The organism is Streptomyces sp. NPDC004539 (assembly GCF_040610055.1).
Lineage (GTDB): Bacteria > Actinomycetota > Actinomycetes > Streptomycetales > Streptomycetaceae > Streptomyces.
On sequence record NZ_JBEXLS010000009.1, the window covers coordinates 57672 to 288357 of the forward strand.

At 71.9% G+C, this 230686-nt stretch carries 192 protein-coding genes and 8 pseudogenes (1 of these 200 running past the window's edge); 96 read left to right on the top strand and 104 right to left on the bottom strand.

What is annotated here, in order from left to right:
- Positions 1 to 93 precede the first annotated feature (93 nt).
- Positions 94 to 477 (top strand): helix-turn-helix domain-containing protein, encoded by a 384-nt coding sequence (locus ABZX85_RS20225; protein WP_355870721.1) that lies wholly within the window; start codon positions 94 to 96, stop codon positions 475 to 477.
- Positions 478 to 788: 311 nt separating this feature from the next.
- Positions 789 to 1583: an alpha/beta hydrolase gene (locus tag ABZX85_RS20230; protein WP_355870130.1), complete on the top strand. Its 795-nt coding sequence runs from the start codon at positions 789 to 791 to the stop codon at positions 1581 to 1583.
- Between the two features lie 43 nt (positions 1584 to 1626).
- On the opposite strand, the gene ABZX85_RS20235 is transcribed toward ABZX85_RS20230, so the two are convergent.
- The gene (locus ABZX85_RS20235) at positions 1627 to 2130 is read right to left on the bottom strand and encodes a GNAT family N-acetyltransferase (protein WP_355870133.1); all 504 of its coding nucleotides are present in this window, start codon (positions 2128 to 2130) and stop codon (positions 1627 to 1629) included.
- Positions 2131 to 2508: 378 nt separating this feature from the next.
- On the opposite strand from ABZX85_RS20235, the gene ABZX85_RS20240 reads away from it, so the two are divergent.
- Both ABZX85_RS20240 and ABZX85_RS20245 read left to right on the top strand, forming a co-directional pair.
- Complete coding sequence (locus tag ABZX85_RS20240) at positions 2509 to 3048, top strand: sigma-70 family RNA polymerase sigma factor (RefSeq protein WP_355870136.1); 540 nt, start codon at positions 2509 to 2511, stop codon at positions 3046 to 3048.
- Positions 3045 to 4034, top strand: a complete 990-nt coding sequence (locus tag ABZX85_RS20245; RefSeq protein WP_355870139.1) for a response regulator transcription factor — start codon at positions 3045 to 3047, stop codon at positions 4032 to 4034. Before ABZX85_RS20240 ends, ABZX85_RS20245 begins: the two co-directional genes overlap by 4 nt.
- 110 nt (positions 4035 to 4144) lie before the next feature.
- On the opposite strand, the pseudogene ABZX85_RS20250 reads toward ABZX85_RS20245, so the two are convergent.
- The 4 genes and pseudogenes from ABZX85_RS20250 to ABZX85_RS20265 all read right to left on the bottom strand — a co-directional run.
- A pseudogene (locus tag ABZX85_RS20250) lies at positions 4145 to 4858 on the bottom strand (S1 family peptidase); the annotation flags it as partial.
- 14 nt (positions 4859 to 4872) lie between these two features.
- Complete coding sequence (locus ABZX85_RS20255) at positions 4873 to 5541, bottom strand: recombinase family protein (protein WP_355870142.1); 669 nt, start codon at positions 5539 to 5541, stop codon at positions 4873 to 4875.
- Positions 5542 to 5708: 167 nt separating this feature from the next.
- Positions 5709 to 6662, bottom strand: a complete 954-nt coding sequence (locus ABZX85_RS20260) for an alpha/beta hydrolase (RefSeq protein ID WP_355870144.1) — start codon at positions 6660 to 6662, stop codon at positions 5709 to 5711.
- Positions 6663 to 6714: 52 nt separating this feature from the next.
- Positions 6715 to 7992: an MFS transporter gene (locus tag ABZX85_RS20265; RefSeq protein WP_355870146.1), complete on the bottom strand. Its 1278-nt coding sequence runs from the start codon at positions 7990 to 7992 to the stop codon at positions 6715 to 6717.
- 135 nt (positions 7993 to 8127) lie between these two features.
- Here ABZX85_RS20265 and ABZX85_RS20270 point away from each other — a divergent pair, with 135 nt between their 5' ends.
- Positions 8128 to 9033: a helix-turn-helix transcriptional regulator gene (locus ABZX85_RS20270; protein ID WP_355870149.1), complete on the top strand. Its 906-nt coding sequence runs from the start codon at positions 8128 to 8130 to the stop codon at positions 9031 to 9033.
- Positions 9034 to 9316: 283 nt separating this feature from the next.
- Here ABZX85_RS20270 and ABZX85_RS20275 read toward each other — a convergent pair.
- Positions 9317 to 9585 (bottom strand): annotated as a pseudogene (locus tag ABZX85_RS20275) (helix-turn-helix transcriptional regulator); the annotation flags it as partial.
- Positions 9586 to 10011: 426 nt separating this feature from the next.
- Here ABZX85_RS20275 and ABZX85_RS20280 point away from each other — a divergent pair.
- The 3 genes from ABZX85_RS20280 (at position 10012) to ABZX85_RS20290 (ending at position 12709) form a co-directional block, all read left to right on the top strand.
- Positions 10012 to 11028, top strand: a complete 1017-nt coding sequence (locus tag ABZX85_RS20280; protein ID WP_355870151.1) for a zinc-dependent alcohol dehydrogenase family protein — start codon at positions 10012 to 10014, stop codon at positions 11026 to 11028.
- A gap of 73 nt (positions 11029 to 11101) precedes the next feature.
- Positions 11102 to 11767 (top strand): SDR family NAD(P)-dependent oxidoreductase, encoded by a 666-nt coding sequence (locus ABZX85_RS20285; RefSeq protein WP_355870154.1) that lies wholly within the window; start codon positions 11102 to 11104, stop codon positions 11765 to 11767.
- A 171-nt stretch (positions 11768 to 11938) separates the two neighbouring features.
- Positions 11939 to 12709: an SDR family oxidoreductase gene (locus ABZX85_RS20290; protein WP_355870156.1), complete on the top strand. Its 771-nt coding sequence runs from the start codon at positions 11939 to 11941 to the stop codon at positions 12707 to 12709.
- Positions 12710 to 12957: 248 nt separating this feature from the next.
- Here ABZX85_RS20290 and ABZX85_RS20295 read toward each other — a convergent pair whose 3' ends face one another.
- The 4 genes from ABZX85_RS20295 to ABZX85_RS20310 all read right to left on the bottom strand — a co-directional run bounded on the left by ABZX85_RS20295 (position 12958) and on the right by ABZX85_RS20310 (position 18891).
- Positions 12958 to 13098: a hypothetical protein gene (locus ABZX85_RS20295; RefSeq protein ID WP_355870158.1), complete on the bottom strand. Its 141-nt coding sequence runs from the start codon at positions 13096 to 13098 to the stop codon at positions 12958 to 12960.
- A gap of 113 nt (positions 13099 to 13211) precedes the next feature.
- Positions 13212 to 16355 carry a Tn3 family transposase gene (locus ABZX85_RS20300; RefSeq protein WP_355870724.1) on the bottom strand — a complete coding sequence of 1048 codons (3144 nt, stop codon included), beginning with the start codon at positions 16353 to 16355 and terminating at the stop codon, positions 13212 to 13214.
- Between the two features lie 120 nt (positions 16356 to 16475).
- On the bottom strand, positions 16476 to 17012 hold the full coding sequence (locus ABZX85_RS20305) for an alpha-lytic protease prodomain-containing protein (RefSeq protein WP_355870160.1): 537 nt from the start codon (positions 17010 to 17012) through the stop codon (positions 16476 to 16478).
- 283 nt (positions 17013 to 17295) lie between these two features.
- Entirely contained in the window at positions 17296 to 18891 is a 1596-nt protein-coding gene (locus tag ABZX85_RS20310; RefSeq protein ID WP_355870163.1) for a PLP-dependent aminotransferase family protein, read from the bottom strand.
- 20 nt (positions 18892 to 18911) lie between these two features.
- On the opposite strand from ABZX85_RS20310, the gene ABZX85_RS20315 reads away from it, so the two are divergent.
- The 5 genes from ABZX85_RS20315 (at position 18912) to ABZX85_RS20335 (ending at position 29692) form a co-directional block, all read left to right on the top strand.
- Positions 18912 to 19796: an EamA family transporter gene (locus tag ABZX85_RS20315; RefSeq protein ID WP_355870166.1), complete on the top strand. Its 885-nt coding sequence runs from the start codon at positions 18912 to 18914 to the stop codon at positions 19794 to 19796.
- 117 nt (positions 19797 to 19913) lie between these two features.
- Entirely contained in the window at positions 19914 to 21914 is a 2001-nt protein-coding gene (locus ABZX85_RS20320; protein WP_355870169.1) for a GH92 family glycosyl hydrolase, read from the top strand.
- A complete protein-coding gene (locus ABZX85_RS20325) occupies positions 21911 to 24253 on the top strand; it encodes a polysaccharide lyase 8 family protein (RefSeq protein ID WP_355870172.1) in 2343 nt (780 codons plus the stop codon). The genes ABZX85_RS20320 and ABZX85_RS20325 overlap by 4 nt, the downstream gene beginning before the upstream one ends.
- A gap of 75 nt (positions 24254 to 24328) precedes the next feature.
- Positions 24329 to 27637 (top strand): S8 family serine peptidase, encoded by a 3309-nt coding sequence (locus tag ABZX85_RS20330; RefSeq protein ID WP_355870175.1) that lies wholly within the window; start codon positions 24329 to 24331, stop codon positions 27635 to 27637.
- Between the two features lie 102 nt (positions 27638 to 27739).
- Positions 27740 to 29692, top strand: coding sequence for a potassium transporter Kup (locus tag ABZX85_RS20335; RefSeq protein ID WP_355870177.1), 1953 nt, complete (start codon positions 27740 to 27742; stop codon positions 29690 to 29692).
- A 103-nt stretch (positions 29693 to 29795) separates the two neighbouring features.
- Here ABZX85_RS20335 and ABZX85_RS20340 read toward each other — a convergent pair whose 3' ends face one another.
- Positions 29796 to 30446, bottom strand: a complete 651-nt coding sequence (locus ABZX85_RS20340) for a TetR/AcrR family transcriptional regulator (RefSeq protein ID WP_355870180.1) — start codon at positions 30444 to 30446, stop codon at positions 29796 to 29798.
- A 109-nt stretch (positions 30447 to 30555) separates the two neighbouring features.
- Here ABZX85_RS20340 and ABZX85_RS20345 point away from each other — a divergent pair, with 109 nt between their 5' ends.
- Positions 30556 to 33390, top strand: a complete 2835-nt coding sequence (locus ABZX85_RS20345; protein ID WP_355870183.1) for an FAD-binding and (Fe-S)-binding domain-containing protein — start codon at positions 30556 to 30558, stop codon at positions 33388 to 33390.
- Positions 33391 to 33465: 75 nt separating this feature from the next.
- Here ABZX85_RS20345 and ABZX85_RS20350 read toward each other — a convergent pair whose 3' ends face one another.
- The 4 genes from ABZX85_RS20350 to ABZX85_RS20365 form a co-directional block, all read right to left on the bottom strand.
- On the bottom strand, positions 33466 to 34353 hold the full coding sequence (locus ABZX85_RS20350) for a fumarylacetoacetate hydrolase family protein (protein ID WP_355870186.1): 888 nt from the start codon (positions 34351 to 34353) through the stop codon (positions 33466 to 33468).
- Positions 34354 to 34449: 96 nt separating this feature from the next.
- Positions 34450 to 35820: an NAD-dependent succinate-semialdehyde dehydrogenase gene (locus ABZX85_RS20355; protein WP_355870189.1), complete on the bottom strand. Its 1371-nt coding sequence runs from the start codon at positions 35818 to 35820 to the stop codon at positions 34450 to 34452.
- 32 nt (positions 35821 to 35852) lie between these two features.
- Complete coding sequence (locus tag ABZX85_RS20360) at positions 35853 to 37475, bottom strand: NAD(P)/FAD-dependent oxidoreductase (RefSeq protein ID WP_355870192.1); 1623 nt, start codon at positions 37473 to 37475, stop codon at positions 35853 to 35855.
- 230 nt (positions 37476 to 37705) lie between these two features.
- Positions 37706 to 38632, bottom strand: a complete 927-nt coding sequence (locus ABZX85_RS20365) for a LysR family transcriptional regulator (RefSeq protein WP_355870195.1) — start codon at positions 38630 to 38632, stop codon at positions 37706 to 37708.
- A 220-nt stretch (positions 38633 to 38852) separates the two neighbouring features.
- On the opposite strand from ABZX85_RS20365, the gene ABZX85_RS20370 reads away from it, so the two are divergent.
- The 5 genes from ABZX85_RS20370 (at position 38853) to ABZX85_RS20390 (ending at position 44591) form a co-directional block, all read left to right on the top strand.
- Positions 38853 to 39836, top strand: coding sequence for a C-terminal binding protein (locus ABZX85_RS20370; protein WP_355870198.1), 984 nt, complete (start codon positions 38853 to 38855; stop codon positions 39834 to 39836).
- A gap of 211 nt (positions 39837 to 40047) precedes the next feature.
- Positions 40048 to 41490 carry an APC family permease gene (locus ABZX85_RS20375; protein ID WP_355870200.1) on the top strand — a complete coding sequence of 481 codons (1443 nt, stop codon included), beginning with the start codon at positions 40048 to 40050 and terminating at the stop codon, positions 41488 to 41490.
- Between the two features lie 94 nt (positions 41491 to 41584).
- Positions 41585 to 42886 (top strand): FAD-dependent oxidoreductase, encoded by a 1302-nt coding sequence (locus ABZX85_RS20380; RefSeq protein ID WP_355870203.1) that lies wholly within the window; start codon positions 41585 to 41587, stop codon positions 42884 to 42886.
- 1 nt (position 42887) lies between these two features.
- Complete coding sequence (locus ABZX85_RS20385; RefSeq protein WP_355870206.1) at positions 42888 to 43340, top strand: flavodoxin domain-containing protein; 453 nt, start codon at positions 42888 to 42890, stop codon at positions 43338 to 43340.
- 39 nt (positions 43341 to 43379) lie between these two features.
- Complete coding sequence (locus ABZX85_RS20390) at positions 43380 to 44591, top strand: cytochrome P450 (protein WP_355870209.1); 1212 nt, start codon at positions 43380 to 43382, stop codon at positions 44589 to 44591.
- Between the two features lie 34 nt (positions 44592 to 44625).
- On the opposite strand, the gene ABZX85_RS20395 is transcribed toward ABZX85_RS20390, so the two are convergent.
- The gene (locus tag ABZX85_RS20395) at positions 44626 to 45618 is read right to left on the bottom strand and encodes an aldo/keto reductase (RefSeq protein ID WP_355870212.1); all 993 of its coding nucleotides are present in this window, start codon (positions 45616 to 45618) and stop codon (positions 44626 to 44628) included.
- A gap of 119 nt (positions 45619 to 45737) precedes the next feature.
- Between ABZX85_RS20395 and ABZX85_RS20400 the strand changes: the two genes are divergently transcribed.
- Positions 45738 to 46373 carry a TetR family transcriptional regulator gene (locus ABZX85_RS20400; protein WP_355870215.1) on the top strand — a complete coding sequence of 212 codons (636 nt, stop codon included), beginning with the start codon at positions 45738 to 45740 and terminating at the stop codon, positions 46371 to 46373.
- A 149-nt stretch (positions 46374 to 46522) separates the two neighbouring features.
- On the opposite strand, the gene ABZX85_RS20405 is transcribed toward ABZX85_RS20400, so the two are convergent.
- The 4 genes from ABZX85_RS20405 to pdxA form a co-directional block, all read right to left on the bottom strand.
- Entirely contained in the window at positions 46523 to 47254 is a 732-nt protein-coding gene (locus ABZX85_RS20405; protein WP_355870218.1) for an MgtC/SapB family protein, read from the bottom strand.
- Between the two features lie 219 nt (positions 47255 to 47473).
- Positions 47474 to 48163, bottom strand: a complete 690-nt coding sequence (locus ABZX85_RS20410; RefSeq protein ID WP_355870221.1) for an SDR family oxidoreductase — start codon at positions 48161 to 48163, stop codon at positions 47474 to 47476.
- Positions 48156 to 48947 (bottom strand): DeoR/GlpR family DNA-binding transcription regulator, encoded by a 792-nt coding sequence (locus ABZX85_RS20415; RefSeq protein ID WP_355870224.1) that lies wholly within the window; start codon positions 48945 to 48947, stop codon positions 48156 to 48158. The genes ABZX85_RS20410 and ABZX85_RS20415 overlap by 8 nt, the downstream gene beginning before the upstream one ends.
- Before the next feature lie 22 nt (positions 48948 to 48969).
- The gene (gene pdxA / locus ABZX85_RS20420; RefSeq protein WP_355870227.1) at positions 48970 to 51264 is read right to left on the bottom strand and encodes a 4-hydroxythreonine-4-phosphate dehydrogenase PdxA; all 2295 of its coding nucleotides are present in this window, start codon (positions 51262 to 51264) and stop codon (positions 48970 to 48972) included.
- 209 nt (positions 51265 to 51473) lie between these two features.
- Here pdxA and ABZX85_RS20425 point away from each other — a divergent pair, with 209 nt between their 5' ends.
- The 9 genes and pseudogenes from ABZX85_RS20425 to ABZX85_RS20465 all read left to right on the top strand — a co-directional run bounded on the left by ABZX85_RS20425 (position 51474) and on the right by ABZX85_RS20465 (position 59560).
- The gene (locus ABZX85_RS20425) at positions 51474 to 53048 is read left to right on the top strand and encodes an ABC transporter substrate-binding protein (protein WP_355870230.1); all 1575 of its coding nucleotides are present in this window, start codon (positions 51474 to 51476) and stop codon (positions 53046 to 53048) included.
- 3 nt (positions 53049 to 53051) lie between these two features.
- Positions 53052 to 53981, top strand: a complete 930-nt coding sequence (locus ABZX85_RS20430; protein ID WP_355870233.1) for an ABC transporter permease — start codon at positions 53052 to 53054, stop codon at positions 53979 to 53981.
- A 3-nt stretch (positions 53982 to 53984) separates the two neighbouring features.
- Positions 53985 to 54881: an ABC transporter permease gene (locus ABZX85_RS20435; RefSeq protein WP_355870236.1), complete on the top strand. Its 897-nt coding sequence runs from the start codon at positions 53985 to 53987 to the stop codon at positions 54879 to 54881.
- A 3-nt stretch (positions 54882 to 54884) separates the two neighbouring features.
- Positions 54885 to 55799, top strand: a complete 915-nt coding sequence (locus ABZX85_RS20440) for an ABC transporter ATP-binding protein (protein WP_355870238.1) — start codon at positions 54885 to 54887, stop codon at positions 55797 to 55799.
- Complete coding sequence (locus tag ABZX85_RS20445; protein WP_355870240.1) at positions 55796 to 56620, top strand: ABC transporter ATP-binding protein; 825 nt, start codon at positions 55796 to 55798, stop codon at positions 56618 to 56620. Before ABZX85_RS20440 ends, ABZX85_RS20445 begins: the two co-directional genes overlap by 4 nt.
- Positions 56621 to 56721: 101 nt before the next feature.
- Positions 56722 to 56892 (top strand): annotated as a pseudogene (locus tag ABZX85_RS20450) (aldo/keto reductase); the annotation flags it as partial.
- 71 nt (positions 56893 to 56963) lie between these two features.
- Positions 56964 to 57599, top strand: coding sequence for an aldo/keto reductase (locus tag ABZX85_RS20455; RefSeq protein ID WP_355870726.1), 636 nt, complete (start codon positions 56964 to 56966; stop codon positions 57597 to 57599).
- A 30-nt stretch (positions 57600 to 57629) separates the two neighbouring features.
- Positions 57630 to 58409, top strand: a complete 780-nt coding sequence (locus ABZX85_RS20460) for an aldolase/citrate lyase family protein (protein WP_355870242.1) — start codon at positions 57630 to 57632, stop codon at positions 58407 to 58409.
- Positions 58406 to 59560 carry an exo-alpha-sialidase gene (locus ABZX85_RS20465; protein WP_355870245.1) on the top strand — a complete coding sequence of 385 codons (1155 nt, stop codon included), beginning with the start codon at positions 58406 to 58408 and terminating at the stop codon, positions 59558 to 59560. The genes ABZX85_RS20460 and ABZX85_RS20465 overlap by 4 nt, the downstream gene beginning before the upstream one ends.
- 22 nt (positions 59561 to 59582) lie before the next feature.
- Here ABZX85_RS20465 and ABZX85_RS20470 read toward each other — a convergent pair whose 3' ends face one another.
- On the bottom strand, positions 59583 to 60206 hold the full coding sequence (locus tag ABZX85_RS20470) for a helix-turn-helix domain-containing protein (protein WP_355870248.1): 624 nt from the start codon (positions 60204 to 60206) through the stop codon (positions 59583 to 59585).
- A gap of 161 nt (positions 60207 to 60367) precedes the next feature.
- Between ABZX85_RS20470 and ABZX85_RS20475 the strand changes: the two genes are divergently transcribed.
- Together ABZX85_RS20475 and ABZX85_RS20480 are read left to right on the top strand one after the other, a co-directional pair.
- The gene (locus ABZX85_RS20475; protein ID WP_355870251.1) at positions 60368 to 61129 is read left to right on the top strand and encodes a glucose 1-dehydrogenase; all 762 of its coding nucleotides are present in this window, start codon (positions 60368 to 60370) and stop codon (positions 61127 to 61129) included.
- Positions 61130 to 61366: 237 nt separating this feature from the next.
- On the top strand, positions 61367 to 64576 hold the full coding sequence (locus tag ABZX85_RS20480; protein ID WP_355870253.1) for a S8 family serine peptidase: 3210 nt from the start codon (positions 61367 to 61369) through the stop codon (positions 64574 to 64576).
- A 166-nt stretch (positions 64577 to 64742) separates the two neighbouring features.
- Here ABZX85_RS20480 and ABZX85_RS20485 read toward each other — a convergent pair.
- The 4 genes and pseudogenes from ABZX85_RS20485 to ABZX85_RS20500 form a co-directional block, all read right to left on the bottom strand.
- Positions 64743 to 65477 (bottom strand): annotated as a pseudogene (locus tag ABZX85_RS20485) (HAMP domain-containing sensor histidine kinase); the annotation flags it as partial.
- 86 nt (positions 65478 to 65563) lie between these two features.
- Complete coding sequence (locus ABZX85_RS20490; RefSeq protein WP_355870256.1) at positions 65564 to 66586, bottom strand: zinc-dependent alcohol dehydrogenase; 1023 nt, start codon at positions 66584 to 66586, stop codon at positions 65564 to 65566.
- 25 nt (positions 66587 to 66611) lie between these two features.
- Positions 66612 to 67457, bottom strand: a complete 846-nt coding sequence (locus ABZX85_RS20495; protein WP_355870259.1) for a universal stress protein — start codon at positions 67455 to 67457, stop codon at positions 66612 to 66614.
- Positions 67458 to 67508: 51 nt separating this feature from the next.
- Positions 67509 to 68108: a hypothetical protein gene (locus ABZX85_RS20500; protein ID WP_355870728.1), complete on the bottom strand. Its 600-nt coding sequence runs from the start codon at positions 68106 to 68108 to the stop codon at positions 67509 to 67511.
- Positions 68109 to 68300: 192 nt separating this feature from the next.
- On the opposite strand from ABZX85_RS20500, the gene sulP reads away from it, so the two are divergent.
- A complete protein-coding gene (gene sulP / locus ABZX85_RS20505) occupies positions 68301 to 69995 on the top strand; it encodes a sulfate permease (RefSeq protein WP_355870730.1) in 1695 nt (564 codons plus the stop codon).
- Here sulP and pflA read toward each other — a convergent pair.
- Together pflA and pflB are read right to left on the bottom strand one after the other, a co-directional pair.
- The gene (gene pflA / locus ABZX85_RS20510) at positions 69989 to 70723 is read right to left on the bottom strand and encodes a pyruvate formate-lyase-activating protein (protein WP_355870262.1); all 735 of its coding nucleotides are present in this window, start codon (positions 70721 to 70723) and stop codon (positions 69989 to 69991) included. The genes sulP and pflA overlap by 7 nt on opposite strands.
- A complete protein-coding gene (pflB, locus tag ABZX85_RS20515; protein ID WP_355870264.1) occupies positions 70720 to 72966 on the bottom strand; it encodes a formate C-acetyltransferase in 2247 nt (748 codons plus the stop codon). The genes pflA and pflB overlap by 4 nt, the downstream gene beginning before the upstream one ends.
- Before the next feature lie 690 nt (positions 72967 to 73656).
- Between pflB and ABZX85_RS20520 the strand changes: the two genes are divergently transcribed.
- Complete coding sequence (locus tag ABZX85_RS20520; RefSeq protein WP_355870267.1) at positions 73657 to 73809, top strand: hypothetical protein; 153 nt, start codon at positions 73657 to 73659, stop codon at positions 73807 to 73809.
- Positions 73810 to 74016: 207 nt separating this feature from the next.
- Here the strand turns inward: ABZX85_RS20520 and ABZX85_RS20525 are convergent, their stop codons facing one another.
- Positions 74017 to 74601 (bottom strand): helix-turn-helix domain-containing protein, encoded by a 585-nt coding sequence (locus tag ABZX85_RS20525; RefSeq protein WP_355870270.1) that lies wholly within the window; start codon positions 74599 to 74601, stop codon positions 74017 to 74019.
- Positions 74602 to 74783: 182 nt separating this feature from the next.
- Between ABZX85_RS20525 and ABZX85_RS20530 the strand changes: the two genes are divergently transcribed.
- The 6 genes and pseudogenes from ABZX85_RS20530 to ABZX85_RS20555 all read left to right on the top strand — a co-directional run.
- Positions 74784 to 75593 carry an SDR family oxidoreductase gene (locus ABZX85_RS20530; RefSeq protein WP_355870272.1) on the top strand — a complete coding sequence of 270 codons (810 nt, stop codon included), beginning with the start codon at positions 74784 to 74786 and terminating at the stop codon, positions 75591 to 75593.
- A gap of 241 nt (positions 75594 to 75834) precedes the next feature.
- Complete coding sequence (locus tag ABZX85_RS20535) at positions 75835 to 77262, top strand: coniferyl aldehyde dehydrogenase (protein ID WP_355870275.1); 1428 nt, start codon at positions 75835 to 75837, stop codon at positions 77260 to 77262.
- Positions 77263 to 77616: 354 nt separating this feature from the next.
- A pseudogene (locus ABZX85_RS20540) lies at positions 77617 to 78866 on the top strand (DUF3533 domain-containing protein).
- 173 nt (positions 78867 to 79039) lie between these two features.
- Positions 79040 to 79168: a hypothetical protein gene (locus ABZX85_RS20545; RefSeq protein ID WP_355870743.1), complete on the top strand. Its 129-nt coding sequence runs from the start codon at positions 79040 to 79042 to the stop codon at positions 79166 to 79168.
- Positions 79153 to 79266, top strand: a pseudogene (locus tag ABZX85_RS20550) (TetR/AcrR family transcriptional regulator); the annotation flags it as partial. The gene ABZX85_RS20545 and the pseudogene ABZX85_RS20550, both read left to right, overlap by 16 nt.
- 438 nt (positions 79267 to 79704) lie before the next feature.
- A pseudogene (locus ABZX85_RS20555) lies at positions 79705 to 79935 on the top strand (DUF2397 family protein); the annotation flags it as partial.
- Positions 79936 to 80301: 366 nt separating this feature from the next.
- Here ABZX85_RS20555 and ABZX85_RS20560 read toward each other — a convergent pair.
- The 5 genes from ABZX85_RS20560 to ABZX85_RS20580 all read right to left on the bottom strand — a co-directional run bounded on the left by ABZX85_RS20560 (position 80302) and on the right by ABZX85_RS20580 (position 83875).
- Complete coding sequence (locus ABZX85_RS20560) at positions 80302 to 81120, bottom strand: universal stress protein (protein WP_355870278.1); 819 nt, start codon at positions 81118 to 81120, stop codon at positions 80302 to 80304.
- A 146-nt stretch (positions 81121 to 81266) separates the two neighbouring features.
- Complete coding sequence (locus ABZX85_RS20565) at positions 81267 to 81923, bottom strand: pyridoxamine 5'-phosphate oxidase family protein (protein ID WP_355870281.1); 657 nt, start codon at positions 81921 to 81923, stop codon at positions 81267 to 81269.
- A gap of 38 nt (positions 81924 to 81961) precedes the next feature.
- Positions 81962 to 82663 (bottom strand): response regulator transcription factor, encoded by a 702-nt coding sequence (locus ABZX85_RS20570; protein WP_355870284.1) that lies wholly within the window; start codon positions 82661 to 82663, stop codon positions 81962 to 81964.
- Positions 82664 to 82725: 62 nt separating this feature from the next.
- The gene (locus ABZX85_RS20575) at positions 82726 to 83400 is read right to left on the bottom strand and encodes a CBS domain-containing protein (RefSeq protein ID WP_355870287.1); all 675 of its coding nucleotides are present in this window, start codon (positions 83398 to 83400) and stop codon (positions 82726 to 82728) included.
- Positions 83401 to 83410: 10 nt separating this feature from the next.
- Positions 83411 to 83875, bottom strand: coding sequence for a cyclic nucleotide-binding domain-containing protein (locus ABZX85_RS20580; protein ID WP_355870290.1), 465 nt, complete (start codon positions 83873 to 83875; stop codon positions 83411 to 83413).
- A gap of 248 nt (positions 83876 to 84123) precedes the next feature.
- On the opposite strand from ABZX85_RS20580, the gene ABZX85_RS20585 reads away from it, so the two are divergent.
- From ABZX85_RS20585 to ABZX85_RS20620, 8 genes are read left to right on the top strand one after another with little or no spacing between them, the layout of a single operon-like run.
- A complete protein-coding gene (locus tag ABZX85_RS20585; RefSeq protein WP_355870293.1) occupies positions 84124 to 84744 on the top strand; it encodes a hypothetical protein in 621 nt (206 codons plus the stop codon).
- A 43-nt stretch (positions 84745 to 84787) separates the two neighbouring features.
- On the top strand, positions 84788 to 85612 hold the full coding sequence (locus ABZX85_RS20590; RefSeq protein WP_355870296.1) for a universal stress protein: 825 nt from the start codon (positions 84788 to 84790) through the stop codon (positions 85610 to 85612).
- 18 nt (positions 85613 to 85630) lie between these two features.
- Complete coding sequence (locus ABZX85_RS20595) at positions 85631 to 86446, top strand: universal stress protein (RefSeq protein WP_355870298.1); 816 nt, start codon at positions 85631 to 85633, stop codon at positions 86444 to 86446.
- 14 nt (positions 86447 to 86460) lie between these two features.
- Complete coding sequence (locus ABZX85_RS20600) at positions 86461 to 88812, top strand: phosphoketolase family protein (protein WP_355870301.1); 2352 nt, start codon at positions 86461 to 86463, stop codon at positions 88810 to 88812.
- Positions 88813 to 88843: 31 nt separating this feature from the next.
- Entirely contained in the window at positions 88844 to 89839 is a 996-nt protein-coding gene (gap, locus tag ABZX85_RS20605) for a type I glyceraldehyde-3-phosphate dehydrogenase (protein ID WP_355870304.1), read from the top strand.
- Positions 89840 to 89861: 22 nt separating this feature from the next.
- On the top strand, positions 89862 to 92543 hold the full coding sequence (locus tag ABZX85_RS20610) for a GNAT family N-acetyltransferase (protein WP_355870307.1): 2682 nt from the start codon (positions 89862 to 89864) through the stop codon (positions 92541 to 92543).
- A gap of 12 nt (positions 92544 to 92555) precedes the next feature.
- Positions 92556 to 93224 carry a CBS domain-containing protein gene (locus ABZX85_RS20615; protein WP_355870310.1) on the top strand — a complete coding sequence of 223 codons (669 nt, stop codon included), beginning with the start codon at positions 92556 to 92558 and terminating at the stop codon, positions 93222 to 93224.
- A gap of 10 nt (positions 93225 to 93234) precedes the next feature.
- The gene (locus tag ABZX85_RS20620; RefSeq protein ID WP_355870733.1) at positions 93235 to 93732 is read left to right on the top strand and encodes a flavodoxin domain-containing protein; all 498 of its coding nucleotides are present in this window, start codon (positions 93235 to 93237) and stop codon (positions 93730 to 93732) included.
- A gap of 5 nt (positions 93733 to 93737) precedes the next feature.
- Here ABZX85_RS20620 and ABZX85_RS20625 read toward each other — a convergent pair whose 3' ends face one another.
- The 3 genes from ABZX85_RS20625 to ABZX85_RS20635 all read right to left on the bottom strand — a co-directional run bounded on the left by ABZX85_RS20625 (position 93738) and on the right by ABZX85_RS20635 (position 95675).
- Positions 93738 to 94397: a universal stress protein gene (locus ABZX85_RS20625; RefSeq protein ID WP_355870313.1), complete on the bottom strand. Its 660-nt coding sequence runs from the start codon at positions 94395 to 94397 to the stop codon at positions 93738 to 93740.
- A 218-nt stretch (positions 94398 to 94615) separates the two neighbouring features.
- Entirely contained in the window at positions 94616 to 95197 is a 582-nt protein-coding gene (locus ABZX85_RS20630) for a hypothetical protein (protein WP_355870316.1), read from the bottom strand.
- Between the two features lie 124 nt (positions 95198 to 95321).
- Entirely contained in the window at positions 95322 to 95675 is a 354-nt protein-coding gene (locus ABZX85_RS20635) for an STAS domain-containing protein (RefSeq protein WP_355870318.1), read from the bottom strand.
- Between the two features lie 214 nt (positions 95676 to 95889).
- Between ABZX85_RS20635 and ABZX85_RS20640 the strand changes: the two genes are divergently transcribed.
- Positions 95890 to 96681 carry a universal stress protein gene (locus ABZX85_RS20640; protein WP_355870321.1) on the top strand — a complete coding sequence of 264 codons (792 nt, stop codon included), beginning with the start codon at positions 95890 to 95892 and terminating at the stop codon, positions 96679 to 96681.
- 98 nt (positions 96682 to 96779) lie between these two features.
- On the opposite strand, the gene ABZX85_RS20645 is transcribed toward ABZX85_RS20640, so the two are convergent.
- Positions 96780 to 96932: a hypothetical protein gene (locus ABZX85_RS20645; RefSeq protein ID WP_355870324.1), complete on the bottom strand. Its 153-nt coding sequence runs from the start codon at positions 96930 to 96932 to the stop codon at positions 96780 to 96782.
- Positions 96933 to 96967: 35 nt separating this feature from the next.
- On the opposite strand from ABZX85_RS20645, the gene ABZX85_RS20650 reads away from it, so the two are divergent.
- The gene (locus ABZX85_RS20650; RefSeq protein WP_355870327.1) at positions 96968 to 97102 is read left to right on the top strand and encodes a hypothetical protein; all 135 of its coding nucleotides are present in this window, start codon (positions 96968 to 96970) and stop codon (positions 97100 to 97102) included.
- A 62-nt stretch (positions 97103 to 97164) separates the two neighbouring features.
- Here ABZX85_RS20650 and ABZX85_RS20655 read toward each other — a convergent pair whose 3' ends face one another.
- Both ABZX85_RS20655 and ABZX85_RS20660 read right to left on the bottom strand, forming a co-directional pair.
- Positions 97165 to 97617: a universal stress protein gene (locus ABZX85_RS20655; protein ID WP_355870330.1), complete on the bottom strand. Its 453-nt coding sequence runs from the start codon at positions 97615 to 97617 to the stop codon at positions 97165 to 97167.
- A 41-nt stretch (positions 97618 to 97658) separates the two neighbouring features.
- Positions 97659 to 98366 (bottom strand): CBS domain-containing protein, encoded by a 708-nt coding sequence (locus ABZX85_RS20660; RefSeq protein WP_355870333.1) that lies wholly within the window; start codon positions 98364 to 98366, stop codon positions 97659 to 97661.
- 195 nt (positions 98367 to 98561) lie between these two features.
- Between ABZX85_RS20660 and ABZX85_RS20665 the strand changes: the two genes are divergently transcribed.
- The gene (locus tag ABZX85_RS20665) at positions 98562 to 99449 is read left to right on the top strand and encodes a universal stress protein (protein WP_355870336.1); all 888 of its coding nucleotides are present in this window, start codon (positions 98562 to 98564) and stop codon (positions 99447 to 99449) included.
- A 370-nt stretch (positions 99450 to 99819) separates the two neighbouring features.
- Positions 99820 to 100725 (top strand): annotated as a pseudogene (locus tag ABZX85_RS20670) (non-reducing end alpha-L-arabinofuranosidase family hydrolase); the annotation flags it as partial.
- A 96-nt stretch (positions 100726 to 100821) separates the two neighbouring features.
- Here ABZX85_RS20670 and ABZX85_RS20675 read toward each other — a convergent pair.
- Complete coding sequence (locus ABZX85_RS20675; RefSeq protein WP_355870339.1) at positions 100822 to 101541, bottom strand: hypothetical protein; 720 nt, start codon at positions 101539 to 101541, stop codon at positions 100822 to 100824.
- 164 nt (positions 101542 to 101705) lie between these two features.
- Positions 101706 to 103649, bottom strand: coding sequence for an NAD-binding lipoprotein (locus ABZX85_RS20680; RefSeq protein WP_355870342.1), 1944 nt, complete (start codon positions 103647 to 103649; stop codon positions 101706 to 101708).
- A gap of 172 nt (positions 103650 to 103821) precedes the next feature.
- On the opposite strand from ABZX85_RS20680, the gene ABZX85_RS20685 reads away from it, so the two are divergent.
- The gene (locus ABZX85_RS20685; RefSeq protein ID WP_355870345.1) at positions 103822 to 104145 is read left to right on the top strand and encodes a hypothetical protein; all 324 of its coding nucleotides are present in this window, start codon (positions 103822 to 103824) and stop codon (positions 104143 to 104145) included.
- Between the two features lie 19 nt (positions 104146 to 104164).
- On the opposite strand, the gene ABZX85_RS20690 is transcribed toward ABZX85_RS20685, so the two are convergent.
- The 6 genes from ABZX85_RS20690 to ABZX85_RS20715 form a co-directional block, all read right to left on the bottom strand.
- Positions 104165 to 104947, bottom strand: coding sequence for a DUF4142 domain-containing protein (locus ABZX85_RS20690; RefSeq protein ID WP_355870348.1), 783 nt, complete (start codon positions 104945 to 104947; stop codon positions 104165 to 104167).
- Positions 104948 to 105333: 386 nt separating this feature from the next.
- Entirely contained in the window at positions 105334 to 105738 is a 405-nt protein-coding gene (locus tag ABZX85_RS20695; RefSeq protein WP_355870350.1) for an ATP-binding protein, read from the bottom strand.
- A 232-nt stretch (positions 105739 to 105970) separates the two neighbouring features.
- Positions 105971 to 106321: a metalloregulator ArsR/SmtB family transcription factor gene (locus ABZX85_RS20700; protein WP_355870352.1), complete on the bottom strand. Its 351-nt coding sequence runs from the start codon at positions 106319 to 106321 to the stop codon at positions 105971 to 105973.
- Positions 106322 to 106442: 121 nt separating this feature from the next.
- The gene (locus tag ABZX85_RS20705; RefSeq protein WP_355870355.1) at positions 106443 to 108116 is read right to left on the bottom strand and encodes a SulP family inorganic anion transporter; all 1674 of its coding nucleotides are present in this window, start codon (positions 108114 to 108116) and stop codon (positions 106443 to 106445) included.
- A gap of 417 nt (positions 108117 to 108533) precedes the next feature.
- Positions 108534 to 108800 (bottom strand): hypothetical protein, encoded by a 267-nt coding sequence (locus ABZX85_RS20710; RefSeq protein ID WP_355870357.1) that lies wholly within the window; start codon positions 108798 to 108800, stop codon positions 108534 to 108536.
- A 51-nt stretch (positions 108801 to 108851) separates the two neighbouring features.
- Complete coding sequence (locus ABZX85_RS20715; RefSeq protein WP_355870736.1) at positions 108852 to 109616, bottom strand: class I SAM-dependent methyltransferase; 765 nt, start codon at positions 109614 to 109616, stop codon at positions 108852 to 108854.
- Between the two features lie 244 nt (positions 109617 to 109860).
- Here ABZX85_RS20715 and ABZX85_RS20720 point away from each other — a divergent pair, with 244 nt between their 5' ends.
- Positions 109861 to 110442, top strand: a complete 582-nt coding sequence (locus ABZX85_RS20720) for a hypothetical protein (RefSeq protein WP_355870360.1) — start codon at positions 109861 to 109863, stop codon at positions 110440 to 110442.
- Positions 110443 to 110489: 47 nt separating this feature from the next.
- Here the strand turns inward: ABZX85_RS20720 and ABZX85_RS20725 are convergent, their stop codons facing one another.
- Complete coding sequence (locus ABZX85_RS20725) at positions 110490 to 111449, bottom strand: LysR family transcriptional regulator (protein WP_355870362.1); 960 nt, start codon at positions 111447 to 111449, stop codon at positions 110490 to 110492.
- A gap of 170 nt (positions 111450 to 111619) precedes the next feature.
- Here ABZX85_RS20725 and ABZX85_RS20730 point away from each other — a divergent pair, with 170 nt between their 5' ends.
- Positions 111620 to 112726: a PrpF domain-containing protein gene (locus tag ABZX85_RS20730; RefSeq protein ID WP_355870365.1), complete on the top strand. Its 1107-nt coding sequence runs from the start codon at positions 111620 to 111622 to the stop codon at positions 112724 to 112726.
- Between the two features lie 66 nt (positions 112727 to 112792).
- Positions 112793 to 114046 carry an SLC13 family permease gene (locus ABZX85_RS20735; protein ID WP_355870367.1) on the top strand — a complete coding sequence of 418 codons (1254 nt, stop codon included), beginning with the start codon at positions 112793 to 112795 and terminating at the stop codon, positions 114044 to 114046.
- A gap of 73 nt (positions 114047 to 114119) precedes the next feature.
- Here ABZX85_RS20735 and ABZX85_RS20740 read toward each other — a convergent pair whose 3' ends face one another.
- Positions 114120 to 115319 carry an MFS transporter gene (locus tag ABZX85_RS20740; protein WP_355870369.1) on the bottom strand — a complete coding sequence of 400 codons (1200 nt, stop codon included), beginning with the start codon at positions 115317 to 115319 and terminating at the stop codon, positions 114120 to 114122.
- 90 nt (positions 115320 to 115409) lie between these two features.
- Here ABZX85_RS20740 and ABZX85_RS20745 point away from each other — a divergent pair, with 90 nt between their 5' ends.
- A complete protein-coding gene (locus tag ABZX85_RS20745) occupies positions 115410 to 116171 on the top strand; it encodes a DeoR/GlpR family DNA-binding transcription regulator (RefSeq protein WP_355870372.1) in 762 nt (253 codons plus the stop codon).
- 139 nt (positions 116172 to 116310) lie between these two features.
- Positions 116311 to 118584 (top strand): glycoside hydrolase family 3 N-terminal domain-containing protein, encoded by a 2274-nt coding sequence (locus ABZX85_RS20750; protein ID WP_355870374.1) that lies wholly within the window; start codon positions 116311 to 116313, stop codon positions 118582 to 118584.
- A gap of 6 nt (positions 118585 to 118590) precedes the next feature.
- Here ABZX85_RS20750 and ABZX85_RS20755 read toward each other — a convergent pair whose 3' ends face one another.
- The 4 genes from ABZX85_RS20755 to ABZX85_RS20770 all read right to left on the bottom strand — a co-directional run bounded on the left by ABZX85_RS20755 (position 118591) and on the right by ABZX85_RS20770 (position 123802).
- Complete coding sequence (locus ABZX85_RS20755; protein ID WP_355870377.1) at positions 118591 to 119559, bottom strand: PHB depolymerase family esterase; 969 nt, start codon at positions 119557 to 119559, stop codon at positions 118591 to 118593.
- Positions 119560 to 119712: 153 nt separating this feature from the next.
- The gene (locus ABZX85_RS20760; RefSeq protein ID WP_355870380.1) at positions 119713 to 120474 is read right to left on the bottom strand and encodes an SDR family oxidoreductase; all 762 of its coding nucleotides are present in this window, start codon (positions 120472 to 120474) and stop codon (positions 119713 to 119715) included.
- The gene (locus ABZX85_RS20765; protein ID WP_355870383.1) at positions 120471 to 122006 is read right to left on the bottom strand and encodes a hypothetical protein; all 1536 of its coding nucleotides are present in this window, start codon (positions 122004 to 122006) and stop codon (positions 120471 to 120473) included. Before ABZX85_RS20765 ends, ABZX85_RS20760 begins: the two co-directional genes overlap by 4 nt.
- Positions 122003 to 123802, bottom strand: a complete 1800-nt coding sequence (locus ABZX85_RS20770) for an NAD(P)/FAD-dependent oxidoreductase (protein ID WP_355870386.1) — start codon at positions 123800 to 123802, stop codon at positions 122003 to 122005. The genes ABZX85_RS20765 and ABZX85_RS20770 overlap by 4 nt, the downstream gene beginning before the upstream one ends.
- A gap of 197 nt (positions 123803 to 123999) precedes the next feature.
- Here ABZX85_RS20770 and ABZX85_RS20775 point away from each other — a divergent pair, with 197 nt between their 5' ends.
- The 3 genes from ABZX85_RS20775 (at position 124000) to ABZX85_RS20785 (ending at position 126722) form a co-directional block, all read left to right on the top strand.
- On the top strand, positions 124000 to 125460 hold the full coding sequence (locus tag ABZX85_RS20775) for a family 43 glycosylhydrolase (RefSeq protein WP_355870389.1): 1461 nt from the start codon (positions 124000 to 124002) through the stop codon (positions 125458 to 125460).
- A 157-nt stretch (positions 125461 to 125617) separates the two neighbouring features.
- Positions 125618 to 126079: a hypothetical protein gene (locus ABZX85_RS20780; protein ID WP_355870392.1), complete on the top strand. Its 462-nt coding sequence runs from the start codon at positions 125618 to 125620 to the stop codon at positions 126077 to 126079.
- Positions 126080 to 126269: 190 nt separating this feature from the next.
- Positions 126270 to 126722: a hypothetical protein gene (locus tag ABZX85_RS20785; RefSeq protein WP_355870394.1), complete on the top strand. Its 453-nt coding sequence runs from the start codon at positions 126270 to 126272 to the stop codon at positions 126720 to 126722.
- Positions 126723 to 126784: 62 nt separating this feature from the next.
- Here the strand turns inward: ABZX85_RS20785 and ABZX85_RS20790 are convergent, their stop codons facing one another.
- Entirely contained in the window at positions 126785 to 128008 is a 1224-nt protein-coding gene (locus tag ABZX85_RS20790; RefSeq protein WP_355870397.1) for a family 1 glycosylhydrolase, read from the bottom strand.
- Positions 128009 to 128136: 128 nt separating this feature from the next.
- Between ABZX85_RS20790 and ABZX85_RS20795 the strand changes: the two genes are divergently transcribed.
- From ABZX85_RS20795 to ABZX85_RS20805, 3 genes are all read left to right on the top strand, one after another.
- A complete protein-coding gene (locus ABZX85_RS20795; protein ID WP_355870400.1) occupies positions 128137 to 129603 on the top strand; it encodes an MFS transporter in 1467 nt (488 codons plus the stop codon).
- A 347-nt stretch (positions 129604 to 129950) separates the two neighbouring features.
- Positions 129951 to 130922 (top strand): alpha/beta hydrolase, encoded by a 972-nt coding sequence (locus ABZX85_RS20800; RefSeq protein WP_355870403.1) that lies wholly within the window; start codon positions 129951 to 129953, stop codon positions 130920 to 130922.
- A 100-nt stretch (positions 130923 to 131022) separates the two neighbouring features.
- Entirely contained in the window at positions 131023 to 131283 is a 261-nt protein-coding gene (locus ABZX85_RS20805) for a hypothetical protein (protein WP_355870406.1), read from the top strand.
- Positions 131284 to 131321: 38 nt separating this feature from the next.
- Here the strand turns inward: ABZX85_RS20805 and ABZX85_RS20810 are convergent, their stop codons facing one another.
- The 4 genes from ABZX85_RS20810 to ABZX85_RS20825 all read right to left on the bottom strand — a co-directional run bounded on the left by ABZX85_RS20810 (position 131322) and on the right by ABZX85_RS20825 (position 137721).
- Positions 131322 to 132236 (bottom strand): alpha/beta hydrolase fold domain-containing protein, encoded by a 915-nt coding sequence (locus ABZX85_RS20810; RefSeq protein WP_355870409.1) that lies wholly within the window; start codon positions 132234 to 132236, stop codon positions 131322 to 131324.
- Between the two features lie 16 nt (positions 132237 to 132252).
- A complete protein-coding gene (locus ABZX85_RS20815) occupies positions 132253 to 132879 on the bottom strand; it encodes a helix-turn-helix domain-containing protein (RefSeq protein WP_355870412.1) in 627 nt (208 codons plus the stop codon).
- Positions 132880 to 133207: 328 nt separating this feature from the next.
- Complete coding sequence (locus ABZX85_RS20820; RefSeq protein WP_355870415.1) at positions 133208 to 135277, bottom strand: hypothetical protein; 2070 nt, start codon at positions 135275 to 135277, stop codon at positions 133208 to 133210.
- Positions 135278 to 135279: 2 nt separating this feature from the next.
- Positions 135280 to 137721 carry a glycoside hydrolase family 2 TIM barrel-domain containing protein gene (locus ABZX85_RS20825; RefSeq protein ID WP_355870418.1) on the bottom strand — a complete coding sequence of 814 codons (2442 nt, stop codon included), beginning with the start codon at positions 137719 to 137721 and terminating at the stop codon, positions 135280 to 135282.
- 255 nt (positions 137722 to 137976) lie between these two features.
- Here ABZX85_RS20825 and ABZX85_RS20830 point away from each other — a divergent pair, with 255 nt between their 5' ends.
- The 4 genes from ABZX85_RS20830 to ABZX85_RS20845 all read left to right on the top strand — a co-directional run bounded on the left by ABZX85_RS20830 (position 137977) and on the right by ABZX85_RS20845 (position 146500).
- Complete coding sequence (locus ABZX85_RS20830) at positions 137977 to 138369, top strand: VOC family protein (protein ID WP_355870421.1); 393 nt, start codon at positions 137977 to 137979, stop codon at positions 138367 to 138369.
- Between the two features lie 395 nt (positions 138370 to 138764).
- Positions 138765 to 139241, top strand: coding sequence for a hypothetical protein (locus ABZX85_RS20835; RefSeq protein WP_355870423.1), 477 nt, complete (start codon positions 138765 to 138767; stop codon positions 139239 to 139241).
- Between the two features lie 1034 nt (positions 139242 to 140275).
- On the top strand, positions 140276 to 140911 hold the full coding sequence (locus ABZX85_RS20840) for a hypothetical protein (protein WP_355870425.1): 636 nt from the start codon (positions 140276 to 140278) through the stop codon (positions 140909 to 140911).
- Positions 140912 to 141769: 858 nt separating this feature from the next.
- Complete coding sequence (locus ABZX85_RS20845) at positions 141770 to 146500, top strand: glycosyl hydrolase family 18 protein (RefSeq protein WP_355870427.1); 4731 nt, start codon at positions 141770 to 141772, stop codon at positions 146498 to 146500.
- A 226-nt stretch (positions 146501 to 146726) separates the two neighbouring features.
- On the opposite strand, the gene ABZX85_RS20850 is transcribed toward ABZX85_RS20845, so the two are convergent.
- From ABZX85_RS20850 to ABZX85_RS20870, 5 genes are all read right to left on the bottom strand, one after another.
- A complete protein-coding gene (locus tag ABZX85_RS20850) occupies positions 146727 to 147371 on the bottom strand; it encodes a hypothetical protein (RefSeq protein ID WP_355870429.1) in 645 nt (214 codons plus the stop codon).
- Positions 147372 to 147541: 170 nt separating this feature from the next.
- Complete coding sequence (locus ABZX85_RS20855) at positions 147542 to 149389, bottom strand: amidohydrolase (protein ID WP_355870432.1); 1848 nt, start codon at positions 149387 to 149389, stop codon at positions 147542 to 147544.
- 35 nt (positions 149390 to 149424) lie between these two features.
- Entirely contained in the window at positions 149425 to 150405 is a 981-nt protein-coding gene (locus ABZX85_RS20860) for an ABC transporter permease (protein ID WP_355870435.1), read from the bottom strand.
- Complete coding sequence (locus ABZX85_RS20865; protein WP_355870438.1) at positions 150402 to 152075, bottom strand: sugar ABC transporter ATP-binding protein; 1674 nt, start codon at positions 152073 to 152075, stop codon at positions 150402 to 150404. The genes ABZX85_RS20860 and ABZX85_RS20865 overlap by 4 nt, the downstream gene beginning before the upstream one ends.
- 8 nt (positions 152076 to 152083) lie before the next feature.
- Entirely contained in the window at positions 152084 to 153112 is a 1029-nt protein-coding gene (locus ABZX85_RS20870) for a sugar ABC transporter substrate-binding protein (RefSeq protein WP_355870441.1), read from the bottom strand.
- Between the two features lie 206 nt (positions 153113 to 153318).
- Here ABZX85_RS20870 and ABZX85_RS20875 point away from each other — a divergent pair, with 206 nt between their 5' ends.
- Together ABZX85_RS20875 and ABZX85_RS20880 are read left to right on the top strand one after the other, a co-directional pair.
- A complete protein-coding gene (locus ABZX85_RS20875; RefSeq protein ID WP_355870443.1) occupies positions 153319 to 154335 on the top strand; it encodes a LuxR C-terminal-related transcriptional regulator in 1017 nt (338 codons plus the stop codon).
- 253 nt (positions 154336 to 154588) lie between these two features.
- The gene (locus tag ABZX85_RS20880) at positions 154589 to 157768 is read left to right on the top strand and encodes a family 78 glycoside hydrolase catalytic domain (protein WP_355870445.1); all 3180 of its coding nucleotides are present in this window, start codon (positions 154589 to 154591) and stop codon (positions 157766 to 157768) included.
- Positions 157769 to 157770: 2 nt separating this feature from the next.
- On the opposite strand, the gene ABZX85_RS20885 is transcribed toward ABZX85_RS20880, so the two are convergent.
- Positions 157771 to 158115 carry a helix-turn-helix domain-containing protein gene (locus ABZX85_RS20885; protein WP_355870448.1) on the bottom strand — a complete coding sequence of 115 codons (345 nt, stop codon included), beginning with the start codon at positions 158113 to 158115 and terminating at the stop codon, positions 157771 to 157773.
- 155 nt (positions 158116 to 158270) lie between these two features.
- Between ABZX85_RS20885 and ABZX85_RS20890 the strand changes: the two genes are divergently transcribed.
- The 3 genes from ABZX85_RS20890 (at position 158271) to ABZX85_RS20900 (ending at position 161567) form a co-directional block, all read left to right on the top strand.
- A complete protein-coding gene (locus tag ABZX85_RS20890; protein WP_355870450.1) occupies positions 158271 to 159248 on the top strand; it encodes a zinc-binding dehydrogenase in 978 nt (325 codons plus the stop codon).
- Positions 159249 to 159252: 4 nt separating this feature from the next.
- The gene (locus ABZX85_RS20895) at positions 159253 to 160251 is read left to right on the top strand and encodes an EamA family transporter (RefSeq protein WP_355870453.1); all 999 of its coding nucleotides are present in this window, start codon (positions 159253 to 159255) and stop codon (positions 160249 to 160251) included.
- 275 nt (positions 160252 to 160526) lie between these two features.
- Positions 160527 to 161567, top strand: a complete 1041-nt coding sequence (locus ABZX85_RS20900; protein WP_355870455.1) for an SGNH/GDSL hydrolase family protein — start codon at positions 160527 to 160529, stop codon at positions 161565 to 161567.
- A gap of 66 nt (positions 161568 to 161633) precedes the next feature.
- Here the strand turns inward: ABZX85_RS20900 and ABZX85_RS20905 are convergent, their stop codons facing one another.
- Positions 161634 to 162350 (bottom strand): SDR family NAD(P)-dependent oxidoreductase, encoded by a 717-nt coding sequence (locus tag ABZX85_RS20905; protein ID WP_355870457.1) that lies wholly within the window; start codon positions 162348 to 162350, stop codon positions 161634 to 161636.
- A gap of 155 nt (positions 162351 to 162505) precedes the next feature.
- On the opposite strand from ABZX85_RS20905, the gene ABZX85_RS20910 reads away from it, so the two are divergent.
- From ABZX85_RS20910 to ABZX85_RS20925, 4 genes are all read left to right on the top strand, one after another.
- Positions 162506 to 163465 carry a formylglycine-generating enzyme family protein gene (locus tag ABZX85_RS20910; RefSeq protein ID WP_355870460.1) on the top strand — a complete coding sequence of 320 codons (960 nt, stop codon included), beginning with the start codon at positions 162506 to 162508 and terminating at the stop codon, positions 163463 to 163465.
- 30 nt (positions 163466 to 163495) lie between these two features.
- Complete coding sequence (locus ABZX85_RS20915) at positions 163496 to 165265, top strand: sulfatase (RefSeq protein WP_355870462.1); 1770 nt, start codon at positions 163496 to 163498, stop codon at positions 165263 to 165265.
- Between the two features lie 93 nt (positions 165266 to 165358).
- The gene (locus ABZX85_RS20920; RefSeq protein WP_355870464.1) at positions 165359 to 166309 is read left to right on the top strand and encodes an alpha/beta hydrolase; all 951 of its coding nucleotides are present in this window, start codon (positions 165359 to 165361) and stop codon (positions 166307 to 166309) included.
- A gap of 39 nt (positions 166310 to 166348) precedes the next feature.
- Positions 166349 to 167557, top strand: coding sequence for a cytochrome P450 (locus ABZX85_RS20925; RefSeq protein ID WP_355870467.1), 1209 nt, complete (start codon positions 166349 to 166351; stop codon positions 167555 to 167557).
- Between the two features lie 3 nt (positions 167558 to 167560).
- On the opposite strand, the gene ABZX85_RS20930 is transcribed toward ABZX85_RS20925, so the two are convergent.
- Positions 167561 to 168589 carry a low specificity L-threonine aldolase gene (locus tag ABZX85_RS20930; protein WP_355870469.1) on the bottom strand — a complete coding sequence of 343 codons (1029 nt, stop codon included), beginning with the start codon at positions 168587 to 168589 and terminating at the stop codon, positions 167561 to 167563.
- A complete protein-coding gene (locus ABZX85_RS20935; RefSeq protein ID WP_355870472.1) occupies positions 168586 to 169224 on the bottom strand; it encodes a TetR/AcrR family transcriptional regulator in 639 nt (212 codons plus the stop codon). Before ABZX85_RS20935 ends, ABZX85_RS20930 begins: the two co-directional genes overlap by 4 nt.
- Positions 169225 to 169384: 160 nt before the next feature.
- Here ABZX85_RS20935 and ABZX85_RS20940 point away from each other — a divergent pair, with 160 nt between their 5' ends.
- Entirely contained in the window at positions 169385 to 170605 is a 1221-nt protein-coding gene (locus tag ABZX85_RS20940) for a cytochrome P450 (protein ID WP_355870474.1), read from the top strand.
- A gap of 29 nt (positions 170606 to 170634) precedes the next feature.
- Positions 170635 to 170826, top strand: coding sequence for a ferredoxin (locus tag ABZX85_RS20945; RefSeq protein ID WP_355870477.1), 192 nt, complete (start codon positions 170635 to 170637; stop codon positions 170824 to 170826).
- Here ABZX85_RS20945 and ABZX85_RS20950 read toward each other — a convergent pair.
- Positions 170823 to 171497, bottom strand: a complete 675-nt coding sequence (locus ABZX85_RS20950) for a TetR/AcrR family transcriptional regulator (protein WP_355870480.1) — start codon at positions 171495 to 171497, stop codon at positions 170823 to 170825. The genes ABZX85_RS20945 and ABZX85_RS20950 overlap by 4 nt on opposite strands.
- A gap of 129 nt (positions 171498 to 171626) precedes the next feature.
- Here ABZX85_RS20950 and ABZX85_RS20955 point away from each other — a divergent pair, with 129 nt between their 5' ends.
- Positions 171627 to 172232 (top strand): TetR/AcrR family transcriptional regulator, encoded by a 606-nt coding sequence (locus ABZX85_RS20955; RefSeq protein WP_355870483.1) that lies wholly within the window; start codon positions 171627 to 171629, stop codon positions 172230 to 172232.
- 64 nt (positions 172233 to 172296) lie between these two features.
- Positions 172297 to 173442 (top strand): serine hydrolase domain-containing protein, encoded by a 1146-nt coding sequence (locus ABZX85_RS20960; RefSeq protein ID WP_355870486.1) that lies wholly within the window; start codon positions 172297 to 172299, stop codon positions 173440 to 173442.
- Positions 173443 to 173624: 182 nt separating this feature from the next.
- Here the strand turns inward: ABZX85_RS20960 and ABZX85_RS20965 are convergent, their stop codons facing one another.
- The 3 genes from ABZX85_RS20965 to ABZX85_RS20975 form a co-directional block, all read right to left on the bottom strand.
- Positions 173625 to 174293 (bottom strand): type 1 glutamine amidotransferase domain-containing protein, encoded by a 669-nt coding sequence (locus ABZX85_RS20965; RefSeq protein ID WP_355870489.1) that lies wholly within the window; start codon positions 174291 to 174293, stop codon positions 173625 to 173627.
- A gap of 92 nt (positions 174294 to 174385) precedes the next feature.
- Positions 174386 to 176005 (bottom strand): ABC transporter substrate-binding protein, encoded by a 1620-nt coding sequence (locus tag ABZX85_RS20970; protein ID WP_355870492.1) that lies wholly within the window; start codon positions 176003 to 176005, stop codon positions 174386 to 174388.
- A gap of 1 nt (position 176006) precedes the next feature.
- Positions 176007 to 178133 (bottom strand): hypothetical protein, encoded by a 2127-nt coding sequence (locus ABZX85_RS20975; RefSeq protein ID WP_355870495.1) that lies wholly within the window; start codon positions 178131 to 178133, stop codon positions 176007 to 176009.
- Positions 178134 to 178273: 140 nt separating this feature from the next.
- On the opposite strand from ABZX85_RS20975, the gene ABZX85_RS20980 reads away from it, so the two are divergent.
- Positions 178274 to 179080, top strand: coding sequence for a GNAT family N-acetyltransferase (locus tag ABZX85_RS20980; protein WP_355870498.1), 807 nt, complete (start codon positions 178274 to 178276; stop codon positions 179078 to 179080).
- A gap of 20 nt (positions 179081 to 179100) precedes the next feature.
- Here ABZX85_RS20980 and asnB read toward each other — a convergent pair whose 3' ends face one another.
- A complete protein-coding gene (asnB, locus tag ABZX85_RS20985; RefSeq protein WP_355870501.1) occupies positions 179101 to 180942 on the bottom strand; it encodes an asparagine synthase (glutamine-hydrolyzing) in 1842 nt (613 codons plus the stop codon).
- 338 nt (positions 180943 to 181280) lie between these two features.
- Between asnB and ABZX85_RS20990 the strand changes: the two genes are divergently transcribed.
- From ABZX85_RS20990 to ABZX85_RS21000, 3 genes are read left to right on the top strand one after another with little or no spacing between them, the layout of a single operon-like run.
- Positions 181281 to 181460 carry a CopG family transcriptional regulator gene (locus ABZX85_RS20990; protein ID WP_355870504.1) on the top strand — a complete coding sequence of 60 codons (180 nt, stop codon included), beginning with the start codon at positions 181281 to 181283 and terminating at the stop codon, positions 181458 to 181460.
- 1 nt (position 181461) lies between these two features.
- Positions 181462 to 181806, top strand: a complete 345-nt coding sequence (locus tag ABZX85_RS20995) for a VOC family protein (protein ID WP_355870507.1) — start codon at positions 181462 to 181464, stop codon at positions 181804 to 181806.
- A gap of 26 nt (positions 181807 to 181832) precedes the next feature.
- Positions 181833 to 182690 carry a class I SAM-dependent methyltransferase gene (locus ABZX85_RS21000; protein ID WP_355870510.1) on the top strand — a complete coding sequence of 286 codons (858 nt, stop codon included), beginning with the start codon at positions 181833 to 181835 and terminating at the stop codon, positions 182688 to 182690.
- A 100-nt stretch (positions 182691 to 182790) separates the two neighbouring features.
- Here the strand turns inward: ABZX85_RS21000 and ABZX85_RS21005 are convergent, their stop codons facing one another.
- The 6 genes from ABZX85_RS21005 to ABZX85_RS21030 form a co-directional block, all read right to left on the bottom strand.
- Entirely contained in the window at positions 182791 to 183645 is an 855-nt protein-coding gene (locus tag ABZX85_RS21005; protein WP_355870513.1) for a bifunctional methylenetetrahydrofolate dehydrogenase/methenyltetrahydrofolate cyclohydrolase, read from the bottom strand.
- Positions 183646 to 183656: 11 nt separating this feature from the next.
- The gene (locus tag ABZX85_RS21010; protein WP_355870516.1) at positions 183657 to 186095 is read right to left on the bottom strand and encodes an FAD-dependent oxidoreductase; all 2439 of its coding nucleotides are present in this window, start codon (positions 186093 to 186095) and stop codon (positions 183657 to 183659) included.
- A 194-nt stretch (positions 186096 to 186289) separates the two neighbouring features.
- Positions 186290 to 187249, bottom strand: a complete 960-nt coding sequence (locus tag ABZX85_RS21015) for an ABC transporter substrate-binding protein (protein ID WP_355870519.1) — start codon at positions 187247 to 187249, stop codon at positions 186290 to 186292.
- Positions 187246 to 189225, bottom strand: coding sequence for an ABC transporter permease subunit (locus tag ABZX85_RS21020; protein WP_355870522.1), 1980 nt, complete (start codon positions 189223 to 189225; stop codon positions 187246 to 187248). Before ABZX85_RS21020 ends, ABZX85_RS21015 begins: the two co-directional genes overlap by 4 nt.
- On the bottom strand, positions 189222 to 190298 hold the full coding sequence (locus ABZX85_RS21025; RefSeq protein WP_355870525.1) for a glycine betaine/L-proline ABC transporter ATP-binding protein: 1077 nt from the start codon (positions 190296 to 190298) through the stop codon (positions 189222 to 189224). Before ABZX85_RS21025 ends, ABZX85_RS21020 begins: the two co-directional genes overlap by 4 nt.
- A gap of 31 nt (positions 190299 to 190329) precedes the next feature.
- Positions 190330 to 191799, bottom strand: coding sequence for an aldehyde dehydrogenase family protein (locus tag ABZX85_RS21030; protein WP_355870528.1), 1470 nt, complete (start codon positions 191797 to 191799; stop codon positions 190330 to 190332).
- A 236-nt stretch (positions 191800 to 192035) separates the two neighbouring features.
- On the opposite strand from ABZX85_RS21030, the gene purU reads away from it, so the two are divergent.
- Together purU and ABZX85_RS21040 are read left to right on the top strand one after the other, a co-directional pair.
- Positions 192036 to 192908: a formyltetrahydrofolate deformylase gene (gene purU, locus ABZX85_RS21035; RefSeq protein WP_355870531.1), complete on the top strand. Its 873-nt coding sequence runs from the start codon at positions 192036 to 192038 to the stop codon at positions 192906 to 192908.
- Between the two features lie 90 nt (positions 192909 to 192998).
- Positions 192999 to 193157 (top strand): hypothetical protein, encoded by a 159-nt coding sequence (locus ABZX85_RS21040; RefSeq protein WP_355870533.1) that lies wholly within the window; start codon positions 192999 to 193001, stop codon positions 193155 to 193157.
- Positions 193158 to 193208: 51 nt separating this feature from the next.
- Here the strand turns inward: ABZX85_RS21040 and betA are convergent, their stop codons facing one another.
- Positions 193209 to 194891, bottom strand: coding sequence for a choline dehydrogenase (gene betA / locus ABZX85_RS21045; protein WP_355870536.1), 1683 nt, complete (start codon positions 194889 to 194891; stop codon positions 193209 to 193211).
- A gap of 195 nt (positions 194892 to 195086) precedes the next feature.
- Here betA and ABZX85_RS21050 point away from each other — a divergent pair, with 195 nt between their 5' ends.
- On the top strand, positions 195087 to 196694 hold the full coding sequence (locus ABZX85_RS21050; RefSeq protein WP_355870539.1) for a DHA2 family efflux MFS transporter permease subunit: 1608 nt from the start codon (positions 195087 to 195089) through the stop codon (positions 196692 to 196694).
- A 124-nt stretch (positions 196695 to 196818) separates the two neighbouring features.
- On the opposite strand, the gene ABZX85_RS21055 is transcribed toward ABZX85_RS21050, so the two are convergent.
- From ABZX85_RS21055 to ABZX85_RS21075, 5 genes are all read right to left on the bottom strand, one after another.
- Entirely contained in the window at positions 196819 to 197835 is a 1017-nt protein-coding gene (locus ABZX85_RS21055) for an alcohol dehydrogenase catalytic domain-containing protein (RefSeq protein ID WP_355870542.1), read from the bottom strand.
- A 24-nt stretch (positions 197836 to 197859) separates the two neighbouring features.
- Positions 197860 to 198183 carry a putative quinol monooxygenase gene (locus ABZX85_RS21060; protein ID WP_355870545.1) on the bottom strand — a complete coding sequence of 108 codons (324 nt, stop codon included), beginning with the start codon at positions 198181 to 198183 and terminating at the stop codon, positions 197860 to 197862.
- Between the two features lie 84 nt (positions 198184 to 198267).
- On the bottom strand, positions 198268 to 199392 hold the full coding sequence (locus ABZX85_RS21065) for a serine hydrolase domain-containing protein (protein WP_355870548.1): 1125 nt from the start codon (positions 199390 to 199392) through the stop codon (positions 198268 to 198270).
- A 2-nt stretch (positions 199393 to 199394) separates the two neighbouring features.
- On the bottom strand, positions 199395 to 200876 hold the full coding sequence (locus ABZX85_RS21070; protein WP_355870550.1) for an NAD(P)/FAD-dependent oxidoreductase: 1482 nt from the start codon (positions 200874 to 200876) through the stop codon (positions 199395 to 199397).
- A gap of 54 nt (positions 200877 to 200930) precedes the next feature.
- Positions 200931 to 201962, bottom strand: a complete 1032-nt coding sequence (locus ABZX85_RS21075) for an AraC family transcriptional regulator (RefSeq protein WP_355870553.1) — start codon at positions 201960 to 201962, stop codon at positions 200931 to 200933.
- A 95-nt stretch (positions 201963 to 202057) separates the two neighbouring features.
- Here ABZX85_RS21075 and ABZX85_RS21080 point away from each other — a divergent pair, with 95 nt between their 5' ends.
- Entirely contained in the window at positions 202058 to 202855 is a 798-nt protein-coding gene (locus ABZX85_RS21080; protein WP_355870555.1) for an IclR family transcriptional regulator, read from the top strand.
- A 292-nt stretch (positions 202856 to 203147) separates the two neighbouring features.
- On the opposite strand, the gene ABZX85_RS21085 is transcribed toward ABZX85_RS21080, so the two are convergent.
- The 7 genes from ABZX85_RS21085 to ABZX85_RS21115 all read right to left on the bottom strand — a co-directional run bounded on the left by ABZX85_RS21085 (position 203148) and on the right by ABZX85_RS21115 (position 210108).
- Positions 203148 to 204275, bottom strand: coding sequence for an aromatic ring-hydroxylating dioxygenase subunit alpha (locus tag ABZX85_RS21085; protein WP_355870557.1), 1128 nt, complete (start codon positions 204273 to 204275; stop codon positions 203148 to 203150).
- Positions 204276 to 204310: 35 nt separating this feature from the next.
- Positions 204311 to 205468 (bottom strand): FAD-dependent oxidoreductase, encoded by a 1158-nt coding sequence (locus ABZX85_RS21090; RefSeq protein WP_355870559.1) that lies wholly within the window; start codon positions 205466 to 205468, stop codon positions 204311 to 204313.
- Entirely contained in the window at positions 205465 to 205827 is a 363-nt protein-coding gene (locus tag ABZX85_RS21095) for a bifunctional 3-phenylpropionate/cinnamic acid dioxygenase ferredoxin subunit (RefSeq protein ID WP_355870561.1), read from the bottom strand. Before ABZX85_RS21095 ends, ABZX85_RS21090 begins: the two co-directional genes overlap by 4 nt.
- 203 nt (positions 205828 to 206030) lie before the next feature.
- The gene (locus ABZX85_RS21100) at positions 206031 to 206660 is read right to left on the bottom strand and encodes an MBL fold metallo-hydrolase (RefSeq protein WP_355870563.1); all 630 of its coding nucleotides are present in this window, start codon (positions 206658 to 206660) and stop codon (positions 206031 to 206033) included.
- The gene (locus ABZX85_RS21105) at positions 206660 to 207745 is read right to left on the bottom strand and encodes an S-(hydroxymethyl)mycothiol dehydrogenase (RefSeq protein ID WP_355870565.1); all 1086 of its coding nucleotides are present in this window, start codon (positions 207743 to 207745) and stop codon (positions 206660 to 206662) included. The genes ABZX85_RS21100 and ABZX85_RS21105 overlap by 1 nt, the downstream gene beginning before the upstream one ends.
- A gap of 97 nt (positions 207746 to 207842) precedes the next feature.
- Positions 207843 to 209006, bottom strand: a complete 1164-nt coding sequence (locus ABZX85_RS21110) for an amidohydrolase family protein (RefSeq protein ID WP_355870568.1) — start codon at positions 209004 to 209006, stop codon at positions 207843 to 207845.
- Positions 209007 to 209196: 190 nt separating this feature from the next.
- Positions 209197 to 210108: a LysR family transcriptional regulator gene (locus ABZX85_RS21115; RefSeq protein WP_355870570.1), complete on the bottom strand. Its 912-nt coding sequence runs from the start codon at positions 210106 to 210108 to the stop codon at positions 209197 to 209199.
- Between the two features lie 149 nt (positions 210109 to 210257).
- On the opposite strand from ABZX85_RS21115, the gene ABZX85_RS21120 reads away from it, so the two are divergent.
- Positions 210258 to 210605 carry a hypothetical protein gene (locus tag ABZX85_RS21120; protein ID WP_355870572.1) on the top strand — a complete coding sequence of 116 codons (348 nt, stop codon included), beginning with the start codon at positions 210258 to 210260 and terminating at the stop codon, positions 210603 to 210605.
- A 52-nt stretch (positions 210606 to 210657) separates the two neighbouring features.
- Positions 210658 to 210864 carry an antitoxin gene (locus ABZX85_RS21125; RefSeq protein WP_355870573.1) on the top strand — a complete coding sequence of 69 codons (207 nt, stop codon included), beginning with the start codon at positions 210658 to 210660 and terminating at the stop codon, positions 210862 to 210864.
- Between the two features lie 53 nt (positions 210865 to 210917).
- On the opposite strand, the gene ABZX85_RS21130 is transcribed toward ABZX85_RS21125, so the two are convergent.
- The 3 genes from ABZX85_RS21130 to ABZX85_RS21140 all read right to left on the bottom strand — a co-directional run bounded on the left by ABZX85_RS21130 (position 210918) and on the right by ABZX85_RS21140 (position 212724).
- Positions 210918 to 211307 (bottom strand): roadblock/LC7 domain-containing protein, encoded by a 390-nt coding sequence (locus ABZX85_RS21130; RefSeq protein ID WP_355870575.1) that lies wholly within the window; start codon positions 211305 to 211307, stop codon positions 210918 to 210920.
- Positions 211308 to 211570: 263 nt separating this feature from the next.
- Positions 211571 to 212374 (bottom strand): hypothetical protein, encoded by an 804-nt coding sequence (locus ABZX85_RS21135; RefSeq protein WP_355870578.1) that lies wholly within the window; start codon positions 212372 to 212374, stop codon positions 211571 to 211573.
- Positions 212371 to 212724: a hypothetical protein gene (locus tag ABZX85_RS21140; RefSeq protein ID WP_355870580.1), complete on the bottom strand. Its 354-nt coding sequence runs from the start codon at positions 212722 to 212724 to the stop codon at positions 212371 to 212373. Before ABZX85_RS21140 ends, ABZX85_RS21135 begins: the two co-directional genes overlap by 4 nt.
- 149 nt (positions 212725 to 212873) lie before the next feature.
- On the opposite strand from ABZX85_RS21140, the gene ABZX85_RS21145 reads away from it, so the two are divergent.
- Entirely contained in the window at positions 212874 to 213239 is a 366-nt protein-coding gene (locus tag ABZX85_RS21145) for a hypothetical protein (protein WP_355870583.1), read from the top strand.
- Positions 213240 to 213397: 158 nt separating this feature from the next.
- Here the strand turns inward: ABZX85_RS21145 and ABZX85_RS21150 are convergent, their stop codons facing one another.
- Positions 213398 to 214438, bottom strand: a complete 1041-nt coding sequence (locus ABZX85_RS21150; protein WP_355870586.1) for a cellulase family glycosylhydrolase — start codon at positions 214436 to 214438, stop codon at positions 213398 to 213400.
- A 177-nt stretch (positions 214439 to 214615) separates the two neighbouring features.
- On the opposite strand from ABZX85_RS21150, the gene ABZX85_RS21155 reads away from it, so the two are divergent.
- The gene (locus ABZX85_RS21155) at positions 214616 to 215554 is read left to right on the top strand and encodes a nucleotidyl transferase AbiEii/AbiGii toxin family protein (protein WP_355870589.1); all 939 of its coding nucleotides are present in this window, start codon (positions 214616 to 214618) and stop codon (positions 215552 to 215554) included.
- A gap of 60 nt (positions 215555 to 215614) precedes the next feature.
- Here the strand turns inward: ABZX85_RS21155 and ABZX85_RS21160 are convergent, their stop codons facing one another.
- Both ABZX85_RS21160 and ABZX85_RS21165 read right to left on the bottom strand, forming a co-directional pair.
- Positions 215615 to 215806, bottom strand: coding sequence for a hypothetical protein (locus ABZX85_RS21160; protein ID WP_355870592.1), 192 nt, complete (start codon positions 215804 to 215806; stop codon positions 215615 to 215617).
- Between the two features lie 156 nt (positions 215807 to 215962).
- The gene (locus ABZX85_RS21165; protein WP_355870595.1) at positions 215963 to 217201 is read right to left on the bottom strand and encodes an ROK family transcriptional regulator; all 1239 of its coding nucleotides are present in this window, start codon (positions 217199 to 217201) and stop codon (positions 215963 to 215965) included.
- A gap of 305 nt (positions 217202 to 217506) precedes the next feature.
- Here ABZX85_RS21165 and ABZX85_RS21170 point away from each other — a divergent pair, with 305 nt between their 5' ends.
- Genes ABZX85_RS21170 through ABZX85_RS21185 form a run of 4 tightly spaced genes read left to right on the top strand, consistent with a single transcriptional unit; the run spans position 217507 to position 223799 of the window.
- Positions 217507 to 218886 (top strand): extracellular solute-binding protein, encoded by a 1380-nt coding sequence (locus tag ABZX85_RS21170; protein WP_355870598.1) that lies wholly within the window; start codon positions 217507 to 217509, stop codon positions 218884 to 218886.
- A gap of 14 nt (positions 218887 to 218900) precedes the next feature.
- Positions 218901 to 219806 carry a sugar ABC transporter permease gene (locus ABZX85_RS21175; protein ID WP_355870737.1) on the top strand — a complete coding sequence of 302 codons (906 nt, stop codon included), beginning with the start codon at positions 218901 to 218903 and terminating at the stop codon, positions 219804 to 219806.
- Entirely contained in the window at positions 219806 to 220693 is an 888-nt protein-coding gene (locus ABZX85_RS21180; protein ID WP_355870601.1) for a carbohydrate ABC transporter permease, read from the top strand. Before ABZX85_RS21175 ends, ABZX85_RS21180 begins: the two co-directional genes overlap by 1 nt.
- Positions 220694 to 220745: 52 nt before the next feature.
- Entirely contained in the window at positions 220746 to 223799 is a 3054-nt protein-coding gene (locus tag ABZX85_RS21185) for a glycoside hydrolase family 38 C-terminal domain-containing protein (RefSeq protein WP_355870603.1), read from the top strand.
- Here ABZX85_RS21185 and ABZX85_RS21190 read toward each other — a convergent pair.
- From ABZX85_RS21190 to ABZX85_RS21220, 7 genes are all read right to left on the bottom strand, one after another.
- Positions 223771 to 224631, bottom strand: a complete 861-nt coding sequence (locus tag ABZX85_RS21190) for an STM4011 family radical SAM protein (RefSeq protein ID WP_355870606.1) — start codon at positions 224629 to 224631, stop codon at positions 223771 to 223773. The genes ABZX85_RS21185 and ABZX85_RS21190 overlap by 29 nt on opposite strands.
- Positions 224632 to 224639: 8 nt before the next feature.
- Positions 224640 to 225923, bottom strand: a complete 1284-nt coding sequence (locus ABZX85_RS21195) for an STM4012 family radical SAM protein (protein ID WP_355870609.1) — start codon at positions 225921 to 225923, stop codon at positions 224640 to 224642.
- Positions 225920 to 226732, bottom strand: a complete 813-nt coding sequence (locus ABZX85_RS21200) for an STM4013/SEN3800 family hydrolase (protein ID WP_355870738.1) — start codon at positions 226730 to 226732, stop codon at positions 225920 to 225922. The genes ABZX85_RS21195 and ABZX85_RS21200 overlap by 4 nt, the downstream gene beginning before the upstream one ends.
- A 1-nt stretch (position 226733) precedes the next feature.
- A complete protein-coding gene (locus tag ABZX85_RS21205) occupies positions 226734 to 227975 on the bottom strand; it encodes an STM4014 family protein (protein ID WP_355870611.1) in 1242 nt (413 codons plus the stop codon).
- Positions 227976 to 227980: 5 nt separating this feature from the next.
- On the bottom strand, positions 227981 to 228937 hold the full coding sequence (locus ABZX85_RS21210; protein WP_355870614.1) for an STM4015 family protein: 957 nt from the start codon (positions 228935 to 228937) through the stop codon (positions 227981 to 227983).
- Positions 228938 to 229035: 98 nt separating this feature from the next.
- Positions 229036 to 229275 (bottom strand): hypothetical protein, encoded by a 240-nt coding sequence (locus ABZX85_RS21215; RefSeq protein WP_355870617.1) that lies wholly within the window; start codon positions 229273 to 229275, stop codon positions 229036 to 229038.
- Between the two features lie 255 nt (positions 229276 to 229530).
- Positions 229531 to 230686, bottom strand: the 3' portion of a protein-coding gene (locus ABZX85_RS21220) for a saccharopine dehydrogenase NADP-binding domain-containing protein (RefSeq protein ID WP_355870620.1). Its footprint extends 26 nt past the window's final position; only the last 1156 of its 1182 coding nucleotides appear in the window; the start codon falls outside the window, past its right edge; it ends in the stop codon at positions 229531 to 229533.

Consider the following 230686-nt stretch of genomic DNA (forward strand, 5'->3'; position numbering starts at 1 on the left):
GAAATACGCGGCGTGCGGGGCGAGTTGTCGGCTGAAAGACGTACGCGCGCAGGAGGTCGACCGCCGGTGGAGAGTGTGACTGTTGACGCGGACATGGACGGGGACGGGGACAGGGGATGTCCGATCGGCCCGGTGGTCGACCTGATGTTCAGCCGGTGGTTCACGGCGATCCTTTGGGCCCTGCACCATCACGGCCCCCTGCGTTTCAACGAGTTGCAGCGCCTGCTGACCGGCGTCACCCCCAAAGTCCTGACGGCGCGGCTGCGTCAGCTCGAACGGGACGGGCTGATCGTCCGCACCTACTACGCGGAGGTCCCGCGTCGCGTGGAGTACCAGGTCAGCGAGTTGGGCCTGAGCCTCAGCCCGATCTTCCGCGCACTGGACGAGTGGGGCGTGACCCACCTCCCCGACATCGACGCCGCCCGCGAGAAGTACGACCGGGTCCAGGAGGAGGAGGCCGCCTGGGCGGAGGGGTGACGGCGGACGGCGCTTTCCTCAGGGAAAGTACCCTTCACGGCCGATTAGCCTTTGTAGGAACGATCTTCCAGCCAGGAATTCATCTTCGTTCCGCCGGGGTGATCCCGTCGGCCCGCCATGTTCCTGGCCTTCCTCGTCGGCTGAAATCGTCAGCACGGAAAGAGAAGCGGATGGCTGCGAACCATGGACTCTCGGCGTCGGACACCGGTCGTCGAACGCCGAGCGACGGCGGAACTCCGGCCCCGGCAGAGGCGGGTGCGGCCGAGGGGCCTGCAAGAGCAGACCGCCCGTCCGTCTGGAACCACGTGCCCGTGCCGGAGCAGGTCGCGGTGACCGAGCACCACGTCCCGGTGGCCGAGGGCGGAAGTCTGTGGTGCTGGGACACCGGGGGTGGCGGTGAGCCCGTCGTGCTCCTGCACCCCGCCTCCGGGAGCGGGGAGAGCTGGCCGTACCAGCAGCCGGTGCTCGCCCGTGCCGGCTACCGGGTGATCGGCTACTCGCGGCGCGGCGCCTACCGTTCGGTGCCGGGGAGGCAGGAGGAGGCGGACAGCGACTCGGGGGACCTCCACACCCTCGTCGACCGTCTCGGGCTGGACCGGTTCCACCTCTGCGCCTCGGCCGCGGGCGGGGAGACGGCCGTCGACTACGCCCTGTCGTACCCCGGCCGGCTGCGCAGCCTGACCGTCTCGGGCGCCATCATGGGCATCACCGACGCCGACTACACCGCGCTGTCCACCTCGCTCCGACCGGCCGCCTTCGACGATCTCCCCATCGAACTCCGGGAGTTGGGCCCGTCGTACCGGGCCGGTGACCCGGCGGGGGTGACAGCCTGGCTGGCGATCCACCGACGCGCCAGGAGGGCCGACGCGTTCCTTCAGCGGCACACCAACCGCATCACCTGGGCGGCACTGGGCACCCTCAAGCCACCGCTCCGACTCATCACCGGCGACGCGGACCTCTTCTCCCCGCCCTCCGTCAAGCGCCTCATCGCCCGGCACCTCCAGGACGTGGCCGTACACGTCATCCCCGAGGCGGGCCACAACCCCCAGTGGGAGCAGCCCCACGCCTGGAACCACGTCTTGCTGTCGTTCCTCCGCGAGCACTGAGCCTTCAAACTCCACCGGACCGGCCGACACCGGTCCCGCACACTCAGCCTTGTCCGGCGGCCACGAGATCCACCCACGCCGTGACGGAGTCGCCCTCGCGGACGAGGTCGACACCCATAGCCGTGAGCACCCGTTGATTCGCGGCGTTGTCGGACGTCGTGCTCACGAACAAGGAATGGAAGCCGTCGGCACGGGCGAGAACCAGCAGCTGGTGGAGAACAGCGCCGCCGACACCACCGCCCCGATGGGAACGTCCGATCCACACCCCCGCCTCGACCGCGTGCCGCGGGCCTTCCAGCGGGCACAGCCGTGCGGCCCCCACCACAGCGTCCCCCACGACAATCGCATAGGTGCTCTCCACCGGCTCGGCCGACAGCGACCTCGACCGGTGAAACCGGAAAAACGCCGCCCGCCGCTCGCCGTTCCACCCATCAGGCCCAGCCACCGGAGGCATCACCTCAAGGGGGTCCGCATCGGCCACAGCGGCATCCAGCAGATCTTCGAGCAGACCCTCGTCGAGCCGCCGCAGAGTGACATCCGAGCGCATACCCGCATCCTGCCATCGCGACCGGAGCGTCTCCCAACGGTTTGTTGCCCCTCCGAGTGCACGCCGAAGTAAACGCTTTGGTGCCCACGGGAGATGAGGGTGCATGAACACCGTCACGATCCTCGTGCGAGCACATGCGGCCGAGTTCGCGCTCTTGCTACCGCACCTCTTCTCATGGAAGGCCACGTGCTGTGTTGTGCTCACCGTCGGGGCCCTGAGAGTCTTGTCGGAGAGTTCCCGCCGCAAGACGCTGGCCTGCCTCGTCAACCAAGCACCGGAGGGCACGATCGTCGTCCAGGGCAACGGCTGGGGAGGACCCGAGCTGCGGGTTCACATAGGCAGCCGCCCTGTCCGGCACCCCCGCCACGGGGAGCGTCCATGACGCCAATCCCCCCGGAGCACCAGGCGGAGATCGCCGTACTCTATATGAGGTGTCGAGACGGCATGATCGCGTTTGCTGCCCGGTTACTTCGGCACCAGGGCGGCATGGCGCACGACATGGTGCAGGAGACCTTTCACGCCGCGGCTTCGAGCTGGGAACGGCTGCGGGTCCACGACCGCGACAGGCAGCGTGCCTGGCTCTACCGAGTGCTCAAGAACAAGATCTTCGACCACTGGGGACGGTGTGAACATCTCGTCGACCTGCCCTGCGAGTCCGAGCTGCCGCCGGCCAGGGACACTCAACTGGTGGTGGCCTCCAGCCTGTTGCTGGACAAGTGCTGGAAGATCATCGATGAGATGCCCGAGGCGCAGCGCCGGGTGGCCCTGTTGAAGTGGCAGGGCGAGTGGACGACCGGAGAGATCTGTGAGCACCTGGGCATCGCTCCGACCACTGTGCGCGTGCACTTGATGAGAGCTCGGCAGGCCCTGCTGAGGTCCTTGGGGGCCGAGATCACCGGAGTTGGGGAGGCGGTATGACCTACAACATGGGGACGGAACCCAACGAGCCCACTTCGAACGACTGCGTGCCGCTCGATCACCTGGTACGGCAACTCGACCGCGACACCGGCGGCTACGTGCCGTCGCCCACCCTCAGCAAGGGGCTGGCCGAGCTGATGGCCTGGATGTCCCAGGACGGCGGTACGGCGCCCGCGTCCGTTCGGCAGCCGCCTCGCACGCGCTCCGGCATCGCCACGCCGTCGGCCCCGCAGGCCCGTATTCGGGTTGTCGTGGCGAACGGCAATCCTGTGGTGCGTGCCGGTCTGAAGGGTCGGCTGGCCCGCAGCAGGGAAATCCTGGTCGTCGCAGAGGCCGCGGACGGCCGACAGGCCCAGGACGTAGCGCACTACCACCGCCCGGACATCGTCCTCGTGGACGTCCGTATGCCCGGTGAGAACGGCTTCTCGGCCATCCCTCACCTGGCGCAGTTCACCTCGGTCATGGTGCTCACGCACAGCCGAGAGCCGGAGACCGTTCAGAGGGCTCTGCGCCAGGGCGCCAACGGGTATCTGGTGCACGGCGAGTTCACGGCGGACGAGTTGGTGGCCGCCATACGCGATGTCGTGGCGGGTCGCCCACGTCTCGGTGCCACCGCAGCCGCGGCACTGATGACAGACCTCCGCCAGGACGGCCGACAGCAGGATGCTTCCGTGTTCCCCGACGGTCTCGGAAGCACTGCGCGAGACATCGGCCGCCGGTCGGGGCCGGTTCGTGACAGGGCACAGCACCAACTCAGCACGGCGGAGGCGCATATCATGAGTCTCGTCGCATCCGGCATGAGCGACTCGCAGATCGCCACGTCCTGCGTCGTCAGCGCGAGGACCATCCGGAATCGCATCGAGCGCATCTTCGCCAAGCTCGACAGCACAAACCGTGCCGATGCCGTCGCCAAGTGGCTGGGCTTGACGGCGCCGGGAGCGGAGCAAGGAGTAGCGGCCGACCGAACCCCCGGCCAGTACTCGTGACCCGTCGCCCCAGACACCGTACGCGCTGACGGCCCGAGGACCTGAGTCCTCGGGCCGATCCTCATGCCAGGCACCCGCCGTGCGGGCGCCTCTCGTCACCGCCCCCTGGATCAGGCGGTGTTGAGGGTGAGCCCGTAGAAGGACAGGGCGTCGTCGAGGGGCTGGAAGTAGGAGGAGCCGGGGGAGTTGACCGAGCCGTTGCAGCGCTGGCTCGCGGGGCCGCCGGAGGTCATGCCCTGGGCCTGGTTGCCGGAGATGTAGGCGCCGCCGCTGTCGCCGCCCTGGGTGCAGACGGTGGAGCTGCCGAGGCCGGTGACGACGGTGTCGGGGCCGCCGTCGGGGTCGGAGTAGGTGACGGAGACGTTGTAGGAGCTGACGCGTCCGCAGGTCCAGCCGGTGGTGCGGCCCGCCTTGCACAGGGTGGCCCCGGACGCCGCGCGCCGGCTGCCCTGCACGGTGGGTTCGGTGGCCTTGCCGTACGTGTTGACGACGGTGGATATGGAGTTGCCGGAGTCGAGGCGGGCGATGCCCATGTCGACGCTGCGGCTGCCCTGCGCGAAGCGCGAGTTGGTGCCCTGGGCGAAGCGGCTCCCCTGGTAGCTGAGGACGGGGAGGTCCTCGATGCAGTGCCCGGCGGTGACCAGGTACTGACGGCCCGAGGAGTCGCGGGCGCCGTAGCCGACGGAGCAGACGAACCCGTTGAAGGCCATCTCGGAGCCCGGCTTGATGACGGCCTGCGGGACCAGCTCGCGCTGGTCGGTGAGGACTCTGACGGCGTCCGGGTGTGAGTAGTTGGCGTACAGGAAATCCCGGTGAGAACGATCTTGCTGGGATTCCCCTACCTCGTGGTGGCTTCGAGCTGGCGGGGTACGGCGCCGGCGCGCAGTTCTCGTAGGTCGGGGATGTGGTTGTAGAGGGTGCCCGGGGAGACGCCCAGCAGCTTGGCGATCGAGGTGATGGAGCGGCCGGGGTCGGGCAGCAGGTCGCGGGCGGCGCGGATGACTTCCTCGGTGGCGACGCTAGGGCGCCCGCCGACCCGGCCGCGCTCGCGGGCGGCGGCCAGGCCCTCGTTGGTGCCGATGACGATGAGTTCGCGGATGAACTCGGCGAGCGCGGCGAAGACGTGGAAGACGAGCCGGCCGCCAGGCGTGGTGGTGTCCAGGTTCTCGTGCAGTGAGGTGAAGCCGATCCCGCGCTCGCGCAGCTCGGCGACCATGTTGATGAGGTCCTGAAGGCTGCGGCCGTAGCGGTCCAGGCTCGGGACGACGAGGGTGTCGCCGGGATCGAGGAAGGCGTGGCACGCCTTCAGCTCGGGGCGGAGCGCGTTCTTGCCGGACTTCTTGTCCGCGAAGATCTTCCGGCATCCGGCGGCGGTGAGTGCGTCGAGCTGTCGTTCGAGCTTCTGCCCGCTGGTCGAGACTCGGGCGTATCCGATCTTGATTTCGGTGCGGACCAGCGGTTCGGCGACGAGGAGGCCCGGCCCATCGGCCGGTTCGGGGGCGGTCATGGTCCCGGATCATGTCAGAAAACGGTGGTCCGGGGTTGTTGAACGACCCAGGTTTCTGAAGGGGTTCTTGAAGGCTCTGCGGGATCCGGGCTGCCCTACGGGGCGATCTTCAGAAAACGAAGGTTTTTTGAAGATCGCCCCGCGCGGTGCCGGCCCGCAGGGGTGGATCACGCAAGGTTCTTGGTGAAGAACTCCTCCAACTTGTCGAACGGGATCAGGTCCGTCTTGTCGTAGAGGTCGACGTGGCCGGCGTCCGGGACGGAGTGGAGCTCCTTCGGCTCTGCGGCGAGTTCGTACGCGTCCTCGCTGAAGTACCGGGAGTGGGCGTGCTCGCCGGTGACGAGCAGGATGGGCCGCGGCGAGACCGACTTGATGTGGGTGAGGAGCTCGAAGTTCATCATCGACATGCTGCTCGTCGTGGTGAACTGGGTGAGCGAGTTCCAGTGGTATCCGCGCGGGGTGGAGTAGAACTCGCCGAACTCGCGGGCGATGGGGTCGGTGTTCTCGTCGAACCCGACCGGCGCCCCGCGCGGGGTCAGCGTCGGCTGCCCGCCCTCGAAATCCGCGTACCGCTGCTCGGCGACGGCGTCGAGGATGGCGTTGCGCTCGTCCTGGGTCTGGGTGTCCTTCCAGCCCTTGGACTGGACGCGTGCGATGTCGTACATGACGATCGTGGCCACGGCCTTGATGCGCCGGTCGACGCCGGCGGCGCTGAGGAGGAACCCGCCGCTGCCGCACATGCCGATTCCGCCGATGCGCTCACGGTCCACGAAGGGCCGGGTGCCGAGGTAGTCGACGGCGGCGTGGAAGTCCTCGGCGAACAGGTCCGGGGAGGAGAGGTGGCGCGGGGTGCCGCTGCTGTCGCCGTTGAAGGACGGGTCGAAGGTGAGGGTGACGAACCCGCGCTCGGCGAGGTTCTGGGCGTAGATGCCTGCGCCCTGTTCCTTGACGCCGCCGTACGGGGAGCCGACGAGGATCGCCGGGTGCTGCCGGGAGGCGTCGAAGTCCTGGGGCAGGTACAGGTCGGCGGCGATGGTGATGCCGTACCTGTTCTTGTACGACACGCGGGTGCGGGTGACGTTGGCGTCCAGGTCGAAGATGTAGTTGCCGGTGCGAGACATGTCGTCCTTCTTCGTTGCTGTGCTGTGTGGGTGAGGGGTGGGCTGGGCCGGCTCAAGCCTGGTCGGCAGGAACGGGGGCTGCACTTGGGGTGGCCGGGCCGGGTGAACCGGCACGGCGGTTCCGTCGCAGGGCGAGGGCGATGGTGGGGATCAGGGTCAGGGCGGCGATGGCAGTGCCGACCACGGCGGGGCCGGTGGCGCCGGTGCTCTCCAGGGCGAGGCCGGCGACCCAGGAGCCGATGGCGGTGCCGAGGTTGAACGCCGAGACGGTCAGGGCCGAGGCCAGGGTGGGTGCCTGGCCGGCGTAGCGGACGGCCAGGGCCATCAGGACCGGGTTGGCGCCGAGGCCGAAGAAGCCCAGCACGGTGACCAGGACGATGACGGCGGGGGCGGAGCCGGCCAGCAGGACGATCGCCAGCAGCAGGAGGGTGGCACCCGCGGCGGCGGCGATGGTGACCGCGTGGGGGCGGCGGTCCCCCAGACGGCCTCCCACGATCGAACCCGCGAGGGCGCCGAGGCCGAAGCCGGCGAGGACCAGCGGCACCAGTCCGGCGGCGATTCCGGACCGCTCGGTCAGCAGCGGCGCGATGTAGGAGTACGCGGCCAGAATGCCGCCGGTGGTGGTCGCGCAGGCGGCCAGCACGAGCCACAGACGGCCGGAGTGCAGCGCAGCCAGCTCCGCGCGGATCGATCCTGTGTGCGGGGCGGGTCCGTCGTGCGGGACGTTGCGGGCGATCAGGGCGATGGCGGCCGCGGACAGGGCCGCAAGTGCCCAGAACGGTCCGCGCCAGCCCATGAGCTGTCCGGCGAACGCGCCCAGCGGCACGCCGACGACGTTGGCGAGCATGGCACCGGCCCCGACAAGACCGAGAGCGCGGGCGCTGGCCGCCGGGCCCGCGGCGCGGGTGGCGGCCACGTTGGCCACGGCCCAGAACGCTCCGGTGGCGATCGCGGTCAGGAACCGTGCCGCCAGGACCAGGGTGAAGTTCGAGCTGAGGGCGACGATGACGTGCCCGACGGCGAAGACGCCCAGGGCGAGCATCAGGGTGAGTCGGGTGGGCAGCCGCAGCGTGAGCATCGACATCAACGGCGCTCCGACGATCATCCCGACGGCGAAGACCGTGATCAGAAGTCCGCTCTGGGCGACGCTGACCTGTAGGTCTCCTGCGATCTCGGGCAGCAGGCCGGCCACGACGAACTCGGTGGTGCCCATCAGGAACGTGCCCAGCGCGAGCACATAGACGACGAGCGGAAGCCGGGCCGGAGCCAGCCGCGGCTCGTCAGCCTGCACGTTGTCGGGAGCCTGGAGGGTTCCTCCTCGCGTACTCAAGGTTCATCTCCGTGGGGGTTGTGATCGGTGTACGTCTCCCAGAGAACCGGCCGCCCCACGCTTGAGGAAGGTCGCGTTTATAGGGGGGACAGACTCAACCTCCCTATGCGCGAGCAGATGGCTACCGTGGAGTACATGGACGACCGAAGCGACCACCGCACCGAGATCCGGGACTTTCTCGCCAGCCGCCGCGCCAAGATCACACCGGAGCAGGCCGGGCTGCCCACCAGCGGACGCCGCCGGGTCCCCGGACTGCGCCGTGAGGAGGTCGCCGTGCTCGCCGGGGTGAGCACCGAGTGGTACACCCGCCTGGAGAAAGGCCACATCAGCGGCGTCTCCGAGGACGTACTCGCCGCGGTCGCCCAGGCCCTGCAACTGGACGAAGACGAACGCACCTACCTGTTCGACCTGGCCCGCGCCGCCCGCCCCGCACGCCGCACCCCCTCCCGCCGCCGCGACGTCGACGTCCCGCCCCGCATCCAGTGGCTGCTCGACTCCATCACGATGTCCGCCGCCTTCGTACGCAACGGCCGCCTCGACGTCATCGCCCACAACACGCTCGGCCGGGCCCTGCACGCACCGATGTTCGACAGCCCCACCACCGACAGACGCGGCCGTCCCAACTTCGCCCGCTACCACTTCCTCGATGCCGGCTCACAGGACTTCTTCGTCGACTGGGACACCGGCGCCGCCGCCACAGTCGCCCTGCTGCGTGCCGAAGCCGGGCGCGAACCGCACGACCGCACCCTGCGCGAGCTGATCGGCGAACTGTCCACCCTCAGCGCCGAATTCCGCACCATGTGGGCCGCGCACGACGTCCGCATCCGCCACGACGGCACCAAACGGCTGCAACACCCCGAGGTCGGCCCCCTGGAACTGACCTACCAGTCCGTGGACCTGCCCGTCTCGCAGCGAGCCGTGCACGACCTGAGCCTCTACACCGCCGAACCCGGCAGCACCTCCGAAGACCACCTCAAACTCCTCGCCAGCCTGGCAGCCACTCCCATCCAGACGACGAAGCCCACCGACCAACCCGGCTGAGCCACCCATTGCGCACGCTCCCGGCTGGTCAAGCATCCAAGCCCGAACCGCACCCAGGCCGCCCTGGCGCTCGACGACGCGGTCACCCAGCCCACCGCGCGTCGGCCATCCGTCGGCAGCGCACTGCGGGCACCGCACCGTCCTGCACACCGCCCGCCAACGCCGAAAGGATCGCGGAAGAACAGCTCGACCACGAGATCGAGAATCAGCACGACCCCGCTGTGACGGCCGGGCGCCGCCGGGCCGACGCCGAATCCGTCACGCCCCGGCCGACCCTGTCGTGCAGGTAGGTGCGTTCGTCTCCGCTCAGCTGCAGAGTGCGCGGGTCACGGCGTCCAGGACGTCCCCGGAGACGCCGCTGATGTTGCCCCTCTCCAGGCGCATGTACCACTCGGTGCTCACTCCGGCGAGGACGGCGACCTCCTCACGGCGCAGCCCGGGCACCCGGCGCCGTCCGCTGGCGGGCAGCCCGACCTGTTCGGGGCCGAACTGGGCTCGCCGGCGGGCGAGAAAGTCACGGATGTCGGCGCGGTTGTCGGGGCTGCGTTCCATGCCTTCCACGCTGCGGCCGGAACCCGGCGGGAGGGGGGTTGAGCTTGTCCCCCCGATAAACGCAGCCTTCCTCAATCTCGGCGGTGGCGGTTTCCTGGTGTGTGCACCTCGAAGTCAAGCCGTTGTGGAGTTCGAAAGTAATGAGTACGCGAGCAGGGACCCTTGAGGCCCCCGCCGCTGTGCGGGCTGCGGTGAGCGTTCACGCTCCCGCCTTCCGCTCGTCGTCTACGGGCTGGCCCTGGCTGAGACCTTCCCCGCCGGCCGCACGGCTGACCGGGAAGGGAGCCCACCTGGAACAGACGACTCGGGCGCATAGGCAGTAAAGCGGGGATGCTCCCCAGTCTCGCCGGCCTGCTCCCTGCCATTGCCCCTAGGAATCCGGCTGCCTCCGCGGCCGGCCCAGAAAGAAGTTCAGGAGTTCATCTCATGCGCGCTGCAATACTGCACGCTCCCGGCGACGTCCGGGTGGAAGACATCGCCGAACCGAAGATCACCGCCCCGACCGACGCGATCATCCGGCTCGCCGCAGCCTGTGTCTGCGGGTCGGACCTGTGGCCCTACCGCGGCATCGACGCCGTCGACAACCCCGTACACATGGGGCACGAGTACGTCGGCGTCGTGGAAGAGGTCGGCAGCGAGGTGACGACCATCAAGCCCGGCCAGTTCGTGGTCGGCTCGTTCGTCATCGCCTGCGGTGTCTGCGAGCTCTGCCGCTCCGGCTGGCCGTCCTCCTGCATCCACCGCACTTTCCAGGCCGGCACGCAGGCCGAGCGCGTCCTGATCGCGCACGCCGACGCCAACCTGGTGGCCACCCCGGGCATGCCCGACGCGGACCTGATCCCGAGCCTGCTGGCCGCCTCCGACGTACTGGGCACCGGCTGGTTCGGCGCGGTCGCCGCCGAGGCAGGCCCGGGCAAGACGGTCGCAGTCGTCGGGGACGGCGCGGTCGGCCTGCTCGCGGTCCTGGCCGCCAAGCAGCTCGGCGCCGAGCGCATCATCGCGATGAGCCGCCACGAGCCCCGGCAGAAGCTCGCCCGCGAGTTCGGCGCCACCGACATCGTCACCGAACGCGGCGACGAGGGCGTGGCGAAGATCAAGGAGCTGACCGGCGGCCTGGGCGCCCACTCCGTCGTCGAAGCGGTCGGCACCCAGGAGTCCATGAACCAGGCCCTGCGCTCGGCCCGCCCCGGCGGACACGTCGGCTTCGTCGGCGTCAACCACGACGTCACCCTCAGCGGCGAAGAACTGTTCTTCTCCCAGGTCCACCTGGTCGGCGGCCCCGCCCCGGTACGCCGGTTCCTGCCCGAACTGATCGACCTGATCTGGCAGCGGAAGATCAACCCCGGCAAGGTCTTCGACCTCACCCTCCCCCTCGACGAGGCCGCCGAGGCGTACAAGGCCATGGACGAGCGCCGCGCCATCAAGGCCATGCTCACCCTCTGACCGCCCCTGTACGGCTGCCCGGCCCGCCGCAGGGCCGGGCAGCCCGCCCCCCACAATCCTTCTGGAGCTGATCATGACCACGTACGCCCTCATCGGCGCCGGCCCCGGCCTGGGCCTGGCCACCGCCCGCCGCTTCGGCGCCGCCGGCCACAGCGTCGCCCTGATCTCGCGCAACAGCGAGCACCTGGACCAGCTGTGCGCCGAACTGGAACGGGACAACATCACCGCGCGCGGCTTCACGGCCGATGTCCTGGACGCCGCCTCCCTCACCACGGCACTCGACGCAGCCGCCTCCGCCTTGGGACCCGTAGAAGTCCTGCAGTACAGCCCCGTACCCCGCGCGGACTTCATGAAGCCGGTCCTCGACACCACCGCCCCCGATCTGGACGCCCCCCTGGCTTTCTCCGTCACGGGCCCGATCACCGCTGTGAACGCGGTCCTGCCGGGGATGCGGGCGCTGGGCCGCGGCACCCTGCTGTTCGTCAACGGCTCCAGCGCGGTGCGCCCGAACCCCCGCGTGGCCGGCACCTCCATCGCCTTCGCCGCGGAGAGCGCCTACGCGGCGATGCTCCACGACGCGCTCGCGCCGGAGAACATCCACGCCGCCCAGCTGATCATCCCCGGGGGCATCCGCCCCGACTCCGAGCACTCCAGCCCCGACGTCCTGGCCGAACGCCTGTACGCGGCGCACACCGAACGCGACGGGTTCCGGCACTACGCCGAACCCCTGCCCGAGTGAACTGACGGATTACGCCGTGCCCTGGGTGGCCCGCTCACCCCGAGCCGGACCACGGACCAACGCACCGGCCCGGCCCCGCCGGACACCACGCCCTCGCGCCATAAGCACCACCGCTCTCCGCCGCCCGCACGGGGTGGCGGACAACGTACCCACCCACGAGGAGACACCCTCATGAGCGTCAGCAACGACACCTTCACCGGCAAGGTCGCCTTCGTGACCGGAGCTGCTTCCGGCATCGGCCGCACCACCGCCCTCGCGTTCGCCCAGTCAGGCGCCCGTGTCGCCCTCGCCGACACCTCCGCAACCGGCCTGAAGGAAACCGAACGGCTCATCACCGAAGCAGGCGGGCAAGCCCTGTCCGTTACCTGCGACGTCACCAACGAGGACCAGGTGAAGGCCGCTCTCGACTCCGTCATCCAGACGTTCGGACGCCTGGACGTCGCCTTCAACAGCGCCGGCGTCGAGCAGCCGATCCAGCCCATCGGCGACCTCACCAAAGAAACATGGGACCGCGTACTCGGCGTCAGCGCCACCGGCACGTTCCTGTGCATGAAGCACCAGATTCCCCTGATGCTCGAGCAGGGAGCCGGAGCGATCGTCAACGCCTCCTCCAGCGCCGGAGTCAAGGGATTCCCCGGATCCGCGGCCTACACCGCCGCCAAGCACGCCGTCATCGGCCTGACCCGCTCTGTCGCCCTCGACACCGCGGCATCCAACATCCGGATCAACGCCATCTGCCCCGGCATCATCGACACCCCCATGATCGAACGCTTCGCACAGAGCACCCCCGGAGGACGCGAAGCACTGATCGCCGACGAACCGATCGGACGCCTCGGCCGACCTGAAGAAATCGCCGCCGCCGTCCTGTGGCTCTGCTCCGACGCCGCCTCCTTCACCACCGGCCACGCCATGGTCGTCGACGGCGGCCAAACCGTCGGATAGCCCTTGACGAAACCCATCGAGGCCACCGAGAGGGCTGCCCCGTCCATGCGAGCTCATGCCGACCGACTCGCCTTGTGGACTGCGCAGACCGGGCTCTGTGGCCCCGGTGGACGCAAGGTTCAAGTCCAGGCGGCAGGTCATGTCGAGTTCGAATCGGCCGTAGAGTTCACGTGGGTTCAGAACAGCGGTGACAGGGCCCGCCGGTCGGCGTCGGTGAGCCGCTTGTGTCACTTCTCCTCGATGCAGGCTCACAGGCAGAACCGCACCCCTGGCGCTCTGGCGCTCGACGACGCGGTCGCCCAGCCCACCGCGTCGACCATCGAGCGGCAGCGCACTGCGGGCACCGGATCGCGGAAGAACAGCTCGGCCACGAGATCGAGAATCAGCACGACCCCGCTGTGAGGGCCTGGCGCCGCCGGGCCGACGCCGAATCTGTCACGCCCCGGCCGACCCCGTCGCGTCCGGTTTCGAGAGGTTCCGACCCCAGGACACCTGACCTTGCTCAGCCCTCGTCGTCGGAGACGTCCTGGTCCTCGGCGGCGTCCGGGTCCCGGAAGGGGCGCAGACCCTGGCCGGGGCCGCTGGCCTTGATGTTGAACAGGTAGCGGCCCAGGAAGTTGATGTGCCGGTCCTTCAGCGGGGAGAGCCGGGCGACGTCCTCGTCCTTGATGTCGTAGCCCTCGGCGCGGAGCTGGGCGAGAGCCGCGTCCAGGTAGCGGGTGTTCCACAGCACGACGGCGTTGAGGACGAGGCCGAGGGCGGCGAGCTGGTCCTCCTGGCCCTCGCGGTACGCCTGGCGGATCTGGCCCCGGCCGCCGTGGCAGATCGCGCGGGCCAGGCGGTGGCGGGACTCCTGGACGGTCAGCTGTCGGGTCATCAGCCGGCGGTAGGTGTCGTCGACCGGGTCGACCAGGGCGAGCAGGTGCATGGTCTTGTCGATCCGGCCGTACTCGGCGAACGCGGCGCCGAGCGGGGTCGGGTGGCCCTCGCGGCCGAACATCCGCAGCAGGTCGTAGGCGCGGACCTGATTCGTGATGAGCGAGCCGGCGACGCGGAGCATGTCCGGCCAGTGCGTGGCGATCCGCTTGAGGTTCACCTTGTTGCAGGCGACGGCCTCCAGCGGCCCGTACCCGGCGGTCGGCGCCTCGCCGTCCAGCAGGTCCGCTCGCCAGAACCGCTGGTCGGCCAGGTCGCGGAAGCGCGGGGCGAAGCGGAAGCCGAGCATCTTGTACAGCCCGAACGCCATGTCGGAGTACGAGGCGTTGTCGGTCGCGACCATCTCCGGCTTCACCCCGCCATCCAGGTTCAGCAGAGTGTCCAGGGTGTAGAGGCTGTCGCGCGGGGTGCCGCGCACGACCATCGCGCCGATCCCCGCGACTTGGTCGTTTACCGCATTGAGCCAGGTCACGCCGCGTTTGTAGCCGTAGTACTTGGGCGAAGGGCCGGTGTTGATGCTCTTGACGGGGACGACGAAGCGCAGGCCGTCGACGGAGGCGAGCAGCCCGCCGCCCCATATCTGGGCCAGTTCGATGCGGGACTGGGCGGCGATGAGCGCGGCGTTCGCCGCGGCGAGGGTGTCGGCGCGGACGTAGTTCTGGTCGACGTGGGACAGGCGCGAGCGGGTCAGCGCCTTGTCCTCCGTGTCGATGACCGGGGTCAGCCCGATGTTGCAGCTCTGCGAGACCAGCAGCGCGACCAGGGAGACGAGCAGCCCCTCCATCCGGGTGCGCCGGTCCGAGACGTGTCCGAAGGCGTCGAGGAACCCGGTCCAGGAGTGGACCTCGAACAGCAGGTCCGGCAGGTCGATCCTCGGAAGCATGGCCTCTGTGGTGGTCCTCAGCCAGGTCAGGGACTCCGGCTCGCCCACCGCTCCGAGCTTGTCCACCGACAGGCGGGCGCGTCCGCCGCCCTCGGGGACGACGATCTCCACCTTCGCCTCGTCGCCAGCCTCCTGAAGGCGGTCGGCCATCTGCCGCCACGCCGCATCCAGCCCCCGCGTGAGCTGGGCCAGGTGCTCGCCCGCGTCCTCGGCCAGGGACAGACCCGCCAGCACGTCCGCACGCATCGCCTCCCACCGCGGCCCGTCCAGCAACCGGGCGCGCGGGTCCGCCCACCGGTTCGACGGCGAGGCGAACACGTCCCGCCGGTTCAGCGCACGGTGCAGCTGCTCCAGCACGCACACCACGTACGCGTCCCGGTCCACTGCGCCCGTCGGCAGCCTGCCGTTGGAGAACACCGCCCGCTTCCACATCGCGGGCACCAACTCCGCGTCGACCTCGCGGGACAGCAACGGCCGGTCCTTGACCCGGCGGCGCGACAGCGCAGGCAGACGGCGCACCGCCTTCAGGATGCGCCGTCCGGCCGGAGCGGCATCCAGCGCGTCCGACTCGCCCAGCAGCGACAGGAAGGGGCGCACCGTGTTGTAACGCAGGGCCAGCTTCTCGCGCATCGCCGCCTCGGCCGACCCGTCGTCCTCCGGCACCAGGGCCTCCACGGTCGCGACCGCCCCGGACACCGCCGTACGCGGCACCGCCTCCTCCACCGCCGCCCACAGCGCGGCCACCTCTACGACCGTGCCCGCCTCGGCGACCAGGTCCAGCTCCTCCGTCAGGATCTTCGACGCCTTCGCCAGGATGCGTGCCGCCTTCTCCAACTGCGGCAGCATCGCCAGCCGATCCCGATCCGAAGCCCTGCGGGCTGGGCTGATCAGCCGGTTCGCCATCAGCACCGCGAACAGGTCCAACGCGTCATCGACCGCCTGCGCCTCCAACTGGCGCACCACCGCCGTCAGCAGCGCGGTGCGCCGCGGCTCCGGCGCCCGCTCGATCGTCTGCGCCTTGCTCAGCTGCCCGTACCGGGCCAGCGTGGACAGCCGGTTCACCGGCACCCGGGACAGGTTCACCCGCCCCAGCGCGAACGCAGAGATCTCCTCCACCCGCTCCATGGCCCGCACCATCGCCGTCCCCGTCGACTTCGTCGGCGGAGTACGCAGCCGCTCCAGCTCCGAGACCCGCTTGCCCTCCGGCACCACCAGCAGCTCCGCCAGCGCCAGCGCGAGCGCGGGATCGGCCCGGGACGCGGCGCGGGCCACCGCCTCGTACAGACGCCGCTCGGCAACCGTCCGGGCCTCCGACACCTGCCGGGCCAGCACCGAAACACCGGGCAGCAGCACCCGATTCTTCCGCAGCCACGTCACCGCGTGGTTGAACAGCGCCACCGGCCCCTCGGCGTGCGTCCACGCCCGCCCGTACAGGAAACCGCGGAACTCCCGACCCCACTTCCGATCCGTGAAGTCCCGGTACTTGAACCGCATCTGGATCTCCGCCGCGTGCTCATACACCGTCGACCGGCGCTCCGGGTACCGCTTCACACACGAGGTGTCGGCGATGCCAAGCTGCCCGGCCAGGTACTCCACGGCCTCCCACGGCACAGCGAGCGGGTCCTCACCCAGGAACCGGCCGATGTGGCGGACCGTGCAGATCTGCAAGGCCATGCCCAAGCGATGCACGTCCGTGCGACGCAGGGCGATCAGGTCGCGGTCGTCATCATCAAGGAAGAAGAACCGCTCCAGTTCCGGACGCGTGGGCACCTCGATGAACGTCCCGTACGCCTCAGCCTGCTCATCAGTTAAAAATTCCACCGGCATGCGGCGGACGGTAGCCATCCCCCGGCAGCGATCGAGGATCTTCCTTCGAACCTTCGCAACAGACCGATCGCATGTGCTAAGCGATCATGATCGTTCTCACCGGGACTTCCTGTACGCCAACTACTCACACCCGGCGTCGCCGTGCGCCCGCGCCGTGTTCAGGAAGGAGCGGGCGGCGGGCGCGGCGGCGTCGCTGACCTTGACCGTCACCGTGTCGGAGGCGAGGTCGACCTCCCAGGAACTGATCCCGGCGGGCGTCGCGTCGAGGGCCGCCGCGTCCAACTGGGCCTTGATCTTGTTGAGTTCGTTCTCGCCGTGGCGGGTCGTGCGGGCGAGCAGTCCCGCGTCCGCGAGCCGGCCGGCCGCCTGGGCGTTCTCCGCGTTGACGACGAGGTCGCCCTGCGCGTCGAAGAACGCCCCGTCCGTGGCGACCCCCTTCCGCTCCAGCGTGGTGAGGGTGCGCTGCTGCGACGTCTCGTGGTCGAGGCGTTCGGCGGCGGCCGTCCGGCTCACCCCGAGGGAGGAGGCCAGGGACTTCAGCATGGCCGGGTCGTACCGGCCCTCGGGGGAGGCGGCGGCCTGCGCGCCCGAGACCGTGAGGGAGGAGAGGAGGACGGCGGCGCCGAGCGTCGCGAAAGTCTTCCGGGAGATGCGCAAGGGTAGTTCCTTCCGGATTCCGGACGAACGGCCGCGAACAGTGGGGGGTTGGGAAAAGGGCATGGGGATTCCCTTTTCCTGATGGCCGACGCCCGGCGGACCGCCGCTTCGGGCGACCGCTCTCGCATCCTCAACGAGCGGTGCTGGACATGACAAGAGAAATGATCGAACTGTTTCCGGATTCCGCGCCGCCGATATCCCCGTTGTCGACCGGTCGAATCCAAATCCGCCTTTGCCGGACTTTTACCCTGCCGCGAAAAGGACGCACGCAATCGACGGACCGTCAGACCCCCCGGCCCCGCTCCAGGTTCCGCAGGCACTCGCCGATGACCGCGATGCCCTCGTCGATCTCGTGCGCGGGACCCGCCGCGTAGCCGAGGACGAGGCCGGGGGGACCCGGGGTCATGCGGTGCCAGGACAGGGGGTGGGCCTTGACACCCCGGGCCAGGGAGGCGGCGGCCAGGTCGGTGTCGTCCAAGGCGGAGGCGGGGGCGTCGAAGGTGATCATCAGGTGGAGGCCGGCGGCGGCGCCGTGGACGCGGGCGCCGGGCAGATGCGCGGCGATGGACCGCAGCATCAGGTCCCGGCGCCGGCGGTGGCGGGTACGGACGTGACGCAGGTGGCGCTCCAGGTCGCCGGAGTCCATCAGGCGGGCCAGCACGAGCTGGGTGAGGATGCCGTTGCCGAGGTCGGCGTACCGCTTGGCGTCGACGAGGGCGGCGTGGCGGGCCGGGGGGACGAGGAGCCAGCCGACGCGCAGGGCGGGCGCGAGGAGTTTGGAGACGCTGCCCGTGTAGCAGACGCCGTCGGGCACGAGCGAGCGCAGCGCCGGTACCGGCGGACGGTCGTAGCGGTGCTCGGCGTCGTAGTCGTCCTCGATGACCAGGCCGCCGTCCGCCGCCCACTCCAGCAGTTCGCGCCGGCGTTCGCCGTCCAGGACGACCCCCGTGGGGAACTGGTGGGCCGGGGTCAGCAGGACGGCCCGCGCGTCGGCGGCACGCAGCGCGCCGACGTCCAGGCCGCCCTCGTCGACCGGGACGGGGACGGTGGTGTGCCCGGCGTACTCCCACTGCTGGCGGGCACCCAGCGAGCCGGGGTCCTCGACGGCGACCCGCTGGACGCCGTCCGCCCTCAGCAGGTGGCCCAGCAGGTTGAGGGCCTGGGCCACGCCCGCGACGATCACCACCTCGTCCGGGTCGGCGCGGATGCCCCGGTTGCGGGCGAGCCAGCCGACGACGGCCCGGCGCAGGGCGGGAGCGCCCCTCGGGTCGCCGTAGCCGAAGTCGGCGGGGCCGGCGCTCGCGAGGACGGCGCGTTCGGCGCGCAGCCAGGCGCTACGGGGGAAGGCGGCGAGGTCGGGGACGCCCGGGGAGAGGTCGATGCGGCAGGGGAGGGCGCGGAGGGTGTCGACGATGCCGTCGTGGCCCGGGGTCGGGAAGGGGGCGAAGACGGGGTGCGGGGCCGGGCGGGTGCCGTGGTCGGGCGGTGGTGAGGCGGCGGGTGGTCGTACGCCGTGGGCGGGCGGGGCGAGGGATGGCGGCACGGCGGGTGGTCGGGGGACGGCGGGCGGGGCGGGGGCCGCGACGACGACCGTGCCGAGCCGTCCCTTCCCCACGACCTGGCCCGATTCGCCGAGCCTGCGGTACGCCTCGGTGACCACGCCCCGGGTGACCCGCAGTTCGGCGGCGAGGACGCGGCTCGCGGGCAGCCGGGTGCCGACAGGGAGGCGGCCGTCGGCGATGGCCTCGCGGAGGGTGTCCGCGAGCCAGGCGGTACGTCCGCCGGACGGGACCTCGCCGATGTCGAGCTGGAGGAAGTCCGAGCCGGCCGCTTTGGACCCCTCGGACGGTGGTTTTCTGGACCTGCCCATGGCATCCATAGTGCGGCACGGTGGGACGCATGGACACCCCTTCCGTCTCATGCGCCCGGCTTCTTCCGGGTGTGGTCGGCATGACGCTGGTCGGCAGCAGCGTCACCGTCTCGCAGGCGCTCGTCGACGCCCCGCTGTTCACCGCGCAGGCCGTCCGCTATCTCGCGGCGACGGCGCTCCTCCTCGCCATGGCCCGCGTCGCCGGCGTCCGACTGGTCCGCCCCCGGGGGCGCGAATGGCTCTGGCTGGGCGGTCTCGCGCTCACCGGGCTCGTGCTCTTCAACGTCGCCGTCGTCCAGGGCGTCAAGCACGCCGAACCCGCCGTGATCGCCGTCGCGGTGGCCTGTGTGCCGTTGGTCCTCGGCGTGGTCGGGCCGCTCCTCGAAGGGCGCCGGCCCAGCCGTCAGGTGCTGGTGGCGGCGCCGGTCGTCATGGCCGGCGCGGTCCTCGTCGAGGGGACGGGGCGTACGGACGCGGCGGGGATCGGGTGGGCCGTCGTCACGCTGTGCTGCGAGGCCGGGTTCACGCTGCTGGCCGTGCCGGTGCTGCGGCGGCACTCGGCGTGGGGGGTGTCCGTCCACGCGACGTGGCTGGGCGGGGTGATGCTGAGCGTGCTCGGCCTGGTTGCCGAAGGGCCGTTCGCCGTGCGGGAGTTGACCGGTGACGACTGGGCCGCGATGGGGTATCTGGCGGTGCTGGTGACCGCCGTCGCGTTCGTGCTGTGGTACTCGACGGTGCGGGCCGTCGGGTCGGGGCGGGCGGGGCTGCTCACGGGGATCGCGCCGGTGGCCGCGGCGGGGGTGGGCGTGGTGTCGGGCGGCGACGTGCCCGGGACGTTCGTGTGGGTGGGGATCGGGGTCGTGGTGGGCGGGCTCGTGGTGGGGCTGCGGGCACGGGTGATGCGGTTCGCCTGAGCTGAGGGGGGCTCCACCTGGTCGGGCCGCCGGGTCTCGCGCCCGATCGGCTGGTTCTGCGGGCCGCCGCCGTGCGGCTGCCCGGTGCGGGAGGACGGCTCCGGCAGGCTCCGGTCCGTGGTGCGACTCCCTCTGCTACGAGCCCTGACGGCCGTGTCCGTCCTCCTCGCGTCCGCCGTGCCGGCCGCCTCCTCGGCCGCCGTCCCCGACGATCCGGCCCAGTACGTCGACCCGTTCGTCGGCACCTCCCCCGGCGGCCCCGACTTCGGTCACGGCGGCGGCGCGGGCAACACGTTCCCCGGAGCGTCGGCTCCGCTCGGCGGCGTCCAGTGGAGCCCGGACACGGTGACCTACCAGCACGGCGGGTACGCGTACGGCGACCACCGCGTCCGGGGTTTCAGCCTGCGGCACCTGTCCGGGGCCGGCTGCGCCGCCTACGGCAACGTCCCCTTCCTGCCCACCCAGGACACCGAGCCGCCCCCGTACGCCACGTTCTCCCACGCCGACGAGAGCGCTTCGCCGGGCAGCTACCGCGTCGTCCTCGGCAACGGCATCGTCACCGAGCTGACGGCGACCCGGCGTTCGGGCATGGCCCGCTTCACCTACCCCGCGTCGGACAAGCGGCCCGCCGCGCTGAGCGTGGACGCGGGGCGGGCGGCCAACGCGGCGACCGGCGCCGTCGACATCGGCACCCGCACACTGTCCGGGTACAGCGACAGCGGCCGGTTCTGCAAGACGGCGAGCCGCTACCGGATGTACTTCCACGCCGCCTTCGACCGGCCCTTCGCCCGTGTCACCCGGCCCGCCGGCAAGCCGGGCGCGGCCCTGGTCTCCTTCGCGCCCGGGGTGCGCACGGTGCACGTCCGGGTCGGAGTCTCCTTCGTGGACGTCGAGGGCGCCCGCCGCAACGCCTGGGACGAGCAGCGCGCCCTGCCGTACGACACGGTCCGGCGGGCCGCGCGCGCCCGCTGGAACGACTGGCTGTCCCGGATCGGCGTACGCGGCGGAACGCTCTCCCAGCGGCGCGTCTTCTACACGGCGCTCTACCACGCGCTGCTGCACCCGAGCACGTTCAGCGACACCGACGGCCGCTACCCCGGCATGGACGGCCTGATCCACCGCACCCGGCCCGGCCACACGCAGTACGCGGACTTCTCCGGCTGGGACGTCTACCGGGGGCAGGTGCAGCTGCTGGCGCTGCTCGCCCCGCGCGAGGCGTCCGACATCGCGCAGTCCGTCCTCGACCAGGGCACGCAGGCCGGCTACTTCGACCGCTGGACCCTCGCCGACACCCGGACCGGGGTGATGGTCGGTGACCCGCTGCCCGTGATCGCCGCGGCCGTGCACGCGTTCGGCGCCACCGACTTCGACGCGCGCGGGCTCCTGCGCGCCGCCCTGGCGGGCCGCCGGGACGACCGGCAGCGTCCGGGGCACCGGTGGTACGACACGCTGGGCTACGTCCCCGCCGGCACGCCGGGCGTCTGGGGTTCCGTCTCGGTCACCCTCGAATACGCCGCCGCCGACCACGCGCTGGCCCAGCTCGCCCGCCGCCTCGGCGACCAGGACACCTACGAGACGCTCCTGCGCGCCTCCGGGAACTGGCGCCACCTCCTCAACCCCGCCACCGGCTACCTCCAGCCCCGCGCGGCGGACGGCACCTGGCCGCCCTTCTCCCCCGCGCAGACCAAGGAGTACGTCGAGGGGAACGCGGCCCAGTACACGTGGATGGTCCCGCACGACCTCCCCGCCCTGTTCGCCGCGATGGGCGGGGACGCCGCCGTGACCGCCCGCCTCGACACCTTCTTCACCCACCTCAACGCGGGCGGCAAGGAGCCCTACGCCTACCTCGGCAACGAGCCCTCCTTCGGCACCCCCTGGGCGTACGCCTACGCCGGCCGCCCCGACCGTGTCCGGGACACCGTCCGCCGCGCCCTGGCCGCCCTGTTCGACGACACCCCCTCCGGACTGGCCGGCAACGACGACCTCGGCGCGATGTCGGCGTGGGCGGTGTGGGCGAGCCTCGGCATGTACCCCGACATCCCCGGCACCGCCCACCTCGTCCGCACGGAGCCGCTCCTGCGGACCGTGACGCTCGGCCGCCGGCCGCGCAGCGAGTGACTCGCCGTACGTCCTCCGGCGGCCCGGACCCCCACCGCGAAGAGCCCTGGAGGCCCACCCGCAGAGCCGTCCTCCTCGCCCCGGCCCTGCTGGCCGCACCCGGCCCCACCGCCCCCGACCCCTACGACGCCCTCCGCCGCCGCTGGCTCGGCCTCACCCTCGGCACCGGCTACGAGCCGGCGGCGCAGCCGTACGCCTCCCGGCTCGCCCGGACCGGCGCCCTGGCCCGCGCCGCCCGCGCCACGATGGCCCCCACCCCCACCTCCCTCTGGCCCGACCACCCCTACGACCCGCCCGCCGGCATCACCCAGAGCTACGACCGCCTGTGGACGATGACCCGGGCCCACGTCCAGCAGGGCACCGGCTCGACCGGCGACCCGGCCCTCCTCGCGGACGTCCTGCGCGGCCTCGACCACCTCTTTGCCACCGTCTACAACCCGTCCACCGAGCGCTACGGCAACTGGTGGGAGTGGCAGATCGGCAGCCCCCGCCTGCTGATGGACATCACGGCGACCCTGTACGACGACCTCACCGACGCCCGGCGGGAAGCCGCCTGCGCCGCCGTCGACCACTTCGTCCCCGACAGCATGCTCACCGTCTACTCCGGCACCTCCACCGGCGCCAACCGCGTCGACCTGTGCCGCTCCGTCGCCCTGCGCGGCATCCTCGGCCGCACGGCCGGCAAGCTCGCCCTCGCCCGCGACGCCCTCTCCCCGGTCTTCCCGTACGTCACCCGAGGGGACGGCCTGTACGCGGACGGCTCGTTCCTCCAGCACACCTCGGTCGCGTACTCGGGCACCTACGGCCAGGTCCTGCTGGACGGCCTCGGCCGCCTGTTCGCGCTCCTCGCGGGCTCGCCCTGGGAGGTGACCGACCCGAACCGGCGGACCGTCCTGGACGGCGTCGAGCACGCCTACGCGCCCCTGATCCACGACGGGCTGGTGATGGACAGTGTCAACGGCCGTGCCATCAGCCGGGGTTACCTCACCGCCGACGACCGGCACGTGATGCGCGGCGACCACTTCCACGGGCACGGGATCGTCGCGGCCGTCGCCCTCCTGGCCGACGGGGCGAGCGCGGCGGAACGCGAGCGCTGGCACGCGTACGTCAAGGGCTGGATCGAACGGGACACGGTGGCACCGATCCTGACGGACCCTCAGTTCGACGTCGCCGACCTGGCCCGGCTGCACGCGGTCGCCCGGTCGCCGGTCCGGCCCGCCCCGCGCCCCACGGGCCACCGCCTCCTCCCGGCCATGGACCGGGCCGTCCACCGGGGTCCCGGCTTCACCACGAACATCGCGATGTGCAGCGACCGCGTCTCGTCCTACGAGTGCGGCAACGGCGAGAACCCGCGCGGCTGGCACACGGGCGCCGGAATGCTGTACTGGTGGCCCGCCGGGGGCGGCGACCAGTACACGGACTGGTTCTGGCCGACCGTCGACTGGTACCGCCTCCCCGGCACCACCGTCTCCACCCGGCCCCTGCCCGACAACGCGGGCGGCGAATGGGGCGCGCCCAGACCGGACGTGCGCTGGGTCGGCGGCACGACCGACGGCGAGTACGCGGCGATCGGCCAGCACCTCAAGGGCCTCGGCTCGACGCTCCGGGCCCGCAAGTCGTGGTTCTGCGTCGCGGACGCGGTCGTCTGTCTCGGCGCGGGCATCACCTGCGCCGACGGCGTCCCGGTGGAGACCGTCGTCGACAACCGCAACCTGGGGGCGGACGGGACGCAGACGTTCGTCCAGGGGCCGAACTGGGCCCACCTGGCGGACCACGGCGGCTGGATCGTCCTCGACGGCGAACTGCGCGCCCTCCGGGAGAGCCGTACCGGTGCCTGGTCGGACATCAACACGTCCAGTACCACCGAGCGGGCCACCCGACACTGGCAGACCCTCTGGATCGACCACGGCACGGACCCGGCCGACGCGACGTACGGCTACATCCTCATGCCCGGCGCCTCCCGCCGGACCGTCACCGCCCGCGCCGCCGACCGCCGCTGGCTGTCGGTCCTCACCAACGACGTCACCCGCCAGGCCGTCCAGCTCCCCTCCCTCGGTCTGACCGCCGCCAACTTCTGGCGTCCCGGCACGGCGGGCCCCCTGACCGTCTCCGCCGCCGCGAGCGTCCTCCTGCGCGTCCACGGCCGCACCGCCACCCTCTGTGTGAGCGAACCGCCCCGCACGGGCCGCCCGTTCGAGGTCACCTGGGAGCGTCCGGTGCGCGGGGTGGTGCGGGCCGACGACTCCGTCGAAGTCCTGCGGACCGGCCGCCGCACGACACTGCGGGTCGTCCCGGGCACGTCGTGCGGGACGCACCGGTGCGAGCTGGCTCTGCGCTGAGGGGCGGCGTCGAGAACCGCACGCGCGTGACGTGCGTGATAGCGGAGAACGCAGACACGAGCGGGGGGAACGCGAGTGGGAACTTCAGCGCGCGCGAGAGCGGCGGTACTGGCGGCCGTGGTGGCCGTGGTGGCCGGAACGCCGGCCACAGGAGCGGCGACGGCCACCGGCCCCGCCGCCACACAGGTCGGGACCGGGGCGGGGCCGGCCTCGGCCGTCACCCTGATCACCGGGGACCGTGTGACGGTGGGCGACGACGGCCGGGTCGCCTCGCTCGTCCGCGCGGAGGGCCGCGAGAAGATCGGCTTCTCCGTGCGGCGCGAGGCCGGCCACACGTACGTGATCCCGCAGGACGCCCTGCGCCCGATCGCCGACGGGGTGCTGGACCGGCGCCTGTTCGACGTCGCGCGCCTGGCCGAGGACGGTTACGGCGACACGCTGCCGCTGATCGTCGGCTACCGGAAGGGCAGCGCTCAGGCGACGGCGCTCACCGGCGCCCCCGACCCGTTCGCGGAGGTGCCCGTCCGGGAGCGGCGCGCGCTGCCCGCCGTCGACGGCGAAGCGTTCACGGTGCCCAGCACCGGGACCACGGCGCTGTGGAAGGCGGTCACCGGCCGCACCGGGGCCCGTACGGCGGACGGCACGACCGCCTCCGCGCGGCCCGTCGCCCATGTCTGGCTGGACGCCAAGGTCCGGGCCTCGCTGGCCGAGAGCGTGCCGCAGATCGGCGCCCCGGCCATGTGGCGGTCGGGCTACACCGGCAAGGGCGTCAAGGTGGCCGTCCTGGACTCGGGGGTGGACCAGACCCACCCGGACCTCAAGGGCCTGGAGATCGCGCAGAAGAACTTCAGCGGCGCTCCCGACGCCGAGGACCGCTACGGGCACGGCACCCACGTGGCCTCCATCCTCGCCGGAAGCGGCGCGCGGTCCGGTGGCCGTTACCGGGGCGTGGCGCCGGACGTCCGGCTGCTGGACGGCAAGGTGCTGGCCGACGACGGTCTCGGGGACACCTCGGGCATCGTGGCCGGCATGCAGTGGGCCGTCGACCAGGGCGCGCGGGTGGTCAACATGAGCCTGGGCGCCGTCGACTCCCCCGGCGTCGACCCGATGGAGGCCGCGATCGCCCGGCTCTCCGGGAAGGCCCTGTTCGTGGTGGCCGCCGGCAACAAGGGCGACGGCCCCGGCACGATCGGCAGCCCCGGCAGTGCACCCGCCGCGCTCACCGTGGGCTCCGTGGACAAGCAGGACCGGATCGCCGACGACTCCAGCCGGGGCCCGAACCTCGACGGCACCCCCAAGCCCGACCTCACCGCGCCCGGCGTCGACATCACCGCCGCGCAGACCACGCAGGGCGAGGAGCCCGCCGGCGACGGCTACGCCGTGCACAGCGGGACGTCGATGGCCGCCCCGCACGTGGCGGGCGCCGCCGCCCTCGTCCTCCAGCAGCACCCGGGCTACACCGGGGCCGAGCTGAAGGCTCTGCTGACCGGTTCGGCCGAGCCGAACCCCGGGCTGAACGCCCATCAGCAGGGCGCTGGCCGGGTGGACCTGGAGCGCGCGGCCACCGCCCAGGTCGTCTCCGAGCCCGGCTCCCTCGGTTTCGGCACGCAGTCCTGGCCGCACGCCGACGACAAGCCGCTCTCCAAGACCCTCACCTACCGCAACCGCGGCACCCGGCCGGTCACCCTCCGGCTGAGCACCTCCGGCCCCGCCCCGGCCGGCATGTTCACCGTCAAGGACGCCCGGCTCACCGTCCCGGCGGGCGGCACCGCGCGGACCTCCGTGACCGTCGACACCCGCAAGGGCACCCGTGACGGCTTCTTCGGCGGCACCGTCCTGGCGTCGGGCGACGGCCAGCAGGTACGCACCGGTCTCGTGGTCGAGCGCGAGGTGGAGTCCTACGACGTCACGGTGCGGCACATCGACGCCGACGGGGCGAAGCCGGCCGCGTACACGACGACGATCACCTCCCGGCGTGCGGACGGCGGGTTCGCGGAGCTGCCGCAGCGGGCGAGCGGCACGGTGGTGCAGCGGCTGCGCAAGGGGACGTACCAGCTGGACAGCATCGTCTTCGCGGCGGACAACGAGCCGGGCTTCTTCGTCCAGCCGGTGCTGGAGGTGAACAAGAACCTCACGGTCACCCTCGACTCCCGCAAGGCGAAGCCGTTCACCGTGAAGGCCCACGACCCGGCCGCGAAGCCCGTCACCTCCGTCGTCGGCTACTTCGACTCGGGCGTCGGCGTGGGCAACTCCTGGTCGTCCGGCGGGGCTCCCCCGGTCCGCACCCTGGCGCTCGGCCCGGCCTCCCCCACGATGAAGGCCCAGTTCAACGGCGTGTGGCAGAAGCCCGGTACGGCCGGCCAGAACGTCGACTACCGGTTCGCCTTCCACCGCAAGGGCAGTTTCTTCACCGGCCTGAACCGGACCCTCACCCGGGCCGAGGTCGCCGAGGTGAAACTCGGTTTCGGCGCGTCCGTCACCGGCGCGAAGGGGCAGGTCCATCTCCGCCCGCTGGACGAGCAGGGCGACAGCGTCGGCATCGCCGAGCCGCCGGAGTCCAAGCTGCCCCGGTCCACCACGCACTACCTCAACACGGACGGGGTGCGCTGGTCCTGGACGGCCGTACAGCTCGGCGCCCGCGGCGAGGTGCGCGCGCTGTACACGCGGGACGCGGTGACGTACAAGGCCGGCTCCCGTCAGACGCTCCTGTTCAACACCGGTGTCATCGGCCCCGACCTCGCGGCGAAGGGTTCGCGGGGGCAGGGCGGCGAGCGGACCGGCGACCACATCGGCGCGCTGATCCCGCTGTTCAACGACGGTGGCGGCCACCAGGCGTCCTCGGTCGTCGCCAAGGGCTTCGCCCGGCTGGAGTCCGGGGGCCGGGTGCTCGGCGAAGGCCCTGCCACGGAGTGGCTGAGCGCCGAGGTGCCGGCCGCCTCCGCCGCGTACCGGCTGACCGTCGAGGCGAGCCGCGCCGCCTCGGACACCGCGACCAGCACCAAGGTGACGGGGGTGTGGACGTTCACCTCGGCCCGGCCGGCCCCGGGCGGCACGGCCCGGCTGCCGTTGTCGACGGCACGGCTCGCCCCGCAGCTCAGCCTGCGCGGCACGGCTCCGGCGGGCGGCACCCTCGCGGTCCCGCTCAAGCTCGCCGGGGCAGCGGCGGCGGCCGGACAGGTCGCCGCCCTGACGGTGAACGTCTCCTTCGACGGCGGCCGTACCTGGAAGCCCCTCACCGTCACGACCGACGCGAAGGGCGCCCGCTCGGTGACCGTCAAGCACCCGGCCACCGCCAAGGCGGCCTCCTTCCGGATCGACCTGAGGGACAAGGCCGGCAACACCGTCCGCGAGACGATCACCGACGCCTACCTGCTCGCCCCCTGAGCCGCTCCCCCGGCTGCCGGGGCTCCGCCACCTGGCGTACGTCCGGAGATCGGTTCACACGTCGTCGGTATCGTCCGATGAGACACGGCTGAGGAGGCCACCATGGCTGGTGACCGGCACGGGACCGCGACGCCGTCGGCGGAGTCCGGCAGGGGCGGCGCGCGGGACGCCGTACGGCTCGCGGTGGTGGTCGGGGCGCTCGGGGTGGTCTTCGGGGACATCGGGACCAGCCCGATCTACACGCTCCAGACGGTGTTCAACCCGGACGACCCGCACCCCGTGCCGGTCTCGACGGACAACGTGTACGGGGTGGTGTCGCTGATCTTCTGGTCGGTGACGGTGATCGTCACGGTGACCTACGTCCTGCTGGCGATGCGCGCGGACAACGAGGGCGAGGGCGGCATCATGGCGCTCATCACCCTGCTCCGGCGGTGGAGCGGACAGCGCGGGCGGCGCGGCGCCGCCGTCCTCGCGGGGCTCGGCATCTTCGGGGCGTCGCTGTTCTTCGGCGACAGCATGATCACGCCGGCGATCTCGGTGCTGTCGGCGGTGGAGGGGCTCAAGATCGTCGAGCCGTCCCTCGACAGCGCCGTCGTCCCCGTCACGGCGGTGATCATCGTGGTCCTCTTCCTGGTGCAGCGGCGGGGGACGGCCGCCGTGGGGCGGGTCTTCGGGCCGGTGATGATCGTCTGGTTCCTGGCGATCGGCACCTGCGGGGTCGTGGGGATCACCGAACACCCGGACATCCTCAAGGCGTTGTGGCCGAGTTACGCCCTCGGTTTCCTCGTCCACCACTTCGGCACGGCGTTCTTCGCGCTGGCCGCCGTCGTCCTCGCGGTGACCGGGGCCGAGGCGCTCTACGCCGACATGGGGCACTTCGGGCGCCGGGCGATCACCCGGGGCTGGCTGTTCCTCGTCTTCCCGGCGTGCGTCCTGAGCTACCTCGGCCAGGGGGCGCTGATCCTCCACGACCCGGCCAAGATCAGCGGCCCGTTCTTCCTGCTCGTGCCGGAGTGGGGGCGCTGGCCGATGGTCCTGCTGGCGACCGCGGCGACCGTGATCGCCTCGCAGGCGGTCATCACCGGCGCCTACTCGGTCGCCTCGCAGGCCGCGCAGCTCGGTTATCTGCCTCGGCTGCGGGTCGCGCACACCTCCGAGTCCACGATCGGCCAGATCTACGTGCCGTGGATCAACTGGCTGCTGATGGTCTCCGTCCTCACGCTGGTCTTCGCGTTCCGCAGCTCGGCGGCGCTGGCGTACGCGTTCGGCATGGCGGTGACCGGCACGATCACGATCACGACCCTGCTCTTCTTCTACATCGCCCGTGAGCGGTGGTCGACACCGAGGTGGGTGCTCGCGGCGGGCGCGGCCGTGTTGCTCTTCGTGGACCTGCTGTTCGTGGCCGCGAACATGACGAAGCTGGTCCACGGCGCCTGGCTGCCGCTGCTGATCGCCCTGACCGCGTTCACGATCATGACGACCTGGCAGCGCGGCCGGAGCATCGTCACCGAGGAGCGCGTGCGGCACGAGGGGCCGCTGCGCGAGTTCGTCGACGACCTGGGCAGCGGGAAGGTGCCGACGGTCCGTATCCCGGGGACGGCCGTCTTCCTGAACCGGGGCAAGCAGACCGCTCCGCTGGCGCTGCGGGCGAACGTCCAGCACAACCACGTGCGCCACGAGCACGTCGTGATCCTCTCCGTCGAGACGGAACCCGTCCCCCGGGTCCCGGCCGACCGCCGGGTCAGCGTCGACAGCCTCGGCTACGCGGACGACGGGATCATCCATGTCACCGCCCGTTTCGGCTACATGGAGACCCCGGACGTCCCCGGCGCCCTCGCCCTCCTCGACCCCGCCGACACCGAGGGGCCGCTCCGCCTCGACGAGGCGTCCTACTTCCTCTCCAAGATCGACCTCCGGCGCGGCAGCGCGCCCACCATGGCCCCCTGGCGCAAACGCCTGTTCGTCGCCACCTCGTACATCACGGCGGACGCCGCCGAACACTTCGGCCTGCCGCTCGACCGGACGGTCGTGATGGGGTCGCACATCGAGGTGTGAGGCTCACCGCTCCCTGACGCACGGGCACGCTAGGGCGCGAATCCGCCGGAGTCCTCCGTGGACGGCGAGCATGCGGCCCTCCCCCGACGGCATCGCTGTCCCTTCAGTCCTGCGCGAGTCGCAGCAGGGCGAGGGTCGCGCCGTCCGCCTTCTCGGCCAACGGTGCCAGCGACCGTCGCCTGCCGTCCCACATCGCCCAGCGGTTGGCACCTTCGAGCACGGTCATCACGAGCTTGACCTGCTGGACGGACGGCCCGAAACCCATGTCCTCGGCGGCGGCGCGGTAGAGCGCCTCGTACAGGTCGACCCAGGCGTCGACTTCCTCACGGAGCACGGACGGCAGGAAGTGCACGACCTGGTCGGTCGCCACCAGCAGGTCCCACAGGTTGCTTTCGGGAAGTTCGAGCTGGCGGGTCAGGTGCACGCGCACCATCCGGCGCCAGCCCTCCCTGGGGTCCGCGACACCGCGAACCTCTTCGAGCAGGGCCACGCCGAACTTGTAGAAGTGCCAGCGGAGGGACTCGGCGACGATCTCGTCCCGGCCGTCCGGGAAGTGGTTGTAGAGGCTCGGGGCCTTGATGGACATCTCCCGGGCGATCATCCTCATGGTCACCGAGTTGAAGCCGTTCTCGGTGGCAAGCCGGAGGAACGCCTCCAGGATCGCCCGCCGAGAGGCGCTCTGGCGGCTCCAGTCCAGTTCGCCGAGGTGCTTGTCGAACTCCTCGACCGCGCGGGGCCACCGGTCCTCGGTCACTCGCTCCTCCTTCGCCCGCGTCCGACGCGGCGCGGGAGACTACCTTACGTTAGTCAGTCTCCAGCAACGCCGCAGTAGCGAAACTACCGTACGTTAGTTAGCCTGAGGCATGCCCGTTCAAGCACAGCAAGCATCCGGCGCGGCCCCCGACGACTCATCGACGGCGTCCCGCGCCGATCTCGCCTCCGCTCTCCGCGCCGCGGGTGTCGAGTTCGACGACTCTCCCGCGACCCGAGCCCTGTACTCGTCGGACGCGAGCCTCTACCGCGTGGTCCCGTCGGTGGTCGTGAAGGCGCGCGGCGAGGACGACGTGATCGCGGCCCATGAGGTGGCACGCGAGCTGCGCATACCGCTGACCATGCGCGGCGCGGGCACCAGCATCGCCGGCAACGCGGTCGGCAGCGGCGTCGTCGTCGACACCCGGCGGTTCGACCGGGTGCTCGCCGTCGATCCGGACGCGCGCACGGCGCGCGTGGAGCCGGGCGTGGTCCACGCGGACCTGCAACGCGAAGTGGCCCGCTACGGGCTGCGGTTCGGACCGGACCCCTCCTCGCACAGCCGCTGCACGGTCGGCGGGATGATCGGCAACAACGCCTGCGGGTCCCGCGCGCTGGGCTACGGCCGGACGGTGGACAACGTCGAGTCGCTGCGTGTCCTGTACGGGAACGGTGAACTCGCCCTGGAGCAGGACGGCCGGACAGCCGGTGAGACCGCGAGACGGCTGGCGGCCGTCGGTGACGCCAACCTGGCCCATCTGCGTACCGAGTTCGGCCGCTTCGGCCGCCAGGTCAGCGGCTACGGGCTGGAGCACCTGCTGCCGGAGCGACGCCGTGTCGAGCGGTTCCTCGTCGGCAGCGAGGGGTCGCTGGCCACCGTCCTGGAGGCGACCGTCCGGCTGGTGGACGACCGCGTCGAACGCCGGATGCTGGTGCTCGGGTACCCGACGATGGCCGACGCGGCCGATGCCGTACCGGCGCTGCTCGCGGCGGTGCCCGGCCGGCTCGTCGCGTGCGAGGGCATGGACTCGCGCATCGTGGATCTGGTGCGCGCCAAGGGCTCCGCCGTGCCCGACCTGCCGAAGGGGGGCGGCTGGCTGTTCGCGGAGGTCGCGGGCGAGGACGCGGCGGACGCGGTGCGCGGGCTCGTCGCCGTCGGCGGCGCACTGGACACCAGACTCGTCGACGACCCCCGTGAGGCAGCCGCGCTGTGGCGCATCCGGGAGGACGGCGCCGGGCTCGCGGGCCGCTCCCTGGCCACTCCCGCGTACGGCGGCTGGGAGGACGCCGCCGTACCGCCGGAGCATCTCGGCGCGTGGCTGCGCGACTTCGAGGAACTCCTGCGGGCGCACGACCTCCGGGGCATCCCGTACGGGCACTTCGGCGACGGCTGCGTCCACTGCCGTATCGACTTCCCGTTCCGGCCCGGTGACCCGGCCTCGGCCGGTGTGTTCCGCGACTTCATGACGGCCTGCGCGACACGGCTGCGCGACTACCGGGGCACCCTGTCGGGCGAGCACGGCGACGGCCGGGTCCGGGGCGAGTTGCTGCCGCTGATGTACGACGAGACGTCCCTCGCCCTGTTCCGGCAGGTGAAGGCCGTCTGCGATCCCGACGGCATCCTCAACCCCGGCATCATCGCCGCGCCGGTCCCGATCACCGACGACCTGCGCCCCGTACGCCCCCGGACACCGGTGAGTTCCGGACTGCGGCTGGTGCACGACGGCGGGGACCTCGGCGCCGCCGTACACCGCTGCACCGGTGTCGGGAAGTGCGTGGCGCCGAGGACCGCGGGGGTGATGTGCCCGTCCTATCTCGCCACGAAGGACGAACGGGACTCGACCCGCGGCCGGGCCCGCGTGCTCCAGGAGGCCCTGGACGGCGGCCTGTTGCGCGGCGGTCTCGAGGACACGGCCGTGGCCGAGGCACTCGACCTGTGCCTCGCGTGCAAGGGGTGTTCGAGCGACTGCCCCAGCGGCGTCGACATGGCCACCTACAAGAGCGAGGTGCTGCACCAGCGGCACGACGTCGCGGGGCTGCGCCGGCCCCGCTCGCACCTGTTCCTCGGGCGGCTCCCGAAGTGGGCCCGGCTCACGGCACCGCTGGCGCGGCCGGCCAACCTGCTCCTGCGGGTCGCACCGCTCGCGGCTCTCGCGAAGTGGGCCGCCGGTATCGACCGCCGACGGTCCGTACCCCGGTTCGCCTCCCCCACCCTGAGGAAGGCGGCGGACACCGCGCGGGCGGAGGACGCCCGGCCGGACGTGTGGGTCTGGGCCGACTCCTTCACCGACCACTTCTTCCCCGAGTCCGGCCTGGCGGCGATCCGGTTCCTGGAGGCGCACGGCCTCACGGTCCGCGTCATCCGCGAGGACGCCTGCTGCGGCCTCACCTGGATCACCACCGGACAGCTCGACCGGGCGCGGACCATCGTCGGCCGGACCGTGCGGACCCTCGCGCCCTACCTGCGCGACGGGGTCCCGGTGCTGGCGCTGGAGCCGTCGTGTCTCGCAACCTTGCGCAGCGACTCCAGGGAGCTGTGCGACGCCGAGGACGTGGACGTGGTGGCGTCGGGGGTGCTCAGCTTCGCCGAGCTGGTCGAACGCCTCGAACTGCCGCTGCCCGACCTGACCGGTGTGGAGGTGGTCGCCCAGCCGCACTGCCACCACAGCGCCGTCATCGGCTGGGACACCGACCAGCGGCTCCTGGAGAAGGCCGGCGCGACGGTCACCAAGGTGGGCGGCTGCTGCGGTCTCGCGGGCAACTTCGGTGTGGAGAAGGGCCATTACGACGTCAGCGTCGCGGTCGCCGAGACACACCTGCTGCCGGCGGTACGCGGCCACGCGGACGCGGTGTTCCTGGCGGACGGCATGTCCTGCCGCGTCCAGCTCGACGACCTGGCCCAGGTGCCGACGCGGCATCTGGCGGAGCTGTTCGCCTCCCGCGTCTGAAACGCGTCCCCCTGAACGTCTACGGAGCCGAACCCGGTGGGGTTCGGCTCCGCGGACGTACGGCGCGAGGGCGGTTCAGTGGATCTCGTTGCGGAGGACCCCGACCTTCTCCAGGACGACCTCGACCTTGTCACCGGGTCGCAGCCACAGGGGCGGGTTCCGCTTGGCGCCGATGCCCTCGGGGGTGCCGGTGGCGATCACGTCGCCGGGGCCGAGGGTGAGGAACCGGCTGACGTAGGAGATGATCCGGGCGACCGGGAAGATCATGTTCTTGGTGTTGGAGCCCTGGACTCGGGTGCCGTTGACGAAGGTCTCGATGTCCAGTGCCTGCGGGTCACCGGTCTCGTCCAGGGTGACGATCGCCGGCCCGAACGGTGTCGCCCGGTCCACGGCCTTGCCCGCGAGCCACTGGGTGCCGCGGTACTGGAGGTCGCGGGCGGTGATGTCGTTGAGGACGGACAGACCGGCCACGTACGACAGGGCGTCGCTCTCGTCGACCCGGCCGCACTCTTTGCCGATGACGACGGCGAGTTCGCCCTCGAAGTCGAGGTTGTCGGTGACGTCGGACCGGTCGACGGCGTCGTAGGGGCCGATCAGGCTGCTGGCGAACTTGGCGAACAGGTCGGGGTGGGCGGGCATGGCACGGCCGGTCTCACCGACGTGGTCCGAGTAGTTCAGGCCCACGCACAGGACCTTGGCCGGGTCGGTGACCGGCGGGCCGAGCCGCACGGAGCCGAGGCTCCCCACCGGGTCCAGGGCGCCGCTGCCGAGTACCGGGCCGACGGCGGCGGCGACCTGGTCCAACCGGCCGCCGTGCGTCTGGAGGAAGGCGCGGACGGACGGCAGGTCCGGGGAGGTCCGGCGGCCGGCGGCCCAGAGCGCGGAGTTGAGGTCGAACACCTGGTCGCTGTCCAGAAGGCCGGGCTTCCAGCCGGTCCGGGATGCGTAGGAGACAAGCTTCACGTCATGTCCTTCGGGGGCGTAGGGCGGTGTGTGCCGTTCATGGCTGCGCCCTGCCCGCCGGGGAGGGCTGCGGGCAGGGCGCCGGGTGAGGACCCGTCAGGAGAGCCGGATGGTCTTCTTGTTGGCGAACTCGTCGAGGCCGAGGCGGCCGAGTTCGCGGCCGATCCCGGACGCCTTGACGCCGCCGAACGGGAGGTCGGGCTGGCTGCGGAGCAGGGTGTTGAGGCCGACCATGCCGACCTCCAGGCGCTCGGCGATGTCCGCGGCGAGGTTCTCGTCGCGGGTGAACACGGCGGAGCCGAGCCCGAACCGGGAGTCGTTCGCCAGCTCGACGGCCTCCTCGACGGAGCCGGCCCTGTACAGCACGGCGACGGGTCCGAAGAGTTCCTCGCTGTGGGCGCGCATGTCCGGGGTGACCCCGGTGATGACGGTCGCCGGGTAGAAGGCGCCCGGGCCGTCGGGGAGCACGCCGCCCAGGTGCAGTTCGGCGCCCTTGGCGACGGCGTCCTCGACCTGCTCGGCGATCTCCCGCCGCCCTGACTCGGAGGCCATCGGGCCGATCCGGGTCCCCGGGGTCAGCGGATCGCCGGTGTTCCACTGCTTCGCCCGGTCGAGGAACCCTTCGAGGAACCGGTCGTAGACGTCGCTGTGGACGATGATCCGCTTGGAGGAGGTGCAGGACTGGCCGGCGTTGCTGAACCGGCCGGTCGCGGCCAGGTCGAGCGCGAGGTCGAGGTCGGCGTCGGGCAGGACGATGAAGGGGTCCGAGCCGCCGAGTTCGAGGACACACTTCTTGAGGTGCCGGCCGGCCTGTTCCGCCACGGTCCGGCCGGCCTCCTCGGAGCCGGTCAGCGAGACGCCCCGCAGGCGGACGTCCGCGATGAGGGCGCCGATCTGCGAGGCGGACACGATGAGGTTCTCGTAGACGCCCTTCGGGGCGTTCGCGTCGGCGACCACGGCGTCTATGAGGAGCGCGGTGCGGGTGCAGGAGCGGGCGTGCTTGAGGAGGACGGTGTTGCCGAGGAGCAGGTTGGGGGCGACGAAGCGCGCCACCTGGTAGAGCGGGAAGTTCCACGGCATGATCCCGAGGACCGGGCCCGTGGGACCCGTGCGGACGACGGCCCGTCCCCCGGCCGCCACCTCGATCACCTCGTCGGCCAGCAGCCGGGCGCCGGCGGTGGCGTAGTACTCGTAGATCGAGGCCGAGAGGCTGATCTCGCCCTCCGCCTGGGCGAGCGGCTTGCCCATCTCGGTCGCCATCGCCTCGGCGAGTTCGCCGCTTCGCTCGCGATGCAGTTCCGCGATCCGGGCCAGTACGGCGACCCGGTCCTCGACCGTGGTCCGGGCCCAGTCGCGGTAGGCGTCGGCGGCGCGGGTGAGCGCCTCGGCGGCCTCGGCGTCGGTCATCAGCGTGTACTCGGCGAGCACCTCACCGTCGAGCGGCGAGATGGTCCGGTAAGTGGACATCGGTGCTTCTCCAAACCGTTTGCGGAAGGGGGTCAGACCGCGGACGGGACGCGGACCTCGTAGCTGGGGTATCCCTGGGCCGCTTCGGCCTCGGAGATCGCGATGAACCGGTCCAGGCCGCCGACGTAGAAGTTGGCGGTGCGGGCCTTGCGCTTGCCGGGGATGTTGTTGCCGAAGATCCACGAGCCGGTCTCCAGGAACAGGGAGCCCTTGAGCGCGTCGAGGCAGGTCTGGAGCCACTTCTCCTCGGCCTCGGCGCGCAGCCGGATGGAGGCGCCGGGGGTGTCCTTGACGCCCTTGACGGCCTGGGCGATCCACTTGGCCTGGACGCCGATGGCGGACGGGTTGTTGACGAAGGGGCCGTTGGGTCCGAGGACCATGAACAGGTTCGGGAAACCGGACACGGTCATGCCCATGTGGCTGCGGGGGGCGTCGGCCCAATGGTCCTTGAGGGTCCGGCCGCCGGTGCCGCGGATGTCCATGTCGCGGTAGCTGCCCTCGACGGCGTCGAAACCGGTGGCCAGCACCAGGACGTCGAACTCGTGGCGGGTGCCGTCCGCCGTGACGACGCCGTCGGGCACGAACTCCGCGATGGGGTTCTCCCGGGTGCTGACAAGGGTGACGTGGGGCTGGTTGAAGATCTCGAAGTAGCCGGAGTCGCAGATGGGGCGCCGGGCGAACAGCTCGGTCGGGGTGAGCTTGCGCGCCGTCTCCGGGTCCTTGACGGTCTCCTTGATCTTCCGCTTGATGAAGTCGGCGGCGAGTTCGTTGGCGGCGCGGTCGCTGGTGACGTCGCAGAAGGTCTCGTTGGCGAAGGTGTAGTTGCCGCCCTTGCGCCAGGCCCACTCGAAGATCGCCTCGCGCTCCTCCTCGGACACGCTCCAGATGCTGCGGGTGGTCTCGTCGACACCGAAGCCGATCTTGGAGGTGCGGAACTCCTCCCAGCGGTCCTCGCAGGTGGCCTTGAACTGCTCCAGCTCGGCCCCGGACCACTCACGGTTGCCGGCCGGGACGGTGTACTGCGCGGTGCGCTGGAAGGAGGTGAGATGCGCGACGGTCTTGGCGGCCTCGGTCATGAACTGGATGCCGGTGGAGCCGTTGCCGATGACGCCGATGCGCAGGCCCGTGAGGTCGAGGTCCTCGGGCCAGTCGGCGGTGTGCACGATGCGCCCCTCGAACCGGTCGATGCCGGGGAAGTCGGGGACGTTGATCCGGGAGAGCAGTCCGGCGGCGGTGACGAGGAACCGGGCGCGGAACTCGCCCTTGTCGGTGACGACGTGCCAGCGGACGTCCTCCTCGTCGAAGGCAGCGGCGACCAGGGTGGTCTCCAGCTGAATCCGGGAGCGCAGGTCCCAGAAGTCGACGGCGTCCTCGAGGTATCGGCGGATCTCGGGTCCGGGGACGTAGCGGGTGCGCCAGTCGGTCCGCTGGAACAGTTCCCGGTCGTAGGGCAGCTGGTACATGAAGCTCTGCGTGTCGGAGAGCGCGCCCGGATAGCGGTTCCAGTACCAGGTGCCGCCGACCTTCGGCGCCTTGTCGATGGCGATCGCGTCGAGTCCGGCGTCGGCGGTGAGGGTACGCAGTGCCATGACGCCGCCCATGCCGGTTCCCACGACGAGCGCATCGATCTCACGCACGGTTTCTTCGCTGCCCATGTGTTGCTCCTTTGCGGGATCTCGCGCACAGAAAATCGACTCGGCCGACTCGGCGAAAACGCGCGATCCCACCGGCCACTGTTTCGCCGATATTGCCGACCGGGAGTCGAGTTCGATTTCGACACCGTGACGTTACGACCGGGAAATGTCGACCGCCAGATGAAATTGATGCGAAGGTGCCGGCCGATTGTTCCCGGAAGTGGAATGATCAATGCGGCTGCACGGCTGTTTCAGGCGACAGCGGCGGAGCGCCCGTGCCGCGGAAAACGGCGCAGGTACCCGAGCGCGGCCTCGACGGGCGGGTCGCACGGCCCGGATCGCCAGGCCGCGCGCAGGTGGACGTCGGGGACGAGTTCGCATTCGCGTCGGGTGAGCGGGATGAAGACGACGTTCGGGTTGGCCGTCGACCGGGAGACGGAGCGCAGGGCCAGGTGACAGCCCACCTCGGCGCCGACCAGGGCCAGGCAGGAGGGCGTGTCCGGAGCGAACTGGACGTTGTTGACCCCGCCGGCGCCGTGCGCGTAACCGAGGCGCCACAGCCGGTCGGTGGTGACCGAACCGGTCGTGTAGGGCAGGGAGACGAACGGCTCGGCGGCCAGCTCCTGGAAGGAGACCACCTGGGAACCGGCGAGCCGGTGCGTCCGGGGCAGCGCGACCACGAGCGAGTCGTCGATCAGGACCTCGCCGTCGAGACCGGGAGGCAGGTTATCGAAGCGGCCGAGCCCGACGTCGACCTCGCCGTCCAGCAGTCGGCGGATCGTCGGCCGTGAGACGGCCTGCGAGGTCAGGTCGAGCCGGATGCCGGGACGGTCGGCGCGCATGCCGCGGGCGAGGGCCGCGACCAGGGGATGCGCCGCGACACCGCAGAACTCGACCCGGACAGTCCCGGACTCGCCGGAGACCGCGGCGCCGACGGCGGCCTCGGCGACGGCGACCGCGTCGAGCACCTCACGGGCCGGTGCGACGAGGGCCCTGCCCGCGGGAGTGAGGGAGACCGAGCGGGTGTTGCGCTCGAACAGGCGGCTGCCGAGCTCGCCCTCCAGGGCCTGGATGGTCCGGCTCAGGGGGGCCTGGGCCATGAAGAGCTGCTCCGCGGCACGGCCGAAGTGCAGGTGTTCGGCGACCGCGAGGAATGCCTGAAGTTGTCGCACGTTCACGGTCGTACACCTCCGCTTGTGACGCTCGACACCCACCATAGGCTAACGTCCGTTAGTTAGCTAGAGTCTCCGGGCAACGGGATTGATCCGGTTCCGACAACACACCGTTTCCAGTTCGGACGTATTCCGAATCCATGACGTGGAACCCGTTGACGGACCGTTCGACGGTCCTTACGTTTCATTTCACTTTCCCCGCGAACAGGTTTAGGCGGCTGTCGAAATGTCCCTTGCAAACAGCACCGAAATTCCGGCCCACGCCGCCGGTCGTGCCGGAGGTCTGCTCCTCGTCGGCCCTCAGCAATACCCGAGCCTGGAGCGGGAACGGGCCCTGGCCGAGGAGTTCGGGCTGGAATTCAGGGTGGCACCGGACCGGAAGGCGTTCCGCGCCTCGATGCCGGAGGCGACCGTGGTGCTGGTGACCCCGTACGCGCCCGTGGAGGCCCAGGACTTCGCCGCGATGGAGAACTGCGTCGCTGTCGTGCGGTACGGCATCGGCTTCGACAACATCGACGTGACGGCCGCCCGGGCGAACGGGGTACCGGTCGCGATCGTGCCGGGCGCGGCGACGGAGGAGGTCGCGTCGCACGCGCTCACCATGGGCCTGCTGCTGGCGCGGCGCATCCCGGCGGGCCAGTCGGCCATCGCCGCCGGCCAGTGGGCCGGCAGCGTCGGGATGGACACGCCGCGGTTCTCGCAGCTGGACGTCGCGGTCGTGGGCATGGGCCGGATCGGCCGCCAGGTCGCCCGGTGGTACGCGGCCCTGGGCACGAACGTCCGCGCCTACGACCCCTTCGCGACCTTCGACTCGGTGCCGGCCGCGACACTGAGGGAACTGCTCACACAGTCCGACGTGGTGTCCCTGCACCTGCCGTTGTCGGCGGAGACCAGAAACCTGGTGTCCGCCGAGGTCATCCGGCGTATGCGACCACGCTCGGTCCTCGTCAACGTCTCGCGCGGCGGGCTCGTCGACGAGGCCGCGCTGGCGGACGCCCTGCGCTCGGGGCATCTGGCGGGTGCGGGTCTGGACACCTTCACCACCGAGCCGCTGCCCGCGGACCACGTCCTGCGCGGCGTGCCGAACCTGGTGATGACCCCGCACGTCGCATGGCGGTCCGACCTGGCGATGGACGCCCTCCAGGAGGCCGTCGTCCTGCGCGCCCGGCAGGCGCTGACGGGCCGGCCGCTGTCGGATCTGGTGGCCTGACCGGTCAGGCGCTTCGCGGCGTCCACCTCCCCCCACATCTCGACGTCCGCGCGGACATCGCGTCCGCGCGGCGAGCCCCACGCGGTGAGCGGTTCCTGAGACAGGACAGCACCCACGGGGAGGCGACACCCATCCCGACCGGCCCCGCAAAAGCACAGGTGGGCCTCACCAGGAAGAGAAACTCATGGCACGACACGAGCAGGTCCCCACCGTGAGTGGTGAAAGAAAGGCGGCGGTCGTGGATCAGCCGCGGCGGCTCCAGGGCAACATGGGCGTCGGCGAGCTCGCCATGAGCGTGCTCGCGTTCTCCGCGCCGCTGACCACGGTGGCGGGGTTCATCCCGGTGCTGCTGATGTTCGGCGGGAAGACCGGGCCGGCGATCTACCTCGTCGCGACGGTCGTCCTCCTGGTCTTCTGCGTGGGCTTCACCGCGATGGGCCGCACCGTCGCGAACCCCGGCGGCTTCTACTCCTTCGTGACCCAGGGCCTCGGCCGCTCGGCCGGTCTGGGCGGCGCGTTCCTGGCCACGTTCGGCTACTTCATGATCGGGTTCTTCGCCCCGCCGTTCTTCGCGATCACCGTCCAGAACTACGTGGAGAACAACCTCGGCGGTCCCCACATCGGCTGGGGCTGGTACGCGCTCGCGATCGTCGCGGTGACCACCGCACTGGCCTACCGGCGCATCGACCTCTCGGCGAAGGTGCTGACCGTGGTCATGGTGCTCGAAGTGGTCGTCGTGGTGGTCTTCGACGTCACGTCCTTCGCACACGGCTCCCCGGCCGGCGCCGGGGGCATCTCGCTGAGCCTGCCCTGGGTCACCGACCCCAACATCGGTGTCGCCCTCCTCTTCGTGGTCGGCAACTTCTTCGGCTTCGAGGCCACCGTCATCTTCCGCGAGGAGGTCAAGGACCCGGACAGGACGATCCCCCGGGCCACCTACCTGTCCGTGGCGGGCATCGGCGTCTTCTACGCCCTGGCCGCGTGGGCCTACATCGCCTTCACCGGCGCCGACAAGGCGCAGTCGACCGCCACCGGCGACCCGGGAGGAATGTTCACCGACGCGCTGACCGAGCTGCTCGGCAAGACCGTGGTGGACATCGTCACCGTCCTGCTGATGACCTCGATCCTGGCGTCGATGCTCTCCATCCACAACGTCACGGCGCGGTACCTGTACTCCCTCGGTACCGACGGGGTGGTGCCGAGGGCGCTGGGCAAGGTGCACCCGAGGCACGGGTCGCCCTTCGTGGCCGCCTCCCTCATCGGCGCGCTGTGGGCGATCGGTGTGCTCCTGTTCGCGGCCCTGGGCAGCGACCCGAACGTCCTGTACGCGCGCGCGTCCGGCATCGGCTCCTTCGCGATCCTGCTGCTGCTGTTCGCGGCGAGCGTGGCGGTGTTCTTCCACTTCCGCCGCAACCCGTCCGCCGAGCCCGGGTGGAAGACCACGGCGGCGCCGCTTCTGTCGGCCGCCGGGATCGGCGTGGTGGCCTACCTCGCGGTGACCAACTACGCGGACCTGCTCGGCGGCTCCGGCTTCCTCACCTCGTTCTTCCTGTTCTTCACCTTCGCCCTGTTCCTCGTCGGGATGGTCCACGCGCGGGTTCTGCGCGCCCGACGCCCCGAGGTCTACCAGCGCATCGGCCGCCAGGACCTGTGACGGCCCACCCCCGACGCCCTACACGTACTAACGTTCGTTAGTACGTCACCGTTCGACGTACCTGTCGATTCCTTCCGCAGCAACCGAGGTAGCCATGAGAACTCCGGCAGAGACAGCGCCGAACCCCACGGCCGCCGCCACCGGCGGAGTGCCGTTCCGGGTCGTGGTGGTCGGCTCCGGCCCCAGCGGCTGCTACACGGCGCAGGCGCTGCGCAAGGGACAGCCGGACATCGAGATCGCGGTCCTCGACTCGCTGCCGACGCCGTTCGGGCTGGTCCGGTACGGCATCGCGCCGGACCACCAGGGCGCCAAGGCCGTATCACGCCAGTTCGAGCGGGTCTTCGCCCAGCCCGGGGTGGAGTTCGTCGGGAACGTGTCCGTCGGGACCGACGTCGGCTTCGCGTCGCTCGCCGAGAACTTCCACGCGGTCGTCCTCGCCACCGGGCTGGGAGCGGACCGGCGCCTGGACATCGACCAGGACCCGGACGTCCCGATCGTCGGCGCCGGGGACCTGATCCGGCTGCTGAACTCGGACCCGGACGCCGGCCTGCGGCATCGGCCGGACGGTCCCGGCAGCCTCGGCTCCGAAGTCGTCGTCCTCGGTACCGGGAACGTCGCGGTGGACGTCGTACGACTGCTGGCCAAGTCCGGTCCGGACCTCATCGGGTCCGACATCGACGACGACGCGCTGCGCGCGCTGGCGCCGGCACCCGTGCGGACCATCCACGTCCTGGGGCGATGTCCGTCCCATCTGGCGAAGTGGGACACGTCGATGGTGAGGGAACTCGCCCAGGTGGCCGGTGTCCGGGTCAGCGTGGACGGCACGCCCCTGCTGGACGAACCCGCGGCGTCCCCGCGGACCACGGTGGACGTCCGGTTCGAGCGGGTTCCGGCCTCGATCCGACGGCACGACGGCCGGGTCCGCGTGACGACGCACCGTGCGGGCGACACGGGCACGGTCGACCACCTCGACGCCGACAGTGTCGTCACAGCGCTCGGATTCGGCCCCTCCGCGGCACAGCTGGCGCGGTTCGGCGGCCTCGACGCACCGAACGTGTTCCGGGTGGGCGGTCCGCGCACCGGCCGACTGGGCAATCTCGCGGAGAACCGGAAGCTGGCGGCGGACACGGCGAGGGACGTCCTCGCCTTTCTCTGCGGCCGGGAACAGCGGCACCGTGCGGGCCTGGACGGGCTCCGCGAGCACCTGCCGGCCTCGGTGGTGGGCTTCGAGGAGTGGCGGCGCATCGACGACGCGGAGATCCGGCGCGCCCGGCCCGACCGGTGCCGGACGAAGTTCACGACCAGGGCCGAACTCCTCGCCGCCGCGACGGGTTCCGGCGCCCTGTCTTCCATCCCCTCGGCCGCCACCGGGCCGACGGCAACCCAGGAGAAGTGAGATGACTGTCGTACACGTCCTGTTCGGGACCGAGTCGGGCAACGCGGAGATGGTCGCCGACGACATCGCCGCCGCGTTCGGCGACCAGGGATTCGAGACCGTCACCGCGGAGCTGACCGACGTCGGGGTGTCCGACCTGGCGGCCATGGAGATAGCGGTGTTCGTGAGTTCCACGTACGGGGAGGGCGGACTGCCGGAGACGGCGGCGCCGTTCTACGACGCGCTCATGGCGGAGCGCCCCGACCTGACCGGAGTGCGGTTCGCGGCGTTCGGCCTCGGCGACAGCGTCTACGAGACGTTCAACCACGCCATCGACACCCTGCGCGGGGCGCTCCTGGAACTCGGCGCCGAGCAGATCGGGACGACGGCCAGGCACGACGCGGCGTCGACGACCCCGGCCACGGACCTCGCGGGCACCTGGGCCGGCGACCTCCTGGCCCTTGTGACCGCCTGACCCGGCCTTGACCGGCCAGATCCGAAGGAGTGACCTGAGATGAGCCAGTCCATCGAGGACGCCTCGGCGCTGTTCCCCTGGAACGACGAGGAGTTCCGGGCCGATCCCTACCCGGCCTACGAGCGGGCGCGGGCGATCGCGCCGGTGCACCGGACGACCGGGAACACCTATGTGGTGCTGAACCACGCGGACACCATGCACAACGCGAAACTCCCGTGCATGCGGATCGCGGAGCCGCCGTCCTTCGCCGTCCCCGGCGCACCGGTGCACCCGTGGACCGCGTTCGACAACACGGTCCTGTCGAAGGACGCGCCGGAGCACACCCGCATGCGCAGGCTCACCAACCGCTGGCTGACGCCGAAGAGGATCGGCACCTGGGCCCGGCTGACGCACGACTTCACGGTCGAGGCGCTCGACCGGCTCACCCCCGGCGAGGTGGTGGACGCGCACTTCGACCTCGGCGTGCTGCCGACCCATCTGACGATGTGCCGCATCCTCGGCATGCCCGTGGGTGACGTGGAGGGCATGTTCTGGGCGCTGTGGGACGCGATGCTCATCAACGCGACCGCGCCCGGCGAGGACATCCACGCCAGGTCGCTGGCAGGGATGACCTTCATGTTCGCCGAGACCGAGCGGTACGTGCGGGAGAAGCAGAGCGCCGAGGAGCCCGGGGAAGGGCTGGTCGACGAACTCCTCGCGGCCCACGGGCGGGGCGAGCTCACCTGGCGCGAGGTCCTGGAGACCACGGTGCTGCTGTACATGTCGGGCGGCCCGAACCCCGCCTACCTGATCGGCGCCGGATTCAGACTGTTCGCCGAACGACCGGACCTGATGGCGGAGTTCGGCCGTCGCCCCGAGATCCGGGACGCCTTCGTCAACGAGCTGGCACGCCTGAACCCGGTCGAGCTCATCATCACCCGCTTCCCGGACGAGGACATCGAGATCCAGGGCGTGCCCATCCCCGCCGGGTCCTGCGTCAAGTACCCGATCGGCGCGGCGAACCGGGACCCGGCGGTGTTCGAGAACCCCGACGAGTTCGACTACGACAGGCCGCCGGACGCGAGCCGGAACCTGACGTTCGGCCTCGGCACCCACGCCTGCGCCGGGCAGTTGCTGGCACGGGCGGAGACCAGCGTGATCCTCGGCCTCGTCGCCGAGCGGTACTCCTCGGTCGAACTCGCCGGTGATCCGGTCGAGGTCCGTACGGACCGTCTGGTCGCCTTCGACAAGCTGCCTGTCCGCCTCTCCTGAGCGGGGCCGCCGGCCGGTAGGGGACGTGCCGGCGTCAGTCGGTGGACATCGAGGCCAGCATGGCGGCCGGGTAACGGCTTCCCGCGGAACCCCCGGGCAGGATCTGCCTGATCTGTTCGAGGTCGGCGCCGGTGAGTTCGACGCCGGCCGCGGCGGTGTTCTCCGCCAGGCGGTCGGCGTTGCGGGTGCCGGGGATGGGCACCACGTCGTCGCCCTGGGCGAGCAGCCAGGCCAGTGCGAGCTGGGCGGCGGTGACGCCCTTGGCGGCGGCGAGCTTCTTGAGCCGCTCCGTCGCGTTCAGGTTGTACGTGTAGTTGTCGCCCTGCCAGCGCTCGTCCCAGCTGCGCATGTCGTCGGCCGGGTACTCGGCGGCGGGCTTGACCACGCCGGTCAGGAAACCGCGGCCCAGCGGGGAGTACGGGACGAGGCCGATGCCCAGCTCCCGCAGGACCGGCAGGATCTCCTCCTCCACCCCTCGTTCGAAGAGGGAGTACTCGGACTGAAGGACCGAGACCGGGGTGACGGCGTGGGCGCGGCGGATGTACCGGGGGCCGACGTTGCTCAGACCGAAGTACTTCACCTTGCCCTCGGCGATCAGTTCGCCGACGGCTCCCGCGACCTCCTCGGCGGGCACGTCGGGGTCGGCGGCGTGCTGGTAGAAGAGGTCGATGCGGTCGGTCCGCAGGTGGCGCAGGCTGTTCTCGGCGACCTTGCGGATGTTCTCCGGGCGGCTGTCGAACCCGGCGCCCAGTGGCTGGGCGGTCATGTCGAACCCGAACTTGGTGGCCAGGACCACCTCGTCGCGGAAGTCCCGCACGGCGGCGCCGAGCAGGATCTCGTTGCTGCCGGTGCCGAGGCCGTACAGCTCGGCGGTGTCGAAGAAGTCGATGCCGAGTTCGTGGGCCCGGCGGATGGTGGTCGTGCTCTCGTCGTCGTTCGAGGAGCCGTAGGCGAGGGTCATCCCCATGGTGCCGAGGCCGAGCGCGGACACACGCAGGCCCTGGGAACCCAGATCGCGATGGTGCATGAGTTTTCTCCAGACACGAGTATCGGTCCGGCACTACCAAACCGAACCGTTCGGTTTGAGTCTAGACGCCGATCGCCCCGAATCCCAAACCGAACGGTTCGGCCCCTTATCCTGGCCGTATGCCACGCTCGACCACGACAGACCCGGCCTCCGGCCCCGCCCCTTCAGAGGGCGCCGACTCCACCCGTGAGCGGATCGTCGCCGCCGCCACGGACGAGTTCGCCCGCCACGGAATCGCCGGCGCCCGGGTGGACCGCATCGCCCGACAGGCCAGGACCAGCAAGGAACGCGTCTACGCGCACTTCCGCGGCAAGGAGGCGCTCTACGCGCACGTGTCCCTGCGGGAGCTGGCCCGGGTCGCGGAGGCCACCCCCATGGACCCGGCCGACCTTCCGGGCTACGCGGGCCGTCTGTACGACCACTTCACCGTCACCCGCCCCGACCACCACCGTCTGATCACCTGGGGGCGGCTCGAACTCGCCGACACCGCCGATCCGGCCGGTGCCGACCCGGTCCGCAAGACCGTCGCCCGCAAGATCGACCAGCTGCGCGAGGCACAGCGGGCGGGACAGCTCGATCCCACCTGGGACCCGGTCGACATCCTCGCCCTGGTCAACCAGATCGCCACCACGTGGGCGGCCCAGACCGAGATCGGCGCCGTCGCGGCGGAACAGGCCGCGGACCCCTCCCCAGCCGCTCGCCGCGCCGCCCTGGTCACCGCCGTCGAGCGCATCTTCCCTCGCGTGACACCGTGAACCGAGGACGGGAGGCATGCGGCGCACGGGCGAGCGGGACGGCAGGGTGACACGACGGCTCCTTCCTCACTCGCCGAGAACCGACACCTGCCGGAGCAGCGCCAGGGAGCCACGGTCGTCGGCGGCGGTGCCCGTGTCCCGGTCGCCCCTCATGCCGCCGCCGTCTCCCGGGACGCGTCGAGGGGTGTGTCGTCCAGGTGCCAGTGCAGGTCACGGACGCCGGGTTCCAGGGCCAGGCGGGTGACGAGGAGTTCTAGGGCGTGTCCGGGGTGGCCGTGGACGAGGACTCCGGCGCGGACGGTGGTGGCGTCGTCGGTGTCGCGGCGGACGCGGAGTCCGGTGGGGGCGAGGGCGTCGCCGGTGAGGGCCTGGGAGAGGAGGGCGCGCAGGTGGGTCTCGTCGGCGCGGTCGCAGACGAGGTGGACGGTGGCGTGGACGTCCTCGCTGTCGGGGTCGCGCTGGGGGACGCGGTCGATGAGGCGGCCCGCCGGGCGCAGGAGGAGGTGGACGGCGAGGACGGTCGCCGTGCCGATGAGGCACAGGTCGAGCCGGCCGGAGGCGGCGAGCACCCCGACGGCGGCCGAACACCACAGCGTGGCGGCGGTGTTGAGGCCGCGTACGCCGCCGCCCTCGCGGACGATCACACCGCCGCCGAGGAAACCGATGCCGGAGACGACGTAGGAGGCGACCCGGGTGGGGCTGCCGGTGTCCCCGACGGCCTCGCTGTACAGGACGAAGAGGGTGGCGCCGGCGGCGACGAGGGCGTTGGTGCGCAGCCCGGCCATACGGGCGCGCCACTGGCGTTCGACGCCGATGAGCGCGCCGCAGCCGACGCTCACGGCGAGCCGCAGGACGAAGTCGAAGGTGGTCAGGTTCGCCATGGGAACCTCCCGGACGGAACGAGGGCACGCGCGGGCGCCCCGTCGGGAGGGGGCCGCTACCGGGTGCCCGAAGGACGGCGGGACACGGGGACGCGGGGCCGGTGTCGGCCCGTCCTACTCCGGCTGAGATCCATGCCGCTCACCTCCCGTCCGCTCCGGGTTCTTCGGCCACCATACTTGCATATCGACGCAACAAGGAAGCCCCGGCCCCGGTCCCGGTCAGCCGCGTCCCAGCGAGGCCCCCGCGCACTGCACGATCTGCTGCCCGGTGATCGCGCCGCCCTCCGGGCCGAGGAGGAACGCGGTGAGACCGGCGACCTCCTCGGGGGTGACGAGCCGCCCGAGCGGTGGGAGCACCGGGGGCGTGGCGGCGCGGCCGGGGTCGGACAGCATGGGCGTGTCGGTCGGGCCGGGGGCGACGACGTTGACGGTGATGGCGCGGGGGGACAGTTCGGCGGCCCAGGCGCGGGCCAGCGCGGGGAGCGCCGCCTTGGTCGCGGCGTACTGGCTCTTGCCGGGGACGCCGGTCGCGGTGCGGCTGCCGACGAGGATCACACGGGCGCCGTCGGGGAGGCGGGCGGCGAGGGTGTCGAGGAGGATCGTGGCGGCCTGGACGTGCACCCGCCACATCAACTCGCCGTCGGCGGCAGAGAGTTCACCCAGCGGCGCGGAACGCTGGAGGCCGGCGGCGTGGACGACCGCGTCGGGGGCCGGCAACTCGTCGAGGACGCCGGTCAGTTGCGCGGCGTCGGCCAGGTCGGCCTGGAGCCAGGTCAGTCCGGTCGCGGGGGTGGGCCGGCGGCGGCTGACGCCGGTGACGTGCCAGCCGTCCGTGAGGAGCCGGTGGCAGATCGCCGCACCGATTCCCGAGCTGACGCCGGTGACGAGGGCGTGCCGCGCGTCAGACACCGGGTTCCACCAGGACCACGTCCACCTCACGCCTGCGCAGTTCGTCCACGATCGCCGCGTCGGCGTCCGTGTCGGTGATCAGCGTCCACCCGGCCGGCAGGCTCGCCCAGGCGTGGAAGGGCCGGCGCCCCAACTTGCCCGCGTGCGCGAGGACATAGACGCGCTCGGCGCGCCGGGCCATCAGCTCCTTCAGCCGGGTCTGCCGCAGGTCGGCCTCGCAGATGCCGTGTTCGGGGGAGATCCCGTCGGTGCCGAGGAAGACCCGGTCGAACGTCATGCGTTCGAGGGCGGCCTCGGTGAGCGGGCCCACGAAACCCTGGCTGAGGGGCCGGAGCGTGCCGCCGAGGCATTCGACGTGGACGGAGGCGACGTCGGAGAGTTCCTGAAGGGCCGTCAACCCGGTAGTGGCGACGGTGAGTTCCTTCGCGGAGCGCAGTTCGTGGGCGAGGGCGCCGACAGTCGATCCGGCGTCGAGGAGGACGGTCTCGCCGGCGCCGATCTCGGCGGCGGCCCGGCGGGCGATGGCGCGCTTCGCCTCGAACGCCTCGCCCGTGCGCTGCCGCAGCGACGCCTCGGGGTGGGCGGTGAGGGCCATCGCGCCGCCGTAGGTGCGGGCCAGGCGGCCGTCGGCGGTCAGTCTGGCGAGGTCGCGGCGGATGGTGGAGGCGGTGACGCCGAAGTGCTGGGAGAGTTCCTCGACGCTGGCGAGGCCGGTCGTGGTGGCCAGGTGGAGAATCCGGTCGCGCCGGGTCTGGGAGCCGGTCGGAGACACGCTGGGAGACATGGGCCGTGGGGTCCTTCGGGTCTCAGGAGGCCGGTACGGACGACATCTCGGCGGCCTGGCGCAGGGCTTCGACCATGCTACCGGCCTCGGCGATCCCCTTGCCCGCGATGTCGAAGGCGGTCCCGTGGTCGACGGAGGTGCGGATGACGGGCAGTCCGACGGTCAGGTTCACGCCCGACTCGATGCCGAGCACCTTCACCGGCCCGTGCCCCTGGTCGTGGTACATCGCGACGATCAGGTCGTAGTCGCCGCGCCCGGCGAGGAAGAACGCCGTGTCGGCGGGGAGCGGACCCCGGGCGTCGATGCCGTCGGCGCGCAGCACCTCCAGCGCGGGGACGATCTTCTCCTCCTCCTCGCCGTAGCCGAACAGGCCGTTCTCGCCGGCGTGCGGGTTGATGCCGCAGACCCCGATGACCGGCTCGGCGACGCCCGCCCTGACCATCGCCTCGTGGCCACGGCGTACGGTGCGCTCGACGAGGCCGGGTTCGATGCGGTTCACGGCGTCGATCAGCCCGATGTGGGTGGTGACGTGGATGACCTTCACCTTGGGCGTCGACAGCATCATGGACACCTCGTCGACGCCGGTGAGGTGGGCCAGCAGTTCGGTGTGCCCGGGGTAGACGTGCCCGGCCGCGTGCAGGGCCTCCTTGTTGAGGGGGGCGGTGCAGATGCCCTGGACGGCGCCCTCCAGCGCGAGTCCGGCGGCGACCCGTACGTACTGGTACGCCCCCTCCCCCGCGACCGGCGACAGTTCGCCCCAGGGGAGGTCGGCGGGGAGCAGGCCGAGGTCGATGACGTTGATGCGGCCCGGCGTGAACTCGGCGTCGGCCGGGGTCTCGACGGCGACGATGTCGCAGTCGACGCCGAGAATCCCGGCGGCCTGCCGCAGCCGTCCGGCGTCGCCGACGACGACGGGACGGCAGCGCGCGAGCGTGCCGGGGTCGAGCAGCGCGGGGACGATCACCTCGGGGCCGATGCCCGCGCCGTCTCCCATGGTCACCGCGATGAGCGGCGGTCGGCGGTGGTCTGCGGCGGTCGGGGTGGCGTTCACGAGTGGATCTCCTTGTGGCGAAGGGGGTTTCAGGGCCTCGGCGATCCGCAGCAGCGAGTCCGTGCCGCCGAAGCTGCCGGGCCGGGTGACGATCTGCCGGCCGTCCGGCGCGGCGGTGCGGACGGCGCCGTGGTGGATCTGGCCGAGGAGGGTGAGGTGGGGGACGTCCAGGGCGTCGAGCACCCGGCGGGCGGTCTCGCCGCCGGTCAGGACGAGGTCGGCGGCGACGTCGGCGGCGCCCGCGTGGTCGGCGGCGAGGCGGGCCAGTGCGTGAACCGCGCGGTGGGCGGAACCGGGGTGGACGCCCCGGGTGCTGTCGATGCTGAGGACGGTGATGCCCGACGGGACGTCAGGGTCCGGGAGCGGTACGGGGGTTGAGAGCCGGTCGAGCGGGAGGGCGATGTGGTGAGCGCCGCGCTCGACGAGTTGCGCGATCTGCGCAACGGCGGTGGGTTCGGCGGTGCCCACGACGACCAGGAGGGGGCGTGCGCGCCGTGGCGGGCGCTGGACCGGTGCCGGCCGCGCCGCGAGGAGGCGTCCGACGGCCGCCGCGAGTCCGCCGGTGCCCGTCAGACGGACGTCCGGCCCGCAGCCGAGGGCGGCCTCGGCGATCAGGTCCAGGTCGGTGTCCGTCTCCGCGTCGCACAGCGGGAGGCGGCCGGCGGCGAGGGTCTCGCGCAGCACCCGGGACAGCGAGCGGTCCCGGACCACCTCCAGCGGGACGACGGCCGTACGCTCCCCGCCGATGTCCCCGAGCGCCTCGGCCACCGACCTCGGAGCTTCGGCGGCCTCCGCCCGCCAGGCGTCCGTGGTGTGCAGGGGCGCCCCGTCGAGGTGGACGACTCCCCCGCGCACCGTGCGGCCCAGCGCGGGGAGGGCGATGGCGACGACGACACCCGCGGCACCGCCGACGCCACCGACGCCCTCGGCACCGACGACTCCCCCGGTGTCCTCCACGAGAGCCGCCGTCTCCGCCGCGAGATTCCCCCGCAGCAGCGAGTCCGCCTTCTTCAGGACGAACGTCCCGGCAGGCACCCCACGCAGCGCCTCCCGCACCCGTGCCGCCGCGTCCGCAGCGGCCAGCCCCCGGCTGTCGAGGTCGACCACGACGGGCACCCCGTCCTGCGGAGCCCACCGCGCGGGGCCGAGGACTATCCGGCAGCCCGGGACGGCGAGGGCGGCGGCGGTCTCCGCCGCTCCGGAGAGGTCGTCGGCGAGGGCGAGGAGGTGGCGGGGTGCCCGGGTGTCGTGCGGAGAGAAACGCATGTCCGCCTCCTGGGGCCGGGGTCGAGGGGCGAGGCACCGGGGCGCCTCGGCGACTCGATGATGGCACAGGCTGCGCGATCTGCGCGAGACCCCTTGCGCGATCCGCGCAACCGTGGAACGGTTTCGGCCGCGACAGAAACCGGTGACGGCCCGCAGGACAGGCCGCCGCCCCGAGCCGGTCGCCGCATCAGAATCCCGAGAGGTCGACGATGACCCGAACTCCCCCGAGTGAGACGCTGAGCCGTCGCACCCTGCTGCGCGTCGGCGCCGCCGGCGGCGCAGCGCTCGCCTTCTCCCCGCTGGCCGCCTGCGCCGGGCCCACCGGCGCCCCCGGCCCCGGCACTCTCACGCTCGGGCTGAACCGGTCCCTGGTCAGCCTGGACAACAAGCTCAACCAGTTCGACGCCGCGGTGACGGTGCAGCGGGCGGTCCGCCAGGCGCTCACGGCGATCGGGCCCGGCATGGAGCCCAAGCTGGTCCTCGCCGACCGGTTCGCGATGACCGCGCCGACGACCTGGAGCGTCCGGCTGCGCGACGGCGTCCGCTACTCCGACGGCCGCCCGGTGACCGTCGAGGACGTGGCGACCGCCCTGCGGATGTACGGCGAGGTCGCCGGCTCGTTCGTCCTCGGCCTCTTCCCCGAACTGCCGCGCGTCGAGGCGACGGGCCCGCGCACGTTCCTCCTCCACACCCATGAGCCGGTGCCGGTCCTGGACCGGCTGATGTCCAACATCCTGATCACCCCGGCGAAGGACAACCGGCCCGAGGAGCTGCGGTCCGGCGTCGGCACCGGCCCCTACCGAGTGGTGAGCGCCGACAGCGGGGCCGGCGAGTACACGCTGGCGCGGGTGCCGGGGTACTGGGGGCCACGGCCGCCGGTCGAGCGGGTGCGGGTGCGGTTCGTGCCGGAGGAGTCGAGCCGGGTCGTCGCGCTGCGCAGCGGTGAGCTGGACGTCATCGACACCATCACCCCCGACTCGGCCGAGCAGTTGACCGGGCTGCCCGGGGTACGGCTGGAGAAGGTGTCCGGGGTCCGGATGTGCCAGCTCTTCTACAACTTCCGCAAGCCGAAGGGCCATCCGCTCGCGGACCCGCGGGTGCGGCAGGCGCTGACGTACGCGATCGACGGCACCTCCCTGGTCCGGGACGTCCTCACCGGGTCGGCGGAGCAGGCCGAGGGCGTCGTACCGCTCTCGCTCCAGGGGGCCGAGCGCACCGGGCGCTATGTCCACGACCCCGGCCGCGCGCGGCAGTTGCTGAAGTCGCTGGGGGCGGAGGGGCTGAAGGTCAGGATCATGTGGGAGTCGGGTGAGTTCGCGGCGGACACCTCCGTCATGGAGGCGGTCGCGGAGATGCTGAAGGACGTCGGCGTACGGGCCTCCCTGCTCCAGTTCGAGCCCGGCGGGGACATCCTGAAGTGGCGTCAGGGCAAGGGCGGCGACTGGGACGTCATCGGCAACGGCTTCCCCGGCCCCACCGGCCAGGCCGTCACCATGCTCCAGGCGATGTACGCGGGAACCGCCGAGGACGAACGCACGGGCGACGCGTTCATGGGGTACGTCAACCCCGGCATCGCCCGCCGGATCTCCACTGCGGCCACCGCGTCCGACACCGCCGTCCGCGACCGTGAGCTGGCCGCCGTCCAGCGCGCGGTCTGGGAGACCTGGCCCTGCATGTGGGCGTTCGTGCCGAAGACCCTGCTCGCCCGCCGCTCCCGCGTCGAGGGTGTCGGGCTGCTGCCGGTCAACTCCTACGACCTGACCGCCGTGCGGCTGGAGGGCTGAGCCGTGCCGACCTACCTCGCCCGCCGCCTGGGCCAGAGCCTGCTCACCGTCTTCCTGACCGTCTCCACGGTCTTCGTCCTGGTCCGCCTCGCCCCCGGCGACCCGGCCTCCGCCTATGCGGGCCCCACCGCCACCAGCGACGAACTCGCCCGTATCCGCGAGCAGTTCGGCCTCGACAAGCCACTGTTCACGCAGTACGGCATCTTCCTGCGCGACCTGCTGACCGGCGATCTCGGCACCAGCTACTCCTTCCGCTCCCCCGCGCTGGACGTGGTCCTGGACCGGATGCCGTACACGATCACGCTCTCCGTCGCGGCGATCGCCGTCACGGTCGCCGCCGCCGTCCCGCTCGGGGTGTGGATGTCCCGGCGCGCGGACACCTCGCGCGAGCTGGGGGCGAACGTCCTCACCGTGGCCGGGCAGTCCATGCCGGACTTCTGGACCGGCGTGATGCTGCTGACCGTGTTCGCCGTCCTGATGCCGGTGCTGCCCGCCTCCGGGTTCACGTCCTGGAGCGGGCTGATCCTGCCGACGGTCACCATCGCCATCCTCCAACTCGCGCTCGTCTCACGGCTGGTGCGGCGCGAGATGACCTCGGCGCTCGCCTCGCCGTACATCACCGTGGCCCGCTCACGCGGCGTCTCCGAGCGGGCCCTGACCTGGCGTTACGCGCTCGCCAACTCGGCCGTCCCGCTGGTCACCGCGATCGGCACCCGCTTCGCGGCGCTGCTGAACGGCGTCGTCGTGGTCGAGGTCGTCTTCGGCTGGCCCGGTGTCGGCTCCCTCGTCGTACGCGCCCTGGAGACCCGCGACTACCCGCTGATCCAGGCAACCGTGCTGGTCACGGCGACCCTCGCGATCCTCGTCCAACTCCTCGTCGACCTCGCCTACCCGCTACTCGACCCGCGGGTGCGCCTCGGAAAGGCGGCCTGAGCCATGACCACCACCACGGCCGGTACCGAGCGGCCCAGCGCCGTCACCGACCGGCATCTCGCCGCCGCCACCGCCACCCGGCAGCGGCGCGGCGTCCGCATCAAGCTGTGGGCCGGGGCCGTCTGCACCGCGCTGGTCGCGCTGCCGGTGGCGCTGGCGAACCTGCTGCCGCTGCCGGACCCGAACAGCCAGGACCTCTCCCGGCGCCGGCTGGCCCCCTTCACCGACGGGCATCTCTTCGGCACCGACCAGCTCGGCCGCGATCTGCTGTCCCGGCTCCTGCACGGCGGCCAGGTGTCGCTGACCGTGGGGGTCCTCGCGGTCGTCGTCTCCGGGCTCATCGGGATCGCGGCGGGCTCGGCGGCCGGCTACTTCGGGGGCTGGGTCGACGCGGTCGTCAGCCGCTTCCTCGAAGCCCAGCTGGCGCTGCCCCTGCTGATGATGCTGCTGCTCGTCGTCGCGCTCTTCGGCCCGTCGGTCACCGTCATCACCTGCGTGATCGCCGTCGCCCAGTGGCCCGAGGTGGCCCGGCTGACCCGCTCGCTGGTCCTCGTGGAACGCGAGAAACCGTACGTGGCCGCCGCCCGGCTGCTCGGGATGCGGGGCTGGTCCGTGCTGGCCCGGCACATCGTGCCCAACATCGTGCGGCCCGCGAGCCTGGTGGTCCTGCTGCTGCTCGCGCAGGCCGTGCTGCTGGAGAGCGCGCTGAGTTTCCTCGGCGCCGGTCCGCAGCGGCCGTTCGCGACCTGGGGGCGGATCATCTCCGACGGCCAGGACTACATCACCACGTCCTGGTGGCTGGTCACGCTCCCCGGCCTGGTCATCGCCCTGCTCGTGGTCGGCGTCAACCTCCTCGGCGACGGTCTGCGCGACCGGGTGCCCGCGGCGAAGGGAGTCTGAGCGATGCCGGACACCACCACTCCCCTGCCGGACGACACCACTCCCCCGCCGGACGCCACTCCCCCGCCGGACGCCACTCCCCCGCCGGACGCCACTCCCCCGCTGGAGGCCGAGGACCTCCAGATCGAGCTGGTCACCCATCGTGGCGTCGTGCGCGCCGTGGACGGGGTGAGTTTCAGCGTCGGGCACGGCGAGACGGTCACCCTGATCGGCGAGTCCGGCTCGGGCAAGTCGACGACCGCGATGGGCGTGCTGCGGCTGCTCCCGGAGGGGCTCGCGGTGCTGTCGGGTGCCGTGCGGATCGGCGGCGAGGACGTCGTCGCCGATCCCGGGGCGGCCCGGCGGGTGCGCGGGCGGACCGTGTCGCTGATCCCGCAGGACCCGATGACCGCGCTCAGCCCCGTCCACACGATCGGCCGCCAGCTCGGTGACGCGCTGCGGCTGCGCCACCCGGGCCTGTCGCGGGCCGAGGCGCGCGAGCGGGGGACGCTGCTGCTGGAGCAGGTGCGGATCAAGGAGCCGGGGACGCGCTGGAAGGCGTACCCCCACCAGTTCTCCGGGGGCATGCTGCAACGCGTCCTGATCGCCGTCGCGCTGGCCGCCGAACCCCGGCTGCTGGTCGCCGACGAACCGACGTCCGCGCTGGACGCGACCGTCCAGGCGGGGGTCCTGGATCTGCTGATGGACCTTCAGGAACGCACAGGGATCGGCATGTTGATGATCACGCACGACCTCGGGGTGGCACGGCTGGTGTCCGACCGCATCCATGTCATGAAGGAGGGCCGGTTCGTGGAGTCGGGCTCCGCCGAGCGGATCGTGGAACACCCCGAACACCCGTACACGCAGCGCCTGCTGGCGGCCGTTCCGGCGCTCGGGCCGTGGCGTGGGGACAACACCCCGCTGGGAGCCGCCGGATGAGCGCCGCCTTCCTCGCCGTCGAGGATCTCGTCGTCGACTACCCGACCCCGGCGGGCCCGGTGCGGGCCGTCGACCACATCGGGTTCAGTGTGCCGCGCGGGGGTTCGCTGGCCGTGGTCGGGGAGTCCGGCTGCGGCAAGTCGACCCTGGCGCGGGCGATCGTACGGCTGCTCAAGCCCGCCGCCGGGCGGATCGTCCTCGACGGCACCGACCTCGCCGCGCTGCCGGAGCGGCGGCTGCGCCCGCTGCGCCGGCGGGTGCAGATGGTGTTCCAGGACCCGTACGGCTCCCTCGACCCGCATCTGACCGCCGAGGAGACGGTCGCCGAGCCGCTGCGCCTCGCGGGGGTGCGCGACAGGGCGGAACGGCGGCGCAGGGCGGGCGAGTTGCTGGACCGGGTCGGGCTGCCGGCCTCGGCGCTCCAGCGCCGCCCGGCGGAGTTCTCCGGCGGCCAGCGCCAGCGCATCGGGATCGCGCGCGCCCTCGCCGCCGGCCCCGATCTGCTGGTGTGCGACGAGGCGACGTCCGCGCTGGACGTCTCCGTGCAGGCTCAAGTGCTGTCCCTGCTGCGGGAGTTGCAGGAGGAGACCGGCATCACCTACATCGTCATCGCCCACCACCTCGGCGTGGTCCGCGAGATCAGCACCGACGTCGTCGTCCTCAAGGCCGGCCGGGTCGTCGAGAGCGGCCGTACCGAGGCCGTCCTCGCCTCCCCCGCCGACCCCTACACCCGGGCGCTGCGCCGCGCCGCCCTCGACCCCACGGCGATCCGCGGGCTCAAGCCCCGCACGCTCCGTCCTTCGGAAGGAACCGGCACGTGACCACCGGCATCGATCTGCCGAACATCCCCGTCCCCCTGTCCCCCCTGGTCCTCGGCACCATGACGTTCGGCGACACCGTCGACGGGCGGGGCGCGGCCGACATGCTCGCGGTCGCGCTGGACGCCGGTGTGACCGGCGTGGACACCGCCAACGGGTACGCGGGCGGCGAGAGCGAGCGCATCCTCGCCGGTCTGCTGCCCGCGCACCGGGACCGGATCGTCCTCGCGACGAAGGCCGGCATCCCGCATCCCGACCAGGACGGGCACGCCCCGCTGTCCGCCGCCGGGCTGCGGGCCGCCCTGGAGGGCAGCCTCAAGCGGCTCGGCACCGACCCCACGTCGACCTGTTCTACCTCCACCAGCCCGACCGCGCGACGCCGCTCGCCGAAACCCTCACCGCCGTCGCGGAGTTCGTGGCCGAGGGCAAGATCCGCGCGCTCGGCGTCTCCAACTTCGCCGCCTGGCAGATCGGCGAGGTCGTCCGGGTCGCGGACGAGGTGGGGGCGCCCCGGCCCGTCGTCGCCCAGCAGCTGCACAATCTGCTGGCCCGCCGGATCGAGGAGGAGTACGTCGAGTACGCGGCCGTCACCGGGCTGCGCACGATGGTCTACAACCCGCTCGGCGGCGGCCTCCTCACCGGCCGCCACCACTACGAACAGGCCCCGGAGTCGGGGCGGTTCGGGGATTCGCGGCTCGCGGAGATGTACCGGGCCCGCTACTGGGAGCCGCGCCTGTTCGACGCGGTCGCCGAACTCGCCCGGATCGCCGCCGAGTCGGGCCTCCCCCTCACCGAACTCGCCCTGCGCTGGCTGCTGGAGCGCGACTCGACGGACGCCCTCCTCCTCGGCGGCTCCCGCACCGAGCACCTGCGCGCCAACCTCGCCGCCGCCCAGGCCGGCCCCCTGCCCGCCGACGTGACCGCCGCCTGCGACGCGGTCGGCGCCACGCTGCGCGGCCCGATGCCCGCCTACAACCGCTGAACTCCCCCCTGCGCAAAGGAACTTCCTCCCATGACCCCGGCAGAGTTCACCGCCGCCCTCCGCGCCCGCGAGCGACTCCTCGGCTACTGGTGCCTGTTGGACGCCCCCGTGGCCACCGAACGGATCGCCCGCCTCGGCTACGACTACGTCGCCCTGGACGCCCAGCACGGACTGTTCGGCTACTCCGGCATGCTCAACAACCTCCTCGCCGTCGACTGCCAGGGCTCCACCGCCGTCGGCCTGGTCCGCGTCGAGGGCAACGATCCGGCGCCGATCGGCCGGGCCCTGGACGCCGGCGCGACCGGGGTGATCGTGCCGCTGGTCGACACCGCCGCGCAGGCCGCCGAGGCCGTCGCCGCCGTCCGCTACCCGCCCCTCGGCCGCCGCTCCTACGGCCCGATGCGCTCCGCCCTGCGGATCGGCCCGAACCCCGCCGAGACGCACGACGCCACCGTCGTCCTCGCGATGATCGAGACGGCGGAGGGGCTCGCGAACGTCGAGGAGATCTGTGCGACGCCGGGTCTCGACGGCGTCTACGTCGGCCCCTCCGACCTGCGGATCGCCCTCGGCGGCGCCACCTCCACGGACCCCGCCCTGGCCGACGCCTTCGAGGCGGCGCTCGTGGCCGTCCGCGAGGCCGCCGCCTCGGCGGGCATCGCCGCCGGCATCCACAACCCCGACGGGACGAGCGCGGCGAAGCGCCTCGACGAGGGCTTCACCTTCGCGACCGTCGCCTGCGACCTGGTCCACCTGGAGCAGAGCGCCCGCCACCACCTGGACTCGGCCCGAACCCCTGGAGCCACGCTGTGACGACCGCACTCCTCGACGCCTACGACCGCACCGACACCGTCCTGCCCGCGCCGACCGTGCAGAGCCACGCCGCGAGTCTGACCGTGCTGCCCGGCGGGGACCTCGGCTGCGTCTGGTTCGGCGGCACGCAGGAGGGCATGGCCGACATCGCGGTGTGGTTCTCCCGGCTCGCGCCCGCCGCCACCGCCTGGACGGACCCGGTCCGGCTCTCGGAGGACCCCACCCGCTCCGAGCAGAACCCCCTCCTCTTCGCGGCGCCCTCCGGCGAGCTGTGGCTCCTGCACACCGCCCAGCGCGGCGGCGACCAGGACACCGCCGAGGTACGGCTGCGGGTCAGCGCGGACGGCGGCGCGACCTGGGGCGCGACGCGCACGCTGTTCCCCGCGTCGCCCGGCAGCGGTGTCTTCGTCCGCCAGCCGCCGGTGGTCCTGCCCGGCGGGCGGCTGCTGGTGCCGGTCTTCCGGTGCGTGGTCACCCCCGGCACGAAGTGGTCGGGCGACCTCGACACCAGCTCCGTGATGATCAGCGACGACGCGGGAGACACCTGGCGCGAGCAGCCGGTCCCCGGCTCCACCGGGCTCGTCCACATGAACGTGCACCGGCTGGCCGACGGCACGCTCTGCGCCCTCTACCGCAGCCGCCGCGCCGACCACGTCCACCGCTCCGTCTCACTGGACGACGGCGACACCTGGAGCGAGCCCCAACCCGTCGAACTGCCCAACAACAACTCGTCGATCCAGTACGTGCCGCTGCGCGACGGCCGTCTCGCCCTCGTCTACAACCACAGCAGCGCCGCCGACGCCACCGACCGCCGGGTCTCCCTCTACGACGAGATCGACGACGCCGGCGGGCTCAGCGCGGGCGGCGCGACGACCGTCACGGCCCAGCAGGCTCCGTCCACCGCGTTCTGGGGCGCGCCCCGGGCGCCGCTCAGTCTCGCCCTGTCGTCCGACGGGGGGCTGACCTGGCCGACGCGCGCGGATCTTGTGACCGGCGACGGGTACTGCCTCACGAACAACTCGCGGGACGGGCTGAACCGCGAGCTGTCGTATCCGTCGATCACGCAGGCTCCGGACGGCGCGCTGCACATCGCCTACACGCATCACCGCAAGGCGATCCACCACATTCGGCTGACGCCTCGGGAAGGGTGACGCTCCAGGGCGCCCGGCACGTTCAGGCGATGCCCTCGCTCGCCGTCGCGAGGGCCTGCCGGACCGTCTGCGCCCACTGCCTCTCGGCGAGATCGGGGTCGGCGGAGGGGTCGTACGTGTGCCAGGCGAAGTGTTCGACGGCCGCGCGGAGGACGGCGTTGAGGACGGCCGCCTGGACGGTGGGGCGCAGGTCGTCCGGGGAGAGGCCGGCGCGGGCGGCGAGGGCTCGGGCGAACGCCGATTCCGCCTCGTCGCACGACTGGAGCCAGACGGCGCGCAGACCGGGTTCGGTGCGCGTCAGGCGGATGAGCGCGATGCCCCGGCCGGGGGCCAGCCGCAGCCCGTCGGTGACGAACCGGTCGAGGTTCTCGGCGAGGGGGCCGGCCCGCAGCTCCGCGGCGATCGCGTCGATGCCGGCGCTCAGCAGGGGCCGTACGCACGCCTCCTTGCTCGGGAAGTAGCGCCAGACGGTGCGTGCCGAGATGCCCACCGCGCGGCCGATCTGCTCGCCGGTGGTGGCGGCCACGCCCTGGGCGGCGAACAGGTCGAGCGCCGCGACGGCGATCTCCAGACGGATCTCCCCCTTCTGCTCGTCGGTCAGCGGCGGGCGTCCCGTCCGGCCCGTGCGTTCGGGGGCTGCGGTCATCTCCGGCTCCGGTCTTCTCGTCACACTGCGCGTCTCCCCGAATTCTCTCCGAACTGCACCTCGCTTTTTTATGTCACTCAGAGACATTAAGTCGTAGGGTGGGCCGCGCCGGGCCCCGAGGGCCGGGCGTCGCACAGCACCACACAGCAAGGAGCACCACCATGAGCACTGGTCTGGCAGGCCGCAGCGTCGTCGTCACCGGGGCGAGTTCGGGGATCGGGCGGGCCGCCGCGCTCGCCTTCGCCGCCGAGGGGGCACGCGTCCTGGTGGCCGACCTCGACGCGGGCGGAGCGGCCGAGGTCGTCACGGAGATCACGGACAAGGGCGGCAGCGCGGTCGCCGTCACCGGGGACCTGAGCGAGCAGGCTGTCGTGGACGAGGTGGTCGCGACCGCCGTCGAGCGGTTCGGCGGGGTGGACGTGCTGGTCAACAACGCCGGGATCATGGACCGGATGTCGGCGCTCGCGGACGTCACCGACGCGGAGTGGGAGCGGGTTATACGTGTCAACCTGACCGCGCCGTTCCTGCTGACCCGCGCGGTCCTGCCGCACATGCTGGCGGCGGGCAGAGGCGCGATCGTGTCGACCGCCTCCGAGGCGGGCCTGCGGGGCAGCGCGGCGGGCGCCGCCTACACCGCCTCCAAGCACGGGGTCGTCGGCCTCACGAAGAGCCTCGCCGTGATGTACCGGGCCAAGGGCATCCGCGCCAACGCCATCGCCCCCGGCGGGACCCGCACCGGCATCGTCGTCCAGCCCGACCCGTCGGCCCACGGCCCGGCCGCCCTCGGCCCCCACTTCGTCAACGTGGGCCGTCTGGCCGAGCCGGAGGAGCAGGCCGCCGCGATCGTCTTCCTCGCGTCGGACGCGGCGAGCAACGTCAATGGCGTGGTGCTGCCGGTCGACGACGGGTGGTCGGCGGTGTGACGCCCGGCGGGGTGGCCGCCGGGGGAATCCCGCCTCGGCGGCTTCCGGCCTCCACCCCGCACCCGACGGCGGCCTCACCCGCCGTTCCCCGGCGAGCCGCACGACGCCGCGTCCCAGGTGCTTGAAATCTTGAACACTCTTTGACGTGAAGTGCCTTACGAAGTTGACGAGTTGGGGCGAATGATCACCGGCGGCGGCTGTCACTGCCGTCCCGCACCCCCCACAAGCGGAGACTTCATGCACGACAACAGAAGAAGAGCGGCGTTCGCGGGAGCGATCCTGATGGGTGCGTTCTCGTTGGGAGCCGTACCCGCGCAGGCGGCCGGCACCGGTGAGAGCGGGCCCGCGCAGCGGGTCATCGTCCTCATGCGCGACCAGTCGGGCGCTCGGCTGTCACGGACGCGGGCGGCCGAGGAACAGGCGCCCGTCGTGGCGCGGTTGAAGAAGGACGGCGCCACGCACGTCGACGGCATGGGCCTGATCAACGCCGTCTCCGCGACGCTGAGGCCGGAGGCGATAGCGCGTATCCGCGGCGATCGGGAGGTGGCCGCCGTCGTGCCGGATCTCCCGATACGACTGCCCCGCAGGGACGGCGCCGCCCCGGCCACCGCCACCGGCACCAGCTGTCCCAAGGACCCCGGCAAACCCCTCCTCGAATCAGAGGCCCTCCAGCTCACGCACACCGACGCCGCCCAGCGCAACGCCACCGGCAAGGGCGTGAAGGTCGCCTTCTTCGCCGAGGGCATGGACGCGGACAACCCCGAGTTCGTCCGCCCCGACGGCACCCATGTGGTCACCGACCGCGAGGACTTCAGCGGCGACGGCGTGAACGCCGACACGGGCGGCGCCGAGGCGTTCGGCGACGCGAGCGCCATCGCCGCGCAGGGCAGCCGTACGTACGACCTGGCCACACAGTTGCCGTACGCCAAGCTCTCCAAGGGCTGCGCGTTCCGGGTCCGCGGCTTCGCGCCGGGCGCCGAGCTGATGGACCTGCGGGTGTACGGCGAGCACGCCTGGACCTCCGGGTTCGTGCGTGCGATCCAGTACGCGGTGGACCACCACGCCGACGTCCTCAGCCAGTCCTTCGGCAGCAACCTCTACCCGGACGCGGCCACGGACCCGATCCGGCTGGCCGACGACGCCGCGGTCGCCGCCGGGGTGACCGTGGTCGCCTCCAGCGGCGACTCGGGCACCTCCGGCACGGTCGGCTCACCGGCGAGCGACCCGCACGTCATCGGCGTCGGAGCCACCACGTCCTTCCGCCTCGTCGCGCAGGGCTTCGGCTACCGGAAGTGGACCAGCGACAACATCACCGCGCTCTCCTCCGGCGGCACGACCCCGGACAACAAGCTGGTCGACCTGGTGGCGCCCGGCATGGTCGGCATGGCCGCCTGCACACCCTCCCCCCGCTGGGCCGACTGCGCCCTGCCCACCCAGGTGTTCGGCGGCACCAGCCAGTCCGCGCCCTTCGTGGCCGGCGCGGCGGCCGACGTCGTCCAGGCGTACCAGGACACGCACGGCGGAGCGCGCCCCGCGCCGGACCTCGTCAAGCGGCTCCTGACCGGCACGGCGAGGGACCTGCGCACCCCCGCCGACGAACAGGGCGCGGGCCTGCTCGACACGGCGGCGGCCGTCCGCGCGGCACGCTCCGTCGACACCCCGCACGGTCAGCCGGCCGGCGCCGAACTGATCCCCTCCGCAGGCCAGTTGAACGTGGTCGGCAGGCCGGGGAGCACGCGGGACACCACCGTCTCCCTGACCAACACCGCCGCCCGCCCGCAGCGGGTCACCATGACCTCCCGCACGGTCGGCGCCCAGACCTTCCGGGCCGACCGCAAGGTCACCGTCGGCGCGCCCCTCGCCGGGGACGACCGCGAAGGCGCCCTCGCCGCACACCCGTTCACGGTCCAGGTACCCAAGGGGACCCCGCTGCTGGACGCCGAAATGGTGTGGCCCGGCACCGCGGACTCCGGGAAGCTCGCGCTGGTCCTGGTCGATCCGCGGGGCCGGCTGACGCAGTTCAGCTACGACTACGACGGCTACGGCCTGCACAGCAACTACCAGCACGTCGACGTCCACGACCCGGTGCCCGGCGCCTGGACGGTCAAGGTCGTGTGGAGCAACGGCCGTATGCACCTCCAGCAGCCGCCGCTCAAGCCCGGCAGCTACCGGGGCCCGGTCGCCGTCCGGCTCACCGGCCACCGCTACACCTCGACCGGCGTCCCTGAGCAGACCCGCGTCGTCCCGGCGGGCGGCACCGCCCGGTTCCCGGTACGGGTCCCGCTGCCGCGTACGGCCGGTGACGCGCCCTTCTCGCTCCAGTTCGCCTCCGACCGCGGGACCCGGCTGTCCCTCCCGGTGGCCCGCCGGACGCTGGTCCCCACCGACCCGGCACCGGGGCACAGCACGTCCTTCGCCGCCACGATCACCGGCGGTGTCGGCCGGGACGTCGGCCAGACGAACGGCTACTACCTGGACGTACCGGCGGGCAGGCGCGCCCTCACGATCGACCTCACGGCCGAGGACCCCGCCGCGACCCTGGTCTACTACCTGATCAGCCCGGACGGCCAGGTCATCGCCCGCGACAGCGACCGCACCACCGGCGAGCACAGCGTTCCGACGAAGTACGCGAGCCTCACCGCGAACCGCCCGGCCGCCGGGCGCTGGACCCTGATCGTCGGCCTGCCCGACGCGGTCAGCGGCAAGGCGTTCAGCCAGCGGGTCACCGGGAGGGTCCGCTTCGACGCGGTGACGGCGACAGCGACGGGCCTGCCCGACAGCCCGTCCCGCGTCATCGAGCGCGGCAGCTCCCTCACCGTCCCGATCCGGGTGCCCAACTCCGGTCCGGCCGTCCGGGACTACTTCCTCGACCCCCGGCTCGACACCATGACCGACACCGGCGCCTTCGAACTCGGCGACGACAGGACGGGCACCGGGAAGATCAACGAGGGCGGCCCCGCCTGGGTCGTCCCCACGCACACCACCCGGCTCGTCGCCACGGCCGGCGCCGACCGCCCGGTCGACCTGACCCTGACCCCCTGGACCGGCGCCCCCGCCGTGTTCGGACAGCCCGGCCCCGACGGCACCACCGTCGCCACCGCCACCGCCGGCCAACTGGCCGCCGGACAGTGGACCACCGACGTCACCGACCGGGGACCCTACAAGGACAAGCCCGCGGGCACCGGCACCGCGAAGGTCACGCTCACCGCCACGACCCAGGCGTTCGACCCGGCGGCCAAAGCCTCCACGGGTGACTTCTGGGACCCGACCGCCGACTTCGACAGCGTCACCGCCGCCCCCGGCAGGACCGCGGCGATGACCCTCACCCTCACCCCGACCGCGCCCGCCGGCACGGTCGTCCACGGAACCCTCTACATCGACACGGACTCCCCGTTCACCGAGGGGTCCGAGCTGATCGGGATTCCGTACACCTACACCGTGGGCTGAGCCCCGCCTCCCCGGCCCTGCCCCGCGTCCGCGAACGCCGCGCGGGGCAGGGGCGGGGACCGGCTCGTGCCCGAACACGTCGTCGCGCCACGGGCACGGGGAGGTGAGCGCCGACTTCCGTACGGGGACGGCCCGGTCGCGGGACGTGCCGTGTCCGGCGGCACGGTCACCCCCGTGGGCTGTGGTCCGCCGGGAGCCGCACGGTGAACGTCGTCGCTCCGGGGGAGCTTTCGAGAGTGACGTCTCCCCCGTGGGCCTGGGCGACCGCGGCGACGATCGACAGGCCGAGCCCGGTGCCGCCCTGGGCGTCCTCGGTACGGCGGCGTTCCCCGTGGGTGAAGCGTTCGAAGACGCGGGGGCGGATGGAGGCGGGGATGCCGGGGCCGTCGTCGTGGACACAGAGCCGCGCGGTCTCGCCGTCGGTGGCCAGGGAGACGGTGACGGTGGTGCCGGGCGGCGTGTGCAGGCGGGCGTTGGCCAGGAGGTTGGCGGGGATCTGGTGGAGGCGGTGGGCGTCGCCGGTCACGGTGACGGGTTCCTCGGGGAGTTCGAGGGCCCAGCGGTGTCCGGGCCCGGCGGCCTGGGCGTCGGTGACGGCGTCCAGGACGAGGCGGGTCAGGTCGACGGGTTCCTGTTCGAGGGGGCGGCCGGCGTCGAGGCGGGCGAGCAGGAGCAGGTCGTCGACCATCTCGCCCATGCGGGCCGATTCGGCCTCGATGCGCTCCAGGGCGCGGGTCACCTCCGGCGGGACGGGTCCGGGGTGCAGCAGCGCGAGTTCCGCGTGACCGCGTACGGAGGCGACCGGGGTGCGCAGTTCGTGGCTGGCGTCGGCGGCGAAGCTGCGCAGCCGCTCCTGGCTGGCGTGCCGTTCTGCGAGCGCGTTCTCGACGTGGCACAGCAGGGCGGCCTCGTCGGCGGCGAAGTCGACGGCGCGCAGGCTGGACTCGGAGCCGTCCACGCCGACGACGACCGGAGGTGTCATCGTCCTCACCGCCCCGCGCCCAGGTCGAACACGATCCGCGCGGTGACCTCGCCGCGCCGTACCGCGTCGATCGCGTCGTTGACGTCGGCGAGCGGGCGGGTCTCGTAGCGGACCTCGGTGCGGCCGGCCGCGTGCAGCCGGAAGACCTCGGCGAGGTCCTGCCGGGTGCCGACGATCGAGCCGAGCACGCTCGTGCCGTTGAGGACGGTGTCGAAGATCGGCAGGCGGACGGTGCCGTGCGCAGGCAGGGCGACCATGACGAGCTTCCCGCCGCGCCGCAGCCCGGCGTTGACGGCCTCGAAGGCGGCGTCGTTCACCGCGAGGGCGATCGCGGCGTGGGCCCCGCCGTGCTGTTTGAGGACCTCGCCGACGTTCTCCTTGCGGGCGTCGATGACGAGGTCGGCGCCCAGCCGGGCGGCCAGGTCGAGCTTGTCGTCGGTGATGTCGATCGCGGCGACGGTGGCCCCGGCGAGCCTGGCGTACTGCACGGCGAGGTGCCCGAGCCCGCCGACGCCGGAGACGGCGACGAGCTGCGCGGGCCGTACCCCGGCGACCTTGAGGGCCTTGTACGTGGTGACGCCGGCGCAGGTCAGCGGTGCGGCGTCGAACGGGGAGACCCCCTCGGGCACCGGCTGCGCGAAGTCGGCCCAGGCGAGCATCTTCTCGGCGTACCCGCCGTCGCAGCCGTACCCGGTGTTGATCTGCCGCTCGCACAGCGTCTCCCACCCGGACAGGCAGTGCTCGCACCGCCCGCAGGCCCGCCCCAGCCAGGGCACGGCGACCCGCTGCCCGACGGTGAGCGAGGTGACGCCCTCACCGAGCTCCTCGACCAGCCCGACGCCCTCGTGCCCGGGGACGAACGGCGGGTTCGGCTTCACGGGCCAGTCGCCGTGCGCGGCGTGGATGTCGGTGTGGCACAGCCCGGACGCCTCGACCCGGACGCGGACCTGGCCGGGTCCGGGCTCGGGGTCGGGGCGTTCCTCGATGACGAGGGGCTCGCCGAAAGCTCGAACGACCGCTGCCTTCATGTCTGTTCCTCTTTCTCGGGGTCCGTCAGTCGTGGGGGACGACGGCGACGGGGGCCGCGCAGTGGTGCAGGGCGGCGTGGGTGACGTGCCCGATGTGGGTGCCGAACGGGTTGTGCCGGGTGCGGCGTCCGACGACGACCAGGGAGGCGTCGCGGGCGTCGTCCACGAGCCGGACGGCGGGGTTGCCGAAGCGGACCTGTTCGGCGACCTCGACCCCGGGGAAGTCGTGCCGCCAGGGCCGCAGGATCTCGGCCAGCCTCTCCGCGTCGCCCCGCAGGAGCGTCTCGTGCAGGGCCGGGTCGGCGGGGGTGCCGTACGCGATGTACGGGGGCGGGTTCCAGGCGTGCACCACGCGCAGGGGGACGGCGCGGCGGGCGGCCGTCTCGAAGGCGAAGGTGATCAGGCCGGCGTCCGGGTGGTCGGTGTCGAGGCCGAGGACGACGGGGCCGGTGGCGGGCGGGGCGTCCTTCTTGACGAGGACCACGGGCCGTTGGGCGTGGGCGACGACGGACAGGCCGACGGAGCCGACCATGAAGCCGCCGATGCCGCCGAGTCCGCGGGAGCCGAGGACGAGGAGTTCCGCGTCCTTCGCCGCCTCGATCAGGGCGTCGGCGGGGTGGCCGGTGACCTGCGTGGTGGTCACCTCGATCTCGGGGTGGCGCCGGCGCAGACCGTCGGCCGCCTCGCGGGGGATGCGGTCGGTCCAGTGCTGGTGGGTCTCGGGGCCGAACAGCGGGGCCTGCGCCATCGGAGCCGGGACCGGCTCCCAGACCTGCACGAGCGTCAGCGGGAGCCCGAGGGTGGCGGCCCATTCGGCGGCGGCGAGGCTCTCGGGGGAGCCGTCGAGGCCGACGGTGACGTTGCGGGGCATGGTGGTCGTCTCCTTGAGGGTGTGCCGGGTGTCAGTCCGGGGGTTGGTGGGTCAGCGGAGCCAGGTGTGGTCGCGGACGATGGGGAGTCGGGACCATGCGCGTCCGAGGCCCAGGGTGTCGCCGGCGGCGAATGCGGCGAGTGCGATGAGGGTGATGGCGTAGACGAGGTGGTAGTCGGCGAAGGGGTTGGTCGACATGCTGGCGGTGCCGTCGGCGAGGTGTTTGGCGGGCGGCCATTCGGCGATCCACATGAACGCCATCAGCGCGGTCCCCGCGGCGGCGGCGATCCGCAAAGCCACACCTGCGGTCAGCGCGACACCGATGCCGAGGAGGGCGAGCATGAACAGCCGGTCGGTCCAGGTGTCCCCGGCCCAGGAGCGGAACGTGGACTGCATGGGGCCGGCGGAGACGTGGGAGAGGAAGCCCTTGGTGGGGGAGCCGCCGTCGGTCCAGCCCTTGCCGGAGGGGGTGGCGTAGCCGAAGCCGAAGGTCTTGTCCAGGAACGCCCACAGGAACACGAACCCGGTGACCAGACGCAACGACGCCAACACGTAAGCGGACACGGAGTGCGTGCGCGCGGCCTCGCCCACGGACAGCGACAGACGGGCCCGGAAAGTGGGCAGACGGTGAGGGTGCTCGTGCACGGCCATGGCGATGATGTCCCTTCGAATCCGCTCGTTGCCTGACACCCCTCACCCTTCTCCTCCGCTCCCGTCACCGCCGGATGCCGAAGGTCGGTGCCCGCAGGGCCGAACGGCCCTGCCCACCGGGACCGTTCAGCGCGATGCTCGCCTCCGGCCGTACCGAGGTGGATCATGAGGAACCCCGGCGGAAGGCAGGAGATGCCGAAGGACACGCACGCCCCCCGATGGCACCGGCTGGCGCCCGGTCTCGTCACGCTGCGCGGCTACCGGCGTACGTGGCTGTCCGGCGATCTGCTCGCCGGGGTGACGGTGGCCGCGTATCTCGTTCCGCAGGTCATGGCGTACGCGGGGGTGGCGGGGCTGGCGCCGGTCGCCGGGCTGTGGGCGATCCTGCCGGCGCTCGGGCTGTACGCGGTGTTCGGCTCCTCGCGGCTGCTGTCGGTGGGCCCGGAGTCGACGACCGCGCTGATGACGGCTACCGTGGTGGCGCCGCTCGCGGCGGGCGATCCCGGAAGGTACGCGTCGCTGGCGGCGGCCCTGGCGGTGACGGTGGGCCTGCTGTGCCTGGTCGCGCGCGCGGTGCGGCTGGGGTTCCTCGCGGACCTGCTGTCGCGCCCGGTCCTCGTCGGCTATCTGACCGGCGTGGCCCTGATCATGATGGTGGACCAGCTGCCGAAGCTGACCGGCGTCCGCACGTCCGGCGAGGAGTTCTTCCCGCAGCTGTGGTCCTTCGTCCGCCACGTCCCGGACGTCCACCCGGCCACGGCGGTCCTGTCCGCGGTGACCCTGACGTTCCTGCTCCTGGCGGCCCGCTCCCCCCGCTCCGTGCCCGGCCCCCTGCTCGCGGTCGTCCTGGCCACGGCCGCCGTCGCGGTGTTCGACCTCGACGGGCGGTACGGCCTGAAGGTGATCGGCGAGGTCCCGTCCGGCCTGCCGAGCCCGGCCCTGCCCGGCCTGGGCGAGCTGCCGCACCTCGTGCTGCCCGCGCTCGGCGTGCTCCTGGTCGCCTACACGGACTTCGTGCTGACGGCGCGGGCGTTCAGCGACGGTCCCGGGATCGACGCCGACCAGGAGTTCCTCGCCCTGGGCGCGGCCAACCTCGGCGCGGGCGCCCTGCACGGCTTCCCGGTGTCCAGCAGCGCGAGCCGTACCGCGCTGGCCGCCTCGGCGCACGCGCGCAGTCAGGCGTACTCGCTGGTCGCGGGCGCGCTGGTGCTGGCCGTGCTGCTGTTCCTGAGTCCGCTGCTGGCCCGCATGCCGTCGGCGGTCCTGGGCGCCCTGGTCGTGTACGCGGCGACGCGGATGATCGACCTGGCGGGGTTCCGGCGCCTGGCGTCGTTCCGGCGGCGCGAACTGCTGCTGGCGCTGGGCTGCCTGGCCGGGGTGCTGGCCCTGGACATCCTGTACGGGGTGATCGTGGCCGTCGGCCTGTCGGTGGCGGAGCTGCTGAGCCGGGTGGCGCGCCCGCACGACGCGGTGGAGGGGCTGGTGCCCGGGGTGGCCGGCATGCACGACGTCGACGACTATCCGCAGGCCCGCACGGTCCCCGGGCTGCTGGTGTACCGCTACGACTCCCCGCTGTTCTTCGCGAACGCGGAGGACTTCCGGCGCCGGGCCCTGGCCGCCGTGGACGAACAGACCGGGCCCGTGCGCTGGTTCGTCCTGAACACGGAGGCCAACGTGGAGGTCGACATCACCGCGCTGGACGCCGTCGACGAGCTGCGCCGTGAACTCGCCGACCGGGGTGTCGTGTTCGCGCTCGCGCGGGTCAAGCAGGATCTGCTGGCCGATCTGCGGGCGTACGGGCTGGTGGAGTCGGTCGGTGAGGAGCGGATCTTCCCGACGCTGCCGACGGCGGTGGCCGCGTACCGCGCCTGGGAGGGGCGTCAGTAGGCGGGGACTCCGTGGGCCCGGAAGCGGGCGCGGACGCTCTCGGTGAGTTCCGGTGCCGGGGTCGGGGTGTCGCGCAGCGGGAAGGGGATGCCGAGGGCGTCGTACTTGTGGGCGCCGAGCTTGTGGAAGGGCAGGACGTCCACACGGTCCACGGCTTCGAGGCCGGCGACGAAGTGGGCCAGGCCGTCCACGGCTTCCGGGTCGTCGGTCCAGCCGGGGACGAGGACGTATCTGATCCACATCGGGACGCCGAGGCGGTCGAGGCGGGTCGCGAAGGTGAGGGTGGGGGCGAGGGGGGCGCCGGTCAGGTGCCGGTGGGTGGTGATGTCGAAGGACTTGATGTCCAGCAGGACGAGGTCGGCGTCGGCGAGGAGGGTGTCGTCGGCGCGGGCGCCGAGGAAGCCGGAGGTGTCGAGGGCGGTGTGCAGGCCGAGCGCCTTGCAGCGGCGCAGGATCTCGCCGGTGAAGGCGGACTGGAGGAGCGGTTCGCCGCCGGTGAGGGTGACGCCGCCGCCCGCCGCGGTGAGGAAGGGGCGGTGGCGTTCGATCTCCGCCATGACCTCGTCGGCGGTCGTCGGCGTGCCGTCCCGCAGGTGCCAGGTGTCGGGGTTGGCGCAGTACAGGCAGCGCAGCGGGCAGCCGGAGACGAACAGCACGAACCGGGTCCCGGGCCCGTCCACGCCGGTGGACAGGTCCCAGGAGTGGATACGGCCGGCCGTGGTGCTCACAGCGATCCGTGGAACGTGCGGCTGATCACGTCGAGTTGCTGCTCGCGGGTCAGGCGGACGAAGTTGACGGCGTATCCGGAGACGCGGACGGTGAGGTCGGGGTACTTCTCCGGGTGGGCCATGGCGTCCTCCAGGGTGGCCCGGTCGAGGACGTTGACGTTCATGTGGAAGCCGCCGCCGGCCGTGTAGGCGTCGAGGATGCCGACGAGGTTGTGCGCGCGTTCGGCCGGGTTGTGGCCCAGGCCCTCGGGGGTGACGGTCGTGGTGAGGGAGATGCCGTCGCGGGCCTGTTCGTACGGCAGTTTCGCCACCGACAGGGCGGAGGCGGCGACGCCGTGCCGGTCGCGGCCGTTCATCGGGTTGGCGCCCGGCGCGAAGGGCTGCCCGGCGCGGCGGCCGTCGGGGGTGTTGCCGGTGTGCTTGCCGTAGACGACGTTCGAGGTGATCGTCAGGACGGACTGGGTGTGCTCGGCGTCGCGGTAGACGGGGTGGCGGCGCACCTTCGCCATGAACGACTCGACGAGGCCGGCGGCGATCCGGTCGGCGCGGTCGTCGTTGTTGCCGTAGGCGGGGAAGTCGCCCTCGGTGCGGAAGTCGACGGCGAGGCCGGTGGCGTCCCGGAAGACCTTCACGCGCGCGTACTTGACGGCCGACAGGCTGTCCGCGGCGACGGAGAGGCCGGCGATGCCGCAGGCCATCAGGCGGTGCACCGGGTGGTTGTGCAGGGCCATCTCCAGGCGTTCGTACGCGTACTTGTCGTGCATGTAGTGGATGACGTTCAGGGTGTTGACGTAGGTCGCCGCCAGCCAGTCGAGGACCTTGTCGTACGCCGCCGACAGCTCCTCGTAGTCCAGGTACTCGCCTGTCAGCGGGGGTGCCGGGGGTGCGATCTGGTCGCCGGTCATCTCGTCCCGGCCGCCGTTGACGGCGTACAGCAGGGCCTTGGCGAGGTTGACGCGGGCGCCGAAGAACTGCATCTGCCGGCCCACCGTCATGGCGGAGACGCAGCAGGCGATCGCGGTGTCGTCGCCGGTGCGCGGGCGGGTGAGTTCGTCGGACTCGTACTGGACGGCGCTGGTGTCGATGGAGATCCGGGCGCAGAACTCCTTGAAGGCGGCCGGGAGCCGGGGTGACCACAGGACGGTGAGGTTGGGTTCCGGGGCGGGGCCGAGGTTGTAGAGGGTCTGGAGGAAGCGGAACGTGGTGCGGGTGACCAGGGTGCGGCCGTCGGCGCCCATGCCGCCGAGGGACTCCGTCACCCAGGTGGGGTCGCCGGAGAAGAGGGCGTCGTACTCCGGGGTGCGCAGGAAGCGGACGATGCGCAGCTTGACGACGAAGTCGTCGACGAGTTCCTGGGCGCCGGTCTCGTCGAGGACGCCGTCGGTCAGGTCCCGCTGGAGGTAGACGTCGAGGAAGGTGGAGGTGCGGCCCAGCGACATCGCCGCGCCGTTCTGTTCCTTCACGGCGGCGAGGTAGCCGAGGTAGAGCCACTGCACGGCCTCGCGGGCGGTGGCGGCGGGGCGGGAGACGTCGCAGCCGTAGGAGGCGGCCATCGTTTCCAGCTCGCCCAACGCCTTGATCTGTTCGGCGAGTTCCTCCCGGTCGCGGATGGGGCTGGAGGCGCGGGCGTCGAGCAGGGCCCGCTCGGCCTTCTTGGCCTCGGTGAGCCGGGCCGTGCCGTACAGGGCGACGCGCCGGTAGTCGCCGATGATCCGGCCGCGTCCGTAGGCGTCGGGGAGGCCCGTGATGACGCCGGCCCGGCGGGCGGCGCGCATCTCGGGCGTGTACGCGTCGAAGACGCCGTCGTTGTGGGTCTTGCGGTAGGTGCCGAAGACCTTCGTGACGAACGGGTCGGGCGCGTAGCCGTACGCGCGCAGGCCGTTCTCCACCATCCGCAGGCCGCCGTTCGGCATGATCGCCCGTTTGAGGGGCGCGTCCGTCTGGAGGCCCACGATCAGCTCGCGGTCGCGGTCGATCCAGCCGGGGGCGTGGGAGGTGATCGTCGAGGGGGTGGCGGTGTCCACGTCGAGGACGCCCCGGGCGCGCTCCTCGGGGAACAGGGCGCTCACCTTCTCCCAGACGGCCAGGGTGCGGTCGGTGGGGCCGGTCAGGAACGACGCGTCGCCCTCGTACGGCGTGTAGTTGGCCTGGATGAAGTCGCGGACGTCGATGCGCTCCCGCCAGCCGCCGCCCTCGAATCCCCGCCAGGCCGTCCGGCCCTCATGCGCCGTGGTCACGGTCATCGCCGTTCCTCTCCCTGGTTCTCGTGCCTTGTGGCTCGTGTCCTGCCTCTCGATGCTCGCCGTTCGTGATCGCCGGGAGGAGTGCCGGACAGGGCCCGAAGGGGGGCCGTTCGGCCCCGGGCCCGGTGGTGGCGGGGCCTCAGGACCCAGTGCCTCGGACGCCTCGAAGCCGAGGCCATCTCCTTGGTGAACAGGTCCCGGAGGGCGGTCGCGTCCGGGGAAGCGTCAGGACAACGGTCTCCCAGGCCGTCAGTCGATCACCTCGCCCTGCCGTCCCCACCGGACCGTGGATGGCACGTGGACGCCGCCTGCCGAACTGAGAGCGCGCGGTCCGCCGGGTACCACCGATCCGGCTGCGTGGATCACTTCGTCCGGCCGGAGCGCGGGTGCGTCGACCGGCAGCGCAACCTGGCAGTCCGTCCCGGACCACCGCCTCATCGGTGGCTGGGCGTCAAGCCGCGCTGCGTCCCTCGGTGTCGTCGTTGTCCTCGCCCAGTGCGTCGTCCGCACTGCCGGCGGAGTCCCGCCGCACCTCGCTCTCGTCCTCCAGGGCACGCCCGACACCCCCGGCCCACGCCGCGCCAGTAGCTGTTCCCCCGTCTGCTGGAGGGCGTGTAGCGGGACTTCGAACCGGACGATCTCTTCCTGACCATCGGGCATCGCTTCGGCCGGGTCGAGCTGCGCCGACGCGTGCGGGACCACGTCCGCGGGCTGCTCGCCCCGGTGGCCCGCAAGAGCAGCTGGCAGCTGGCCGAACAGGCCGGCCACCACACGCCGGACGGGCTCCAGCACCTGCGCGCCGGTACGCGGTGGGAACCCGATCGCATCCGTGACGACCTGTAGGAATACGTCGCCGACAAACTCGCCTGCTGGAGTACCGGTGGAGGCCGGTGCGCGAGCCAAGGCCCTCGGCGGGGAGTGCCTCCCGACTTCGCCCCCCGAGGGCCACCTCGCTAGTGGGCCAGATGCGCCTCCCTGTCCTTCACCGCTGTGGTCACGGACCGGACGGTGTGGGCCTTGTCCGGCTGCCGTGAGCGTCGGCCGGACGCTTCAGCCGTTGGTGCCCATGCCGCGCAGGAACGTGTCGACGACGAGCGTGGCCAGCGCGTCGGCGTTCTGCCGTACCTGGTCCGGGTCGCGGTCCGCACCGCCTCCGTGCTGGGCCTCGTCGACGAGGGCGTAGTAGACCCGCTGCGCCCACATGAGGTCCGTGTCCGGGGCGAGGAGCCCCTCGCGCTGGGCCCGGGCGAAGAACTGGAGGGAGCCGGCGTTGATCTCGGACCAGATCTCCGCCGTGAGGGGGGTATCCGCGAGGGGGTGGCCGAGGGTGAACCGCCAGACGCTCTTGGTCCGCAGGACGTTCGCCGTGACGCGGTGCAGAGCCACGAGCGGTGGGGCGGTGTCCATGTGGGCGTCTTCCACGCACTCCATGAGCTGTCGCTTCGCCGAGGCGCCGAGCGCTTCGATGAGGGCCTGACGGTTGGCGAAACGCCGGTGCACGGTCGTTCTGGCCACCCCCGCCTGTTCGGCGATCTGCTCCATGGAGGCACCGGGGTCTTCGGCGAGCACCTGCTCGGCCGCTTCCAGAATCGCGCGCACGCTGCGCGCGGCATCTGCCCGTAGAGGTCGGCCCATGACCTATCCACTCCCGTTGTCGATTCGCGATGCACCGAAGACCATACGCCTGACCTGCAATTTTGCGCATAGATGCGTCAGTACAGTTGCGCACTAATGTAAAATTGAGACAAGTGTGATGCCGTTAGCTCCTCGAAATGCTACCTTGATGTCGCAGATAAGGATCGAGAGAAGGAGGCGCCATGAACAAGATCGACTACCGCACCCAGACCACGCTGATCACCGGGGCCAGTGCCGGGCTCGGGGCGGAGTTCGCCCGCCAGTTCGCCGAGCGCGGTTCGGACCTCGTACTGGTCGCCCGCCGTGCGGACCGGCTGGAGGCGCTGGCCGACGAACTGTCCGTGAAGTACCGGGTCACCGTCACGGCGGTGCCGTTCGACCTGACCGCGCCGGACGCGGGTGAGGCGCTGGCCGAGGAGGTGGCCCGGCGCGGGATCACCGTCACCAGCCTCGTCAACAACGCGGGCTTCGGCACTCACACTCCTTTCCGTCAGGAGGACGCGAAGAAGGTCCGGCAGGAGATCGGCCTGAACGTGACCAGCCTGGTCGACGTCACCCGGGCGTTCGTCGGCCAGCTGACCGGGGTCCTGGTCAATGTCGCCAGCTCTCTGGGGTATCAGCCGTGGCCGAATGCCGCGGTCTACGGGGCGACGAAGGCTTTCGTGCTGAGTTTCACCGAGGCACTGTGGGAGGAGTCGCGGGGGACCGGGCTGCGCGTGCTCGCTCTTTCCCCGGGCCCGACCCGCACCGAGTTCTTCGACGCGATCGGCTCGGACGACATGGCCCGCGGTGTCCGGATGCAGACCCCGGGCCAGGTCGTCGCGACCGCCCTGCGGGCGCTCGACCGGCGCAACCCGCCGCCCAGCGTCGTCTCGGGCACCTTCAACTGGGTGACCACCCTGACCTCGCGTTTCACCACCCGCCGAGCCAACGTCCGGGCCTTCGGAGCGCTGACCCGCTGGCAGATGCGCTCGACCGGGCCGGGCCACTGACACCCCCGGACCACCGCCGACGGAGGGCGCCGGTTCCTCCTCGGCGGCGAGATCCCGCCCCGACCGCAGCCGACGCCGCCCGAGCTTCACACCAGTACCAGCCCGCGCGAGCACGGTGCCCACCGACCCCCTGGCCCATGGCTCGCCGTACTGCTCGATGGGTCCGGTTCATGGGCCGGACGGCCCGCCGTCGGCGCCCACCGCACCTCATCGCCCTCCCCGACAGCCAAGGAACACCGCCATGAACAGCACCGACATCACCGCACAGCTCACCGACGCGGAGCGCTTCCAGCACATCCTCCAGGCTCAGCGCGCCGCCTACCTCCGTGACGGGGCGCCCTCGCTCCAGGCTCGGCGCACCGACCTGTCCAGATTCAAGGCGGCGCTGATCGCCCGGCGCGGCGCCATCGAGGAGGCGATCGACGCCGACTTCGGACATCGCTCGCGACACGAGACCGCGATCATGGAACTCGTGGGCGTCGTGCAGGGCATCGACTACCTGCACCGCAACCTCCGTCGGTTCATGCGCCCGACCCGCCGCCATATCGAGTTGCTGCTGCGTTTCGGCAGCAATCGCATCGAGTACCAGCCGCTCGGCGTGGTCGGCGTCATCTCGCCGTGGAACTATCCGGTCAACCTGTCGCTCATGCCCGTCGTCACCGCGATCGCCGCCGGCAACCGCGTCATGCTCAAGCCGTCCAAGCTGACCCCGGCGACGAACGCGGTGCTCGCCTCGATACTCGCCGACCTCTTCCCCCCGGAGCAGGTCACGATGGTCAGCGGCGACGGCGCCGCGTTCTCCGCACTGCCCTTCGACCATCTCGTCTTCACCGGCAGCACCGTGGTCGGGCGTGCCGTGATGAAGGCGGCCAGCGACCACCTCGTCCCCGTCACGCTGGAACTCGGCGGCAAGTCCCCGACCATCGTGGCCAAGGGACACGTCCGGGACCAGGCGGTGTCCGACATCGTCTTCGGCAAGCTTCTCAGCGGCGGGCAGACCTGCATCGCCCCCGACTACGCCCTGGTGCACGAATCCGAGGTCGACGCCTTCATCGCCGCCTACGACAGGCTGGTGAAGACCGCCTACCCCGACGGCCCCACCGGCGAGGACTACACCTCGATCGTCGACGACAAGCAGCACAAGATCCTCACCGGCCTGATAGAGGACGCCCGCGCCCACGGGGCGCGGATCATCGAGGTCGGACACCGGCCGGGCGACGCGGCCCGCCGCCCGCACACCCTCGCGCCGACCGTCGTGCTCGGCGTCACCGACGACATGCGGATCGCCCACGAGGAGATATTCGGCCCCATCCTGCCGGTCTTCGGGTATCGCGACATCGACGACGCCATCGACTACGTCAACGCACGGCCCCGGCCGCTCGCCCTCTACTACTTCGGCGACAACGGCCCCGACCGGCGCAAGGTCCTCGACCGCACGACCTCCGGCAACGTCACCGTCAACGGCACGATCATGCATGTCGCGCAGGACGACCTCCCCTTCGGCGGCGTCGGCGCCAGCGGGATGGGCAAGTACCACGGCATCGAAGGATTCCGCACGCTCAGCCACCCCAAGGGCATCTACGTACAGGGACGCTGGAACGCCACCCGCCAGCTGTACGCCCCCTTCGGCAAGCGCACCGAACGCCTCATCGACTTCTTCCTCCGATGAACACGGCATCACCGGCACCGGGGCCGTCAACGAATTGATCCCCGGCCTGAGCGCGTGCGACGCCCGGCCGGACTTCGCCACCTGCACCGCACCCACGAGGACCGCGACCGCAGGTTCCGTGAAGCCGGCCTCGCCGATCGGCCCCGGTCAAGGGAGTCCTGGAGACCGCACGCTGACGGTCCGCCACCGCGATGGAGTCTTCCTGGGAACGGCGGCGGTGCTCCCGGCGGGCGTCCCGGGACACGGGGACCTCTTGATGTGAATGCCGAATCCAAGTCAGCGAGTTACCGGTCCGGCAACGGTGCCGTCCGGTCTTCTCCCGATGCAGTTGTGCTGTCCAGGCCGGAGAAAGTCATGAATGGAATTCATCCCTTCCGCGTGCTGCGCGCGAAACCCCTGTGGATCGCCAGCGGTGTCATCACCGGCACTCTCGCGCTGCTGTTCGCCGTGCTGTACGTCGGCGCCAACGTCGACCCGGCCGGCCACCTGAAGAACCTGCCCGTCGGCCTGGTCAACGCCGACCGGGGCGACCTGGGGGCGCGGATCACCGAGTCCGTCGAGAAGTCCGGCGGGGACAAGATCGACTGGCGGGTGATGGACGAGAAGGAGATGCGCGAGGAACTCGGCAAGGGCAAGCTGTACGGCGCGCTCGTCGTCCCCGCCGACTTCACGTCCTCGGTCGCCGCACTGACCGGCGCCGCAGCCGCCGAACCCCCGGTCCGCCCAGAGCTGACAGTGCTGACGAACCAGTCCGCCGGCAGCATCGGCTCCGGGCTGGCCCGGACGGCGACGACGCAGGCCGCCGAGACCGCCTCACTGGGCATCGGCAAGGAGCTGACCGCGCGGTCCGAGCTGCCCGCCCCCGTACGCGCCCTGCTCGCCGACCCGGTCGCCGTCACCGTGACGGACGGCCACCCGCTTCGCACAGCGGCCTCGGCCTGACCACGTTCTACTACGCCCTCACCCTCGTGGTCGTCGGCATGCTCTCGGCCAACGTGATCAGCGGCCAGGTCGACCACACGCTCGGCTACACCCACAACGACATGGGCCCGCTGCGCCTGCACCGCCCCCTGATCCGCGCGACCCGGGTGCAGACCCTCGCCGTCAGCAGCACCCTCATGGTGGCGCTGTCCCTGCTGACGGGCACGCTGGTCATGGCGGGCGCGGTCGGCCTCATGGGCATGGACGCCTCCCATCTGCCGCTGCTGTGGCTGTACTCGGTGTGCGCCGTCGCGGTCTCCGGCATCGGCGCGCTCACCCTCCTCGCCGTGTTCGGCACACCCGGCATGCTGGTCGTCACCCTCGTCTTCATCGGCATGGCGGTGCCGACGGCCGGGGCCACCACGCCCGTCCAGGCGCTGCCCGGCTTCTACCGGTTCCTCGCGGAGTTCGAGCCGCTGCGGCAGATCGTCGGCGGCGTCCGCTCGATCCTCTACTACGACGCCCAGGGCGACGCGGGCCTCACCCGGGGCTGGCTGATGATGGGCGCCGGCCTCACGGCGGCCGTCCTGTTCGGATTCGGCGTCCTGGGCTGGTACGACCGCAAGGGGCTGCACCGCCACCCCGCCGAGACGGAGCCCGAGAAAAACGGCACCCCGGTGTAGCGGAACGCCTTCCGTACCCCCAGGACGGGGCCGTTGAGCGGAGCGGCCCCGTGTGCGCGCCCCTCGTGGGGACGAGGGGCGCGCACATCATCGTGGCTCGGCGGCGGCCGGGTCCCGACACCTCTGGAAACCGGCCTCTTGCCGTTCTGTTCGATCCTGGTTGACCTCGCGATATGACCACCGAAGTGAAGGTGACTCGCGGAGAACGCCTGCTGGAGGCGGCGGCCACGCTCACCTGCCAAGTCGGCGTCGGTGTCGACTTCCCCGGCTGCCGACGACCGCTCTCCCCGCGAGTCAGGTGACACACCGGATCGAGGCGAAACTGACGGCCTTCTTCCGTACCGAGGCCGAGCGTGGCGGTGCGAGCGACCCGGACCTGTCGGCCTGGCGTCAGGCGTCCGGCGCTGCCGATGCCACCGACGCCTGAGCGGGGATCGGAACCGACGCGCTGGATGCGGCAAGCGTGCGCTGACGCCTCGTCTCGGTCGTGCCCCGCGTGATGCAGTCGCGCGCGGGAACGATCCACGTGACGGCCATCGTCGCTCCGTCGTCTTCGTCGCCGTCGTCGGGGTCTCCCGCAGCCGGCACCGCGTACTTCGCCGCCGGTCTCTCCTCCAGCCTTCGCTGCCCGTCCGGCAGCAGCCGGTCACCGGCCCCTCGCCCCGCACCCCGGCCCTCAATTCGCCTGGAGTGACGCCATAGCCATGGCTACGGAAGTGAGGCTCGCGTCAGGGACGATGACCGGACGATGACGTCACCACCCTCCGGACCCACCCGAGCCGAGTACGTCCCCTCCGCCCATCTCAGTGCGCCCAGCGCGGCCCTTTACCGCCGGGTGATGCGCGTGTTCCTCACGGCCAAGGAGCGCTTCGCGGTGCATCTGCGGCCCGAGGACGTGCACGCGGCGCTGGAGCCGGAGCACCGCCCCGCCGACCGGGACACCGTGGCCAAGGCCCTCGACAGTCTCGTCGGCTGGGGCAATCTGCGGGCAGACCCGGACACGTCCCGGGTGACGGCGGTCGAGGACCTCTACCGCAGGCGCTTCATCTACCAGCTCACCCAGGCCGGCGAGGCCGCCGAGCAGGCGCTGTCCGTGTACGACGAGGCGCAGGGCCGCCGGGTCCCCCTCGACCCACAGGAGGGTGCCGTCCCGGTCGGTGACCGCGAAGACGTGTCCGTCGTCGGCGGCGCCGCGGCCGAGCAGGTCGCGCAGGAGCGGCAGGGCGGCGGCCAGCGGGTGCTCGCGCCGCCGCTCGTCGAGGTCGGCGAAGGCGGCGCACAGCGGCGGGAGGCGGTCGGCGTGGACGCCGCGCGCCGTGCAGCGGGCCCACGAGTCGGCCACCAGGGGGCGGACCAGGGCGGTGCGGGGGGCCTGCATGGCGCACCTCCTGTGGGGCGTCCTGCTGTGGTCGCGTGCGGGGCCGGGGCCCCCGGTTCAGGTGCAGGTCGGCACCAGCAGCACGGGGCAGGGGGAGTGCGCCAGCAGGGTGTGGGTCACCGGCCCGGAGTGGTGGGCGCCGATGACGACGACGGACGCCTCACGGCCGGCCTCCAGGAGGGCGTGGGCGGGGTCGGTGTCCACGGCGCGGATCTCGACGGGCACGTCGGGGTGTTCCTCCCGCAGCCGGGCGACACCGAACCGGGGCACCGCCCGCTCGGCCTGTTCGTCCTGGGCCAGGCGCCGCTGGCCGGGGCTGGTCGCGGGGATCGGCGAGGGCATCTCGGGGACGGTGTGCCGGTGGGTCACGGCGTGCAGGACGCGCAGGGGCGCCCGGCGCCGCTCGGCCTCCTGGAAGGCGTACACGGCGGCCTCGTCGTCGGCGTCGCCCCGCAGGCCGAGCACCACCGGCCGCCCGTCGGCCTTGGGAGCGCGGGGGCGGTCGTCGCGTACGACGAGCAGGGGTCCGCGTGCCCGGGCGGCGAGCCTGAGGCTCACGGACCCGGCGAGGAGACCGGCGACGGGGCCCAGCCCCCGGGTGCCGACGACCGTGAGGGCCGCGTTCGCGCTCTCGCGGGCGAGCACCTCCACCGCCCCGCCGACCACGGCGTCGGCGACGACCGGCAGTCCCGGAGTGCGCAGCCGGGTGCGGGTGGCGGCCGAGGCCAGCATCGGCCCGGCCTCGTCCCGGTCGTGCACGGCGTACACGACACGCAGCCCGGTGCCGCGGCGTACGGCTTCCTCGGCGGCACGGTCCAGCGCGCGCACGGCACCGGGTGTGCCGTCCACGCCGACGACGACGTTCTGACGAGTCATGGCCCGTTCCCCTTCCCGAGACGGACGGCGGTGGTCGGCACCGCCGCTGGGAAGCGATGCTGGTCCCGTACGGGCGCGGGAAACAGGGGCCTCAGGAACCCTCCGGCACGCCGGTCGGCCCCTTGCGGTGGGCCGGTCGGTCCCCGTCAGCCCACGATGCGGCGGCCGGTGACGGCGAGGGTGTCGATGCGCAGCCACAGCTCGCGCGCTCCCCCCGCCCAGGGTTCGCTGTGGGCCGTCTCGGTCAGCCGGAGCACTTCGGCGGGGTCGGTGACCCGCCGGGCAAGGCCCCGGACGAGGACGCTCCAGCCCCGGCTGAACGCCTCGTCGATCCGGTCGGCCTCCAGGGCCACCCGGCAGCCATCGGCCCGCGCGAGGACGGTGCCGGGGGCGGTGCGGTAGACGACGGCGCCCGCGACGACGCCGTAGTTGACGGGCACCACGAGGGGGCCTTCGAGGGTGGGGACGGCCAGGCGTCCCACGCCGTGCGTGGCGAGCAGGACGCGGCACTCGTTGGGCGTCAGCTCCACGAGGCGGGTGCGGCGGGCGCGGGCGAGGCCGACGGGGCGGTCGGCGGCCCCGCCGGTGAGCGCGACGACAGTGGTGTCCAGCGCGTCGGCGAGTCTGCGCAGCACTCCGGAGCCGGGGGACGCCCCGGCCCGCTCCTCCAGGTAGCGGAGGTAGCTGGGCGCCATCCCGGTGCGTGCGGCGATGTCCTGGCGGCTGAGGCCAAGGTCGGCCCGGCGCCGGGTGATCCGGCGTCCCAGGTCGCCCGCGGCGGTCGGCGGATCGGGTGCCGTCACGGCTGTCGCCTCCCCTCGTGCCGGGGCAGCGGTATCTCCTACCTGCCCCGGTGCTCCTGTGGTTCCGGTGTCTCCAGGTGGGTGGCCAGCACCGCCGCCTGGACGCGGCGCTGGACGCCGAGTTTCGCCAGGAGACGGGAGATGTGGTTCTTGACGGTCTTCTCGGAGAGGTACAGCTTCTTGCCGATCTCCCGGTTGGTCAGGCCCTCCCCGATCAGGGCGAGGATGTCGCGTTCGCGCGGGGACAGGCCCGCCAGCTCGTCAGGGACCGCCGGGGCACCGGCCGGCTCGGCGCGCAGGGAACGCATCAGACGGGCCGTCGTCGCGGGGTCCAGCATCGACTGCCCGGAGGCGACCGTACGGACCGCCGAGACCAGGTCGGAGCCCTTGATCTGCTTGAGGACATACCCGGACGCCCCCGCCATGATCGCGTCGAGGAGCGCGTCCTCGTCGTCGAACGACGTCAGCATCAGACAGGCCAGCTCCGGCATCCGGTCACGCAGCTCACGGCAGACGGTGATCCCGTCCCCGTCGGGCAGACGGACGTCCAGCACGGCCACGTCCGGCCGCAACGCCGGACCCCGCGCCAGCGCGTGCCCGACCGTCCCCGCGTCACCGACGACCGCGATGTCGGGCTCCGTGTCCAGGAGGTCGGCCAGACCGCGCCGGACGACCTCGTGGTCGTCGAGCAGGAACACACGGATCGGGTCCTGCTCGCTGAAGGTGCGTGCCTGCGCCATGACGACCTCTCGCTGCGCGGATGTACGGCCACGACGATCATCACCGGCCGGGCCGCGGCACGCTAGGGCCGACCGGCCCCCTCGGACGTCTTCCCAGGATGCGTCAGCTCGAACTCAACGTCCACGACCCCTTCGACCGCCCGCACCAGACGCGCGGCCACGGGCACGAGGGACGTGTCCCGGACCCGCCCGGCGAGCGTCACCACACCGTCGTGGACGTCGACCCGCACCTCGGCGGCGGACAGCGGGAAGAGGTGGGCGACGACGTCGCGCCGGACCTCCTCGGCGATGCTCTCGTCGGCGCGCAGGAAGACCTTGAGCAGGTCGGCGCGGCTGACGATGCCCTCCAGCCGGCCCAGGGCGTCCACGACCGGCAGGCGCTTGACGCGGGCACGCGCCATGGTGCGCGCGGCCTGGGCGAGCGTGGTGTCGGCGCGGACGCTGAGCGCCGGGGAGGTCATCAGGTCCCGGGCCAGCAGCCCGCCGGCCTTCTCGATGTCCCTGAGGCGCCGCAGTTGCGTGTATCTGTCGGGGTCGCCGTCGCGGAACTCCTCCTTGCACAGCAGGTCCGCCTCGGAGACGACGCCGACGACCCGGTCCTCGCCCTCCACGACGGGCAGGGCGCTGACCCGCCACTCCCCCATCAGCCGCACGATCTCCTTGAAGGAGGCGTCGCGTCCGACGCTCACGACGGTGTACGTCATGACGTCGCCGACGACGTGAGGTGTGCCGTCCATCGGGTCCTCCTCAGATACGGGTGCCGGCGCCGTACGGCGCGTACAGGTCCAGCAGGCGGGTGCGGGCCGAGCGCAGCCGGTGCGCCAGGACACCTCCGACCCACAGGGCGACGGAGTTCCCGAGCTCCGGGTCGTCCGCGCACAGGGAACGCACCGCGTCCCCGTCGAACTCGTACGCCCGCACGGGCGTGGTCGTTTTGGCTCCCAGGTGCCACATGTGCGGTCCCAGCAGCCAGGACCAGCCGACGAGTTCGTCGTGTCCCAGGTTCTCGATGACGGCGGGCTGCCGGCCGGGCACCCGCATGTCGAGTTCGACACGGCCCGTGCGGATCACCCAGAACCGGTCGGCCCGGCCGCCCTCCTCGAAGAGGCGGGTACCCGCCTCGAAGGACACCTCGCGGGCGAAGCGCATGAGCCGGTGCCGGTGTTCCGCGGGAAGGGCACGCAGCATGCTCGGAGTCGGTGCGGCGTTCATGGCAGGCCCTCCAGGTGGGCGGGGGCGTAGATCGGTCTGCTGCCAGCGTGAACCGGCCCCGGCGGCACGGACAGGGGCCGTTCGGTCCTCCCCCGTGCCGAACGGCACCCTCCCCCGACCGGCCGCGCGAAGAGGGCCGTTCGGCCCTGCGGGCACCGACCTTCGGCATCCGGCGACGGCGGGCGCGTCTCGCGAGAGTGATGCGTGTCGGACAACGACCGACCCGTACCCGAAGGGACACCACCACCATGGCCGTGCAACAGCACCCCGAGCACCGTTCCGGTTTCCACCTGCCGTCCCTGCGCCGGCACCGGACCACCACTGCGGGCGAGGCCGTACAGGCCCACTCCGCATCCGTATCCGCTTACGTGTTGGCGTCGTTGCGTCTGGTCACCGGGTTCGTGTTCCTGTGGGCGTTCCTGGACAAGACCTTCGGCTTCGGCTACGCCACCCCCTCCGGCAAGGGCTGGATCGACGGCGGCTCCCCCACCAAGGGCTTCCTCTCCCACGTCTCCGCCGGACCCATGCAGTCCACGTTCCACTCCTGGGCCGGGGACACCTGGACCGACTGGCTGTTCATGCTCGCCCTCCTCGGCATCGGCCTCGCCGTCAGCACCGGTGTGGCCCTGCGGATCGCCGCCGCCGCCGCAACCGCGCTGATGGCGTTCATGTGGATCGCCGAATGGCCGCCCGCCAAACACCTCGCCGACGGCACCGCCAGCATGTCGACCAACCCGTTCGCCGACTACCACCTCGTCTACGCGATCGTCCTGATCGCGCTGGCCGCGTTCGCCGCCGGCGACGCCCTGGGCCTCGGACGCGCATGGTCCCGACTCCCCATCGTCCGCGACCACACCTGGCTCCGCTGACCCACCGAACGCCCAGACACACACCCTCAAGGAGACGACCACCATGCCCCGCAACATCACCGTCGGCTTCGACGGTTCCCCCGAGAGCCTCGCCGCCGCCGAATGGGCCGCCCTCGAAGCTCAGTCCCTCGGCCTGCCGCTGAAACTCCTCCAGGTCCGGGAACCGGTTCCGGAGATCCACCCGCACCGCCCCGACCGCATCCCGCGCGAAGCCGCCGCCGGCCTCGGCAAACGCCACCCCGGTATCGAGGTGACCGGCGAATGCCTCCCCGGTTCCGCCACCGAAGTCCTGGCCCACGCCTCGAAGGGCGCGGGGCTCCTGGTCCTCGGCTCCCGCGGGCTCGGCCGTGCCGACGGCTTCCTGGTCGGCTCCGTCGGCCTGAACGTCCTGGCCCACGCCCACCACCCCGTGGTCTTCGTCAGGTCCCGTCAGCACGACTCCCAGCGACCGGTCGTCCTCGGCCTGGACACCGACCACCCGGACAGCGCGCTGCTGGACTTCGCCTTCGACGCCGCCGCCCGCCGGGGCACGGAATTACGTGTGGTGCACGCCTGGAGCGCGTCGCCGTACGTCGTGGACGGCACCCCCGACGGCCCGCCCCCGCACGAGGCCCGCGCGCTGGACGACGCCGAGGAGCTGGCCGACGTCGTACGGCCCTGGCGGCAGAAGTTCCCGGACGTCGAGGTCACCGAGGAGTCCTGGTACGGCAGCGCCGCCGCCCACCTGGTGGCCGCCGGCCGCGAGGCGTCCCTGGTCGTCGTGGGCCGGCGGGGCCGGCGCAGTCCGTTCGGCACCCATATCGGGCACGTCACCCACGCCGTCCTGCACCACTCCCCCGCCCCCGTCGCCGTCGTGTCGCACGGCTGACCCCAGAGAGGACATCCCATGAAGGCAGCGGCCGTACGGCCCTGGTGCGGGGCGACGAGCACCGTACGGGAACCGGTCGTCGTCGGTGTCGACAGCTCCGAGCCGAGCCTGTGGGCTCTGGACTGGGCGGCGGACGAGGCGGCCCTGCGCGGCGCGCCCCTGCACCTGGTGCACGCCTCGGAGTGGCGGCGCGACGCCGAGGACGGCTGGAGCCACGACCGCCGTCTCCTGGAATCCGCGGCCCGCCGGGTCCACCGCCGCGCCCCGGACGTCCGGGTCTCCACCGAGGTGGCCGGCGAGGACCCCGAACCGGCGCTGCTGCGCGCCGCGCGGAACGCCACCGCGCTGGTGCTCGGCAGCCGGGGCCGCGCCGGGCTCACCGGACTGCTGCGAGGTTCAGTGAGCGCGGCCGTGGCCGCCCGCGCCGAGTGCCCCGTGATCGTCGTACGCGGTCAGGGCGCCGGCGCGGCGCACGGCAGGGTCGTGGTCGGTGTCGGCGGGCCCGCGGCGGTGCGGTTCGCGGTGCGCGAGGCCGTGGTGCGGGACGCGGAGCTGGAGGCCGTGCGGACCTGGCGGGCCTCGTCGGGCGAGAACCACGAGCAGCGGGCCCGCGCCGCGCTGGAACGGGCGCTGCGGCACGCCCCCGAGCGGCTGCGGATACGGCGCCGCGCCGCCGAGGGGCACGCACGCCAGTTGCTCGTGTCCGCGTCCTTCGCGGCCGACCTGCTGGTCGTGGGTACCCGGTCCGGTGCCGGGCGCCTCGGCCTGGTGACCCACCGAGTCCTGCGCGACGCCGCCTGCCCGGTGGCCGTCGTACCCGAGCACCGCCGATGACCAGGAGACCTTCCATGCTGCACGACGACGAGCTGCGCGCCCTGGACGCCCACTGGCGGGCCGCCAACTACCTCGCGGCCGGCCAGATCTACCTCATGTCCAACCCGCTGCTCACCGAGCCGCTCCGGCCCGAGCACATCAAGCCCCGGCTGCTGGGCCACTGGGGCACCTCTCCGGGGCTCACCCTCGTGTACACGCACCTCAACCGCGTCATCAAGGCGCGCGGTCTGGACGCGCTGTGCGTGTGGGGTCCGGGGCACGGCGGCCCGGCGGTGCTGGCGGGGTCCTGGCTGGACGGCAGCTACACCGAGACGTACCCCGATGTGTCACGTGACGCGTCCGGCATGGAGCGGCTGTTCCGGCAGTTCTCCTTCCCCGGCGGGGTGCCGAGCCACGTCGCGCCGGAGACGCCGGGCTCGATCCACGAGGGCGGCGAGCTGGGCTACTCCCTCGCGCACGCCTACGGTGCCGCCTTCGACAACCCGGGCATGCTGGTCGCCTGCGTGATCGGCGACGGCGAGGCGGAGACGGGCCCGCTGGCCGCGTCCTGGCACGCGAACAAGTTCCTCGACCCGGTGCACGACGGCGCGGTCCTGCCGATCCTCCACCTCAACGGCTACAAGATCGCCAACCCGACGGTGCTGTCCCGGCTCCCGGAGTCCGAACTGGACGAGCTGCTGCGGGGATACGGCCACGAGCCCCTGTACGTGTCCGGCGACGACCCGGCGCGGGTGCACCGGGCGCTCGCCGAGGCCATGGACCGGGCCCTCGACCTGATCGGTGTCATGCAGAGCACCGCCCGTGCGGACGGGGTCGCCGAGCGCGTGCACTGGCCGATGATCGTGCTGCGCACCCCGAAGGGCTGGACCGGGCCGGCGGAGGTGGACGGCGAACCCGTCGAGGGCACCTGGCGCGCGCACCAGGTCCCGCTGGCCGGTGTCCGCGAGAACCCGGAGCACCTGCGGCAGCTGGAGGCGTGGCTGCGCTCCTACCGCCCCCAGGAGCTCTTCGGCCCCGACGGCCGCCCCGCTCCCGACGTGCTGGCCTGTGTCCCCGAGGGCACCGAGCGGCTCGGCGCGACGCCGCACGCCAACGGCGGCCTCCTCGTCCGTGAACTCCCCCTGCGGGACCTGGACCGGTTCGCCGTCCCCGTCGACAAGCCGGGCGCCACCCTGCACGAGCCGACGCGTGTGCTGGGCGACTTCCTGGCCCAGGTCATGAAGGACACGCGGCTGCGGCGGGACTTCCGGATCGTGGGGCCGGACGAGACCGCCTCCAACCGGCTCCAGGCCGTCTTCGGCGCGAGCGGCAAGGCGTGGCAGGCCGGACACCTGCCGGTCGACGAGCACCTCGACCGGCACGGCAGGGTGCTGGAGATCCTCTCCGAACACCTCTGCCAGGGCTGGCTGGAGGGGTATCTGCTGACCGGGCGGCACGGGCTGTTCTCCTGCTACGAGGCGTTCGTGCACATCGTCGACTCGATGGTCAACCAGCACATCAAGTGGCTGCGGACGTCACGGGAGCTGCCGTGGCGGGCGCCGATCGCCTCCCTCAACTACCTGCTGACGTCGCACGTGTGGCGCCAGGACCACAACGGCTTCTCCCACCAGGACCCCGGCTTCGTCGACCACGTCCTCAACAAGAGCCCCGAGGTCGTGCGCGTCTACCTGCCGCCGGACGCCAACACCCTGCTGTCGGTGGCCGATCACGCGCTGCGCAGCCGGGACTACGTCAACGTGATCGTGGCCGGCAAGCAGCCCTGCTTCGACTGGCTCTCCCTGGAGCAGGCCCGCGCCCACTGCGCGCGCGGCGCCGGGATCTGGGAGTGGGCGGGCACGGAGAACGGCGGCGAACCGGACGTCGTGCTGGCCTGCGCGGGCGACGTCCCGACCCAGGAGGTGCTGGCCGCCGCCCAGTTGCTGCGCCGCCACCTCCCGCAGCTCGCCGTGCGGGTCGTCAACGTCGTCGACATGGCCCGGCTGCTGCCCCGCGAGGAACACCCGCACGGGATGAGCGACTTCGAGTACGACGGCCTGTTCACCGCCGACAAGCCGGTGATCTTCGCCTACCACGGCTACCCGTGGCTCATCCACCGCCTCGCCTACCGGCGCACCGGCCACGCCCACCTGCACGTGCGCGGCTACAAGGAGTCCGGCACCACGACCACGCCGTTCGACATGGTCGTGCGCAACGACCTCGACCGCTACCGGCTGGTCATGGACGTCATCGACCGCGTCCCCGGCCTCGCGGTCCGCGCGGCGGCCGTCCGCCAGACGATGGCCGATGCCCGCACCCGCCACCAGGCGTGGATACGCGAGCACGGCACGGACCTGCCGGAGATCACCGAGTGGACCTGGGGCTCCTGACCGCCCCCGAACCGAGAAGGAGTTCACCGCCATGACCGTACGTGTCGGCGTCAACGGCTTCGGCCGGATCGGCCGCACCTACCTGCGCGCGGCCCTGGAGCGCGGCGAGGACATCGAGATCGTCGCCGTCAACGACATCGCCCCCGCCGCGACCCTCGCCCATCTGCTGGAGTACGACTCGACGTTCGGGCGCCTCGGGCGGGAGGTCGGCCACGACGACCGGTCGATCACCGTCGACGGGCGCCGGGTCGCCGTCACCGCCGAGCGCGACCCGGCCGCGCTGCGCTGGGGGGAGCTGGGCGTGGAGCTGGTCGTCGAGTCCACCGGCCGCTTCCGCGACCGCGACGCGGCGGCCCTGCACCTGAAGGCGGGCGCCCGTGGCGTGCTGCTGTCCGCGCCGGGCAAGGGCGTGGACGCGACGATCGTGATGGGCGTCAACCACGGCGCCTACGACCGCGCGCGCGACCGGATCGTGTCGGCGGCGTCCTGCACCACGAACTGTGTCGCGCCGATGGTGAAGGTCCTCGACGACGCGTTCGGCGTCGAGCGCGGCATGCTCACCACGGTCCACGGCTACACCAACGACCAGTCCCTGATCGACGGCCCGCACAAGGACCTGCGGCGGGCCCGCTCCGCCGCCCTCAGCATCATCCCGACCGGCACGGGCGCGGCCCGCGCGGTGGGCCTGGTCCTGCCGGAGCTCGCCGGGACCCTGGACGGGATCGCGGTACGGGTGCCGGTGGAGGACGGCTCGCTCACCGACCTGACGGCGGTCCTGAACCGCCCGGTGACCCGGGAGGAGATCAACGACGCGTTCGAGGCTGCGGCCCAGGGGCCCCTGCGGGGCGTCCTGCGCGTCTCGCACGCCCCGATCGTCTCCCGCGACGTGATCGGCGACCCGTCGTCCTGCGTCTTCGACCACGCCCTGACCCAGGTGGGCGGCACGTTGGCGAAGGTCTTCGGCTGGTACGACAACGAGTGGGGCTACACCAACCGGCTGCTGGACCTCACCCGTCTGATGGCCTGACCGTTCCCGAAGGAGTAGTCCGATGACGGACGACCTGCTCGACCGCGCCCCCGCCCACGCGCTCCTCGCGGACGGCACCACCGCGTGCGTCCGGCCCGTGCGGCCCGGCGACCACGACCAGGTGGAGGGGCTGTACGAGGAGATGTCCCCGGAGAACCTGCGGCGGCGGTTCTTCGCGCCGAGCCGGCGCTCGGCCGCCCTGGCCGCCGACCGGGCCTGCGCGCCCGCCCGGCGCGGGTACCGGGCGCTGCTGGCCGAGGTCCGCGGGCAGGTGCTGGGGATCGCCGAGTACGACACCGGCGGCGCCGGCGACCGGGCGGAGATCTCGATCGCGGTCGCCGAGGGGATTCACGGCCGGGGTGTGGGGACCCTCCTCGTCGAGCACCTGGTGTCGGCGGCCCGCGCCGACGGGGTCGCCGTCTTCACGGCCGACGCCCTGAGCGAGAACCGCGAGGTGCTGCGGCTCTTCGCCGACCTGGGCCTGCGCACCTCGCGCCGGTTCGAGGGGCCGGAGGTGCGGTGCGTGATCCGGCTCGACGAGGACGACGCGTATCTGACGGCCGTCGAGCACCGGGCCCGGCTCGCGGACGTCGCGAGTCTGCGCCCGCTGCTGCGGCCGGAGGCGGTCGCCGTCGTCGGCGCGGGGCGCACGCCCGGCTCGGTGGGCCGGGCGGTCCTGCACCACCTGCACACGGGCGGTTTCACCCGGCGGCTGTTCGCCGTGAACCCGGGTGTGACGTCGATCCTCGGCGTGCCGTCGTACCCGTCGGTGAGCGTGCTGCCGAGGACCCCGGACCTGGTGGTCGTGGCGGTGCCCGCGGCGGCGGTCGCGGCGACGGCCGAGGAGTGCGGGAAGGCCGGGGTGCGGGCGCTCGTCGTGGTCTCCGCGGGCCTGGACGCCGACCAGGCCCGCGCCCTGCTGGCCGCCTGCCGGACGTACGGCATGCGGCTGGTGGGGCCCAACTGCCTGGGTGTCGTCGACACGGACCCGGCGCTGCGGCTGGACGCCACGTTCGCCGCCCGGCATCCGCTGCCCGGCGCCGCCGGGATCGCCGTGCAGTCCGGCGGGGTGGGGATCGCGCTGCTCGACGGGATGTCCCGGCTGGGCATCGGAGTGTCGTCGTTCGTCTCGCTCGGCGACAAGTACGACGTCAGCGGCAACGACCTGCTCCAGTGGTGGGAGGACGACGGCCGGACCCGGCTCGCGGTGCTGCACCTGAAGTCGTTCGGCAACCCGCGCGCGTTCTCCCGTACGGCCCGCCGGGTCACCCGGCGCATCCCGGTGCTGACGGTGGACGCGGGGCGCACCGACGCGGGGCGCCGGGCCGCCGCCTCGCACACCGCCGCCGCGGCCACCCCGACCATGACCCGGCGGGCCCTGTTCACACAGGCCGGGATCACGGCGACCCGCTCGGTCGGCGAACTCCTGGAGACGGCCGCCCTGTTCCACTCCCAGCCACTGCCCGAGGGGACGCGGGTGGCGATCGTCACCAACGCGGGCGGGGCGGGGGTGCTGGCCGCCGACGCCTGTACGGAGGCCGGGCTCGTGCTGCCCGCGCTGCCCGAGGCCGTCCTGGCGGACCTGCCCGCCGGCGCCACGGCCGGGAACCCCGTCGACGCGACCGCCGCCGTGAGCGAGGCCCGGCTCGCGGCGTGCGTGGACCGCGTCCTGACGTACGCGGGCGTCGACGCCGTGCTGGTCGCCCTGGTGCCGACGGCGGTGGCCGCCGCGACCGGGGACGACCTGGTGCGCGCCCTCACCTCGAGGCCGGGCCGCCGTACGAAGCCGGTGCTGGCCGTGCGGCTCGAACAGGACGTGCCGGTGCGGCTGCTGCCCGCCGACGGGGGCGGCACCGTCCCGTCGTACAGCGAACCGCAGGCGGCGGCGCGGGCGTTGGCGCACGCGGCCGACCGGGCGGCGTGGCTGGCGCGGCCCGCCGGGGTCGTACCGGATCTCGTGGACGTCGACACCGAGCGCGCCCGGGACGTCGCCGAGACCTGGCTCGCCGCGCATCCCGAGGGGGGCTGGCTCGATCCGCGGACCTGCGCCGATCTGCTGGCCTGCTACAGCGTGCCGCAGATCCCGTGGGCCTGGGCGCGGACGGAGGACGAGGCGGTGTGCGCGGCGCAGCGGCTGCGCGGGACCGACGGGCGGGTCGTCCTCAAGGCGCACTGGCCGGGCCTGGTCCACAAGAGCGCGCGGGGCGCCGTCCGGCTCGACCTGCGCGGCGACACCCAGGTACGGACCGCGTTCCGTGAACTCCAGGAGCGGTTCGAGGGGCGGATGACGGGCGTGCTGGTGCAGTCGCTCGCGGGCCGGGGCACCGAACTGTTCGCGGGCGTCGTCCAGGACGCGGTCTTCGGGCCGCTCGTCCTGTTCGGCCTCGGCGGTACGGCGACGGAGGTGCTGGCCGACCACGCGGCCCGCCTCGCCCCGCTCACCGACCACGACGTGCACGACCTGATGACGTCCCCGCGCTGCGCGCCCCTGCTGTTCGGCACGGGCGACGGCGGCCCGCTCGCCCTGGAGGACCTGGAACAGCTGCTCCTGCGGCTGTCCCGGATGGCCTGCGACCTGCCCCAGCTCACCGAGGCCGACCTCAACCCGGTCCTCGCCACGCCGGACGGCGTCACCGTCCTCGACGCCCGGATACGGCTGATGCCGCGGCGGGCCCACGATCCCTGTCTGCGCCGACTGAGGTGAAGAGGAACAGTCATGAAGCACGACAAGGTGGGTTCCGTGATGACCGCGGACGTCGTCCACGCGGTCCGTGACACCCCGTTCAAGGAGGTCGCCCGGCTCCTCGCGCGCCACCGGATCAGCGGGCTGCCAGTGGTCGACGGCGACGACAAGGTGGTCGGGGTGGTCTCCGAGACGGATCTGCTGGCCCGGCACACGGCGCCGGCTGCCTCGGGCCCGGCACGGCTGACCCGCGTCGGCCGGCGCCGGGCCGGCAAGGCGGGTGCCCGTACGGCGGGGCAGCTCATGTCCGAGCCGCCGGTCACCGTGCACGCCGAGGACACCATCGCGGAGGCCGCCCGCACCATGGCGGAGCGGCGGGTGGAGCGGCTCCCGGTCGTCGACGTGGAGGACCGGCTCGTCGGCATCGTCACCCGCGGGGACCTGCTGCGGGTGTTCCTGCGGCCGGATGGGGAGATCCGCGCCGAGGTCGTCCAGGAGGTCCTGGTGCGCGGGCTGCTGCTGCGGCCCTACAGCGTCGACGTCTTCGTGACGGACGGCGTGGTGACGCTCCAGGGCCGGCTGGAGCTCAGGAGCGACACGGAGATCGCCGTCGCCATGACCCGCCGCGTCGACGGCGTGGTGGACGTCGTGGACGGGCTCACCTCCCGCCTGGACGACACCCACACCCGCGAAGCGCGGTGAGAGGAGAGGGATTCCCATGACCGTCCTGGTCGTGTACGGCAGCACCAACGGATCGACGGCAGGCATCGCCGAGACGGTCGCCGCCGAACTGCGCGAGCGGGGGCTCGACACCGAGATCCGCCCCGCCGGTTCCGTCACCGACGTGTCCCGCTACGAGGCCGTCGTGGTCGGCGGCGCGCTGTACGCGGGGCGCTGGCACCGTGGCGCCCGCAGGTTCGTGCGCCGGCACCGCCGCGCCCTGGCCGCGCGGCCCCTGTGGCTGTTCAGCAGCGGGCCGCTGGACGCGTCGGCCGCCGAGCGGGACATCCCGCCCGTGCGTGGCGTCCGGCGGACGATGACCTCGCTGGACGCGCGCGGTCATGTCACGTTCGGGGGCTGCCTGGAGGAGGGCGCGCGGGGCTGGGTCGCCGGGCGCATCCTCGCGGCCGACAAGGGCGGGGACTTCCGGGACCTCGACGCCGTGCGGGAGTGGGCGGGGCGGATCGCCGGGGAGCTCGCGAAGACCTGACGCCGTCAGCCGCCGTCCGCCGGCACGACCGCCACCGGGCAGCCCGACTCGCGCAGCAGCGTCCGTACGACACTGCCGGGCGGGCCGCCCACCACGATCAGGGCGGCCCGGGCCCCGTGGTGGAGCAGCGCCTCGGCCGGGGTGAGCAGGAGGACGTCCTCCAGGACGGGGACCTCGGGGTGTTTCGCCCGCCAGGGCCGCAGCGCGTCGGACAGCGTCTGCACCTCGTGGTCCTCCCAGCGGGCCCGGTCCTCCTCCGGCACGCCGAAGGGCAGTGCGGCGGCCTCGGGAGGCAGCGCCCAGGCGTGGACCGCCCGCAGGCGCGCGCCCCGCAGCCGGGCGCTGTCGAAGGCGAAGCCGAGGGCCGGGCCGGCGGGGGCACAGGGGTCGACACCGACGACGACGTCGGCACGGCGCCGGCCGGGGACGTAGCCGTCGGGGACCAGCACCACGGGGCCGGGCACGGTGTCGAGGAGCGTCACGGCGCGGGTCTCGCCGACGGTCACGGCGACGCCCTCCGCGACGTCACCGGGCCCGCGCAGGGGTAAGCGGAGGGGTGCGCGGAGAGGTGATCCGCGCAGGCCGGCTTCCCGCCGGGCCCAGTCGGCGGCGGCCCGGCCGGTCTCGGAGGTGTCGGTGCGGGCGAGGACCACGACGGGTTCCATGAGGTCCGCCTTCCTGTACGAGGGGTCGGTGGGCCTGTCCCAGGGTGCCGGAGGCGGGGGCGTGGGAGAGGGGGCCGAACGTCCCGCCCGGGGAGACGTCCGGGCCGTTCTCACGACGGGGTCCGGTGCCTTCCGCACACCGTCCGGCCGGACGGCGCGAAGCGAAGCGGGCCGCAGGACGTCTCCCCCCACGTCCCACGGCCCGCCCTCCGCTGTGGTCACCCCGTCCGGTGCCCCCACAGGGGTCCGACCACGTCCCATTCGCGCCCCCACTGTTCGATCCGCCGCTGTTCGAGCCGCCAGCGGGCGACGCGGCCCGCCGCGTACAGGACGCCCGCGAGGGCGCAGGCGGCGCTGGCGCCCAGGGTCGCGGACTCGACGGCGGCCTCCCGTGCGCCGGGCGGCTCCGTCTTGAGCAGGCCCTGCGTGTCCTGCCAGACCGTGACGGTGGCCCCGGCCTGCCGCCCGGCGTCGACCAGGGTCCGGCCGGTGCGTTCGGAGCCGTCGGGGGCGGTCCAGCGGACGGCGGCGGAGTGCCGGCCGCTCACCGTCCCCCTGCCGCCGGCGGCAGGGGGCACGTCGTCGAGGAGGACCGCCCGCACGGGCGTGCGCTCGTCGCGCTGCCGGGCGAACATCTGGTCGGCGGCGTGGGCGGTCATCGCGCCCACCACGGTGCCCGCCACGGCGATCAGCAGCCACACGGCCAGGACGAGCCATGCCTCGACGACGTCGTCGAGGCGGCGCAGCGGGTTGTCGCGCCACCGCCACAGCCGTTTCCTCGCGTGCCGGGTTCCACGCATCGGTCCGCACCTCCTCCAGGTCCTGACGACCCTTCGACGGTGCCAGTCCCCGGCGGTCGCACGCAGGGGCCGGACAGGTGCCCTTCACCGGCCGACTCGCCCCGCCGGCAGGGCCGTTCGGCCCTCACGCCGCACTGCGGACCGGCTCCGGGCACAGCTCGAACGCGTCGCTGAGCCCCGCGTGGCGCAGCAGCCGGGCGAAGCCGGGCCGGGTGCCGGCCAGCCGCAGCCGGCCGCCGGCCTCGCAGGCCCGGCGCCGGGCCCGGCACAGCAGGCCCAGCCCGCAGCAGTCGACGAAGGTCACGGACCGCAGATCCAGCACCATGTCCGGCCGCGGCCCGGTGGTGAGGTCGTCCAGGGCGGGCCCGAGGGCTATGACCGCCGACAGGTCGAGTTCCCCGCAGAGGGTGACGTAGGTCGTTCCGCCGTCGGTCCGGGCCGCACTCAGCGCCACGGACCCCGTGTTCGTGTCGTCCATGGGAACCACCCAAGCCGAGCACGCGCAGCCCCGAAAAGGGCCGTTCGAACCCCTCGCACCTTGTTCGAATGGGACCGAACAGCCCCACCGGCGCCGGTGCGGGGCACACCCCCGGCGGAGGGCCGACGGCCCCCGGGCCGGGACCTGTGGCCCCTGCCGTCCCGTGCGGCGCCGGGGCCACCATGGCCCCCACCGACCAGCCTACGGAGGCCCCATGTCCCGTCCCGTCACCGTCGGTCTCGACGGTTCGCCCGAGAGCCTCGCGGCGGCCGAGTGGGCAGCCCGTGAGGCGTGGGCGTCCGGTGCGCCGCTGCGCCTGGTCCACGCGGGCGACCAGCCTCCGCACGCCTACGTGCCGTTCGCCGGTGAGGTGATCTCCGCGCCCGGGGCCGACCTGCTGACGCCGCTGCTGTCCGAGGCCGCCGCCCGGCTCACCCACCGCCGCCCCGGGCTGTCCGTCACCGCCGAGCAGGTCGCCGGGCGTCCGGTGCCGGTGCTGGCGGCCGAGGCCGCGGAGGCCGAGCTGCTGGTGCTCGGCTCGCGGGGTGCCGGGCGGGCGGCGGGGCTCCTCCTCGGCTCGGTCGCGTCGGCGGTGGCCGCCCGGTCCCGGCGGCCGGTCGTGCTGGTGCGGGCCGGGGGTCCGTCCGGCGAGGCGGGCGAGGTGGTGGTGGGGGTGGATCTCGACGCCCCGGACGACGGGGTCCTCGGGTTCGCGTTCGCCGCGGCGTGCCGGCACGGTACGGGGCTGCGGGTGGTGCACGGCCACCGGAGGTCGGTCGCCCTCGACGGCCCGGAGGGTGTGCTCACCCCGTGGCGGGCGAAGTTCCCGGGGGTCGAGGTGGCGGCGGAGGCCGTGGTCGGTGATGCCGGGGCGCATCTGGCGGACGCCTCCCGCGCCGCCTCCCTGGTGGTCGTGGGGCGGCGGCGCGAGCGGGTCACCGGGCATGTCACGTCCACGGTTCTGCGGCACGCTCCCGCTCCGGTCGCGGTCGTGCCGCACGGCTGATCGCCGGTCGTCGGCGCCGCCGGGCATGGCGGGGCTCGGGGGTGGAGCGGCGCCACGGGGGTGAGCGCCGCTCCAGTCCTCACCGTTCGGGCGGCTGTTCACGTGCCGGGGTCCGTGCGCCACGGGGGCGGTGTGCGGGGGTGGTGGTGTGCGGTCTGTCCGGCCCGTGCGAGGACCCGGTCGGCCAGCCGGTCGGCGAGTTCCCGGGCGGTGGTCTCCTCCGCGTGGACGACGACGACCGTGCCGTCCATCAGGAGCCGGGCCGCGCTTCGCGGTCCTGCCGGCCGTGGCGATCGTGGTGACGGTCGCCCTGAGTGCCGGGCTCGACGCGCTCGTCGTCCGGCTGCGCCGGCACCGGCCGCACGGCCACCCCGCGGGACGGCCTTCGCACCGGCTCCCCCGCGCTCCCGCGCACTGCTGACACACCGGTCCGGGCGCCCCCGTCACGACGGGGGCGCCCGGACCGGTGTGCGTATGCGGCGGCTACGGCTCGACGGGCACCGCGATCACCGGCACCCGCGCGTACCGGAGGCACTCACGGACGACCGGGCCCGCCGCGGACAGTTCACCCCGGCCGTGCGCCGAGCGCCCCACGGCGATCAGCACGGCGTCCCGGGCCCGCTCCAGGAGGACCCGGGCGGGCGCGCCCTCGGCGAGGACGGGCTGGACGACGATGTCGACGCGTTCGCCCAGCGTCTTGAGAAGACTGTCACGCAGGACGCGCGCGGCCTGTTCCCGCTGCTCCGCGGCCGTCGGGCAGGCGGCCACGGAAGCGTACGGCGCGAGCCGGCGGCCGACGGGTTCCCAGGCGTGGACGGCGACGACCCGCGCGTGCAGGAGCCGTGCCTGCCCGGCCGCCCAGGACAGGGCGGCGAGGGACTCCTCCGAGCCGTCGACGCCCACCACGATGTCGGTCATGAGGACGGACGGGACCATGGCCGTGTCTCCCTTTCTCCCGTTGCCGGGTGGCCGGCAGGTCAGAGCCTGCGCAGCCAGTCGTCGGCCACGCCGTGCAGTGCCTGTTCGGCGGGGCGCAGGTGGGTGTCGTCGATGCGGTAGGTGAGGTGGTCGACGACGTCCACGACGCCGTCGAGCCGGCGGGTCATGCCGACCGCGATGGGGATCTCGCTGCGCCTCTCCAGCCGCCCTTCGAGGGTGACGACGCCTTCGCGCACCGAGACGTCGATGGTCTGCGGGACCAGCCAGAGGGTGTCGAGGAGGACGTCCTGCCGTACGGCGCGCAGGATCTCCTCGTCCGGGCGCAGGAAGACGTGGAGCAGGTCGTGGCGGGTGACGATGCCGACGAGCCGGTTCTCCTCGTCCACCACCGGGAGGCGTTCGACGTGCCGGCCGGCCATCAGGCGGGCGGCCTCGGTGGCGGTGGTGCCGGCGCGGACCGTGACAGCGGGTGCGGTGATGATCCCGCCGGCGGTGCGGGCCCTGTTCCTCGCCGCCGCGCGCCGGGCACGGGGGCTGAAGCGGTGCCGTACGCCGGAGCGGCCCGCCCGGTGCGGGACGAGGTCGGCCGCGGAGATCACGCCGATGACCGTGCCGTCCTGGTCGACCACCGGGAGGCCGCCGACGCGGTGCTCGTCGAGCAGCCGCACGACCTCCTTGAACGGGGTGCCGTACCTGGCGGTGACGACGTCGTGGGTCATGAGGGCGCCGACCTTCATGGGTTTCATGTCCGAGCCTCCTTCGCGGCCTGACGGAACCCTCCGGACCGGGCCCCGCTTCCAGGCTCCGGCGCGGCGCGCGCACTCCACAGAGGCTGGGCGGGCACGGAAGAGGGCCGGACGGTCCCTGTCGCGGCACCGGTGGGCCCCTCCCCGCGCCGCCCGGACCGTACGACGCTGGACGGCGGAGAGGGAGGTGGCGTGATGGAACACCCCGTGGTGGTCGGAGTCGACGGAAGCGACGAGAGCATGGCCGCGGCGCTGTGGGCGGCCCGTGAGGCGCTGCGGCGCGGCCGGCCACTGCGCATGGTGCACGCCTGGGACCGGTACACGCGCTGGCGGGACACCGTGCTCGCCGGGGCGGCCCAGCACCATCTGGCCCGTCGCGCGCTGCGCCGGGCCCAGGAGCGGGTCCGGGCCGCGTGCCCCGGCCTCCCGCTGAGCGACGAACCGCTCGCGGGTCCGGCGGCCACCGCTCTGCTGCGGGAGAGCGGGAGCGCGCGCCCGCTGGTGCTGGGGTCGCACGGGTGGAGCGGGTTCGCCGGGTTCCTGGTGGGGTCGGTCGCGCTGAAGGTGGTGGCGAAGGCGGAGGGTCCGGTCGTGCTGGTGCGCGCCGACGCGGACGCGCCCGACGAGCACGTCCCGGAGGCCGACGGCGCCGCCGCCGAGCACACCGGCTACCGGGACGTCCTCCTGGCCCTGGACGTCGCCGACTCCTGCGACGAGGTCGTCGAGTACGCCTTCGAGGCGGCCCGGCTGCGGCGGGCCCGGCTGCGTGCCGTGTACGCCTGGAACTCCTCCGGCGCGCGCGGGCTGGGACCGGGCGACGTCGCCCTCCTGGACCGCCCGGCCCAGGCGGAGGAGTGGCTCGGATTCCTGCGGACCGCCCTCGCCCCGTGGCGCGACAAGTACCCCGACGTGCCGGTCCTGGAGACGGTCGTCGAGGACAAGCCCGGTACGGCGCTGCCCCGCGCGGCGGCCGGAGCGAGCCTCCTCGTCGTCGGCCACCGGCTCCCCCACCACACGGGTCCTGTCACCCATGCCACGATCCAGCACGCGGGGTGCGCGGTGGCGGTGGTGCCGTACCGGTGAGGGCCGCGGCCCGCTCGCCGTCATCGGAAAGTTTCAGCTGGCTCATCGCAACTTTCGATGCCAGCTCGGGAGCGCGAACGTGCACGCATCACGCGGCGTGCACGTTCGACCCGTCGAATCCGGGAACTGTTTGTGGACAGATCGGCGCGAGACCTTGACCTCTGGGTCCCGCATTCCTAGCTTGTCGCGTCAAAGGTTCGGGGAATTCTTCGAATGTTTCGGAATCTCCCCGCCTTGGTACCCCCACATCCAAGGAGGCTCCCTGATGCGGTTTCGCCAGCTGTCCGCCGCCCTCGCGCCCCTGATCCTCGTGGCCGCCGCCCTGGGCGCCCACGCCGCCGACGCGGCGACACCACGAAACGCCGCCGCCTGCGATCTCCCGTCCGCATACCGCTGGACGTCGACCGGTGCCCTGGCCCAGCCCAAGTCGGGCTGGGTCTCGCTCAAGGACTTCACGGTCGTCCCCTACAACGGCAGGCAGCTCGTCTACGCGACGACCCACGACACGGGGACGCGCTGGGGCTCGATGAACTTCGGCCTGTTCACCAACTGGCCGGACATGGCCTCGGCGAGCCAGAACACGATGTCCAACTCCACCGTCGCGCCCACGCTCTTCTACTTCGCGCCGAAGAACGTGTGGGTGCTCGCCTACCAGTGGGGCTCGACCGCCTTCTCCTACCGGACGTCGAGCGACCCCGCCAACCCGAACGGCTGGTCGTCCCAGCAGGTGCTGTTCTCCGGGAGCATCTCCGGTTCCGGAACGGGCCCCATCGACCAGACGCTCATCGGCGACGGGACGAACATGTACCTGTTCTTCGCCGGTGACAACGGCAAGATCTACCGGGCGAGCATGCCGTACGGGAACTTCCCGGGCAGCTTCGGCTCGACCTCGACGGTCGTCATGAGCGACTCGACGAACAACCTGTTCGAAGCCCCGCAGGTCTACAAGCTCCAGGGGCAGAACCGCTACCTCATGATCGTCGAGGCGATCGGCGCGCAGGGCCGCTACTTCCGCTCGTTCACGGCCACCAGCCTGAGCGGCTCCTGGACGCCCCAGGCCGCGACCGAGGGCAACCCCTTCGCCGGCAAGGCCAACAGCGGCGCCACCTGGACCAACGACATCAGCCACGGCGAGCTGATCCGCGCCGGCGCCGACCAGACCATGACCGTCGACCCCTGCAACCTGCAACTGCTCTACCAGGGCCGCAGCCCCAACTCGGGCGGCGACTACGGCCTCCTGCCCTACCGTCCGGGCCTGCTGACCCTCCGCCGCTGACGGCACGAGCCGGGACGCGCGGTCCCGGCTCCGGCAAGGGGATGACGTGGCGGGCCCGGCAGAAAGCCGAGCCCGCCACCAGCGGTTCGCGCCGGTTCAGACCAGGAAGCTTCCGTACGGGCCGTTCCGCATCCCGTTCTTCTGCTGCTGGTTGAAGTGGCAGTTCGGGTAGTCGTAGAACGAGGCCGACATCGGGGTGCCGTCGGTGAACGTGGAGTCGGGGAGGCCGAGAGCGTGGCCCAGTTCGTGCACCATGCCGCCGTACCAGCGGTTCATCGGGCCGTTGACGCCGGCGGCGCCGTCCGCGTCGTGGCCGCTGAGGATGACCCAGCCGCCGCCCCCGCCGCCACCGGAGACGCCCGCCTTCTCGGCGCTGATCTCGCCGACGCACAGCCAGCGCTGGTCAGGAGCGCCGAGACCGAGCCGGGACATCAGCTCCTGCTGCATGTTGAAGACGACCCACCAGTACGCGTCGCCGCCGTTGGGCGTGTTCTCGTACCAGGAGCGCGCGCGGTTGCCCTGGACCACTTCCACCACCGGGTTGTTCAGCCGGAACGTCACTCCGAGTTCCTGGCGGTAGAAGCGCTGCGACTCCTGCATCACTCCGGTGATGCCGTTCGGGTACCGAGAATCGTTGGCCACGTCCGAAGGTTTGAGCCAGAACACCCGTACCGTCCCGTTCGGCGGAGCGGCGGCCTTCCTCGCCTCCGGCCCGGTCGCCGCCCGGGCGGTCTCCGTGAACGCCCCGGTGCCGAGCAGGGCGATCCCTCCGGCCGCGGCCAGCATCGCGCGTCTGGTGAACTTGCATTCCTCCACCGGAAACCCTCCCATCGATGTGTGCATGACATTCGCTATTTCGGCCAGTGTGCGACGCGTCGACAGTCCGGGATAGGCGACATCAGGCCACGGCGGTGCGGGCCAATCACAGGCAGCTCCTCCGTTACGGACCGCTGTGATTGAAGCGTTGACAGACCTCGCCCTCAGGGAACGACGCCGGCCTCGGGCGAGTTGGGCGGCGAGTCCCCCTCCCCGTGCTCCGCGCGCATCCCGGGCAGGACGCACCGGCCGGGACCAGGGGGTTCGGCCTTCCCCCGCCCCGCCGTCAGCACCAGCACCTCGTCCTGGCCGCTCCAGACCCGCCGTTCGGACTTCCCGGGGCACAACCGGACGCTCTCGTAAGGGCGGAGCGCGTGCGGATCGTGCGCGCGGTAGCCGATCGCGCACTCGCCCCGTCGCAGCGCCGCCGCGACCACGGTGGCGAAGGCGGCTTCCCGGCCGGCCCGCACGTACTGATCGGCCGGCCGCAACGCGAGCGCTCCCCCGCGCACGGCGAAGATCTCCTCGAACACCGCCGCCAGCTCGGGGTTGTCGACGATCTGGGCCATCAGCAGGGCGGTGAGTTCGCCTCGGAGGACGACGTCGGAGGCGGGGCCGAGGGGGGCGATCCGCCGGCTGTGGTGGTCGCGCAACTCGGCCACCACGGGCAGCACTTGGCGGTTGCGCTCCTCCCAGGCGCGCAGGACCAGCATGCTCGACAGCGTCCGGTCGTCCGCCCGTTCCGGACCCGTCCCCCGGTCCGCGCCGAGGGCGATGACGCTGTCGTAGCCGCCGAGGTCGAGGCCGTCGAGGGTCTCGGGGGCGGCGGGGTCGGCGGTCCGGTGGACGACGCTCAGCGGGGCGGTGTCCCCGTGGCCCGGCGGGGAGTCGGTGACGACGTCGAGGACGGTCCCGGGCCGCGCGGTCCGCCGCAGGAGGTCCAGCAGCAGCGGCGCACGCCGGTTCCAGCCGAGGAGCAGCAGCCGTACGGGGGGTTCGGTCCACGGCCTAGGCGGTACGACGGCCCCGGCGTCGACCTCGGCCGGGTGATCGCCGAGTGGTACGGGGCTGTCGTCGTGGGCGACGGTCACCAGCCGGTCCCCCTCGCCCAGCACGGTCCCCGCGGCCGGCGTGAGCACGAGCCCGCCGTCCGCCCGCAGCAGCCCCACGGCGCAGGACGCCTCCAGCCGCAGCGCGACCTCCTCGAAGGGCAGCCCCGCCGCCTCCGGGACGTCGCTCACATGGAACTCGGCCCCGGCGAAGTCCAGCAGATCCCGCAGCACCGACGACATCCCGGGATGCCCCGCGCACTGCACGAGCAGCCGCGCGGTCGTCCGGTCGGTCTCCAGCACCGTCCCGCACGGCCCGGCCGCGAGCCGCGCGGCCGGCAGATGCCGCCCGTCGTGCACGGCGGCCACCACCCGGGGACCGCCTTCGGCGGGGAGCAGCGTACGCAGGGCCAGCAGGGTACGGACGACCGTCAGATCGCCGTCGGCGTCCTCGGCCGGCAGCACCGTCACCGTGCGCGCCCTGCCCGGCGCGACCAGCGCCAGCGCGTCGGGATCGGTCGGCTCTCCGGAACGGCACTCCAGACGGACGCCCGCCATCGGACCCACGGCGTTGACGAGGGCCCTCTCCATGAGGGCCGGGTCCCGGTCCGCGAGGACGGTGATCACCTGCCGGACGCCGCCGGGGCGGGCGGCGATCAACTCGGTGACCAGCGGAAAGATCTGGTCCGACCAGCCGAGGACGACGGTGTGCCCCTGCTCCAGCACCCGCGAGCGGCCTCGCCTCAACTCCGTCAGCCGGTCCCCCAAGCCTGTCGTGACGACACCGATGACCGTCGACACGCACAGCAGCGCGATCAGCCCGAGCAGCACGGACAGCAGCATCCGCAACGGCGCCCCGTTCGCGGCACCGAGCCGCAGGGTCTCCGCACTCGTACGGCCCACCTGGACGAGCCGGCCCGACAGGGAGTGCGGGGCGTTCGGGTCGGTCCACACGAGCAGCGCGCTGACCGGCACGACCACACCGAGACAGCTCAGCGCGAGCCACCCGAGCAACGTGCCGGTGCTCCGCGCCAACGTCCTGTCGAACAGGTAACGCATCCGATGAGGCAACGGAGTCCGTTCCTGTCGCCGCTCCACATCCGCCCCCTGCTCTTCGCACCGCCTGCCTCCGGAACACGAAGCGTGCCCAACACCCCACCCACGACACGCCGTTCCACCGGCACCTTCACTCTTTCGAGCACCCTCGGGCAGCCGGAACTATGGTTGGCCGATGGAAGCGTCACCGGACGGAGCGGCCCGCTCGCCCAAGAAGCCCTACTGGCAGCCGTATTGGTGGCGGCTGCTGTTCCGTGCGGACGGGGAGCCGGTGTTCAGGGCGATGGGGCCGGAGCCGTTTCAGCAGGTGTCGAACAGGGCGCTGAAGAACGGGTCCCTCGAAGCGTGGGCGGAGGCCCTGCTGGCGGAGGCACCTGGCGAACTCGAAGATCTGCGGGGTGACTTGATTCTGGAGTGCTACACGGAGCCCGCCCCGGCAGAGGGCACTCCCCCGGTGTACTCACGCCGGATCAGGCTTCCCGGGAGCGCCGCCAGGTGACATCACCGGCTCGACGGCCTCACTTCTTCCCGGTGTTCGGACTCGCCGTCACCCCGTCCTCGGTCCCCGCGATCCGGTCGATGTCGACCGGGGTGGACGTAGGGTTCGGGGGCGGTGTGAGGACGGCGGTCTGCTGGCCCGGGATGCCGGGGGGCGGGGTGAGGTCGGACGCGGGGAGGTCCGGCGAGGCCGCCTGCCGGGAGAGCGCCTGTTCGATGTCGACGAGTCCGGTCTGCTCCAGGGTGACGATGTGGTCCAGGAGGACGTGGTCGGCCTGGTCGGCCAGCGCCCGCACCAACGCGTTCTTCGTGGTCGTACGGATCGCGGCGGCCGTGCCGAAGAAGGACCCGTCCGTCTGACGCAGGATCGTGGAGAAGTCCCGGTCGAACTGCTCCCCCTTGGTGTCCGCCGTCAACTGGCTGACAAAACGCGTCTGTTGAGGACTCGCCTGGTTCGGCAGCGTGATGTTCAGCAGCGGGGCGATCTTGCGGCAGGTGAGGTCGAGGGCGGCATGCCCGTCGACCAGGTGCTTGCTGGCGGCCACGACCCCCTTGTCCGTCCCCTTCGTGAGCCCCATCTGCGCGACCGGGTACGCCCACAGCCCGGCCGCCCTCACCTGGACCACGAAATCCCGGTCCCCCTCGGTCAGCGGACCCCACTGCGTGTCGGCGATGACCCTGGACGCGGCGTTCGAGACCGTGTCGACGCCCAGTAGCGACGGATAGACGAGCGCGGCGAGCGTCATGCTCAGCGCGCCACCCACGAACAGAGTCCCCATCGCGTTGCGAGAAACCCGCACCATGCCTCCTGCCTTGCCGGGAAGCCCGCCGTCGAGTGATCCGGCGAGCCACACAGCCGGGAGTACGCGCGGGCCGCACACTTTGCTCAACTCGCCGAGCAAAAAAGTTACGGACGGGACGAGGGGAGGCACCGGACTTCACGAGTACGCCGGTCGGACACCAAACCGCAAAGGCCGACACCCACCCCGACCACACTTCCAGCCACAGGGAAATAATGTCCGCTTTTAAAGCGGTTCATGACGTCCGATCACAGCGAAATCGCAGGTCAATAGCGTAAGTGCAGCATCTAGCCAATTGCAAAACTTAGCAACTCATACATCGAGATCCACCTTGGACACACAGCTCAGGGCGACATCCGAAGCCCAAGCAAATGCTCGCTATAGCAAACTCAATCGAGATGCGACGGAATGCGAAACCGTACGAGGACGACCTTGCCGTCGTGCCGGACGGCCCGTTCCGCCCCGAGGCCACCGCCGTACTCGGCGGCGAGTTCGGCCACCGTCCGAAGCCCGGCGCCCATCCCCCCGGCGGTGAGATCCGGCAGCTCCGGCTCACCGTCCTCGACACTCACGATCAACTGCCCGGCCGCGACCGCGATCCCCACGTCCGCCACCGGCGACCGGGGAGCGTGCCGCAGCACGTTGGTGACCAGCTCGCCGACCGCGAGCAGCACGGCGTCCGCGAAGGCGGAACCCGGCACGACACCGACCTCGACGAAGCTCCCGGCCACCGCCTCCCGGACCAACCGCACCGCCCCGGGACCGACCTCGACCGAGGCGACGTGGCGCCGCACGACAGGCGGCTCGCCCGCGCGGGGAAGGGCGGGCCGCCCGCCCCTCCAGAGGGACCGGAACCCTCTCCCGCCGGTCACCGGCCCATCCCCGTACCCTCCGACCGCTCCGGCATCCGGAAAAACCCGACTCTCGTCTCGTACGGCAGGACCATCCAGCAGCAGGCGGCCGTCTCCCGATGCCGTGGAGCGCTGTCCAGCTCCGGGGAGACGGCCGCCCGTCGAAGCGCCGTCCTCACGACGGCGGTCCCCCCTCCTCCTGCGCGGCCCGCAGATCGGCGAGGAGTTCGGCCTGCCCGGCGAGCACCCCGGACAGGATCGCGCGGGCGACCCGCAGCAGCTCCGCCACCTGCGGACTGGTCAGCGAGTAGTACACGGCCGACCCCTCCTTGCGGGTGACGACCAGGTTCGCCCGGCGCAACACCGCGAGCTGCTGCGAGAGATGGGCCGGTTCGATCCCGACCTCGGGCAGCATCTCGGCGACCGCGTGCTCCCGCTCGCTGAGCAGTTCGAGAACGCGGATACGGGCCGGATGGCCGAGCGTCTTGAAGAACTCGGCCTTCAGTTGGTACAGCGGCGTGCTCATCGTCCCGTCGCCTCCCCCGTGCGCCGGCCCTCCGCGCATCCCGTCCACCCACTCGTCAAGAACATGCGGCCATCGTCACTCGCGAAGACGGCAGCACCGAACCCGTACGGAGGAGAGGGCATCACCGGGCCTCCCCACCGGGCAGGACACCGGCCTCCTCCAGGACACCCCGTGCACCCCTGATCGCCTCGGGGGTGGTGGCGTACTCACCGCCGCCCAGCAGCTCCAGCGCCCCCACCGACTCCAGCACCCGGCGCTGGCCGGGGCGTATCCCGGAGGCCAGGACGACGATCCCGCGCCGCTGGAGTCTCTCGACGGAGTCCTTGAGGATCAGCGCGCCGGTGGCGTCCATCGTCGAGACCCGGGACATGCGCAGGACGACGACGCGTACGTCGGCGACCTCGGTCAGCTCCAGCAGGAACCGGTGCGCGGCGGCGAAGAACAGGGGGCCGTCGACGCGGTAGGCGACGATGTGCTCGGCCAGCAGCGCGTGTTCCTCGGCGGAGTGGTCGCCCCGGTCGAGCGGCACCAGGTCGAAGCGGACCTGCCGCGCGACGGCGCGCAGCGCGAGGGCGCCCGCGACGACGAGGCCGATGACGACGGCGTACACGAGGTCCAGGACCAGGGTCGCGGCGGCGGTCAGGACGAGGATCAGCGCGTCGGACCGGGTGGCCCTCGCCATCGCCCTGAGCGAGCCGACCTCCACCATGCGGATCGCGGTGGCCAGCAGGACACCGGCGAGCGCGGCGAGCGGGATCTGCGAGACGAGGGGCGCCGCCGCGAAGACGATGACGGCGAGGACGGCTGCGTGGACGAGGGAGGCGAGGCGGGACCCGGCGCCCGTCCGGACGTTGACGGCGGTCCGGGCGATGGCGCCGGTCGCCGGGACCCCGCCGAACAGCGGGGCGGCGATGTTCGCGAGCCCCTGGCCGAACAACTCCCGGTCGGGGTCGTGCTGTTGGCCGACCGTCATCCCGTCCGCGACCGACGCGGACAGCAGCGACTCCAGCGCGGCCAGCGCCGCGACGGCCACCGCGGGCGCGAGAAGCGTGCCGAGCGAACCGGCGTCGAGGAAGGCGAGCGACGGGACGGGCAGCCCGGCCGGCAGGTCGCCGATCGGCTTCGCCGCGTCCAGGTGGGCGACGCGCGCCACAACCGTCGCGGCGATCACGGCGACGATCGAGAACGGCACGGCAGGCCGCCACCGCGCGCCGGCCAGCATGACGGCGGCCACGGCGACCGCGAACCCGAGCGCCGTCCAGTTCGGCGCCCGCGTGAACTCCTCGACCGCCCGCCAGGACACCACCAGCACCCGGTCACCCTCGGGCTTGGGCACACCGAGCGCGTTCGGTATCTGCTGGAGCCCGATCACACAGGCGATGCCGAGCGTGAAGCCCTCGACGACGGGCGCGGGCACGTACCGCATGTACCGGCCGGCCTTCAGCGCGGCGAGCGCGACCAGCATGACGCCGGCCATCAGCCCCACCATGAGCACGCCCGTCGGCCCGTACTCCCCCACGATCGGCACGAGGACGACGGTCATCGCGCCGGTCGGTCCCGACACCTGGAGATTCGATCCGCCGAACACCGCGGCGACCGCACCCGCGACCACGGCTGTCGCGAGCCCCGCCTCCGCGCCCAGCCCCGATGAGACCCCGAAACCGAGGGCGAGCGGCAGTGCGACAATCGCGACCGTCAGCCCCGCGAGCAGGTCACGCCGTGGGGCGCGACCCATCTCGACGAGGTCGGCGCGGCCCGGCAGCAGCGCGCCGAGCCTGCTGAACAGGACCTTCATCGCGGAGTGACCTCGGCTCCCCTCACGGCCCCACGAGGGAGCGGACACGAAAACGCCGCACCCACGGCAACCTTCGGGCGCGACGAGCACAGCATCCAACGAGTTGCCAACTTTAGCAATTCAGCATCAGCTGTGCGCCCAGGGGCCGGCCCCGGATCGGGGGCAGGGGGCAGCCGCTCCCCCGCGACTGCCGGAAGAGCGGCGAGGAGCGTGTCCGGGTGTGGCCGCGTCCGGATGCGTGACCGAATTCGTTCCGCCATTCCAAAAGGCCGAGCGGAAAATTGCTGGAAAACGTCGGCGTCAGGGTCAACAGACCTGAATTCCGTCAGCCTTGTCGTTGTTCGCGGCTCCCACATAGGAACTGGACGACGGGGCGGTGGACGTCCAGGCGTAGCTACAGTTCGGCACCCCGAGGACTCAGGCGGCCTCGTCGACCGCCCGGGCCCGCTTCTCGCCCGGCAGCGGGAACGTCATGACGGCGTTGCCGCCGCGCCAGGCGATCTGGTTGACGCCGATCTGCTTCCCACCGGGCGTGATGGTCATCTGCCGGTCGATCTGCCGCTCAAGACCGGCCACCTCGCCCTTGTCCAGACCCGCCTTCCGCGCCTGGGCCGTGATCGTGTTCTGCAACTCGGTCGTGGCCGTCGACGCGGAGGTCGACCCCGCCAGTCCGAGTACAACCATGGCGGTCGCGGTGAGGGTGACGCCGAGTTCGCTTCTCCTGCCAAAGCGCGCTTAATCTCGGCGCGCCGTGTAGACGGTCGCCGTCATCGGCGCCGTCACAGGTCCGGAGCCGAGGAGGTCCGTCATCCTCCGGGTGACGGCCGCCTGGATGGCCTGCGCGTCGTCGCGGACTCCGACCGTGGCGCTGACCGGGGTGCCGGTGAGGAGGCCGGTGGCGACGGAGGCGGCGGAGTCGGCGGTGCCGGGCAGGGTGAGTTGCTCGGTGGCGGTCGGGGTCAGGCCGGCGGTGGTGAGGTCCGCGGTGACGGTGGCCGGGTCGGTGTAGCCGTGGGGGACGTCGTCGAGGAACGAGGGGGCGCCGTCCGGCATGGCCTCTTCGAGGGCGGTCTGGAAAGCGGCGCCGAAACCGTGCGAGGCCAGCGGGCCCCAGCTGTTGAAGAGGAAGTGTCCGTGCGGGGCGAGGACCCGGCGCACCTCGGCGTAGGCGGCGGGCCGGTCGGGGAAGAACATCACCCCGAACTGGCACACGACGAGATCGAAGTCACCGTCCCCGAAGGGCAGTCGCTGAGCGTCCGCCTGTCGCCACTCGGCCCCCGGCTCCCGCGCCGACCCGGCGGCGACCATGGCGTCGTTGAGGTCGGTCGCCACAACCGAGGCCCCGGGCAGCGCGGCGAGCAGCGCCGAGGTCAACGCCCCGGTCCCGGCGGCGAGTTCGAGGACGCGGCCGGGACGCAGCGCCGCCGCCCGCCCGGCCAGGTCCGCGGCGAAGGGGCGGAAGAAGACCGGCACCAGGTGGCGTTCGTAGGCGTCGGGCATGGACCGTGTCCACCGGCGGTTCGCGTCGTCTGCGTTCACGCGCCAGAGACTAGCCACGGCGGCGGCACGTCGCCGACGAACCGTCACATCCGGCGCGGCGCACGGGCGGCGTACGGCAGCATGGGAGCGATTCCACGCGCCCCCGCCGACCCATTGACTACTCAGAGCGATCATAAGAATACTGAACGCAACGAAGGCCCTGACCGGGCTTCGTGAAGGCTTTCACCCGTGGAGAGGTGAACACATGGACTTCGCGACAAGAGACGAAGGCACGACCAGAGGTGGACCGGCCCGCAGGGCCGTCCTCGCGCGCGGCCTCGGCGCGACGGCGGCGGCGCTCGCGGGCGCCGCCCTCGCGGCGGGCGCGGCGGCGAGCCCGGCCGGCGCGGCGGTCCGCGCGAACCAGACCGACTGGCGGTTCTGCACGAAGTGCTACGGCATGTTCTTCCGCGGCTACCCCACCGACGGCGCCTGCCCGGCGGGCGGCGGTCACGACTCGGCGGGCTACAACTTCAACCTGCCGCACAGCATCCCCGAGACACCGACGGCCCAGCACAACTGGCGCTTCTGTACGAAGTGTTACGGCATGTTCTTCTGGGGCTACCCGGACAACGGCCGCTGCCCCGCCGGAAACGCGCACGCGGCGGCCGGGTACGACTTCGTCCTGCCCCACGACATCCCGCAGACGGCCGGCACGCAGCGCAACTGGCGTTTCTGCCCCAAGTGCTACGGCCTCTACTACTACGGCTACCCGACCAACGGCCGCTGCCCGGCGGGCAACGCGCACTCGATGGCCGGATACGACTTCGTCCTCCCGTACATCTGACGTCCCGCCGTACTTGTGCGCCTGAGCGGCACCGGCCCCGGTGCCGCTCAGGCCGTTCCCCGCCGCACCGCCCCGAGTTGGGCGCGGTCCAGGTCCGGTGCGTTGAAGCGCTGGGCCACGGCGCGCAGGACGCGGGCCATCGCCTGGGCGGGCGGGGTGGCGGGGCGGGCGGTGGAGCGGGCGAGGAGGATGCGGCGGGTGGGGGCGGGGACGTCGGTGGCGAAGGGCAGGAGGCGTACGTCGCTGCGGCGGCTGGTGAGGGCGAGGCGGGGGGCGAGGGCGACACCGAGGCCGGCGGCGACCATCGCCTGCGCCTCCTGGTAGTCGTGCGAGGAGTAGGCGATACGCGGCTCGAACCCGGCCTGACGGCAGCTGCGGCGCAGGACGTCGGCCACGGGGTGGTTGTCGGCGCGGATGATCCACTCCTGGTCGGCGAGGTCGCCGAGGCGTACGGAGGGGCGGGTGCGCAGGGGTGAGTCGGCGGGGACGACCAGGACCGTGGGGTCGTCCAGGAGGTGGGTGAGGGCGAGCGACGGGTCGTCGAGCCGGTTCCACTCGTAGTCCCACAGCAGCCCCTGCTCCACCTCGCCGGTGTGCAGCATCTCCCGCAGCTCCGCGAGGACCCCGGCGCGCACCTCGATGCGGATGCCGGGGTGGCGGCGCCGGAACCGGGTGAGGGCGAGCGGCAGCAGGGACGCGCTCGCCGTGGGGAAGGAGCCGAGCCGCAGCGTGCCCTCGTCGAGGGCGGCGAAGGAGTCCAGGTCGGCCTGGGCGGCGCGCAGTTCGCGGCGGATGGCCCGGCCGCGCTCGGCCAGCGCGGCCCCCGGCGGGGTGGGGCGGATACCGCGCGGCAGCCGTTCGACGAGGGGCTGTCCCGCCTCCTGCTCCAGGAGGGACATCTGCTGGGAGGCGGCGGAGGTCGTCATGCCGAGGGCCTCCGCGGCGGCGGTGAGCGAACCGCGTTCGGTGGCCTCGGTGAGCAACAGCAGGCGGCGGACGTTGAGCATGCCTTCGACTTTAGCCCAGCTAAACCCTGGTGAAGCGAACTGCGATTGTTCCGAAGGCACGGCTCTGCCAAGGTCTGCGCAGTCGGCGAGCGGCCGGCCGGCGCACGACGCGTCCGTCACCGCCGTCTCGCCCTCCCCTCCCTCCCGTTGACCCAGGAAGAGCCTCAGACGTGCACATTCCCGCGACCCTCGTGCGTGGCGGCACCAGCAAGTGCTGGCTGTTCAACCAGGTCGAGGTCCCCGCCGACCGCGACGCCCTCGAACGGCTGCTGGTCGCCGCGTACGGCGCCACCGACCCCGTCGAGCTGGACGGCGTGGGCGGGGCGACCCCCACCACGTCGAAGGCGGCCGTGGTCGGCGCCTCCCCCCGGACCGGCGTCGACGTGGACTACCTGTTCGCGCAGGTCGGCATCGGGACGGGCGCGGTGGAGTGGACGAGCAACTGCGGCAACTGCGCCACCGGCGTCGCCCTGTACGCGGTGGCCAAGGGGCTCGTCCCGGTCACCGGCGACCGGACGCGCGTGGTGATGCGCAACACCAACACCGGTGCCGTCCTCGAAGGGATCGTCGACACCCCCGGCGGCGTGGTCTGGCACTTCGGCGACCAGACCGTGCCGGGCACCCGGGCCGGCGGGGTCGGGGTCGGCCTCGCCTTCCGCGACCCCGCGAGCTCACCGCTGCCCACCGGCCACGCCGCCCAGGAGCTGCGGGTCGGCGCGGAGGCGGTGCGCGTGAGCATGGTGACCGCGGGGGCCCCGGTCGTCCTGGTCGACGCCGCCGGTTCCGGGCGCACCGGCGGCGAGTCGCTGGAGCGGATGGGCGCGGACGTCCCCTGGCTGCGTACCGTCCGGCACACCGCCGCGCCCCTGATGGGGCTGGCCCGGCCCGGCGAGGAACCGGGCGACGCGGTGCCCAAGGTGGGGCTGGTCGGCCCGCCGGCGTCGTACACCACCACGCTCGGGGAGGAGGTCGGCGCCGAGGAGTACGACGTGTCGGTGCGGATGCTCTCCATGAACGCCCCGCATCCCGCGATCGGGCTGACGTCCGCCGTCGCCGTCGCGGTGGCCGGGCTGCTGGACGGGTCCGTGGTCGCGGGGGTGACGGGCGGGCCGCGCGAGGAGTGGCTGCGGCTGGGCACGCCCGCCGGGGTCGTCGCGGTCCGCTGCACCGACGTACAAGGCGGTGTGCCGCGCCGGGTCACCGTGCAGCGCGCGGCGCGGCTGCTCGCCGACGCCCGTATCTACGTACCCGACACCGGCCGCCCCCGGGCCGCCTGAGCCACGGCCGGGCCGGCCGTTCCACCACACCCGCATGTCCCGTTCCCCACCGCACCAAGGACAAAGATGTCTGCTGAAGCGATCTCCATAGGCGCCCTGCTGGTGATGTTCCTGATCGGCACCGTGCTGCCGATCAACCTGGGCATCCTCGCCTTCGTCGCCACGTTCACGGTCGGGACCGCCTCGCTCGGTCTCAGCGAGGACGAGCTCTTCGAGGGGTTCCCGGCGAAGCTGTTCGTCACCATCGTCGGCGTCACGTACCTGTTCTCCGTCGCCCGCCGCAACGGCACCATCGACTGGCTCGTCGCGGCCGGGGTACGGCTGGTGCGCGGCAAGGTGGAACTGATCCCCTGGGTACTGTTCCTGGTGGCCGCGCTGCTGACGGCGTTCGGGACGTTCACTCCGGCGGCGGTCGCGATCCTCGCGCCGATCGGCATGAACTTCGCCCACCGCTACAAGCTGAACCCGCTGGTCGTCGGCATGATGGTGATCAGCGGCGGGCACGCGGGCGCGTTCTCGCCGCTGGCCGTCTCCGGCGCGCTGGTCCTCGGCCTCGTCGACGAGACCGAGCTGCACGTCTCGGCCGTGACGCTGTTCAGCGCGAGTTTCGCGATCAACCTGGTGCTCGCGGTCCTCACGTACGTCCTGCTGGCCAAGCGCCCGGCGCCGCTGGCTGAGGGGGCCGTGGCGGAGGCCGACGACGCCGACCTCGACGTCGACGCCAGACCGGACTGGCGGCAGTGGCTCACGATCGCCTCGCTGGTGGCCCTCGTCGTCGGCGCGCTCGGCTTCCACCTGGAGATCGGCTTCCTCGCGCTGACGGCGGGCGCGCTGCTGGCGCTGGCCGACATGAAACGGCAGGAGAAGGCCGTGGACGGCATCAGCTGGTCCACGCTGCTGCTGGTCGCGGGCATGATGACGTACATCGCGATGCTGGAGAAGGCCGGTGTCATCGAGAACATCTCCGAGCACGCGGCGGGCCTCGGCGCCCCGCTGTTCGTCGCCCTGCTCCTGTGCTTCACGGTGGCCATCACCTCCGCCTTCGCCTCGTCCACCGCGATCCTGACCGCGATCATCCCCATCGCCGTCCCCCTTCTCCTCTCCAGCCACCTGAGCCCCGCCGGGCTCATCGCCGCCCTCGCCGTCTCCACGACGATCGTCGACACCTCCCCCTTCTCCACCAACGGCGCGCTCGTCCTCAGCAACGCCCGCGGCGTCGACCCCCGGCGCTTCTACCGCCAGGTCATCACCTACACCGGCGGCATCGTCGCCCTCGGGCCCATCGTCGCCTGGGGTGCGCTGGTCCTGCCCTGGTCGTAGGGCACGCGGCCTCGTGCTCGGGGCGGCGGGAGCCTGTGCGGCACGGATGTCAGGTTCCGTGCCGCACAGGCGGTCAGTGGCCGCTCGGCACCTTCTCGCGCGCGCGGTCGGCGGCGGTGGTGCGCAGGATTCCGGCGGCGGCGGAGACCGTCACGCACAGCAGGAGCAGCAGGAGGAACGCCTCGTCGAGCGGGACCACGTGGGTCAGCCAGCCGATGACGGCGGGGCCGGCGAGCATGCCGATGTAGCCGAGCCCGGCGACGCGGGAGACGTTGGCGCCGGCGGCAGCGGGGTCGGCGTGCCCGGCGGCGCTGAACAGCTGGGGTATGCAGCCGGACAGGCCCAGCCCGAACAGGCCCCAGCCGAGGAGCGCGGCCCAGGTCCAGGGGGCGAGGGAGACGATGGCGATGCCGACGGCGGCGGTCGCCGCGCCGTACCGCAGGATCGCCGCGGGCCCGACCCGGACGGCGAGGCGGTCGGCCGTCAGGCGCCCGACGGTCATCGTCGCCGCGAAGGTGCCGTAGCCGAAGGCGGCGACGGTCGCGGACGCGTCGAGGACGTCCTTGAGGTGCAGGGCGCTCCAGTCGTTGGCGGCCCCTTCGCAGAGCATGACCATCATCGCCAGGGCGGCAAGGCCCCAGATGCGCCGGCGGGCGTTCCCGCCTCCGGAGACCGGCGCGTGCTCGGCCTCTTCCGCCGTGCCGGTGGCGGGAGGTGCGGCGGGCAGCAGGGCGCGCGCCGCCGCGAGGGCGACCGCGACGCCCAGGGCTCCGGTGGCGCCCATGCCCACGGCGGGTCCCACGTCGGTGCTCGCCACCGCGGCGGCGACGAGCGCGGCGAGCACGCCGCCGACGGAGAAGGTGGCGTGGAAGGCCGACATGACGGGCCGGCCGTACGCCTTCTCCACGTGCACGGCGTGGGCGTTCATCGCCACGTCCAGGCATCCGTTGGCGAAGCCGAAGAGCAGCAGGGCCGCGGCCAGCGTCCACGGGTCGCGGGGAAGTCCGGGCAGGACCAGGGTCGCGCTGCACAGCACGCCGGAGGCGGGGACGACGACGCGTGCGCCGAGGCGGTCGGTGAGCGGCCCGGCCACCTGCATGCCGGCGAACGCCCCGAGTCCCAGTACCACCAGCAGGCCGCCGAGCGTGGCGTGGCTGATGCCCACGCGTTCTTCGACGGCGGGGATGTTCACCACCCAGGTGCCGATGAGGGTGCCGCAGAGGACGAAGTAGACGAAGGTCGCCACTCGGGCGGCGCGCAGTGTGCGATCCATGCGAACCACCATAACGAACATCTTTCATGTTCGAAAGCTGCCCTTTCTCACATGATTGCCGTTCGCTTGTGTGTGGTGTTCAATCACGGCATGAGCAACGCAGACCGGCACGGACGTATCGCGCAGGCCGTCAGAGACGCGGGCAGAGTGACCGTCCAGGACCTCGCCGGGCTGACCGGGGCCTCGGAGATGACCATCCGGCGCGACCTCGACACGCTGGCCGCGCAAGGCGTCCTCGAACGCGTCCGGGGCGGGGCCCGCACCCTGCTCCTGCGCGGTGAGGAGCCGCCCTTCGCACTGCGCGCCCACGAGGCCGTCGACGCCAAGCGCCGGATCGCGGCCGAGGTGTCCGCGCTCGTCGCCGACGGCGAGACCGTCCTCCTGGACAGCGGCACCACCTGCCTGGAGGTCGCCCGCCTGCTGCGCGAGCGGCCCGTCCATGTGATGCCCCTCTCCCTCCAGGCCATCCATCTCCTCAGCGACCCTCCGGGCCGGGCCACGCTGATCGTGCCCGGCGGGCGCCCCCGGGCCGCGGAGGGCGCCCTGACCGGCCCCCTCACGCTCGCCTCCCTGGCCGCGCTGCGCTTCGACACCGCCGTCATGGGCTGCTGCGGCCTGAGCGCCGCCGAGGGCCTGACCGCCTACGACCTCGACGAGGCGGCCGTGAAGAAGGCCGCCATCGCCTCCTCCCGCCGCGTCGTCGTCGCCACCGACGGCAGCAAGCTCGGCCACACCGCCCACGCCTACGTCGGCCCCTCCTCCCTGCTGCACACCCTCGTCACCGACACCACGGCACCCGCCGAGGAGACGGCCGCGCTCGAGAACGCGGGCACCGCCGTCAGAGCCGTCTGACGAATCCGGCGCGGCCCTCCGCGTCCACGCCTCGCAGCCGCGAACCTTGCCCCCGCTCTTGAATTTATGACTTAATGATTTTCGGGACGCGGCGATCACCGGCTTCGCACCCGCGCCCGCGAGCGAGGAGAAGGACACCATGCACCGACACCCCTACCTCAACCCCGGCCTGCCCGCCGAGGACCGCGCCGAGGACCTCCTCGCCCGGCTCACCCCCGAGGAGAAGGCCGGCCAGCTCACCCTGTACTTCTACCTCGGCACCGGGCAGCCCGTCCCCGACGACTTCGACATCGAGTCCCTCCCGCCGGAGCACCGCGCCTTCGTCGACCAGCCCCGCAGGATCGAGGCCGCGATCGCGGCGGGCACCACCGGCGGGCTCCTGTTCGTGAAGGACCCGAAGCTCGCCAACACCCTCCAGCGCAAGGCCGTCGAGGAGAGCCGCCTCGGCATCCCCCTCCTGTTCGGCTTCGACGTCATCCACGGACTCCGGACGATCTTCCCGGTACCGATCGCGATGACCGCGACCTGGTCCCCCGAGACCGTCGAGGCCGCCCAGACGATCGCCGCCCGGGAGGCCCGCGCGACCGGCATCCACTGGACGTTCGCCCCCATGATCGACGTGGCCCGCGACGCCCGCTGGGGCCGGATCATCGAGGGCTCGGGCGAGGACCCGTACCTCACGTCGGCCATCGCGGCAGCTCAAGTACACGGTTTCCAGGGCGACTTCGGACCGGACCGGGTCCTCGCCGGCCCCAAGCACCTCGTCGGCTACGGCGCGTCGCGCGGCGGCCGGGACTACGACGACGCCGACATCTCCGACTCCGAGCTGTGGAACGTCTACCTCCCGCCGTTCCGGGCCGCGATCGAGGCGGGCGCCGCCAACATCATGAGCGCCTACATGGACCTCAACGGCGTCCCCGCCTCCGCCAACCGCCGGCTCCTCACGGACATCCTCCGCGACGAACTGGGCTTCACCGGCTGGGTCGTCTCCGACGCCAACGCCGTCCGCTCCCTGGAGACCCAGCACTTCGCCCGCGACCAGAAGGACGCCGCCGCCCGCGCGCTGCACGCCGGTCTCGACATGGAGATGGCCACCTTCGACCCGGCGTACGACAACCTTCCGCAGGCCCTCGCCGAGGGCCGGGTGAGCGCCGAGGAGCTGGACCGGGCCGTCCGCCGCGTCCTCACCGCCAAGTTCCGCCTCGGCCTCTTCGACGACCCGTACGTCGACGAGGACGCCGCGCCCGCGGTCCTCGACGAGTCCGCGCACCGCGACGCGGCCCGCACGGCGGCCGAACAGTCACTGGTGCTGCTCAAGAACGACGGCACGCTCCCGCTGGACGCCGGAAAGCTGAAGTCGGTCGCGGTCGTCGGCCAGCTCGCCGACAGCAAGCGGGACACGCTGGGCCCCTGGGTCTTCGCCCACGACACCCACGAGACGGTCACCGTCCTGGAGGGCCTGCGCCGGCGCCTCGGGGACGGCGTCCGCGTCGGGCACGCCCCCGGCGCGGGCATCGTCGAGCGGGCCTTCCCCTCCCCCTTCGACGCGATGGACGAGACGGTCGAGTCGACCCCGGCGGACCACGACGACGACGCCGAGATCGACCGCGCCGTCGCCCTCGCGGCCGACGCGGACGTCGCCGTCGTCGTGGTCGGCCAGCGCCAGAACCAGATCGGCGAGAAGGCGTCCACCTCCACCCTCGCCCTTCCCGGCCGCCAGCTCGAACAGCTGCGCCGGATCACCGCCACCGGCACCCCCGTCGTCCTCGTCGTCATGTCCGGCCGCCCGGTGGACCTGCGCTGGGCGGACGGCAACGTCGCGGCGATCGTCCAGTCCTGGTACCCGGGCACGCGCGGCGGCGAGGCCGTCGCCGCCGTCCTCCTCGGGGACGTCTCCCCGGCCGGCCGCCTCCCCTTCACCTGGCCCCGGCACGTCGGCCAGGTCCCCCTGATCTACGGGCACTACCGCACCTTCGAGCCCGAGCAGCAGGGCGCCCGCTACTTCGAGGAGGAGAGCACCCCCCTCTACCCCTTCGGACACGGCCTGTCCTACGCCGAGTTCAGGTACGACGGTCTGCGCGTCGACACCCCGTCCCTCCCCCTCGGCGGCACCGCGAAGATCTCCGTGGACGTCACCAACACCTCCACCCGACCCGCCGACGAGGTCGTCCAGCTCTACACCCACCAGCGCCACGGCACCTCCACCCGCCCCGTCCGCGAACTCAAGGGCTTCCAGCGCGTGACGATCCCCGCCGGCGGGACGACGACCGTCACCTTCGCCCTCGGCCCCGACCAGCTCCGCTACTGGTCGGCCGCCTCGGCCCACTACGTCCAGGACACCACGACCCTCGACATCTGGATCGGCGGCAGCTCGACGACACCGCTGACGACGACGCTGGACGTCACCGACTGACCGACGTCAGCCGAGCCGGTGTCGTACGAAGAACCGCCACATCACGTCGGCCGCGTCCACCTCGTACGACACCTTGCCGAGGCCCGGGAAGGCGTTCGGGTAGGGGGAGCCGGGCCAGGTGTGGCCGCCGTCGGAGACGGTGTAGAGGGTGACCTCGGAGCCGGCGCGGCAGGCGGGGTGGGTGGTGAGGGTGACGTGTTCGGTGAGGCGGTGTTCGCGGGGGGCCGTGCGGCAGCCGTCCAGTGCCGCCCAGGTGTCGAAGGCGGTGGGGACGGAGTAGCCCCAGTAGCCGGCGCCGCCGCCGTCGTACGGGTTGACCGTGTCGGCCTGTCCGTGGAAGGTCAGGACGGGGACCGGGCGGGCCGGGGCGCAGGTGGTGGGGTCGGGGCCAGTGGGGGTGGGGGTACCGGCGCGCAGGCCCGCGACCGGGGCGATCGCGGCGATGCGGTCGGGGAGTTCGCAGGCCAGGAGGGACGTCATGCGGGCGCCGCCGGAGAAGCCGGTGGCGTAGACGCGGTTCTCGGCGACGCAGAGGCGGGCGGATATCGCGTCGATGGTGTCGGCGAGGAAGAGGACGTCGTCGCGGTCGTCGGGGGACGGGTACTGGCCCGAGGTGTTGGGGACGCCGGGGATGACCCAGGTGTAGCCGTCGGGTGAACCGGGTTGCGGGACACCGCCGTTGGGGACGGCGACGAGGAAGCCGTACCGGTCGGCGGCCAGGTCCAGGCCGCTGACGGCGAGTTGGTTCACCCCGTTGGAGCCGCTGCCGTGCAGGTTCAGGACGAGGGGGACGTCGTGGCGGCCGGTGTAGCCGCGCGGGACGTACACCGAGACGGCCGAGTCCCCCACGGGGACGGTGAGGAGGCCGGCCGGGGCCGCGCAGCGGGCGGCGGGTGCGGCCTCGGCCGTGGCCGTGGCGGGCAGGGCGAGGACGGCCGTCAGGGCGAGGAGGAGGCGGGTGAGGCGTCGAAGCACTGGGGTCTCCTTCAGGGGAAGGGGGCGCGTACGGTGCTGAGGGGATCGTGCGGGACCCGGGGGCCGGCGGACCAGCCCCCGAACACGCTTTTGTTCAGGCCGACTTCAGGCGGCGGACCACGGCCGGCTTCAGGCGGCGGACCACCGGCGTTCTCAGACGGCGGCCCACGCGTCGTCGACCGGCAGCACCGCCCCGTTGACGAACGAGGACGCGTCGGACGCCAGGAACACGATCGCCTCGGCCTGCTCCTCGGCCGACCCCCGCCGCCCGATCGTCGCGCCGATCAACGGCCCGATGACGAACGGGCCTTGGGCGTCCGGCCCGGCCTCCACCTGGATGTTCGTGGCCGTCGGCCCCGGCGCGATCGCGTTGGCCCGAATCCCCTGCCCCCGGTACATGACGGCGAGGCTCTTCACCAGCCCGACCACCCCGTGCTTGGCGGCGGTGTACGCCGCCCCCGCCGCACTCCCCTTGAGCGACGCCTCGGACGCGGTGAACACGATCGACCCGCGCTTCGCGGCCAGCATGTACGGCAGCGCGGCCCGCGTCAGCAGGAACGGCGCCGTCAGATTGATCCGCAGGACCCGCTCCCACTCGGCGTCCCCGGTCTCCCCAAGCGCCGACATCCGGTCCATGATCCCGGCGTTGTTGACGAGCACGTCGAGCCGCCCGAACGCGCCGACGGCCCGCTCGACGACCTCGTCGACGACCGCCTGCTCGCTCAAGTCACCCACGACGGCGAGGGAGTTGCCGCCCGCCGCCGCGATCTCCTCGACGACGGCCTTCGCGCCGACCGGGTCGAGGTCGGCGATCAGCACGCGCGCGCCGAGGGCCGCGAACTTCAGCGCCGTCGCCCGGCCTATCCCGGACGCGGCGCCGGTGACGATGACACCGTGGTCTTCGAAAGTGTTCATGTGGTGGTGCGCTGCCTTTCCGCAGTGGGGTTCAACCGCCGTACGGTTCCTTCGCCGTTGGCGGAGAGCAGGAGGGTGCCGTCGGGGGCGACGGCGAGGCCCGCGAAGGGGCGGGGGGAGCCGGTCATGCCGTGGGTGAAGAGGGCGGGCGGGTCCGGTGACGGGGCGGTGACGGGCAAGTCGTCGGCCTCGGTGCGCCGTTCACCGGTCGTGAGGTCGACGGAGGTGAGGCGGCGAGGCCCGGTCTCGACGGTGAACAGACGGTTCCCGAGGACCGCGAGCCCCTGCGGCGCGTCCAGCCCGTCGGCGACGGTCACTTCCGTGCCGTCCGCCTCGATCCGTACGACCACCCCGGCGCGGTCGTCGCTGACGAGGCAGCGGCCCTCGGTGTCGAAGGCGACGTCCACGGGGTGGTCGAGGCCCTCGGCGAGGACGGTGAGCGTGTCCCCGTCGTCGAGCGTGACGACCCGTCCGGCGCCCGACTCGGCGACGACGATCGTCCCGTCGGGGGCGACGGTGATGCCCGTCGGTTCGGCAAGTCCCTTCGCCCGTACGGTGGTCGTGCCGGCGTCGGGGTCGTACGTGTGGATCTCGCCGTACTGGCTGGTCAGGTGGAGGAGGCCGGCCGCGTTGGTGATGCCGTGGGCGAAGGGCGGCAGGAGGTGGCGGGTGCGGGCGGCGGCGTCGGTGATCCGGTAGTGGTCGGCCGCGTGGACCCGGCCGCCGAGGTCGACGGTCACGCCGTAGGGTCCGGCCAGGCCCCGGGGGACGAGGTCGCGGGTGCGGCCGTCGGGGAGGAGTTCGGTGACGCCGCCGGCCGCGTAGCTGGAGACGTACATGCGGTTCTCGGTGTCGAACGCGGCGTTGTCCAGGGCGGTGAGGCCGGTGGTGAGCAGGGTGCGGGTGCCGTCCGCGGCGATCCGGGTGACGTACCCTTCGGGGCCGCGTGAGAGGACGTACAGGGTGCCGCCCCGGTCGAAGCGGACGGCGACCGGCTGGTGGACGTCCTCCGCGACCAACTCGGGTGTCCCGCCATCGGGTTCGATCCGCCAGACCTGACCGGTCAGCATGTGCGGGTAGTACAGCCGCCCGTCGGGTCCGGCCTGCATGGCGTTGCCGAGGGCGAGTCCTTCGGTGAGGACGGCCGACTCGCCGCCGTCCGGGGCGAGTTCGAGGAGGCGTCCGCCGGGCCGCATCTCGTTGACGAAGAGCCGGTCCCCGACGCAGGTGATCCCGTTGGGCACCTTCACCTCGTCCGAGACGACCTCGAACTCCCCCCGGGGAGTGCGCTTCCACACCAGGTTCGGCACCAGGTCCGCGATGTACATCGCCCCGTCCGCCCCGAACGCGAGATCGTCCGGCGCCTGGACCGGCCCGCCCTCGGGTACGACGGTCTCGATGTCGCCGGTCGCGGTGTCGACGGCGCTGATCCGCCCGGCGAGGAACTGGGCGACGTACAGCCGCCCGTCGGGCCCGAAGGCGACGCCGTTGGAACCCCGCAGCGGGCTGGGCGAGTTGAGGCGCGCGGTCACCGGACCGCCCCCATCACATCGTCCATGCCGCCCTCGGCACGCCAGCGCGCGAGGAGCCGATGGAAGGCCAACGGGCCCTCGGCGTACGCCTCTTCGCGGTCCGGGACCCGGCCCTCGTTGTTGTAGTAGCCCGGAGTGCACTCGGCGCGGAAGGAGTTGAGGCCGGGGGCGTTCTCGCGCAGGGAGGTGACCCAGGCGCGCTGGGCCGCGCGGGTGGGTTCGACGGTCCGGGCGCCCCGCCGGTCCGCCTCGGCGATCAACTCGGCGACGTGGAGGGCCTGTTCGTCGAGGATGTGGACGAAGTTGACGGAGGCGGCGTTCTGGAGCGGGCCGAGCTGGTAGAGGTTCGGGAAGCCGTGGGTGGTGAAGCCGTGCAGGGTCTCGGGGCCGTCGGCCCACGCCTCGAAGAGGTGGACGCCGTCGCGTCCGTACACGGGGAGCCGTCCGGAGAGGACGCCGGAGACGCCGGTCTCGAAGCCGGTGGCGAAGACGAGGCAGTCGACCTGGTACTCGGTGTCGCCGACGACGATCCCGGTCTCGGTGACGCGTTCGACGCCGTGGGTGTCGGCGGTGTCGACGAGGGTGACGTTCGGCCGGTTGAAGGACTGGAGGTAGGTGTCGCTGAAGGTGGGCCGCTTGCACATGTAGCGGTACCAGGGCTTGAGTTTCTCGGCGGTCTCCGGGTCCTCGACGAGGCGTTCGACGCGGGCGCGGAGCTCGGCCATCTTCGTGAAGTCGGCCGTCTCGTAGGCGCGTTCGCGTTCCTCGGCGGGGATGTCCGCGTACGCGTCGCTCGGGACGAGCTTCTCCTGGAGGCGTGCGCTGGAGGTCCAGGCGTCGGCCACCAGGTCCTCGTCCACGCGGACGCCGGTGACGACCTTGAGGAAGTTGTCCCGGCGGCCCTGATGCCAGCCGGGTTTCAGGGAGGCGGCCCAGTCGGGGTCGGTGGGGCGGTTGTCGCGGGCGTCGACGGAGAACGGGGTGCGCTGGAAGACGTACAACTCCCGGGAGTCTGCGGCGAGATGGGGGACGACCTGGATGGCGGTGGCGCCGGTGCCGACCAACGCGACGCGCTTGTCGGCGAGTTCGGTGAGGGCGCCGTGGGGGCCGCCTCCCGTGTAGGCGTAGTCCCAGCGGCTGGTGTGGAAGCTGTGCCCCTTGAAGGTCTCGATGCCGGGGATGCCCGGGAGCTTGGCCTGGCTGAGGGTGCCGGTGGCGGTGACGACGTGCCGGGCGCGGATGCGGTCGCCCCGGTCGGTGGCGACGGTCCACTCCGACTCGGCGTCGTCCCAGCGGAGTTCGGTGACGGAGGTGCCGAAGCAGGCGTCGTCGTACAGGCCGTAGTGGCGGGCGACGGTCTGCGCGTGGGCGCGGATCTCGTCGCCGGGGGCGTACCGCCAGGCGGGGACGTACCCGGTCTCCTCCAGCAGCGGCAGGTACACGTACGACTCGATGTCGCAGTGGATGCCGGGGTAGCGGTTCCAGTACCAGGTCCCGCCGAAGTCGCCGCCCTTCTCGACGATCCGTACCGACCCGACACCGGCCTGCTTCAGCCGTACGGCCGCGAGGAGTCCGCCGAAGCCGCCACCGACGATCAGCGCGTCGACCCGGTCGGCGAGGGGTTCGCGGGGTAACCCCTGCGGGGCGTAGGGGTCTTCGGCGTAGTAGCCGAACTCCCCTGCGGCCGAACGGTACTGGGCGGTGCCGTCCGGGCGGATGCGGCGGTCCCGTTCGGCCCGGTAGCGGGCCTTGAGGGTGTCGAGGTCCTCGGGGGCGAAGGGGTGGGGAGTGGGCATCGGTGTGCCGTTCCTCTCTGGGGGTGTCCGGACCGGGGCGCGATCACCCCGCACGAGCGGGGACGCGAGCGCTCAAGCGGAGTGCGAGCGCCTCCAAAATCTAGCATCACAAAATTTTGGGGACTAGAGTGAGCTCAGCCATCGACGGCGGCCCCGGCAGGTGCCCACGCCGCCGGTCCCGCAGCGAAGGGCCGCACATGCACGTCAACACCAACCCGATCGTCCCGGGCTTCCACCCCGACCCGACCGTCTGCCGCGTCGGCGACGACTACTACCTGGCGAACTCCAGCTTCGAGTACTTCCCCGGGGTGCCGGTCCTCCACAGCCGGGACCTGATCACCTGGGAGCAGATCGGCAACGCCCTCGACCGCCCGAGCCAGCTCACCGTCACCCCCGGCCGCGAGGGCGCGAGCTGCGGCGTCTACGCGCCCACGCTCCGCCATCACGACGGCGAGTTCTGGCTGGTCACCACCGCCCGCGAGGACGTCATGAAGGGCCACCTCATCGTCCGGGCCAGCGATCCGGCGGGCCCCTGGAGCGACCCCGTCCACACGACCGGCGCCATCGGCATCGACCCCGACCTCGCCTGGGACGACGACGGCACCTGCTACCTCACGTACTCGTTCCCCGGCGGCATCCACCAGGCGGTCATCGACCCCGCCACCGGCAAGCTCCTCTCCGAGCCGCGCCCGCTGTGGGCCGGCACCGGGCTCGCCCACACCGAGGGGCCGCACCTGTACCGGCGCGGCGCGTACTGGTACCTGCTGGTCGCCGAGGGCGGTACGGGTCCGGGCCACGGCGTGTGCGTCGCCCGCTCCGCCTCCCCCACCGGCCCCTGGGAGCCGCACCCCGCCAACCCGATCCTCTCCCACCGCAGCGTCGAGCACCCCGTGCAGAACGCGGGCCACGGCGATCTGGTCGAACTCCCCGACGGCACCTGGGCGATGGTCCACCTCGGCGTCCGCCCGGCCGGGTCCTTCCCCGAGTCCCACGTCAACGGCCGGGAGACGTTCCTGACGGGGGTGGACTGGGTGGACGACTGGCCGGTGGTCGTCGAGGACCGGTACGACGTGCCGCCGGCGGCGACCGCGTTCGACGACACGTTCATGGGCCCGGCGCTGCATCCCCGCTGGATCTCACCCGGCGTCGATCCCCGCGCCTTCACCGCGCTCCACCCCGACGGCCTGCGCCTCTCCCCCGGCCGCCCCGCCGACTCCCGCGACGCCGTCCGCCTCCTCGCCGTCCGCACCCGCGACGCCTCCTGGACCGCGACGACCACCGTCGTCTCCGGCGACGCGGCGCTCGTCGTACGCATCGACGACGCCCACTGGGCCGGCGTCCAGCGAGTCGGCGGGACCCTCTCCGCCCGCGCCGTCATCGGCCCCCTCGACCAGATCCTCGCCACCACCGAGAACATCCCCACCCGCTGCCCGCTCGCCGTCCGCGCCGTCGCCAACACCGAACAGTTCAGCTTCGCCAAGGGTCCCGACGACCTCCACCTCGGATACCTCGACGGCGCGGAGTTCCACACCCTGGCCACCATCGACGGCCGCTACTTCTCCACCGAGGTCGCCGGCGGGTTCACCGGGAGGGTCGTCGGGGTGGAGGCGCTGGGCGGGGAGGCGGTGGTGGGGCGGTTCGGGTACGGGCCGAACTGACGGGGGCCGGTCACGGAGCAGAACGGGCGGGCGCCTTGAGGCAAGCGGCTTGAGGCGGCCTTCGGAGGCACCGCCGAAGGCCGTCCGGTGTCCGGAGCGCCCTCACTGCCCTGCCTTTCATCGCCCTGGCAACGACTCCGCCCGCCATAATGGAGTCGTGCCCCCCAGCCCACAGCACCCCGCCCCCACCCCGAGGAACATCTCGGGCGAGGACGCCGAGGACCTCGCGCTGTACCAGGAGAAGTTCCGCCGCCGGATGCCGGATTCGCTGGACGAGTTGCACGGGCCGACGCACGGTGTCGTGGATCTGCCGCTGCACATGGCCTGGTCGGGGATGACCTCGTACGGCCTGGGCAAACCTCGCCAGCGTATGGGCCTGTACCGCACCGTCATGCACGAGGGCCTGCACGACGACCTGCCCCGTTACCTCGACGAGGACCTGCTGCTCCAGCTGTGGCCGGTACTGCGCACCCTGGTCGGGCGCACCGTGCGCACCGTCTGGGAAGACGCCTTCCCCGAGGTCGCCGGCGGGTTCACCGGGAGGGTCGTCGGGGTGGAGGCGCTGGGCGGGGAGGCGGTGGTGGGGCGGTTCGGGTACGGGCCGAACCGATCGGCGTAGATCGCCTCGTGGGGGCCGCCGGGCCCGGGCGGTGCGTCGCACACGCCGGGCCTCGGAGGCGGGCGGGGCGTTCGGGGGGGGCACGGCGCTGACGGCTTCCCGGCCCGGCGGCGAAGCCCCGACCCGACCGTACGGGGGAGCACGTTCACCCGCTCCACGCCCCTCACCGGCGCTGTGCCACCATGCCGAGGTGGCTCACGACATCGTGTTCTTCCTCGCGCCCGACGACAAGACCGCCGCCGCGACCTACCGAAAGGGACCAGGCCCGGCCTTCGAGTCGGTGACCTGCCGTTTCATCGAGCCCGACAGCGCCATGGCCGAATGGGACATGTACTTCCAGCACCCCTCGGCCGAACTCCCGCCCGTCGAGCGGCTCCTGGAGCAGCCGTGGCCGGAGTGGGTCGTCACGCCCATGAACGACGGCGTCGAGATCCTCGCTCTGCCGCAGCGGTTGACCCGGGCTTTGGCCGACGCCGGTCCCGCCGAGCTGGAGGAACTGGCGGGCCGATGGTCCGCGAGGCTCCGGGCGGCCGACGGGGACGACATGACCGACGACGATCTCCCGGCAGTCCTGAAGGGAGTCGCCCGGCTCGCGTTGTCGGCGGTGCGTACGGGTGGCGGGGTCTACAGCTGGAGCTTCTGACGGCACTCCTTCGATCGACGACTCCCAGCTTCCCCGACCCCCGTACACCGCCGCCCCCTCCCTCACCCCACCAACCCCCCACCCCTACGAGCCACACCCCCGAGCCACCCCAGACTCGGCTTCGGCGTCCTCGTGAACGTCTCCCGGTCGACACCGATCAGCCCGAACGTCGGCTCCCAGTGCCCCCACTCGTAGTTGTCCAGCGCCGACCAGTGCAGATACCCCCGCACGTCGACGCCCTCCGCGACGGCCGCGTACAGGTGCCGCAGCGCCTCGGAGGTGTAGGCGATCCGCCGTGTGTCGTCGGCGGTGGCGATCCCGTTCTCCGTCACCAGCAGCGGCACCCGCCCCTCGGTGGCGGCCCAGGCGTCCCGCAGGGCGATGCCGAGGGCGTCGGGGCGGTAGGCCCAGCCGGTGAGGGTGTTGTCGGGGTGCTCGGGGTGGGGGACGACGCCGTGTTCGTCGACGGTCTGGCTGGTGTACGACTGGACGCCGAGGAAGTCGTCGTCGCGGGCGGCGTGGTGGTACAAGTCCTCCCAGGCGTACCGGAGTTCGGTACAGCGGGCCGCAGCCTCCGCACCGGGCGCGGGGACGAGTGACTGCTGGGCGACGGACCAGCCGACCTTCGCGGAGGTCCGCGCGCGGACGACGGCGACGGCGGCCCGGTGCGCCTCGACGAGCCGTTCGCCGATCCCCGTGTCGGGCGCGGGCATCCGGACGTCCGCGCCGAGGTCGACCTCGTACCCCTCCTCCATCGCCTTGGCGTGCCCGGCCATCAGGGCGAGGATGTTGGGCTCGTTGACGGTGACGACCCACGCGACGTCGCCCAGGATCGCGCACACCTCCTCGACGTACCGGGTGAAGCGAGGGACGGCGGTGGGCCCGGTCCAGCCTCCTTCGTCCGCGAACCACGCCGGACTGCTGAAGTGGTGCAGCGTGACGACGGGTTCGAGCCCAAGCCGCCGGGCGGTGTCGATCATCCGCCGGTAGTGGGCGAGCGCGGCCCGCGAGAACTCACCGGGCACCGGCTCGACACGGGCCCACTCGACGCCGAACCGGTACGCGCCGAGCCCGGCGTCGGCGAGCAGCCGCATGTCCTCCTCGTACCGGTGATAGCTGTCGACCGCGTCCCCGCTGAGCTGGAGCCGCCCTCCGCTGCGGTGCTCCATGCGCCACCAGTCGCTGCCGGTGTTGTTGCCCTCGGTCTGGTGGGGCGACGTGGACGCGCCCCAGAGGAAGCCGTCGGGGAGGAAGCCGTCGCGGAGGGTCTGCCACTGCTCGCTCATGAACGCCACCTCAAGATCACAGAAATGTTTCGGCGTTGAAAATCTACCATTCAAAAAATTTCGGGGCTAGCCTGCGGCCAACAAGCACGAGGGCTTCACGACCCTCACGGAAAGGCCCGGGGTTCCACATGACTCTCAACGTCGACTCACCGCGTCAGGAAGACGAGGCCGGCCGGTCCGGCTTCGGCACGCGGTTCGCACTCGTCCTGATCGCACTGCTGTGGGCGTCCCAGCTGAACGGCCTCATCGGGCTGATGGGGTCGAACGCGCAGGCCGAGATCGCGATCCACTACAAGACGACCGAGATCGCCTGGTTCAGCCAGATCGGTCTGCTGATCGGGGTCTTCTCGACCCCGTTCATCGTGAAATGCGCGGGCATGTTCGGGAAGAAGCGGCTGCTGGTCGTCATCACGACGCTCGGTCTCGTCGGTGACCTGGTCGCCGCGCTCTCCACGAACTTCGCGACGCTCCTGACGGGCCGCGCGATCGCCGGTTTCTACGGCCCCTCGCTCGCGTTGGTCTACGCGCTCGCCCGGGACGTGTTCCCGCCCAAGCTCGTCGGCCCCGCCAGCGGTTTCCTGGGCGGCGGCATGGGCGTCCTCGCGCTGGGCGGCCCGTTCCTGTCCGGCTGGATACTCGACGACTTCGGCTTCCGGGGCGTCCTGTGGTTCATGGTGATCGCGACCGGGATCAGCCTGCTGGCGCTGCTGTTCGTCGTCCCCGAGAGCAAGGTGCGCGAGCCGCGCACCCCGGTCGACTGGGTCGGCGGCGTCCTGCTCGGCGGCGGTCTCTCCTCGGTCGTGTACGGCGTCGGCAAGGGCGAGGAGTGGGGCTGGACCAGCGGGCAGACCCTCGGGTTCATCGGGTGCGGGCTGGTGTCCGTCGTCGTCTTCGTCTTCGTCGAGCGCAAGGTCGCGCACCCCATGTTCCCGATCACCCTCCTCGGCCGGCGCCGGGTCTGGTCGACGTTCCTCGTCACGGGGCTGGCGATGGGCGCGGTCTTCGCGCAGGGCATCGTCATGAACCTGCTCGTCCTCATGCCGAAGATCCCGGGCATGTCCGACGGGCTCGGCTGGACGGCCACGAAGAACGCGTGGGTGAGCGCACCCGGCAGCGTCCTGCTCATCACGACCTCCGTGGTGACCGGCATCGTCGCCCGGCGCCTCGACACCCGCGTGCTGTTCGCGGTCGGCGGCTCCCTGGTCGCCGTCGGGGTCGCCCTCATCTCGCAGTACCACCACTCCGTCGGCCAGCTCATGGGCTTCGGCCTCATCAGCGCCCTCGGCATGGGCATCCTCGTCGCCCTCGTCCCCATCATGATCATCGAGTCCGTGCGGCCCGAGGAACAGGCCCTGGGCAACGGGGCGCAGAACATGATGCAGGGTGTCCTGCAAGGGGTCCTCACGCAGATCGCGTTCGTGATCGTCGCCAAGAACAGCAACCTCGTCCAGGGCACCGCGTTCTACGTCGACGACAGCTACACCAAGGGCTTCCTGCTCTTCGCCGGGGTGATCGCGGTCGCCACACTCCTGGTCGCCGTCGTCCCCAAGGCGAAGCGCCTGGACGAGGCGGAGGTGGGCCAGGCGGCGGCCTGACCGCCGAACACGCGGTCCGGGGCACCTCCCCGCCCCGGACCGCACCTGCGCGCTCGCGTCTGCGGGGCGCGGAGTACGGGGCGCGGGGTACGACGACGAGTCGCCAGCCTCTGCGGGCGACCGCCGGGGAGCGCACCCGGGAAGGTCCCGGCCGGTGCCGTACTCCTTCCTGAGAACGCCCTCGCCGGCCCCCGCACTCCCGAGGACACCTCCGCCGGCTCCCCTACGTCCGAGAACGCCCCCGCCGGCCCCGTACCCCGAACGCCCCGCCGGTCCCCGTACCCCCGAGAGCGCCCCCGCCGGCGCGAGAACACCCCCCGCCCACCCCGTACTCCCGAGGACCGCCTGTGCCCACCCCCGCCGACCACCCGCCCCTCCGTCTCCCCGCCCGCGACATCCCCGTCCCCACCTCCGTCAGCCCCGAGGCGCGGGCCATGCTCGCCCGCCCGTCGAACGCCTCCCCCAACTACCCCGCCCTTGACGACACCCCCGCCTGGCGGGCCCGCGCCGAGGCGCAGGACCGGCAGATGTGGGCGATCCTGGAGACCCCGGTGTCCCTGATGCCGGTGGACGTGACGCGGCGGCGGATCGACGGCGGTCCGGACGTGTACGTCGCCACCCCGCACGAGCCCGACGAGGCCGCCCCCGTCCACCTCTACCTGCACGGCGGCGGCTTCACCACGGGCGGCGGGGACTGCTGCCGGGGGCTCGGCGTCGTCATGGCGGACCGGTACAAGGCCCCCACCTGGGCCGTCGACTACCGCATGCCACCGGACCACACCTACCCGACGCCCCTGGACGACTGCCTCGCCGCCTACCGCGAACTCCTGCGCCACCACGGCCCCGAGGACATCGTCGTGAGCGGCGAATCGGCCGGCGGGAACCTCGCCGCGGCCCTCCTCCTCCGCGCCCGCGACGAGGGCCTCCCCCTCCCCGCCGCCGCCCTCCTCTTCACCCCGGAGGTCGACCTCACCGAGTCCGGCGACTCCTTCCACACGAACCTGGGCCTCGACCCGGTACTCCCCCGCAGCCTGATGCCCGCGAACCTGCTCTACTCAGCCGGCCACGACCTCCAACACCCCTACCTCTCCCCCCTGTTCGGCGACTTCTCCCAGGGCTTCCCACCCACCCTCATCACCGCCGGCACCCGCGACCTCTTCCTCTCCAACGCCGTCCGCCTCCACCGCGCCCTCCGCAACGCGGGCATCCACGCCGAACTCCACATCATGGAAGCGGCCCCACACGGCGGCTTCTTCGGCATCACCCCGGAGGACCGGGAGATCGAGGGGGAGGCTCGGCGGTTCATGCGGCGACGCTGAACACCGGGAGGGCCCCGGCGCTCGCGCTGCCGGGGCCCTCGTATACGAAACTCACTCAATGTTCAGCCTCGTTCGCCGGCTCGCGCCTACCATCGGCCCTATGAACGACACCGAGACCATCGTGTGGGATCTCATCGGCTGGGAGGGCGACGACGTCGAGGCTCATGTCACCTGCCTCACCCGGGTCGAGATCGAGAGCGTGAAGGACCTCTTTCCCGAGCGGAGGGACGACGATCTCCTTCAGGCCGCCGTCTACCCGGTACCGCCCGCGCTGTATCCGGCGATGCGAAGTGCCCTTCCGCGCCTGGAGTTTCGTGAGGGGCTGGAGTACCAGGTCGGCGGGTACCGGCTGTCGGTCTGAAGTTGCCGCGTACGCGCGTCAGTTGGCCTCGCGGCTCCTCAACCGGTCAGCGTCTCCGCGAAGAAGTCCAGTGACCGGTCGACTTCCTTGAGTGTCGGGGTCCGGTTGAGGTGGCCGTGGAGCATTCCGGTGGCGAGGTAGGTGCGTACAGGGACGTCCGTCTCCGCGAGTTGGAGGGCGAGGAGGTCGCCGGAGGGGCGGAGGTCGTCGTACTCGGAGAGGACGACCGCGGTGTCGGGGAGGCCGGAGAGGTCGGCGGCGCCGGGCATGGCTTCCGGAGGGAGGTTCGTGAGGCGGCCGACGTAGTTGCGGACCATGTGCTCGATGCCGGCGGTCGGGAAGCGCAGGAGGGGCGGCAACTCCCGCATGACGGCGGCGGTTTCGTCGTCCAGGGCGGGGGTCGGGAAGTGGACGAAGGGGTAGGCGAGGAGCAGCGCGGACGGCCGGGGCCCGTCGCCGTCGCGCACCCGCAGGGCCGTGGAGAGCGCCAGCGCCGCGCCCGCGCTGGCGCCGCCGAGGGCGAGCGGCCCGTCGTACGTCTCGGCGAACCACCGCCAGGCCGCGTGCGCGTCGTCGACCGGGACGGGGAAGCGGACGCCGTCCACCGCCAGCCGGTAGTCGACGGACACCACCGACGCGTGGGCGCGGACGGCGAGTTCGGCGGAGACGAGGTGGGCCTCGGGCATGTCCAGATCACCGCCCATGAAACCGCCGCCGTGCAGCCAGAGCAGCGCGCGGCGGGGCTCAGCGGGGGTGTAGACGCGTACGGGGACGTCGCCGTGCGGGCCGGGGACCGTGCGGTCGGTCACCTCGACGCCGGGCATGCTCCACTCGCCCGGGTCGCGGAAGAACTCCCCGAGCCGGTTCATGGCCTCGGGGTCGGTCTGGGCGTCCTCCCAGCTCAGGCCGGACAGGAGGTGGGTCTTCCCGGCGAGGAACGGGTCGAGGGGCATGGCGGCTCCAGAGGGCTCAGTCGGTGGTCGGCTGGGGTGCGAGCAGCCGCGCGAAGGTCTCCGCGATGGCGGCGATGTCGACGGTCGGGTCGTGCATCCACTGGATCTGGAGGCCGTCGAGGACCGCGAGGAGCGCGCGGGCGAGGTGGGCGGCGTTTTCGTCGGTGCGCAGGTCGCCGGTGTCCTGTTGGTGCTCGAAGTCCTGGGTGACCTCGGTGGCGAGGGTGCGGTAGCGGTCGCGGAAGTAGGCGTGCGCGGGGCTGTCGGGGTCGGTGGCCGCCGCGGACAGCGTGACGTACAGCTTGGCGAGTCCGGGGTGTTCGGTGGTGTGCCGGGCGCTGCCGACCATGCCGTCGACCATCGAACCGCCCTCGGGCGGCCCGGCGGACGTCTTGCCGACGACGTCCCGGCGTTCCAGCACCGCGAGGAGCAGGTCGTCGCGGGTCGGGAAGTAGTACGTCAGCGCGGGCTGCGTCACACCGACCCGGTCGGCGATGTCCTGGAGGGAGGCGCGCTCCCCGTGCTCGTCGATCGCCTCGTACGCGGCCTGGAGGATCTGCTCCCGCCGCTCCGCGCTCTTGCGGTAGGGGCCACGCGGCTTGCGCTGGTTGGTCACTCGGGGGCCCTTTCGCTGCTCCGTCATTCGACAGACCGTACTTCACCTTGTGGGACGGTCCGTGCGGGTGCGGGGGGTGACGGTGGAGCAGGTCCGTGGGGGTGCGGTGGGGTGGGTCCGTGCGGGTGCGAAGGGGTGGGCGCTCACCGGGCGGGCAGGTCGCCCACCCCATCGCGGTAGAACCGGCCGCCGGTGTGTCAGGGCACCGGCGGCCGGCCGTTCTCGGGGAGAGACTCGGGGCCGGGGCTTCGGGGTACGGGGGCGCGGCGGCTCAGGGCCGGCCCCTTCAGTGCGGCGACTCAAGGCCGGCCTCTTCAGCCCGGCGGCTCAAAGCCGGCCCCTCCGGCCCGGCGGCTCAGGGCCAGACCGTGAACCCCTCGTGCCTCACCCGCCAGCTCCCGTCCGCCGGGAAGCCCGGACTGTCCGTGCCGGCTCCCTCCCAGCCCGCCGCCATCAGCGAGACCGCCGCGAGGAGCCCTCCGTTGGCCGAGTTGTACAGCGGCAGGAGGCTGCCGAACTGGGGGTTGTGGCCGACGGCCGAGTACGTGTTCTTCGCCGTGTCCATCAGCAGCGCGTCCACGGCGAGTTCGGGCCGCCCGAGGCGCGTCGCGGTCATCGCCAGCACGGGGAAGTCCCAGCCCCAGGCGGTCTCCCACTGCCAGTCGTCGAGGACGTCGAGGAGGGTCGCCGCCATCACGTCCGCGTCGATCAACGGGGTGCCGGGTACGACGCCGAGGGCGGCCAGCAGCGAGGGGTGGTCGTCGCGGCGCAGGTACGGCTCGGTGGCGACGGCCGTGTAGCGGTCGCCGTCCCGGTGGGGCAGGGCCAGGTTGTCCTGGATGTGCTGCCGTCGTTTGTCGCGCTCCAGTCCGAGGCGTTCGCGCCAGCGCTGGGCGATCTCCAACCCCCACCACCAGTAGGCGAGTTCGAAGGTCGGGTCCTCGGTGGTGCGGGCGTCGTAGAACTCCTGGGCGGGCATGACGGGCGAGGGCAGGTGGAAGACGCCGTCGCGTTCCTCGACGAAGGAGGCCATGAACGCCGCCGTCTCGTCGACGAGTTCGGCGAACCGGGTGACCAACTCGGCGTCGGGCCGGGCCCGGTGGATCAGCTCCAGGAGGTAGAGGGGGTGCGGTTGCTGCCAGACGAGGAGGGCACCGATGTCGGAGGGGCTCTCCCGGCCGTCGGGGCCGACGTGTTTGGGCCAGCGGGCGCCCTCGTAACTCTGCCGGCGGGCGGTCTCCCGGGCGGAGTCGAGGATCGACAGGTACCAGTCCATGCTGCGGGCGAGGAGTTCGGGCCGGCCCCATGCAGGGAAGTGGGCGCCGTGCCACCAGTGCATCTCCAGGTGGAACTTCCCGAACCAGGAGTTGGCGACGAGCCCCGACTCCTGCGGCGGCAGCTCACCCGAACTGTTCACTGCTGTGAGGTACTGCGACAGGACGACACGCCGCTCCAGCTCGGCCGCGCGGGGGTCGGTGGAGCCGGTGAAGTCGATCGCGGCACCGGTGGTCCAGAAGTCACGCCACCAGGTGGTGGACGCGTCGACGACGGACGCGAAGTCGGTGGTACCGGGTCGGCCGTCGGGGGCGAACGTGGCCACCAACTCCAGTGTCCTGGAGGGGGTGTTGAGCCGGAACGTGTGCGGCGCGTCCTCAGCCTTCAGCTCGCCGTCGGTCCAGTCGAGGCGTACGGAGTATGACGTGTCGTCAAGTGTGCGCCGGATGAGGGCCGTTCGCGGGCCGTCACTGTCGACCACGGACGTGTGCCTCTCGGGCGAGGTCCAGTCGGACGTCTGGAAGAAGCCGTCACTCGCGTACGGGAACTTCAGGGAGACTCCGACGCGGCCGTCCGCCAGCAGGTCCGACTCGATCCGGAAGGCGACGCGGGAGTGGTGGGGGTCGGCGACCGTGGTGACGGTGACCTCCGCACCCTCGTACGTGAACGTGCTGGTGACGACTCCGGTCCACAAGTCGAGGCGCTGGCGCGGGTGTTGGAGCGCGGCGGGGTCGGCGCCGAGGGTGAGTCCGATGCGGCCGAGGTCGAGGCGCTGGGGGTTGGCGTGCAGCCAGGCACCGGCGCGGAACTCCTCCGCCGGTTCAACGCTCATCATCGACGCCATGTCGAACTTGTCGGGGTAGCGGACGGGGCCGCGCGGGGTGTCGTACACGGTCATCGCGTCGTCGAGGACGAAGCCGTCGGGGTTGGGCATCTCGTGCCAACCCCAGGTGGAGAGCGTCGCGTTGTGGACGGCGAGGCGCTGTTCGGCGAAGGCGGCGCCCTGGTCGTGATAGTCAGGGAAGGACTGCATGCCGGTGATGTCGGCGCTGTAGGCGAAGTCGCCGTTGCCGACGGTCAGGACGTGCGCGGGGTCGGGGCTGGTCAGTTCGACGGTGTGCCGGCGTACGAGGGCCTCGCGGTCGATCATGGTCACTGCTCCTCGGCGGTCACGACGACGCTCACCGGTTCGCAGTCCGGCGCGGTCGCGGTGAGGTGGATCTTGCCGGGGCCGGTCGGGCGCAGGATCGCCAGCGCGCGGCCCTCGTGGGTGAGGCGTTCGGTGACGCCGAACGGTGTCTCGGTCCAGGGGTCGGCGCTGCCCAGGGCGATCAACTCCCCTGCCCCGCCGACCTCCACGCTCACTCTGCGGTCGGCGGCGGGGTGCGGGGTGCCGTGCGCGTCGGTGAGGGTGAGGGTGACGTACGCGAGGTCGCCGCCCGCCGTACGTATCGTCTCGCGGTCGGCCTGGGCGGTGAGCCGGAGCGGGCCGTTGGCCCAGGTGAGGCTGGTGCGGCCGGTCTCGACGCCGTCCCGGTAGGCGACGGCGACCAGTTCGCCGGGGACGTACACGATCTCGAACTCGGTGCGGAAGCGGTGTGCCTCGCCGGTGGGGCGGCGGCCGAACGAGTTGCCGTTGCCGAGGAGTTCGACCTCGTCGGCGTCGGAGTACACCTCGACGGTGACCGGCGCGGCCTCGGAGCCGGGCCAGGTCCAGCTCGCGAGGCTGTCGCTCCAGGCCCACGGCGATCCCGTCCACTGCTTGCCGTGGTACTCGGGCCGCCGGACCGCGATGTACGGCTCGGCGCGCAGGCCGAAGACGATCTCGCGGTAGTAGGAGGCGGGTCTGCGGTGCCCGGTGATGTCGATGTCGCCGCAGCCCGCGACGAGGTAGGGGTACGGGGCGTTGTGTCCCGGGGCGTCGCTGTCGGCGTACTGGGGCCTGCCGACGCCGACTTCGCCGAGGTAGTCCCAGCCGGTCCAGGTGAAGTCGCCCAGGACGTGCGGGAGTTCGCGGACCAGCCGCCAGTTGCCGTCGATGCGTGTCGGGAACGTCTCCGTGCCCAACACCAGCCGGTTGGGGAAGAGTTCGCGGTCGAGCGCGTACCGGGCCTCGGCGTAGTTGAGGCCGGCGACGTCGAGGACGGCGAACGACTCGGCCGTCCGCTCGGTGACCAGTTCGGAAGCGCTGATCGCGTTCATCGCGTCACCGGCGTCCGCCATCAGCGTGTTGATGCCGGCGCCGTCCTCCGCGGCCTGCTCCAGGGCCTGTTGCTGGAGGGCGCCCAGCTCGGACATGACGGCGAGCATGCCGTTCACGGCGTTGGTGACGTACCGCGTCGGGTCGAGCGCGCGCACCTTCTCGGCGAGCCTGCGCCCCCACGCGGCCCCGAACGGCGAGCCGGTCTCGGGTATCTCGTTGCCGATCGAGTACATGATGACGCTCGGATGGTTGACGTCCTTCGCCACCATCGCCTCAATGTCCCGCTCCCACCACTCAGGGAAGTTCAGGCTGTAGTCGAACTCGCTCTTCCCGCCCGTCCACACGTCGAACGCCTCGTCGACGACCAGCATCCCCAGCCGGTCGCAAGCGTCGAGCATCGCCCTGCTCATCGGGTGGTGCGACATCCGTACGGCGTTGAACCCGGCCTCCTTGAGGATCTCGATCCGCCGCTCCTCAGCACGGCCGTAAGTCGCCGCACCCAAGGGCCCGTTGTCGTGATGGACGCACGCGCCGCGCAGTTTGACGCCCTCGCCGTTGATCCGCAGCCCGCGCCGCGGATCGAGTCGCAGAGTCCGGACGCCGAAGGTGACGGTCTCCTCGTCCACGTCCCCGAGGGCCACGTGGCAGGTGTACAGCGCCGGGGACGCGGGGCTCCAGAGGGCGGGGTCGGACACGTACAGCCGCTGTCGTACGGTGGCCCTGTCGCCCGGCAGGACGGTCACCCGCGAGGTGTCGCTCGCGACGGTCTCCCCCGCGCCGTCACGAATCCCGGTGACGACCGGGACCGTACGGACCTCGATCGAATCGTTGACGACCCGGGTGACGACCTCGACGACCGCGCGTTCCCCGTCCACGTCGGGCGTCGTGACCGTGACCCCCTCGGGCTCGATCCGCAGCACCTCGCCGACGACGAGCCACGTGTCCCGATAGATCCCGGCGCCCGTGTACCAGCGGGCGTCCTTGTGCGCCCGCGCCTCGACGCGGATCTCGTTCTCCTCGCCGAACCTCAGATACCGGTCGGCGTCGATCCTGAACTGCGAGTAGCCGTACGGCCGTTGCCCCGCATAGTCACCGTTGAGAAAAACAACAGCATCCCGATAAACCCCCTCGAACTCGACCAGCACCCTCCTCCCCCGCCACTCCTCCGGCACCACGAACGTCTTCCGGTACTCGAAGACCCCACCCGGGAAGTACGCCCCCGCCGCCCCCTCCATCGTCACCTCACCCTCCGGTTCGGTGCGCCAGCGGTCGAGCATCGCGTCGTGCGGGACCGTCACCGGGGTGAACGGGACTGACTGACCGGCGAGTTCGGCGAAGGGGTTGACCTTCGGGCGGACCTGCCAGCCGTCGTTGAAGGACGTGCGGAACATGGGGACTCCAGGGAGTTGTCGGCTCGCCTCCAAAATCTATCACTACTAAATTTCTAGAGCCAGGGGTGATGTCGCCTTCGGCCGGGGCGGGCGTCGACCTTCGCTCACTGTCCGTGGCCGGGCGGGCGCGCATCACCTGCCGCCGCGGCGGGTGGCCTCTCGACGGGCCGCGCCCTACGGGCCGTGCCCTGGTCGGGGACCGTGCGGGAGACCCTCCGAGTGGCGCTCAAGGTCGTTTTCCGCGAGGCTCACGCCATGGTCTCGGTATTGCAGAACGTGGCGATCGACTGCGCGAACTCCTATGAACTGGCCCAGTTCTGGAGCAAGGTGACGGGCCGCCCCCTCCACCCGGACGACCGTCCCGGCGACCCGGAAGTCCAAGTCCTCCTCCCCGAAGGCCCCGTCCTCCACTTCAACCAGGTCCCCGACCCCAAAACCACCAAGAACCGCCTCCACCTCTGCCTCCGCCCCGACACCCCCCGCGACCACGAGGTCCAACGCCTCCTCACCCTCGGCGCCACCCTCCTCACCGACCGCCGCAACCCCGACGGCTCGGGCTGGGCAGTCCTCTCGGACCCCGAGGGCAATGAGTTCTGTGTGCTGCGTAGTGCGGCGGAGCGGGCTGCCATGGAGTCGGCGGGTCAATGACTCGGCGCTCGGCAGGGGGGCTCGGCCCGACGCCGCCGAGCGTCTCGACTCCGCCTGCGCCGAGAGGACAGCGGCAGCCCCGTGGGCCCAGCGGAGTTCGTCGACGAACGGCTCGCGGTCCGAGGAGTGCTCGTCCTCGCCACGGTCGTCGATGTCCTCCGCCGTTCCCGCGCCGCGAAGCCCTCCCCCTGGCCACCCGGTCCGCCGGAACAGGTGCCGTCTCTCGGAGGCTTCCTCGTACACGACTCCGCCGTCCAGCTCTTGGGGATTGCGCGGCGCACGACGGTCAGCAGCTTGCCGAGGGGGCGGGCTCAGCCTGGTGAACGGAGCTGTCCAGGACGGTTTCGATGGTGTGGTCACATCAGCCGCTCCAAGAGCGTCTCATCGGAACCGTCGTGACTGTCGTGACTGTCGTGACTGTCGGCGCATCGAGCCAGACTTGGTGGATGGAGATGAATGGCCCGTGGTCACTGACAGTCGCATGGGACTGGGTGGAGGAGGTCGCGCGGTACGCCGACGCCAGTGTGCGAGGCACCGACTCGTGGGTTCCTCCTGTCGAAGAGGAGCTGGTGCTGGCCGCCAGGGCGAGCGCGTTGAGCCAGTGGTATCCGTTCACCAGCCACAACTACCTTCGGTTCGTGGACAGACCGACGTTCTGGATGCCTGGCGCACAGGACAATGCCAACGAGTTGGCGGGGTCCATCTCCTTCGGCACCGACGGCGCGGACAACCGTCCCGTCTTCCGGGTCTGGAGCGGCCTCCTTCTCAGGAAGCCCGATCCCGTACTCGTACTCGCCACTCCGAACGCTGTCGAGGCCGTGGACGCGCTGGTGGGGCTACTACCGGCTCACGATGCGGAGAGCCGTCCGTAGTCGGGACGGCTTTGGGGGAATCGAACCCGGCACCGGAAAGGCGCCGACCTGCAACTTCATCGACGAGCCAGGGCAAAGTGCGTCCGTTTCCATGCCGCTTGAGTCCCCCTCGAACCAACTCGACCCTCAAGGCGTAACCATCGGTGGGCACGCCCCTCAGCGCGTTCACATTCGCCAAGGCAGCATCGCTCGGGTCGCGAATCAGACGACACCTCAGCCTTGAGCTGAGGCCGGAATCTGCGAGTTCCGACAGCACCTTGCTGATGAATGCCACGGACGCCGAGGAGCATCTGAACTTCGCCCAGCAAACATCCACCCTGGCGCCCGGCAGACCGGCCCGAACTCCCGCCCATGCGAGTTGGAGGACGCAGCCCAAGCCCTCCACTCAACGAGCCCCGACGCCAGCATCAGATCCACGTCCCGCCGGGCCCCCGAAACACCCCATGACAACCAGCGGCAATCCGTACGATTGGCATCCCGACACCGGGGAAACGAATGCCCTTCACACCCCTGACCAGCCAGCATATGAACCAAAGCGGCCGACGCGCCGCATCACCAACACAAGCACCTCCCGACTCCCTCTTTCAGCAAGCCGCCATCCAGTGACCGCAATGTCCGTTTCTCTACAAGTAACGGAAAACAACCCACCGGCCAGAAAAAGCCCGAGCTCACGCGCGGTGGTCCCCGCGCACGCGGGAGTGTTCCCCTACGCCGACCTGCTGGCTCCACACGCCGACGGTGGTCCCCGCGCACGCGGGGCCACGTAGTCCCCACGGTGCCGCCCTGCGCAGCTGTGCAGTGAGACTCCCACCCGACTCCGCCCGCGAACAGACAGACTGCCCGCGCGCTTCTCACCCGACTCTCTACACGAACGACCCGCATGTGATCGGAGGTCAACTTCTTTGATCTCCATGGACGTTGAGTCACCAACGGTGGAAACATGGTCCCGCCTCAACACAGTTTGAGCGCGCGCCCCTACTCACCTGAGTACACGTACTCAAGTCAAAGCTGCGCCCGACTCGAAGACTTGGCGCATGAAACAACTCTCCGCCTCGGCCGACACCACCACCCGCTCCCCCCGCCACCCGCACCTCATGCTTGCGATGGCAGCACTGGCCGCCCTGGCTCTCACCGCCTGCGGCACCGAGCAGGCGAAAGCCGACCGATCGCAAAGCAGACCCGCCGGCATCGCCGAGGCTCAGCCCGCGACGGCCTTCACGGAGATGCTGAAAAAAGTTGCGCAGCAGTGCCCTGCGAGCGCTCCTCCGGAGGCCCCGCCGAGCGGTCCGGCGGAGATGTCGTCCACTGCGGAGACACCGCCGAGCGACGCGATCGAACCGATCGCCCCCACGGCGGGCCCGGAGGTGGAGCTGAACGCTCGCGACTGGTGCGCGGGCAATCTCCACGAGGAGCGCATCGCCCAAGCGCTCTGGAACCTGGCGGAGCCCACCCCCACCAAAGTCAGGGCGATCCTGAACGACCTCGGCTACATCGACGAACGCATCCACGATCTCAAGCAGTCCGGTAAGATCACGCGGTTCTTCCTCGACCTCCGCGACCAGGGCGGACGCCTCTGCCTGGACGGCTCGGCGGCCGGGGAGGAGACCGTCGTCGACAAGTGCGTAGCCCCCGTGACCGGCCCGTTCACGCCGGGAGAACGGAAAGCGTGACGACCGGCTTCGGTCGCCCCGCCCGAATGACAGCGCCAGGAAGCGCCGTCACTGTCGCACCGCCGCCACCTTCAACTGGAGCCCCACGACAACCACACCTGCGCCATCCACGATCATCACCGGGATACTGGTCGCCCATACCGATCAGGCGCGCATCGACGCCGAGGCCGAGGCAATGTCCCTCGCACTGATCCCGCCCCCGAAGGTCCACTAACGCAAACCGCCCACGCTCGCGATCACCGCACTCCCAGGAACACTCCCCGGGCACCTCGGCAGACCGCCGACCGCGGCGGGCACCGACGAACAAATGCGAGTTCACCGAGATTTCGGTGGATCAGCCGGTCGGCCCGCTGCGGCGTCGTCGCAGCCCGCCATCCACTGCCGGGACGGTTCCCGCCCGTCCGGTGTCTCGTACTCCGCGCACACAGTCGACTCGTCCTGACCGGCTGCGTAACCCTCCTCGTACTGCTGCTGGTATCCGCCCTTGCACCCGGATACGAGCAGCAGCAGCTGAACGGCCAGGAAGGCAACCACGCATCCCCTGGCATGCCTGGTGAAACCCGACCGTCCGTCCCCCGCGACCGCACCGGGTTCGTCCTCGACGTGAAATATCGGGAGGGCTCCTTCGTCCATACGGCTCACCCTTCCAGAACGTCCCTCGCGACCGGAACGGGTTCGCTCCAAGAACGGAACCTGACAACGCGCCCAACGTCCGACATCACCACCAACACCCGCCACAAAAGGGCACAGGCAAGCTGACAGAACTTCATGAACGATCAAGGGCTTACAGTTAAGAAAATTGTTAGTTTCAACGATCCGGATGTCCCCGATCTGTTGGATGCAAGAAATGGGGGACTTTTGTTCCGCCGATTGATCGCCGTCGTGGTGGGGCTGGCCGGGCTGGCAGCGGCACTCGTCGTGCCGGCCTCCGCCACCGACTTCCCGGCGAACAGCACGCCCTTGATCTCCTGGAACATGCAGGGCGCCAGCAACAACGCCCAGAACGGCAGCAAGTGGACGACGGTCCAGCGGCTGGCGTTGCAGGCGCCGATCCTGATGCTCCAGGAGGCCGGCCCGCAGCCGCCTCAGAACAGCAACGCGCAGCCTTCCCAGACCTTCACCACGACCGACAGCCAGGGCAACCAGCACCAGTTCACGGTGCTGCACCACACCTGGCGGGTCGACAGCAGTTACCGCAGCGCCCTCCCGACCCGCGAGGTCTACTTCCTCCAGACCGCCGACGACGTGAGCAACCCTCGCCGCATCGGCGGCCGGGTCAACATCGCGCTCGTCCTGACCGAGGCGCCGGACGAGCTGATCGTCGTCGGCAACCCGGTGGACGCCGGCCGCAACGCGCTCGGCGCGCGGTTCGGCGACGAGTGGTACTTCACGATGCACGGCCTGTCCGGCGGCGGCGGTGACTCCGGGGCGATGCTGGACGCGATCGACGACCGGATCACGGCCCTCGGGGCGCAGGCCAACCGCACGTACCACGTGACGGTCGGCGGCGACTTCAACGTCGACCCGGACGTCCTCTCGGGCCGGTCGAGCTTCCCGCCGACCATGCGGGCCCAGAGCTCGGGTCTGGCGACCCATCAGAGCGGTGGTGAGCTGGACTACTTCGTCACCACCCACTTCGACCACCCGCTGGCGGTGTCGGTCCGCTCCGAGGGCAGCTCCGACCACTGGCCGGTGCAGTCCGGCCGGCTCAACGCGGGCGGCAGCAACCCGCCCGCCGCCAGCCCGTCGATCGACGACCTGCGGGTGATGCCGACCGGTGACGGGATCACGGTCGGGGCGAACAGCAGCGACGAAGGCGGCTACCGGGACCATCTGAACGGCATCCTGAAGGGCCTGACCGCCGTCGCGCTCGGTGTCGGCGCGGTGGCCAGTTACATCTTCACGCGCACGGACTTCGTCGGTGAGCAGAAGAACGGCAAGCGCGGCGACCCCGACCACATGGGGTTCGAGGGCAAGGGCATCGACGACATCCAGGCCCAGACGATCCCCGCGCTCCAGACGCTGCGGCCGAACCTGATGACCCTGGTCGCGGGCACGGCCGACCTGTCCGGCGGCGCCGACGGCGCGGCGACGGCCGGCAAGATGCGGGGCTTCCTGGACGCGATCTACCGGACCTCGCCGACGACCACGGTCCTGCTCGGCACCCTGCCGCCGTCGACGAACCCGACGATCCAGGCCCGTATCGACGCCTACAACAGCGCGCTGCGCACGATGGCCTACGCCAAGATCGAGGGCGGCGCACGGCTGGTCCTGGTGGACCTGGGCGGGGTCACCACGCAGGACATCACCAATGAGATCTACCCGACCGACACCGGCTACCAGAAGATCGCGGACGCCTTCGGCGAGGGCGCCCGGATCGCGTACCTCCAGCGCATGATCAGCGGTCGCTCGTACGTCTGGGAGCCGATCGGCAAGATCCGGGACGCCGCCGCGACCGGCTCGAAGATCGCCTTCCCCGACCTGAACGGCGACGGCAAGGCCGACTACGCGGTGGTCGGCACCGACGGCAAGGTCACCGGCTGGCGCAACGACGACCCGCGCAAGGACGCGGTCTCGCTGGGCGACATCAGCCCCGCCGACAAGGGGAACAACCCGGCGCTGGTCTACTTCGCCGACCTCGACGGCGACGGCAAGGACGACTACGTCCGCATCCTCCCGGCGGCCGACTCGCCGACCGGCATCCCCGCGATGCGCATGTCGCGCAACACCAGCAGCGGCTCCACGGTCAGCTGGGGCACCGCGACGATCGTCGCGAACAACCTCACCTACGAGCCGGAGCTGTACTTCACCGACCTCGACGGCGACGGCCGCGACGACCTGATCACGCTCGACCGGATGAGCTTCCCGACCGCCTGGCAGAACAAGGGCAAGGGGATGCCGACCGAGGGTGGCTGGAGCAAGGTCTCGGGTTTCGCCACGCCGGGTGAGTCGCGCGGCGCGCAGGTCGCCTTCGCCGACATCACCGGCGACGGCAAGGCCGACACCGTCCGCGTCGAGTTCACCACCGGCGAGGTCCGGGCCTGGCAGAACACCGGCGCTCCGTGGACCGTCACCACGGGCTGGAAGTCGCTGGGCGTGGTCCGCTCCGACGACCCGTTCCAGGGCACCTTCGGGACCTTCGCCGACCTGAACGGCGACGGGATCGAGGACTTCGCCGTGACCCGCTCGGGTACGACGACGGCGTCCACGGCTTCTGTGGCGAAGACCGCTGTCCGAGCCGCCGCAGTCACGGCCGCCGCGAGCGGCGCCGGCGACATCGAGGGCTGGCTGGTCCCGAGCTACGGCGACGGCACCCGCAGCGACGGCGGCGCCGGTGACCTCGGCGTCAACGGCGGTGTCGGCGACCCGATGGAGGCGCACCCCGGCGGCGACGACGGCGGTACGCGGCCGGCGGCGACCGGCGACTGCCGGCCGGAGGGACTCGCGACCACGGCGGGCGTGGCGACGCCGTACTGCAAGGTCTACCAGAGCGACGGGCGCGAATGGCTCGGCGAGGGCCGGGGCCGCCGGGTCGTGGGCTACTTCAACGGTGGCCGCACGGGCGCCGACGGCACCCCGCACTACCTGGTGAAGAACATCCCCTGGTCGAAGGTGACCCACCTCAACTACGCGTTCGCGTCGGTGGAGAACAACAGGATCGCGGTCGACGCGAACGCCACCCAGAAGGAGTGGCCCGGCGAGCCCGGCGCCGAGATGGACGCCTCCCTGCCGTACAAGGGGCACTTCAACCTGCTGACCAAGTACAAGCGCCTGCACCCGCGCGTGAAGACGCTGATCTCGGTGGGCGGCTGGGCCGGTTCCGGCGGCTTCTACACGATGACCACCAACGCGGACGGCTCGGTCAACCAGGCCGGGATCGACACGTTCGCGGGCTCGGTCGTCGACTTCCTGCGGACGTACGGGTTCGACGGGGTCGACATCGACTTCGAGTACCCCACGGTCCTGGAGGACACCGGCAATCCGTCCGACTGGGCGGTGTCCAACCCGCGTCGCAAGGGCCTGCCCACGACGTACGCCGCGCTGATGAAGACGCTGCGGGACTCCCTCAACCGGGCCTCGGTCGCGGACAGCAAGTACTACCTGCTCACCTCGGCGTCGTCCGCCTCCGGCTACCTGGCGCGCGGCATGGCGAACCAGACCGCGCTGGACTACCAGGACTTCACCAACCTGATGGCGTACGACTACCACGGCACCTGGAACGACGTCGTGGGCCCGAACGCGGCGCTGTTCGACGACGGCAAGGACCCGGAGCTGGCCGACCAGTACGCCACCCCGGAGTACGGGAAGATCGGGTACTTCAACACCGACTGGGCGATGAAGTACATGCGCGGCGCGATGCAGGCCGGGCGCGTCAACATCGGGGTGCCCTACTACACGCGCGGCTGGCAGAACGTCACCGGCGGTACGAACGGTCTGTGGGGCAAGTCGCAGAAGCCGAACGGCTGTGAGCCGGGTACCGGCATCAAGCGGCCGTGCGGTGACGGTGCGTTCGGCATCGACAACATCTGGCACGACGAGACCAACAACGGCAGCGAGCTGGGCTCCGGGACGAACCCGCTGTGGCACACCAAGAACCTGGAGAAGAACATCACGCCGGTCTACGCCCGCAGTGTCGGGCTGACGCCGGAGACCGACGTCACCGACCGGCGCACCGGCCTGTACACCCGGTACTGGGACGACACCACGAAGACGTCGTGGCTGTGGAACGCCGAGAAGAAGGTGTTCCTGTCGACCGAGGACGAGCAGGGCATCGACGCCGTCACCGATCTGGTCAAGTCGACCGGTGCGGGCGGCGTGATGATGTGGGAGCTCGGCGGTGACTACTCCTGCCCGGCGGACATCCAGCCGGACACCCCGTGCGGGATGGGGTACACGCTGACCACCCGGCTGAACGAGAAGCTCGGCAACATCGGCGCGTACAACAACAGCCTGCGGGCCGGCACGGGTGGCACCGGGCCGACGGTGACGGCGAACCTGAGCGTCGAGATGGTCAACTACCCGACCAGCACGGCGAACCTGTGGCCGTTGCAGCCGACCGTCCGGATCACCAACAACACCGGGCGCACGCTCGGCGGTGGTAAGGACACGACGCTGTCGTTCGACATCCCGGCCTCGACGTCGCCGCTGGTCAAGGACGGCAACTGGCAGACCGGCGAGCAGGGCGGGCAGTGGAAGCTGACGGCCGGTTCGACGTTCCACCGGGTCACCACCACGCTGGACTACTGCCAGATCATCCCGTCCGGCAAGTCCCTCGACCTGCCGATCATCTACTTCCTCCCCATCACCGGTCCCGTGAACACGAGCCTGTCGATCGGCGGTACGGCGTACGCGCCCTCGACCGACAACCTCAAGGGACTCGGCACGGCCACCCCGCCCGCCGGCGGCTGTAGCGCCGCGAACTGGGACTCGACCAAGGTCTACTCCCCGGCCAGCCAGCCGATCGAGCAGACCACCGTCAAGTACAACGGCAAGGTCTGGAAAGCCAAGTGGGAAACAAAGGGCAGCGCCCCGGGCACCGGGGTCGACTCCGACCACGAACCCTGGAAACTGATCGGCACCGCCGGCTGACCGTTCCACTCAGGTAACCCGAAGAGTGCTTCCTCCTGTCATCCGTACGGGAGGAAGCACTCTTCTGCGTGAGTATGCGAGTGCGGCACCGAACCAGAGCTGCACGAACGCCGGTCCTGGACGTCAACTCCGGCGCGTGGGAGCTGGGTTCGCGCCCGGCCCGCACGACACGCGGCGCAAGCGCATCCTGCCGGCTCACGCGTGAGTCGTCACAACTGGACAGGCATCAGCAGGACTCTCCGAACTTCACCGCGCCGAACTCGACGGGCTGCCCGTCGAGTTGGGCTGCCGGCTTCGGGTTCTGGGTGCACACCTTCCAGTTGGATTCCAGGAGGATCATGCGGCTCTCGCCGGAGACGTCGTTGACGGTGATGCCGGTGGAGGAGTCGAGGGACTGGCGGGCGGCCTTGACGGACTTGCCTCGGAAGTCGGGCATCGTCGCCCCCGCTTGCCGTACCGTTCCCTCGTCCTTGGCGGGGCAGCTCTCCTCAAGTTTGACCGCCCCGAAATCCACTTTCGCGTCGGTCGAACGCGGCCCGGGAGCCGGGGTCTGTGAGCAGACCTTCCAGTTCCGGTCGAAGGCTTGCATACGGCCACGCCCGAGGGCGTCGTGCGACGTGAGGAGGTAGAAGCCGGCGGCCTGCGCCTGGTCCTGGGCGGCTTGTAGACCCTTGCCCTTCATGTCCGGCAGCGTTCCGGTCTTCGCCGCGTCCGTCGGCGTAGGCGTACCCGTCGGCGTAGGCGTGTCGCCGGGCGCCGACGCGGCGGCTCCGGTCTCCGTGGCGCTGCTGCCGGTCGCGGCCGGGTTGCAGGCGGTCAGGGCGACAAGCCCGGTGATCGCCAGAGCGGTTACGACAGCATGCTTGAGCATGGTTCCCCCATATCTTGGTACTGAAGGACCATCATGTGACTTGCGCGCCAAATGTAGAGACAGTGTGAACATTCCGTGATGTGGCGTTCGATATCGGTTTGACGGCGGTGAGTTGTCGGAGTGTCGGGCCGGCTCCTGCGGGAGTCCGGATGCCCCTCCTCGACGCCCGGTCAGCGTTCGTACACCACCCGCCCGTCGAACACCGTCAGATCCACCTCCACCCCGGTGATGTCGTGGGGATCGAGCGCGAGGAGTGGCTGGTTCAGGACGCAGAGGTCGGCCACCTTGCCGGGTTCGATCGTGCCTTTCCAGGTGTCGGCGAAGTCCTGGCGGGCGGGGTGGGAGGTGTAGGCGCGGAGGGCGTCGGGGAGGGAGACGCACTGGTCGGGGCCGCTGCGGCGACCGGTGGCCTTGGATTCGCGAAGGAGCATGGAGGCGACGCCCTGGCGCCAGTCGGGGGTGGTGATGGGGGCGTCGGAGCTGGCGCACACGGTGACGCCGGATTCGACGGCGGAGCGGACGGGCCACTGGTAGGCGGAGCGTCGGGGGCCGACCACCTCGTCCATGAGGTCGGAGACGGTCCACTTGATCGCGGGGTTCATGTTGACGCCGTAGCCGTGGGCGGCGAGTCTGGCGAGGCTGTCGGCGCTGATGAAGTCGCCGTGGATGACGTAGTGGCGGGCGTCGGGGCGGGGGGCCGCCCGGTCGGCGTCGATCAAGGCGTCCACGACGGTGTCGATGGCCCGGTCCCCCGTGACGTGGACGCCGAGTTGGAAGCCGGCCTCGTGGGCGGTCCGGATCATCTCGCGGAGTTCCTCGACCTGGACGGCGGGGGTGTCGCCGTGGACGCAGAGGGCGCCGTGACCGCCGCCGGCGTAGGGCTCGTTCATCCAGGCGGTGCGGTTCGGCGGCACGCCGTCGGCGAAGATCTTGACGCCGATGGGGTTGAGCAGCCGGGGGTCGGGGGTGGCGGGGCGGTTCGGCACGTACCGTCCCTCGCGCACCCCGTCCGGCCGGGCCCGTAGATCCTCCGCCCCCGCACGCAGCCCCTCCGCCTCCGTCCCCGTCCCGGCCTCCGTCTCTGCCTCCGCCTCCGCCTCCGCCTCCGGCACCCCTCCCACCCCCGCCCCCAACTCACCCAACCCCTCCCGCAGATCCTCCGCCCCACCCCCCATCGGCGCCGGCAGAAGCAACACGCTCACCCGCGCCTCAAGACCCCCCTCCCCGGCGAGTTCCGTGTACGCCGTCCAGTTGTCGGTGCTCAGGCCGCCGAAGAACGTGTCCCCGCCCCCGGGCCCGAGTCCGGGCTCGGTGTAGCTGGTGATGCCGAGGGAGTGGAGTTCCCGGACGACCCCCTCGATGGCCAGGCGGCGCTGCGCGATCGTGGGTGAGGGCAGCGCCCCTTGGATCAGCCGCGCGGCGGCCTCGCGGAGGATGCCGGTCGGCTCGCCGTCGGCGTCCGTGTCGATGACGCCACCGGTCGGCGCCGCCGTACCGGCGTCGATGCCGCAGCGGCGCAGCGCGGCCGTGTTGGCCCACACGGTGTGCTGGGAGAAGTCGGTGAGGCAGACGGGGTTGTCGGGGGCGGCCTCGTCCAGGTCCCGGCGGTGGGGGTAGCGGCCTGGGTCGGCGAGGCACTCCGCGAGGTAGCCGGCGTCCCAGCCGAGCCCGACGATCCACTCCCCCGGCGCGACGGCGCACACCGCGCCGCCCACGAGAGCCGCGATGTCGGCGACCGAACCCACCGCCGGATGGCCGACGTCGAGGGCGAACGGGGGCTTCGTCATGCCGTAGGCGGCGCCGTGGAGGTGGGAGTCGTTGATGCCGGGCAGGACGGTCCGTCCGTTCAGCTCGACGATCCGGGTCCCGGGTCCGGCGAGCGCGCGGACCTCCGCGTCGGTCCCGACCGCGACGATGTCCCGGCCGCGTACCGCGACCCCTTCGGCGACGGTGAACTCGTGGTCGACGGTGAGGACTTGGCCGCCGGTCAGGATGAGGGTGGGATCGGTTTCAGGCATGAGAGCCCTCTCTCTAGAGAAGCTGGAAAAGCTGGTCAACGTCCGGGACGCGGTGCGAAGTAGGCGAGGGCGGCGCCCGCGATCAGCGCGGTGCCCTGCGCCATCTGCTGCCAGAACGTCGGTACGTTCAGCAGGGTCAGGCCGTTCTGGAGCCCCCCGAGGAACACCACGCCGAGGAGGACCCCGAAGACCGAACCGGAGCCGCCGGTCAGGGCAACGCCGCCGACGAGTACGGCGGTGAGCGCGGCCAGTTCGAAGCCCGCGCCGGACGTCCCCGCGACGACGCTGTCCAGCACGGACGCCTTGATGGCACCGGCCAGCGCGGCGGCGACCCCGGTGGCGACGAACAGGGCGAACGGCGTCCGGCGGATGTCGATCCCGGAGAGGTGGGCGGCCTCCCGGTTGACGCCGATCGCGAAGACGTGCCGTCCGGTCGGCGTCCACGCCAGGAACAGCGCGCCCACGACGAGGACGGCCGCGGCGATGACGACCGGCGCCGTGAGCCCCGCGATCCGCGCCCCGCCGAGCCAGGCGAACCCGGAGCCGAAGCCGCTCAGCGGCAGCGGGAACACCTGCTGCGCCAGACCGCGTACGGCGGTGAGCATGCCCAGCGTGACGACGAACGGCGACAGGCCGAGGTAGCAGCACAGCACGCCGTTCACCGCGCCGACCGCCGCGCCCGCGGCCAGCGCGCCCGCCACGGCGACGACCGGTGGCTGACCGTCGCTCGCGAGCCGGCCCGCGACCAGCCCGCCGAGGGCGAGCGTGGAGCCGACCGACAGGTCGAGGTAGCCGCTGATGACGAGCAGCGCCAGCGGGACGGCGACGATCGCGAGGGTCGCGGCGTCGGTGGCGATACCACTGAGGTTGGACGGGTCCAGGAAGCTGCCGGTGGACAGCTGGAACGCCGGTACGAGGACGGCGAGCACGGCGATCAGGGGGTGGCGGCGCAGTACGGCGAGGCTCCCGGCGGCCAGGTCGCGCGGGCGGGTGAGGGCGTGGTCGACGGTGGTCATGAGGCTCCTTCGGCTTCGACTCGGGACGCGCCTTCGGCCTCGGCTTCGGGTGCGCCTTCGACCGGCGCCCGGTCGGTGTCGTGCACGGCCGACAGCAGGGCCTGTTCGGTGAGGCCGGCCCCGGACAGTTCGGCGACGATCCGGCCCCCGGCGACGACGAGGCAGCGGTCGGCGAGCGCGACGACCTCCTCCGGGTCGCTGGAGGCGAACAGCACGGCCGTACCCCGCTGTTCGGCGATCCGTGAGACGACGCGGTAGATCTCCTGGCGGGCGCCGACGTCGACGCCCTGGGTCGGTTCGTCCAGCAGGAGGACCCTGACCCGGCGGGCTTCGTTGATCCAGCGGCCGAGGACGAGTTTCTGCTGGTTGCCGCCGGAGAACGCGCCGGCGGGGAGGTTGGGGCGGGCGGGGCGCAGGCCGACGGACTCGGCCAGCCCGTCGAAGACGCGTCGCTCCGCGCGCGGCATCCGCACCCCGGACCGGGCGAGCCGGCGGATCGAGGGGAGCAGGACGTTGTCCTGAGCGGTGAGCGCCGGGAAGAGCGCCTGGGTCCGGCGGTCGGCGGGGACCAGGGCGATCCCGGCGGCGAGCGCCTCGGCGGGGCGGCTGGGGACGACGCTGTCGTCACCGATCCGGATCGTCCCGCCGAGCGCGCGGCGCCTGCCGAACAGGGTCTCCAGCAGCCGGGTCCGCCCCGACCCGATGAGCCCGAACAGCGCGACGCGCTCCCCTTCACCGACCGTGAGCCCGACGGGCCCGAAGCCGGGGCCGCGCAACGCCTCGACGGTGAGCCGGGGTGCCCGCGGGGCCCCCATCCGCCCGGACCCGCCCGACCGCCCGCCGGCCTCGGCCCCCTCCGAACTCCCGACGCCATCAGCCCCGTCCGAAGACCCGGAACCTTCCGGCCCCCTCACGCTCCCGGCCCCCTCCGCCGCATCCGAACTGCCAACCCGCCCCGCGATCACCGCGACCAACTCCCCCCGACTCCGCCCACCCCCCTCCGAGTGATGCACCACCCTCCCCTCCCGCATCACCGTCACCACATCCGCCAGCCGCTCCACCTCCGACAGCAGATGCGTGACGTACACGATCCCCAGCCCCTGAGCCCGCAGATCCTCCACCCGCGCGCCCAGCGCATCGCTCTCCGCCCCGGACAACGCGGCGGTCGGCTCGTCCAGCACCAGTACGGACGCGCTCCGGCTCAGCGCCTTGGCGATCTCCACCAACTGCCGCTGCCCCATGGGCAGTTCCCCCACCCGGTCGCGCGGCGAGCAGGTCGCGGCGACCCGTGACAGCAGCCCGGCCGCCACCTCGTCCTGCGCCTTGCGGTGGATACGCCCGTACCAGGTCCACTCCTGCCCGAGGAAGATGTTCTCGGAGACGGTGAGCGCGTCGATGACGCTCAGCGTCTGGTAGATGATCGCGACACCCGCGGCCATCGACTCCCGGGGAGTGAGCCGGGTGTAGGGCGTACCGCCGATCTCGATCGTGCCGGCGTCGGGCGGAAAGGCTCCGCCGAGGCATTTGATGAGGGTCGACTTCCCGGCACCGTTGTGACCGAGCAGCGCGTGCACCTGTCCGGCGGGCACGGTGAGGTCGACGCCGTCCAGCGCCCGGACGCCGCCGAAGGACTTGGTCAGCCCCCGGACGCGCAGGTTGATGGTGGTCATGGCGGACCTCAGGCGTTCTGCGCGAGGAGTTCGTCGATCTTCGCGACGTCCCCGCTGCCGACGAGCGTGATCGGCACCTGCACGCTGGGGTCGGCCTTGCCGGCGGCGACCGCGAGGGGGACGTCGACGATCGCCGAGGCGAGGTCGTGCGGCGCGAGGGCGGCCGAGGCCCGGTAGAAGGTGCCCTGTTTGACGGCGAGGAGGGAGGGCGCGGCGCCGTCCTGCCCGCCGACGAACGTCTTCGCGTCGTCCTGGGCGCGGCCGGCCTGCTGGAGCGCCTTGAAGGCGCCGTACGCGGCGGCGTCGGTGACGCCGAGGACGAGGTTGAGGTCGGGGTGCTTGGCGAGGATCGCCTTGGCCTTGGTCAGGCCGGTATCGGGGTCGATGGCCTGTTCCCGAGCGACGACGTCGACGCCGGGGGCCGCTTTCGTGAACGCGTCGATCATGCCCTCGGTGCGCTCGCGGCCCAGTGCGATGGTGCTGTCCGTGAGGAAGGCGATCTTTCCCTTGCCGCCGAGCTGTTCGGTGGCCCACCGGGCCGCCGCCGCGCCGAGCAGCGTGCCGCCCTCCCGGAAGCTGAACTGGATGTCGGCGCTCTGGTGTTCCAGGCTGCCGCCGTAGGTGACCCAGATGAGGCCGGCGTCGAGGGCGCGTTTCGCGAGGGCGTCGGTCGCCTCGAAGACCATCGGGAAGGAGACGATCGCCGGGACCTTCTGGGTGATCCAGGTGGTGAGGTTGGTGGCCTGGGTGTCGGCGCTCGCGTTGTCGCTGGTGGTCGCCAGCGAGATGCCGTGCTTCTCGGCGCCGGCTGTGGCGAGCTTGACGAGGGTCGAGTAGAGGGGGAGCTGGGTGAAGGGGTAGTCCAGGCCGATCTTCGTCAGCTTCCCGGTGGGCGCCGGGGACTTGTCGGCGGACGTGCTCGCCGGCGCCGTACAGCCCGTGGCGGTCAGTGCGGTGGCGCCGAGGGCGGCGGCGGAGAGGGTGAGGAAGCGTCTGCGGGAGGCGGGGGAGGTGAACGGCCTGTGCTGTGGGTTCATGGCTGGGGCTCTCCGGGAGGTGGGCGGGCGGTGCCGCCGGGCGGTGTGCGGAACAGGAAAGACCCATGGCCCCGGCGCCGCCATCCGTAGAAATACCGAGGGGTGGCTGCGCGATTCCGGGGCTGTCGGTACCTTGTCCGCCGAGGGAGCCCGCCATATCGTTAGGGCTCAAATGACATGGCGGTGCCGGACCCGGGGAGGCTCGCGTGCTCAGCCACCACCAGGTCGCGGCGGCCACCCGCATCGGCATGCTCACCCGCGAACGCGACACGGCGTCGGCCTGCGCCCAGGCCCTCGCCGAACTCTCCGGCGCGCTCCCCATGGACGCCGCGACCCTCCTCACCCTGGACCCGCTGACCGGCGGCCACGTCCAGGTCGCGGGCATCGGCTACCCCGCCGGCCACTCCCAGGCCCTGGCCGCCGAGTTCGTCGCGACCCCCTGGTACCGCAACGTCGTACGCCAGGAGCTGCCGCCGTCCATCTCCGAGGACGCGGAGGACGGCCTAGGCACGCGTTTCCGGCAGGGCTGGTTCTACGCCGAGCGGGTGCGGCCCGCCGGGTTCCGGGACGGGGTGACGGGGGCCCTGCGGCACGGGGACCGGCTCGTCGGCCTCGTCCACCTCTCCACCGCGGACCCGCACGCCTACGGCACGGACGCGCGGCAGTTGCTGGCCTCCGTACTGCCGGCCCTCGGGGCGCTGGCCGACCCGGTGCCCCGTACGGGTGAGCTCCTGGAGTCGGAGGACGGCGCGGCGGCGCTGGTGACGGACGCCGGGGTGATCGACATTCCGGGCCGGGACCGGGTCCGGGCCCTGGGCGACGCGGAGTTCGCCACGCTGGTGCGGGCCTTCGCCGAGTCGGGCGGCCGGCGGCTGCGGCTGCTGTGGCCGTGCGACGGCGTCTGGCACCGGGTCGCCCTGCACCGGCGCCGCTCCCCCGGCGGATTCGTCGCGGACGCCGTACTGGTGATCGAGACGCCGGGCGAGCTGCCGTACCGGCTGAGCCCGCGCGAGCTGGAGGTGCTCACTCTGGCCACTCTCGGGCGCACCAACCAGGCCATCGCCGAGACTCTCTTCCTCTCCCCGCGTACCGTGCACACCCATATGGAGCACCTGCTGCGCAAGACCGGCGCCGCCTCCCGCGCCGAGGCGACGGCCCTCGCCATCCGCGACGGCCTGCTCCATCCGGCCCCGGCGGACCTCCCCCGCTTCGTCGAACGCTGATCCGCCGGCCGTCCGGCGTCAACACCGCGAGCGGCTTGAACCCGAAGGGTGAAGCGGCGGCGCGTTATTGACGTCGTGCGGCGGTGATCCTTGGGTCTGGTGCGCCTCGTGGGTAACGTCACCCCACCGCAGGTGCGGAGCCGCCCGGACACCTGCGCTGCACGGGAGAACAGAGCCGCAGCACCCCGGACCGCACGCTCGTCCGACCGCCGGTCCGAGACGTCCCCCCACCCCCTGGGTCAGGAGATTTCGCATGCCCGAAGAGCTGACCGGTTCCCCGAGTCGCCGGCGTGTCGTCGGCACGATGGCCGCTTCGGCGGCGGGATGGGCGTTGCCCGTGCTTCCCGGACTCCCCGCGTCGAGCGCGTACGCCCAGCCGCGGGAGGACAGCACGACCCAGGTCACGGACCTGGCGGTGAACGGCCGCGCCGACGGCCCGATCGGGGTCGACGACCCCTCGCCCCGCCTGAGCTGGCGGGTCGTCAGGGCCCCGGACGGCTGGATGCAGAGCGCCTACCAGGTGCGGGCCGCGCGGTCCGCCCGCGATCTGGCGGCGGGCCGGTGGACGTGGGACAGCGGGCGGGTCGTCTCCGCCGCGCAGACCGACATCGTGTGGCGGGGGCCCGTGCTGCGCTCGCGCGACGTGGTGGTGTGGCAGGTACGGGTCTGGAGCGGCACCGGGCATGTCACACCGTGGAGCGGCGCCGCCTCCTGGGAGATGGGCCTGCTGCGGCGCGCCGACTGGGGTGGCGCCCGCTGGATCGAGTACGCCGGCCGCACGCTCGACCAGCCGCTGCCGGTCTTCGCCCGCGCCTTCCGGGTGACCGGCCGGGTCACCCGGGCCAGGCTGTACCTGTCCGGCGTCGGCCTGCACGTGGCCCACCTCAACGGCAAGCCGGTCACCGACGAGGTCCTCGCCCCCGGCAACTCCAACTACCAGCTGTCGGTGGAGTACCGGGCCTACGACGTCACCGGCCTGGTCCGGACCGGCGCCAACACGCTCGGCGTCGAACTCGGGTACGGGACGGCGCTGGTGACACGGTCGGTCACCAACGCGGCGACCGGGCGGAGCGCCCCGTACAGCTGGTGGCAGAGCCAGTTCAAGGGCGCGGGCACGCTGGTCGGCGGCGTCGGGCGGGAGGCCACCGTCGTCCGGGTGAGCAGCGCGGCCAACTTCCATGTCGGCGGGACCGTCAACGTCGACACCGGGGACGGGGGTGTGCGGCTGGAGTCACGGACCATCACCGCCGTGGACACGGGCGGGGGTTCGATCTCCTTCACGCCGGGGCTGTCCTCGGACCACGCCGACGGGGCGGCCGTCACCGGCTCGGGGAACTCCCTCGCGAGCACCGACCCCAGCGCGGGCGCCGCCGTCACCCCCCGGCTCATCGCCCGGCTGGAGGTGACGCGGGCCGACGGCACCGTACAGGTCGTCGTCAGCGACGGGTCCTGGCGGACGGCGCTGGGCGCGACGACCACCGCCAACTGGTACTCCGGCGCCGACTACGACGCCCGGCGCGAGCAGCCCGGCTGGACGGCGCCGGGGGCCGATCTGAGCGCGTCGGCGCCGCGCCGGGACGGGACGGCCATGGGGTGGACCGGCGCCGGGTTCGCGCCGCCGCCGAACCTGACCACCGAGCTGGTGTGGCGCAACGCCGAGCCGCTGAGGGTCGTCGACCGGCTGCGTCCCGTCGGCGTCGGACAGCCCAGACCCGGCGTCTGGGTCTTCGACTTCGGGCAGAACTTCGCCGGCTGGCCCCGCCTCACCCTCGGCCGGCTCCCCGCCGGGACGACGGTCAAGGTGCGCCCCGCCGAGTCGCTCGCCGCGGACGGCACCGTCGACCAGACGTCGATCATGGGCGGCGGCCCGGTGCGCGGGACCGACGTCTTCGCCTCCTACACGACGTACGGCGCGGACGGGGGCGAGAGCTGGCAGCCGCAGTTCCACTACTTCGGCATGCAGTGGGTCGAGGTCACCGGCCTCCCCGACGGCTACACGCCCACCGCGGACACGGTGACCGGCCTCCAGATCCACGCGGACGTCCCCGTCGCGGGCTCCGTCACGACGTCGAACGCGCGGATCAACCGCATCCACCGCATGTGCCGGTACTCCGTCATGAGCAACCTCATGTCGACGTTCACGGACTGCCCCGGCCGCGAGAAGCTCGCCTACCCCGCCGACTACCTCCAGCCCTTCGGCTCCCTGCACCGCCTCTTCCGCTACGACGCCTACCTGCGCACGATGCAGCGGCATCTGGTGGAGGGCCAGTCGAGGGCGGGCGACAACATCGGGAACGTCGCCCTCAAGACGCCGGTGTACGACTGGGGCTACACGGGCCGCTACGGCGACGAGATCAACTGGGGCGACGGCATCGTCCTGGTCCCCTGGTACCTGTACGAGACGTACGGCGACACCCGGACCATGGCCCGCTCCTACCCCCAGATGCAGGCGTTCCTCACCTACATCCGGACCCGGAAGGCGGGTACCGGCGCCGACGCGCACATCGTGGACGGCGCCCTCGCGGACTGGTTCGCCGGCGAGGCGACGTCCGGGCGGATCACCGGGACCTGGGGGTACCACCAGGTCGCCGACCGGATGGCCCGGATGGCGGAACTCCTCGGGCGGACGGCCGACGCCGCCGACTACCGCAGCCTCGCCGGGCAGATCCGGGACGCGTTCAACGACGCCTTCTACAACAGGGCGCTCGGCCGCTACACGGCGCGGGGCGACGCGGGTCCGGCCGGGGCGACGCAGGCGGCCCAGGCGCTGGCCCTCGACGAGGGGCTCGTCCCGGCCGGGGAGCGCGCGCGGGTCCTGGCGTCACTGGTCGAACTGGTCCGCGCCTACCGGCCGTCCGGGGGCGGCCCCCACCTGGGCGGCGGCACCATCGGTCTCGCGCCCATCGTCCGCTCCCTCCACGAGGCGCGCCACGACGACCTCCTGTGGGACGTCCTCCAGGAGAACACCCTCCCCAGCTACGGCCACTTCCTCCAGCCCACCACCGCCCACCCCGACGGCCTCACCACGCTCCCCGAGACCTGGGACCTGCGCTACTCCAACAACCACATGATCCTCAGTCAGATCGACGAGTGGTTCCACACCGCCCTCGCGGGCATCCGCCGGCCACGCGGCACAATCGCCTACCGCCACCTCGTCATCGACCCCCGCCCGGTCGGCGACCTCACCTCCGCGGAAGGCACCTACCGCACCCCCCACGGCACCGCCTCGACCCGCTGGACCCGCCGCCAGGGCGTCTTCCGCCTCCACGCCGAGATCCCGCCCAACACCACGGCGGAGATCTGGCTGCCCACGGGAGGCCGCGCACTCCAGAACGCCCCCCGGGGCACGCGGTTCGAGCGCCTGGAAGAGGACCGCGCGGTGTACGCCGTGGGGTCCGGCGCCCACGACTTCACCGCACCCGACCCACAGTGAGGTCAGCCCTCTCCGTCATCCCTCAGGACCAGGTCCAGCAACCCGGGGAACCGTGCGTCGAACTCCTCGCGGCGTAGCCGGTTGACGCGCTTCGGGCCCTCGTCGCGCTGTTCGACGAGGCCCGCGGCGCGCAGGACGGAGAAGTGGTGGCTGAGGGCGGCCTTGCCGACGGGGACGTCGAAGCTGCCGCAGCTGCGGGTCCAGACGGGGGAGCCGGAGAGTTCGCGCAGGAGCTGGATGCGGACGGGGTCGGCGACGGCGGAGAGGGCCGTGAGGACGGAGACGTCGTCGGGGTGGGTGTGGACGGGGGTGGGGCGGTGGCTCGCGGCCACGGTCCGGTCGGGCATGTCGCTCCTGTCGTCCCGGGTGGCCGGTTGCCGAGTGTTCGATGGATATCTTACAGTCCGAGTGTTCGCTTCCGGTTGAACACTCTGGCGCTCGCCATTGCCGGGCGGACCCTCCGAGCCATGCCCACTCCCCCTGCCGAAGGATGTGTCCGCCCATGCGCGCGGTCGAGTTCCACGAGTACGGCGCCCCCGAGGTCCTCCGGGTCGTCGACGCCGAGATCCCCGAACCGGGCCCCGGCCAGGTGACGATCGACACCGCCTGGGCGGGGGTGAACTTCGCGGACGTCAAGGCGCGCGCCGACGGCTACCGCGTCGAGACGCTGCCGTTCCGCCCCGGCCTCGAAGTGTCCGGGCGGGTCCGCGCGGTCGGCGAGGGCGTCACCGGCCTCGTCCCCGGCCAGGAGGTCGCCGCGTTCCTGTCGGGCGGCGGGTACGCCGACGTCGTAAGCGCCGAGGCGACCGCCACCGTCCCCCTCCCCCGCGGTCTCGGCCTGCGGACGGCCGCCGCGCTGCCCACCGTCCTGCCGACCGCCCACGCCCTCCTGCACGAGGTCGGCCGGCTGCGCGCCGGGGAGACGGTCCTCGTGCACGGGGCGGCGGGCGGTGTCGGCACGGTGGCCGGGCAGCTCGCCCGGGCGGCGGGGGCCGGGGCGGTGTACGGCGTGGTCTCGTCACCGGCGAAGGCGGAGTACGCGCTGCGGCACGGGTACGACGCCCTGTTCGCGCCGGACACGTTCGCCGACGACGTCCGCAGCGCCACCGGCGGGAAGGGCATCGACCTCGTCCTCGATCCGGTTGGCGGCGAGACCCTGCGCCGGGGGCTCGGCGCGCTGGCGCCGTACGGGCGGCTGGTGTCGTTCGGGAACGCGTCGGGCGAGGCGCCCTGGCAGGCCGGAATGGCGGAGCTGGGGGCGTGGGGGCGTTCCGTGTCGGCGTTCACGATCATCGGGCTCGCCGGGTCCGCGCCGCTGGAGCTGCGGGCGCTGACCGAGCGGGCGTTCGCGAAGGCCGTCGAGGGGGTGGTGGCCCTGCCCGTGACGGCGGAGTTCCCGTTGGCGGAGGCGGCCGAGGCGCACCGGCTGATGGGCGGGCGGACGTCGACCGGCAAGCTGCTGCTGCGCGTGACGGGTTGATCGAGTGGGAGCACAGCGGGCGCTCGGCCGGGTCCCCGCCCCCGGGCTCGTCCTCATCGGTGTCTGCGGGCTCCAGTTCGGGGCCGCGTTCGCCACCCGGATCTACCCGCAGGTCGGCGCCCCCGGTGTCGTCTTCCTGCGGCTGCTGATCGCGGGCGCGCTGCTGTGCGCGGTGTGGCGGCCGGGCCGTGCGTCGCTGCGCGCGGTGCGGGGCGCCTGGCCGGTGGTCGGCGCGGCGGGCGCGCTCCTCGCCGCGCACCACCTCGCGTTCTACGCGGCCGTCGGCCACCTCCCGCTGGGCGCCGTCGCCACGATCGAGTTCCTCGGCCCGTTCACCATCGCCCTCGCCGGTTCGCGCCGGGCCGCCGACCTCCTGCCGGCCTGTCTCGCGGCCGGGGGTGTGCTGTTGCTCGGTGGGGGCGGGGTGCCGCTCGACCCGACCGGGATCGGCCTGGCCGTCGTCGCCGCGTGCTGCTGGGCCGGTTACATCCTGGTCGGGGCGCGGATGGCGCGCCGGCTCGACGGGGGCCAGGGGCTCGCGGTCGCGGTCGTCCTCGCGGCGGTCCTGACGGCGCCGTACGGGATCGCCCATGCCGGGGGCGCACTGCTGGACCCCGGGGTGCTGTGGGTCGCGGCGGTCGTCGCCGTCGCGTCCAGCGTGCTGCCGTACTCCTGCAACCTGGAGGCGCTGCGGCGGGTCCCGCCACGCGTGTTCAGCGTCCTGACCAGCCTCGAACCGGCGGCGGGCGCGCTGTTCGGGCTCCTGATCCTGGGGCAGCGGCTCGCCTGGGGGCAGTGGCTGGGCATCGGGGCGGTGGGGCTGGCGTCGGTGACGGCGACGCTGCTCGCGGCGCGGGGCGAGGGGGCGGACAAGGCGCGGGACGAGGTAGTGGACAAGGTGCGGGGCAAGGCGGTGGGCAAGGCGCGGGACGCGTCCACGGCCGACTGCGCGACCGCCCACGGGGATGACCGGCCGGTCAAGGCGGTCGGCTCTCCGACGTGACGGACGAGAGCGCGTCCCGGCGACAGCGACCCGCCTCCGTCTTCGAGACGTCGTCCGGCCGCCTCCTGTCGTCCCACGCCGAGTACGCCGCCCGGTCCGGCGGACACGTCTTCGACCAGCCCGGCCTCACGGGAAAGCACGACGATCCGACCTTTAGCTCGTTCGAGGGGTGGCGAAACCGTTTTCCCGGGTGGGACGGCCGAGCAGCGTGGACGATCTCGGCCGAGGCGCCTCCCACCTCGGCCGAGGCGCCCTCCACAGATCCTGGAGGATTCATGCGACACCCTGTCCCCCGCGTCCGCGCACTGACCGTGGGGCTCGTGCTGGCGGCGGCCGTGCTCTCCCCCGCCGGCTCCGCCCACGCGGCGGCCGACCGGTACGAGTGGGCCGCGCTGGGCGACTCGTACACGGCCGGCGGTTTCGTCGGGGACCCGCAGCCCGCGCTCGGCGATCCGGCACGCGACGGCTGCGACCGGACCAGCGACGCCTACCCCGGCCTGGTCGAGCGGGAGTTGGCCGAGTTCCCGCCGGGCAAACCTGTCCACCTGACGAACGTCAGCTGCGGCAACGCCACCATCGCCCACATCGCCAAGGAGAGGCAGAAGCCGATCAGCCCGGTCGAGCCCCCGGCGGACGGCTGGCCCGAGGTGGCCCCGCAGATCGAGCGGGCGAACCTCGGCAGCGGGACCGACATCGTCACGATCGGCGTCGGCGGCAACAGCCTCCCCTTCGGGGGCATGCTCCTCAAGTGCCTCGAAGACGGCATCGCCGGCAAGTCCTGCCGCGAGCACTACACCAACCCCCCGGCGGGCGAGGAGAGCATCCAGGACAAGCTCGCCCGGGTCCAGGACGAGTACATCGAGATGCTGGCCCAGGTCCATCAGGCCGCGCCCGACGCGAAGGTGATCACGGTCGGCTACCCGGCGGTCCTGCCGGACGAGGGCAGCGAGTGCAACCGCCTCTCCCTCACCGAACTCGGCTCGATCACGCACGCCGACGTCGACTGGCTCCGCGACGACGTCCTCAAGCAGCTCAACAACACGATCCAGCGGGTCACGAACTTCTTCGGTGACCGCTACGTCGACGTCTACTCCTCCAGCGTGGGCCACGACGCCTGCCGCCCGGCCGGCACCAAGTGGGTCGAGGGAATCTGCGGCGACGCCCCGGACTACTGGCCGTCCAAGCTCGCCGGCACCCCGCTGAACTGCGGTCTGATCGGCAAGCGCGTCACGCTGGTCCACCCGAACGCGGCCGGGTACGCGAACACGGCGGCACATGTCGAGCGGGCGATCCGTATCGCGCTCCTGGATCGCTGACGGCCGTCACCTCACGCCCGGACGCCGTCGCGACGGTGTCCGGGCGTGCGGCCCGTCAGGAGCGGCTCACGCCGAAGGGGTCAGCGCCACCGGGAACGCCTGCTCCACCCGGTCCCGCTTGACGTACATGTCCCAGTACAGGTCGGCCAGTTCGGCCGGGTCGGCGACCGGGAAGTCCGTGTTCACGGGGAGGTCGGCGGCGTCGGCCATCTCGCTGCCGGTGATCATCGCGGCGATGGTGAGGGTCCCGGCGTACACGCCCTTCTCGGCGAGTTCCCCGTTGAGCGAGTACACGTAGTTGCGCGCGGCGGCCATCACCGGACCGAACCCGCTGAGCTGGGGCATCGGCTGGACGGCGCTGTAGCCGGTGGTCATGAGGAGAGCGCCGTCGCCGCGCTCGACCAGTTCGGGGAGGACCTCGTGGAAGACCTCCACCGGCGTCAGCAGGAGCAGCCGGGAGAGGCTCTCGACGGTGGCGGCGTCCAGGTCGGCGGCCGGGGTGAAGGAGGAGTCGTTGCCGATGGGCCCGTACTCGACGACGTCGATCCGCCCGAAGCGCTCACGGACCGCCGCGACCAGGGCGGGCACCCCGGCCGGGTCGGACAGGTCGGCGGGGAACGCGGCGGCCTCGACGCCCTCCTTCTCCAGCTCGGCGACCAGCGTGTCCAGCCGCTCCTTGCGCCGGGCGACGAGCGCGACCCGGAACCCCTCGCGGCCGAAGCGGCGGGCGAGGGCGACGCCGAGACCGGTACCGGCGCCGAAGACGGCGATGACTTTGGACATGGGTGGGCTCCTCGAAGAGTTATCTTGACCGCAGGGTCAACTTCCGAAGAGACCGTAACATCGAACTTGACCCCTAGGTCAACTTAATCGCCGCAGCGAGCGGCCCCGCTCCATAAATCTATGCATACAAAAAATTAGAGGCTAGGGTGACAGCCATGCACCCCCGCTCCACCCCGCCCCCGGCCTGCTGCGCACCCCGCGCCCCCGCCCCGGCCCGTCCGGGCGGAGCCGCTCCGACGCCGCCGGCCCCCGCCCGGCCCGCCTCGCCGGACGGGACGGTCCTCCTCCCCGGCGGCGAGTTCCTGATGGGGGCCGACGACGGCGAAGGGTTCCCGGCGGACGGCGAGGGTCCCGTGCGGCCGGTGCGGCTGAGCCCGTTCCGGATCGACGCGCACGCCGTCAGCAACGACCGCTTCGCGGAGTTCGCCGAGGCCACGGGGTACGTCACCGAGGCCCAACTCATCGGCTGGTCCTACGTGTTCGCCGGTTTCCTGGACGCCTCGCTGCGCCGCGGGGCGCCGAGACCGCCGCGTACCCCCTGGTGGTGCGGGGTGGACGGCGCCCGCTGGGACCGGCCCGAGGGACCGGGCAGCACACTCGCGGGACGCGGTGACCATCCGGTCGTCCATGTGTCGTGGAACGACGCGGCGGCGTACGCCAGTTGGGCGGGGAAGCGGCTGCCGACCGAGGCCGAGTGGGAGTACGCGGCGCGGGGCGGGCTGGAGCGGAAGCGGTATCCGTGGGGCGACGAACTCGACCCCGGCGGGGAGTACCGCTGCAACATCTGGCGGGGGACGTTCCCCACGGAGAACACCGCCGCCGACGGGTACCGGGGCACGGCCCCGGTGGACGCCTTCGCGCCCAACGGCTTCGGCCTGCACAACACGTCGGGCAACGTGTGGGAGTGGTGCGCCGACTGGTGGACGACCCGCCACCCGGCCCGGACCGTGACCGACCCCCGAGGCCCGCTGCTGGGGAACGACAAGGTGATCCGGGGCGGGTCCCACCTCTGCCACCGGTCCTACTGCGACCGCTACCGCGTCGCCGCCCGCACGGCCAGTACGCCCGACGGCGCCAGCGGCCACACCGGGTTCCGGTGCGCGCGGGACGCCTGACGAGCCGAACTCACCGAGGAGCCGCACCACATGAGAGCCATCATGGTCATGTTCGACAGCCTGAACCGGCACCTGCTCCCGCCGTACGGCTGCGACTGGACGCATGCCCCGAACTTCGCCCGCCTCGCCGGACGGACCGTCACCTTCGAGACGGCGTACGCCGGTTCGATGCCGTGCATGCCGGCCCGGCGTGAACTCCACACGGGACGGCACAACTTCCTGCACCGCAGCTGGGGTCCGCTGGAGCCGTTCGACGACTCGATGCCGGAGCTGCTGAAGAGGAACGGCGTCCACACGCACCTCACGAGCGACCACCCGCACTACTGGGAGGACGGCGGGGCGACCTACCACGGCCGGTACAGCACCTGGGAGTTCTTCCGGGGCCAGGAGGGCGACGCCTGGAAGGGACACGTGGCCGACCCGCCGATGCCCGAGGCTGACGTCAAGGAGCTGCGGGCGGAGGGGTACCGGCAGGACTGGGTGAACCGGATGTACATGCCGGACGAGCAACGCCACTGCCAGACCCTGACGTTCGACGCGGGCCTCGACTTCGTGCGCACGAACCTCGCCGAGGACCGCTGGTTCGTCCAGATCGAGACGTTCGACCCGCACGAGCCGTTCTTCTCCCACCAGCACTACAAGGACCTCTACCCGCACGCCTACGCCGGCCCGCACTTCGACTGGCCCGACTACCGGCAGGTCACGGAGACCAAGGAGCAGGTGGAGCACGCCCGTTACGAGTACGCGGCGCTGCTGTCGATGTGCGACCGCTCGCTCGGCCGGGTCCTGGACCTGATGGACGAGCACGACCTCTGGCAGGACACCCTCCTCGTCGTCAACACCGACCACGGCCTGCTGCTCGGCGAGAAGGAGTGGTGGGGCAAGTCCGTCCAGCCCTGGTACGACGAACTGGTGCACCTCCCGCTGTTCGTGTGGGACCCCCGCCACCCCGAGGCCCGGGGCGAGCGGCGCGAGGCGCTCGTGCAGACGATCGATCTCGCGCCGACGCTGCTGGAGTTCTTCGGCGTCGAGCGCCCGGCCGACATGCAGGGCGTCCCGCTGCCGGTCGCCGGGGAGCAACGGGTGCGCGAGGCGGGGCTGTTCGGGATTCACGGCGGCCACGTCAACGTCACCGACGGCCGGTACGTGTACATGCGGGCGCCCGCGAACGCCGACAACTCCCCGTTGTTCGAGCACACGTTGATGCCGACGCACATGAAGGGGCGGTTCACCCCCGAGGAACTCAGGGACGCCGAACTCGCCGAACCCTTCGCGTTCACCAAGGGTGTCCCCACCCTGCGCACCCCCGGCCGCACGTTCTTCAACCCGTACCGTTTCGGCACCCTGCTGTTCGACCTGGACGCCGACCCCGAGCAGCGCGCCCCGTTCGTGGACGACGAGGTCGAGCTGCGCATGGCGGAGTCCCTCGTCGCGCTGATGCGGGCGAACGACGCGCCGCCGAGTCAGTACGAGCGGCTGGGGCTGCCCGCCGAGGGGCCGGTGACCGAGGCCCACCTCCTGGTGCGGGCCCAGCGCGAGCAGGCGGAGCTGGCCGCCGAGCCGCTCCCCCGCCCCGAGGACTTCCCGTCGGGCCGCTTCTCGCTGCGCACGCCGATCACGGCACTGGTCGCCGATCCGAAGGCGGTGGAGGTGCTGCGCGTGCACGTCCCGAGCCTGGTGGACGCGGAGCTGCTCCAGGCGATCGGGGCGACGTCGCTGATCTCGCTGGCGGCGCTGTCGGCGGGCGGTTTCCCGACCGAGACGCTGCGGGTGCTGGCGGAGGAGCTGGCGGTGCTGTGAGCTGGACGGTTGCAGCGGGAACCACGTGAGGTTAAATTAAATCAAGCGCTTTATTTATAACAATGCGCCCACCCCCACCTCACGGAGCCCCCCATGCCCTTCGCCTTCGACCCCGAGTTCCTGAACGTCCTCACCGTCCGCCGGGCCTCCCTGGCCGACCAGCACTCCTCCGGGGGCCACTGGCAGGCCCTGCGGGAGGGCGACGCCAGTCTGGCGATGCTCGACGCGATGAAGCCGGAGCTGCCGTCGGTCACCCGTACCGATCTGCGCGCCGTCTCCTACGACGGCGCGGAGATCGAAGTCCGCTGGTACGAGCCGAAGAGCCACGATCCGACCGGTGCCGGGCCCGCCGTGGTCTATCTGCACGGCGGCGGCATGGTCTCCGGCGGCATCGGCCTCTTCGACCACCAGGTGGCCGGCTACGCGGCCGACTCCGGTGTGCCGTTCCTGTCGGTCGGCTACCGGCGTGCCCCGGAACACCCGCACCCGACCCCGGTCGAGGACGCCTACGCCGCCCTGGTGTGGCTGGCCGCGCACGCGGCGGAGCTGGGGGTCGACCCGGCGCGGATCGCGGTGATGGGCGAGAGCTCGGGCGGCGGACTCGCGGCCGGGGCGACGCTGCTGGCGAGAGAGCGCGGCCTGCCGGTGGCCCGGCAGATCCTCATCCAGGCGATGCTGGACGACCGCACGACCGACCCGGACCCGGCCCTCGTACCGTTCGCGGTCTGGACGTACGACGACAACCGCACCGGCTGGTACGCGCTGCTCGGCGAGCGGGCGGGCGGCCCCGACGTCCCCGAGTACGCCGCCCCGGCCCGCGCCGCCGACCTCTCCGGCCTGCCGCCCGCCTACATCGAGGTCGGCGAGCTGGACATCTTCCGGGACGAGAACCTCACGTACGCCCGCCGCCTCACCGCCGCCGGCACCTCCGTCGAACTCCACGTCCACCCGGGCTGCCCGCACGCCTTCGACCACCTCGCGCCGGACATCGACGTGTCGGCCCGCGCCCGCGACGACCGGCTGCGCACCCTGACCACCCTCTGAACCACCGCCCGACCCATCCCCCAGCGGAACAGGAGCACCATGACCGCCTCCACCATCCCCGACTACCCGATGCCCAGGGACCCCGCCTGTCCCTTCGCGCCCCCGCCCGCGTTACGCCGCTTACAGGCGGACCGCCCCCTGGCGAAGGTCCGCATCTGGGACGGCAGCACCCCTTGGCTCGTCTCCCGTTTCGACGACCAGCGCGCCCTCCTCGCCGACCCCCGGTGCAGCGTGGACCTGAGGCGCCCCGGGTTCCCGTACATGAACCCGGCGTTCAAGGAGTCGGCCGCCCGGGGCGCGCAGCCGTCGTTCCTCAACCTCGACGACCCCGAACACGCCCGAGTGCGGCGGATGCTGAGCGGCGCCTTCACGATCAGGCGCGTGGAGGCGCTGCGGCCCGCCGTGCGGCGGATGACGGACGGATTCGTCGACGCGATGCTCGCGGGCCCGCAACCCGCCGACCTGGTGCGGGCGCTGGCGCTGCCCCTGCCCTCGCTGGTGATCTGCGAACTGCTCGGAGTGCCGTACGAGGACCACGAGTTCTTCCAGCACCAGAGCGAGGTGGGCCTGCGGCACGACGTCGCGCCCGAGGTCGCGAACGCGGCGCGGCGGGCCCTGCTCGACTACGTCTCCGGTCAGCTCGACAGGAAGCTCGCCGACCCCGGGGACGATCTGCTCTCGGAGCTGGCCGCCCGGGTCCGCGCCGGTGACCTGACGCACCGCGAGGCCGCGACGATGGGCCTGCTGCTGCTCGGCGCCGGGCACGAGACGTCCGCGAACATGATCGCGCTGAGCGTCGTCGCGCTCCTCGAACACCCCGCCCAGCTCGCCCTCGTCCAGGCGGACCCGGCGCTCCTGCCCGGCGCGGTGGACGAACTCCTGCGCTATCTCACGATCATCCACCTCGGCAACCGCCGGATCGCCCTGGAGGACATCGAGGTCGGCGGCACGACGATCCGCGCGGGCGAGGGTATCGTCCTGCCGAGCGTGACCGCGAACTGGCAGGACGACGTGTTCCCCGAACCGGACCGCCTCGACCTCACCCGCGACGCCCGCCGCCATCAGGCGTTCGGCTTCGGCATCCACCAGTGCCTGGGCCAGCCCCTCGCCCGCCTCGAACTCCAGGTCGTCATCGGCACCCTGTTCCACCGCGTCCCGACCCTGCACCTGGCGACGGAACGCGAGAAGCTGCCGTTCAAGGAGGACGGTCTGGTGTACGGCCTCTACGAGCTGCCGGTGGCCTGGTAGCCGTCAGGCCGCGTGCCGGGCAGCTGCTTCGAGCAGGGCGTCGATCTCCTCCGTCGTCGTCGCGAAGGAGGTGACGAGGCGGACGACGCCCTGCCCCCAGCGGTCGTGGTAGAAGACGAAGCCGTCCGCGTGGAGTCCGTCGATGACCTGCTGCGGCAGGCGGGCGAAGAGGATGTTGGCGTCGGCGGCGCCGAGGAGTTCGACGCCGGGGATCGCCTTGAGGCCGTCCTGGAGGCGGGCGGCCATGGTGTTGGCGTGGGCGGCGTTGCGCAGCCAGAGGCCGTCGGTGAGGTAGGCGTCCAGCTGGGCGGCCTGGAAGCGCATCTTGGCGGTGAGCTGGCCGGCGCGCTTGTTGCGGAAGGCGAGCTGGGAGGTCAGGGAGCGGTCGAAGACGACGATCGCGTCGGCGGTCATCGTGCCGTTCTTGGTCGCGCCGAAGGAGAGCAGGTCGACGCCCGCGCGCCAGGTGAGGTCGGCGGGGGTGGCGCCGAGGGAGGCGACGGCTCCGGCGAAGCGGGCGCCGTCCATGTGCAGGCGCAGTCCGGCGTCCTTCGTGATCCGCCCCAGCTCGCGTATCTCGTCGGGCGTGTAGACGGCGCCCGTCTCGGTGGCCTGGGTGATGCTGACGACGGAGGGTTCGACGCTGTGCACGTCACCGGCCTTGTGGCGGACGGCCGTACGGAGTTCGGCGGGGTCGATCTTGGCGTCGGTGCCGCCGAGCGGGACGAGTTTGGCGCCGGCGGTGTAGAACTCGGGCGCCCCGCACTCGTCGTTGTTGATGTGGCTGTCGCGGTGGCACAGGACGCTGCCCCAGGGCGGGGTGAGGGTGGCGAGGCTCAGCGCGTTGGCGGCGGTGCCGGTGGAGACGAACAGGACGTCGACCTCGCACTCGAAGAGGTCGGCGAACCGGCGGCGTACGGCGGCGGAGTGGTCGTCGGCGCCGTACGGGAGGGCCTGGCCGGAGGCGGCTCGGGTGAGGGCCTCCAGGATCTCCGGGGAGGTGGCGGCGGTGTTGTCGCTGCTGAAGATCATGCGTGGGGCTCCTTGGCGGCGTCGATGAGGTGGCGCAGGGCCGTGCGGTAGACGGCGTGGTCGGTGAGGACGGGGAGGAGGTCGGCGAGGTGGCCGGTGAGGACCGGGAAGTCTTCGGGGTCGAGGGCGGCGAGGGCGCGGCGGGTGGTGGCGCGGGCGGCGGCGGGGTCGCGGTGGTCGACGAAGCCGGCGCTGCCGAGGGTGAGGAGGTACATGCCCCGGTAGACGGCCATGGCCTCGGCGGGGGTCATGCCGGCGGCGACGCTGTCGGCGAGCTGGGGTTCGGTGAGGCGGGCCAGGAGGTGGGGGCCGAGCCAGGGGCGGGTGCCGCGCAGGGCGAGCAGGCCGGGGTGGGCGACGAGGAGGTCGTACAGGGCGGTGAACCGGGTTTCGGTCACGGTCGCCCAGTCGCCGCTCGTCTCGGGGAGGCGGGCGGCGAGGTGGTCGAGGCAGAGGTCGAGGAGGCCGGCGAGGTCGGTGCAGCGGCGCTGGAGGGAGGCCAGCGAGATGTCGAGCCTGGCGGCCAGGGCCCGGAAGGTGAGCGCCTCGGGGCCGCCCTCGTCGACCAGGACGAGGGCGGTCTCGGCGATGCGGGCCGGGGTCGCGCGGTCGAGGGAGGGCGAGGTGCGGGGCATACGGGTCAGCGTACGGTACGCCGTATCGAACGTTCAAGCGGCGCCATCCGGCCATAAGTCCGCGCCTGCTTGAAAGGGGATCTCCCGGAGGCTACGTTTAAATCAACCCCTTTAAATCAGTCCATTGATTTAAAGATCCCCCACGTCTGGAGAGGTACGGATGCCCCAGGACGTCCCTGCCGTACGCCTGCCGCTGCCGGCCGGCGGCCCCCTCGACCCCCCGCCCGACCACCGGCGGCTGCGCGACCGGTGCCCGGTCGCCACCGCCGAACTGCCCAGCGGGGACACCGGCACCCTGCTGACCCGCTACGACCACGTCAGAGCGCTCCTGTCGGACACCCGCTTCTCGCGTCCGACCGCCGAGGACGACGCGGCCCGCATCGCCCCCGAGGGCGCGGGCGGCCCCTCGACGAACAGCGACATGGCGCTGCGTCTCCCGCAGCACGGCGAGGGTCATCTGCGCTGGCGGCGCCTCCTCGGCAAGTACTTCACCGCGAAGCGCATGACCTCCCTGCGCCCCGGGATGGTGACGACGGTCGAGGCGCTCGTCGACGCCATGACGAAGGAGGGCCGGGAGGCCGACCTCAAGGCCGCGCTCGGCTTCCCCTTCCCCGTGTACGTCATCTGCGACCTTCTCGGCGCCCCCGCCGGACACCGCGACCGCTTCTCGCACTGGTCCGACAGCTTCCTGAACGTCGACCGCTGGACGAAGGAGCAGACGGCCGCCGCGCACACCGAGTTCACCGGCTACATGACCGCCCTCGTCGCCGCCAAGCGCGCCGAACCCGGCGAGGACGTCATCAGCCTGCTGATCGAGGAGAGCCGGGCCGAGGGCGCGGGGCTCACCGACCCCGAACTCGTCGCCACCGCCATGGGGCTGCTGGTCGCCGGGCACGAGACGACCGCCAACATGATCGGCAAGATGGCCGCGCTGCTGCTGGCCGACCGCGCCCGGTGGGAGCGGCTCCTCGCCGAACCGGCGCTGATCCGGACGGCCGTGGAGGAGGTGCTGCGCACGGACGCCAACCTCGGGAACTACGGCGCCCGCCGCTTCCTCACCGAGGACTTCGAGGTCGGCGGCACGACCCTGCCGGGCGGCAGCACCGTCTTCTGTCTGCTGTCCGCCGCCAACCGCGACGAGCGGCACTTCACCGACGCCGACGCCGTCGACCTCGCCCGCAGCCCCAACACCCACCTCACGTTCGGCGCGGGCCCGCACTCCTGCCTCGGCCAGTCCCTGGCCCGCACCGAGCTCCAGGTCGTCCTGGAGGTCCTGCTGCGCAGGCTGCCGACCCTCGAACTCGCCGTTCCCGTCGAGGAGTTGCACACCATCGACGGACTGACCGTCGGCGGGCTGCGCGAAGTCCCCGTCCGCTGGTGACCCACCACCCCCACGCAAGGAGCGACCCCATGAACATCGCCATCGACGAGGACAAGTGCTGCGGCGCCGGAAGCTGCGTCCTGGCCGCCCCCGACGTCTTCGACCAGCGCGACGAGGACGGCATCGTCGTCCTCCTCGACGCGCAGCCGGCCGAGGACCAGCACACGGCGGTCCGTGACGCGGCGGCCGTCTGCCCGGCGGCGGCGATCACGATCGACTAGCCCCGGCCGCCCGCTCCCGGCCGGGGCCTGTCGGCGGGTTCCGGCCGGGATTCCCCGTCCGCCCAGCCCTGCGGTGTGCGGACGCCGTGCAGGAACAGGTCGAGGAACTCCTCGCGGACGCCCGCCACGCTCACCCCGCGCTGCCGGGAGATGTGGGAGCTGAAGTTGGTCATCGCGGAGGCGAAGGACTCGGCGGCGACCGAGCGGTCGAGTTCGGGGCGGACCTCGCCGCGCCGCTGGGCGTCGTACAGGACGTCCTCGATGACCGCGAGCGGCTGGTCGACGCAGTCGCGCAGGAAGGGCGCGTACAGCTCGGGGAAGTCGGGGAACTCGAAGGAGCAGCGGAACACGATGAGCCACTGGGGGCTCTCCAGGGTCTCGGCGATCGTGGCGTACAGGCTCCGCAGGTCCTGTTCGAGGCTGCCGGTGCGGGGCGGCTGGATGCGGCCGGAGAACGTGTTGAGGGCGGCGAGGATCAGCCCGTCGCGTTCCGGCCAGCGGGAGTAGAGCGTGCGCTTGGCGACCTTCGCGCGGGAGGCTACCGAGTTGGTGCGGAAGCCCGCGACACCGGTCACGGCGAGTTCGTCCACGGCGGCCTGGAGGATGCGCGCGTCGGCACCGGGGTCGCGGGGACGGCCCGGTCGCGCGGCGGGTGGTGACGTGGCGGCCATGGTGCGTCCTCTCCGGCTCGGTGCGGTTCCAGTCTTACAGGTGCGATGTTTCACCACCGAAACGGTTTCGTATTCATCTACTTCCGCGATAGCGTGGAGGCCGGGACACCAAGTGAGGGGACGGTGGCCATGACCGGACACCCGACGACCGCACCGCCACGCGCGCGCCGCAGCCGGATCGGCCCGGAACGCGAGGCCGAGCTGTACGCCGCCGTCATGGACCTGCTGCGCGAGGTGGGGTACGACGCGCTGACGATGGAGGCGGTCGCCACCCGCACCCGGTGCAGCAAGGCGACCCTCTACCGGCAGTGGGCGGGCAAGCCGGAGCTGGTCGCGACGGCCCTGCGGCACCAGAAGCCGGTCACCCTCGACCGCATCGACACCGGCTCCCTGCGCGGCGACTTCAACTGCCTGGTCGACCAGCTCGACGACCACCGGATGGCCGAGGACACGGCCCTGCTCCGGGGTCTCGCGCACGCCGTGCACACCCACCCCGACCTCCTCGACGCCCTGCGCCGCCTGCTGGTCGACCCCGAGCTGACCGGCCTCGGCGCGCTCCTCGCCCGAGCGGTCGAGCGCGGCGAGGTCCACCCGGACACCCCGGCCCTCGCCTTCGTCTCCCACCTCATGCTGGGCGCCCTCATCACCCACCCGCTCATCGAGGGCACCCCGGCCGACGCCGCCTTCCTGCGCCGGTACATCGACTCGGCGCTGCTGCCCGCGCTGGGGGTCTGAGCCGATGACTTTCGCCCGCCCGGGGAGTCGTACAGGCTGAGACCACCCGAGCGGAAGGCCGGCGATGAGGACTCCGTACGACACGCTGCACCGGTACGTCGACGAGGGGCGGGTGCCCGGAGCCGTCGGGCTCGTGGCCCGTGGGGACGACGTCGAGGTGGTGAGCGCGGGCTCGGTGGACGTCGAGGGGTCGGCGCCGATGGCACGGGAGACGATCTTCCGGCTCGCGTCCGTCACCAAGCCGGTCACGGCGGCGGCGGTCATGCTGCTGGTGGACGAGGGGCGGCTCGCGCTCGACGCGCCGGTCGAGGAGTGGCTGCCGGAGCTGGCGAAGCCGAACGTGGTGCGCACGCCCTCGTCACCGGTCGACGACGTCGTCCCGGCGGACCGTCCCGTCACGGTCGAGGACCTGCTCAGTTTCCGCACCGGCTGGGGGCTGCCCGCCGACTTCTCGCTGCCGGCGGCTCAGGCGCTGCTCTCGGTGCAGCTGGACGGCGGGCCCCGGCAGGAGTGGCCCGGCCCCGACACCTGGCTCGGACTCCTGGCGCGGGTCCCGATGCTGCGCCGGCCGGGTGACGCCTGGCTGTACACGACCTCCTCCGACCTCCAGGGCGTCCTGGTGGCGCGGGCGTCGGGGCGGCCGTTCCCCGAGTTCCTCGCGGAGCGGATCTTCGAGCCGCTGGGCATGCGGGACACCGCGTTCGAGGTCCCCGAGGCGAAACGGGACCGGTTCGCCTCGGCGTACCTGCCGGGCGCGGACGGCACCCTGACCCTGTCGTCGGCCCCCGACGACCCCCAGTGGAGCCGCGTCCCGGCCTTCCCCTCCGGCGGCGGGGGCCTCGTCTCCACCGCCGACGACCTGCTGGCCTTCGGCCGCATGCTGCTCGCAGGCGGCGAGGCGGACGGCCGGCCCCTCCTGACCCCCGCCTCGGTCCGCCGCATGACGACGAACCACCTCACGGCCACCCAGCGCGCGCAGGCGGCCCTCTTCCTGGCGGGCCAGGGCTGGGGGTACGGCGGCCAGGTCGACCTCACCCCCACCGACCCCTGGAACGTCCCCGGCCGCTACGGCTGGTGCGGCGGCACCGGCACAGCGGCCCACGTCGTCCCCGCCTCGGGAACCGTCACGGTCCTGCTGACCCAGGTCGCGCTGACGGGTCCGACACCCACGCCGCTGATGCGGGACTTCTGGCGGAGTGCGGCGTCGTAGAGGGGAGGGGCCTCGGCGGCGCCGGGCGCCAAGGGCTCAGGGCGACGACGGCCGCCGCAGCCGTTCGCTCTCCCCCACCGGGGTACAGCGGCCGACGGCGACGGCCCTTGCCCCTCGTCCCGACCGGGATGAGGCGGCCGACCCCCGCAGCCGTCACCGAGGTCGCCTGCCTACCCGCCCGCTCAGCCGATCTGCTTCAGCAGCTCCACCGCCAGCGGCCCCGAGGACGCCGGGTTCTGGCCGGTGACGACGTTACGGTCGGTCACGGTGTGCGGGGCCCACGGAGTGCGCGCGTCGACGGTCAGGCCGGCCTCGGTGAGGCGGTCCTGAAGGAGCCACTTGGCCTTGTCGGCGAAGCCGTTGATGCGCTCCTCCTCGTTGGTGAAGGCCGCGACGCGGTAACCGGCGAAGGCGTTGGTGCCGTCGTCCTTGACCGCCGCGAGGAGAGCGGCCGGACCGTGGCAGACGACGCCGACCGGCATGCCGGACCCGACCGCGCGGGTGAGGAGCGCGCCGGAGTCGGTGTCGACCGCGAGGTCCTCCATCGGACCGTGCCCGCCGGGGACGTACACCGCGTCGTAGTCCTCCAGGCGGACGTCGGTGAGGGCGATGGGCTCGCGCAGCTCGGTGGCCTTCTCCAGGGCCGCCTTGATCTCGTCGCTGTCGAGGCTGACCTTGTCGACAGGTGAGACGGCGCCGCCGGGGGTCGCGACGGTGACCTCGTGGCCGGCGGCCTTGAACGTCTCGTAGGGGACGACCGCTTCCTCGGCCCAGAAGCCGGTGGGGTGGGTCGTGCCGTCGGCCAGGGTCCAGTGGTCGGCGGCGGTCATCAGGAACAGGATCTTCGCCATGTCGTACTCCTCGGCGTGGGGGATGTACCGACGAGAGTAGTTGCAATCACCACCGATTCACCAACGCGGCCGGTCACGAGGGTGATTTCACGTCACCCCCGCGCGTTGCGGCACATGTCCTCGGTCAGCGGGCGCCCGGTGGGCCAGGCGATCGCCTGGAACGCCAGGGTGCCCTTGCCGGTCCGCCCGGCCGGCGGCGGGACGAGCCGGACGACGGCCACCGCCTTGTCGTACGGTGTGCCGTCGCTCCTGAGGCAGATCCAGCCGCTCGCCCCCTCCACCTTGGACTGTCCGCGCAGCCTGCGCCACGTCTCCTTGATGTCGGCGAGCGCCGGGACCGTGCCCTTCTCGTCGACCCGGTCGGCGATACCGGTGACGGCGGTGGTGGCCGCGTCGAACATGGTGATGGTGCGGCCGTCGGTGAGGTCGACGGCGCCGATGCCGGGCTGCCGCGCGATGACGCTGGTGAGTTTCGCGAGGTCGTCGGGGGAGCCGCCGGTCACGGGGCGGCCCTTGGTGGTCGCCTTCCAGGCGTCCGGATGGGTGATGGTCGCGTACTCGACGGTCAGGCCCGCGCCCCGGGTGAACGCGCCCCAGTCGAGCTTCGGGTCGAGCGTGATCGTCGAGGCTCCGGAGACGGTGACGACGCGGATGGGCCGCTCCATGCAGCCCCGGTCGCCGAGCGCCTTGATGAGGTTGGCGAGGGCGGGCGGGCGGCCCGCGAAGTAGACGGTGGTGGCCCGGGAGTCGCAGACGTTGCCGACCATCTGCCGGAAGTCCCGGTAGAGGACCTTCTCCGCGTCGTACGTCTCGGGGCCGCCGGCCGCGCCCTTCGTGACCTCCTGGAAGGCGTCGCGCAGGGACTGGGAGTAGAGGTCGTCGCTGTTCTCGTCCTGGACGAGGAACGTCTTGGACTGGTCGCCGCCCAGGTAGTGGCTGAGGGCCTGCGCCTGGTCGCGGTTGGAGGGGACGACCTTGACGAGACCGGGGTAGTCGCGGTCGGCGTCGTCGTTCGCGAGGGTGGTCGCGGTGATCGGCCCGCCCACCACGGGAATGCCCTTGTCCTTGGTCAAGTAGCCGATGGTGTCGGCGTTCTGACGGACGCTCAGGTTGAATCCGAAGACCACCCTCAGCCGGTCGTCGGTTCGGGTCAGCTCCCCCAGCCAGTCCGCGACCTGCCTGCCGTGGTCCATCGCCCGCCCCGGGTTGGCGAGGACGAGCCGGACGCCGATGTCGGAGTCGTCGACCTTGTTCGCCCGGTACTGCGCGAGATAGGCGCCCTGCACCTCGCGCAGGATCTGCTCCCGGTCGGCCCTGCTGTCGGCGGCCGGGGTCATGGGGATCATCAACGCGACGGTGGCGTACGGTTTCTGACTTCCCGTCACTTCGTCGTTGAGGTTCTTGATCGCCTTCGACACCTTGGCCAGCTCGGCGATGTAGACGTGGCCGCCGTCGCTGACGCCGACGCACTCCCCGCCCTCCTTCACGAGCCGTTCGTTGCCGCTCTGGCAGTAGTCGGGCAGCCCGGCGGCCCACACGACCGCCGTCACCGCGCCCGCCCCGAGCAGCACGCAGACGACGAGGAGCGTGTTGCGGACGGCGGGCACGAAGTCGGTGCGCCACAGCAGCCACCACACGCAGGCGGCGAGGGCGAGGAGCAGGAGGAGCGGCACGGCGATCAGTACCCACGCCGGCCAGAACTCGGGTGCCACGTCAGTGTTCCCTTCTGGCGATGGGGAGTTCGGGGACCCGCCGCCCCTGGGCGAGCAGGACGGGCCAGCGGCGGGCGGCGTCGGCGGTCGCGAGGTCCTGGTCCTCGTAGGCGACGTCGAACCCGCTGAGCAGCAGGCGCAGCCGGTTGTCGGGGCTCTCGGGGTCGTCGGTGTAGAGGGAGGAGAGCGTGGAGACGCCCCACAGCAGGTCGAGGAGGCGGCCGATCGCGCGGTGCCGGTCGTCGGGGTGCGGACCCGGGCAGGCGGGGCACAGGGCGGCCGGTTCGGGGTGCTGTGCGGAGTAGCCGTCCGGGGGGTGGGGGGCCGCGCAGACGGTCTGGACGGCGGCGAGCCAGCCCCGGCGGCCGGTCGACGCGAACGCGGTGTGCAGGCCCGCGACGGCCTCCTCGCGGCGGCCGAGGGCGAGGGTGTGGTGCAGGTGGGGGGCGCTGCCGGGGGTGTGCCGGTCGCGGGCGGCGGTGTGCAGGGCGGTCCAGTGGCCGGGGGTGGTGCGGGTGCGCAGGTGGTGCAGGAGGAGTTCGCGCAGGGTGCGGTCGGCGATCGCGGGGGCCGGGTCGGGGGCGGCGGGCCAGGTGGCGCGGTACCAGTGCTCCGCCTTGAGGAGGTCGCGGACGCGGTGGTACTGGTCGGGGTCGGCCGCCTCGGTGGTGGGGACGTCCTGCGGGCGCAGGGCGACGGCCCACGGCAGGAGGGGGCCGACGAGGTCGCGGTCGGGGACGAGGTAGCGCAGGAGGGCGTCGGTGACCGTGTCGTCCCGGTCGGCGCCGGCCGCCGGCAGGCTCAGCAGGGCGGTGCCGAGATCCTGGGGCGCGGCCCGCAGCAGGGTGGCGCGCCGCCCTCCGCGCAGGTTCTCGCGGGCGGCCTCGATCAGGGGGCGTGCGCAGCCCGCGCGGCCGGCGCTGATCTGCTCGACGAGGTTGGGCAGGCCGCGCGGGCAGGGGGTGCCGAGGGCGCCGGCGATGCTGTCGGCGCGCAGGGCGGGGGCTTCGAGCCAGACCTGCCAGGCTTCGGGGGCGTGGCTGCGCGGGCTCTGCCAGGTGAGGGTGTCGAACTGGGGGACGCGCAGCGGGTGGCGGTGGCCGGGGCCGGCAGGCCGGGGGCGGGCGTCGAGCGCGGTGGCGACGACGACCGGGCGGACGACCTGGGCGCCCCGGGCGTTGTCGGGGCCGCCGGCCTTCGCGTAGGCGGTCAGCAGGAGGTCGAGGAGGCGCCGGCCGGTGGGGGTGTGGGTGTTGTCGAGGAGGATCAGCGGGAGGGGGCGGATGCGCCAGTGTCTTCGGTGGTGGTGGGCGTCGATGTCGGCGAGGAACGCGGCGGTGAGGTGCTCCTCCAGGCTCTGCCGGGCCTGTGCGGGGACCTGGAGGCGCAGGCTGAGGAAGACCCAGTCGAGGAGTTTTCTGATGCCGGAGCCCGGCAGGCCCCGCAGCTCCTCGTCCCACCATCGCAGCGCGGCCTGGTCGAGTTTGGAGCCGCCCCGCTCCCCCGCCTGCCGGATGATCCGCTGGAGCAGCTCCTCGACCGGGCCGAGTCCCGGCGCGAACGCCGTCACGAGGGGGATCGCCGCCGACACCCAGGCGGCCAGCGTGTCCCACAGCGGGCGTTCGCCGGCCGGGAGCGCCTCCTCCAGTGCGCGCAGCCGGTGTTCGAGGCGCTGGAGGTCGGCGAGGGCGGGGCCGTCGGTGTGGTCGGCGCTCTCCGTGTCGAGGGGTTCGTAGAGGGTCGTCGCCGCCATCAGGCCGTAGGTGAAGCGGGGGAACTCGATGCGGCCGGACTTCGGGACGTCGACGTTGAGTTCGCGCACCAGCCAGCCGAGGGCGGCGAGGGGGCGGGAGGTGAGGGGGCTGGCCTGGTCGGGGGGCGGGGCGATGCCGACGGGCTGGGCGCCGGGCATGGGCCACTTCGCGACGTGCAGGCGGCCGACGTAGGCGTCGTGGAGCTGCTCGCACAGGGCCGTCCTGCCGGTGCCGCGTCCGCCGTGGACGGTGACGACGGGGGCGCCGTGCGGGTGGCCGGGCGCGGTGGCCGTGCCGCGCGGGCCGAGGCCCACGGCGGTGGGTACGAAGACGTCGACGAGTTGCTCATAGCCGTGCAGTGCACGTTGCGCCATCCATGCCCCCGTGAGAGATGTGCGCCGTGTTGTGCCCGTGAGAACACGTCAATTCTCTCCCAATACCGGGATGTTGACGCTCTGTTTGCTTGACTTGACGGTGTCGGATTCATATCGGATTCATGCCTGTGAGGAGAATCGTGACCCGTCTCACGGAGTCGATCGAGTCGATGGAGCAACTCGCCGCCGGGTGGCGGACGTTGGTGCTCGACCGGAGTCCGGACGCCGACGTGCGTGATCTGCCGGGGGTCGCCGTGCGCTGGGCGGAGAGCCGCTTCCTGTTCTGGAACTGCGTGACGCTCACCGAGACCGGAACGGACCCGGCGCTGCTCGCGCGGCGGCTGGGCGAGGCGGCGGACGTGATGCGGGCGAAGAAGCGGGCCGGGTTCCTGTGGGTCTTCGAGGATCTCCTGGCCGACGACGCCCGCGCCGCCCTCGCCCCGGCCGCCGCCCGCGCGGGCCTCGTCCACGCCTTCCCCGGCACCGGCATGGCCGGCGACCTGCTGCCGCTCCCCGAGCCCTCCCACCCCGAGCTGACCTTCGTCCGCGTCCGGGACGAGGAGCAGCTCACGGCGTACGCGGACCTCAACTCCCGGGCGTACGGCTTCGATCCGGCGGACGGGCGGGACGGGCTGGCCGGGTCCGCCCTGTGGAAGACCGGCGTCCACGCCTATCTGGGGCTGCGGGACGGTGTCCCGGTGACGTGCGCGGCGGTCGTCGAGACGGACGGCCGGCTGTTCGTCGTCCTCGTCGCGACCGACCCCGCCCGGGAGCGGCGGGGTTACGGGGAGGCGGTGACGCGGAAGGCGCTGTACGAGGCCGGGCGGGCGACGGGGCTGACCCGGGCCACCCTGCACGCGACGGCGGCCGGGGCGCCGGTGTATCCGAGGATCGGGTTCCGGGCGAACTCGGCGATGTCGTTCTGGGCGCTGGCGGACCGGGGCTGAGCCGGTGTGCTGAACGGCTGCTAGCTCAGGGCGAGTTCGGGGCGGTACAGGTCCAGCCAGACGGCCAGGTCGAGGGTGCGTTCGAGGCCCCGGCGTTCGGCCTGGCCGCTGACGGGGTCGGTGCGGTGGGCGAGGTCGTGGAGGCGGGCCTTGTCGACGAGGTCGAAGACGGGGTGGGCGGGGTCGGCGAGGAGGTCCTTGGCCTGGGCGCGCAGGGCCGTCGCGTACGCGGGGTCCTGCGTGGAGGGGTAGGGGCTCTTGACCCTGTCGTACACGGACTTGGGGAGGACGTCGGCGGTCGCCTCGCGCAGGAGGCTCTTCTCGCGGCCGTCGAAGGACTTGAGGGCCCAGGGGGTGTTGTAGACGTACTCGACGAGGCGGTGGTCGCAGAAGGGGACGCGGACTTCGAGGCCGACGGCCATGCTGGCGCGGTCCTTGCGGTCGAGGAGGATGCGGACGAACCGGGTGAGGTGGAGGTGGGACATGCGGCGCATGGCGTACTCGAAGTCGCTCTCGCCGTCGAGGCGCCGGATGCCGCCGACGGCGGTGCGGTGGCCGTCGGTGACGTAGGTGCCGAGGTCGAGGGCGGTGAGCAGGGCGGGGTCCAGGGTCTCGGCGTCCTGGCCGAAGTGGCGGCCGAAGCTGACGAGCCAGGGGAAGGTGGTGCCCTGGCGGGCCTGTTCGTCGAAGAACTGGAGGTAGCCGCCGAAGACCTCGTCCGCCGACTCGCCGGAGAGGGCGACCGTCGACTCGCCCCGGATGGCGCGGAACAGCAGGTACAGCGAGGCGTCCATGTCGCCGAAGCCGGCGGGCAGGTCGCGGGCGCGGACGACCTTGGCGCGGATCTCGGGGTCGGCCAGGGCCTGGGGGTCCAGGACGATGTCCTGGTGCTCGGTGCGGGCGGTGCGGGCGACGTCGTGCACGAAGGGGGTGTCGGGGGTGCCGCGCAGGTCGTCGGCGACGAAGCGGTCGGTCTGGCCGACGAAGTCGACGGCGAAGCTGCGGACCTTCTCGCCGTGCTCCCCCAGTTGGCGGGCCGCTATCGCCGTCATCGCGGAGGAGTCGAGGCCGCCGGAGAGGAGGGTGCAGCGGGGGACGTCGGCGACGAGCTGGCGGCGGACGATGTCGTCGAGGAGTTCCCTGACCGTCGCGATCGTGGTGGCGCGGTCGTCGGCGTGGGGCCTCGTCTCCAGCTCCCAGTAGACGCGCCGGCGCAGGCCGTCCCGGCCGACGGTGACGACCGTGCCGGGTTCGACCTCCGCCATGCCGTCCCACACCGCGTGGCCCGGCGTCTTGACCATGGTGAAGAGTTCGCGCAGGCCGTCGAGGGTGACGCGGGGGCGGGCCAGGGGGTTGGCCAGGATCGCCTTGGGTTCGGAGCCGAAGAGGACGCCGTCGTCGGTCGGGTAGTAGTAGAAGGGCTTGATGCCCATCCGGTCGCGGATCATGACGAGTTCGTCCCGGCGGCCGTCCCAGACCGCGAACGCGTACATGCCGTTGAGGCGTTCGGCGACCTCGTCGCCCCATTCCAGGTAGCCGTGCAGGACGACCTCGGTGTCCGAGTCGGTCGTGAACCGGTGCCCCCTGCCGGCGAGTTCACGGCGCAGCTCGGTGAAGTTGTACGCCTCGCCGGAGTACACCATCGCGACATGGCCGTGAGCCGTCGCGAAACTCATCGGCTGCCGCCCGCCCGGCAGGTCGATGATCGCCAGCCGCCGGTGCCCGAGCCCCACATGCCCCTCGGCCCACACCCCCCGGTCGTCCGGCCCCCGGCACGCCATCGTCTCCGTCATCGCATCCAATACCGCACCCTCGTCCGCCAGTTCACGGCCGTAGGAAACCCATCCAGCGATCCCACACATACCCGTCCTCCACTCCGGATTCCCTCTCGGCCCCCCGCCCCACCTGTGCGAACACACACGGCAGGCACGCCCGACCGGGAAACAAGTTGTAACCACCACTCACCTCCGAGAGTCCGCCGCACCACACCCCCGGTCAACACGCCCGTAACAAACACCGCACCCCCAACCACCCGTTTCCGGCCCGACTTTGCCGCCCCCAGACCCCGGCCCCCACCCACCACCACCCGTCACCCGCCCAGAACCGGCCACGGGCAAAAACTTCCCCACACCCAGCGGACACTCCGCCGTACACCGACGCACGGCAACACCTAGCTTGCTAGGATGCTAGCATCGGATTCGTGAGTGACGAGGGAGTCAAACAGTTCAACGTGTACCTGCCGGTCGGGCTGATCAAGCAGGTCAAGTTCCGGGCCATCGAGTCGGGCATGTCGTTGTCGGCACTCGTGGCCGACGCGCTGCGGGTCTACCTCGATGACGCTCATGGGGACGAAGAGCGGGCACCCGAGAAGGAGGCATGACGTGACGACCGAAGGTATCGAGGCCGTGTTCCTCACGACGCACAACTGGGGCAAGGCGGCGAAGTTCTTCCAGGAGCTGGGGTACGAGCTGGAGTTCGCGACGGACCACAGCTCCGGGCAGCTGCGCAACGGCGACAGTCCGTACGTGTTCATCGCGGAGGTTCCCGAGGACCAGGAGCCTCAGACGCGGATCGTGCTCAAGGCGCCGCGCGCGGAGGGGTTCGACGCCGATCCGGTCGTCGAGGTGGTCACGCCGTTCGAGGACACGCACTACGGGACGAGGGAGATGACCGTCCGCGATCCCGACGGGCGGCTGTGGAGCCTCCAGGCTCCCGCCGGGGACTGACGGGGGGCGACGAGAGAGGGGACGTCATGCCGTACGAGCAGATCGAGGAACCCGACAACACCGCCGTCCGGACCGCCCTCTGGCGGGCGCTGCATCTCCGGGCCGACTCACCCCCGCATGTGTTCGAGGACGAGATCGGCCTGCGGCTGGCGGACCCCGGCGACGGCTGGCGGGACCGCCCGGACATGGACCCGAGGGCCACCGCCGGATTCCGGGCGGCCGTCGTGGCCCGCGCCCGCTTCGTCGAGGACCTGGTCGCGGAGCGGGCCGACAGCGGCGTGACCCAGTACGTCGTCCTGGGCGCCGGTCTGGACACCTTCGCCCAGCGCCGCCCCCAACTCGCCTCCCGCCTGGACGTCTTCGAGATCGACCAGCCCGGCACCCAGGCGTGGAAGCGCCACCGCCTGATCGAACTCGGCTACGGCGTCCCCGCCGGACTCCATCTGGTCCCGGTCGACTTCGAGGCCGACGAGGACTGGCTGAAGAACCTCACCGAGGCCGGCTTCGACCCCGCCCGCCCAGCGCTCGTCGTCTCCACCGGCGTCAGCATGTACCTCACCAAGGACACCACCGCCGCCACCCTGCGCCGGATCGCCGGCCTCGCCTCCGGCACGACGCTCGCCATGACCTTCCTGCTCCCGGCCGGCCTCGTCGCCGACACCGACCGCCCCGGCCTCCGCACGAGCGAGGACGGAGCGCGTGCCTCCGGAACCCCGTTCATCAGCTTCTACACCCCCGAAGAGATGCTGGCGCTCGCCCGGACGGCCGGCTTCGAGGACGCCCGGCACGTCCCGGGGACCCTGCTCGCCGAGCGCTGGTTCACCGGCCGGGCCGACAGCCTCCGCCCGTCGAGCGGAGAGAGCTTCCTGCTGGCCACCACCTGACCCGGCGACCGGGCTCTCACACCGCAGAAACCCGGCGCCGGGTTCAGCCCCCAGTGGACTCCGCCTCGGCCACGTCATCGCGCCGACGGCCGCGGCCCCCTCACGCCGCGTTCCTCTCCGCCGCCTCCACCACGTTCGCCAGCAACATCGCCCGAGTCATCGGCCCCACTCCCCCAGGCATGGGGGCGATCCACCCGGCGGTGCGGGAGCAGTCGGGGTGGATGTCTCCGACGAGGCCCGAGTCCGTGCGGGTGATGCCGACGTCGAGGACGGCCGCGCCGGGGCGGAGCATGTCGGGGGTGACGAGGCCGGGGACGCCGGCGGCGGCCACGACGATGTCGGCCTCGCGGACGTGCCAGGCCATGCCCTGGGTGCCGGTGTGGCAGAGGGTGACGGTGGCGTTCTCGGAGCGGCGGGTGAGGAGGAGGCCGATGGGCCGGCCGACGGTGACGCCCCGGCCGATCACGCAGACCCGGGCGCCGGCGAGGGGGACGTCGTGGCGGCGCAGGAGTTCGACCACGCCGCGCGGGGTGCAGGGCAGAGGCGCGTCGACGCCCAGGACGAGCCGGCCGAGGTTCACGGGGTGGAGGCCGTCCGCGTCCTTCGCCGGGTCCATGCGTTCCAGGACGGCGTTCGCGTCCAGGTGTGCGGGGAGCGGGAGTTGGACGATGTAGCCGGTGCAGTCGGGGTCCGCGTTGAGCCGGTCCACCGCCTCCTCCACCTGCGCCTGGCTCGCGTCCGCCGGAAGGTCGACGCGGATCGAGGCGATCCCGACCTGCGCGCAGTCCCGGTGCTTGCCGGCGACGTACGCACGGCTGCCGGGGTCGTCGCCGACGAGGACCGTGCCGAGACCGGGCGGCCGGGCCCCCGCCGCGGTCAGCTTGGCCACCCGGTCGGCGAGTTCGCCCCGGAGTGCGGCGGCGGTCGCCTTCCCGTCGAGCAGTCGCGCTGTCATCGCGTTCCCCCTCAGCCGCGCAGCCGGGACATGGTCGGGTCGAACAGCGGCTCCTCGGCGACCACGGCGGCCACCCGCCGGTCGAAGTAGCCGATCTCCAACGCCGTTCCCGGCACGGCGAGTTCGGCGGGGAGCCAGGCGTACGCGATGCCCTTGCCGATCGTGTAGCCGTAGGCGGCGCTGGTGACGTACCCGACGGCGCGCTCCCCGTCGTACACGGGCTCCTTGCCGAGGACGACGTCGTACGGGTCGTCGATCGTCAGGCAGGTCAGCTTGCGCCGGACGTCCGAACTGCGTCGCTCCAGGGGCTCCTTGCCGATGAAGTCGCCCTTGTCGGGCTTCACGGCGAAGGCGACGCCCGCCTCGTAGGGGTCGTGCTCGTAGGTCATGTCGGTGCCGAAGGAGCGGTAACCCTTCTCCAGGCGGAGGCTGTTGAAGGCGCCGCGGCCGGCGATCACGCCGCCGAGGGGTTCGGCGGCCCGGCGCAGGGTGTCCCAGAGTTTCAGGCCGAGGTCGGCGGTCGTGTAGATCTCCCAGCCGAGTTCGCCGACGTAGGACAGGCGCATGGCGGTCACCGGGACGCTGCCGATGTGGGCCTGCTTGGCGCGGAAGTACTTGAGGCCGTCGTTGCTGAAGTCGTCGTCGGTGAGGGGCTGGAGGACCTTGCGCGCGAGGGGTCCCCACAGGCCGATGCAGCAGGTCCCGGCGGTGATGTCGCGGACCTGGACGGTGCCGTCGGCGGGGAGGTGGCGGGTGAGCCAGTCGAGGTCGAGGTTGCCGTTGGCGCCGATCTGGAAGCGGTCGCGAGCGAGGCGGGCCACGGTCACGTCGCTGCGGATGCCGCCGTCGTGGTCGAGGAGCAGCGTGTACGTCACCGAGCCGACCGACTTGGCGACCTTGCTGGTGGTCAGCCGCTCCAGGTACTCCGCCGCGCCGGGGCCGGTGACCTCCAGGCGTTTGAGGGCCGTCATGTCGTACATGGCGACGGTCTCGCGGGTGGCCTGCGCCTCGGCGCCGACGATCGGGGACCAGTACCGGGCCGCCCAGTCGTTCGGCACCGGGATCGAACGGCCTTCCAGGAGGGCGGAGTTGGCCTCGTACCAGTGGGGGCGCTCCCAGCCGTTCGCCTCCAGGAAGAACGCGCCGTGCGCCTCCTGCCTCGCAAAGAACGGACTCGTGCGGATCGGGCGGGGGTCTCCGGAGGGCTGGAGGGGGTGGAGGATGTCGTAGACCTCGACGAAGTTCTGGCAGTCGCGGGCGAGGACGTACTCCGGGGTGAGCTGGTGCGGCTCGAAGCGGTTGACGTCGCACTCGTGGAGGTCGAAAGAGGAGCAGTAGCCGTCGACGAGCCACTCGGCCATCGCGCGGCCGACGCCCGCCGAGTGCGTCACCCACACGGCTTCGGCGACCCAGAAGCCCTTGACGTCCGGCGACTGTCCGAGCAGCGGGAAGTTGTCGGTGGTGAAGGAGAACAGGCCGTTGATGCCCTCGTCGACCTTGGTGTCCTTCGTGGCGGGCAGCAGGGACTGCGTCTCGGTCCAGGCGTCGGCGAAGTCGTCCTCGGTGAACTCCAGGACGGACGGCATGGGCCGGTCGTCGTCGAAGGTGAGGATGTCGTCGGCGGAGACCGGCATGGGGCGGTGGCCGTAGTAGCCGATGCCGAGGCCGTCGTAGCGGTCGCGGTAGTAGAGGTCGGCGTCCTGGTGGCGCAGGATCGGGCGGACCGCCTCCTCGGTCTGCCCGGCGAGGGCGGGGACCGGGCCGGTCCAGGCGAGCTGGTGGGCGAGCGGGGTGAGGGGGAGGTTCATCCCGGCCATGCGGGCGATCTTCGGGCCCCAGATGCCGGCGCAGCACACGACGATGTCGGCGTCGAGGTCGCCGCGGTCGGTGCGGACGCCGGTGACGCGGCCGGCGTCCTGGAGGATGTCGAGGACCTCGTGCCGGTCGAGGAAGCGGACGCCGTTCGCGGTGGCCCGGCGGATCTGGGCCTCGACGGCGAGGACGGCCTTGGCGAGGCCGTCGGTGGGGACGTGGAGGCCGCCGAGGACGCGGGAGCGGTCCAGGAGGGGGTGCTTGGCGACGCAGGCGTCCGCGTCGATCAGTTCGGCCTCGACGCCCCAGGCGGTGATCCAGCCGTGCCGGCGCCTCAGTTCGGTGAGGCGCTCGGGGGTGGTGGCGACTTCGAGGCCGCCGACCTGGAGGAAGCAGGGCTGGCCGTCGACGTCCAGCGAACAGAACTTGTCCACCGTGTAGCGCGCCAACTCGGTCATGGTCTTCGAGGAGTTGGCCTGGAAGACCAGTCCCGGGGCGTGCGAACTGGACCCTCCGGTGGCCGGCAGCGGGCCCTGGTCGACCACCGTCACGTCGGTCCACCCGCGCTGCGCGATCTCGTCCGCGAGCGCCGCGCCGACGACACCTGCTCCGATGATGACCACCCGGGGTCCCGTCATCGCCGCACCTCCGATTGAGTTGCTTTTTACGCAACAGACTTCAGGTTGCGCAACTCAATGTGCCCGGCGCGCAAGGGGGTGTCAAGAGGGCCGGTGACCTCGCGGGAACCCGCGCGCAAGGCCCCCGGAAAACGGCAATGCCCGGTGGGCGGCGCGCACTTGAGCGCACCGCCCACCGGGCGTCCCGACGGCGTCTACTTCAGCCAGGCGTCCACCTTCGCCCGGTTCGCCTCGACCCACTTCTTCGCCGCCGCCTCCGGGGTCATCCGGTCCACGGCGATGTACTTGGCGACGATGTTCTGGTCGTCGTTGGTCCAGTGGAACTTCTTCACGAGGTCGTAGGCGGGCGACCCGGACTTCGCGAACCGGGCGCTGACGATCTTGTCGAGGTCGTAGAGGGGGTAGTCACAGGCGATTTTCTCGGCGTTCGCGTCACAACCGGCCTTGTAGGCGGGCAGGTCGACCTTCACCAACGGGACTTCCGTCATGAACCACTGCGGCTCGTAGAAGTAGCCGATCACCCATTCCTTGTTCTTCTCGGCCTTGCGGTACGCCTGGATCAGCGCGGTCTCGCTGCCCGCGTACACCACCTTGAAGTTCAGCTTGAGGTTCTTCACGAGCGCTTCGTCGTTGGTGACGTAGGAGGGGTCGCCGTCGAGGAGCTGGCCCTTGCCGCCGGACTCGGAGGTCTTGAAGTTCGCGGCGTACTTGTTGAGGTTCTCCCAGTTCGTGATGTCGGGGTGGGCCTTGGCCAGCCACGGCGGGACGTACCAGCCGATCACGCCCTCGTTGCCCGTGGAACCCGCCGAGACGGCCGTCTTCTGGTCGGTGATGTACTTCTTCTTGAGGTCGTCGTGCGCCCAGTTCTCCAGGACGGCGTCCACCTCACCGGTCCCGAAGCCCTGCCAGGCGATCTCCTCCTTGAGGTCCTTCTGGACGACCTTGCAGCCCAGGTCGTTGGCCGCGACGTACGCGACGACCGCCGCGTCCGCCTGGTAGCCGACCCACGGGTTGACCGCGAGGTTGAAGGTGCCGCAGGTGCCGTGGGACCCCGCCGCCGGGGCCATGTCGCTGACCTTCGCCCACCCGCACCCGGCGGTGAGGCTGAGGGAGAGCGCCACGGCACCGAGCCCGGCCCGCCTCTGTCGTGTCATCGAGTCGTGCTCCTCCGCGCGGCGGCCTGGGTGATCCGGTCGAACATGACGCCGAGCAGCACGATCGCGAGCCCGGCGGCGAGCCCCTTGCCGTACAGCTGGCCCTGCGAGAAACCGGCGACGACGTCGTAGCCGAGGGCGCCCGCGCCGACGAGGCCGCCGACGACGACCATCGACAGGACGTAGATCAGCCCCTGGTTGGTGGCGAGGGTCAACGCGCCCCGAGCCATGGGAAGTTGGACCTTGGTGACGAGCTGCCAGGTCCCGGCGCCGGCCGAGGTCGCCGCCTCCACGGTCGCCTCGGGGACGTTGCGCACCCCGTCCGCGATGATCTTGATGGCGACGGGGGCGGCGTACACCACGGCGGCGACGATCGCCGTGAACCGGGTCGCGCCGAACAGCGCGAGGAACGGCACCAGGTAGACGAACGCCGGCATGACCTGCGCCGCGTCGAGGGTGGGGCGCAGGACGCGGTCCGCGGTGCGGCTGCGGCCCATCCAGACGCCGAAGACGACACCGAGGAGCATCACCATGACGGTCGCGACGGCCGTGGAGGCGAGCGTCGTCATGGAGTCCGACCACAGCCCCGTACCGATCAGCAGCCCCACGCAGACCGCCGCCGTGATCCCGGCCCGCAGGCCGCCGAGGATCGCGCCGACGCCGACGAGGGCCGCGCCGACGAGCCACCACGGGGAGTCGGTGAGCAGCGTCTGGAAGGGGTTGAGGAGGCCGGTGGTGACGGCGTCCCGGAAGCCGTTGGTCAGTCCGGAGAGGTTGTCCTGCGCCCAGGTGGTCGCCGAGTCGGCGGCGTTCGCGATCTTCTCGCCGGTCTGCCCGCTGCCCGGGAACTGGGCGGCCCAGACGTAGGTGTGGGACAGGTAGACCATGACGGCGACGCCCGCCGTACCGGCCGCGAGGAGGTGGGGACGCCACTTCCACGAAGAACGCCCCCGTTCGGCGGCGGCCGTGGTGACGCGGTCCAGGACGATCGCGAGGACGACGATGGCGAGCCCGGCGTTGAAGGCCGTGCCGACGTCGAGGGACTGGAGGGCCTGGACGACGGTCTTGCCGAGGCCGGGCGCGTCGATGAGGGCGGCGATGGTGACCATGGCGAGGGCGGCCATGATGGTCTGGTTGACGCCCATGACGACGGTCCGGCGCGACATCGGCAGCAGCACCTTGCGCAGTGCCTGGCTCCTGGTCGCGCCCAGGGACTCGGCGGCCTCGACGGTCGTCGGGGGGACCGCGCGGATGGCGTGGGCGGTGATGCGGATCGCGGGCGGCGCCGCGTAGATGAGGGTGGCGATGGTCGCGGAGGCCGGGCCGATGAGGAAGAACAGGGTCAGCGGGGCGAGGTAGACGAAGGTCGGCATCGTCTGCATGAAGTCGAGGAACGGCGTCAGGACGCGGTTCACCCGGTCGGAGACGCCCGCCCAGACACCCAGCGGGATGCCGATGAGGAGGGCGAGGAGCACGGCCGACAGGGTGAGCGCGAAGGTGTCCATGCTCTCCTGCCACAGGCCCTGGAGCCCGAGGAAGGTGAAGCCGGCCGCCGCGAGCAGCGCGACCCGCCAGTTGCCCACGGCCCACGAGACGAGGGCGACGATCCCGACGACCCCGAACCAGCCGATCTGCGGGACGGGCCGGCCGTCCGGCGGCTGGGAGATCAACTCCTGGACGAAGACCACGAGATGGTCGATCGCCGAGCGGATGTCGTTGAAGAAGTACAGGAAGAGCGGGTTGGAGTCGCGGTTCGCGCCGACGGAGTCGTTGACGTCGTTGAACCAGCGGTGCAGGTCGGTGAGGTCGGCCGCGGCGAGGGACAGCGTCTGCTTCCCCTTGAGCACGGCGAACAGCAGCAGCCATCCCACGAGAACGGCCGCGACCGCCCGGGGCCGGGTCAGCCACTGGGCTGACGGCGTGTCAACCGGTTCGGGTTGCAGGGGTGTTGGGGGTTTCTCCAGGGTCGTCGTCATCGCCCGGCCACCACCGCGAGGATCTCGTCGTCGCCGACGATCCCGAGCAGCTTGCCGTTCTCGACGACCTTCACGGGCTTGTCGGCGGCGAGCACCGCCCGGGTGGCCTCGCGCACGACGACGTCGGGGCCGAGTTCGGGGCCGTCGAGGTCGTCGTCGTCCTGCTTGGGGCGCATGATCCAGCGCAGGGTGAGGACGTCCCCGCGCGGCACGTCCTGGACGAACTCGCGGACGTAGTCGTCCGCCGGGGCGCCCACGAGTTCGTCGCCGGTGCCGCACTGGACCATCTTGCCGTCGCGCATGATGAGGATGCGGTCGCCGAGCTTGAGGGCCTCGGAGAGGTCGTGGGTGATGAACACCATGGTCTTGCCGACCTCGTGGTGCAGCCGGACGACCTCGCTCTGCATGTCCCGGCGGATCAGCGGGTCGAGCGCGGAGAACGGCTCGTCGAAGAACAGCACCTCGGGGTCGCCCGCCAACGCCCGGGCCAGGCCGACGCGTTGCTGCATGCCGCCGGACAACTGGTCGGGGTAGGAGTTCTCGTACCCCGAGAGGCCGACCAGCTCGACGACCTCCAGGGCCCGTTTGACGCGTTCGGCACGCCCGGCGCCGCGTATCTCCAGGCCGAAGGCGACGTTGTCGACGACCTTGCGGTGCGGCAGCAGCCCGAAGTGCTGGAAGACCATGGAGAACTTGCGGCGGCGCAGCTCGCGCAGCCGGGCGGGGTCGGCGTCGCGGATGTTCTCGCCCTCGAAGACGACCTCGCCGGAGGTGGGTTCGATCAGCCGGGTGAGACATCGCACGAGGGTGGACTTGCCGGAGCCGGACAGGCCCATGACGACGAAGACCTCGCCGGGGGCCACGTCGAAGCTGATGTCCCGGACGGCGGCGGTGCAGCCGGCGCGGTCCATGAGCTCGCGGCGGCCGAGGCCGCTCAGTTCCTCGGAGCCGGGGACCTGGTCGGCCTTCGGTCCGAACACCTTCCACAGGTCACGTACGGAGATGACCGGGGTTCCGTCCGAGTCCTCGGGTGTGCCGCGCCGCTGCGGCACCTCAGTCTGTGTGGGGAGCACAGTCGGACCTCTTTTCAGGTGTCCCGGCGCTTCAGCCGCTGAACCAGCGCTGGGGCCGGGGTCGGATGTTCTGCCAGATGTGTTTGGGCTCCCGGTATTCGTCGAGGCCGGTCGGTCCCAACTCCCGGCCCACTCCCGAGCGCCCGAAGCCACCCCATTCCGCTTGCGGCACATAAGGGTGGTAGTCGTTGATCCACACGGTGCCGTGGCGCAGCCGCCGGGCGACCCGCTGCGCCTTCCCGGCGTCCTCGGTCCACACCGCCCCCGCGAGCCCGAACTCCGTGTCGTTCGCGATGCGTACGGCGTCGTCCTCGTCGGTGAAGCGCTCCACGGTGAGGACGGGGCCGAAGGACTCCTCGTGCACGACGCGCATGTCCTGGGTGCAGGCGTCGAGGACGGTCGGCGGGTAGTAGAAGCCGCCCGCGAGCGCGGGGTCGGCGGGGCGTTCGCCGCCGCAGCGCAGCACGGCGCCCTCGGCGATCCCCGCCGCGACGTACGCCTCGACCTTCGCGAGGTGCTGGGCGGAGATCAGGGCGCCGGTCTCGGCGTCCGCGTCGAACGGGCCGCCGAGGCGGATCAGCCGGGCCCTGCGGACGACCTCGTCGACGAAGCGGTCGTGCAGCGAGTCCTCGACGATCAGGCGGGCGCCGGCCGAGCAGACCTGGCCGGAGTGGAGGAAGACGGCGGTGAGCGCGAAGTCGACGGCCGTCTCGAAATCGGCGTCGGCGAACACCACGTTGGGGTTCTTGCCGCCGAGTTCCAGGGCCGTCTTCTTGACGGTCGCGGCGGCGCTCGCCATGACGCGCTTGCCGGTCTCCAGGCCACCGGTGAAGGAGACCAGGTCGACGTCGGGGTGGTCCGCGAGGGGGGCGCCCGCCTCGGCGCCCGCGCCGAGGACGAGGTTGGCGACGCCCGCAGGGAGGCCGGCCTCTTCGAGGGCGCGCATGAGGAGGATCGCGGTGGAGGGGGTCAGCTCGCTGGGCTTCAGGACGAGCGTGTTGCCCGCGACGAGCGCCGGGGCGACCTTCCAACTGGCTTGCAGCAGCGGGTAGTTCCAGGGGGTGATCAGTCCACAGACGCCGACCGGGGCGTACTCGACGCGGCTGATGGCGTCGTCGCGGCCGGTGTCGATGACGCGGCCGGCGGAGGTGCCGGCGAGGCCGCCGTAGTAGCGCAGGCAGGAGACGACGTCGGCGATGTCGTACTCGCTCTCCACCAGCCGTTTGCCGGTGTCGAGGGACTCGGCGCGGGCGAACTCCTTGGCGTCCCGCTCGATCAGGTCGGCGGTGCGCAGCAGGACGGCGCCCCGGTCGCGCTCCGGGGTGCGGGGCCAGGGGCCGGTGTCGAAGGCGCGGCGGGCGGCGGCGATCGCCGCTTCCGTGTCGGCGCGGGTCGCCTCCGCGACACTCGCCACGAGCGAGCCGTCGGCGGGACATCGGATCTCACGGCGGCCTCCGGCGGCCGAATCCCGCCACTCGCCGTCCACGTACAGGTCTGCCACGCGCCGTGCCCTTCCGGAAGGAAATGCCCCGTATCGAGATTCGTTGCGCATAGTGCATCTGATTGCTTGTGGTGGAACACAGTGACGAACTGCCAGGGCGTCGTCAAGGGGTTCGCCGGTGACGATTTCGCCAACCGGGCAGTTGCCCCAGCGCCCTTGACCTCCCTCCGCCCCGAGCCGACCATGTTGCGTATCGCTCACCGCGTTGTGTGATACGCATCAACGGAGGTCGCTGTATGTCACCTCGTCCGCAATCCGGCCGTGAGTTCGTCCTCACCGTCTCCTGCCCCGACAGCGCCGGACTGGTCCACGCCGTGAGCGGGTTCCTCGTCCGCAACTCCGGGAACATCCTGGAGAGCCAGCAGTTCGACGACCGGCTCAAAGGCCGGTTCTTCATGCGGGTCCACTTCGACGTCTCGGACCCGGCGAGCGATCTGGACGGGCTGCGGCTGCGGTTCGGGCCCGTCGCGCAGGCGTACAACTTCACCTGGACACTGCGGGACGCCGCGACGCCGACCCGTACGCTGATCATGGTCTCCAGGTTCGGGCACTGCCTCAACGACCTCCTCTTCCGGGGGCGTTCGGGCGCGCTGAACATCGAGATCCCGGCGATCGTCTCCAACCACCGCGACTTCGAGGGGCTCGCCGAGAGCTACGGCGTCCCCTTCCACCACATCCCGGTGACCAAGGAGACCAAACCCGAGGCGGAGGCGCGGCTGCTGGAGCTCGTGCGTGATCTCGACGTCGATCTGGTGGTACTGGCCCGTTACATGCAGGTCCTCTCCGACGACCTCTGCAAGGAGCTGGAGGGCCGCGCGATCAACATCCATCACTCCTTCCTGCCCAGCTTCAAGGGCGCCCGCCCCTACGACCAGGCGCACACCCGTGGCGTCAAACTGGTCGGCGCGACCGCCCATTACGTCACCTCCGACCTCGACGAGGGCCAGATCATCGAACAGGACGTCATCCGCGTCGACCACTCCCTCGCCCCCGGCGACCTGGTGACGGTCGGCCGGGACGTGGAGGCACAGGTGCTGGCCCACGCGGTGAAGTGGCACAGCGAGAGCAGGGTGATGGTGGACGGGAACCGCACGGTGGTGTTCCGCTGAGCGACGTGTCCCCTTATCCTTCGGGGGACGCATCGGCGCCCGCCCTCGACGAAGCGGCGGGCCTCACGGGGGAAGAAGGGTGCGTGCCCGGTGTCCGTCGGGCTCCTCTCCACCATCGCCGCCGTCTTCTACGGCTGCACCGTCTCGCTCATCGCCCTCACCGCCACGTTCTCCCGCGACCGCGCCCTGCGGCGTGAGGCGCGCAGCACGCTGGCCGTGCTGGTGCCGGGAAGGCGGGACGACGGCTGACCCGTGGGCCGAGCCGCACTTGCGGCTCGGCCCGCTTCTCGTCGTATACGGCTAGCCTGCCTGCTTCTCGGCCCGCTGGGCGTCCCGGTGGCGGTAGTACGCCGCGTCCGAGGCCGGCAGGGGGTCCTTGCCGAGGATCAGGTCGGCGGCCTTCTCGGCGATCATCATGACCGGGGCGTAGATGTTGCCGTTGGTGACGTAGGGCATCACCGAGGCGTCGACGACGCGCAGGCCCTCGACGCCGTGGACGCGCATCGACGTGGGGTCGACGACCGACATCTCGTCCGTGCCCATCTTGCAGGTGCAGGAGGGGTGGAGGGCCGTCTCGCCCTCCTTCGCGACCCACGCGAGGATCTCCTCGTCGGAGGCGACGGCGGCGCCGGGGGAGACCTCGCCGTCGTTGTAGGGGTCGAGCGCGGGCTGGCTGAGGAGCTTGCGGGCCACCCGGATCGCCTCGACCCACTCGCGGCGGTCCTGCTCCGTGGAGAGGTAGTTGAAGCGGAGGGCGGGGTGGTCACGGGGGTCGCGGCTCTTGATCTTCACCGAGCCGATCGCGTCGGAGTACATGGGCCCGACGTGGACCTGGTAGCCGTGCCCGCCGGCCGGCGAGGAGCCGTCGTAGCGCACGGCGATCGGCAGGAAGTGGAACATCAGGTTGGGGTAGTCGACGTCGTCGTTGCTGCGCGCGAACCCGCCCGCCTCGAAGTGGTTCGTCGCGGCGGGGCCCTTGCGGAACAGCCACTGGAGCCCGATGAAGGGCGCCCGCCACTTCGCCATGTACGGCTGCATGGAGACGGGCTGCTTGCAGGCGTACTGCACGTACACCTCCAGGTGGTCCTGGAGGTTCTCCCCGACGCCGGGCAGATCGTGTACGACGTCGATGCCGAGCGCGCTCAGCTCCTCGGCGTTGCCGACGCCCGAGAGCTGGAGGAGCTGGGGGGAGTTGATGGCCCCGCCGCACAGGATCACCTCCGCGGCACGGACGCTGCGCAGGGGGCCCCTGCCGCCGTGCTGGTACTGGACGCCGACCGCGCGCTTGCCCTCGAAGAGGACGCGGGTGACGAACGCCCGTGTCTTCACGGTGAGGTTGGGGCGCTTGCGGACGGGCTTCAGGTACGCCTTGGACGCGGAGAGGCGCCGGCCGCGGTGGACGTTGCGGTCGAACTTGGCGAAGCCCTCCTGCCGGTAGCCGTTGACGTCGTCGGTGGGGGCATAGCCGGCTTCCTCCGTGGCCTTCTGGAAGGCGGTGAACAACGGGTTGGTGGCGGGCCCGCGTTCGAGGACGAGGGGACCGTCGTGGCCCCGGAAGGGGTCGTCGGGGTCGGCGGCGAGACAGTTCTCCATACGCCGGAAGTAGGGCAGGCAGTGCGCGTAGTCCCAGGTCTCCATGCCGGGGTCGGCGGCCCAGCGCTCGTAGTCCAGGGGGTTGCCGCGCTGGAAGATCATGCCGTTGATGCTGGAGGACCCGCCGAGGACCTTGCCTCGCGCGTGGTAGACGCGCCGGCCGCCCATGTGGGGCTCGGGTTCGGACTCGTACTTCCAGTCGTAGAACCGGCTGCCGATCGGGTAGGTCAGCGCGGCGGGCATGTGGATGAAGACGTCCCAGGGGTGGTCGCTGCGCCCCGCCTCCAGGACCAGGACCCGGTTCGCCGGATTCGCGGAGAGGCGGTTCGCCAGTGCGCTGCCTGCCGAGCCGCCGCCGACGATGACGAAGTCGTAGTGGGATGTTGCCATGGTGCCTCGTCTCCCTCGCGCCGTTGGTACGCCGGGAATGCTAGTGCTGGTCGCGCTATACGCACCAGGTTGCGGTAAGCGCAACTTGGAACGACTTTGCTACGGCCGTGTTGCCGGCGGACGCCCCCACTCCGGCGAAACTTCCCCGTACCCGACGGTGGTGGCGCCCCGAACCTTGGCCCTAGCGTGACGCGCATGAGTGAACTCACCGAGGGCACCGAGGTCGCCGGCGGCATCGGGGACGACGACCGGATCACCGGCGACGTCCTCAAGGTGGCCGGAGCCGTCGTCCTCGCCATGATCATGGCCATCCTGGACACGACGGTCGTGAACGTCGCCCTCCCGACGTTCCTCACCGCCTTCGACGTGGACGCCTACTCGACCGTCGCCTGGACCATCACCGGATACACGCTGGCGCTGGCCGCCGTCATCCCCGTCACCGGCTGGGCGGCGGACCGGTTCGGCACGAAACGCCTCTACCTCGCCGCGCTCACGCTGTTCACGCTGGGCTCGATCCTGTGCGCGTTCGCCTGGAACATCGAGGCGCTGATCGGCTTCCGGGTCATCCAGGGGCTGGGCGGCGGCATGCTCGTCCCGGTCGGCATGACCATCATGACGAAGGCGGCCGGGCCGAAGCGGATGGGCCGGCTGATGGCGATCCTCGGCGTCCCGATGCTGCTGGGCCCGATCGCCGGGCCGATCCTCGGCGGCTGGCTCATCGACTCGGTCTCCTGGCACTGGATCTTCCTGATCAACCTGCCCCTCGGGATCGTCGCGATCGTCTACGCCGTGCTCGTACTCCCCAAGGACGCCCCGGAGCCGAGCGAGACCTTCGACGTCGTCGGCATGCTCCTCATGTCCCCCGGGCTCGCGCTGTTCCTGTACGGCGTCTCCTCCATCCCCGGCGAGGGCACCGTGGCCGCCACGAAGGTCCTGGTGCCCGGCCTCCTCGGGGTGGCCCTGATCGCGGGGTTCGTCGGCTGGGCGTTCCGCCCCGAGCACCCGCTGCTGGACCTGCGGCTGTTCCGGGACCGCAACCTGACCGTGGCGACCGTCGTCATGTTCCTGTTCGCCGGGTCGTTCTTCGGCGCGATGCTCCTCGTCCCGACCTACTTCCAGCAGGTGCGCGGCGAGGACGTCCTCAAGGCCGGGCTCCTGGTGGCGCCGCAGGGCATCGGCGCGATGGTGACGATGCCGATCGCCGGGATGCTCGCCGACAAGGTGCCCGTCGGGCGGATCGTGCCGGTCGGCATGGTCGCGATCCTCGTCGGCATCGGGGGCCTCGCGCTGAGCACCGATCCGGACACGCCGTACTGGCAGGTGATCCTGTTCCTGTTCGTCATGGGCCTCGGGATGGGCGGCTCGATGATGCCGACGTTCACCTCCGCGCTGAAGACGCTGCGCTCGCACCAGGTCGCGCGGGGGTCGACCCTCATCAACGTCATCCAGCAGGTGGCCGCGTCCGTCGGGGTCGCGGTCATGTCGGTCGTCCTGACGAACCAGCAGAACACGTCCGAGGCGTTCAAGGCGTTCGCCGCGACGGCGAGCGCCAGGAGCGCCGGGGTCCAGCCGCCGGAGTGGGCGGCCGAGACCGCGCGGCGCCTGGGCGACGCGTTCCAGCGCACCGCACTGTCCGACCTCGCGGACGCCTTCCGTACGACGTACTGGGTGGCGGCCGGCGCGCTCGTCCTCACCCTCGTCGCGTCACTGTTCCTCCCCCTCCGGCACGAGAAGCCCGCCCCGGCCGACGACGGCGGCGACGACACGGACGTCCACGCGGCACCGCCGGCCGCCCTGCACTGACCACCGGGCACCCGTCTCGCGGTCGACCGGCTGACCGCGGCTCTCCACGCCGACGCCACGACACCGCCCTGCCCCCGCCCGGCGGAAGGGCAAGAGACGGAGAACCGGTCCGCGCGGCCCCTCGTCACTCCAGGACGAAGACCGGTTTGTGGCCGGCCCGCCCGGAGGTCAGGACGTCCGGGATCTCCTCCCAGGCGTAGATCCCGCTGGTGACCAGCTCGGGGCGGAGCCTGCCCGCGGCGACCGCCTCCAGCGTCGGCGTCATGCTCGGCCGCGCGTGCCCCTTGCCGTTGTGGAAGTGGACGCCGCGCTGGTAGAGCGCGAGCAGCGGCAGCGGGACGTCCTCGAAGTAGATGCCGACGCTGTTCACCCGCCCCTCGGGGACGACGGAGAGCAGCGCCTTTCGCAGCCGCTCCGGATCACAGCTGGCGTCCACGGCGAGGTGGAAGTCCTTCTCGCGTCTGCCGTGCACGTCCTGGACCTCGGCGCCGAGCCGCTCGGCGACCGCCATCCGGACCGAGTCGTCGTCGTAGTAGACGGTGCGGGCGCCCGCGAGCTGGACGGCGGCGTCGACGCAGTACAGGCCGATGGAGCCGGTGCCGCCGAAGACGGCGACCTTCGGGTCGGTGATCCCGGCGACGGCGGGCACGACCGTCTCCCAGCCGAGGGCGAGGTTGTCGCCGATCGAGGCGAGGTGCACGGGGTCGGCCCCGGCGGGGAGCCTGACGAGGTTGTAGTCCGCGTAGGGGACGCGGATCAGCTCGTCGAAGCAGCCGCCCCAGGCGCCGTTCACCGGCAGACCGTACTGCGCGTCGCCGTGGCGCAGACAGCGCGCCGGGTGCCCTTGCGCGCACTGCGCGCAGGTGCCGCAGGCGATGTGCCAGGCGACGCCGACGACGTCCCCGACCGCGACGTCCGTGCAGTCCGGGCCGGTCTCGACGACCGTGCCCACGCATTCGTGGCCCAGCGGGAAGGGGCCGAAGCCGGAGAAGGGCGTCCTGTCGGCGATGACGTGGTGGTCGAGGTCGCAGGTCGTGGCCGCGAGGGGCCGTACGAGCGCGTCCGTGCCGTCGACGAGGACGGGCGCGTCGACCTCGTCGAACCGCAGCCGCCCCGGGGCGACGAACATCAGGCTCTTCATCGGAATGCTCCTCCTGTCCCGCGGTCAGAGGCTCGCGGCGGGCGCGTCGCCGGTCGGGATCTCCTCCAGGAACACCGCGTCGAGCGGCTTGTCGAGCACGCCCGCCAGCGCACCGGACAGCTCCCGCATCGCGGCTCCCTTCATGTGCGCGCCCAGCGCCTCCTTCGACGCCCACTTCTCGACGAGGACGAACTCGTCGGCGCTGCCCGCCTTCCGGTGCAGCGCGTACCGCAGGCATCCGGGCTCCGCGTGCACGGCGGGAATCGCCTCCCGCAGCACCCGCTCCACCACCTCTCCCTGCCCCGCCTTCGCGACCAGCGTCGCCACCAGCACTACCGATCCGGACATGGCCCACCCTCCAGGTCTATGACACTCGTTATAATCATGACAGATGTTATACGCGCCGACCGCGACCGCCCGCCGTCGCCTCCCTCAGCCCAGCCCCTCGAACGCGGCACCGACGTACCGGCTCGTCCGCTCGCTCCCGAGCAGCCCCGTCCCCATCCGGTTCATGACGTACGAGATCACCGCCCGCCGCCCGGCGTCGACGACGACCACCGATCCGCCCCACCCCGTCCAGAAGCAGATCCGCCCCCGCGGGAGGTACGCCACCGCCGGTGACGGCAGCCCGAACCCGAGCCCGAACCGCAGACGCGCTCCGAGCACGAGGTCGATCCCGTCGGACTCGGTGCGGAAGGCGAGGCCGGCCGTCCGGGGAGACAGCAGCCGTACACCGTCCAGGGCCCCGCCACAGGCGAGCACGGAGTGGACGCGGGCCAGGGAGCGGGCGTTGCCGTGGCCGTTCGCCGCGCCGATCTCGGCCCGCCTCCAGCGCGCACCCCACGCCTCCCGAGCCTCGCCGAGCGGACCGGTGAACGTCTTCAGCGCCACGTCCCCGAGGCCGTCCGGCACGACGTCCGGCGGCGGTACGACGTCGGCGACGCGCCCGAACTCCGTGTCGGCCAGCCCGATGTGGAAGTCCGCGCCGAGCGGCCCGGTGATCTCCTCGGCGACGAACCGGCCCAGTGTGCGTCCGTCGGCCCGCCGGACCAACTCCCCCACCAGATGCCCGTAGTCGAGCAGGTGGTAGCCGGACGCGGTGCCCGGGGTCCACCAGGGAGCCTGCGCGGCCAGCCGGGCGGTCGCCGCCGGTACGTCGAGGATGTCGGCGACGGTCACCGGCGCCTCCCACCCCGAGACGCCGGAGGTGTGCGCGAGGACATGCCGTACGCGTACGCCCTCCTTGCCGTGGGCCGCGAACTCCGGCCAGTACCGGGCCACCGGCGCGTCCACGTCGAGGAGTCCGCGTTCGACCAGCACCAGCGCCGCGAGAGCGGTGACGGTCTTCGTGCACGACCAGACGTTCGTGATCGTGTCGCGCCGCCACGGCTCGGTCCGGTCCACGTCGGTCCAGCCGCCCCACAGGTCGACCACCGGTTCCCCGTCGACCGTCACCGCGACCGAGGCCCCGAGTTCCTCGCCCGTGTCGAGGGACGCGGCGAGCGACTCGGCCAGCTTCGCGAAACGCGCGTCGTACGCGCCGCCGAGTTCCGCCACGGTCAGCTCCCCTGCCGCAGGTCGCGGCGGGGTACCCCGCGCAGTTCGCGGCTCAGGCGGGCGCTCGCGACGTCGGCGGCGTCCAGGAGGTACGTCTGGCGCATCCGCCACGGGCTCCGGTCGCCCTGCCTGGGGAAGCCGGCCACACCTCGCCGGACATAGCCCGACGCGAGGTCGAGCAGGGGCCGTTCACCGGCGTCGGGGTCGACGACCGGGGTCACCGACGCGAGCCCGGCGCGCCGCATGTGGTTGAGGACCCGGCACACCAGGCGCGCGGTGAGGTCGGCGCGCATGGTCCAGGACAGGTTGACGTACCCGAAGCACAGCGCGAGGTTCGGTACGCCGCCGAGCATGGCCCCCCGCCACAGCAGACGGCCCGCGGGATCGACGCGTTCGCCGTCGACGGTGACGGCGACATGACCCAGCGCCAGCATGCGCAGCCCGGTCGCGGTCACGACGATGTCGGCGGGCAGCACCCTCCCCGACCGCAGCCGGACCCCTTCGGGAACGAAGCGGTCGACGTGGTCGGTGACCACCTCGACCTCCTCGCGCCCGATCGCCTTGAACAGGTCCGCGTCGGCGGCGATACACACCCGCTGGTCCCACGGCGCGTAGTCGGGGGTGAAGTGCGCACGCACCGCGTCCTCGCCGATCCGGCGGGCGGCGGCCCTCGTCAGCAGGGCTCTCGCACGATCGGGGAAGCGGCGGCAGTAGTGGTGGAAGCCGTTCGCGTAGGCCGCGTTGCGGGCCCGGACGACCCGGTGGGCGAGCTTCGCCGGCAGCCGTCGCCGGAGCCGGTCGGCGAAGCGGTCGCGGCGGGGCAGAGCGCTGATCCAGGTCGGGGTGCGCTGGAGCATGGTGACGTGGGCGGCGTCGCGGGCCATCGCGGGGACCACGGTGATCGCGGTCGCGCCGCTGCCGATGACGACGACCCGCTTGCCGGCGTGATCGAGGTCCTCGGGCCAGAACTGGGGGTGGACGAGCGTGCCGGTGAAGGTCTCGACGCCGGGGAACTCCGGGTCGTGGCCGCGCTCGTAGTCGTAATAACCCGTGCACAGGTGGAGGAACGCACACGTCATGGTGTGCCGTACGCCCCCGGTCCGTTCGACGGTCAGCGTCCACAGGGCGCGCTCGCCGTCCCAGTCGGCCGCGGTCACCTTCGTACCGCAGTGGATGTTCCGGTCGATGCCGTGCTCCTCCACGGTCCGCCGCAGGTAGGCGAGGATCTCGTCGCCGTCGGCGATGGCGTGTTCGCCGGTCCACGGCTGGAAGGGGAAGCCGAGCGTGAAGATGTCGGAGTCGGAGCGCACCCCGGGGTAGCGGAACAGGTCCCAGGTCCCGCCGAGGGACTCCCGGGCCTCCAGGACGGCGTACGACCGGTCGGGGCACCGCGTCCGCACCCGGTGGGCGGCGTCGATGCCGGAGATACCCGCGCCGACGATGACGACGTCGGCGTGGCCGGGCGGCGGGGAGGGGTTGGTCATGCCCCGAGTATGGAAACGGCCCCGTCCCGGAACTTGACCCTGGACGACAAAAATTTACCCCTGCACGACACCGGCGAGGCGGGCGTCCCGGCGTACCTGTGTCGGTGTCCGGCCGAACCAGCGTCGCACCGCGCGGGTGAGCGCCGCCTGCCCGCCGAGCTCGACCAGGGAGGCGATCTGGGAGAACGGCATGTCGGTGCCCGTCAGGAGCCGGTGGGCGGAGTGTCTGCGGACGTCGTCGAGGATCGCCTGGAACGAGGTGCCCTCCGCGGCGAGCCGTCGTTGCAGGGTGCGCGGGTGGGTGTGCAGCCAGCCGGCGACGAGGTCGACGCGGGCGGGGACCGTGCCGAGGGCGCGGCCGACCGCCGACCGGACCGCGCTCGTGGTGCTCTCGCGGGGGTCGGTGTAGTGGGACTCCAGGTAGTCGACGACCATGCGCCGCAGTTCCGGGTTGACGGGGGTCGACATGGGCCGGTCGAAGAGACTCGCCGGCACCCTCAGCAGGGCCTGTCCGGCGTGGAAGCGGACCGGGGCGCCGAAGAACTCCGCGTACACGGACTCGTCGGTGAGGGGCGGGTGGGGCAGGTAGACGCCGAGCAGGTCGTAGCCGCCGCTCATGGTGACGAGGATGCGGTGCAGGAGTCCGAGGCCGCCGTCGATGGTCTGCGGTTCGTAGGGGATGTCCGGGTGGGTCATCCGGTACTCGACGGCGCCGACGCCCGCGTACCGCTCGGGGTCGGGTCCGCGGGACAGGCGCAGGGCGGCGTTGTGGACGAACAGGAAGCGGGACGCGCAGTCGAGGCCCTCGCCGACGGTGTCGCAGTTGCCGACGGCCAGGGCGAGGGGGCCGAGTTCGGCGAGGTTCTGACAGGCCGCCAGGCGCAGGCCGAAATCGGGGCAGTCCAGTTTCCGGGCCGCGTGGCGCAGGATGCGGCCGGCGGTCGCCGCGGCGAGGAGTCCGTCCTCGGAGTCGAGGTCGGCGGGAGAGACACCGAACGGGGCGAGCAGGGCGGTCGCGTCACCTCCGAGGCTGTCGATCAGCCGGTCGGTGCCGCGAATCGCGGCGGCCCTGATCTGTATCTGCACGGCCCGCGTTCCCTCCCTTCCTCTATCAGGCGAAAGAACCTGGTCAGGTTACCGGGGGCAAAAAGTTTGTACCGTACCACGCGTATAGTTTCACTGTGAGCAACTACAACCCTGATACCGAGACGTCCACTTCCCAGGCCGGCGGGGTCCAGTCGGTCGATCGCGCCATCAGCGTCATGGAGATCCTCGCCCAGCGCGGCGAAGCGGGGGTCAGCGAGGTGGCGGCGGAGATCGAGGTTCACAAATCCACGGCGTTCCGGCTGCTCGGGGCGCTGGAGGCGCGCGGGCTCGTCGAGCAGTCCGGTGAGCGCGGCAAGTACCGGCTGGGGTTCGGCATCGTCCGGCTCGCGGGGGCGGTGACGGGCCGGATCGACATCACGCAGCAGGCGCGGCCGATCTGCGAGCGGCTCGCGGAGGAGATCGGCGAGACCGTCAACATCGCGGTGCTCCAGGAGCACTACGCGATCAACCTCTACCAGGTGCGGGGTCCGGGCGCGGTCGCCGTGCACAACTGGGTCGGCCAGCTCACGCCGTTGCACGCGACGTCCAGCGGCAAGGTCCTCCTCGCGAGCCTCCCGGCGACGGAGCGGGCCGCGCTGCTGACCGAGGCGGGCCTGCGCAAGCTCACGCCCCGCACGATCACGGCGAAGACGAAGCTGGAGAAGAACCTCGTCGAGTCCCTGGAGCGCGGATACGCCTACACCCTGGAGGAGTTGGAGGTCGGCCTGCACGCCATGGCCGCCCCGATCCACGGCCGGGACGGCGACGTCATCGCCGCGATCAGCGCCTCCGGCCCCGCCTACCGCTTCACCGAGGACCGCCTCCACGGCATGGCCCCGGTCCTCACCCAGGGCGCCCGCGAAATCAGCCACCGCATGGGCCACCTGGGCTGAGCGCCGCCCCCGGCGAGATCGACCGAGCCGGGGACACGGCACGAGGCCGGACCGACAGGACACCGACCAAGCCCCACCCCACCCCGGCCCGGCATCCGGCACCCGGCACCCGGCACCCGGCACCCGGCACCCGGCACCCGGCACCCGGCACCCGGCCAGGCTCCACCGGCCCGGACCCCGGCAAGGCTCAACCAGCCAGGTCCTCGGTGCGGTTCACCCCGGTCCGAGCCCCGGTCTGGCTCACCCCTTTCCTGCCCCGGCGAGGCTCACCCGGCCCGGCCCCCGGCAGGGTTCACCTCGGCTCGCCCAGCCGTTCCAGGACCCAGTCGTGGAAGGCGCCGATGTGGTGTTCGCTGGGGACCAGGACGCCGCCCTTGGCGTACATGCGGGAGTGCATGCCGGGCTGGGTGCGTTCGCAGGCGTCGAAGTCCTGCTGGTTGACGCGGTGGAAGAGTTCGACGGAGCGGCTGACGTCCTTGCCGGACTCGACGACGTGCGGCAGGTAGAGCCAGTCGCACTCGACGATCGTGCGGTCGGCGGCCATCGGGTACATCCGGTGGAAGATCACGTGGTCAGGGACGAGGTTGACGAAGACCTGGGGTTTGACGGTGATCGCGTAGTACCGGCGGTCCTGCTCCTCCGCGACCCCGGGGATGCGGTCGAGCCCCTCGGAGCCGTCGACGGTGAACCCCTGGACGTCGTCACCGAACTCGGCGCCGTGGCCGACGTAGTACTGCGCGGCGTAGCCGTCGGCGAACTCCGGGAGGACCTCGGTGAGTTCGGGGTGGATCGTCGCGCAGTGGTAGCACTCCATGAAGTTCTCGATGATGAGCTTCCAGTTCGCCTGCACGTCGTAGACGATGCGCTTGCCGAGCGAGAGGTTCGCCATGTCGTAGCGGTCGATGGACTCGGTGTCCCCGAGCCGCTCGACGACCGCGCCCATCACGTCGTCCTCGAAGGAGGGCGGGTTCTCGGCGAGACAGACCCAGACGTATCCGAGCCACTCACGCACATGCACGCCCACCAGCCCGAACTCGGTGCGCCCGACGTCGGGCATCTTCGTGAGGTTGGGCGCGGCGACGAGCTTCCCGGTGAGGTCGTACGTCCAGGCGTGGTACGGACACTGGAAGGCACGCTTGACCTCGCCCGCCTCCTCCGTGCACAGCTTCGCGCCGCGGTGCCGGCAGACGTTGAAGTACGCGCGGACCGAGCTGTCCCGCGCGCGGGTGACGAGAATCGACTCACGGCCCACGTCGACCGTGCGGAACGCCCCCGGTTTGGGCAGATCCGCGGCGCGCGCGACGCAGAACCACATGGTCTCGAAGATGCGCTCCTGCTCCTGGGCGAAGATCCCGGGGTCGGTGTAGGAGGAGCCGGGGAGGGTGGCGATCAGGCTGTCCGGCAGACCGGTCGAGGTCACGGGGCACTCCTCGGGTTACGTCGTGGAAAGGTCGATCAGGCGGCGGCGAGCTGCTTGCGCCAGCGGGTGAACAGCCGGGGCTGGTTCATCCCGAGGACGGCGACGGGTGTCTCCCCGCGCCGGTAGACGGCCAGGACGTCCCGGTCGCCGGCGGCACCCGCCTCGACGGTGACGCTGTCGGCACCGGCCGCGTGCCCGGCGAACTGGATGCGTACGCCGTACTGGTCCGACCAGAAGTACGGCGGCCTCGGCACCCCCTCCGTCGCGCTGTCCCCGGCGAGCAGGGCGGCGACCGCGGCGGCCGGCCGCTCCAGGGCGCCGGTCCAGTGCTCGACGCGGCGGTGCCCGCCGGCGCGGGGGTCGTACCAGTTGGCGCAGTCCCCGACCGCGACCACACCGGGTACGCCGGTCCGGCCGTCGGCGCCGCACTTGACGCCGTTGTCGAGCGGGACGCCCGAGCCGGCGAGCCACTCCACACAGGGCCGCGCTCCGACGCCGACGACGACGATGTCGGCGGGGATGCTCCGCCCGCCCTCCAGCAGGACGGCGTCCACGCGCCGTTCCCCGCCGAGCCCCTTGACGCCGACGCCGCACAGGAGCCGTACGCCGTGGTCGGTGTGGAGGCCGGAGACGACGGTGCCCATCTCCGCGCCGAGGGGGCCCGCGAGCGGGGTGGGGGCGGCCTCGATCACGGTCGTCTCCAGGCCGAGGCTCTGTGCGGTGGAGGCGACCTCGGCGCCGATGAAGCCGCCGCCGATCACCACGAGCCGTCCGCCGTCCGCGAGTTCGGCCTTGAGGGCGCGGGCGTCGTCGAGGGTGCGCAGGGTGTGCACCCCGGCGAGGCCCTCGGCGCCGGGGAGGGTGCGGGCCGCCGCGCCGGTCGCGATCACGAACCCGTCGGCGTGCAGCCGACGGCCGTCCGCGAGGCTCAACTCGCGGGCGGCCGGGTCGAGTCCGGTGGCGCGGGCGCCGAGCAGCCACTCGGCGCCCAGGCTCTCGTCGTCGGTCTCCAGGGCGAGGTCCGCCTCGGGGAGGGTGCCGGCGAGGAACTCCTTGGACAGCGGGGGCCGGTCGTAGGGGCGGTGGGGCTCGTCGCCCACGACGACCAGCCGGCCGCCGTACCCCTGTTTCCGCAGGGCGCGGACGGCCGAGAGGCCGGCGAGGGAGGCCCCGACCACGGCGACCGTTCTCACGCGGGCCCCCCGGCGAGCCGGGACGCCACGCAGGGCGGCAGGTTGGGGGCCTCGGTGGACACCTTCACATGGATCACGCCGTCCTCGACGACCACCTCGTGGGTGCGGACCGGGAGTTTGGCGGGCGGGGAGTCCACCGCGCCGGTCCTGAGGTCGAACTTCGAGGCGTGCAGGGGGCATTCCACCTCGCAGCCCTCCAGCCAGCCGTCCGCGAGCGAGGCGTCCTGGTGGGTGCAGGTGTCGTCGATGGCGAAGACCTCGCCGTCGTCGGTGTGGAACACCGAGACCGGCGGGTCGATGTCGAGCCGGTATGCCTCACCTCGCGGCAGGTCCGCGAGACGGCACGCGGGAATCATCATGACACCTCGGTGCGTATAGCGAAACGGATTGCGGTAAGCGCAACGCCAGTGTGGGGGCGCCCAGAACCGTTGTCAAGGAGTCCAAAGGCCCCCCGTTCCGGGCGGGTTCGAGGGCAGCCCGCAGCGCCCGCCCCACCCGCGTGAGCAGGGGGAACGGGCGCTGTGGCACAGCATGGTGACGGATCGTCAGCCGGGGGCACGGCTCAGAATCCGCGCGCGATCCACTCCGCGAGGTGCGGCGCCTCGGCCGCGACCGTCGTCATGTCACCGTGCCCGGTGCGCACGACGGTCTCCCCGGGCAGCGTCAGCAGCCGCTCCCGGATGGACTCGACGATCGTCGGGAAGTGGCTGTACGACCGTCCGGTGGCCCCGGGTCCGCCCGCGAACAGGGTGTCCCCGCTGAACAGGGCGCCGAGCGCGGGGGCGTACAGGCAGACGGCGCCCGGCGCGTGTCCGGGGGTGTGCAGCACGGTCAGTTCGGTGCCGCCGACGGCGACGACCTGGCCGTCGGCCAGCTCGGCGTCGGGTGCCCGGTCGGGGTGGGTGAGCTTCCACAGGGGAAGGTCGTCCGGGTGCAGCAGGATCGGGGCGCCGGCCAGTTCGGCGAGGGCGGGGGCGGCGTTGACGTGGTCGTTGTGGGCGTGGGTGCAGACGATCGCCGTCAGCCGGCGGTCCCCGACCGCGTCCGCGATCGCCCGGGCGTCGTGCGCGGCGTCGATGACGATCACCTCGTGGTCGTCACCCACGATCCAGACGTTGTTGTCGACGTCCCAGGTGCCCCCGTCGAGGCTGAACTGCCCGGACGTGACGAGGCGTTCGATCCGGGCCGTCATCAGAGGACGACCACGGAGCGCAGGACGTCACCCTGGTGCATCCGCTCGAACGCCTTCTCCACGTCCTCCAGTCGGATCGTCTCGGTGACGAACGCGTCGAGCGGCAGGCGCCCTTGGAGGTAGAGGTCGATGAGCATCGGGAAGTCCCGCGACGGCAGGCAGTCCCCGTACCACGACGACTTCAGCGAACCGCCGCGCCCGAAGACGTCCAGCAGCGGGAGTTCGAGCTTCATCTCCGGCGTCGGGACACCGACGAGGACGACCGTCCCCGCCAAGTCCCTCGCGTAGAAAGCCTGCTTGTACGTCTCCGGCCGCCCCACCGCCTCGATCACCACGTCCGCCCCGAACCCGCCCGTCAACTCCTGGATCGCCTCGACGGCGTCCGTGCCACGGGAGTTGACCGTGTGGGTCGCGCCCAGTTTCGCCGCCGTCTCCAGCTTGTGGTCGTCGATGTCGACGGCGATGACCTTCGCGGCGCCCGCGAGGCTCGCCCCGACGACGGCCGCCGCGCCGACGCCTCCGCAACCGATCACGGCGACCGTGTCACCACGGCCGACGTTCCCGGTGTTGATCGCGGCACCGATCCCGGCCATCACGCCGCAGCCGAGCAGTCCGGCGGCGGCCGGGGAGGCGGCCCGGTCGACCTTGGTGCACTGGCCGGCGGCGACGAGGGTCTTCTCCGCGAACGCGCCGATGCCGAGGGCCGGGGCGAGTTCGGTGCCGTCGAGGAGGGTCATCTTCTGCTTGGCGTTGTGGGTGTCGAAGCAGTACCACGGCCGCCCGCGCAGACAGGCCCGGCAATTGCCGCACACCGCACGCCAGTTGAGGATCACGAAGTCACCCGGAGCGACGTCTGTGACGCCTTCGCCCACCGCCTCGACGACGCCCGCCGCCTCGTGCCCGAGGAGGAAGGGGAACTCGTCGTTGATCCCGCCCTCCCGGTAGTGCAGGTCGGTGTGGCAGACCCCGCACGCCTCGACCTTGACCAGGGCCTCCCCCGGGCCGGGGTCGGGCACGACGATCGTCTCCAGGGAGACGGGGGCGCCCTTTCCTCTCGCGACGACAGCACGGACCTGGTGAGCCATGACCACTCCCGACATCGATGTTGCTCATTGCGGCACGTTTCTCAGGTTACGCAACACAGCATCGGGGAGCGGCCCGGCGGGGGTCAAGAAGCCGGCGTCAGCGGACCCTCTCCCCCGCCCGGTAGACCGCCCGGACGTCGACGACCGCCCCGATGTCGTCGAGCGGCGAACTCCCGAGGACGACGATGTCCGCGTCCGCGCCCGGCCGCAGCGCCCCCTTGGTCCCGCCCAGGCCGACCGCCTCGGCCGCCCCCCGGGTCGCCGCGCGCAGGACGTCCAGGTGCGGCATGCCGTACCGGGCGAGGCCGACCAGCGCGTACGGGTAGACGCCGTGCGCCTTCGCGGCGGTCACCCCGGAGTCCGTGCCGGGGACGATCCGGGCGCCGGAGGCGACGATCTCGTCCATCGCCCCGAAGCGCGCTGCCTCTTCGGGCAGGACCGGCTCGTACTCCGGGAACACACCGGCCGAGAGGCTGACGAACGTCCCGCGCCGGACGACCTCGTCGAGCACCGCGCGGCGCACGCCGACGCCGTACCGGGTGAGGAAGGAGACGTGCTCCAGGGAGTGGAAGCCCAGGTCGGCGATCTCGGCGAGGGTGTCGGTGCCGTGGGCGTGGGCGGCGGTCGTGAGACCGAGGCGGCGTGCCTCGGCGATCACGAGCCGCAGGTCGTCGGGGTGGTACTGCTGCATGAGCGGGCTGTCGCCGGGGGTGAGGTCCCCGCCCCCGGCCATCACCTTCACGACCTCGCAGCCCCGCTCCGCCCGTTCCCGTACGGCGGCCAGCAGTTCGTCCGCGCCCTCGGCCTCGCCGCCGAGGAAGTGGCAGTGGCCGCCGCGGCTGGTGAGGGGCGGGCCGGACGCGACGATCTCCGGGCGCTGTACGGCGGGGAGCCGGTCGCGCAGTTCGAGCGTGAGGTAGTCGCGGTCGCCGAGGTCGCGGACGGTGGTGACACCGACGTCCAGCGAGCGGGCCGCGTTCTCGCGGGCGACGTCGAGGAGCGTCTCGCGGTCGTCCGACGTGACGTGCGCGACGGCGTCCTTCGTGCCGTCCCAGCAGAGGTGGACGTGGGCGTCGACGAACCCGGGCAGCAGCCAGGCGTCGGGGCCGAAGTCCAGTGTCGTGGCCTCGAACGGGGGCTCGGAGCCCGTGAAGTCGACGTCGAGGATCATGCCGTCCTCGACGAGGAGCATGCCGGAGGGTCCGACGCGCGCCCCGTCGAAGACGTGTCCGGCTTTCAGCGCGAGCAGTTCGCCTCGCATAACCGTCATCTCCCATGGACCGGAATGTGGGGGGCGGGACTCGGCCACCCCCCTGTTCCGGCAGGTCGTGGCGGCAATCGCTGCGGCGGCAGTGGCCGAATCCCTTCGGTCAACTGTCGCCTCCGGCCCGGCCGGGGGGAACGCTTGATCACCTATGCCGGGCATAGACGCGGCCTATACCCCCACGGGTTCACAGCCGGGCCGCGACGCGCGCTCCCGCCTCGGCGGCGAGCCGGCGCAGCCAGATGTGCGCGGGGTCCCGGTCGTGCCGCGCGTGCCACCACAGGGACTCCACCACCCGGCCGGGCCCGAACGGCAGCTCGACGACGGCCAGACGGTGGCCGGCGGCCTCGAAGAGCGCGAGGGCGCAGCCGGGGACCACGGTGACCCGGTCGGTGCCGGTGATCAGGTAGGGGAGGGTGAGGAAGTTCTCCACGGCGACCTCGACCCGGGGATCGACGCCGTGCGCGCGCAGCCGGTGCAGCGGGGAGAAGCCCGTCAGCCAGGGGAAGTGGAAGGGCATCACCCAGGGGCGGGCGCCGAGTTCTTCGAGGGTCGGCGGGCCGGCCGTGACGGAGTCGGCGCTGACGACGCACGTCCACCGGTCCTCGTACAGCTCGATCGACGGGGTGTCCGCCAGCAGGCCCTGCGGCAGCAGCATGCCGTCGACGGCGCTCAGCCGTTCGGCCGCGTGGTTGACCACGTCCGGGCTGTTCGCGAGGAACCGCAGCCGTACCCCGGGGGCCCGTTCGTTCGCCAGCGCGGACAGTTCCCGCCCCGTGGTGGCCACATGCATGTCCGACGCCACCAGGGTGAACTCCCGCCGGGTGAACGTCGGATCGAACCCGGGCCGGGGCAGGAACACCCGGTCGGCGAGGCTCAGCGCCTGGGCGGTCTGCTCCGCGAGCTGCTTGGCCAGCGGAGTCAGCTCGTAGCTGTTGCCCTCCCGGGTCAGCAGTTCGTCACCGAAATGCCGCCGCAGCCGTGCCAGCGACGCGCTCACCGTCGGCTGGCTCAGCCCCAGCCGCACCGCCGCCTTCGTCACACTCCGCTCCCGCAGGAGCGCGTCCAACGGCACCAGAAGATTCAGGTCCAGACCCACGCCGCTGCGCCTCCGCGGGATGTCGCGTTCGTCCGGTGCCCGAGCATAAGTGACGTGGGTTGCCAGGACGTGCCGGAGAGTGCCGGACAGCGTCGGTGACCTCGGGGAAAGCGTGTCCGAGGGGGTGGGCGATCAGTAGAGTTCGGGGCATGGCCGTGCGAGACGAACTGCTCATCGATCTGATCAACCGGACCGAGATGGAGGGCGCCGGGCCGCGAATCACCGTCGTCGCCCAGGGGGTGGTCCTCACCGGGCGGCTGACCGCGCACCGGTCGTGGGCGGTGTCGGTCGCGGAGGTCCTGGACGACGACGGCGCGGCCGACGAGCGGTTCGGCGAGGCGTTCCGCCGTGAGGCCGAGGAGCCGCTCGCCTATCCCCCGGTCTTCCTCCACCTCCACGGCTGCCAGTTGATCTCCGGTTCAAGCAGCCTGCCTGTGGCCCTCGGCGAGTACTTCCGGGTGCCGCTGGACGCGGTGACGGCGTGGAGCGTCAAGTGAGGGATGAGATCATGAGCCGTCGGTACTACATGACTGTAGAGGAGATGTGCTGGTGTTCGAGGGGCTGAAGAACCTCAAGGGTCTCAAGGACAAGGTCGAGGACCTCGCCGAGGAGCACGGGGACAAGATCTCCGCGGGGCTGGAGAAGGCGGGCGACTTCATCGACGACAAGACCGGCGGGAAGCACGGCGACAAGATCGACACGGCGGTCGACAAGGCTCAGGACTACATCGAGAAGCTGGGCCAGAAGAAGGACTGACGTCCCGTCACCTGCCCGCCCTCACCGGCCCGTTGCCGGTGAGGGCGGGTTTTTCACGCGGGTGTGTCGCTCTCCAGGATCTTCGCCAGGCTCTCCACCGTGGGATGGATCTCGCGCTGGAGGCGGGCCAGGTCGAGGCCGTCGTCACCGACGACCGTGAGGAGCGCGCGGTCGTTGACCGCGAGGACGACGACCTGGCGGTCGGCGCTGCGGGTGGTGACGTCACGCAGGCCGGTGCCGCCCGCTTCGTGCGCCATGCGGCGGGCCAGGCTGTAGGACGCGGCGGTGAGGGCCGCGACGGACTCCGCGTGCACGGCGTCGACGTCGGCGGCGACCAGGAGGCCGTCGACGGTGGAGATCACCGTCTCGCTGACACCCATCACCCCTTCGCGCAGTGCGGTGAGCACCTCGACGAGCGGTTCGGACTGGTGGACTTCGGACATCGGCGATCCCTGCTGGTGGGCGGTGACGTGCGGGCGGTGCGGGGGTCAAGGAAGCGCAGAGAGACGGTCGCGGACTCGGTGCAGGAGGGACGTCTCAGGCTGGTGCTCCTCAAGGTCCGTGGGGACGGGCCGACGGCCGGCCGACGCGCCGGGGCGGCGTACGGGGAGCGGCGGCGGGGTGTCCTTCACCGCGAGCCGGTCGGGTCGCCGCCGCCGGGCGAGCGCGAGGTATCGCTGTCGGGACTTCCTGCGCCGGCGCGGGTTCACACGGTATCCGATCGGTGAGGGCGGTGCGTCCCCGGTGTACGGGTCGGGAGCGGTGCGGGACCGGCCGGGGGGCGGGGCGCGTCGGCACGGGCTCCCGGGACGCGAAGTGCCGTACTGGGGCGGCCCGTTGCGGTGACGTCGTGGTGGATCAGGTCCAGCGTGCGCAGGCGGGCGAGATCGACCATGACGGCGAAGGTGCCCCGGCCGAGGGCGAACGCGAGGTCGCGCGGGGTACGGCGGCCGTTCGCGGCGTCCAGCAGGGCCGTGTGGCGGGGGTGCAGGACCGGGGGGCGGGGGGTGTCGGTCGTGCGGATGCGGGTGCGGGCCAACTCGACGGGTGAGCCCCAGAGTTCGGTGAGGACGGTGAGGCGGCGGGTGGTCTCGGCGGCGACGAGGTGCGGGGCGAAGGCGCGGGAGGCGACGACTCCGGGGGCCGGGTCGCGGACCTCCCAGACGGCGCCGGGGCCCAGCGCGAGGGCGAAGGCGCCGTCGAACAGGGCCGCCGTACAGGCGACTTCGAACTCCTCTGGCGTCAACAGGCCGCGTTTGTGGAGCTGTTCGCTCAGCAGGCCGTCCGCCGCGCGGGCCGCCGCCCATGAACCGTCCTCCACGCGGCCGGACTTGAGGAGGATCGACTCGGCGCTCGGGGCGCCGGGGGTGTCGACCGCGACGACCAGTCCGCCGTGGACGTGAATCGTGCCACCAGGTGTGCCGGAGACGGCGACCGCGGCGTCGCGGCGTTCGTCGTGCAGGGCGGCCAGCAGGGCGGGGAGGTTGCGCGGGGGCACTGCCGGGGTCATGCGGTCACCTCGGCCGCGTACAGGCCCAAGTGGTGCAGGACCAGGGCGAGGTTGGCCTGGCCCCGGTCCAGCGCGGCGGTCAGCAGCAGGGGGTCGCCCTGCCGGGGGACCGTGGCAACGACCAGCTGGCGGCTGCTGCCCGTGATGACGATGCTCTCCAACTCCCCTTGCGCGCCTGCCGAGTTGAGACCACTCTCGACGGACTGCGCGAGACGGCTGCACTCGACCGGGTCCGAACCGCTGACCCCCGCGTCGCCGTACGTCAGTCCCGTGACCGCGTCGATGAGCGAGACACCTGTGACGCCCGGTAGTTCCAGGAGGCGACTCAGGGAGGCTTCGACTGATGACAACGGGACTCCCTCTTCACTATTGCTTCACATGACAACGGAAAGCACAGTAGTTTAATCCGAAAGGTTCAGGACAGGGCGTCCGTCGCTCATTTTCTGACCCACCGTCACATGGCAGTACAGCAAAGTGTGAACAGAGCGAAGGACAGGACATGAACATCGAGACCGCGCTCAAGGAAGCGATGACGATCGACGGCGCCCTGGGTGTCGCCCTGGTCGACTACGAGAGCGGAATGTCCCTCGGCACCCTCGGTGGTGGCCAGGGTCTCGACCTGGAGGTCGCCGCCGCCGGCAACACCGAGGTCGTCCGCGCCAAGGCCCGCACACTCGAACTGCTGGGCATGCAGGACTCCGTCGAGGACATCCTCATCACCCTCGGCGCCCAGTACCACCTCATCCGCCCCCTCAACAGCTCCAACGGGAGCCTCTTCCTCTACCTCGCCCTCGACCGCACCCGCGGCAACCTGGCCCTGGCCCGCCACGCCCTGAAGCGGATCGAAGCGGTCCTGGAGGTCTAGCCGGGGCAGTGACCGGTGGACAGGCCGGTGGCCTCCGCGACCGTCCACCTGCCCGCAAGGCCGACGTCGAAGTACATGACACGAGTATGCCGGTCGCCGAACACGAGAAAGGGCGGGGCCTCCACGGCCCCGCCCTCACCTCGTCGAACTCGGAACCCCTACCGCCCCCAAGCCCACTTCAACCGGTCCGCGCCCGACTTGTTCGTCGTCGCCAGCCACGGGTTCGCCGTCGGCCCCGTCAGGGTCTGGAGGGAGTACGTGTCGCCGGTCCGCAGGCCGGGCCAGTAGACCGAGCCCATCTTGAGCTGGCGGAAGACGTCCGTGTCGGCCTGGATGAAGGAGATCTCGTTGTTGCCGACGTTGGAGCCGTTGTAGTCGAGCCCGCTCGTCATGGTCGCGCCGAACTCGTCGGCCACGGTCCGGTACGCGCAGTCGCCGAGGCGGGCCTTGAGGTCGGTCACCCACTCGTCGTAGGTGCGGTTCCCCCAGAACCCGTAGTGGTGGAGGGACAGATACGTACCCTTGAGCCGAGGATCGGCGCAGACGGAGACGACGCTGTCGTTGTACCCGCTGCCGCTGACGAAGATCCGGTCGCGCGGGATCTTCGGGAACGTCCCGATCCACTTCGCGGCGAGGTCGCCCCACTCGGCCGGCGTGTAGCCGTGCGGCTCGTTCATCGGCTCGAAGTACACGCGGCTGTTGTACCGGAACGCGCTCGTGACGGTCTTCCACATCGGCCAGTACGTGGCCGTGTCGTCGATGAACCCGTCCTTCTGCGCCCCGGACCCCTCCCAGTAGGAGACGATCACCTTGAAGCCCTGCGCGGTCGCCGCGTCGATCACCGCACGGTAGGAGTGCCAGTAACTCCCGTTCACCGTGTACGGGTTGATCGGAATCCGCACGGTGTTGGCGCCCAGGTTGGCCCGGAACGCGGAGATGATCCGCGTCGCCTTGTGGTACGTCTGCGCGTACGTGTCGGAGAGCGAGAGCCCCGACAGGACGACCTCGTCGTTGGCGTAGTTGTCGCGCGGGTCCGCCCAGTTGACGCCCTTGAACTGGCTCGTGTTCGGCGTGGCCACGCGGTCGGCGGCGGACGCGGGGACACCGGCACCGAGCGCGGCGACCCCGGCGAGGGCGACGGCGGTGGCGACCAGCGAACGCGTGCGGGGGCGCCGGGAGTTACGGGAGCGCAGGGGCACGGCAGTACCTTCTTACGGGATGAACGCGGCTCGGCGTCAGGCTGGACCTGGGGTGATCAACGCGGTGAGTCTGAGTCGGCCCCCGCAACGTTGTCAAGGAGGGTGCGCCCAGTTTTGGAAAGCGCTTACCCTCAAGGCCGTACGGCGTTGTCGGTGCCCGCCGATAACGTGCGGGACGTGACGGAACGGGAACAGCGCGCCGCCCTCGACCATGTGCTGGCGCTGATCGCGGAGGCCCCCTGGAGCGCCTCGCTGGTGCTGCGCGGGAGCATGGCGATGCCGGCGTGGGTCGGGGAGGCGGCGCGTCCGCCGGGCGACCTGGACTGGATCGTGCTGGAGGAGGCGGCGGGCGTCGACCCCATCGACCCGTACCCGTACGCCTGGCACATCGAGGACGTCCAGCAGTGGCCGGAGGCGGCTGCGGGGGCAGCCCGCTACGAGCTGTGGCGCGAGGAGGAGTTCGGCACGGGCGGCGAGCGCCGGCTCCTGCCACCGGAGGGCCTGTCGTGGGTGGACTCGGAGGACGTCGACCCGTCCCCGCCGTACCACGACCTGCTGGAGCGGATACGGGAGCGCCCGTACGCGGGCTCGGGCGTCGTCCTGGACGCCTCGGGGGCGCGCGACGACGGGAGCTGGACCTACGCGGTGTACGACACCCCTGGTGTGCGGCTGCGTGTCCCCTGGCGCCTGGAGCATCCGGGCACGCTCACCGGGTCGGTGCAACTGGACTTCGCCCGCGACGAGTTCCTCCCCGAGCCGCCCGTGTGGACGCTGGTGCCGCGTGCGGGCGGCCGTCCGCCGACCCCGGTCCGCACGGCGAGCCGTGAACTCTCCCTCGCCTGGAAGCTCCTGTGGCTGCGCACCGACGCCGCCACCGAGGGCCGCGCGCGGGCCAAGGACCTCTACGACGCGGTCCTCCTCGCGGAATCCCCCCGCACCCGCCTCGACCCCCGCCTCCTGCGCCGCGTCCTCGGCGCCTTCGACCCCTCGTCGATCACCGGGTGGGACGTGCAGTGGCCCGGCGTCCACGGCGTGCGGGGCACGGCCGGGCAGTGGCTGGGGCGGCTGCGGCGTGCGCTGGAGCAGTCGGCCGGCGACGTCCCCGCGGGTGCCTGAACCACCCTTCGGCCGAAGCGCACCCGCCCCCCTGCGAAATCTACGAAAGCCTGGCCCCCGTCACAGGAACGCCGATGCCGACCCCCCGTCCGCGGAGAACGGCCGGCGGCCGAGCGGCCCCCCGCCGATGGGCGGTGCCTGGATGATCCGGGCCAGATCGCGCTGTATCCCCTCCGCCTCGGCTCGGACCTGGGCGGGTATGTCCCCGCGCTCGGCGACGAGGCGGTCGAAGATGGGCGTGTGACTGAACACGTCGAGTCTGTTTTCCTGCCTGACGGGCCCAGAACACTCGGCTGGGCTAGGTGGCGCATACGGTACTGAGCCTACGGGGTGGATCATCCTGCGCGCCCGTCGCCCTGATCATGTCTGTGTCAGCCACGGGAGCCGTACAGGATCGGCACGCCGCCCTCACGCCTCGGTCAGCAGCCGCCACCCCGGCGCGTAGTTGCCGTGCAGCACGAGCGACGCCGCCCCGACGGCGCCCACGGTCTCGCCGATGACGCTCTGGTCGACGGTGATCGCCCGGATCGTGCGCGCCACGGACGTACGGTTCACGGCGGCCTCGACCTCCTCGCGCATGAGCCCCTCGATGCCTCGCAGCGCCTCTCCGCCGAGGACGATCCGGCCGACGTCGAGCATGCTGGTGGCGCCCCGGGCGGCCTGGCCGATCCGGCGGGCGGCGCGGCGGACGACGTCGAGGGCGGCCTCGTCGCCGGCGCGGGCGGCCTTGCGCAGGACCTTCCAGTCGAGGTGGACGGAGTCGGGGGTGCCGGTGAGGCCGATCCGGTCGGCGGCGCCGCGGCCGTGCCGTCCGAGGAGGTCCTCGATGATCGCGGCGGGCGAGCAGTAGGGGCCGAGGCAGTCGTACGCGCCGCACTGGCAGACCCGGTCGCCGGGCTCGACCGGCATGTGCCCGAACTCGCCCGCGTTCCCGGAGTCGCCGTGCAGGACGGTGTTGTCGAGGACGATCCCGGCCCCGACCCCGGTCCCGAGGTAGACGAAGAGGAAGCTCCCGGCCCGCTCGGCGCCCCCGATCCAGCGCTCCCCTATGGCCGCGGCGGTCGCGTCGTTGTCGAGGGCGACCGGCAGCCCCGTGGCCTTCGCGAACATCTCGGTCAGCGGCACCCTCCCCCAGCCGGGGAAGTTCGGCGGCGAGACGACGGCGCCGGTGCTCCCGTCGAGCGGACCGGGCGCCGCGACGCCGAGCCCGAGGAGCCGGCCCCGGTCGACGCCGGCCCGCTCGACGAGCCGCAGGGCCGCGCGGGAGATCCGGTCGACGAGGTCGTCCGGGTCCCAGGGGTCGCCGAGTCTGAGCCGCCGGCTGCCGACGACCTGCCCGGAGAGGTCGACGACGACGATGACGGCGGCGTCCGGATCGAGGTGGACGCCGAGCGCGTACGCCCCGTCGGCGCGCAGCGAGAGCAGCGTGCGCCGTTTGCCGCCGTTGGACGGGGCCTGGCCGGCCTCGACGACGAGCCCGGCGTCGAGGAGCTTGCGGACGACGTTGGAGACGGTCTGGTTGGTGAGGCCGGTCAGCGCGGCCAGCTCGACCCGGCTGATCCCGCCGCCGGTGCGGACGGCGTCGAGGACGACCGCCTGGTTGTAGCCACCGACGCGCGGCAGGTTCGTCCCGCTCAGCGTCGTCACGGGGCTCCCCGGGGTCGCTCGCGCCCCGTCCGTCACCTGCTCTGCCCGCACCTGCTGCGTCACCCGTACCACCTGGACCCCTCACCTCGACCCGGCCGCTCCCCCAGAGCGCGCCGTCGGCCGAAAGTTTACACGCCGGAAGCATTGACTTAATCCATCAATTGGATTTAGCTGACGCCCATCAAATCCGGTCGCATGGGCCGGGCGATATGGCGCCGAGGCCAGGTCAGAGCGGCGTACGCCCGCGTCCAGGTGGCCGAAAACATCTCGTCCTTCCCCAGGTTTCGCGTTCCGGAGGAACCACTGTGCGCACGAGAATCGTCACCGCCGCGGCGTTCACAGCCGCCACCGCACTGGCTGTCACCGCCTGTGGTTCGGGTTCGTCAGGCAGCTCGTCCAAGACCGTCAAGGTCGTCTACTGGCAGAACCTGAACAGCACGGTCAAGCTCCAGGCGGACTTCCTCGCCACGGCCGTCAAGGAGTTCCAGGCCGCCAACCCCGGCACCAAGGTCCAGCTGGTCCCGGTCACCGCCTCCGAGAACGACTACTACACGAAGATCCAGCTCATGATGCGGTCCCCCTCGACCGCCCCCGACCTGGTCTACGAGGACACCGCGCTGATCAACTCCGACATCGCGGGCGGCTACCTCAAACCCCTCGACTCCTACACCGCGCAGTGGGCCGACTGGTCCCAGTACGCGGCGGCGGCGAAGGGCGCGGTCACGGGCGCCGCGGACGGCAAGGTGTACGGCGTCCCGGACAACACCGACACGCGCGGCATCTGGTACAACAAGCAGCTCTTCCAGAAGGCCGGTATCGCCGTCCCGTGGCAGCCGAAGACCTGGGCGGACGTCCTGACGGCCGCGAAGACCATCAAGGCGAAGCTCCCCGGCGTCACCCCGCTCAATCTCTACACCGGCCAGGCCGGCGGCGAGGCGTCCTCGATGCAGGGCTTCGAGATGCTCCTGTACGGCACGCAGGCCGCGAACAACTCGCTGTACGACGCGTCGCAGAAGAAGTGGGTCGTCGGCAGCCAGGGCTTCAAGGACTCCCTGGACTTCGTCCACACCGTCTACAACGACGGCCTCGGCCCGGCCAAGGAGCAGGCGCTCGGCGCCAACTTCGGCACCACGGTCGGCACGGAGCTGATCCCCCAGGGCAAGCTGGCGATCGACATCGACGGCTCCTGGATGCCGAACAACTGGGGTTCCACGAGCCCGACGCCGTGGAAGGAGTGGAACACCGTGATGGGGACGGCCGCGATGCCGACCCAGAACGGCCAGGCCCCCGGCGCGACCAGCATGTCCGGCGGCTGGGCGTGGTCCATCCCGGCGAAGGCGAAGAACGCCGACCTCGCCTGGAAGTTCCTCTCCGGGACGCTCCAGACGAAGGCCAACTCCACGAAGTGGAACGTCCTCAACGCCACGATCGCCGTCCGCACGGACGTCGCGGCCGACCCCGAGTACCTGAAGGCGGTCCCGACCAACAAGTTCTTCACCGAACTGGTCGCCGACACCCACTACCGCCCCGGTCTGCCGGAGTACAACCAGGTCTCCACGGCCATCCAGAAGGCGATGGAGTCGGTGACGACCGGACAGGCGTCCGTCGACAAGGCCGCATCCACGTACGACAACGATGTCAAGTCGGCGGTCGGCGCCGACAAGACGGTCCAGGGCACCAAGTGACCGCCGTCGCCCCGATGACGCCCCGCGAGAAGCGCTCTCGCGGGGCCTCCCCCTCGCCCGCCCTGCGCTCGCTGCTGCGCGGCCTGCCGACCATCCCGGCGGTCGTCCTGCTCGTGGTGTTCCTCGCCGGGCCGATCACGTACTGCGTCTACTACGCCTTCACCGACATGCAGCTGACCGGTGCGTCCGGCACGAACTTCGTCGGCTTCGACAACTTCACCCGCGCCTTCAAGGACGACGACTTCCTCAACGCGGTCAAGCTGACGCTGGTGTTCGTCGTCGGCTCCGCGGTGATCGGACAGAACACTCTGGGCCTCGCGCTCGCGATCCTGATGCAGAAGGCCAGCAAGCCGGTGCGCTCGCTGATCAGCGGTGTCGTCATCGCGGCCTGGGTGCTGCCCGAGGTCGTCGCCGGCTACCTGATGTACGCCTTCTTCTTCGACCAGGGCTCGCTGAACTCGCTGCTCGACGCGGTCGGCCTGCCCACGCAGAACTGGCTGTACACGATGCCGATCCTCGCCGTGTGCCTCGCGAACGTGTGGCGCGGGACGGCGTTCTCGCTGATGGTGTTCACCGCCGCCATCAACGACGTACCGGCCGAACTGACCGAGGCCGCCGAGATGGACGGCGCGAACGCCTGGCAGCGGCTGTGGCGGGTGACGCTCCCGGTGATCAGGCCGACGATCCTGACGAACCTGATGCTGATCACGCTCCAGACCCTGTCGGTCTTCGGCCTGATCTACACGATGACGCGCGGCGGTCCCGGCAACAAGAGCGAGACCCTGCCGATCTTCATGTACCAACAGGCGTTCCAGAACAGCCTGATCGGCTACGGCACGGCGATCGCGCTGGTGCTCCTCGTGGTCGGCGCCCTGTTCTCCGTCGTGTACATCCGCCTGCTGAAGATGGAGGACGACTGATGGCCGCCGCCCTCGCCACCCCGCCCGTCACCAAGACGACAGCCCCAACCACCGCCCCGCGCAAACGCCGACTCGGGCTCGGCAAGCTGACGGTGAACCTCATCCTGATCGCGGTGTCGGTCGTGTACGTGCTGCCGCTGCTGTGGATGGCCCTCGCCTCGATCAGCGACCTCAACACCTTCCAGCTGAAGCTGCCCGGCTCGCTGACGCTCGACAACTTCGACGCCGTCCTGAACGTCGACACCACGTTCCGCCCGATGCTCAACAGCCTCCTGCTGTGCGGTTTCGGCACCGCGATCACGGTCGTCGCGTCGATCCTGTGCGCCTACCCGCTCTCCCGGTACCGCTCGCGGGTGCGCCGCCCGTTCCTGTACACGATCCTCTTCTCGACGGGGCTGCCCATCACCGCCGTGATGATCCCCGTCTACAGCATGTTCGTGCAGGTCAACCTGATCGACTCGATGCCGGGCACGACCCTGTTCCTGGCGGCGTCCTCGCTGCCGTTCGGGATCTGGCTGATGAAGAACTTCATGGACGGCGTGCCGGTCGTCCTGGAGGAGGCGGCCCGCATCGACGGCGCGAACACCATGCAGGTGCTGTGGCGGGTGGTGCTGCCGCTGATGCGCCCCGGTGTCGTCGTGGTCACCATCTTCACGTTCATCGGCATGTGGGGGAACTTCTTCGTCCCCTTCATCCTGCTGCTGTCGCCGGAGAAACTCCCCGCGTCCGTCAGCGTGTTCACCTTCCTCAGCGCCCACGACCAGACGCAGTACGGGCAGTTGTCGGCGTTCTCGATCATCTACTCGCTGCCCGTCGTCATGCTCTACCTGCTGCTGGCCCGCAAGCTGGGCGGCGGCTTCGCGCTCGGCGGCGCGCTCAAGGGCTGAACCAGCCCCGTGGCAAGCCGTCTTCCCCCACTTCTCGCTACGGAGATCCACAATGCACAACGACCGTGACGTCACCGAACAGCGGCTGCGCCGGGTGCTGGAGGAACGCATCCGGCCGGCCGTCCACGCCCGCGCGGTCCCCCTCTCGGTCGAGGCGTGGGACGTACCGGGCGAGCCGGTGCCGGTCGACGAGGGGCTGACCGCGCCCTTCCGCCCGGTCAAGGTCGGCGACCCGTGGGGGCCCGCCTGGACGACGAGCTGGTTCAAGGTCACCGGGACGGTCCCGGCCGAGTGGGCGGGCCTGCCCGTCGAGGCCGTCCTCGACCTCGGGTTCGGCACGCACTCGGCCGGCTTCTCCGCCGAGGGCCTCGTCTACCGGGCCGACGGCACCGCCGTGAAGGCCCTCAACCCGCGCAACACCTGGCTGCCGGTGGCCGAAGAGGCCGTCGGGGGCGAGGAGTTCACGGTGTTCGTCGAGGCCGCCGCGAACCCGGTCGTCATGCACACCGGCCAGGACCAGGTGCAGTTCGTACCGGTCTCGGTCGGCGGCCCCGCCCCCTGGCTCGGCGACCCGGCCGCCGACCCGGGCGCCCCCGTCTACCGGCTGCGCCGCATGGACCTGGCCGTCGTCGACCGCGAGGTCCACGAACTCACGCAGGACCTGGACGTCCTCGGCCAGCTCATGCACGAGCTGTCCCCGGACTCCCCGCGCCGCTGGCAGATCCTGCGCGCCGTCGAACTCGCCCTGGACGCGGTCGACTTGCAGGACATCAGCGGTACGGCCGGCGCCGCCCGCGCAGCCCTCGCCCCCGCGCTGGCCTCCCCCGCGCACGCGGGCGCCCACCGCATCACGGCCGTCGGGCACGCCCACATCGACACGGCGTGGCTGTGGCCGCTGCGCGAGACGGTCCGCAAGGTCGCCCGCACGGTCTCCAACGTCACCCAACTGATGGACGACCACCCCGAGTTCACGTTCGTCATGTCCCAGGCCCAGCAGCTCGCCTGGCTCAAGGAACACCGGCCCGAGGTGTACGCGCGCGCCCAGGAGAAGGCGAAGACCGGCCAGTTCGTGCCGACGGGCAGCCTGTGGGTGGAGCCGGACACCAACATCAGCGGCGGCGAGGCCCTGGTCCGGCAGTTCGTCCACGGGAAGCGGTTCTACCTCGAAGAGTTCGGCGTCGAGACCGAGGACATGTGGCTCCCGGACACCTTCGGCTACAACGCGGCCCTCCCGCAGATCATGAAGCTGGCCGGGGTGAAGTGGTTCCTCACCCAGAAGATCTCCTGGAACACCACGAACAAGTTCCCGCACCACACGTTCTGGTGGGAGGGCATCGACGGCACACGGATCTTCAGCCACTTCCCGCCCGTCGACTCCTACAACGGCGAACTGTCCGGCGCCCAGGTCGCGCACAGCGTCCGCAACTTCCAGGACAAGGCCCGCGCCAACCACTCCCTGATCCCCTTCGGCTACGGCGACGGCGGTGGCGGCCCCACCCGCGAGATGCTGTCCCGCGCCGAGCGCATGAAGGACCTGGAGGGCGCCCCCCGCATCGAGATCGAGGGCCCGCTGGAGTTCTTCCGCAAGGCCCACGCCGAGTACGAGGCGAACGGCGGCGCCCCCGTCTGGTCCGGCGAGCTGTACCTGGAGTTCCACCGGGGCACCCTCACCAGCCAGTTGGCCACCAAGCAGGGCAACCGGCGCAGCGAACACCTGTTGCGCGAGGCCGAGTTGTGGGCGGCGACGGCGGCGGTCCGGCACGGCACGCCGTACCCGTACGCGGAGCTGGACCGGCTGTGGAAGACGGTCCTGCTGCACCAGTTCCACGACATCCTGCCCGGCACGTCCATCGCCTGGGTGCACCGCGAGGCCGAGGTGACGTACGCGCGGGTCGCGGAGGAACTGAACGGGCTGATCGGGGCGGCGCAGGGCGCGCTGGCGGGTTCCGGCGAGGAGCCGGTCGTCTTCAACTCCGCTCCGCACGGCCGGGGCGGGCTCGCGGCGTTCGGCGCGGCACCGCGCACGGAGTCTCCCGAGGCTCCGGTGGCACCGACGGTCGATGATCACACTTTCACCCTCGACAACGGGATCGTTCGCGTCGTGGTCGACTCTCGCGGCCTCGTCACCTCCGCCTACGACCTGGAAGCCGGCCGCGAGGCCCTCGTGCCCGGCGCGGTCGGCAACCTGCTCCAGCTCCACCAGGACTTCCCGAACCAGTGGGACGCCTGGGACCTGGACGCCTTCTACCGCAACTCCGTGCGCGACCTCACCGAGGCCGAGTCGGTGACGGCGACCGGGGACGGCGTACGGGTGGTCCGGGTCTTCGGGGAGTCGCGGATCGAGCAGACGCTGACCCTGCCCGCCGGTTCGCGCCGGCTGTCGGTGGAGACGGTCGTCGACTGGCACGAGCGGGAGAAGGTCCTCAAGGCCGCGTTCCCGCTGGACGTGCGGGCCGCGCACTCGACGGCCGAGATCCCCTTCGGGCACGTCGAGCGCCCCACCCACACCAACACCACCTGGGACGCCGCCAAGTTCGAGGTGTGCGCGCACCGCTACCTCCACGTCGGCGAGAAGGACTGGGGCGCGGCCCTGGTCAACGACTCCTCGTACGGCCACGACGTCACCCGTGACGTCCGCGCCGACGGCGGCACGACCACCACGGTCCGCCTCACCCTGCTTCGCGCGGCCCGCTTCCCCGACCCGGAGCAGGACCAGGGCACCCACCGCCTGTCCTACGGCCTGCTGATCGGCGCCCAGGTGTCGGACGCGGTCCGCGAGGGCTACCGGTTCAACCTGGCCGAGCGGACGGTGCCGGGCTCGGCGACGGTCGCGCCGCTGGTCGCCGTGGACGACGAGGGTGTGGTCGTCGAGGCCGTGAAGCTCGCGGACGACGAGAGCGGCGACGTCGTCGTCCGGCTCTTCGAGTCGCGGGGCACCCGCGCCCGCGCGACCCTCACGGCCGGTTTCCCGCTGGCCGGGGCGACAGTCACCGACCTGCTGGAACGCCCGCTGGAGGGCGAGTCGGCGGAGGTCTCCGGGGACGAGGTGCGGTTCGCGCTGCGGCCGTTCCAGATCCTCACCCTGCGGCTCGCGCGGCAGGCGTAGGGATACGTTCCAGGACCCCTCCCGCGAACGTGTCGTACAGCGGGAGGGTCTCCAGGTGGACGTATCCGATGTGGCAGTCGCACACGGCGAGGGGGCAGGCGCGGGGCTTCAGGGCGTCCCGGTAGGAGCCGTCGTACAGGTTGCCGAGTTCCGTCTTGACGAAGTGGCAGCGCCGGACCGTCCCCTCGCCGTCGACCGAGATCACCGACTCGCCGGTGCGGCAGGGCAGTCCGGCGCTCCGGTGCGGGTGGCGGCTGTACGGGAAGAGGGGGTCGAGGGCCGTCCAGTGGGCGGCGGACTCGTCGTCGTAGGTGTGGCCCTCGGCCGCGTTGATCCACAGGTAGACGTGGCCGGGGAGGTCGGCGCGCAGGCGGCGGGCGTGGTCGAGGTGGCCGGGCAGGCCGACGACGCCGACGCTGTACCGGATGCCGCGCGCCGCCAGGTCACGGCACTTGGTGAGGAAGCGGTCGTAGGGGGTCTGGCCCGGGTGGTAGGTGCACCACAGGGCGAGGGTGTCGGGGTCGGCGTCGGCCAGCCAGTCGGTGCGGCAGCTGAGGTTCGTCTGGATGGCGACGCGGCGGATGTGCGGGAGGTGGGAGAGATCGGTCAGGGCGCGCCGGTACCAGGAGCGGACCAGGCCCTCGCCCCAAGGAGTGAAGAGGATCGACAGGTTGTCGTCGGTCTGCCGGCGGGCCCAGGTGGTGAAGCGGTCCAACGCCGCCCTGTCCGCGCGGAGTTGGGCGGTGCTGTCGCGGCGCTTGGCGAACGGGCAGTAGGGGCAGTCGTAGTCGCAGGAGGCGAGCGGGCCCCGGTAGAGCAGGGTCAGGTCCACGGCGGCGGCTACCTCCTCTCGTACTCGGCCATCTCGCGGCGCACCGCCGGGGAGAACAGTTCGGGTCCGATCGCGTCGGAGTGGGCGAGGCCCTCGGGGGTGAGCTTGAGCCGCCCGCCGGTGTCCGTCAGCCAGCCGCGCTCGGCCAGCCGCTCCAACTCCGTCCCGAAGTGCTCCCGTTGACCCGCCTCGGGGAGTCCTTCCGCCTGGAGGAGGGATTGCAGGAGGTACCGGCGGCGCCGCTCGTCGTCGTCCATCTCGAAGCCGATCTCCGCGCGGGAGAAGTCGTCGGTGGCCACGTAGTCGTCGATGATCCCGCGTATCCGGGTCATGTCGACCGCGTAGTCGAAGGAGTAGTGCAGCTCCCGCGTGTACGAGCGCGCTCCGCAGCCGAGGCCCACCATCCCGTCGGTCTGGCAGGCGTAGTCGTCGGGGCCCTGGTCCGGGGCGTCGGCGCGGCGGAACATCCGCATCGAGTGCTGGACGTAGCCGTGGGCGAGGAGGTGGTCGCGGCCCGCGCGGTAGAGGCGCAGCCGCTGTTCGTCCCAGGCGGGGTCGGGGCCGCCGGCGGCGCGGCGGTCGAGGCCGGTGAGCGGGCGGACGTAGAGGGGGTACAGGTACAGCTCCTCCGGCCGCCAACTCAGCGCCGCGTCCAGCGAGTCGAGCCAGCTCGCGTCCGTCTGGCCGTCGATGCCGTAGATGAGGTCGATGTTGAGGACCGGGATGCGTACGTCCCTGATCCGGCCGAGCGCCGCTTCGACGTCCGCGCGTTTCTGGGGGCGGACGGCGGCGCGCGCCTCGGTGTCGTCGAAGCTCTGGACGCCGAGGCTGAGGCGGGTGGTGCCCCGGTCGGCGAGGACGCGGAGCCGGTCGGCGGTGGCGGTCGCGGGGGACGCCTCGACGGAGAGGGGGACGGCGTGCAGGTCGGCGCCCATGCCTTCGGCGAGGTCGCAGAGGCGGTCGAGTTCGGGGGCGGTGAGGAAGGTGGGGGTGCCGCCACCGAAGGCCGCCGTGGCGAAGCGGGGTGCGGTGAGGGCTTCGCGGGCGGCTTTCGCCTGGCGTTCGAGGGCGTCGAGGTAGGCGGTGGTGAGGCCGTCGGGGGCGCCGATGCGGGTGAAGAGGTTGCAGAAGCCGCAGCGGACCTCGCAGAACGGGATGTGGAAGTAGAGGGAGAGGGCGTGCTGCGGTTCGGCCGCCCAGAGTTCCTTGAGCGGCGGGCGGTCGGGGAGTTCCCGGTACGCGGTCTTGTGGGGGTAGGCGTAGACGTACGACTGGTAGGGGCTCGTGGTCACGCGGTCTCCCCCTGGTTCAGGACGAATTGGGCGTACGGGACCGTCCACACCGAGGGGTGGCCGAGGCGGTGGCCGGTGTAGCCGTCGTCGCCGTAGGCCGTGCCGTGGTCGGAGCAGACGATGGTGAAGCAGGGGCGGCGGCTGCTCGCGGCGGTGAAGAGGCGGCCGATGTGCCGGTCGACGTACTCCAGGGCGGCGGCGTGCGTGGCGCGGGTGTCGCCGGCCTCGCGGGTGGCGCCGGGGAGGTGGAACCAGTTGGGCTGGTGCAGGGCGGAGACGTTGACGAAGAGGAACAGGCGCCGCTCCTCGGGGAGTTCGGCGACGATCCGCTCGGCGCGGGTGACCTGGTTCTCGAAGGAGTGCGGGGAGGTGACGCCGAACTCGGGCTCCCAGTGGGCCTCCTGGAAGAGGCCGGGGAGGACCGTGCCGAGGGGGCCCTGTCCGTTGAAGAAGCCGACGCCGCCGATGCAGACCGTGCGGTAGCCCTCGTGCGCCAGGCCGGAGACGAGGTCCGGGGTGTCGTGGACGAAGGTGCCGTCGGCGGTGGTCTCACTGCCCGCGAAGCGTGCGGCGAAGAGCCGGGGGTGCGGGCCGGGGGTGGCCGGGGTGGGCAGGAAGCCCGCGAAGATGGCCTGGTGGGAGGCGTAGGTGAAGCTGCCGGGGGCGTGCCGTTCCTCCCAGCGGCCGGCCGGGAGGTGGCGGGCGAGGTTCGGGATGCGGCCCTCGGCGGCCAGCTCGACGGCGACGTCGTACCGCAGGGTGTCGAGGGTGACGAGGAGGAGGTCGTGGCTGCCGACGATCCTCGTCATGTCAGGCGTGTGCATGGGTGGTTCTTCCGTCGTTCGGGGCGTGGGCCGAGGTGTGGGCCGGACCGTGGTCCAGGGCGCGCTTCAAGGTGGCCCTGACCTGGGCCGCGTAGGTGTCGAGGCCCTCGGCGCCGCTGCCGGGCAGGCCGGTGAGGCCGGGGAGCAGGTCGCCGAAGGCGTTGACCTCGCCGACGGCGGCCCCGGTCCAGCCGACGGCGGGCAGCAGGTCGACGCCGACGCACAGGGTCTTCGGGAAGCAGGCGGCGGCCTGTTCGCAGACTCCGAGGACGTCCGTCCAGGCCGTCCCCGCCTCCTCGAACGCCGTCCGCGCCTCGTCGAGGTCTCCCCTTCGGCCGCCGAGGTGGAGGTTGGTCAGCGGGGAGCCGCTGGTGCGGACCACCGCGTGCGTCGCGCGGCCGGCGACGACCACGACCCGCAGGTCCGCCGCGCGGTCCCGCTGGGACGCCTTGGGGAACCAGCGCTCCAGGTGGAGGTGGTCCGGGGCGAGCCGGTCGACGATCGCCGCGATCTCGCGTTCGCTGTCGTAGCGGCGGACCTTCAGGGAGTTGAACAGCCGCCCGTCCGGGGCGCGTTCGACGGAGGTCGTCGCCCGGACACGGCCGCCGCCCGCCGTCTCGACCGCCAGCACCCCGGAGGCGGAGGAGCCGTGCGCGAGCTTCACGAAGAGCCTCGGCATGCGGTGCTCGCGCATCGCCGCGCGGACGTCGTCCCAGCCGTGGATCTCCGGTGCGGACGGGCCCGACGTGGGCGAGTGGGGGACGGGTACGCCCGCCTCGCGCAGCCGGCCGTGGCAGCGGCGTTTATCGAAGAGGGCCGCCAGTTCACCGGGGTCGTCGAGCCGGAGTCCGCCGCGCAGGGTGTCCAGGGCGGCGAGGAACGCGGTGTACCAGCGGGCGGAGCCTTCGACGCGGGTCGGGTCGGAGGTGCCGCGCAGGGCTCGGTCGACGTCGGGCTGCTCGCCCGGGGAGTCGAGGCGGACGATCTCGTCGGGGGTGAAGTCGGCGCCACCCGCCGCGAGGACGTCCGTCCAGGGGACGACGCGCGGGGCGGGGAGGCCGGCCGCGCGGACGGCGTCGGTGTAGAGGGTGACGCGGCGGTTGTCGGGGTTGCCGACCACGGTGAGGGCGGGGGCGGGCCGGGGTGGTGCGGCGGCGGGCGTGCTGTCGGGCGCGTGCGGTGCCTCCGCCCTGTCCGGCCGCTCGTTCGCCCTCGGTGTGGTCGGCATCCGTGTCACTCCCCCACGGCGACGTAACGCCACACCGTGCCGTCGTCCTCTTCGTCGTCCTCGGCGTCGTCGCGGTCGGCGAGGACCTCGACGCCGGCCGGTTCGAGGGTGGTGACCAGGCGGTCGCGGAGGGGGTCGGTCAGGTAGTTGTAGTGGAGGTCGAGCTTCTTGAGGTGGGTGAGGGGCTGGCCGCTGAGGAGGGCGGCGGCGCCGTCGTCGGTGAGGACGCCCATCGAGAGGTCGAGGCTCTCCAGGCGGGCGACGACGGGGGCGCCGGCGACGGCCGCGGCGACCTGGTCCTGCATCTCGCTGTTGCGCAGGGCGAGATGGCGCAGGGCGGGCAGGCGGGCGCCGGAGAGGATCGGCTCCAGGTCGGCGGGCTCGCTGTCGCCGCCGTAGTCGGGGGTGCCGAGCCAGAGGTCGAGGTGTTCGAGGGCGGGCAGGTCACAGGCGGCGACCCCGCGCACGACCTCGGCGGGCAGCCCGCCGGACTCCATGACGAGCCGGCGCAGCGCGGGGTGCGTGACGCCGTCCAGCTTCAGGTCCTGTCCGCCGCGCGTGCCGAGCTCCTCCAGCGCCGGGAAGGCCGTCAGCAGCGGGGTCACGTCCGTCTGGTGAATCCAGGAGATCTCGCACTCCTCGGACGTCATGTCCCCGAGGAACACCGCCCGCAGCGCCGGCAGCCGGTCACGGGCGGCCGTGATCGCCTCGACGACGGAGGCGGCGTCCGTCTCGTACGCCTCCTCCCAGGCGCCGACGACGATCGCCCGGACCCGCGTGCTGTCGACGGTGTCGAGGAAGCGGGCGAAGGCGGACGTCCAGTCCTCCCCGGAGTCGTACACCTCACCGGAGATGCGCCAGGCCACCGCGTCCGCGTCCGGCACCTTCCGCCGGTCCTTGGCGTTCGGGAGCGCGCGGACCGGGAGGCCGTGGAAGGTCTTCAGATGCTGATGGACGGTCATGCGGCTGCTCCATGCTCGCGGTGGTCGTGTCCTGCTGCCGCAAGTTGTACCAACCGCCACTGACAACGCCGTGCCGGGGTCGGGGGCGGGGGGCGTTGTCAGTGGCGGGTCGTACGGTCGTGGTCATGAGGGCGGCGCGAGGGCTCGCCCGCGCGTTCGCAGACGTCCACGGCAACCTCCTCCAGGCCGAGAACGGCTTCAGCGACCTCGTCGACTCCGGGATCACCGACTGGCTCTGGCGTCAGTGCGCCTCGTACGACGAGCCCCACCCCGAACAGCGGCAACTCCTTGCTGACATCGGCATCACGGCCGGTGCAGCCCGCACGGCCGGGGAACACGCACGAACCGCCGCGAGAGCACCCGCCGCCCCGGTCCTGGACGCGGAAGACACGACCGGCCGAGCCGGAAGGGCAGTCGGCCTCCTCGACGCGCTTACGTCCCCCTCTCGTTCAGGTGCGGCAACAGCGCCTCGCATCGCACGGCGAGTCATCGTGCAGAACCCATACGTCCCGGTCAGCGATCGAGCCGTGGCCCACGGAACCGCACCGGCTGCCCGGCCTGCACAGCGCAGCCGGTGGCAGCGGGCCCTTCAGCTAGGCAACGGGATCGGGGAAACTCCCGACGACGAACGTCTCCTGGTCCAAAGTGACCTCCGGACTGGCGACGAAGTGATCGAGGAAGTCCGCGGGCTCGAAGCAGACCTCTGGAGTGAGCACCCCTGTTCCGGTGACACGGTCGTCGATCAGAGCCTCTACGCCGATACGGGCGGCGGTCGACGTCGGGTCCTGTCCGTCCTCGGAACCCACGAAGTTCATCAGGGTCTTGATCGTGGTGCGGCGACCGCCCCGCGTCCCCTCCACCTCGACAAGGCAACCGTTGCGCATCGGCTCGTCACCGAAATCGTCGAAGAAGGGCAGTTGCCGGTCAGAGCCGACGAGCGCGCCGAGGAACTTCACCGGGGACACCCCGCCGGCCTCCAGAGCCTCGCCGGAGGAAAGTCCCGCGGCGATGAGAGCACGCCAGCGGTCACTGGCACCCTGCTCGACCCACGCGAGCCGGACCGACACCTCGTCGAGCATCGGGAACGAGTGACCGAGCATGGCGGTCTCGCCGTGGCCGGCGTTGTAGGACAGGTAGGTCCCGTAGGGGGCCAACCCGCGAACCTCGCGTTCGTCACCGAAACCCGGCACGGACGTGAAGTTTCCGCCCTCGTACCTGGTGACGTCGCCGGTACTGATGTGGAACATGTGATCCACCACTGCCGGGCTGTAGTACCGCACCGCCTGGAAGGACAGCAGCATGGTGACGAACACCCGGCTCGGCACATCGAGCCTGTCGAGGGAGTGGCGCGCGATGACGTTCGACACCCCCGGAGTGGTGCCGCAGCCGATCACGATCCGGATACCGGCCTCGGCCGCGCGAGAGTTCAGGTCTTCGTCCGCCAGGACCCGTACAGCCACGTCATCGTCATCGTTGATGTCGATGTAGTGGACCCCGGCGGCGATCGCACCCTCCATGATGGCGTCCGCGTTGCGGTAGAAGGGGCCTGCGGTGTTCAGGACGATGTCGACACCCCGCAGGGCCGCCGCCAGAGAGTCCTTGTCGTGGACATCGACCTGCACCGCTTCCGCACCGGAACCGGCGGCCTCAGCCGCGCGCCGTGCGCTTTCCAGATACAGGTCGCCGATGCGGATCTGCACTTCGGGCCGGGACTTCGAGAGCTGCTTTGCCGCATTGGAACCGACGTTT

Bases quoted from the DNA above. Each gene is read 5' to 3' on its own strand.
- ABZX85_RS20225 (WP_355870721.1), top strand. From the start codon at position 94: ATGGACGGGGACGGGGACAGGGGATGTCCGATCGGCCCGGTGGTCGAC.
- ABZX85_RS20235 (WP_355870133.1), bottom strand. From the start codon at position 2,130: ATGCGCTCGGATGTCACTCTGCGGCGGCTCGACGAGGGTCTGCTCGAA.
- ABZX85_RS20240 (WP_355870136.1), top strand. From the start codon at position 2,509: ATGACGCCAATCCCCCCGGAGCACCAGGCGGAGATCGCCGTACTCTAT.
- ABZX85_RS20245 (WP_355870139.1), top strand. From the start codon at position 3,045: ATGACCTACAACATGGGGACGGAACCCAACGAGCCCACTTCGAACGAC.
- ABZX85_RS20255 (WP_355870142.1), bottom strand. From the start codon at position 5,541: ATGACCGCCCCCGAACCGGCCGATGGGCCGGGCCTCCTCGTCGCCGAA.
- ABZX85_RS20260 (WP_355870144.1), bottom strand. From the start codon at position 6,662: ATGTCTCGCACCGGCAACTACATCTTCGACCTGGACGCCAACGTCACC.
- ABZX85_RS20270 (WP_355870149.1), top strand. From the start codon at position 8,128: ATGGACGACCGAAGCGACCACCGCACCGAGATCCGGGACTTTCTCGCC.
- ABZX85_RS20280 (WP_355870151.1), top strand. From the start codon at position 10,012: ATGCGCGCTGCAATACTGCACGCTCCCGGCGACGTCCGGGTGGAAGAC.
- ABZX85_RS20285 (WP_355870154.1), top strand. From the start codon at position 11,102: ATGACCACGTACGCCCTCATCGGCGCCGGCCCCGGCCTGGGCCTGGCC.
- ABZX85_RS20290 (WP_355870156.1), top strand. From the start codon at position 11,939: ATGAGCGTCAGCAACGACACCTTCACCGGCAAGGTCGCCTTCGTGACC.
- ABZX85_RS20300 (WP_355870724.1), bottom strand. From the start codon at position 16,355: ATGCCGGTGGAATTTTTAACTGATGAGCAGGCTGAGGCGTACGGGACG.
- ABZX85_RS20310 (WP_355870163.1), bottom strand. From the start codon at position 18,891: ATGGATGCCATGGGCAGGTCCAGAAAACCACCGTCCGAGGGGTCCAAA.
- ABZX85_RS20315 (WP_355870166.1), top strand. From the start codon at position 18,912: ATGGACACCCCTTCCGTCTCATGCGCCCGGCTTCTTCCGGGTGTGGTC.
- ABZX85_RS20335 (WP_355870177.1), top strand. From the start codon at position 27,740: ATGGCTGGTGACCGGCACGGGACCGCGACGCCGTCGGCGGAGTCCGGC.
- ABZX85_RS20345 (WP_355870183.1), top strand. From the start codon at position 30,556: ATGCCCGTTCAAGCACAGCAAGCATCCGGCGCGGCCCCCGACGACTCA.
- ABZX85_RS20355 (WP_355870189.1), bottom strand. From the start codon at position 35,820: ATGTCCACTTACCGGACCATCTCGCCGCTCGACGGTGAGGTGCTCGCC.
- ABZX85_RS20360 (WP_355870192.1), bottom strand. From the start codon at position 37,475: ATGGGCAGCGAAGAAACCGTGCGTGAGATCGATGCGCTCGTCGTGGGA.
- ABZX85_RS20370 (WP_355870198.1), top strand. From the start codon at position 38,853: ATGTCCCTTGCAAACAGCACCGAAATTCCGGCCCACGCCGCCGGTCGT.
- ABZX85_RS20380 (WP_355870203.1), top strand. From the start codon at position 41,585: ATGAGAACTCCGGCAGAGACAGCGCCGAACCCCACGGCCGCCGCCACC.
- ABZX85_RS20385 (WP_355870206.1), top strand. From the start codon at position 42,888: ATGACTGTCGTACACGTCCTGTTCGGGACCGAGTCGGGCAACGCGGAG.
- ABZX85_RS20390 (WP_355870209.1), top strand. From the start codon at position 43,380: ATGAGCCAGTCCATCGAGGACGCCTCGGCGCTGTTCCCCTGGAACGAC.
- ABZX85_RS20395 (WP_355870212.1), bottom strand. From the start codon at position 45,618: ATGCACCATCGCGATCTGGGTTCCCAGGGCCTGCGTGTGTCCGCGCTC.
- ABZX85_RS20400 (WP_355870215.1), top strand. From the start codon at position 45,738: ATGCCACGCTCGACCACGACAGACCCGGCCTCCGGCCCCGCCCCTTCA.
- ABZX85_RS20405 (WP_355870218.1), bottom strand. From the start codon at position 47,254: ATGGCGAACCTGACCACCTTCGACTTCGTCCTGCGGCTCGCCGTGAGC.
- ABZX85_RS20415 (WP_355870224.1), bottom strand. From the start codon at position 48,947: ATGTCTCCCAGCGTGTCTCCGACCGGCTCCCAGACCCGGCGCGACCGG.
- pdxA (WP_355870227.1), bottom strand. From the start codon at position 51,264: ATGCGTTTCTCTCCGCACGACACCCGGGCACCCCGCCACCTCCTCGCC.
- ABZX85_RS20425 (WP_355870230.1), top strand. From the start codon at position 51,474: ATGACCCGAACTCCCCCGAGTGAGACGCTGAGCCGTCGCACCCTGCTG.
- ABZX85_RS20435 (WP_355870236.1), top strand. From the start codon at position 53,985: ATGACCACCACCACGGCCGGTACCGAGCGGCCCAGCGCCGTCACCGAC.
- ABZX85_RS20440 (WP_355870238.1), top strand. From the start codon at position 54,885: ATGCCGGACACCACCACTCCCCTGCCGGACGACACCACTCCCCCGCCG.
- ABZX85_RS20445 (WP_355870240.1), top strand. From the start codon at position 55,796: ATGAGCGCCGCCTTCCTCGCCGTCGAGGATCTCGTCGTCGACTACCCG.
- ABZX85_RS20460 (WP_355870242.1), top strand. From the start codon at position 57,630: ATGACCCCGGCAGAGTTCACCGCCGCCCTCCGCGCCCGCGAGCGACTC.
- ABZX85_RS20470 (WP_355870248.1), bottom strand. From the start codon at position 60,206: ATGACCGCAGCCCCCGAACGCACGGGCCGGACGGGACGCCCGCCGCTG.
- ABZX85_RS20475 (WP_355870251.1), top strand. From the start codon at position 60,368: ATGAGCACTGGTCTGGCAGGCCGCAGCGTCGTCGTCACCGGGGCGAGT.
- ABZX85_RS20480 (WP_355870253.1), top strand. From the start codon at position 61,367: ATGCACGACAACAGAAGAAGAGCGGCGTTCGCGGGAGCGATCCTGATG.
- ABZX85_RS20490 (WP_355870256.1), bottom strand. From the start codon at position 66,586: ATGAAGGCAGCGGTCGTTCGAGCTTTCGGCGAGCCCCTCGTCATCGAG.
- ABZX85_RS20495 (WP_355870259.1), bottom strand. From the start codon at position 67,457: ATGCCCCGCAACGTCACCGTCGGCCTCGACGGCTCCCCCGAGAGCCTC.
- ABZX85_RS20500 (WP_355870728.1), bottom strand. From the start codon at position 68,108: ATGGCCGTGCACGAGCACCCTCACCGTCTGCCCACTTTCCGGGCCCGT.
- sulP (WP_355870730.1), top strand. From the start codon at position 68,301: ATGCCGAAGGACACGCACGCCCCCCGATGGCACCGGCTGGCGCCCGGT.
- pflB (WP_355870264.1), bottom strand. From the start codon at position 72,966: ATGACCGTGACCACGGCGCATGAGGGCCGGACGGCCTGGCGGGGATTC.
- ABZX85_RS20525 (WP_355870270.1), bottom strand. From the start codon at position 74,601: ATGGGCCGACCTCTACGGGCAGATGCCGCGCGCAGCGTGCGCGCGATT.
- ABZX85_RS20530 (WP_355870272.1), top strand. From the start codon at position 74,784: ATGAACAAGATCGACTACCGCACCCAGACCACGCTGATCACCGGGGCC.
- ABZX85_RS20535 (WP_355870275.1), top strand. From the start codon at position 75,835: ATGAACAGCACCGACATCACCGCACAGCTCACCGACGCGGAGCGCTTC.
- ABZX85_RS20545 (WP_355870743.1), top strand. From the start codon at position 79,040: ATGACCACCGAAGTGAAGGTGACTCGCGGAGAACGCCTGCTGGAGGCG.
- ABZX85_RS20560 (WP_355870278.1), bottom strand. From the start codon at position 81,120: ATGACTCGTCAGAACGTCGTCGTCGGCGTGGACGGCACACCCGGTGCC.
- ABZX85_RS20570 (WP_355870284.1), bottom strand. From the start codon at position 82,663: ATGGCGCAGGCACGCACCTTCAGCGAGCAGGACCCGATCCGTGTGTTC.
- ABZX85_RS20575 (WP_355870287.1), bottom strand. From the start codon at position 83,400: ATGGACGGCACACCTCACGTCGTCGGCGACGTCATGACGTACACCGTC.
- ABZX85_RS20580 (WP_355870290.1), bottom strand. From the start codon at position 83,875: ATGAACGCCGCACCGACTCCGAGCATGCTGCGTGCCCTTCCCGCGGAA.
- ABZX85_RS20585 (WP_355870293.1), top strand. From the start codon at position 84,124: ATGGCCGTGCAACAGCACCCCGAGCACCGTTCCGGTTTCCACCTGCCG.
- ABZX85_RS20590 (WP_355870296.1), top strand. From the start codon at position 84,788: ATGCCCCGCAACATCACCGTCGGCTTCGACGGTTCCCCCGAGAGCCTC.
- ABZX85_RS20595 (WP_355870298.1), top strand. From the start codon at position 85,631: ATGAAGGCAGCGGCCGTACGGCCCTGGTGCGGGGCGACGAGCACCGTA.
- ABZX85_RS20600 (WP_355870301.1), top strand. From the start codon at position 86,461: ATGCTGCACGACGACGAGCTGCGCGCCCTGGACGCCCACTGGCGGGCC.
- gap (WP_355870304.1), top strand. From the start codon at position 88,844: ATGACCGTACGTGTCGGCGTCAACGGCTTCGGCCGGATCGGCCGCACC.
- ABZX85_RS20610 (WP_355870307.1), top strand. From the start codon at position 89,862: ATGACGGACGACCTGCTCGACCGCGCCCCCGCCCACGCGCTCCTCGCG.
- ABZX85_RS20615 (WP_355870310.1), top strand. From the start codon at position 92,556: ATGAAGCACGACAAGGTGGGTTCCGTGATGACCGCGGACGTCGTCCAC.
- ABZX85_RS20625 (WP_355870313.1), bottom strand. From the start codon at position 94,397: ATGGAACCCGTCGTGGTCCTCGCCCGCACCGACACCTCCGAGACCGGC.
- ABZX85_RS20630 (WP_355870316.1), bottom strand. From the start codon at position 95,197: ATGCGTGGAACCCGGCACGCGAGGAAACGGCTGTGGCGGTGGCGCGAC.
- ABZX85_RS20635 (WP_355870318.1), bottom strand. From the start codon at position 95,675: ATGGACGACACGAACACGGGGTCCGTGGCGCTGAGTGCGGCCCGGACC.
- ABZX85_RS20640 (WP_355870321.1), top strand. From the start codon at position 95,890: ATGTCCCGTCCCGTCACCGTCGGTCTCGACGGTTCGCCCGAGAGCCTC.
- ABZX85_RS20645 (WP_355870324.1), bottom strand. From the start codon at position 96,932: ATGGACGGCACGGTCGTCGTCGTCCACGCGGAGGAGACCACCGCCCGG.
- ABZX85_RS20655 (WP_355870330.1), bottom strand. From the start codon at position 97,617: ATGGTCCCGTCCGTCCTCATGACCGACATCGTGGTGGGCGTCGACGGC.
- ABZX85_RS20660 (WP_355870333.1), bottom strand. From the start codon at position 98,366: ATGAAACCCATGAAGGTCGGCGCCCTCATGACCCACGACGTCGTCACC.
- ABZX85_RS20665 (WP_355870336.1), top strand. From the start codon at position 98,562: ATGGAACACCCCGTGGTGGTCGGAGTCGACGGAAGCGACGAGAGCATG.
- ABZX85_RS20680 (WP_355870342.1), bottom strand. From the start codon at position 103,649: ATGCGTTACCTGTTCGACAGGACGTTGGCGCGGAGCACCGGCACGTTG.
- ABZX85_RS20685 (WP_355870345.1), top strand. From the start codon at position 103,822: ATGGAAGCGTCACCGGACGGAGCGGCCCGCTCGCCCAAGAAGCCCTAC.
- ABZX85_RS20690 (WP_355870348.1), bottom strand. From the start codon at position 104,947: ATGGTGCGGGTTTCTCGCAACGCGATGGGGACTCTGTTCGTGGGTGGC.
- ABZX85_RS20700 (WP_355870352.1), bottom strand. From the start codon at position 106,321: ATGAGCACGCCGCTGTACCAACTGAAGGCCGAGTTCTTCAAGACGCTC.
- ABZX85_RS20705 (WP_355870355.1), bottom strand. From the start codon at position 108,116: ATGAAGGTCCTGTTCAGCAGGCTCGGCGCGCTGCTGCCGGGCCGCGCC.
- ABZX85_RS20710 (WP_355870357.1), bottom strand. From the start codon at position 108,800: ATGGTTGTACTCGGACTGGCGGGGTCGACCTCCGCGTCGACGGCCACG.
- ABZX85_RS20715 (WP_355870736.1), bottom strand. From the start codon at position 109,616: ATGCCCGACGCCTACGAACGCCACCTGGTGCCGGTCTTCTTCCGCCCC.
- ABZX85_RS20720 (WP_355870360.1), top strand. From the start codon at position 109,861: ATGGACTTCGCGACAAGAGACGAAGGCACGACCAGAGGTGGACCGGCC.
- ABZX85_RS20725 (WP_355870362.1), bottom strand. From the start codon at position 111,449: ATGCTCAACGTCCGCCGCCTGCTGTTGCTCACCGAGGCCACCGAACGC.
- ABZX85_RS20735 (WP_355870367.1), top strand. From the start codon at position 112,793: ATGTCTGCTGAAGCGATCTCCATAGGCGCCCTGCTGGTGATGTTCCTG.
- ABZX85_RS20740 (WP_355870369.1), bottom strand. From the start codon at position 115,319: ATGGATCGCACACTGCGCGCCGCCCGAGTGGCGACCTTCGTCTACTTC.
- ABZX85_RS20745 (WP_355870372.1), top strand. From the start codon at position 115,410: ATGAGCAACGCAGACCGGCACGGACGTATCGCGCAGGCCGTCAGAGAC.
- ABZX85_RS20750 (WP_355870374.1), top strand. From the start codon at position 116,311: ATGCACCGACACCCCTACCTCAACCCCGGCCTGCCCGCCGAGGACCGC.
- ABZX85_RS20760 (WP_355870380.1), bottom strand. From the start codon at position 120,474: ATGAACACTTTCGAAGACCACGGTGTCATCGTCACCGGCGCCGCGTCC.
- ABZX85_RS20770 (WP_355870386.1), bottom strand. From the start codon at position 123,802: ATGCCCACTCCCCACCCCTTCGCCCCCGAGGACCTCGACACCCTCAAG.
- ABZX85_RS20775 (WP_355870389.1), top strand. From the start codon at position 124,000: ATGCACGTCAACACCAACCCGATCGTCCCGGGCTTCCACCCCGACCCG.
- ABZX85_RS20790 (WP_355870397.1), bottom strand. From the start codon at position 128,008: ATGAGCGAGCAGTGGCAGACCCTCCGCGACGGCTTCCTCCCCGACGGC.
- ABZX85_RS20795 (WP_355870400.1), top strand. From the start codon at position 128,137: ATGACTCTCAACGTCGACTCACCGCGTCAGGAAGACGAGGCCGGCCGG.
- ABZX85_RS20805 (WP_355870406.1), top strand. From the start codon at position 131,023: ATGAACGACACCGAGACCATCGTGTGGGATCTCATCGGCTGGGAGGGC.
- ABZX85_RS20810 (WP_355870409.1), bottom strand. From the start codon at position 132,236: ATGCCCCTCGACCCGTTCCTCGCCGGGAAGACCCACCTCCTGTCCGGC.
- ABZX85_RS20815 (WP_355870412.1), bottom strand. From the start codon at position 132,879: ATGACGGAGCAGCGAAAGGGCCCCCGAGTGACCAACCAGCGCAAGCCG.
- ABZX85_RS20820 (WP_355870415.1), bottom strand. From the start codon at position 135,277: ATGATCGACCGCGAGGCCCTCGTACGCCGGCACACCGTCGAACTGACC.
- ABZX85_RS20825 (WP_355870418.1), bottom strand. From the start codon at position 137,721: ATGTTCCGCACGTCCTTCAACGACGGCTGGCAGGTCCGCCCGAAGGTC.
- ABZX85_RS20830 (WP_355870421.1), top strand. From the start codon at position 137,977: ATGGTCTCGGTATTGCAGAACGTGGCGATCGACTGCGCGAACTCCTAT.
- ABZX85_RS20840 (WP_355870425.1), top strand. From the start codon at position 140,276: ATGAAACAACTCTCCGCCTCGGCCGACACCACCACCCGCTCCCCCCGC.
- ABZX85_RS20850 (WP_355870429.1), bottom strand. From the start codon at position 147,371: ATGCTCAAGCATGCTGTCGTAACCGCTCTGGCGATCACCGGGCTTGTC.
- ABZX85_RS20855 (WP_355870432.1), bottom strand. From the start codon at position 149,389: ATGCCTGAAACCGATCCCACCCTCATCCTGACCGGCGGCCAAGTCCTC.
- ABZX85_RS20860 (WP_355870435.1), bottom strand. From the start codon at position 150,405: ATGACCACCGTCGACCACGCCCTCACCCGCCCGCGCGACCTGGCCGCC.
- ABZX85_RS20865 (WP_355870438.1), bottom strand. From the start codon at position 152,075: ATGACCACCATCAACCTGCGCGTCCGGGGGCTGACCAAGTCCTTCGGC.
- ABZX85_RS20870 (WP_355870441.1), bottom strand. From the start codon at position 153,112: ATGAACCCACAGCACAGGCCGTTCACCTCCCCCGCCTCCCGCAGACGC.
- ABZX85_RS20880 (WP_355870445.1), top strand. From the start codon at position 154,589: ATGCCCGAAGAGCTGACCGGTTCCCCGAGTCGCCGGCGTGTCGTCGGC.
- ABZX85_RS20885 (WP_355870448.1), bottom strand. From the start codon at position 158,115: ATGCCCGACCGGACCGTGGCCGCGAGCCACCGCCCCACCCCCGTCCAC.
- ABZX85_RS20890 (WP_355870450.1), top strand. From the start codon at position 158,271: ATGCGCGCGGTCGAGTTCCACGAGTACGGCGCCCCCGAGGTCCTCCGG.
- ABZX85_RS20900 (WP_355870455.1), top strand. From the start codon at position 160,527: ATGCGACACCCTGTCCCCCGCGTCCGCGCACTGACCGTGGGGCTCGTG.
- ABZX85_RS20905 (WP_355870457.1), bottom strand. From the start codon at position 162,350: ATGTCCAAAGTCATCGCCGTCTTCGGCGCCGGTACCGGTCTCGGCGTC.
- ABZX85_RS20910 (WP_355870460.1), top strand. From the start codon at position 162,506: ATGCACCCCCGCTCCACCCCGCCCCCGGCCTGCTGCGCACCCCGCGCC.
- ABZX85_RS20915 (WP_355870462.1), top strand. From the start codon at position 163,496: ATGAGAGCCATCATGGTCATGTTCGACAGCCTGAACCGGCACCTGCTC.
- ABZX85_RS20920 (WP_355870464.1), top strand. From the start codon at position 165,359: ATGCCCTTCGCCTTCGACCCCGAGTTCCTGAACGTCCTCACCGTCCGC.
- ABZX85_RS20925 (WP_355870467.1), top strand. From the start codon at position 166,349: ATGACCGCCTCCACCATCCCCGACTACCCGATGCCCAGGGACCCCGCC.
- ABZX85_RS20930 (WP_355870469.1), bottom strand. From the start codon at position 168,589: ATGATCTTCAGCAGCGACAACACCGCCGCCACCTCCCCGGAGATCCTG.
- ABZX85_RS20935 (WP_355870472.1), bottom strand. From the start codon at position 169,224: ATGCCCCGCACCTCGCCCTCCCTCGACCGCGCGACCCCGGCCCGCATC.
- ABZX85_RS20940 (WP_355870474.1), top strand. From the start codon at position 169,385: ATGCCCCAGGACGTCCCTGCCGTACGCCTGCCGCTGCCGGCCGGCGGC.
- ABZX85_RS20945 (WP_355870477.1), top strand. From the start codon at position 170,635: ATGAACATCGCCATCGACGAGGACAAGTGCTGCGGCGCCGGAAGCTGC.
- ABZX85_RS20950 (WP_355870480.1), bottom strand. From the start codon at position 171,497: ATGGCCGCCACGTCACCACCCGCCGCGCGACCGGGCCGTCCCCGCGAC.
- ABZX85_RS20955 (WP_355870483.1), top strand. From the start codon at position 171,627: ATGACCGGACACCCGACGACCGCACCGCCACGCGCGCGCCGCAGCCGG.
- ABZX85_RS20960 (WP_355870486.1), top strand. From the start codon at position 172,297: ATGAGGACTCCGTACGACACGCTGCACCGGTACGTCGACGAGGGGCGG.
- ABZX85_RS20965 (WP_355870489.1), bottom strand. From the start codon at position 174,293: ATGGCGAAGATCCTGTTCCTGATGACCGCCGCCGACCACTGGACCCTG.
- ABZX85_RS20975 (WP_355870495.1), bottom strand. From the start codon at position 178,133: ATGGCGCAACGTGCACTGCACGGCTATGAGCAACTCGTCGACGTCTTC.
- asnB (WP_355870501.1), bottom strand. From the start codon at position 180,942: ATGTGTGGGATCGCTGGATGGGTTTCCTACGGCCGTGAACTGGCGGAC.
- ABZX85_RS21000 (WP_355870510.1), top strand. From the start codon at position 181,833: ATGCCGTACGAGCAGATCGAGGAACCCGACAACACCGCCGTCCGGACC.
- ABZX85_RS21005 (WP_355870513.1), bottom strand. From the start codon at position 183,645: ATGACAGCGCGACTGCTCGACGGGAAGGCGACCGCCGCCGCACTCCGG.
- ABZX85_RS21010 (WP_355870516.1), bottom strand. From the start codon at position 186,095: ATGACGGGACCCCGGGTGGTCATCATCGGAGCAGGTGTCGTCGGCGCG.
- ABZX85_RS21015 (WP_355870519.1), bottom strand. From the start codon at position 187,249: ATGACACGACAGAGGCGGGCCGGGCTCGGTGCCGTGGCGCTCTCCCTC.
- ABZX85_RS21020 (WP_355870522.1), bottom strand. From the start codon at position 189,225: ATGACGACGACCCTGGAGAAACCCCCAACACCCCTGCAACCCGAACCG.
- purU (WP_355870531.1), top strand. From the start codon at position 192,036: ATGTCACCTCGTCCGCAATCCGGCCGTGAGTTCGTCCTCACCGTCTCC.
- betA (WP_355870536.1), bottom strand. From the start codon at position 194,891: ATGGCAACATCCCACTACGACTTCGTCATCGTCGGCGGCGGCTCGGCA.
- ABZX85_RS21050 (WP_355870539.1), top strand. From the start codon at position 195,087: ATGAGTGAACTCACCGAGGGCACCGAGGTCGCCGGCGGCATCGGGGAC.
- ABZX85_RS21055 (WP_355870542.1), bottom strand. From the start codon at position 197,835: ATGAAGAGCCTGATGTTCGTCGCCCCGGGGCGGCTGCGGTTCGACGAG.
- ABZX85_RS21060 (WP_355870545.1), bottom strand. From the start codon at position 198,183: ATGTCCGGATCGGTAGTGCTGGTGGCGACGCTGGTCGCGAAGGCGGGG.
- ABZX85_RS21070 (WP_355870550.1), bottom strand. From the start codon at position 200,876: ATGACCAACCCCTCCCCGCCGCCCGGCCACGCCGACGTCGTCATCGTC.
- ABZX85_RS21095 (WP_355870561.1), bottom strand. From the start codon at position 205,827: ATGATGATTCCCGCGTGCCGTCTCGCGGACCTGCCGCGAGGTGAGGCA.
- ABZX85_RS21100 (WP_355870563.1), bottom strand. From the start codon at position 206,660: ATGACGGCCCGGATCGAACGCCTCGTCACGTCCGGGCAGTTCAGCCTC.
- ABZX85_RS21105 (WP_355870565.1), bottom strand. From the start codon at position 207,745: ATGGCTCACCAGGTCCGTGCTGTCGTCGCGAGAGGAAAGGGCGCCCCC.
- ABZX85_RS21110 (WP_355870568.1), bottom strand. From the start codon at position 209,006: ATGCGAGGCGAACTGCTCGCGCTGAAAGCCGGACACGTCTTCGACGGG.
- ABZX85_RS21120 (WP_355870572.1), top strand. From the start codon at position 210,258: ATGGCCGTGCGAGACGAACTGCTCATCGATCTGATCAACCGGACCGAG.
- ABZX85_RS21130 (WP_355870575.1), bottom strand. From the start codon at position 211,307: ATGTCCGAAGTCCACCAGTCCGAACCGCTCGTCGAGGTGCTCACCGCA.
- ABZX85_RS21135 (WP_355870578.1), bottom strand. From the start codon at position 212,374: ATGACCCCGGCAGTGCCCCCGCGCAACCTCCCCGCCCTGCTGGCCGCC.
- ABZX85_RS21145 (WP_355870583.1), top strand. From the start codon at position 212,874: ATGAACATCGAGACCGCGCTCAAGGAAGCGATGACGATCGACGGCGCC.
- ABZX85_RS21175 (WP_355870737.1), top strand. From the start codon at position 218,901: ATGACGCCCCGCGAGAAGCGCTCTCGCGGGGCCTCCCCCTCGCCCGCC.
- ABZX85_RS21180 (WP_355870601.1), top strand. From the start codon at position 219,806: ATGGCCGCCGCCCTCGCCACCCCGCCCGTCACCAAGACGACAGCCCCA.
- ABZX85_RS21185 (WP_355870603.1), top strand. From the start codon at position 220,746: ATGCACAACGACCGTGACGTCACCGAACAGCGGCTGCGCCGGGTGCTG.
- ABZX85_RS21200 (WP_355870738.1), bottom strand. From the start codon at position 226,732: ATGACGAGGATCGTCGGCAGCCACGACCTCCTCCTCGTCACCCTCGAC.
- ABZX85_RS21205 (WP_355870611.1), bottom strand. From the start codon at position 227,975: ATGCCGACCACACCGAGGGCGAACGAGCGGCCGGACAGGGCGGAGGCA.
- ABZX85_RS21210 (WP_355870614.1), bottom strand. From the start codon at position 228,937: ATGACCGTCCATCAGCATCTGAAGACCTTCCACGGCCTCCCGGTCCGC.